Source organism: Nocardioides sp. L-11A (assembly GCA_029961745.1).
GTDB lineage: Bacteria > Actinomycetota > Actinomycetes > Propionibacteriales > Nocardioidaceae > Nocardioides.
The window spans coordinates 1030383-1258006 of the sequence record CP124680.1 but is presented as its reverse complement, the minus strand read 5'-3'; the positions used below and the strand labels follow the sequence as shown (position 1 = coordinate 1258006).

Below are 227624 nucleotides of genomic sequence, written 5' to 3'. Positions count from 1 at the left end.
AGCGCGAGCGCGCTCGCGACAGAGCTCGGCGTCCACCCCCAGACCGTCCGCTACCGGTGGAGGCGGATCAACGAACTCCTCGGCGACTCCCTGCGCGACCCCGACATCGTGCTCCAGATGACCCTGGTGCTCAAGTCCAGCGTCGCACTGTGGAAGACCGGCGAACAGTGCGACTTCGACCTCACCTATCGACTGACCTGAGCGTCTCCCGGTACCTGTCAGCCACTGCCGAACCTGCGCGCGATGGCGTGCAGCGGCCGGCCACTCTGAAATCTCCGGGCCGAGACTTGTCACCGAGATGAGCAGTTCGGGCCCGGATGTCGAGGCCTCGCGGCGATCGGGCCACCGGCCCCGCGACGACGGGCGACGCTGGGCCATGCCTCGTCGACTTCTGATCAGCGCGGCCGCCGCAGTCTCCCTGATCGCAGGTGGTCTGGTCCTGCAGTGGTCACCTTCGCCCGGCGCTCCGGGCAGCGGCTCCGGCGCTGGCACTGGGGAGTTCACAGTGGCCGGCGACGGCGCCCTCCCCGAGAGGCGTCCCGTGCTGCGCGAGCCCGGCGCTCCGTTGAGCACCGCCGAGCGCGGCTACGCCATCAGCCTGGCACTCACCTCCCTGACTTCCTCCACGCGTAATGTGCTGGACGAGCCCGGAGCCGAGGTGCTCGCAACCGACCTGCCCGCGCCCTCTGAACGCGACGGTCGCCGGCGGGCGCAGGTCTCGGCCTATGACTACCGCGACGACCGATTGCACCAGTTCCTTGTTGACCTGCCGACCGGCACGGTGATCGCCGAGGAGTCGCTCACCGGCATCCAGCCACCACCGTCCGTGGCCGAGACACAGGTGGCGCTCGACCTCGCGCTCACGGCTATGCCAGCCCCCGCGTTCGTCGACCAGTTCCGCGAACTGACCGGCCTACCGCTCCTCACCGGCGACGAGGTGCGGGTCATCGGCGGCGCCTGGACGCCCCACAGTCACGACGGCACCGCTCCGGATCCACCCAGCTCGGGTGCTGCCGGAGCGTGCGGCACCGAGCGCTGCGTGCAACTGCTGGTGGCCCTGCCGTCAGGCCAGTATCTGAGCACGGAGGACCTCGTGGTGAACCTCAGCCGGCGCACAGTCACCCTTCTGCCGACCGGTGCGCAGAGCCGTGGCTGACGGACGCCGGCTCTCATCTCGACTGGTCGCATCGGCGTGCTCGGTTGCGCTGCTCGGCGCGGCGCTGCTGACCGGCATGAGCATGACCGGACCCGCGCTCGCGGCCACGCGCGCCCCCGGCGCTCAGGAGCCGGCCTGTGGGTCGGCTCTGGTGACGCGCGAACTCTCCACCGGATCCGCCTGGCGGATGTGCGTCCGGATCCATCCGTTCAAAGGCCTCGTGCTTGAGGACGTGCAGTTCAAGGCTGGGCAAGGCCGCGACGAGGACGCCGGCTGGATCCGCGCCATCGGCTCGCTCTACCTCGCCAGTCTCCACGTGCCCTACGACAACGGCGGGCCCGCCTTCGATGACATCACCGAGGTCGGCTTCGGTGACGACCAACTACTACCGCAGACGCCGGCCACCTGTGACGGCGACACGATGGACATCGAGCAGTCCTTCCTCCGCGGCAGTCAGCTCGTCGAACGAACCATCCCCGGGATCTGCCTGCGTGAGGCCGAGACCGGACTCGGCTGGCATTCGCAGGAGGGTTGGGCCAACTCCGGCGACCGCTACACCCAGCAGGGACGGGCACTCGAGGTCTCCTCCCTGTCGAAGGCCGGCTGGTACGAGTACCAGCAGAAGATCAGCTTCACGGACCAGGGCGCCATCACCGTCGGTCTCGGGGCCGCCGGCGACCTGGCTCCGGGCGAGGGCTTCTTCCCCACCGAACCCGCCCTTGGCTGGCCGATCGGCCCGGACGGGAACCCTCAGACCGACCGCTCCGCCGGCTCCCATTGGCACAACGCCATCTACCGCGTCGACTTCGCCATCGACAATGGCGATCAGCAGGTCCAACAGTGGGACTACGAGGTCGACCCCGAGCGTCCGACCCTGGTACGCGGTGAGGGCACCGTGCGATACCAGGCGTTCACGGCCGAGGACTCCCCCGCCACCACCTGGTGGCGGGTGCTGAACCCGGCATCGGTCAACGCGGATGGCCACCCGCGCTCGTACGAGATCGTCAACGACGCCATCCAGAATCCCTATCTGCCGGTCACCCGGCCACCGGTCAGCTTCACGAACGATCATGCGTGCCAGGAGTACGCGTCGGGCAACCTCAACTCAGGCTGTCCTGGGCAGTCGGTTCTCGACTACGTCGCCGCGGAGACCGAACCGCTCACCGACCCCGTCGCCTGGGTCAGCGTCGGCTTCCACCACATCCCGCGCGATGAGGACCAGTCCCCCATGCCGGTGCACTGGCAGGGCTTCTCACTGGTGCCGCGGGACTTGCTCGCCCAGCAGGCGCTGACGCCCCCGGACCGCGCCTGCGACAACGGGTACACGGTCGGGGCTACCGGTTCGTGCGCCGCCATCAATCTCACCCCGCCCAAGATCACCGGCGACGCCCCTGCTCCGAGAGCAGGCACCCGTCTCACCGCCGACAGCGGCACCTGGCGCTGGGCGCGGGCGGATCTCGCCTACCACTGGCTGTGGCTGCGCGACGGCGAGCCGATCCTCACCACCGGCGACGACGGTCTCTCGACCGCCGCCACCGGTGAGACCTATCGCCTCACCGACGCGGACCTCGGTCGCGAGATCACGGTGCGGGTGACCGCCTCGGCCACTGGCGTCACACCGGGCATCGCGACCTCCGCGCCCTTCGTCGCGCCCCTACCGACGCCGCCGAGCGCCGGAGCCACGCGAACGGCGCCCGAACTCAAGCTGAAGGTGCTGAAGAAGCGCGACAAGAAGGGGCGTCCGCGGCTGCGGGTCGTGGTGCGGGGAGACCAGGGTGCCGGAGCCGGCGTCGTCACCGTCCAGCGGCGCGGGAAGATCGTGACCGCGGCGCTCACCGACGGCCGCGCCGTGGTCCGCCTCCCGCGGCCGGGCAAGCGCTACCGGGTCACCGTGACCTACCCCGGCGACCCGCGCTACCTGCCCGCGAGCGCCACGGTCCGGGTACGCCGGTAGCGGCGCAGCCGTGTCTCACCCCCGACCACGGCGCACCGGCCATGCGCTGTCGTCCCTGACCCGCCGCAGGGCGACGAGCGACGAGTCGAGCGACCCCAGACTCCCGGCTCAGCTTCGATCCGGCATCCGGCGCAGCAGCTCGGCGAGGGTCGCGTCGATGCCATCGAAACGCTGGTCGATACCGTCGAAACGCTGGTCAATACCGTCGAAACGCTGGTCAATACCGTCGAAACGCTGGTCGACACCATCGAAACGCTGGTCGACACCATCGAAACGTCTGGCCACCTCGCGCTCGAATCGCTCCTGTCGCTTGTCCAGCTTGTCGAGTTGCTCGTAGATGAACGTGACGTCGTCACCGAGCTGGCCCACCTTGCGGCCGATCTCACCGGGCTGGCTGGACATCACGCTCTCCTCCACTGGTCCGCGACGTTGCCGAAATCCTAGGTGGCCGAGGACCAGCTCGCCACCGGCTCCCGGCCGCCTGTGGACAGACCTCGGCCCGCCCGATCAGAGACCCTGGGTGAGATCCGGCGCGCCGGGCGGCAGCAGGTCGCCGACCTCGACCTCGAGCGCCTGGCTGAGCGCGACCATGGTCAGCAGCTCCGGGTTGAGAGGCGTGCCGGGCTTGGACTCGCCCTTCTCGAACTTCTGGTAGGTGTTCGGCGCTATGCCCGCGCGGAAGGCGATGTCGTCCTGGCTCAACCCGAGCGCGGCGCGAGCCCGCTTCAGGTTGTGGCCCACCTCGCGCGCATAGGCCGCCCACTCGGCAGGAGGAACACGTCGAGGCACGCCCCTCACCTTGGCTGCTCCCGGTCCGTACGCCGACCATACTGGTATGGGAATACGGGTATGTCTCGCGCACCTGTGGACAACTGCCTCGCCGGCGCCCTTCCTGTCGGCACTCCTTCCTACAGTCCTCTTCCCTGGCGACACCTCACCCGAGATCGGAGGCACATGGTGGACGACGGACGACCGGCCTGGCTGCAGGAGCCGTGTCCCCCCTGGTGTGCGCGGGAGCACGAGGAGGACGACCACCCCAAGGATCGCTACCACGCCAGCGAGGCCACCTACCTGCCGGTGATCGGCGCGACCGCGGACACCGTCCTCGCGGCGGCCTCGGCCGACGCCTTCGAACTGATCATCCACATCCGACGCCGGCTCGACGACCCCACCGACTGGGTCACCGTCGAGCCCGCCCAGACCCGCCTGCCCCGCCTGACACTGACCCGCGAGTCCGCGGCCCGACTCGTCCGGGCGCTCGCGGAGCAGCTCGACCGGGAGGGCTGAGCCGAGGGCACCACGACCTCACTCACAGGCGAGAAAAGGGCACCGTCACCGCCGCCGTCACACCGACAGTTGTCACCTGCATCGCAACTTCGGGCCCGATCTCAGCGCGTTGGCGTCACAGCGCGTTACAGGGACCGTCGGTGTGGCTGAATTGATCCCGGACGACGTTCCGCCATTCCGGCCCTCCCGCCGGACCAGACCCTCAGGAACACATGTGGGAGTGTGCCCTGAGGACCTGGACGTGCCGCCTGCGGAAGCAGTCGTCCACCCGCGGGTCCCGAGGCTTCCTGCGCCTCGGGGCCCGCTCACACGTCCTGCAGCAGGCCCTCCCGCTGGGCGGCGGCGACCTTGCGGCGTACGTTCTCGACGGTGCCGCAGCCCTCGTCGATGAGTTGGTTGCGGCGCGCGGCCCACTTGCCGCCGAGGTCCCAGCGGACCTTGGTCGAGACCTCGGTGCGGGCCGGCTCGAGGATGCTCAGCTCCTCCTCCGCGACGTGGTGCGCCACGAGGTTGCTCAGCTCCTCCACGGCATCGGCGAACGCCTGGGTGTCGGTGCCCGTGAGCTCGAGGAGCACCAGCAGGGCGTCATTGCCTTCGGCGTGCTCCTCCCGGCCGTGCTCGACGTCGTGCTCGCCCACGTCGAAGGCGGTCGTGCGCAGCACCGGGTAGACGATCTCCTCCTCGGCGTCGCCGTGGGCCACCAGGACGTCGGCGAACGCGCGGCGGAGACTGTCGCGGTCGGCGGTGCCGAGCCGCAGCTGGGACAACAGCAGCTCGAAGCGGCGGTGATCGTCGGTGATCAGGTCGATGACATCGCCCGACGTGGGGCGACCCAGGTCGATTCCGCTGGTCATGGCGCGGGTGGTACCCGCAGCCCCTCCAGATATCCGTGCACGAGCGAGACTGCCGAGGCGCCCTCTCCGCTGGCCGAGGCGACGCGCTTCATCGACCCCGACCGGATGTCGCCGGCGGCGAAGATGCCGGGCACGCAGGTGCCGAGGTTCTCGGGTGGGAGCCCGTCGATCCAGCACTCGCCCGGGACGTCGCGACCGGTGAGCACGAACCCGTGCTCGTCGCGGCGTACGTCGGGCGGCAGCCAGTCGCAGTGCGGAGCCGCGCCGATCAGCAGGAACAGCCCGCCGGCCGCGACCCGCTCCTCCACGCGGGTGCGGACGTCGCACAGCTGCAGCCAGCCCAGCTGCCCGCTGTCGTCGGCGCCACCGTCGATGATCTCCGTGCACGGCCGCACGTCGATCCGCGGGTTCCACGCGATCTCCTCGATGAGGTACGTCGACATGGTCGCCGCCAGGTCCTCGCGCCGGATCAGGATCGTGACCGACCGGGCGAACCGGGCGAGGTGGACCGCCGCCTGCCCGGCGGAGTTGCCGCCGCCGACGACGTACACGTCGCGGTCCTCCATCTCCCGGGCGGCCGTCATCGCGGCGCCGTAGTGGACGCCCGCGCCCACCAGGTCCTCGAGCGGCGCGACGCCGAGGCGGCGGTAGGCGACGCCGGAGGCGACCAGCACGGACCGGGCGCGGACCTCGCCGCCGTCGGTCACCAGCGTGTGCGGCTCGCCGGTGGCGCCGGGCCGCAGCTCGACGACCGGCCAGCCGGTGAAGAAGCGCGCCCCGAAGCGGATCGCCTGGGTGCGCGCCCGCTGGCCGAGCCGCTGGCCCGAGATGCCGCGCGGGAAGCCGAGGTAGTTGCGGATCATCGAGCTGGTGCCGGCCTGCCCACCGATCACCTCCGACTCGATCACGACCGTCGACAGGCCCTCGGACGCGCCGTACACCGCGGCGGCGAGGCCCGCCGGTCCGGCGCCGACGACAGCCAGATCGACCACCGTGTCGACCTCGATGTCGGAGGGTCGGCCGTAGAGCATCGCACCGAGCTCCCGCGTCGAGGTCGGCATGAGCACCGGCTGGTCGGCGAAGGCACCGGACGTCAGGTGCACCAGCGGGTACGACGGCGGCCCGTCGAGCCGCGCCAGCGTCTCCTGCCCCTGTGGGGTGTCGGGGGCGTAGGTGCGGTGCGGCATCCCCTGCCGGTCGAGGAAGTCCCGGATGGCCAGGGCAAGCGGGCGGGCGTCAGGCGTGACGATCCGGACCGAGTCGATCTCGGAGGTCGCGACAGTCGCACCCCAGTCGCTGAGCAGCTCGGTGATCGCGTAGTGGAACTCCTCGTCGCGCCGCCCCTGCGGGAGCACGAGGTAGGTGTCGAACTTGCCCTTCTGCAGGTAGGGCCGCAGCGCGGCGCTCTCCTCGCCGAAGCGGCTGATCGGGATCACCACGAGGCGCCGCGCGGTCGGCACGAGGGAGCGCCAGTCGTGCATCGCCATCAGCATCTGCTCGTCGGGCAGCCGGGACTCGGTGACGATCATCGCCACCGGCTGCCCCGACCGGCGCGCCTCCTTCAGGACCGTGTTGGCCTCGGCGGCGCTGCGGGCCGCGCGGACGTCGTACTCGCGCTCGTAGCGGTGGAACTGCTCGGCGAGGACGTCCATCTCGTCGCCGGAGACCAGGAGGATGACAGGCGGAGCCGCGATCTCGCGTGCCGGTGCGTTCACCCGGCCAGTCTGGCAGCGCGCACCGCATCGTTCGAGGGGCGCGACCGCTCAGCCGCCGAGCCGGCGCAGGCCCGCCTCGACCAGGACGTCGACGGGCTGGTCGAGGTCGAGGACCGTGCCGTCCTCGTCGGCGCCCAGCGGCTCCAGGGTGGCCAGCTGGGAGTCGAGCAGCGCGGGCGGCATGAAGTGGCCGGTCCGGCCGGCGAGCCGGCGGGCGATCGCCGTCCGGGTCCCGTGCAGGTGGAGGAAGGAGACCCGCGGCGCGGCGGCACGCAGCAGGTCGCGATGAGTACGGCGCAACGCCGAGCAGCTGATCACGCCGCCGGACTCATCGTGGTCCGCGAGCCACCGGCCGACGAGCTCCAGCCACGGGCGGCGGTCGTGCTCGCCGAGAGGGACCCCGGTCGCCATCGTGGCGATATTCGCCGCCGGGTGGAGGTCGTCGGCGTCGGCGTAGGGAACACCGAGCCGTCGGGCGACCGCGGCGCCGACCGTGGTCTTGCCGGAGCCCGACACCCCCATCACGACGAGGAGCGCAGGCGCGCCCTCGTCGGTCCCGGAACTGGCCACGCCGCCCTCCTTCCGACTGTGCCCGTCCGACCAGTCTGCCCTCGGAGTAGGCTCGGGGGCGATGGAGAACACGCCTGACCTCGCGAAGCTGATCGACCACCTGCAGGGCGAGGAGTACGACGTCACCGAGCCGGTGCCGGGCGTCCTGCACGTCAAGGGCCGGTTCTCGAACCCGGAGCGGATCGCGCTGCGCGCCGCCGCCGAGGCCGGGGACGTCGCGCTCGCCGTCTGGGCGACCAGCCACCACGACGACTGGGCGCTCGTGGCCTGGGACCGTCCGGAGCTGGTGACCATCACCCAGAAGGGCGTCACCCCGCAGCGCTGGCGGCACCGCCGTCCGCCGGCCACCCTGCGCCCCGACGCGCAGACCTTCCTCGAGGGCGCCTCCTCGCCGTTCGACATCGTCACCCGGCCCAAGCACCAGCCGACCGAGGCGGCCCGGGAGATCCTGGCCCGTTTCGGGATCACCGACCCGCCCCCGCCGGGCTGGACGCCCCCGGTCGTCGAGGCGCCTCCGGTGCCCGTGGTCCGCGAGAGCCGGGTGCCGGCCGCCGGCGCCAAGCCCGCCCGCGCCCCCCGGGCCACCAAGCCCAAGCCGCCCGCCAAGCCGGTGGTCGCCGAGCCCGTGGTCGCGATCTGCCCCACCTGCTTCATGGCGCTGCCGGCGACGGGCGTGTGCGACAACTGCGGCTGACCCGATCCGCGATACTCGACTCGTGACCGAGGCGAGTGGCGGCGACGGCGAGCGCAACGTGCTGGGCGGCGCGCTCCAGCCCTGTGGGACCGACCCGATGACCGGCTTCCTCCGCGACGGCAACTGCTCCTGCGGACCGCAGGACATCGGGATCCACGCCGTGTGCGCCGTGATGACCGAGGACTTCCTCGCCCACCAGCAGGCCGTCGGCAACGACCTCTCCACGCCGCGCCCCGAGTGGCGGTTCCCGGGCCTGCGTCCCGGCGACCGCTGGTGCGTCGTCGCCGCCCGCTGGCTGCAGGCGTACGCCGACGGCGCGGCCGCCCCGGTCGTGCTCGCGTCGACCAACGAGCGGGCGCTGCGGCTGATCCCGATCGAGGTGCTGCGCGAGCACTCGGTCGACGTACCGGACGATCTGAGCGGGCTGGGCTGACGCCCGGCGACGGTTGCCCCACCACGTCAGGAGAGTGCACCCCGGGCCGGCGGCCCGGACCCGCCGCAGAGGTCGTCGGGCGAGACCACCCGCACCTCGACGTCATTGGCCAGGTGCACCGGCCAACGACCGTCGAGCGTGGCCAGCCCGCGCGCCCAGGCGAGGTCGCCCGGCGTCCGGGTCATCGGGCCCGGCCGCGCATAGAGGAAGGCGCACGCGAGGTCGTGCTCCAGGGCGTGGCGGGTCAGCACCCGCAGGTTGTCGATGTCGTCGGGCACCGGTTCGAGCGGGACGCCGACGACCTCCGTCAGGTGCAGCGGCCGGTCGCCGTCGAGGAACAGCGTCCACAACTGCGGCTGGGCGAACCCGAGCCGGCCCATCAACGCCCGCCACAGGTGGTGCAGGGCGGCCTGGTCGCTGATGGGCGGCATCTGATCCGGCGGGAGGAGGGGCGGGATGTCGTCGTCGGTCATCCCCCGAGCCTGCGTCAGATCGGAGTCCGGCGTCGGCGCTCTCCACAGGGGCCTCGGGCTGCTCGGGGCTCGCGGGGTGCGGCTTCACCACGGTATGTAGGTGAATCTCCGCTTCTATAGCGGAGCTCCGCTACAGAAGCGACTGGGCGGCTACATACCGTGATGAATCCGCAACCGCCTCAGCCGACTCCGGCCTGGGCCTCGGCGGTCACGGTGACCCCTTCGGCGAACTCGACGACCTGCTGGTCGCTGAGGCCCAGCGTCTCCCACGCCTGGACGACGACCCGGTGCTCGCCGTCGTCGTAGGTCAGGATCTGCGCGCCGTCCTCCGACGTCCGCAGCCAGCCGTCGTGGCCGCCGACCGCGACGGGCGCCCCCTCCGGCTCACCGGTGACCGAGGACGACTCGAGCATCACGACGAGCTTGTCCTCGAACACGTCGAGCCCGCTGTGGTCCGCGGCCCGGGCGACGTTGAGGTTGTACGCCGTCGCGCCCTCCAGCACGAAGCCCGCCGGCACCTTCGCCACGACGAATCCGGGCTGCTGCGCCCCGGTGTAGGCGACGAGCTCGACGCCGGTCGTGACGCCGGTCCCCGCGCCGGTCTCCGCGCCGGGCGCGGCGATCGAGGGAGCCGAAGCCGGCGTCCGGTCGGCGTTCACGGCGACCGCGACCCCCACGCCCGCGACGGCGGCCAGGGTGAGGCCGGCGGTGGCGACCCGCAGGGCACGGCGCCGGGAGGCGCCGCGCCCTCGGGCGAGGTCGCGGCGGACGGTCTCGTCGGGCGTGCGGGGCTCGGTGCCGCCGAGGCGGTGCAGCCGGTCGATGAGGTCGGGGGCGTCGGTCATGACGGGTCTCCTGGGTAGGGGGTTGCCGGAATAGGGGCGGCCTGCGGGAGGAGCTCCCGCAGCTTGGCGAGACCGCGAGCCGTCTGGCTCTTGACCGTGCCCGGGCTGCAGCCGAGCGCATCCGCGGCGTCCTCGACGCTGAGGTCGGCGACGTGGCGCAGCACCACGGCCGCCCGCATCCGGGCAGGCAGCGCCCGCAGGGCCGCGAGGAGGTCGGCGTCCACCGCGTCCTCGCCGAGCGGGAGCGACACCGGCCCCGCCGGACGGTCCGGGAGCTCGGCGGTCACGGTCTCCCGGGCCACCGACGGACGCCGGCGGTGGTCGATGAAGGCGTTGACGAGCGCCCGGCGGGCATACGCGTCGACGCCGCCGCGTCGGGTGGCCCGACCCCAAGCGAGGTACAGCCGCACCAGCACGCCCTGGACCAGGTCCTCGGCGAGATGGTGGTCACCGGCGGTCAGCACCACGGCGGTGCCGAGCAGGTGGGAGCGGCGGCGGCGTACGAAATCCTCGAACTCGGCGTCGCGGGCCTTCGGTCTCATGCTCCCTACACGTGCGGCGGGCGTCCCGGGGTTGCATCCCCCGCGGGCGGATCAGCCGTAGTGGCAGACGTACCCGAGTGTCTCGACGACCTCGATGTCGAAGGACGAGTCGCCGGGCACGCTGAAGGACTCGCCCGCGCCGTACTCCCGCCACTCCTCGGTGCCGGCGAGCCGGATCCGGCACGCCCCGGCGTTCAGCTCCATCACCTCGGGCGCCGCGGTGGCGAAGGTGAGGCTCGCCGGGAAGATGACGCCGGCGGACTTCCGGGTGCCGTCGGCGAGGTGGAAGGTGTGGCTCACGCAGGCGCCGTCGAAGTAGACATTGGCCTGCGGATCGAGGGTGACGTTCTGGTACGTCGACGGCGTGGTGGAGTCAGTGGTCACGGGCGCGAAGCCTACTGGCGCGCGTACTCCAGCACCGCGCAGCCGTTCTCGAACGTCCGCACGTCCTCGAGCCGGAACGCCTCGGGCGCGAACGGCCGCTCGAGCATCCGGATCCCGCTCCCCGCGACGACGGGGTACTTCTTCACCACGAGCCGGTCGATCTCGGCGCTCACCGCACCGGCCAGCCGGCCACCGCCGGCCAGATAGACGTCGTAGGGCGAGTCGGTGGCCTTGAGCCGGCGGACGACCTCCAGGGGCGGCTCCGCGGTGATCTCGACCGGAGCCTCCGCGGCGGGCAGCGAGCCGCTGAGGACGACAGTGCGCAGGTGGGGGTAGGGATCGGCGATGCCGGCGTCGAGCGCGGGATCGTAGGTGCGCCGGCCCATCACGACGGTGTCGTGGCGCTTCACCGGCGCGTCGGCCACTCCGAGGGCGGCCCGCAGGTGGCCGGGCTGGAGGTCGGCGTGCTCGTCGGCGAGGAAGCTCAGGAAGTCGTCGGAGAGCCCGAAGAAGTCCACCTCGTCGCGCGGACCGGCGATGAAACCGTCGAGGGTGACGCCGATGTAGTAGGTCAACTGGGGCATGACCGAGACTCAACCACTACATTCGGAGTACGTCAAGCGTAGTTGTTTTCGACGGCCGTCTCCGGCAGGATGCGACCATGGCCCGCAACCCCGCACGTCGCGCCGAGCTCCTCGATGCCGCCACCGACCTGCTCGCCGCCGTCGGCGCGCGCGGCCTGACCTTCCGCGGGGTCGACGAGCAGGCGGGAGCGCCGACCGGGACGACGTCCAACTACTTCCGCTCCCGCGACGAGCTGCTGCGCGAGCTCTGCGACCACGTCTTCGCCCGCCTCACTCCGGACCCGGCCCATGTCGCCGACCGGCTCGACGCTCCGCGCACCCGCGAGCTCGAGGCCACGCTCATGCGCGACCTCGTCGAGCGCGCCGACGCGGACCGGGCCGGTCACCTCGCCCTGTTCGAGCTGCGGATGGAGGCCTCGCGCCAGCCGGCGCTGCGCGAGGTGTTCACCGCCCGGTTCCGTGCCAACCTCGAGGCGATCACCGCCGACCACGTCGAGGGCGGCTTCCCCGGCGGCCCCGAGGCCGCACGGGCGCTCTACCTCGCGATGACCGGCCTGCTCTTCGAGCACCTCACCCTTCCCGGCCTCCACACCGACGGCCCCGAGGGGCTCGACACGCTGGTGTCCGGGCTCGTGGAGCGGATCGTCCCCGCTCGCTGAGTGGGTCAGCCGGGCGCCGGGGCGCGCGGGCTGCGGCGGTACGCCGATACCGTCGGGTCGCCCTCCAACCAGAACCGCCACGGCACGTCCGCGGCCTTCGACACGCCCACCCGGGGGCCGCTGGCGATCCGCGCCCGGCCGCGGCGCTCCGGACCGAGGCGGACGCCGGTGAACTCCCCGTCGTCACCGCGCTCGCGCTCCGCGAGCAGGTCGGTGCCGAGATCATCGAGGGTGATGCCCAGGGCCTGGGCGAGATTGCCCGGCCCCCGCGCCAACTGCACGTCGCGCTCCGGCGGGGCCGCACCACGGCGGAACCGGGCCAGGTCGTGCCCGTCGACGACCTCGCCGGCCCGCAGCAGCACGGCGGCCCCGATCTCGGTCGGCCCGGTGACCACGTTGGCGCAGAAGTGGATGCCGTAGGAGCGGTACACATAGAGCCGGTACGACGGGCCGTACATGATCTCCGAGCGCGGTGTGCGCGTGAACGCGTGGGACGCCGGATCCTCGCATCCGCCGTACGCCTCCACCTCGGTGATCCGCACGCTCACCCCGTGGCCGACGACGGTCCGGCCCAGCAGCGCCCGCGCTCGTCGTACGACGTCGGCACGATGGGTCACCGCGCCACCCGCCCGGCCTGTGCTCCTCCGGTCCAGCCCTCGTCGGCACTGACGTCGGCCACGACCTCCAGCCAGTCGGGCACCGCCCGCGGCGCGGCGTCGCCGTCGTCGATCTCGGCCAGCAGGGTGCCGTCCTCGAGCTCGTCGACCACGACGTGCAGGTCGTCGCGGTGCACGTGGTGCCTGCGCTTGCGCAGCACCTCCCCCGGCAGCCGGTCCCACAGCAGCGCCCACTCCGCGTCGTCGAGGTAGAGCGAGGTGCACGCGACCGCCGCCGGCCCCTCACCGAGCCGGACCTTGTGCCCGAGCTTGCGCACCACGACGCCGTCCGGCCCCCGCACCTCCCGCAGGCGCAGGCGCGAGCCGTCGACGTACCGGTCCTCGATCTCCCACACCTCGCTCACGCCCGCCGGGACCGCCGCCACGAGGAACCGCCGCTCGCGCTCCACCACCGCGTACTTGAGGGACACCATGCATCCATTCTCGGGCATCGACCTGCGACCATCGGCGGATGGAGATCGAGGTCGTCGGCGCCGTCATCGTGCGGGACGGCCGCGTGCTGTGCGCGCAGCGCCGGCCCGGCGGCGAGACGGGCGGGCTGTGGGAGTTCCCCGGCGGCAAGGTCGAGACCGGCGAGACCACCCGACAGGCCCTCGAACGGGAGATCCGCGAGGAGCTGCACTGCGAGATCGCCGTCGGTGCCGAGCTCACGACCACGACGCACGCCTACGGCTTCGGGATCGTGACCCTGACGACCTTCCAGTGCGACCTGGTCGTCGGGACGCCGGTGCTGACGGAGCACGCCGCAGTGGCCTGGCTCCCGGCGTCCGACCTCCTCGACCTGCCGTGGGCGCCGGCCGACGTACCGGCGGTCGAGCTGCTGGTCGCCGCGGACCGGTCGCGGCAGGTGTGACCGGGCCGGCCACCGGGCATTTCCTCCAGGAGGTCGCGGCCGTGGCCCGTGATCGAGGAGTTGACCGGATGCGGACCCTGCTGCGACGGACGGCGAGCATGACGATGTCCTTGGAATGCCCGAGCTGGACCTCGACGCCAAACATCGACAGGGACTCCCGGATCTGCGTCGATCCGCCGCAACGAGGCGCGTGCGCACCGCATCGACACGAACGGATGTCAGCTGCCCTATCCCCTGACCCGCCCGGTCTCGTACGCCCACATCGCGACCTCGACCCGGTTGCGGGCGCCGAGCTTGTTCATCAGCGCGCCGACATGGGTCTTCACCGTGCTCAGGGTGATGTGCAGCTCGGCGGCGATCTCGGCATTGGTCCGGCCGCGGGCGACGGTGAGGAGCACCTCTTCCTCGCGTTCGGTGAGCGGCTCGATCGGCTGGGCCGGGCGGGAGGATCGCTCCAGTCCGGCCAGTGTGGTGAGCAGGCGGCGGGTGATGTCGGGCGAGATGAGCGCATCCCCGTTCGCGGCGGCGTGGATCGCCTGGGCCAGCAGCTCGGGCCCGGCGTCCTTGAGCAGGAAGCCGCGGGCGCCGGCCTTGAGGGCGCCGAGGATGTACTCGTCGAGATCGAAGGTCGTGATGATCACGATCGCGAGCGGATCCTCGACCCCGGGGCCGGCGAGCCGGCGGGTGGCCTCGACGCCGTCGATGCCGGGCATCTGGATGTCGAAGAGGCAGACGTCGGGACGCAGCTCGCGGGCCACGGCCACGGCCTCGTGACCGTCGGTCGCCTCGCCGACGACCTCGATGCCGGGCTGCGCGTTGAGGATCATGGTGAGCCCGGTACGGACCAGGAGCTGGTCGTCGGCGACCACCACCCGGATGCTCATCGCGGCACCTCCCGTGGGAGCGTCGCCTCGACGGTCCAGCCGCCGAGCGGGTCCGGCCCGGCCTGGCAGGCCCCGCCGAGCAGCTTGGCCCGCTCCGCCATGCCGAGCAGGCCGTACCCCACCGTCGTCGCGGGGCGGGCCGCCTCTCCGTCGTCGTGCACACGCAACCGTACGACGTCGACGTCGCCGGTGACGGCCACCGTGACCGCCGTGGCGTTGCGCGCATGCCGGATCGCGTTGGTGACCGACTCCTGACAGATGCGGTAGACCGCCACCTGCACCGGCTGCGGCAGGCCGGCGAGGTCCCCGGTGATGCGCACCCGCACCACCGGGCTCATCCGGGTCAGCTCGTCCAGGTCGTCGATTCCGCGCTGCGGCCCATAGCCGACCGGCTCGGCGTCGGCGGCCCCGCCGTCGCGGAGCACCCGGACCATCGTGCGCATCTCGTGCAGGGTCCGCGAGGCCTCCACCTCGATCACCGCCAGCGCCTCGACCGCCGCGGCCGGGTCGGTGCCGGCCACCGCCCGCCCCGCCTGGGCCTGGAGTGCGATGGCCGACACGTGGTGCGCGACGGTGTCGTGCAGCTCGCGGGCGAGCGCACCGCGCTCGAGCGTCCGGACCTGCTGCACCTGGCGCTGGCGCGCGACCGCGCGGTAGCGCATCGCGGCCCCCAGGGCGAACGCCGCGACCAGCACGGTGGTGCCGCCGATCACGTCCCCGAGGGGGGTCTCGGTCGACGCGAGAGCCAAACCGGCCGGGACGGCGACGATCGCCGTGCCGACCAGCGCCTCGGGGCCGGACGCCCAGCGGTACAAGGCGTAGGGCAACAGCAGGACGCAGGCCATGGCGTGGAGACCCACGTCCGCGACGTCGTCGAGGAGCAGGGGGAGGTTCAGCACCATCGCGCCGCCGAAGCCGATCGCCGTCGCCAGGAGCGGATGCGTACGTCGCCAGAGCAGGACCGGGATCACCAGGAGCGCGACCGCGGTGGCCAGCGGTCGCGCCGGTACGTCGGAGCGGAAGATCGCCTCGCCCACGGCCGTGACCAGCAGGGCGGTGACCAGGGCCCAGTCCCACCACACCCGCACGGGCGGGTCCGGGGCACGGGGCTCGGCGAGGATCGAGCGGACGAAGACGGCGAGCACCGCCTCAGCCTAGAGAGCGACGGCGCTCGTCGTAGCGGGCACAAGGAGGAGCCGCCCCTCGTCCTTTCGGCCGAGGACACTCCCACTCCTTGGCCCGATGTACGCCTCTCGCCGACGGGCCACCGTGGAGGCATGTCCCCTCTCCTCCACCGGCTCGGCCGGTCCGCCGCGACCCACCCCTGGACCGCCATCGGCGCCTGGGTCGTCCTCGCGCTCGTCGTCGTCGCCTCCTCCGTCGCCTTCGGGCGCGACCTCGAGGAGGGCTTCGACGCCCCCGGCCTCGACTCCTCCCAGGCCGCGGAACTGCTCGCGGGAGCGCAGGCCGACGAGGGCGGGGTCACCGCCCATGTCGTCCTCGAGGCCCCGGATGCCGCCGCGCGGCTGACCCCGGTGGAGACCACGCTCCAGTCACTCCCGCGGGTGCTCGGCACGACCAGCAGCATCTCGCCGGACGGCACCATCGCACTCGTGCGCGTGCAGTACCCCGCGCTCGAGCATCTCGATGCCTCCGACCTGGACCACCTCAAGGACGCCGTCGCCGACCTGCGTGAGGAGTCATCGCTGACGTTGGAGGCCGGAGGCGACCTGTTCTTCGCGTTCGAGGAACCCACCGGTCTCGGCGAGGTAGCCGGGATCGTCGTCGCGATGATCATCCTGCTGATCGCCTTCGGCTCCTTCGTCGCGATGGGGCTGCCGATCGGCATGGCGCTGTTCGGCCTGGTCATCGGCATCACCTCGATGAAGCTGGTGACCTACCTGATCGACATCCCGATGTGGGCGCCGCAGCTCGCGGCCATGGTCGGCCTCGGCGTCGGCATCGACTACGCGCTCTTCCTGGTCACCCGGCACCGCGAGAACCTGGCCCTGGGAATGCCGGTCGCCGAAGCGGCCGGCCGGGCTCTGGCGACGGCGGGACAGGCGGTGATCGTCGCCGGCGGCACCGTCGTCGTGGCGATCCTCGGACTGCTCGTCGCGGGGATCCCGTTCGTGACCGGCGGCGGGGTCGCCATCTCCGCGACGGTACTGGTGATGGTGCTCGCCTCGGTCACCCTGCTGCCGGCGCTCCTCGGACTGGCGGGCCAGCGGATCAACGGTCGCCGGCGACGGGCCGGTGACGGGGCACACCGGCCGAGCTCCGGCTGGACCCGCTGGGGCACCCACGTGACCCGCCACGCCGCGGCGTACCTCACCGCGGGAGCGGTCCTCATGATCGCCCTGGCCGCACCCGTCCTCGCGCTCGACCTGGGCTTCCCCGACGACGGGACCAAGCCCGGGTCGACGACCGAGCGCCGGGCGTACGACCTGATCGCCGACGGGTTCGGCCCCGGGGCCAACGGGCCGCTGGTGATCGCGGTCGACATCTCCCGGGACAGGTCCGTGGTGGCGCCGCTGGCCGCGGCCGTCGCAGCCGACCCGGGCATCGCCTCGGTCGCCACCCCCGCCGTCGATCCCACCGCGGGCGTGGCGACCCTGATGGCGCAGCCGACCACATCGCCCCAGGACGTCGCCACCCAGGAGACCGTCGCGAGGCTCCGCGGCGAGGTCTTCCCGACGGTGCTCGACGGCACCGGCGCGACCGCTCACGTCGGCGGTCAGACCGCCACCTTCGCCGACCTCGGCGACCGGGTGCAGGAACGGATGCCGCGCTTCGTGGTGGCGGTGCTGCTGCTGTCCTTCCTCCTGCTCACGGTGATGTTCCGGTCGGTACTGGTGCCGTTGAAGGCGGTCGTGCTGAACCTGCTGAGCGTCGGCGCGGCGTACGGCGTGCTCGTCATGATCTTCCAGTGGGGCTGGGCGGCCGGCCTGGTCGGCGTGGAGTCGACGGTGCCGATCGTGTCGTTCATCCCCCTGTTCATGTTCGCGATCCTGTTCGGCCTCTCCATGGACTACGAGGTGTTCCTGCTCTCGCGGGTGCGCGAGGAGTACCGCCGTCACGGCGACAACACCCGCGCGGTCATCGCGGGGATCGCCGGAACCGGTCGCACGATCACCGCGGCCGCGCTGATCATGGTGGCGGTCTTCTCGGGATTCGTCCTGGGCAGCGACCCGGCGGTGAAGATGATGGGCGTGGGCCTGGCCACGGCGATCCTCCTCGACGCGACCGTCGTGCGCCTGGTGCTCGTGCCGGCCGCCATGAGGCTGCTGGGCGACGTGAACTGGTGGCTGCCGGGGTGGCTGCACCGACTCCTGCCGGAGGAGGACGCTGCGCCGGCGGAGATCGCGGACGGCCCAGCACCTCTGGCTTCCTAGGCGACTGCTCTGCAACGCCGACGGCCCGGCCCCTCCGAGGAGGGGCCGGGCCGTCGTACGGGCGGGAGCGATCAGCTGCAGCCGGAGGTGCTGCCGCAGCCCTCGCAGACGTAGCAGGAGCCGGCGGGACGCATCTTCGTGCCGCAGGTCATGCACAGGGGCGAGTCGACGGCGTGACCGGTGATCTGCTCGAGGAGCTCGGCGGTGGTCTTGGCGACCTTGGCCTCGACGACCGGGGCACCGGCGAGCGGGTCCTCGTCGGCGACCTCGGCCTCGACCACCTCGGCGGTCTCGATGCGCTCGCCGGCGCTCGCCACTCGACCACCAGCCGGGCCCTCGAGCAGCTCGGAGGCGTTGCCGGTCTCCTCGATCGGCTCGTAGGAGCCGGTCTCGAGGTGGCGCTGGCGCTCGTCGGCGGAGTAGATGCCGAGAGCGGAGCGCTCCTCGAAGGAGAGGTAGTCGAGGGCCAGGCGGCGGAAGACGTAGTCCATGATCGACTGCGCCATCCGGACATCCGGGTCGTCGGTGAGGCCGGCGGGCTCGAAGCGCAGGTTGGTGAACTTCGAGACGTAGGTCTCCAGCGGGACGCCGTACTGCAGGCCGATCGAGACGGCGATCGAGAAGGCGTCCATCACGCCGGCGAGGGTCGAGCCCTGCTTGCCGAGCTTGAGGAAGATCTCGCCGAGGGTGTTGTCGTCGTGGGCACCCGAGGTCATGTACCCCTCGGCGCCGGCCACCGTGAAGGAGGTGGTGCGGGCCTGGCGGGACTTCGGGAGGCGCTTGCGGGTCGGCGCGTAGACGACCTTCTCGACGACCTTCTCCACGACCTTGGCGTCGGCCTCCGCGGCGTCGGCGGCGTCCTTCTTGGCCTTGCCGCCGCCGTCGGCCAGCGGCTGGCCGACCTTGCAGTTGTCGCGGTAGATCGCGGTGGCCTTGAGGCCGAGCTTCCAGGACTCGAGGTAGATCTGCTCGATGTCCTCGACCGAGGCCGACTCGGGCAGGTTGACCGTCTTGGAGATCGCACCCGAGAGGAACGGCTGGCAGGCGGCCATCATCAGCACGTGGCCCATGGGCTTGAGCGCGCGCTCGCCCATCGCGGTGTCGAAGACCTCGTAGTGCTCCGGCTTGAGGCCCGGGGCGTCGACGACGTGGCCGTGCTCGCCGATGTAGGCGACGATCGCCTCGATCTTCTCCTCGTCGTAGCCGAGCTTCTTCAGCGCGCGCGGGATGGTCTGGTTGACGATCTGCAGCGAGCCGCCGCCGACGAGCTTCTTGAACTTCACCAGGGAGAAGTCGGGCTCGATGCCGGTGGTGTCGCAGTCCATCATGAAGCCGATGGTGCCGGTCGGCGCGAGCACCGAGGCCTGCGCGTTGCGGAAGCCGTTGGTCTTGCCGAGCTCGACCACCTGGGCCCACTCCTCGGTCGCCAGCTTGTGGACCTCGGCGTCGGCGATGTGCAGGGTGCGCACGTCGTCGTTGGCTGCCTGGTGCTTGCGCATGACGCGCTGGTGCGCCTCGGCGTTGCGGGCGTAGCCGTTGTAGGGGCCGACGATCGCGGCCAGCTCGGCGGAGCGGCGGTACGACGTACCGGTCATCAGCGACGTGACGGTGGCCGCCATCGCGCGACCGCCCTCGGAGTCGTAGCCGAGGCCCATCGCCATCAGCAGGGCGCCGAGGTTGGCGTACCCGATGCCGAGCTGGCGGTAGTTGCGGGTGGTCTCACCGATCGGGTCGGTCGGGAAGTCGGCGAAGCAGATCGAGATGTCCATCGCGGTGATGATGAACTCGACGGCCTTGGCGAAGAGCGGAGCGTCGAAGGTGTCGTCCTCGCGCAAGAACTTCAGCAGGTTGAGCGAGGCCAGGTTACACGAGGAGTTGTCGAGCGACATGTACTCCGAGCACGGGTTGGACGCGGTGATCCGGCCGGTCTCGGGGTTGGTGTGCCAGTCGTTGATCGTGTCGTCGTACTGCAGGCCGGGGTCGGCGCAGGCCCAGGCGGCCTCGCTGATCTTGCGGAACAGGCTGCGCGCGTCGACGGTCTCGATGACCTCGCCGGTCATCCGGGCGCGCAGGCCGAAGTCGGTGCCGTTCTCGACGGCGCGCATGAACTCGTCGGTGACCCGGACCGAGTTGTTGGCGTTCTGGTACTGGACCGAGGTGATGTCCTTGCCGCCGAGGTCCATGTCGAAGCCGGCGTCGCGCAGGGCGCGGATCTTGTCCTCCTCGCGCCACTTGGTCTCGACGAACTCCTCGATGTCGGGGTGGTCGACGTCGAGGACGACCATCTTCGCCGCGCGGCGCGTGGCACCGCCCGACTTGATGGTGCCGGCCGACGCGTCGGCGCCGCGCATGAAGGAGACCGGACCCGACGCGGTGCCGCCGCTGCTGAGGAGCTCCTTGGAGGAGCGGATCCGGGAGAGGTTCAGGCCGGCTCCCGAGCCGCCCTTGAAGATGAAGCCCTCCTCCTTGTACCAGTTGAGGATCGAGTCCATCGAGTCGTCGACGGACAGGATGAAGCACGCGGAGACCTGCTGCGGGGCGGTCGTGCCGACGTTGAACCAGACCGGGGAGTTGAAGGAGAAGTACTGGTTGACCAGCAGCCAGGTCAGCTCGTGCTCGAAGACCTCCGCGTCCGCCGCGGACGCGAAGTAGCCGTGCTCCCGGCCCGCCTTGACGTAGGTCGACACGACCCGGTCGATCAGCTGCTTGAGGCCGCGCTCCCGCTCCGGCGTGCCGACCGCGCCGCGGAAGTACTTCGTGGTGACGATGGTGGAGGCGTTGAGCGACCAGAACTCGGGGAACTCGACACCGAGCTGCTCGAAGACGGTCTCGCCGGTCTTCCAGTTGGTCTGGACGACGTCGCGCCGCTCCCAGGTGATCTCGTCGTACGGATGCACGCCCTCGGTGCTGAAGACCCGCTGGATCTTCAGGCCGCCCTTCGGGTAGCTGGCCGTCTCACTGGTCGTCTGGCTGCGGGCCGTCTCGGTCATGGCTCTCCTGGTCTCCTCTGTGCGGCGGTTCGGCGGTCGTCGGCGATGCGGCGGGACGGCGCCCCTGCGAGCGGCAGGAGCGGTGCCTTCGGGGAAGGGTGGTGGCCCGGCAGGCAGCTTCCCCACTACCTGCCGGGCGTCTGTGGTCAGCCCGCGGGGGCTGTTGTCTCGAGACTCGCCGACGGGCGCGCCTCCACCACCGGGGTGGAGGTGAGCTGGCGCTCGGCCCGCATCAGGGAGATCTCGTTCTCGAAGTCGGCGGCGGAGTCGAAGCCGCGGTAGACGGAGGCGAAGCGGAGGTAGGCGACCTCGTCGAGGCGGCGCAGCGGGGAGAGGATCGCCAGGCCCACCTCGTGGGCCGCGATCTCCGGGCTGCCGGCCAGCCGGAGCTGGTGCTCGACCTCCTGGCCCAGCCGGGCCAGGTCGTCCTCGTCCACCGGGCGACCCTTGCAGGCCTTGCGGACGCCGGCGACGGCCTTCTCGCGGGTGAACGGCTCGGTGGCACCGGAGCGCTTGAGCACGGTCAACTGCATGGCCTCGACGGTCGTGAACCGCTTCTCGCAGCTCGGCGACTGGCAGACCCGGCGCCGCCGGATCGAGCAGCCGTCGTCAGCGACACGGGAGTCGAGGACCTTGGTGTCGTTGTGCTTGCAGTACGGACAGTGCATGGCTCCTCCTCCCGAGCGTACGAGCTGTGGACAAGTCCCTCCTGGTCGGTGATGCCTGTGGAAAACCAGGGAGGATCTGTGCGTTTCCCCGCTGGTCCTGTGAGTGACGACGGGTCGCTCTGTGGACTAGATGTGGAGAACTACATCGTTGTAACTACTAGATGTAGTGGTAACCGTACGCCCCGGTCACCATCGATGCAAGCGGGCCCCGGGAGGAGTTCGGGAGCGACCGGTCCAGGAGTGCGTTTGCGCAGGTCATGGCGCCCGAAGGCATCGCGAGAAGCGCTCCGCCGGGGCGTGTCGCGTCCGCCGACGCGGCCCCGATGGGCGGGTTGCCCGGGCAATCCAGCCACCCATCGGCAACAATGACCGCCGTGACGGGTGGCAAGCGCGCTGGCGATCGAGCGAAGGCGAGATTCCGCATCGACGTGCTGCTGATCGCGCTCGGCGGCACCCTGTCCATCGTGGCGTGGGGCTATCTCGTCATCGCGGCCATCGACTTCGGCGCCACCGGACGCCACGACGGCAAGGCCGGCGCCTGGGCCCTGGCCGGCGTCGCGTCCCTGGGCGCCACACTCTGCCTCTTCCTCACCTTCATGCTGGCCATCCGGCTGTCCCGGGCGCTCGGCCTCAGCTCGCACCACCACGAGCCACGGCCCAAGCGCGACCCCGGCGCCCCCAAGGGCGGCAAGCGCGCGGCACGCTGACGCGCGAAGGGCGGGATCCGGTTCGGTCGGATCCCGCCCCTCGTCTTCCCCGAGGCCACTACTGGCCTCATCTCCACTGGGGTCGAGGCAGCGGAGAGACACGGGTGCGCCGACGGACTACGACGTCGGGACGCGCAGCTCCTGGCCGACGTAGACGACGCTGCCGTCGAGCGTGTTGAGCTGCTGGATGGTGCGCATCATGTCGCGCACGTCGTCGCCGGAGCCGGCCGCGATGTCGCTGGCGATGTCCCACAGGGTGTCGCCCGGGGCGACGGTGACCAGGTCGAGCCGGGGCGCACCGGCCTGGTCGCGGGTCGCGGCCGAGCCGGCGGCCAGCCACACGGCGGCCAGCGTGACCACGACGAGCGCCAGCAGGAAGACCACCACCCGGCCGCGCCGGGTCAGCCGGACCTGGCTGCGGGGGCGGACGGCGCTCGTCGTACGACGGGCGGGGTCGACGCGCGGGGCGAGGGTGATCGTGCTCATGGTGACCTCCGGGGGAAGTGGACGTGGGCCCTGTTGTACGCAGGGGGTCCGACGGAAGGTGTTCGATCAGGCGTTCGATCGAACATGTGTACGAGATTAGATCAGGTGTTCGAAGAAATCCAGCACCGATTCGAAAGTCCGTTCGACCGGCGTGTCGCGACACGCGGTTCGAACAGATGTTTGAAAAGGGCCCTCGGGTTCGGTTAGCGTCGAGCCACGGGTCCGGTCGTCGTCGACCGCACCATCCGATGCCGATCTGGAGGGCACCCCATGGCTGAGCGCACAGGCACCGACCGCACGGGCAGCGGGCAGGCGAGCAGCGTCTCGGAGCTGCCCGACGGCCCCGCCGACGCGACCGGCCTGACCCCGCGTCAGCAGCGGGTGCTGGCCCACATCAAGGACAGCATCGAGAAGCGCGGCTACCCGCCCAGCATGCGCGAGATCGGCCAGGCCGTCGGCCTCACCAGCACCTCCAGCGTCGCCCACCAGCTACGCACCCTCGAGGAGAAGGGCTACCTCAAGCGCGACCCCAACCGGCCGCGCGCGCTCGAGGTCTTCCTCCCCGAGGTGATGGCGGCCCGGCGCGCGATGGGATCCGTCGAGGACCCCGACCGTGCGTCGTACGACGAGACCGGCATCGGCGACGCCGCGCCGGTGCCCGCCAACGTCCCCGTCGTCGGCCGAATCGCCGCCGGCGGCCCGATCCTGGCCGAGGAGCGGGTCGAGGACGTCTTCCCCCTGCCCCGCCAGCTCGTCGGCGACGGCCAGCTGTTCCTGCTCGAGGTCAGCGGCGAGTCGATGATCGAGGCCGCGATCTGCGACGGCGACTACGTCGTGATCCGCCAGCAGCCCACCGCCGAGAACGGCGAGATCGTGGCCGCGATGATCGACGGCGAGGCCACGGTCAAGACCTTCCAGCGCAAGGGCGGCCAGGTGTGGCTGCTCCCCCACAACCCGGCGTTCGAGCCGATCGACGGCACGAACGCGACCATCCTCGGCAAGGTCACGGCGGTTCTCCGGCGGGTGTGAGGTTTGCCTGACCGGTCGGTGACATAGGGTCGGGACGTCCTGTCGCCGTACCTAAGGCCGGTCCCGATGCCTCGTCGCAGCCACTTCCCCTTCCCCGGGCTGCCCCTCCGCACCCTGCTGGGCGCGCTCCTCGCCGCCCTCCTGATCGTGCCGCTGTCCGGCGGCGTCGCCCAGGCCGACCCCGCCCCGGCGGACCCGGCGGCACCCGCCACCTCCGTGGCCGACGCCGGCGACCCGGTCGCGCAGGAGCTGGCCGAGCAGGCGCTCGAGAAGGTCCAGGAGCTGATCGAGCCGGCCGCCACCGCGACCACACCCCCGACCGCGCCGGAGAGTGCCGACCTGACCATGGCGCTGCGCGACCTCGCGGTCACCCGCGAGGACCTGCCGCCGGGCCTGCAGGACGACGCGGCCCGCCTGCTCGCGCGGCCCAGTGTCTCGGCCCGGCCACCGGGCGGCGGCATCGAATGCACCCCCGGCTCGGGGCTGCCGTGCTACACCGCGCCCGAAGCCGCCCCGGTGTGCGGTGGCGGCATCTGCGTCCACTACGTCACCAGCAGCGCCGACGTGGCCACCCCGGCCTACGTCAACGCGGTGCTCTCGGTGATGAACAACGTCGCCGGCCGGTACGCCGCCGCGGGCTACCGCGCACCCGTCGGCGACGGCGCCACCGGCGGCGGCACCAACCTGTTCGACGTCTACCTCGCCGACCTCGGCTCGCGCGGCCTGTACGGCTACTGCACGACCGACCAGCGGGTCTCCGGCCACGTCACCGCGGCGGCGTACTGCGTCCTCGACAACAACTACGCCGAGTACGGCGCGGTGCCCGGTCCGCTGGCCAACCTCCAGGTCACCGCGGCGCACGAGTACTTCCACGCCGTCCAGTTCGCCTACGACGTCAACGAGGAGACCTGGCTGCTCGAGGCCACGGCGACCTGGGCCGAGGACGAGATCTACAACGACATCAACGACAACCGCCAGTACCTCAAGGGCGGTCCGCTGGGGCAGCCGGCGCAGTCGATGGACTACCAGCGCGGCCTGGCGCCGTACGGTGCGTGGATCTTCTTCAAGTACCTCAGCGAGCGTTTCCCCACGGTCAACGGCCCCGGCGGGATGCCGGTCATCGTCCACGACATCTGGGAGCTGGCCGCCGGCGCGCCCAACGCCCGGCAGGCGATCAGCGCTGCCCTGGCCGCGCGGGGCACCGACCTGCGCACGCAGTTCGGCCGGTTCGCCGCAGCCAATCGGCAGCCGGCGCTCAATTACGTCGAGGGCGCGGCCTACATGCGGGCGCGGCTGTGGCGTGGTGTGAAGCTGACGAACTCGCGGCGCTCGTTCTCCGACCGCACCTCGCTCAACCACCTCGCCTCGCGCACCATCCGCTTCAAGTCGAAGGTGTCGGGCAAGGCCCGGGTGCGCATCCACGTCGACGTCCCGAAGCGCAAGAAGGGCGGGTACGTCATGGTGACCATCAAGAAGAAGGGCAAGGCTCCCGTCGCCAAGATGGTCAAGATCAACCGCAAGGGCAACAAGACCAAGGCCTTCGCCTTCGGCAAGAAGGTGAAGTGGGTCGAGGTCACGCTGGCCAACGCCGGCAAGAAGGACGCCAAGGCGTCGGTCAGCGCCCGCGTGGTGCGCTGACCCCACCGCCCCCACCGACCCGTCGCGTTCAAACGCGACGGGTCGGTGCAATTCGGGGGCTACGGAGTGCTGGTCCGGCCACTCAGCCGGCCGAGGGCCTGCCGCACGACCGCGGGGTCGGTCGTGGTCCACATGGGCGGCAGGCTGGCCTTGAGGAAGGAGCCGTAGCGGGCGGTCACCAGCCGCGGGTCGAGCACCGCGACCACGCCGCGGTCCTCGGTGGTGCGGATCAGCCGCCCGCTCCCCTGGGCCAGCAGCAGCGCCGCATGGGTGGCGGCGACCTGCATGAAGCCGTTGCCGCCGGCCTGGTCGGCGGCCTTCTGGCGCGCGCTCATCAGCGGGTCGTCGGGCCGCGGGAACGGGATCCGGTCGATGATCACCAGCTGACAGGTGTCACCGGGGACGTCGAGCCCCTGCCACAGGCCGAGGGTGCCGAACAGGCAGGTGTAGGGGTCCTCCACGAACTGACGGGCCAGCTCGGGCAGCTGGGCCTCGCCCTGCGCCAGGGTGGTGAGGTGGGGCAGGGCCTTGCGGACGTGCTCGGCCGCGGCCTCGGCGGCCCGCCGGCTGGAGAACAGGCCCAGGGTGCGGCCGTCGGCACGGTCGACGAGCTCGGTGATCTCGTCGAGCTGGGCCGACCCGAGACCGTCGCGGCCCGGCGGCGGCAGGTGGCGTGCGACGTACAGGATGCCCTGGCGGGGGTAGTCGAAGGGGCTGCCGACGTCGAGTCCGCGCCACGGCTGGGCGTCGTCGGATACGTCGCCGCGCGGGCCGGTGCCGTCGCTGCGCTCGGACGGCTTCAGGCCGACCGAGCCCGCCACGGTCGCGAAGTCGCCGCCGAGCATGAGCGTGGCCGAGGTGAGCACGACCGTGTTGTCGGCCAGCAGCTTGTCGCGCATCTGGCCCCAGACCTGGAGCGGCGCGATGCACAGCATCGGCGGGATCCGGTCGGTGCCCTCGGTGCGCCAGAGCACGTCGGCCTCGGAGTTCGCGGCCATCCGCTCGGCGGTGGCGAACACCTCCTGGACCATGCCCTTGGCCTGGGTCATCGCCGCGTCGGGCTCGCTGCCGGCCTCGGCCTTGGGGAAGGCGCCGGCGCAGGCGCGGGCGGCGTCGCGGACCAGGACGAGCGCGTCGGCGAGCGCCTCGGGGACCTGCTCGAAGCGACCGGCCGGGGCGTCGGTGACCGCGGCCCGCAGCGCATCGGCCGCGTCGGCGAGATCCTCCGCCTCGTCGCCCTCGACGTGACGGATGCTGCGCCGTGCGGCCCGCTCGACCTCCGCGGCCCAGAGCTCGTCGGTGGCGGCCTGGGTGACCCGCGCGGCGAGCTCGTGGGCCTCGTCGATGACCACGGCGTCGTACTCCGGGATCATCGGGATGCCCTCGATGGCATCGATGGCGAGCAGCGAGTGGTTGGTGACGATGAGGTGCGACTTCTGGGCCTTCTCCTTGGCCCGCTCGGCGAAGCACTCCTCGCCGAACGGGCACTTGCTCGCGCCGACGCACTCGCGGGCCGTCACGCTGACCTGGCGCCACTCCTTGTCGGTGTGGCGGGGCGCGTCGTCGCGCTCACCGGTGCCGCGGCGGTCCTCGGCGGCCTTCTCGGCCCACTCCCGCAGCGCCAGCACCTTGCGGCCCATCGCGCCCATGGCGTCCTCGGCCTGGATCAGCTCGCCCTGGTCGTCGGGCGCGCCTTCGCGGACCCGGTGCAGGCAGGCGTAGTTGGAGCGGCCCTTGAGCACGGCGTACGACGCGTCGACGCCGGGGACCGTGCCGACGGCCTTGACCAGCCGGGGCAGGTCGCGCTCGACCAGCTGGTGCTGCAGGGCGAGGGTCGCGGTGGCGATCACGACGCGCTGGTCGTGGAGCAGGGCGGGCACGAGGTAGCCCAGGGACTTGCCGGTGCCGGTGCCGGCCTGGACGAGGAGGTGCTCCTTGTCGGCGAAGGCGTCGGCGACGGCCTCGGCCATCGCCACCTGGCCATCGCGGCGCCGGCCGCCGAGGGCCTCCACCGCCGTCGCGAGCAGGTCGCGGACCGGGGACGTCCGGTCGTCTGCGGTGGTGGTCACCGAAGAACCCTAGAGGGTCGCACCGACGTCCTTGCGCGCCCCTCCACAGCTCACCGCAGCAGTTCGCGGACCCGTGTCGCGACCCGGTCGCCGAACACCCGGTGGCCGGCCGCGTCGGGGTGCAGCCGGTCGTCGTCGTAGCTCAGCTCGAGGTCGAGCATCGACAGGTAGGTCGTACCGCCCTCGGCCGCGAGCCGGGCCAGGGTCGCGTCGACGAGCGCCACGTCGTCGTACCGCAGCCGGGGCGCGGGGGGCGGGCCGACGATGAGGACCGGTCGGCCGGCGAGGGTCCGCAGCAGCCGGGCGACGCCGGCCTCGAGGTCGGCGACCGGCTGGTCGGCGTCGTTGAGGCCGCCCTCGACCACCAGCAGGTCCGCGCCCGCCATCGCGGCGGCCGCGGCACTCGCGCGGGTCGCGTAGGAGACGTCGCCGCACGGGCTGGCCCCGACGCTGAACCCACTGCCGGCGAAGCCGTCGACCCGGACCCGGCCGGGCAGCCGGACCGGCCAGGACTCCTCCGGACGCGCGCCCGCACCGACGGAGTAGGAGTCACCGATCACCAGGACCCGGGCGCCCGTTCCGGTCACCAGCGCGGCGCGCGCCGCGGCCCGCTCCCCCTTGGTCGCGCACGGGTCGGGCCGGGCGCCGGCGCGCGCCAGCAGCGTCGTACTCACGGCGGTGGCGAGGACGACCATGAGGAGGCCGAGGAGGAGTCGGTGCCGAGTCACGCGGGGATCATCCGTCGTACCGGACGATCGGGTTGCCGAATTGGCCAAATCGCAACCGAATTGTCCGGTACGACGTGGGGACCGGGCTCAGACCGCGAAGGCGGCGAGCTCGCCGGCCAGGGCCTCGGTGGCCCGGCCGGTGACCCGGGTGCCGTCAGCGGTGTGCTCGAGGGTGCCGATCTCACCGTCCTTGTGGATCCGGTCGATCAGGTCACCGCGGGCGTAGGGGACGAGGGCGGTGAACTCGACCCGGGGACGCGGGAGCTCGGCCTCGACGGCGGCGATCGCCTCGGCGATGCCCTCGCCGGTGCGGGCGGAGACGGCGACGGCGTGGGGCTCGCGGCGCAGCACGCGGTCGACGACGAGCGGGTCGGCGGCGTCGATCTTGTTGATCACGACCAGCTCGGGGACGTCGGTCGCACCGATCTCGGTGAGCACCTCCCGGACCGCGGCGAGCTGGCCCTCGGGGTCGGGGTGTGAGCCGTCGACGACGTGGACGATCAGGTCGGCGTCGGCGACCTCCTCGAGCGTGGAGCGGAACGCCTCGACCAGCTGGTGCGGCAGGTGCCGGACGAATCCCACCGTGTCGCTCATCGTGTAGACCCGGCCGTCCGCGGTCGCCGTACGACGGGTGGTCGGGTCGAGCGTCGCGAACAGCGCGTCCTCGACCAGCACGCCGGCGCCGGTGAGCCGGTTGAGCAGCGACGACTTGCCGGCATTGGTGTAGCCGGCGATCGCGACCGACGGGATCTCGTTGCGACGGCGCTCCTGGCGCTTGGTGTCGCGGGTCCCCTTCATCACCTTCAGCTCGCGGCGGAGCTTGGCGATCTTGTCGTTGATCCGGCGCCGGTCGGTCTCGATCTTGGTCTCACCGGGGCCGCGGCCGCCGATGCCGCCGCCGTCGGCGCCGACCCGGCCACCGGCCTGGCGGGAGAGGTTGCCACCCCAGCCGCGCAGGCGCTGCTTCATGTAGTTGAGCTGCGCGAGCTCGACTTGCGCCTGGCCCTCCTTGGACTTCGCGTGCTGCGCGAAGATGTCGAGGATCAGCGCGGTCCGGTCGACGACCTTGACCTTGACCTTGTCCTCGAGGTTGCGCAGCTGGGAGGGCGCGAGCTCGCCGTCGCAGATCACGGTGTCGGCGCCGGTGGCCTGCACGATCTCGCGCAGCGCGTCGACCTTGCCGCGACCGATGTAGGTGGCGGGGTCGGGGAAGGTGCGGCGCTGGTAGATCGCGTCGAGCACCTCCGAGCCGGCGGTCTCGGCGAGCAGGGCGAGCTCGGCCATCGCGTTCTCGATCTCGCTGATGGCGCCGCCGGTCCACACGCCGACGAGGACCACGCGCTCCAGGCGGAGCTGGCGGTACTCGACCTCGGTGATGTCCTCGAGCTCGGTGCGCAGGCCGGCGACCCGGCGCAGCTCGTGGCGCTCGACCAGGTCGAGGTCGCCGGTGGTCAGGTCCTCCCCGGCACCGAGGTCCCCGGCGGGCGTGTCGGCGTAGCCGGACTCGAAGTCGTCGAATTCGGTGTCGGGGTCGTCCCAGCCCTCGGTGGCACGCAGGGCGTCGGCGAGGGAGAAGTCTTCAGCATGGTTCGTCATAGGCGTCGTCCAGGGTAACGACGAGCGCCACGAGATGCTTCCCGATTATCGTCCGGCTCTCAGTCGGGCTCGAGCTCGCGCTGCCACAGCACGGTGCCGGTGCCGTCGTAGAGCCGGACGGTGAGCAGGCCGGAGGCGGCGATGTCGAGATGGCCGAAGTACTGGTTCGTGGGGTGCGGCGCGATGTCGAGGCGGCCGGTCTCGGCCTCGCCCCGCGAGAAGACGACCTCGGGGCCGAAGGTCCGGTCCAGCTCGTCGTCCTTGACCCAGAAGGGCGAGGAGGCGACCGGCCCGGAGACGAACTCCCAGAAGGGGTCGAAGTCGGTGAACGCGGCCCGCTCGGGGTGGTAGTGGTGGGCGGCGGTGTAGTGGACATCTCCGGTGAGCCAGATGACGTTGCGCACGCCGTGGCGTTTGAGGGAGGAGAGGATCCGGGCCAGCTCCGACTCGCGGCCGATCGGCGGGCCGTCGTCCTTGTTGGCGTAGCCGTCGAGGTCGGTGACCCGGTTGGTGGGCGCCGACAGCGGCAGGTCGGCGCAGACCGCCTTCCAGGTCGCGGTCGAGGAACGCAGTGCGCGGACCAGCCAGGCCTCCTGGTCGGGGCCGAGCAGTCCGGCCGGGGTCCGGTCTCGGGCCACCGCGGGGTCCGTGTCAGGGTTGGGGCCGCGCCAGCTGCGCATGTCGAGGCAGAACAGGTCGAGGTGCTGGCCGCGCGGGACCCGGCGATAGAGGCGCGCGGCCGCGAACCCATCGCCGCCCGGCGCAGCCAGCCGCCGCACCGGCACCGGCTGGTACTCCTGCCACGCCCGGCGCCCCCGGACCGCCAGCACGTCGGCCCGGCGCTCGGCGTACCGCTCGTCGTCGATGACCTCGCCGGGCCACCAGTTGTTGCACGTCTCGTGGTCGTCCCACATCGCGACGGTCTGCACCGCGGCGTAGAAGGCGCGGACGTTGTCGTCGCGCAGCGGGTAGCGGTGTCGGCCGCGGAGCTGGTCGAGGGTCTCCGAGACGACCATGACGTCCTCGGTCAGCTCGTTGCGCCAGGTGGTGCCGTCGTCGAGGAGCACGGTCTCGTCCATCGGCTCGTCGGCGTAGATGGTGTCGCCGACGTGGACGAACAGGTCCGGGCGCAGGTCGAGCATCGTCCGGTACGTCGTCAGCCCGCCTCGGGCGCGGTCGATCCCCCACCCCTGGCCGCAGGTGTCGCCCGACCACACGACCGACTGCGCGGCGGCATGGATCGGAGCGGTCGCGAAGGTGAGCCGCTGCGGGGCGCTGCGCTCGCCGTCGGGGCTCTCGAACCAGACCTCCGCGTCGTAGGGGCGGCCGGGGGCGAGGTCGGTGAGGTGGACCCGGGCGGTGAAGTCGGTCCGTTCGTCAGTCCAGGGCCCGCGCACCAGCCGACGGTGCCGGCCGTCGCTGTGCAGGCGGACCAGGAGCCGGCTGGGCCGGAGCCCTCGCGACCAGATCACCGCGGAGGAGGTGGTGACCTCGCCGCTGCGGACGCCCGAGGTCAGGTCCCGGCGACGCTCGACGAAGGCGGGCGTGCGTGGACCGAGCAGGCCGAGCGCGGGGACCGAGGCGCCGGACAGGCCGGCCACGATCGTCGTACGGCGGCCGACGCGGAGGTCGCCCAGTCGCTCGGCCAGGCGGGCCGGATCGTCCCGGAGCAGCGTCACGTCAGGTCAGTCAAACGGGCCTCGGCGACCGGGCCCTGAGCGCGATGCTGCGGGTCGGTGAACAGCCGTCGGATCCCGCGTGCCGCGTCGGACGTACCGCGGGCGCGCCCCGTTCGTTGACCTGTCGTGAGAGTCGGTCGGCCGGGGGGCGACCACCGCGGATGGATCGTGGTGGGCGTATCCCTCCTCATCATCGTGATCAGCGTCGTCGTCGGGCGCAACGGCGCCGACGACGAGGGCACGACGGCACGCCCGCGGGCGACGCCGTCCCCGTCGGCCGACGCCGGCCCGGGCGGACTGCCGACGGAGGTGCCGTCGGCGTCACCGACGACGACGCCCACCCCGAGCGCGGGTCCGAGCGCCGGCGGGCCCGGCAGCGCGCCCAGCGGGTTCGCGGCGGGAGCCGGCAGCCTGCCGCCGCTGAGCATGCCGGGACTCACAGGCAAGGGCGGCAGCGCTTCCCTGCCGAAGATCCGGGTCCGCCTGGAGGTCTACTCCAGCGAGCCGATCGGCATCGTCGGCTACCAGGTGCCGACCAGCCTGACCGACCCCTCGGGGACGGTGAAGGGCGTCGGCACCCGCTGGTCGCTGACGACCATCGCCTACGGCAATCCCGACTACGCCCGCATCTTCTTCGGCGCCGGCCCCACCGGGACGCCGGTGACCTGCGTGATCACGATCAACGGCAAGGTCACGGAGCGGCGGTCCACGGAGGGGCCGTACGGCCAGACGATGTGCCAGGGCTGAGCCCCGGCACCTCGGGGAGGGTCGGGGACTACTTCGGGGGCATCCGGATGCCGCCGTCGACGCGGACGACCTCGCCGTTCATGTAGGAGTTGGTGAGGCACTCGATGACCATGCTGGCCAGCTCGTCCGGGACACCGAGGCGCTTCGGGAAGAGCACGCTCTCGCCGAGCTTGGCCTTGAATGCCTCGGCCTGCTCGCCCTCGCCGTAGATCGGGGTGTCGATCAGCCCGGGAGCAACGGTGTTGAGCCGGATGCCGGAGGCCGCGAGGTCGCGGGCGACCGGGAGGGTCATGCCGACCACGCCGCCCTTGGAGGCGGAGTACGACGCCTGGCCGATCTGGCCGTCGAAGGCGGCCACGCTGGCGAGGTTGACGATGGCGCCGCGGCACCCGTCGGCGTCGGGCTCGTTCTGGCTCATCACGGTGGCGGCCTGGCGGACCATGTCGAACGTGCCGATCAGGTTGATCGCGATCACCTTGGTGAACGCCTCGAGGGAGTGGGCCGACTCGAGCTGGCCGTCGCGGCCGATGGTGCGCTGGGCCCAGCCGATGCCGGCCGAGTTGACGACCGCGCGCAGCGGGGCGATGTCGGCGGCGGCCTTGACCGCGCCGGCGATCTGCTCGGTGTTCGTGACGTCGACCTGGGCGAAGACGCCCTTGATCTCGGCGGCGAGGGCCTCGCCCTTGTCGGCCTGGAGGTCGGCGACGACGACGGTCGCGCCCTTCGCGGCGAGCTGACGGGCGGCGGCGGCGCCGATGCCCGAGGCGGCGCCGGTGACGATGGCGGAGGATCCGGTGAGTTCCATGGTCGGGAGCATAGGGCGGGCGCTCCACCGTGACACCGTCGGTGTCAGAGTCAGAGACTCACAGGGCGGTCGTGCCCGCGGCGACGACCACGGCCGGGCCGGTCATCAGGATCCGGTCGTCGGCGGTCCAGGTGATCCGCAGGGTGCCGCCCGGCAGGTCGACGCGGTATGCCGTGTCGCGGGCTGCGCCGTCCGCGAGCGCCGTGGCGACCATGACCGCGCAGGCGCCGGTGCCGCAGGACCGGGTCTCGCCGGAGCCGCGCTCGTGGACCCGCATCGCGACGTGACCGGGGCCCCGGCGTACGACGAACTCCACGTTGACGCCGGCCGGGAAGACCGCCGGGTCGTGGGTGGGGGCGTCGAGCAGCGGGCCGATGTCGTCGAGATCGGCGCCGGCGCCGGTGTCGGTGTCGGTGTCGAGGAAGGCGACGGCGTGGGGGTTGCCCATGTCGATGTGCCGCGCCGGCCAGGTCCGGGCGCCGATCGCCACCGAGGTCTCCTCGAGGACCTTCGGGATGCCCATGTCGACGGTGATCTCGCCGTCGACGGCACCGCCGGCGAAGGTCAGCACCTTGACGCCGGCCCGGGTCGCGACCGGGACGGGCGTGGTCGGGTCGACCAGGCCCTGCTCGGCGAGATGGCGACCGAAGACGCGCACCCCGTTGCCGCACATCTCCGAGACCGAGCCGTCGCTGTTGCGGTAGTCCATGAACCACGCGGCGTCCTGGCCGGCTCCCGCCGCGCCGACCGCCGCCGTGGAGATGACCCGGAGCACCCCGTCGCCGCCGATGCCGGCCCGCCGGTCGCAGAGCGCGCGGACGCGCTCGGCGCTCAGCTCGCCGTGGACGGTGCCGTCGGGGTCGGGCAGCAGGACGAAGTCGTTCTCGGTGCCGTGACCCTTGAGGAAGGGGTACACGCCTCCCAGGGTAGGCCGTCGTGCCGCGGGTGGACGCATCGCGCCGCCGGATCAGACCACGGTCCGACGCGGTGGCCGGCGCCGGCTCCTAGCGTCGTCACCATGACCCGCGCCCTCACCCTGACCACCGCGGCCCTGGTGGCCGCCGTCCTGCTGGCTCCCGAGCTCCTGGCCTCGCTGCTCGTCGGCGACTACTCCGGGGTGGGCGCGCTCCGCGACGCGCTGCCGGGTGCGTTCGCCGACCACTGGCGCCTCGGCGACGGCGCCGTGACCGGCGAGCTGGCCGACGCCGTCGACTACTGGGCCGCTTTCCACGTCGTGAAGGCCGTGGCTGCAGCCGCCCTGCTGACCGCGCTCCTCGTCGCCCTCGGGCGGGTACGCCGGGGGCCGGGTCGCGTCGCCCTGCTGGCCCTCGCCGCCCTGGCCGCGGTAGTGCTGATCGCGAACGTCCAGGGCGCCGTCGCTCCCCTGTCCTCGCTGCTCTCGATGGTGCCGGCCGGCGCCGCCGACCTGGCCCTCGACGCGGACGGGACGCCCGCCTTCGCCGCACTGGTGCGGGACTTCGCGATCTACCACGTCGCGATGGTCGCCCTGGCCGCCGCGGGCGCGGTCGTCGTCGCCCGGATCGGCGCACGCGCCTGGCGGCACGGGCGCCGTACGGCGGCGGTGACGGCCGGTGTCGCCGTCGTCCTGCTCGCCCTGGTGACGCTCGCCAACGTCTCCACGGTCGCCGACCCGGAGCCCGCGCTGCGCGGGTTCCTCACGGCCGCGGGCGTCAGCGGCAGTGCTTGAGTGCCACCGCGTCGACCCACCCGGTGAACGGCTTGCTGCCGGCGGACGTCTTGATCCGGACCCGCAGCCGGACGGGGTACTTCATGCCGCTGATGAAGGTGTCGAAGGTCGTCGTCCCCCTGCTCCGCCACGGCGACGCACGGACGGTGCCGACGGTCCAGACGCCGTTGTCGACGTACTGGATGTGGCTGCGCCCCTTCACCCGCCGCTCGGCCTTACGGGCGTCGAGGCGCACCTGGACGCCGTAGAAGCCCGGCCGGTCGAACTGGCAGGCCTGCACCTTGCCCCGCGCCTTCTTGCGCAGGGTGGTCCAGCCGCGCTTGCCGCGCTCCGCGACACCGGCGGTGTCGACAGCAGGGGCGGTGTCGACGGCCGGGGCGGCCGTCGGCGAGGCACCGGCCGGCACCGGTGCGGTGACCACGGCCGGGCCGACCGCCAGGGTCAGGCCGGCCACCAGGCCGGCGATCGTCGTACGGCGCACGGGGACCTCCGAGATGTCGCGGCGGCCGGGCGGCCGCGAGGTCCACGGTAGATCAGCCGTAGAGGCGCTCCTCGTAGCGCGGGCCGTAGTGGGCGTCGAGCACCTCGATGCTGTCGTCGGGCCGTTCGAGACGCTGGGCGACGACAGCCCGGCGCGGGACCCGTGCCTCCGGCTCCCAGGTCTCGGGGCGCCACAGCCGCGAGCGCAGGAACGCCTTGGCGCAGTGGAAGAAGACCGTCTCGATCTCCACCACGACGGCCAGCAGCGGCCGGTGGCCCTCGACCACCATGGCGTCGAGGAAGGGCGCCTCGACGACCAGCCGGGCTCGGCCGTTGATCCGCAGCGTGTCGCCACGACCGGGGATGAGGAAGTCCAGCCCGACCTGCGGGTTGGCGAGGATGTTGCGGTAGCCGTCGGCCCTGCGGTTGCCCGGACGCTCGGCGAGCGCGATGGTCGTGTCGTCGAGGACGTGCACCAGGCGGCCGGGCGGATCGCCCTTCGGGGAGACGTCGCATCGCCCCTCGGCATCGGCGGTCGCGACCATGCAGAACGGCGAGGCGCCCAGCCACGCGCGGTCGAGGTCGGTCAGTGCGGACCGCTCCTTGTCGCGGGCCGCGTCCGTCGGTACGCCGAGCAGCGCGGTCAGCGCGGCGGCATCGGTGATCTCGGTCCAGGTCTCCCGCGGCACCTCGGTCGTCACGGCCTCAGCGTAGGCACGACGACGCCCGCCGCCCCGCCTCCACGGCGCGTGGGCTCCGCCACAGCGGTCAGCCGCCCGTCCCGTCCGAGCCGGATCGCCGCCACGGCGCCGATCTCCGCGGCGCTCGAGCCCGGCGGCCCGGCGAGGGCGAAGGTGTGCCCGTAGGCCGCCAGCGCGGCGCCGTACGCGTCGACGAAGGCCTGCTCGGCGCTCACGTCGGCGGTGTTGCGCTGCGAGGCCCGGGGAGCGGCGACCGCGTCGGGGAGACTGAGGCCGAGATCGATCCGGTTGACCAGCACCTGCAACACGGTCGTGATGATCGTCGAGCCGCCGGGAGAGCCCAGCGCCAGCACCGGGCGACCGTCCCGGAGCACGATGGTCGGCGCCATCGAGCTGCGCGGCCGCTTGCCGGGCGCGATCCGGTTCGGGTCGTCGGGGTCGTAGACGGTGGAGAAGTCGGTCAGCTCGTTGTTGAGCAGGAAGCCGCGCCCGGGGACGACGATGCCGGAACCGCCGGTCTGCTCGATGGTGAGCGTGTAGGCGACCACATTGCCCCAGCGGTCGGCGGTCGTGAGGTGGGTGGTCGAGATGTTCTCGGTGTCCTCGACCGCCTCGGCGGGTCCGTCCGACCCGGCACAGACGCCGTCGTACGACGTCGCGTCGCCGGCCGGGACCGGCTTGGCCGCGGCGGTCACGGGATCGAGGGCGCAGGCGCGCTCCGCGGCGAAGGTGTCGTCGAGCAGCGCGCCGACGGGGACGTCCTCGAAGGCGGGATCGCCGACGTACCTGCCCCGGTCGGCGAACGCGAGCGCCGTGGCCTCCAGGTAGTGATGCAGGGTCGGGACCGTCGCCCGGGGTCGGAACCGCTCGAGGATGTTGAGCGCCTCCCCGACGGTGGTGCCGCCGGACGACGACGGCGCCATGCCGTGGACCCGGTAACCGCGGTAGCCGACCGAGGCGGGCGCCCGGACCGGCGCCTGGTACGTCGCGAGGTCCTGGACGGTCATGCTGCCCGGCGGGACCGGGAGGTCGGTCGCGCCGCTCAGCGGCGGCTGCTGCACCGTCCGTGCGACCTCGGCGCCGAGCCGGCCGGAGTAGAGCCAGCCGACGCCCTTCGCGCCGAGCTGCCGGTAGGTGCGCGCGAGGTCCGGGTTGCGGAACCTGCTGCCGGGCCGTGGCACGCCCCGTGCCAGGAAGAGGTCGCTGGTGCTGGTGAAGGTGCGGAACCGCTCGGCGTTCTCCCGGGTCTGCAGCGCGAAGGTGTCGTCGACGACGAAGCCGCGCCGGGCGAGCTCGGCGGCAGGACGGAGCGCCTTCGCGAGCGAGAGACTCCCCCACCGATCGAGCGCGGTCTGCCAGGTGGCGGGCGTCCCGGGGACGCCGACCGCGACTCCGCTGGTCACCAGGTCCGGGGTGAAGGGGTAGGGCCGGCCGGTCGCCGGGTCGACGAAGGCGTCGGGCCGGATCCCCGACGGCGCCGTCTCGCGGCCGTCGATCGTCTCCACCGTGCCGGTGGCCGCGTCGTAGTGGACCAGGTAGCCGCCACCTCCGATCCCCGCGCTGTAGGGCTCGGTGACACCGAGGGCGGCCGCCGTCGCCACGGCGGCGTCGACCGCATTGCCGCCGCGCCGCAGCACCTCCAGGCCGACGGCGGTCGCATCGGCGTCGACCGAGCTGACCGCGCCGCCGTACCCGCTGGCGGTGGGCACCTTGGGTGGCGGCTGGGGGCCCGGCTTCGCGGCGGCCGGGCGGATCTGCGAGGTGGCGGGGGCGGCGGTGGCGACGGGCGCGGCGCCCGGGACGAGGCCGGTGGCGACGACGGCGAGCGAGACGATGGAGACGGCGAAGGTACGACGCACGATGTCCTCCCGAGAAGTTGGACCAGTCCCTTCCACCATCCCCCCGCTGTCAACCCGTACGGTCCTCCGCGAGCGGGCCGGCGACGCGGTAGCGGGCGGTGACGAAGGCGCCGTTGCGGGCGGTCTCCACGAGACTGAGGTCCAGGCGGCGCGGGAGCAACGGGCGACCGGCACCGAGGACCACCGGGGCGATCGACACGATCACGTCATCGAGCAGTCCGGCGTCGGCGAACTGGCCGGCGAGGTCACCGCCACCGACCACCCACACGTCGCGCTCCCCCGCGGCGGCCCGCAGGTCGTCGTACACGCCGGTGACGTCGCCCTTCGCGAAGCGCACGTCCGCGCCGTCGGGCGCGGCCAGCTCGCGGGAGGTCAGCACCCAGGTGGGCTGCGCGTAGTACCAGGCCTCGCCGGTCTCGGCGAGATGGGCGAGCACCCACTCGTAGGTGGTCGAGCCCATCACCAGGGCGCCGATGCGCTCGATGAAGGCCCCGTAGTTCTGGGGGCCCGACTCGTCGAGTTCCTGCCGCAACAGCCAGGCGAGCGAGTCGTCCGGGTCGGCGAGGAAGCCGTCGAGGGTGGTGGCGGTGTAGTAGACGGTGCTCATCGGTCCTCCCCGAGCTCGCGGCGCAGCCAGGTGATCGGATCGCCGTCGTCGGCCTCGACCCCGGCCGCACGCAACCAGACCCGGGTCAGCTGGCGGCGGTAGGCCGAGAAGGTCAGGACGTGCGCCGCGATGCTGCTCAGCACGAACGACTCCGGCGGCTCGCACAGCGCGTCGACGATCCGGTCGTCCCACGCGCCGCGCCGGTCGATGTCGCGGACCGCCGCCAGCCAGCGGGCGGCGACGGCGTCGTGCCGCTCCAGCAGCCCTGCCGGCGTCGGCGACCGGTCGACGTCGGGGAAGTCGGTGCCCTCGATCGCCGCCAGCCAGACCTCCTTGGCGAACACGGTCCGTTCGAGCACGGCCGCGAGCGACTCCTCGGGCCCCTCCCACGCGGCCACCTGGTGGCCCGCGCCGCGGACCTCGCGCCAGCCGGCGTCGGTGAGCCCCTTGGCGAGCTCGATCAGCGCGCGGGTGTCGTCGAGGTCGTGGCGGACCATCTGGTCGGTGACGGGACTCATCGTTCGCTCTCCTGCGTGGACCCACAGGCTCGTGGGCGGATGGAAGTGGATGCCGTTGGCCGCGGGCAGCCAGACGCTGCCGTCGTCCCCGCCCGCCTCGCTCGGCGGATGTCCGTAGGCCCGGGTGAACGCGCGGCTGAACCCCTCCACGGACTCGTAGCCCGCCTCCCACGCGGCGTCCGTGACGGTGTCGCCCTGCCGGATCCGCCAGGCCGCCCGCTCGAGCATCACCCGCCGCCGCATCGCCACCGGCGCCTCGCCGGCGTCGCGCGAGAGCACCCGGGTGAAGTGGTACGGCGACGCGAACGCTCCGCCCGCCATGTCGGCGAGCGTCCGGTTGTCCTCGTCGAGCACGGCGTCGAGGAGCTCGCGGAGGCGGTCACGGCCGGTCATGGGTCCAGTGTGCTCGGTGGTGGGGTCGGTCGCTTGACCGTTCTTGCTCCGGTCACGCTGGGGCTGTGCTCGGGCTTCGGTCGGGTGGGCGGTTGCGTTCGGAGAGGCAGCGACGAGGACCGTGGGTGGATGGCTGGGTTCGGTGGTCGGCTTGCGGTCCGGTGGGCGGGATCGGCTGGTGTCGGTCTTCTTGGCCCGGTCGTCTTCCTGGGGCTGTGCTCGGGCTTCGGTCGGGTGGGCGGTTGGGTTCGGAGAGGCAGCGACGAGGACCGTGGGTGGATGGCTGGGTTCGGTGGTCGGGTTGCGGTCCGGTGGGCGGAATCGGCTGGTGTCGTTCTTCTTTGCCCGGTCGTCTTCCTGGGGCTGTGCTCGGGCTTCGGTCGGATGGGCGGTTGCGTTCCGAAAGGCAGCGACGAGGACCGTGGGTGGATGGCTGGGTCCGGTGGTCGGGTTGCGGTTCGCGGGTCGGCTGGTCGGGCACTTCTGTCACGAACCGTGACGTTGATTCTCCACATCCCCGGGATCGGGTTTCGCCTGTCCACAGGCGGGTTTGCGACACTTTGAAGTGTCGTGGGCAGGTGGGAGAATCCAGTCATGGATCTCGCCACCGACGCCCGTTCGACAGCCTCGCTGCTGTCCGGGCTGCGCGCCGAGGTCGAAGGCCGGGAAGCCTCCCTGGTCCGTGAGTGGGCCGGCATCGTCGAATGGGCCAGCGACCACGTGACCGCCGGCCCCGAGGGGGTCGCGACCATCACCGAGGGCTACCTCGACACCGGCGTCCCGATCGCCGGTGACGGTGCACCGTTGGTGTCGGAGTTCGGGTTGATGGAGCTGGTCGCCGTGCTCGGCAGGTCCCCCGATGGTGGTCGGGCGTACGTCGGGCGAGTGATCGAGTGCGCCTGGCGACTCCCCCACGTCTACGCCGCCGTGAAGACCGGCAAGCTGGCTCCGTGGCGGGCCGAACGGATCGCCGACCTCACCCACCCCCTCTCGGCTGAGGCAGCCGCGTACGTCGACCGGCAGCTCTGGGATGCCTCCGGCGTCGGCTGGGCCCAACTCGAACGCCTCGTCGCCGAAGCGATCATCCGGTACGACCCCGACAAGGCCGAGACCGAACGGCAGGCCGCAGCTGATGGTCGGCACTTCGACATCAGCGAGACCGACGAGCACGGCCTGGTCCACCTCGACGGCCTCCTCGACGCTGCCGACGGGCACGACCTGAATCTGGCGGTGTCTCGGCGGGCCGAGGTCCTCGGGCGGCTGGGTGACGAGTCGTCGTTGGACGTGCGCCGGTCCAAGGCCGCAGCCGAGCTCGCCCGCCACGACCTCGCCCTGGACCTGTTGATCCCCGACCCCGACACCGGAGAGATCGTGGACACCGTGCCGGGACGCAAGGTGGTCCTCAATGTCCACGTCACCGACACCACTTTGACCGGCCAGAACCCGTTCGCGAACCCGGTGGGACGGTGGGAGGAGGGCCGCTGCCCGATCACCTCGACCCAGATCCGGGAATGGCTCCGCGCCCGGCACACCACGGTGGTCGTGCGTCCGGTGATCGACCTGGCCGACCATCTCCCCGTCGGGTCCTATGAGATCCCCGACCGCCACCGCACCCGGGTGGTCCTGCGGGACCACACCTGCCGGTTCCCGCACTGCACCCGACCCGCCCAAGCCTGCGACCTCGACCACACCCGCCCCCACGCCGAGGGTGGTCCCACCTGCCCCTGCAACGAGGTCGCGTTGTGCCGACGGCACCACCGCGCCAAGACCCACTCCACCTGGCACTACGACATCCCGATGCCGGCCACCTACGTGTGGACCAGCCCCCACGGCCACCGCTTCCGGGTCGACCACCGCGGCACCCACCCCATCAGAACCATCCAGACCACCTCGCCACCCGACCAGTAGCCACCCCGCCCCACACCCCGCAGAGACACGCACCTGCGGGGACATCGGCATGTCCGACGAGGCCTCAGCCGGCCGGCCGGACCAGCACCTCGGGGCCGAGCCAGCGGCAGGCGATCAGCGCGAGCTCGAGATCGAGTCGCTCCTCGCCGAGCGGCTTGCCGCGGGCCTCGACGGCGCGGTCCACGCGGTACTTCACGGTGTTCTTGTGCAGGTGCACCCGGGCGGCGGTGGCGACATAGCTCTCCCGCTCCTCGACGAACGCAAGCAGCGTCTCCCGCAGGCGGGCGGCACCGTCGGAGTCCTCGGCGAGGTCACCGAGAGCGCCGAGGACCAGGCGCCGGGTGGCGGGCAGGTCGCGGGCGAGCAGGGCGGCGGCGCGCACGGTCGGGTCGGCGTGGCTCACCGCCCGGCCGGCGGGGTGCTGGCCGAGCTGGGCGACCGCGTGGGCAGCGGCGGCGCCCTCGTGGGTGGTCCGGAAACCCGGCTCGCCGGCGCCGGTGGACCCGACCGCGACGTGTACCTGGCCCTCGCCGGCGGCGAGGGCCTCGTCGACGGCGGCCGGGTCGACCTCGCCACGTCGACCGATCGGGAGCCAGGCCCAGGCGGTCTCGCGGTCGCGGGGGACGAAGAGCGGCTGGCCGGCGGCGTCGATGCGCTCGGCGATCCGGGCGACGGTCCGCTCGACGGCGGTGAGATCCGCGAGGTCGTCGGCGCCGGGGGCGGTCCACAGCACCAGGCCGAGATGGTGCTGGCGCAGCCGGTACCCGAGCGCGACCTCGGCCGCGGCGAGGTCGAGTCGGTCGCCGCGCAGGAGCGCGTCGACGGTCTCGCGCTGGACGGCGCTGCGGTTGGCCAGCCAGCGCTCGCGCTCCTCCTGGTAGGCCTGCACGACGTCCTCGGACACGGCGTCGATGTAGAGGAAGGAGGTGTCGGTCAGCAGCTGTGCGGTCCGCAGTGCGAGGGTCGGGTCCTCGATGCCGCGGGTGATCTCGGCGTGTGCCCACTGCAGGATCAGCTGCTGGCCGATCCGGTACGCGCGGAGCAGCGCACTGGGCGGCGTACCTCGCTGCGCCAGGCGGCGGGCGTACTCCACGGCCGCGGTGGGCGCGTGGACGTCCCTGACCTGGATGTGTCCGCGCATCAGGTGGACGAAGGTCTCGAGATTGGCGCCCGAGCTGCCGACGAGTAGCTCGACCAGTGCCGGGTCGGTCGGCAGCTCCGGAATCCGGTCACGGAAGGCGCCGACCAGCTCGGCGGTCAGCTCGATCTGGCGCTCGGCGAGCAGCGCCGCGATCCCCTGGATCTCGGTCTCCGGGTCTGACACGGCCTACCTCCTTTGGATCATCGCACCAACGCGTGACGGCGGTCACGCCATGGTGTCAGAGGGAGAGGCGGGTTCGCCTTGGCCGCCGGAGCCCTCATCCGCTCCGGAGTTTGGTTCGGGAGACCAAGAGCCGTGATCAGAGCCGGTCCTAGATTCCCCCCATGACCATCGACCACCTCAGCTGGCTGCCCTGGCTGCGCCCCGCGGCGTACGACGACCGCCCGTGTGTCCGCGACGAGCGGACCGAGCTCACCTATCGGGCCTTCGGTGACCGGGTGGACGCCGCGGCCCGGCAGTTCGCCGGACTGGGCGTCGGCCGGGGGTCGGTGGTCGCGGTGATGCTGCCCAACCGGGTGGAGCTGCTGGTGGCGATCATGGCGGCCTGGCGGCTGGGCGCGGCGGGGACCCCCGTCAACCCGACCTTCACCGCCGCCGAGGCCGAGCACCAGGTCGAGGACTCCGGCGCGATCCTCGTGGTGACCGACGACCCGAGCGCCCGGCTCGGCTCGGCGACCACCCTCGCCGTCGACGACCTCGGCGCCGCCTCGCCGGACGCGCCCGCCCTGCCGCCGGCCGGCACCTCGACCGGCGACCTGGCGCTGCTCGTCTACACGAGCGGATCGACCGGCCGACCCAAGGGCGTCATGCTCGACCACGGCAATGTCGCCGCGATGATCTCCAGCATGGGCGAGGCCATCGGCATCGACGCCGACGACCACTGCCTGCTGGTGCTGCCGCTGTTCCACGTCAACGCGATCTGCGTCAGCTGGCTCACGCCCATGTCGGTGGGCGCGCAGCTGTCGGTGCTGGCGCGCTTCCACCCGGTGGAGTTCCTGGAGGCGATCGAGCGACTACGCCCGACGTACTTCTCGGCGGTGCCGACGATCTACTCCCACCTGGTCGCGCTGCCCGCGGAGGTCCGGCCCGACGTCAGCTCCGTGCGCTTCGCGATCTGCGGGGCGGCACCCGCGCCGCCGGAGCTGTTCGCGGCGGTGGAGCAGCGGTTCGGGTTCCCGTTGGTCGAGGGCTACGGCCTCTCCGAGGGCACCTGCGCGTCGACCTGCAACCCGGTCGACGGGCTGCGCAAGCCCGGCACGGTGGGTCCGGCACTGCCCGGCCAGCTCGTCGCGGTCATGGCACCTGACGGCACCCTGGTGCCGGCCGGCGAGCGCGGCGAGGTCGTGATCAAGGGCGCGAACGTCATGCGCGGCTACCTCAACCGCCCCGAGGCGACCGCCGAGACCCTGGGCGACGGCTGGCTGCACACCGGCGACGTCGGGATCCTCGACGAGGACGGCTATCTCCGGATCGTGGACCGGATCAAGGACATGATCATCCGGGGCGGGGAGAACATCTATCCCCAGGAGGTCGAGAACGTGCTGCACGCCGCCCCCGAGGTGCTCGAGGCGGCCGTGGTCGGCCGGCCCGACCCGGTGTACGGCGAGGTGGTGGTCGGGTTCGTGTCCGCGCGGCCCGGCACGACCATCGACGTCGACGCCCTGCTCGCGCGCTGTCGCGAGGAGCTCGCGAAGATCAAGGTTCCGGTGGCGCTCCAGGTGCTGGATGCTCTTCCCAAGAACCCCGTCGGCAAGATCGACAAGCCCGCGCTGCGGGCCCGACTGAGCGGAGCCTGACCATGGGATTCCTCAAGCCCGCGCCGGAGCCGATGCCACCGGCGGAGTTCCTCGCCCTGCCGCTCCAGGAGCGGATCCGGGTGCTCAGCACCAACTGGGTCACCGAGGGGTTCAACACCCCGCGGATGCTGCACGTCGTCTACATCCTCAAGATGCTCGGCCTCTACTTCGCCGTGGGCCTGGCGATCACGTCGTGGACGACCGACCACGTCGCGTTCTCGGACCCGGGCACCTGGTTCGAGAATGTCGTCGTCTACCAGAAGCTCGCCATCTGGCTGATGCTGCTCGAGGTGATCGGCCTCGGCGGCGCGTTCGGCCCGCTGTGCGGCCACTTCGCGCCGATGCTGGGCAACATCCGCTACTGGCTGCGCCCCGGCACGATCCGGATGGCCCCGTGGGGACGCCGTGTCCCCCTCACCGGCGGCGACGAGCGGACCTTCGCCGACGTCGTCCTGTACGTCGCCGTGCTGGCCAGCCTCGTCTACCCGCTGGTCGTGCACGCCGAGGCGGTGCCCTTCCTGCCCGCCGGGACCGGCCCGCAGGAGCTGGTGCCGCCACTGGCATTCCTGCCGATCCTGGTGACGATGCCGCTGATGGGCCTGCGGGACAAGGTGGTCTTCCTCGCCGCACGCTCCGAGCAGTACCTGCCGATCATGCTCTTCTCGGCCACCCTCGGCGCGATCGCGCTGAGCGACAGCGCGACCGCCGCGGACTTCGTCAACCTGGTCGTCGCGTTCAAGATCATCATCTGCGTGGTGTGGATCGGCGCCGGCGTCTCCAAGATCGGCGAGCACTTCATCAACGTGGTGCCGCCGATGGTCTCCAACAGCCCCGGCCAGCTGAACGCCGTCAAGCGCCTCCACTACCGCGCCGCGCCCGACGACGTCCGGCCCTCGCGGCTGGCGTGGTTCATGGCCCACGTCGGCGGTACCACCGTCGAGATCATCATCCCGATCGTGCTGCTGGTGACGACCAACGACACGATCGCGCTGCTCGGCGCGATCGCCATGCTCGTGTTCCACGTCTACATCACCTCGACCTTCCCCCTCGCCGTGCCCCTCGAGTGGAACGTGTACTTCGGCTACATCGCGATCGTGCTGTGGGGCGGCACCGCTCTCGGCGCCGGGTTCGACGCGTCGACGTACAACATCTGGGAGTTCTCCGAGCCGCTGCTGCTCCTGCCAATCTTCGCCCTTCTGCTGTTCGGCCCGGTCCTCGGCAACCTGCGCCCCGACCTGGTGTCCTTCCTCCCCTCCATGCGGCAGTACGCCGGCAACTGGGCCTCGGCGGTCTGGGCGATGAAGCCGGGCGTGGAGCAGCGGCTCAACGAGCTGCTGCTCGTGGAGACCCAGAACGATCAGCTGCAGCGGATGCCGGGGATGACCTACACCGCCGACGAGGCCGAGATGACCGTGCAGAAGGCGCTCGCCTGGCGCTCGATGCACAGCCAGGGCCGCGGCCTGTTCTCGGTGCTTCGCGAGCACCTCGACGATCTCGAGACCCGCGACGTGCGCGAGGGCGAGTTCATGTGCAACATCCTCGTGGGCTGGAACTTCGGCGACGGCCACCTGCACGACGAGCGGTTGATCGCCGCCGTGCAGAAGCGCCTCGGGTTCGAGCCCGGCGACCTCGTCGTGGCCTACTGCGAGTCGCAGGCGACGCCGTGGCGCACCTCCCGGCCGCAGGAGTACCGCGTCATCGACGCAGCCCTCGGCATCGTCGAACGCGGCACCTGGGACGTGCGCGACTGCGTGAGGGAGCAGCCGTGGCTGCCCGACGGGCCGGTGCCGCTGGCCGTCACCTGGACCGCGCCGGGCTACGGACGACAGTCCACGCTCACCACCGGCAAGGATCCTGTGGCGTGAGCACCGCCGTCGTCGTGGGCAGCGGCCCCAACGGCCTGGCCGCAGCGATCCAACTGGCCCGCGCCGGGCTGGCCGTCACCGTCGTGGAGGCGCACGCCCGCCCGGGCGGCGGGACCCGGACCAGCGAGCTCACCCTGCCGGGCCTGCTGCACGACGACTGCGCCGCGTTCCACCCGACCGGGGTCGCGTCCCCGTTCTTCCGGTCGCTGGGCCTGGAGCGGCACGGGTTGCGCTGGCGATGGCCCGAGGTCGAGCTGGCCCACCCGCTCGACGACGGCCGGGCCGGCATCGCGACCCGCGACCTCACCGCGTCGGCCGCCGCGCTCGGTGTCGACGCGGCCGCGTGGAGGCGGATGTTCGGCCCGGCGGTGCGCAACTTCGACGACCTGATCGCCGAGGTGTTCCAGCCGGTCGTGCACGTCCCGCGGCACCCGGTCACCCTCGGCCGGTTCGGGGTGAAGGCACTGCTGCCCGCGACCGTGCTCGGCCGCCGGTTCCGCGACGAACCGGCCCGGGCGCTGTTCACCGGCGTCGCCGCGCACAAGTTCGGACGCCTCGACCGGCCGCTCAGCGCCTCGGTCGGGCTGATGCTCGCCGCGGCCGCGCACGCCGTCGGCTGGCCGGTGGCCGAGGGCGGCACGGAGTCGATCACCCGGGCGCTGCTGGCCGAGCTGGCGTCGTACGGCGGGGCGGTGGTCACGGGCGTCCGGGTCACCTCGCTGGACCAGCTGCGCGACCTGGCCGGGACCGCTCCCGACGTGGTCATCCTCGACACCGCGCCGGCGGGCGTCCTGGAGATCGTGGGCGAGCGGCTGCCCACCCGCGTACGCCGGTCGCTGACGCGCTACTCCTACGGGCCGTCCGCCTTCAAGGTCGACCTCGCGATCGAGGGCGACATCCCCTGGACCAACCCGGACTGCGGTCGCGCCGGCACCCTCCACCTCGGCGGCGGCGCCGCCGAGATCGCCGCCGTGGAGGCGGCCACCGTGCGTGGCGAGATGCCGGAGCGGCCGTTCGTGCTGCTCGGTCAGCAGTACCTCTGCGACCCGTCCCGCTCCGCCACCGGTGTGAACCCGATCTACGCCTACGCGCACGTCCCCCACGGGTACGCCGGCGACGCCACCGACGCGATCCTCGGCCAGATCGAGCGGTTCGCGCCCGGCTTCCGCGACCGGGTGCTCGCGGTGTCGACCCGCGGCGCTGCGGAGTGGGAGGCCTACAACCCCAACTACGTCGGCGGCGACATCAGTGCCGGCGCCAACACCGCCCGGCAGATCGTGTTCCGGCCGCGCCCCGCGCTGAATCCCTATGCTCTCGGAGTCCCGGGCGTCTACCTCTGCTCGTCCGCCACCCCACCGGGTGCGGGGGTCCACGGCATGGGCGGGTTCCACGCGGCGCAGGCAGCGCTCGCCCGGCTGCGCTGAGGTGCTGATCGGCGTAGCGTCATACGTTCCGTGGGTTCTAGCCCACGGAACGTATGACGCTACGCCGACACACCCACCGTCCGGACCACCGACAGCGCCCTCGTCACCCGGTCCGGGTCGTCGTACTCCAGCCAGGTGATCCGGGGATCGTTGCGCCACCAGGCCAGCTGCCGACGGGCGAACTGCCGGGTGGCGACGACGGTCCGTTCGATCGCCTCGTCGGTGCTCAGCTCACCGGCCAGGACGGCGATCGCCTGGCGGTAGCCGATGGCGAGCGCGGCGGTGCGCCCCTCGGCCAGGCCCTCCTCGAGCAGGCGGGAGACCTCGGCGAGCAGGCCGTCGTCGAACATCTGCCGGACGCGGGCCTCGATCCGGGTCTCCAGCACCTCGCGGTCGATGGCGACGCCGAGCTGGACGGTGTGCGGCTCGACGTACTCCTGGACGGGGAGGTTCGCGCTGAACGGGGCGCCGGTGATCTCGATGACCTCCAGCGCGCGGACGATCCGGCGGCCGTTCTCGGTCTCGATCCGCTCCGCCGCCGCGGGGTCGAGCGCGCGCAGCCGCGCGTGGAGGGCGGCACTGCCCGTCTCGGCGAGCTCCTCCTCCAGCCGCACGCGGACGGCGGGGTCGGTGCCGGGGAAGTCGAACCGGTCGAGGATCGCCCGCGTGTAGAGCGCGGACCCACCCACCAGCACGGGCGTCGCACCGCGGGCACGCAGGTCCGCGATCACGGCGCGCGCCCAGCCCTGGAACTCCGCGACCGTGGCCGGGTCCCGGACCTCGAGGGTGTCGAGCAGGTGGTGCGGGATCCCGCGACGCTCGGCGAGCGGCAGCTTCGCCGTCCCGATGTCCATGCCGCGGTAGACCTGCATCGCGTCGGTGTTGACGATCTCGCCCCGGAGGGCCTCGGCGAGGTCGAGCGAGAGGGCGGTCTTGCCGCTCGCGGTCGGACCGACGATGGCCACGATCGGCGGCGTGGTCGGGCTCGACGGCATGGGGCTAGTGTGGCAAGGACCCACATCCGGCGGCCCACTCGGGCCGGGACCGCGAGGAGCTGACGATGGGATTCCTGGACAGGCTGAAGGGCGCCAAGCACACCGTCGCCGACAAGGTCGGCGAGGCGGTCGACAAGCACGGCGACAAGATCGAGTCGGGCCTGGACAAGGCGGCCGGCTTCGTCGACGACAAGACGGGCGGCAAGTACCGCGACAAGATCGAGAACGCGACCGACAAGGCCAAGGACGCGCTCGGCAAGCTGGACGGCGACGACACCCCGCCGACTCCCTGATCCTCTAGGGTGTGCCCGGTGGCCCGAACCGGGCCGTCGTACCCACTCACACACTGGGGGTTTCTCGTGGGCTTTCTCGATGACGCCAAGGACAAGCTGACCGACGCCGTCGACAAGCAGGGCGACAAGATCGGCGACGCGGTGGACAAGGCCGCCGACTTCGCCTCCGACAAGACCGGCGGCAAGTTCGACGACAAGATCGAGCTCGGTGCCGACAAGGCCAAGGACGCCCTCGACTCGCTCGACGGCAAGAACGACGACATCAACTGACCGGCCGACGCCGGCAGCAGCGAGCACCTCGGTGACCGTCCAGGATCCCGTGACCGGGAAGACCCGCTTCGCGGTGGTCCCCGCCTCCTACGTCTTCCTGCTGCGAGAGACGGGGCGCGACGGCACCGAGGTGCTCCTGCAGCTACGCCGCGACACCGGCTACATGGACGGCCACTGGGCCGCCGCCGCCGCGGGCCACGTCGAGCGCGGCGAGACCGCCGAGGCCGCCGCCCGCCGGGAGGCGCTCGAGGAGATCGCGGTGGAGGATCTCGACCTCGCCTTCGCCACCGCCATGCAGCGCACCGCCCACGACCTGCCGATCGACGAGCGGATCGACTTCTTCTTCACGGCCCGCTCCTGGTCCGGTGAGCCGCGGATCGTGGAACCGGCGAAATGCGCGGACCTGCGCTGGTTCCCGCTGGCCGGACTGCCCTCCCCGGTGGTGCCGCACGAGGCGGTCGTCCTCGCCGGGCTGCTCCGCGGCGACCTGGCCGCGCTGACCCACCACGGGTTCTGATCCGTCCCGCGTGCGGCGGTTGAAACCGCCGCGGCCGGATACCGCTCCTCCAGGTGCTCCCGACCCCTAGGGAGGAGAGTCATGAGCAACGACGACGACGGGTCGGGCCTGCCGCCCGCACCCACCCCGGTCGCCGAGCCGCCCGCGCCGCCGCCGGGAGGTCCGCACCGGATCGAGGGGGTCGGCGGCGACGGGGCCTACAGCACCGTGCCCCGGGACCCGCGTCCCGCGGACAACCCGGCCACCGACGACGAGCTGCCCGCTGAGACGGTCGCGCCCGAGGACACCGACACCGAGGCCACCAAGGGCAATCCCGAGGTGCCGCCCGAGCAGGAGTCACCCGCGTAGGAGCCGGGTCTCCAGCCGGGTCTCGACCGCCCCACCGCCGCCCGCCCGCTCGACGAGGTACGCCGCCTTGCCGGGCTCCTCCGTGAGCGCCTCGACCAGCTCGGCGCCCCGGTAGTGCAGGCCGACGCCGTCGTCGGTGGCGTACCCGGTCGGCAGCGTGCCGGCCGCGATCAGCTCCTGGAACAACGGGCGACGCTGCTCCTCGGAGTCGTAATGGACACCGTTGGACCACGGCACCAGACCGAGCCCGTTGGTGACCGGGCGCAGGTCGGGGCCGAACGAGTCGGTGGTGCCGCCGCGGTGCCAGCAGATCGACCCGGCGGAGACACCGGTCAGGACGACGCCGGCCTCCCACGCCTCACGCATCACGTCGCCGACGCCGTGCAGCTCCCACATCGCGAGCAGGCCGGCGACGCTGCCGCCCCAGACCCAGATCACGTCCTGGGCGAGCAGGTGCTCACGGATGTCGGCGACATTGGGCATCGTGAAGAGCGACAGGTGACTGCCGTGGAAGCCCGCCTCCTGCGCCAGGTCGTAGAAGTCGCGCACGACGGCGGGCGCGTCACCGCAGGCCGTGGCCAGGAAGCACACGCGCGGCGCGCGGCCAGCGACGCCGGCCAGGTCGACGGCGTACCGGGTCAACGGGCCGACGGACCACTTCGTGCGGGTGCCGGGCACGACCCCGCCCGAGGTCGCGACGATGGTGGGAGCGTCGGCCGGCACGGGTCAGCCGCAGACCGGGGCGTCGGGCAACGGCGCGGGCGCGCCGATCGAGGGCATGCCGAGGCCGACACCCTGGGGCGCCACCGGCTCGGCGGTACGGCGCTCCCACGCGTCGCCCGAACGGGTACGCCGCAGCGCGCGCACCGGCCCGTCGGCGACGAGATGGTGCGGGGCGGCGTAGGTGACCGCGACGGTGACCATGTCGCCGGGCCGCGGCTCGCCGTCGACCTGGGAGAAGTCGGCCTCGAAGTGCACGAGCCGGTTGTCGGGGGCGCGGCCGGAGAGGCGGCGCGTCTCGGCGTCCTTGCGGCCCTCGCCCTCGGCGACCATCAGCTCGAGCTCGCGGCCGACCAGCCGCTTGTTCTCGTCCCAGGTGATCTCGTTGACCAGCTCGACGAGGCGGTTGTAGCGGTCGGTGACCTCCGCCTGGTCGACCTGGTCAGGCAGGGTGGCGGCCGGTGTTCCGGGACGCTTGGAGTACTGGAAGGTGAACGCGCCGGAGAACCGGGCCTCCCGGACGACCTTGAGGGTCTCCTGGAAGTCCTCCTCGGTCTCACCGGGGAACCCGACGATGATGTCGGTGGTGATCGCGGCGTCGGGCAGCGCGGCGCGGACCCGCTCGATGATGCCGAGGAACCTGTCCTGCCGGTAGGACCGGCGCATGTCCTTGAGGACCTTCGACGAGCCGGACTGCAACGGCATGTGCAGGCTCGGCATCACGTTGGGCGTCTCGGCCATCGCCTCGATGACGTCGTCGGTGAACTCGGCCGGGTGGGGGCTGGTGAACCGGACCCGCTCCAGGCCCTCGATCTCGCCGCAGGCCCGCAGCAGCTTGGAGAACGCCTGGCGGTCGCCGAACTCCACGCCGTAGGCGTTGACGTTCTGGCCCAGCAGCGTGATCTCGGAGACGCCCTCGGCGACCAGCGCCTCGATCTCGGCGAGGATCTCGCCGGGCCGACGGTCCTTCTCCTTGCCGCGCAGGCTGGGCACGATGCAGAAGGTGCAGGTGTTGTTGCAGCCGACGCTCACCGACACCCAGGCGGCGTACGCCGACTCGCGCTTGGTCGGCAGCGTCGAAGGGAAGACGTCGAGCGACTCGAGGATCTCGACCTGCGCCTCCTGCTGGCTGCGCGCGCGATCGAGGAGCGCCGGCAGGGAGCCGATGTTGTGGGTGCCGAAGACGACATCGACCCACGGCGCCCGCTTGACGACGGTGTCGCGGTCCTTCTGCGCCATGCAGCCGCCCACCGCGATCTGCATCCCGGGCCGCTTCGCCTTGACCGGCGCAAGATGACCGAGGTTGCCGTAGAGCCGGTTGTCGGCGTTCTCCCGCACGGCGCAGGTGTTGAAGACGACGATGTCGGCACACTCGGCCTGCCCGTCCGCCGCGTCCTTGTCGGGGTCGAACGGGAGGTAGCCGGCGTCCTCGAGCAGGCCGGACAGGCGCTCGGAGTCGTGGACGTTCATCTGGCAGCCGTAGGTGCGGACCTCGTAGGTCCGCGGCTGCTCCTGCAGGGTGCTCATGACCGGTCCAGGGTACGGCGAGCGGCGGCGTCGCCCCGAATCCCTTCCTCCCACTCGACACCGCCCGGATAGGGTCGGGGGCATGCCTGAGACCGTCCCGCCCGGCTTCGTCGCCCGCAACAACGAGGTCATCGGCAGCGTGCTGAGCATCCTCGCGCTGCTCGCCTCGGTGGGCATGGGTGCGGGGCTGATGTTCGGGACCGGCACCCGCGGCGTCTCGGCGATCCTCACCGTGCTCACGGTGGCCGGGGGCGCGTTCACGCTGCTGCTGCTCACCCTGGGCGCGATGCTGCGATCCTCGACGCCCGCGGAGCAGTGGGACCGCGAGGAGACCGCCTGGCGCGCGGAGCGGGGCCTGGACCCGCTGACCGACGCCGACCACGCGGTGTCCGCGAAGGCGCGCCGCCGAGCCGCCCTCCTCGCCGTCCTCGCGCTGCTCGTCGGCCTCGCCCTCAGCGTGCTGCCCGACATATGGTGACGCCGCCCGCCGGGTGTCACAACTTGGTCTCGGCGGCAGGTGGCTCTAGCCGAGACGGCATGCACGGGACTAGCGTCCCAGCGTATGACCGTGACCGATGACGCTCCGGTTGGCAGCACGCGCCACTCGGGCGAGCCCCTTGTCGAGCTCGTCGGCGTGCAGAAGTACTACGGCGGACTGCACGTCCTGCAGGACATCGACCTGACGGTCGACCGCGGCGAGGTCGTCGTCGTGATCGGGCCGTCCGGGTCCGGCAAGTCCACGCTGTGCCGCACGATCAACCGGCTCGAGCCGATCGACTCCGGCCGGATCCTCGTCGACGGCGCACCGCTGCCCCAGGAGGGACGGGCTCTGGCCCGGCACCGGGCCGACGTCGGCATGGTCTTCCAGAGCTTCAACCTGTTCGCGCACAAGACGATCCTCCAGAACGTCACCCTGGGCCCGATCAAGGTGCGCGGGCAGACGAAGGGCGACGCCGAGGCGCGCGCCCGCGAGCTGCTCGACCGGGTCGGGGTCGGCCCGCAGGCGGACAAGTACCCCGCCCAGCTCTCGGGCGGCCAGCAGCAGCGGGTCGCCATCGCCCGGGCCCTGGCCATGGAGCCGAAGGTGATGCTCTTCGACGAGCCCACCTCGGCGCTGGACCCGGAGATGATCAAGGAGGTGCTGGACGTCATGGTCGATCTCGCCGAGCGCGGGATGACCATGATCGTGGTGACCCACGAGATGGGATTCGCGCGGACCGCCGCCAATCGCGTCGTCTTCATGGCCGACGGCCGGATCCTCGAGACGACCGATCCCGAGACCTTCTTCACGAGCCCGGAGAGCGACCGGGCCAAGGACTTCCTCGGCAAGATCCTCAAACACTGAGAAGGAGAATCGCATGCGACTGACCAGACTGAAGGTGGCCGCGGCCGCCGTACTCGTGGCGTCGACGCTCGCCGCATGTGGCGATGCCGGCGACGACGACGACAAGGGCCGCGACGTCGACGTCCAGGACAACGCGGCCGAGGAGTTCGACACCGGCACCCGGATGCGTGAGCTCGCCGACGCCGGCTCGATCAAGATCGGGGTCAAGTACGACCAGCCGGGCATCGGTTTCAAGGGCGCGACCGACGACACCCCGGTCGGCTTCGACCCGGAGATCGGCAAGATCCTCGCCGCCGACCTGGGCATCGCGCCGGAGGACATCGACTGGGTCGAGACCATCTCGGCCAACCGCGAGGCGTTCCTCCAGGAGGGCGAGGTCGACCTGGTCATCGCGTCCTACTCGATCACCGACGAGCGCAAGCAGGTCGTCGGCCAGGCCGGCCCCTACTACGTCACCGGTCAGCAGCTGCTGGTGAAGTCCGACAGCGACATCGCCTCGCTCGCCGACGTCAAGGGCACCGAGGTCTGCTCGGTGACCGGCTCCACCTCGTTGGACAACATCGAGGCCGAGGGTGCCACGCCACGCGGCTTCGACACCTACTCCGAGTGCGTCGACCAGGTCCTCAACGGCACCGTCGACGCGATGACCACCGACGGCGCGATCCTGCTCGGCTACGCCGCGGAGCACCCCGACGACCTGAAGGTCGTCGTCGACCCCTTCTCCGAGGAGCGGTACGGCGTCGGCTACTCGCTGGACAGCCCGGAGATGTGCCAGTGGATCGTCGACACCCTCGCGGAAGCTGAGGACGACGGCGACTGGGCCGAGGCGTTCGAGATCACCCTCGGCAAGTCGGGTGTCGAGACGCCGGAGCCGCCGGCGATGGATCCCTGCCCCTGACGAAGGGCTGAGCCGCGGGTCCGGTGCCGCGTCCCGGCGCCGGACCCGCGCTCACCCGCGCTGGTCCGCCCCGAGCCCGAGAGGAGCACCCGTACGTGGAGGACGTGTTCTCGAACTTCGACCTCGTGCTGAAGGCCTTCTGGATGACCGTGCAGCTGGCCGTGCTCTCCGGAGCGGTGGCGATGGTGCTCGGCACCCTCCTCGCGGCCCTGCGGGTGGGCCCGGTCTCGGTCCTGCGCGGGCTCGCGGCGACCTACGTGACCCTGGTGCGCAACACACCGCTGCTCGTGGTCTGCGTCTTCGTCTTCTTCGCCGCCCCCAACCTCGGGCTCCTCGTCGGTGCGCCCTTCCTGGTCAAGGGCACCATCGCGGTCAGCCTGTACACCACGCCCTTCATCGCCGAGGCGATCCGCTCCGGCGTCAACGCGGTGCCACTCGGCCAGGCGGAGGCCGCTCGGGCGATCGGCATGACCTTCGCCCAGAACATGCGCCACGTCGTCCTCCCCCAGGCGTTCCGCGCGTCGGTGCCGCCGCTGGCGAGCACGCTCATCGCGATGACCAAGAACACCTCGGTGGTCGCGGTGTTCGGCATCATGGAGGCGACCGCGCGGATGCGCTACTTCGTCAACCGCAACGCCGACGACACGATCCTGATCTTCGCGGTGTTCGCCGTCGGCTACATCATCCTCGTCGAGCTCATCTCGGTGGCCGCCGTCGGCCTCGAGCGGCGCTGGAAGGCGGCCCGCTGATGACCGGATCCGTTCTCTTCGACGCGCCCGGACCGCGTACGGTCGCCCGGCACCGGATCTACGGCGTCGTGACGGTGATCGCGATCCTGGCAGGGGTCGTCGGCCTGGTGGCGTTCATGGACGCCGAGGGCGAGCTGGCCTACGCGAAGTGGGAGCAGTTCGTCACGCCGAAGTACGTCGAGGCACTGCTCGTCGACGGGCTGCTGAAGACGCTGCAGATGGCGTTCACCTCGATCGTCCTCGCGGTGGTCTTCGGTGTGGTCTTCGGTGTCGGGAAGCTCTCCGACCACCGGCCGGTGCGCTGGGCGTGCACCCTCGTCGTGGAGTTCTTCCGCGCCGTGCCCGTGCTGTTGCTGATGATCTTCATCTTCTTCAGCTGGGGGGTCGGCAACGGCTTCGGTCCCTACTGGTCGGTGGTCTTCGCCCTCACCCTCTACAACGGCTCGGTGCTGGCGGAGGTGTTCCGCGCCGGCGTCCTCGCCGTACCGAAGGGCCAGGCCGAGGCGGCCTACGCGATCGGGATGCGCAAGACCCAGGTGATGAACCTCGTCCTGCTGCCGCAGGCCGTGAAGATCATGCTGCCGGCGATCATCAGCCAGTGCGTCGTCGCACTGAAGGACACCAGCCTCGGCTACTACATCATCGCGCCGGGCCTGACCTATATCGGCAAGGCGATGTGGACCGAGTTCCCCGGCACTCACCTGCAGACCGCGATCGTGCTGTCGTTCCTCTACATCTCGGTCAATCTGGTCCTGACGGCGATCGCCACCTGGGTGCAGCGGAGGTTCGTCGGCGAGCACCGGCGCCTCGACGTCGGGATGACCGCGCTGACCGGCCTGTCCACCCACGGCGAGAACACCGGGGGCGCCGCCGGCATCGGTCCCGGCAGCGCCTGAGCTACTTCTTCTTGCTGGTCACCCACAGGTCGATGGTGCCGTCGATGACGACGGTGCCGTCGGCCAGCTCGCCGCGCACCCGCACCGGTAGGTCGCCCTCGGCACCGTCCCACTGCTCCTGGTCGGTCTCGGCGATGCAGGTGACGTCGCCGGTGGCCTTGGCGGTGTAGGAGACGGTCATGCCCTTGGGGATCCAGCGCTTGCCGCGCGGGATGGTGACCTCGGCGAGGCCGCCCATCGCCATCTCGAGGCCGTTGCACAGCGCGATCGCATGGACCGTGCCGATGTGGTTCTGGACGCTGCGGCGCTTCGGGATGACGACCGAGGCGTAGTTGGGACGCAGCTCGATCACCCGCGGGTGGATCGAGGCGAAGTACGGCGCCTTCTGGCTGAACGCGATCGAGAAGACGCGCTTGCCGAGGGTGCCACCGACCACGGGCAGGTTCGTGGTCGTCTTCCAGAGGCTGTGGACCTGGGTCATGCGGCCTAGATTACTAGCCAGTAACCTTTGGCGCGAGACCCGGCTACGGCCGACCGCCCGCGCCGCCCCTCGGGCCGATCGAGATCGTGATCGGCAGGCCCGGCAGGTTGATCTCGACGCTCGCGCCCCGCTGGCCGTCGCCGGGCAGGGTCACCGTGACCGGTCCGGCGCAGATCCGGCGCCCGCCACAGTCCGTCGGGGTCGGCTTCGTCGTGGGCGGCACCTCCACCGGCGGCGGGACGGGCGGCGCGACCGGAGGCGCGGCCGGGACCTCAGCCTGGGACGGCGCCGGAGGGTCGCCGCCCGGATCCGTGCCCGGACCCGTGCCCGGATCCGTGGCCGGGTCCTTCCCGGCGGGCGGCGCGGCGGGCGGCTCCGGGTCGCGCGGCGGCGGGGAGGCGCCGGGCGCGGGGTCCCCGGGGCCAGGGTCCGCCGCGGGCGGGTCGGCCGGCGCCGGAGCGGGCGCGGGGCCACCCGGAGCAGCCTCTGCCGAGGCGCCGGGCGCCGGGGCCGGGTCGGCGGAGCTCGCCTCGGCCACCGGCCGCGAGGCCGCCGGCGACCGGTCGGCTCCGTCACGATCGACCAGGGCGAAGGCGCCGGCGGCGACGGCCGCCACGGCGACCGCGGCGGCGACCGCCACCACCGGGGCGCTCGATCCGCCGCCCGCCGCGGCACCCGAGGCACCAGCGGCACCGCCGCCCGGCGTACCGGCGGCGGCTCCGGCCGCGCCGGCCGCCGCTCCCCCGGCCAGCCAGGCCACGCCCTTCGCCCCGGCCGGCAGGGCCAGCAGCACGATGGGCAGGAGATGCGCGGCGAGCTTCTGGTTGACCCGGTCGACGACGAGGAAGGCCCGCTGGCAGTCGGCACAGCCGTCGAGATGGGCGCCGAACCGCTGCTCGGCCCGGGCACCGAGGTCGCCGCGGGCGTACTGGCTCATCCGGGTGTGCACCCAGCGGCACTGCTCGCGGTCCGGCTCGGGGCCGGCGTGCAGATCGAGGTAGGCGCGCTTGAGGCCCTCGCGGGCGCGGTGCGCGAGGGAGGAGACCGCACGCGGCTTGAGGTCCATCAGGGTCGCGACCTCGGCAGGCTTGCGCCCCTCGACCTCGACATGCCACAGCACCGTGCGCCAGCTCTCGGGGAGCGTGGCGAGGGCGTCGACCGCGACGGTCTCGTCCAGCGCCTCGACCGCCTCCTCCGGCGTGACCTCGCCGGTCTCGGCCTGCTCGAAGAGCCACGGCTGATCGGACGCGACCGACTCGCGCTGCGAGCGCAGGCCGTCGCGATAGCCGTTGCGGATGGTGACGTGCAGATAGGAGCGGAAGCTCGAGGTGGGCCCGCCGCCGGAGCTGAGCTGCCCAAGCACCCGGGAGAACGACTCCGCGACCAGCTCCTCGGCCGCGTCGGGGCCGACGAGGATCCGGGCCAGGTGGCGAGCGCCGTCGACGTGGTCGCGGTACAGCTCCTCGAACGCGCCGGTGTCGCCGGCGCGCACCCGGCCGAGGAGCTGCTCCTCCGGCGTGCGGGACGCGTCCTCGTCCATCCGGTCCTCCGGTCCTCGTGGTCTCGCCTACCTCGGTTCAACGACCGAGCACCGTCGATGATGCAACGATTCGGAAACTTTCGGAACTCGTCGCGAAAACCGCGTGATGTTCCGGTCCGCGCTCCGTCCGGTTCGGTGACTGCCCCGCCGGGGCGGACCGATCCCGAACGGAGACCGATGAGTACGACGCGTCCGGCCGTCACCGCGCTGCGCCCGTGGTCACTGGCCCGCCGGTCGGCGACGCTGCGCGAGCACGTGCGCGCGCGGCGGGTCATCGGCCTCCCGCACGAGGAGCTGTTCCTCGACGTACTCGACGGTGCGCTGGCCCGGACGCACCGGGTGCGACCCGAGGATCTCGACGTGTGGGCCCGGCTGGTCGCGCTGGTCGAGGAGCACCCGGAGCTGTCCCACACACTGCCGGCGTGCGCCGCGTCGGCCAACCTGGTCGGGCTCGCGCTGCTCGGCGACGCCGAGGACCACGCCGCGCTGTCCGGGCTGGTGGACGAGCTGGGGCACAAGCGGCTCGCCCGGCTGCAGCACCGCTACGGCACCGCGCTGGAGACCGACTCGCGGCTGCCGATGACGAGCGCCGCACTGCGCCGGATCCTCGCTCCCGGGCTCGCCCGCCGGCTGGCGGCGCACCCGCGGACCGCGTGCCGCAGCGGGACGATCGACGACACCTGCCTGCGTGCCGCGCACGCGCTGCTGCTCCAGGGGGTGAACCGTACCTGGACCGTGCCGCGGCTCGACTCCGTCGAGGAGTTCGTCGACATCGCCGCCCACGGCACCATCAACGAGTGGCGCCACCACGTCGCGATGATCATCGCGGACCCCTGGTCGCCCTACGTCGAGCGGATCATCGAGCTCGCCCGGCAGGTCGGGAAGTCGCATGCCGCACGGGTGATCACGGCCGTGGTCGCCCTGTGCCGCGACCAGGAGCTCGCGACCGGCGCGCTGGCGGTTCCCCACGCTCCCCATCCCGCGACCCGACGGTCGCGACATCTGGGCGGCAGGGCCGCCCCATGAGCTGCCGAGGCGGCTGCGGCGCCGATCCGACCCGGCTGGGGGGCGGGGCGGAGCGGCCGAGGTTCGAAGCATCTGGGGGGTGCTGCGAACCGGCGTCCTGAGTCATCAGGAGCCGACGTCGCCTCGGCGCACCACCGCGAGAGCGGGGGGCGGGTGCCGCCGGGGTTCCCTGGAGGGAGGGGAACCCCGGCGGCCACGTCGTCCCGACCGGGAGCGGCGGTGGTCGATCCCCGATACTCCTGGCATGCCCCGACGCCTCGCTCGTATCGCCGCCGTCCTGTCGCCCGTCCTGTCGGTCGTCCTGGTCGCGGGATGCGGCGGTGAGGGCGCCGCCCCGAGCGCGGCCGACGGCTCCGCGACCGGGCGCGGCGTACCGGCCGACGACCCGTGCCGCCTGCTCGACGACGGATCGGTCGAGGCTCTGCTCGGCACGGCCGTGGCCGGGGAGCCCCGGCACAGCACGGTCGCGGAAGGGGCGCGGACCTGCGCCTACGACGCTCCGGCGGGCGGGAGCCTCCAGGTGATCCGGCTGCCCGCGGACCTGTGGGCCCGCTCGCTGCCGGCCGCGGTCGCGGCGCTGCGGCAGGGTCCGCTGGCCCGCGAGCACCCCGAGCTGCTCGCCAAGGTCGACGAGGCGGCGGCGCTGATCGAGACCGGTGAGGTGATCGGCGCCGAGGAGGCGTGCGGCCACTTCAGCCGGATGCTGGAGATCCAGGGGCTGCCCGCGGGGCGTCGGCAGATCGTGAACCTCGCACCGAGCGCCGCGGCGCCGACCACCGTGAGCGGGCAGCAGTGCGTCGACGGCGTGTTCAGCAGCATCACGGTCGCGGGCGCAGACCTCCCCGCGCCCGAGATCGTGGAGGACGCGCTGAGCCGGGTGCGTTGACGCCCGGGGATCCGCCTCAGGCGCCGACCCTGGCCACCGCGAAGATCCGGCGGAACGGCAGCACCACGCCGTGCCCCTCGTCGGGGTACGCCGCGCGCAGGCGCGCCTTGAACGCGTCCTCGAAGCGCGGTCGCAGGTCGTCGGGCAGCGCCTGCAGGGTCGGACGCGCGCCGGTGCCGGACACCCAGGTGAAGACGGGGTCCGCCCCGTGCAGGACGTGCAGGTAGGTCGTCTCCCAGGCGTCGACCGTGCAGCCGAGGGCCTGGAGGGCCCGCAGGTAGGTCGCCGCCGGGTGGGCGGCGGGGCGCGCGACACCCGCGGTGTGGGCGGCGTACGGCGCCTCGGCCGCGAGCTCCGCGCGGATCTTGTGACTGGGCTCGTCATGGTTGCCGGGCACCTGGAACGCGAGCCAGCCGCCCGGGGCGACGGCGCGGACCAGGCCGGGGAGCAGGTCGAGGTGCTCGGGCAGCCACTGCAGGGTCGCGTTGGAGACGAGGACGTCGACACCGGCCGGCGGTGCGGCGGCCAGCCAGTCGCGGAGGTCTGCCCTGTGGAAGGCCACCCGCTCGGCGGCCGAACTGTCGGAGGCCACGCGGATCATGGCGTCACTGGAGTCGACACCGGTGATCGCCGCGGCCGGCCAGCGATCAGCGAGGAGGGAGGTGAGGTTGCCAGGTCCACACCCCAGGTCCACCACGACCCGGGGGTCGGCGGCAGCGACCCGGCCGACGAGGTCGAGGAAGGGGCGGCCCCGCTCGTCGGCGTAGGCCAGGTAGCGCTCAGGGTCCCAGGCGGGGCTCATCGACGGTGTGCTCCTTCCTGCAGGTGGTCGAGGATCCGCGTGGTGACGAGGTCCGGGCGCTCGAGCTGGAGGAAGTGGCCGGCACCGTCGACGACGGCCACGCGGCTGCCCTCCGGCAGGCGGTCGCCGATCCGTCCGGCCCAGCGCACGTCGAGGCATCCGTCGTCGGCGCCGTGCAGGTAGAGCAGGGGCACCCGGGGCTCGCGGGTCCAGTCGCGGGCCAGCGGCCGGTAGGACGTCGGCAGCCGGTGCGGCCGGGCCTGGGCCCGGTAGTAGCCGATCGCCGCACTCCGGTGGGCGGCGTCGGGCATCGCGGCGGCGAGATGCGCGAGGTCCTCGGTGGCGTCGTGGCCCGGCGACCAGCGGCGCCACAGATGGGCGACCAGGGCGTCGAAGCGGCGTTCCGGCAGGCGCGGCAGCTGGTTGAACATCGTGTACCAGCTCAGGCCCGCCTGGCGCGGCAGGATGCGCAGCCAGCGGGCGAGGTCGTCGCGGCGCGGGTTCATCACGGAGAAGGGAGGGACGGCCAGCGACACGATCGCGCCGAAAGGGTTGGCCGACGAGGCGGCGACCCCGTTCGCGGTGATCGCACCCCAGTCGTGCCCGACGAGCGCGGCCCGGCCGTCGCCGTCGTACGCACGGTGCAGGGCGAGGACGTCGTGCATGAGGGCCGGAACGTGGTAGCTGCCGTCGGCGGGGAGCCCGCTGGGCGCGTAGCCGCGGGTGAACGGCGCGACGACGCGATAGCCCGCATCGGCGAGCGCCGGGCCGAGGTGACGCCAGGTATGGGCGGTGTCCGGGAAGCCGTGGACCAGGACCGCGAGCGGACGATCCCGGTCGTCGAGCTCGCCCCAGGTCAGGCTGGCCAGGGCGACCGGGCCGAGGTCGATGACGTGCTCCTTCACGGGGCCGACCCTACGCTCACTTTATCTTGACATCAAGATTCTCGACCGGTCGGATAAGATGGCGACCGTGCGGGACGAGGTGGACGAGCTGATCGAGGCATGGGCGCGCGAGCGCAGCGACCTCGACCTCGGTCCGGTGTCCGTCTTCAGCCGGATCTCCCGACTGGCCCACCACGTCGACCGGGCCCGGCGCGACGCGTTCACGACCCACGACATCGAGTCCTGGGAGTTCGACGTGCTGGCGGCACTGCGCCGGGCCGGCGAGCCCTACGAGCTCTCCCCCGGCCGGCTGCTGCGCGAGACCCTGGTGACGAGCGGGACGATGACCAACCGGGTCGACCGGCTGGCGACCCGTGGCCTCGTCGAGCGCCACCCCGACCCGTCGGACCGCCGCGGGGTGCTGGTGCGGCTCACTCCGGAGGGCAAGGACGCCGTCGACGGCGCCTTCGCCGCCCTGCTCGATGCCGAGCGGGAGCTGCTGACCGGGCTGTCGGAGTCGGACCAGACCGATCTCGCCGGTCTGCTGCGCCGGCTGCTCGTGCCCTTCGCGGGCTGACCCCGACCCGCGCTGTCGGCGAGGGCGGCGCGGTCAGCGGCGGAGCTTCGCCGCACGGATCGAGATGCAGCACGCGACGCGGTCACCCGCGCCGTACACGATCGAGGCGCGACCCCGGGCGTCGGAGCCGACCATCGGGTTCGAGGCCCGCCCGGGGAGGCGGCGTGCCTCGCCCCAGGCACCGGAGGCCGCACGGTGCCTGACCAGGGCCAGCGGCCAGCGCTTCTCGGATCGGTACTGCTGCTCCCAGGTGAGGGTCGCGTCGCCGCCCGCACCCACCTCGAGCTGGGGCAGGAACAGGCTGTAGCCGTACGCCGGGAACGGGCCGGTGGCGTTCTCCCGCGCCCACGGCGCCCCCGGAGCCTCCTGGATCGCCAGGTAGGGCAGCACGGTCCCGTTGCGACTGTCGACCTCCTCGCCGTAGATCACCGCCCGCCCGGTCTCGGCGATGCCGACATCGGTCGCGTTCTGGGGCGTCTGGAGGTCCCCCACGACGACCTGCTCGGTCGGCCCCCATCCACCGTCCGCGGCGCGGTGCCGGGCGAAGATGGTCGTGCTGTCGCGCCACACGGCCACCAGGCGACCGTCCCGCGTCGTCGCGACCGACGGCTGGTCGAGCGGACCCTCGGCCATGGTCTGCTGGCTCCAGCCCGTGGCGGGCCCCCGGGACGCGAGCCGGACCCGACTGCTCGCCGGTCCGGCACCCGCCCTGATCTCGTCCCAGGCGATCGTGGCCACGCCGCGGTCGTCGATGGCCGGCTCGCTCGCCCGGGCGTCGGGCCGCCAGGCCGGGTCGACATCGAGACGCTGCGCGGTCTCCCACCCGCCGCCGGGGGCCCGGTACGCCGCGTGGAGGGTGAAGTCGGTGACCTTGACGTCGAAGTGGCCGGCCCAGTGGACGACGGCGTACCCGTTGCCGGAGACCGCGATCCGGGGGAAGCCGGTGCGATCACCCTTGGCGGACAGGGTCCTCGGCTTGGACCAGCCGCGCTTCCCCTTGCTCGAGACGGTCCGGACCACGACGCTCTTCCCCTTCGACTGGGTCCACACGACGGTGACCCTGCCCCGGTCGTCGATCGCGATGTCGTTGGTGCCGGCGTAGTTGCGCAGTCCCTTCCAGGAGAAGGTGCCGCTGAGCGTGTGCGGTCGGCCCCACGCGCCGTTGGGCGCCCGGCGCGCCACCCGGACCCGGCGCTGCTCCCCGTTGCCGTCGACCCAGGCCGCCGCACCGGCGCCCTTGGCGTTGACGTCGTAGCTCCAGAAGTTGGTCGAGAAGAGGGTGCTGCGGGCGACGTTGACGCTCTTCCACCCGCCGGCGGCCGACGCCGCGCCGGCCCGGCCCAGCGACAGCGGGCCGAGTGAGAGGACGAGAGCGACGACGAGGCCGGTCGCCACCATGAGCGCCGCGCGGCGCCCCGCGCGCGGACGGACGCCGTGCAGCATGCTGGATCGGGTCATGCTCGCAACCTTCCCAGAAGCGATCGGTCGAACCGCGGGCCGGCGCGCGTGACTAGCCCAGTACCTCGGCGGCCTCGAGCCACTCCAGCTCGGCGGCATCCTTCTCCTCCTGCAGGGCGGCGAGCTCGGTGCCGATCGCGGTCAGCCGCTCGGGGTCGGTCGCGTGGGCCGCGAGGTCGGCGGTCAGCTCCGCCTCGCGGGCGGCGAGTCGCTCGAGGACCTTGTCGAGACGGGCGACGGTCTTCCGCGCGGCCCGCTCCTCCGCGGAGCCGGCCTTGGCCTTCGGCGGAGTCACTCCTCCGCCGGCACCCGACGACACGGACGTGGCAGGCGCGGCGGGAGGGGTCGGCGCGGCGACGTCGAGATGCATCGCCGCCGCCCTCCGCTCCAGGTACTCGTCGACGCCGCGAGGCAGCATCGAGACCTGCCCGTCGCCGAGCAGGGCCCAGACCGAATCGGTGACCCGCTCCAGGAAGTACCTGTCGTGGGAGACGACGACGAGGGTGCCGGGCCAGCCGTCGAGGAAGTCCTCGAGGACGTTGAGGGTCTCGATGTCGAGGTCGTTGGTCGGCTCGTCGAGGAGCAGCACGTTGGGCTCGGTCAGCAGCAGCCGGAGCAACTGGAACCGGCGCCGCTCGCCACCGGAGAGGTCACCGATCCGGGCGGTCAGCTTGTCGCCGGTGAACCCGAAGCGCTCGAGCATCGAGGTGGCGCTGATCTCGCCGTCGGCGGTCTTCGTGACGCGCCGGATCGACTCGACGGTGGCCAGCACCCGGGCCTCCGGGTCGTCGACCTCGACGTCCTGGGTGAGGTGCTGGAGGGCGACGGTACGGCCGTGGCGCACCTTGCCGACACGGGGGGCCGCCTCGCCGGAGAGCAGGGAGAGCACCGAGGTCTTGCCGGCGCCGTTGACGCCGACCAGGCCGACCCGGTCCCCGGGCCCGAGGCGCCAGGTGGCGTGGGAGAGCAGCTGACGGGTGCCCCGCGCGAAGTCGACGTCCTCGACGTCGATGACGTCCTTGCCCAGCCGCTGGGCGGCGAACCGCTGCAACTCGAGGCGGTCGCGTGGTGGCGGCACGTCCTCGATGAGCGCGTTGGCGGCGTCGATGCGGAACTTGGGCTTCGAGGTACGCGCTGGGGCGCCGCGCCGCAGCCAGGCGAGCTCCTTGCGGACCAGGTTCTGCCGGCGCTGCTCGGAGGCGGCGGCCTGGCGCTGGCGCTCCGCCTTGGCGAGTACGAAGGCGGCGTACCCGCCCTCGTAGGTGTCGACGACGCCGTCGTGGACCTCCCAGGTCTGCTGGCACACGGCATCGAGGAACCAGCGGTCGTGGGTGACGACGACCAGCGCGGAGGGCCGCGCGGCGAGGTGGGCGGCCAGCCAGGCGACCGCCTCGACGTCGAGGTGGTTGGTCGGCTCGTCGAGCACGACCAGGTCGTGGTCGCCCAGCAGCAGGCCGGCCAGGGCGCATCGGCGGCGCTCGCCGCCGGAGAGGCCGTGCACGGCGCGGTCGAGATCCACGCCCGCCAGCAGCACGTCCACGATCTCGCGCAGCCGCGCGTCGGCCGCCCACTCGTGGTCGGCCTTGCCCTGGAGCACGACCTCGCGCACGGTGTGGCTGTCGTCGAAGTCGTCGTGCTGGGACAGCACGCCGACCAGGAGCCCCCGCTGGCGCGAGACGCGTCCCTCGTCGGGCTCCTCGGTGCCCGTCATGATGCGCAGCAGCGTCGTCTTGCCGTCGCCGTTGCGGCCCACGATGCCGATCCGCTCGCCCTCCCCGACGCCGAGCGAGACGTCGGCGAGCAGCGGGCGGACGCCGTACGACTTCGAGACCCGCTCCAGGTTGAGCAGGCTGCGCGGCTCAGGCATAGGTCACCACGTGGGCACCGGCGACGGGGCCGGGGGCGAGCGTGCAGCGCAGGCCCTGCTCGGTCAGCTCCGCGACGGTGGTCCGCGCCTCCTCGACGTCCTCGTGCAGGACGAGGAGGGTCGGCCCGGAACCGGAGAGGAGGACGCCGTCGGGCGCCATGCTGCGCAGCCGCACCTCGACATCGACCAGGTCGGGACGCAGGTCCCGGGCGGCGGGCCACAGGTCGTTGGCGAGCAGGTCGCCGATCTCGTCGGTGTAGCCGGTGCCGAGCGCGGCGATCAGGTCGTCCGGGATCGGCGGCGCGGCGGGAGCGTCGGGTGACAGCTCGTCGAAGTGACCGTAGACCGCGGGCGTGGAGAGGCCCTCGTCGGAGAGCACCACGACCCACCACACCGAGCTGGCGTCGGCGACGGGGCTGACGACCTCGCCGTGGCCGGTGCCGAGGGCGGTGCCACCGAGCAGCGCGAACGGTACGTCGCTGCCGAGCGTGCCGGCGATCCGGAGCAGGTCGTCGTCGGAGGTCTGCAGGTCCCAGAGCCGGTCCAGCGCCAGCAGGGTGGCGGCCGCGTCGGCGGATCCGCCGGCCATGCCGCCCATGACCGGGATCCCCTTGGCGATGGTGATCCGGGCGGCCCGGTCGATGCCGTGGTGGGCGGTCAGCGCCCAGCCGGCGCGGACGGCGATATTGGTGTCGTCGAGGGGGACGCCGTCGATCGGCTCGGTCATCGCGACCGACCAGTCGTCGGCCTCGGCGACGGTGACGTCGTCGTACAGCCCGACGGCCTGGTAGACCGTCGCGAGGACGTGCTTGCCGTCCGGCCGCAGCCCGCCGACTCCGAGGTGGAGGTTGATCTTCGCGGGGGCCCGCACCGTCACCTGCGTCATGCACTCTCCCCTGCGTCGGGACTCTCCTGGAGGGCGACCGTGATCGCCACGAACTCGTCGATGCCGAGCGCCTCGCCGCGGGTCAGCGGGTCGATCCCCGCCGTCCGCAGGGCGGCCTCCGCCTTCTCGGCGCCACCGGCGATCGCGCGCAGCGCGCCGCGCAGCGCCTTGCGCCGCTGGGCGAACGCGGCGTCGATCACCGCGAACACCTGCTCCCGCGCCACCCGGTCGGTCGGCGGCTCGCGCCGGGTCCAGGCGACCAGGCCCGAGTCGACGTTGGGGGCCGGCCAGAAGACGTTGCGCCCGATCGCGCCCGCCCGGCGTACGTCGGCGAACCAGGCCGCCTTCGCCGAGGGGATGCCATAGGTCTTCGATCCCGGTGCCGCCGCCAGCCGGTCGGCGACCTCGGCCTGCACCATCACCAGGCCGTGCTCCAGCGACGGCAGCAGGGCCAGCAGATGCAGCAGGACCGGCACGGAGACGTTGTAGGGCAGGTTGGCCACCAGGGCCCGCGGTGGCGGACCGGGCAGCTCGGTCACGCTCAGGGCATCGGCGAGCACGACCCGGAACCGCTCGGCCTGGCCGGGCGCGAAGGCGCCGATGGTGGCGGGCAGCTCCCCGGCCAACAGCGGGTCCACCTCGATCGCGGTCACCTCGGCGCCGGCCTCGAGCAGCGCCAGCGTCAGCGACCCCAGCCCCGGGCCGACCTCGACCACGACCTCGTCCGCGGCGACGCCGGACTCGCGCACGATGCGGCGCACCGTGTTGGCGTCGATGACGAAGTTCTGGCCGCGCTGCTTGGTCGGGCGCAGTCCGAGCCGCGCCGCCAGCTCCCGAACCTCCGCCGGGCCGAGCAGCCGCGGAGCGGAGGTTTCAGGCATGGGGCCCAGGCTATCGGCTCCGCTCCCGGTCAGCGGGGCAGACCGAGCTTGGCGGCACAGCCGGGCCATGCGCCGTACCCGCCGGACCGGTCGCGCAGCCGCGTGGCGATGGCGATCTGGGTCTCGCGGGAGGCCTGATGGGGGTAGCCGGTGCCGCCGTTGGCACGCCAGGTGCCGAGGCTGAACTGGAGGCCGCCGTAGTAGCCGTTGCCGGTGTTGATCCGCCAGTTGCCACCGGACTCGCACTGGGCGAGGCGGTCCCACACGGTGTTGCCGGACTCGATCACCGGCTTGGTGCCGACCTTGACGACCTCGGGAGTCGGCTCGCGGGTCACCGTCGCGGTCAGGACGACGCGGCGCACGACGGTGCCGTTGCGTACGGTCACCCGGTAGGTGACGTCGCGGGCACCGTCGACCCCGGGGGTCTCGACCTCGGTCTGGCCCTCGTAGAGCGCGTCGTCGGAGACCTTCTCGACGGGCGCGGCGACCCGCTCGCCGGTCACGCTGCGCTCGCGCTTCTCGATGTCGGTGAAGACGATCCGGTCGCCGGCCGCGAGCGCGGTCCCCCGCGCCGGGCGCACCTTGTCGTGCTCGTCGAGCTGGACGCCGACCTGGGCCAGCGCGTCCTCGACCGTGAGCGCGGGCAGCTGCTGGGTGACCGGCTTCGCACCGGCGAGGACGAACGTGAGCTCCTTGGGCGTGACGACCTCGATCTCCGCGCCGCCGCGGTCGATGTCGGCGGAGCGGCTGGTGGAGAGCCGGCCGTCGGCGTAGGGGGTGCCGATCTCGGCGAGAGCTCCCTCGACGTCGGTGGCGGTCACCCAGTGCGTGCTGGTCGCGCCGTCGACGGTCAGCTCGACCGGGCGGCTGAACAGCACGGCGATCCGGTCGCCCGCCTCGATCCGCTCGTCGGGTCCGGGCTCGACGATGTCGCGCTCGGACACCTCGATGCCCTCCTCACGAAGGACGTCGCCGACGGTGGCGCCCATCGTGGTGACCGCACGCTCCTCGCCGTCGACGGAGAGCCGCACGTCGGTGGTCATCGTGGAGTAGCCCCAGGTGACCGCGGCGACGGTGACGAGGACCGCGACGACCGTTCCGGCGAGGGCCTTGCGGCTGTGGGCGAGCCTGAGGAGGGAGGCCTTGAGGTTCCGGCCGTGGGTCAGCCGGGCGAGCTGGGGGTGCGCAAGTCGCACGATTCTCCGAACGTCGTACTGCCCGGGCCTCGGTCGACCAGCCCGACCGACCCCCGGCCGCGTGCCGCGGCGGGTGTCGGACCCTGCGTGAGCTGGCCGGAGAACTGCCTCCGATCCCGGCCGTCAGCCATCCACGAGAGCAGGGCACGACCGTCGATGGCAACTTGGCGAGGGCCCTCAGCGCGCCGTCGGGTGACCTGTTTCACGCCGCCGCGCCCCATCCGCCCCACCTGTCACACTCCCCAGGAGCCTCCGAAGGCGGTCTCGGTGGTGGCGTCGATGGCGGCACACAGCTCCGTCACGTCGTCCCCGCGCTCGGCGGCCATCGCGCGCACCGTCAGCGGGACGAGGTACGACGCGTTGGTGCGGCCGCGGAAGGGCGACGGGGTGAGATAGGGCGCGTCGGTCTCGACCAGCACCCGGTCGCGGGGCACGATCCGCAGCGCCTCGCGCAGCGGCGCGGCGTTCTTGAAGGTGACCGTCCCGGCGAAGGAGAGGTAGGCCCCCCGGTCGAGGCAGGCCCGGGCGAAGTCCGCGTCGCCGGAGAAGCAGTGCATCACCCACCGGTCCGGAGCGCCCTCGCCGTCGATCACCTCGAGCACCTCGTCGTGGGTCTCCCGGTCGTGGATGACGAGGGTCTTGTCGAGCCGCTTGGCGATGTCGATGTGGCGCCGGAACGACTCCGCCTGCACGGCGCGGCCCTCGGCGCCGGTGCGGAAGGCGTCGAGGCCGGTCTCCCCCACCGCCCGCACCCGGTCATGGGCTCCGGCGAGCCGCTCGATCTCCTCCCACGCCGCCTCCAGCGCCGCGCGACCGTCGCGCTCGAGGATCCGCGGCGCCTCGTTGGGATGCAGGGCGACGCCGGCGACGAGCTCAGGGTGCTCCGCGGCGGCGGCCACCGCCCACCGGGCACCGGGGAGGTCGCAGCCGATCTGCACGATCCGGGGTACGCCGACCGCGGCGGCCGCATCGATCGCCTCCCGGGTGTCCCATGCCTCGCCCCCGCGACCGATGTCGAGGTGACAGTGGTTGTCGACGACGGGGTGCGGCAGGGGCTCCGGGACGGGCGGGCGCTCGTCGGTGCTCACGACGCCGGGGTGCCCACGCGGTCGAGGACGGCCTCGACCAGCGCGTCGGGGGCCTGGGTGGGGATCCAGTGGGAGACGCCGTTGAGCTCGACGAAGCGGTAGGGCGCGTCGACCCAGCGGACGGTGTGCTCCGCACCCCAGCGGGCCAGTGCCACGTCCTGGTCGCTCCAGACCAGGGTCGTCGGCACGGTGACCCGGGCGCGCATGTCGCGCGGGTCGTTGAACGGCAGGGCGCGGTACCACCCCAGCGCGTGCGGCAGCGCCCCGGACTCGACGATCTCGGTGCGCACCCGGTCCACGTCGGCTCGGGTCATGCCGGCGTGCCTGAGCTGCCGGTCGGACGCCGAGCGGACCCGCCCGAGCAGCGTCTCGGGCAGGACCGGGAGCTGGAAGGCCAGCATGTACCAGGACTTCAGCAGCTGGCCCGAGCGCACGAGCGAGGACACGAAGGCGCCCGGGTGGGGCACCGAGACGGCGGTGAGGGTGCGGACCCGGTCGGCGTGGTGCTGGGCGAGGGCCCAGGCGACGATCGCACCCCAGTCGTGGCCGACGACGTGGACGGCACCGCCCGGCCCGGCGACGGCGTCGATCACGGCGACCGCGTCCTGCGCGAGCAGTGAGACCCGGTAGTCGCGACGCCGTGGCGGTCGGGCCCGGGGCGCGTAGCCACGCTGGTCCATCGCGATGGTCCGATAGCCCGCGGCGTGGAGCTGCGGAGCCACCAGACGCCAGGACGTCGCCCGCTCGGGGAACCCGTGCAGGAGCAGGATCGGCTCGCCGTCGATCGGGCCGGCGTCGAGGACGTCGAAGACCAGTCCGTCCCGCTCGACCGTCGTGATCCGTGCCGTCGGCTCAGCCATCGATGTGCACCACCTGGTAGACGTCGCGTTTGGGGAGTCCAGCCTGCCCGGCCACCACCGCGATCGCCTCCTTGCGTCGCATGCCGGACTCCTCGAGCTCCGCGACCGCGGCGCGCAGGCTGTCGGGGTCGGTCGCCACCGCCGCTCCGGGGACGGCGCCCGCGACGACGATCGTCACCTCGCCGCGGACCCCCTGGGCGGCCCAGTCGACGAGGGCGGCGAGCCCGTCACGGCGTACCTCCTCGTGGGTCTTGGTCAGCTCACGGCACACCACGGCGGCGCGCTCGGGGCCGAACGCGTCGCGCATCGCCGCGAGCGCGGCCGCGGTGCGGTGCGGCGCCTCGAAGAAGACCATCGTGCGCTGCTCCCCGGCCAGGTCGGCGAGCCGGCGCCCGCGCTCCCCCGCCTTGCGCGGCAGGAAGCCCTCGAAGCAGAACCGGTCGACCGGCAGCCCGGACACGGCGAGCGCGGTCAGCACCGCGGACGGGCCGGGGACGGCGGTGACCCGGATGTCGGCCTCGACGGCCGCGGCGACGAGCCGGTAGCCCGGGTCGGACACGCTGGGCATCCCCGCGTCGGTCACCAGCACCACCCGCTCGCCGGCGACGAGCGCCTCGACGAGGGACGGCGTGCGCGCGGCCTCGTTGCCCTCGAAGTAGGACACCACCCGCCCGCCCAGCTCGATGCCGAGGTCGGCCACGAGGCGGCGCAGGCGGCGGGTGTCCTCGGCCGCGACGACGTCGGCCGTGGCCAGCTCGGCCGCGAGCCGCGGCGGCGCGTCGCCGACCTGGCCGATCGGCGTACCCGCCAGCACCAGGACTCCACTCACGTCCCGATCCTCGCACGGCGCCGCCCCCTCCCGAGCCCGCACCCTCCCCTCCCCGATGTGGGTAGCAACGTGTGTAGACCGATGTGTGAGGAGGTGTGTCATGGCGACGAATCTCGCCCTCGACCCTCAGCTGATCGACGTCCTCGAAGCCAGCGGAGCGCGCACCAAGAAGGAAGCGGTCACGATCGCGCTGCGGGAGTACCTCGCCGTTCGTGAACGGGCCACGATCGTCGACCTCTTCGGCACCATCGAGTGGGACACCGGGTTCGACCACCAGGCGGCTCGGCGATCGCGTGACCGCAAGCTCGGCCTCGCCGACTGACCGGGTCGCCGATGTCGCTGCTCGTCGACACGAGTGTGTGGTCCCTGGCATTCCGTCGTGACGCCTCGCCGGATCTCTCCGAGGTCGCCGCGCGACACGACCCCCTCTCCCTGTGGCAGGCCCCTTGACCCCGATCACCGGCACGTAGGCTTCGGCACCGTGACCGTCATCGGCCTCTCCCGCACCGCGCTCGGCCGGCGGGTGCCACTGGCGGTGGAGCGGGCGATCAGCCCGATCCGGCGGCTCTCGGGGCGCGACCGGCTGCTCGGCTGGCTCGGGCCGATCGGGCTGACGCTGCTGGCGTTCGGGCTGCGCGTGGTCGGGCTCGGAAACCCGCACCGCTTCGCGTTCGACGAGACGTACTACGCCAAGGACGCCTGGTCACTGCTCAACAACGGCTACGTCCAGACCTACCTGAGCGACGCCGACGGCAACACCAAGACCGACATCAACGCCGACATCCTCGCCGGCCACACCCAGGGGGTGTGGACCGGAGACCCGTCGCTCGCCGTGCACCCCGACGTCGGCAAGTGGCTGATCGCCCTCGGCGAGAAGGCCTTCGGGATGGACCCCTTCGGCTGGCGGATCGCGTCGGCCGTCGCGGGCGCGCTGATGGTGCTCGTCATGTGCCGCCTGGCGCGACGGATGACCGGCTCGACGATGCTCGGCTGCATCGCCGGCGCCCTGCTCATGCTCGACGGCCTGCACTTCGTGCTCTCCCGGCTGGCGCTGCTCGACATCTTCTTGGCGCTCTTCCTGCTGTGCGGCGTGTCCTGCCTGGTGGCCGACCGCGACTGGCACCGGGCGCGCCTGGCGAAGCGGGCCCGACGTACGCCGGACGGCGTGGCATTGACCGGATGGGGGCCGCTGGTCCTGTTCCGTCCGTGGCTGCTGGCGGCCGGCGGGTGCTTCGGGCTGGCCGTGGGCACCAAGTGGACGGCGCTCTACCCGCTCGCCGCGCTCGGTGTCCTGTGCTGGCTCTGGAGCGCCGGCGCGCGCCGCTCGCTCGGCGTCCGGTGGGCGCTGGTGAAGGGCGCGATCATCGACGGCATCCCGGCCTTCCTGTCCCTGGTCGTGGTGGCGCTGCTCGTCTACATCGCCACCTGGGGCGGCTGGCTGGCCCACGCCGACAAGTACGAGGAGAGCCTGAGCGCGACGCAGTACCGGCAGTACACCGGCCAGGGGCACTGCGCGAAGGACGACGACGCCTACGTCGCGACCGACCTCGACACGACGAGGAAGTGGCCGACGGCGACCGAGAAGGACGCGAGCGGACTGGGTGAGGCGTGGCAGTCGCTGCGCTCGCTGTGGTACTACCACCAGGACGTCTACACCTTCCACACCCACTTCCTGAACTGCTCCACGCACTTCTACGAGTCCAAGCCGTCGAGCTGGCTGCTCATCAACCGGCCGGTCGGCGTCGCGGTCACCAACGACATCTCGCCCGACGCCCCGGGCTGCGACGCGCCCGCCGGCAGCGACTGCATCAAGCAGGTGCTGCTCCTCCCCACGCCCGTGCTGTGGTGGGGCGGCGTAGTGGCGCTGCTGTTCGCGGTGGTGATGTGGATCGGCGCCCGCGACTGGCGCTACGGGCTGACCGTCGTGGGCGCGCTGTCCGCATGGCTGCCGTGGATGATGTACGACGACCGGCCGATCTTCCTCTTCTACGCGATCGCGATCCTGCCGTTCACCGTGCTGGCCCTGACCCTCGCCATCGGGGCGCTGATCGGGCCCTCGCGCGCACCCTCAGCCCGGCGTACCGCGGGCGTCATCGTGAGTGGGGCGTTCGTCGTCCTCACCCTGGTGAACTTCGCCTGGTTCTGGCCGATCTGGACCAACCAGATGCTGACGCACAGCGAGTGGCTGGACCGGGTCTGGTTCTCGCGCTGGGTCTAGCGCCCGGTGGCCGGGGTACCGCCCACGGATGGTCGTATGGTCGCCGGACGGCTCACCCGACGAGGGTGTTCCCCTCGTCGCAGGCGGTGCAGCTCCACCACTGGACGATGACCTCGCCGTCCGCCCCGAGGGTGCGGGGGCCGGGCACATGCGCGGTGGTGGCCCCGCAGGACAGGCAGGCGAGCAGCCTCCGCTGCCCCACCGTCGGCTCGGGCGGCGGCTCGGGCGGCGGCCCGGGCGGCGGCCCGGGCGGCGGCGCAACCGCGGCTTCGGGATCGACCGTCAGCAGCGCACGGATCTCGGGGCGCATCACGCGGGCGAGAGTAGGACTGGGGTGGGTCACGACCAGCCGGGCGCGCTGGGTGGCCGCCCGGCCCCGACAGGTCAACAGGGCGGTGATGCCCGCACTGTCCATGAACCGCACCCGGGTCAGGTCGACCGCGACCCTGCGCGGGTGGCCGCGCAGGCAGACGTTGACCGCTCCTTCCAGGACGGCGGTCGTCGTCACGACCAGATCGCCCTCGACGAGGAGAGTGGCGGCGTCGGGCCCGCCTGTGGACGTGATGGAGCATTCGGACAGCCGCTCGGCCACGTGCATCGCCTGGTTTCCTGGAGAGTCGTACGACCAAAGGTGGAGACACCATGGATGGCGAGACGCGTGAAGCCCCTGGGTGCCCACGACGCTACGCCGCCGAGGGGCAGGAAGCCAGCCCCCCAGACGATCGGCCCGCGCTGACGACGGCGTAGGCCCGCACCGCAACCCGACGAGGAGGAACCATGGGAACCTGCAGCACCTGCGGGAACGACTACGACAAGACGTTCGCGGTGGAGACCGCGGACGGCACGCATCTCACCTTCGACAGCATCGAGTGCGCCGCACACCTGATCGCCCCGGTCTGCGCCCATTGCGACTGCCGGATCCTGGGGCATGGCATCGAGGCGGCCGGGACGATCTACTGCTGCGCGAACTGCGCCCAGCACGCCGGCGTGGAGGGCGCCCGGGACCGGGTGGCGACCTGAGCCTTCGGGGCGACCCGGCGGATCCGGGGTGGACCCGCGACCGCGAGCACCGCCGTGACGGCCGCTCGCTGGATGACGGAGGCCGGGGCCGGGTCGCGGGGGTCTTCCGGCCGCGGGTGCGTGGCCGGTTGGGTTCGGAGAGGCAGCGACGAGGACGGCGGGCGCGGGGCTGGATCCGTCGGTCGGGTTGCGGTCCGGTGGGCGGGATCGGCTGGTGTCGTTCTTCTTTGCCCGGTCGTCTTCCTGGGGCTGTGCTCGGGCTTCGGCCGGGTGCGCGGTTGCGTTCCGAAAGGCAGCGACGAGAACGCGGGGACGGGACTGGGTTCGGCGGTCGGGTTGCGGTTCGCGGGTCGGCTGGTCAGGCACTTCTGTCACCGATCGTGACGTTGGTTCTCCACACCCCCGGGATCGGGTTTCGCCTGTCCACAGGCGGGTTTGCGACACTGTGAAGTGTCGTGGGCAGGTGGGAGAATCCAGTCATGGATCTCGCCACCGACGCCCGTTCGACAGCCTCGCTGCTGTCCGGGCTGCGCGCCGAGGTCGAAGGCCGGGAAGCCTCCCTGGTCCGTGAGTGGTCCGGCATCGTCGAATGGGCCAGCGACCACGTGATCGCCGGCCCCGAGGGGGTCGCGACCATCACCGAGGGCTACCTCGACACCGGCATCCCGATCGCCGGGCCCGGTGCACCGTTGGTGTCGGAGTTCGGATTGATGGAACTCGTCGCGGTCCTCGGCAGGTCCCCGGACGGCGGGAAGGCGTATGTCGGGCGGGTGATCGAGTGCGCCTGGCGACTCCCCCACGTCTACAACGCCGTCACCTCGGGCCGGTTGGCGCCGTGGCGGGCCGAACGGATCGCCGACCTCACCCACCCCCTCTCGGCTGAGGCAGCCGCGTACGTCGACCGGCAGCTCTGGGACGCCTCCGGCGTCGGCTGGGCCCAACTCGAACGCCTGGTCGCCGAAGCGGTCATCCGGTTCGACCCCGAACGCGCGGAAGCAGACCGGCAGACCGCTGCCGATGGTCGGCACTTCGACATCAGCGCTGTCGACGAGCACGGCCTGGTCCACCTCGACGGCCTCCTCGACGCTGCCGACGGACACGACCTGAACCTCGCCGTCGCCCGACGCGCGGAAGTCCTGGGCCGACTCGGTGACGACAGTTCTCTGGATGTGCGGCGATCGAAGGCCGCCGCCGAGCTCGCGAGGCAGGACCTCGCCCTGGACCTGCTCATCCCCGACCCCGACACCGGAGAAGTCGTGGACACCGTGCCGGGTCGCAAGGTGGTCCTCAATGTCCACGTCGCCGACACCACTTTGATCGGCCAGAACCCGTTCGCGAACCCGGTGGGACGGTGGGAGGAGGGCCGCTGCCCGATCACCTCGACCCAGATCCGCGAATGGGTCCGCGCCCGGCACACCACGGTGATCGTGCGTCCGGTGATCGACCTGGCCGACCATGTCCCCGTCGGGTCCTATGAGATCCCCGACCGCCACCGCACCCGGGTGGTGCTGCGGGACCAGACGTGTCGGTTCCCGCACTGCACCCGACCCGCCCAAGCCTGCGACATCGACCACACCCGCCCATATGGCGAGGGCGGACCCACCTGTCCGTGCAACGAGGTCGCGTTGTGCCGCCGGCACCACCGCGCCAAGACCCACTCCACCTGGCGCTACGACACCGTCACGCCCGGCACGTATGTGTGGACCAGCCCCAACGGGCACCGGTTCCGGGTCGACCACCGCGGCACCCACCCCATCCAGACCACCTCGCCACCCGACGAGTAGCCACCCCGCCCCACACCCCGCAGCGCGCTGGCGCGGCGGGGACATCGGCATGTCAGCATCCGCTGATGGAGCAGATGGCGCGCGCATCGGGCATCGCCCCCGCCGGCCGGCCGACGAGAGCACCGGTCGCGTCGTGCCGACCGGTGGCCGCCACCCGAACGCGACCACCCACCCGAGCCGACCGCGAGCGCAGCAGCGCGGCGCGACGAAGGAGCGACGCGCTCGCGCCCTCCAGAGATCCACAAGGCCACGGCGCGAACGCCGCACGAGGAGGCGCAGCGAGCGAGGAACGAGCGACCGGAGCCGACGACGAGCGACGCTTCGCGTCGTGCCGACCGGTGGCCGCCACGCGAACGCGACCACCCACCCGAGCCGACCGCGAGCGCGGCAGCGCGGCGCGACGAAGGAGCGACGCGCTCGCGCCCTCCCACTCAGTGGTGTCGGAGCGCGTCGATCAGCTCGTCCTTCTTCATCGACGAGCGACCCTCGATGTCGAGTTCGCCGGCGCGCTTGCGCAGCTCATCGACCGTCCAGTCCTCGTAGTCGCCGGCCTTGCCACCGCGGCGGCCGACCGTGCTGGCACCCTCCGAAGCCATGGCGTTGGAGATCCGGGCGGCCTTCTCCTTGCTGGCGCCGTCCTTGCGGATCTCTTCGTAGGCGTCCGGGTTCTTGATGCCGGGTCCGTGCTTCTTGCCGGGCATGTCTCCTCCTCCGGCGGTCGCTGTAGGTGGTCATCCCGGCGTTACCCGCGCAGCGGCGCAAGAGACGCCTCGGCTGCGATCCGGACCTCGCCGGCGTCGGTGTCGAGGTCGACGCCGGGGCCGAGATCGACGACCCGGGCGTGGCGGTGCAGCCAGCCCACGACGGCCGCGACGGCGGCGGGGCCGGGCTCGCTGCTGCGGTCGTAGCCGAACAGTGCGCCCGGGCGGCCGGGGCCGACGAGCAGGGCGGTGACCCGGTGCTCTCCGGGCGCTCCCGGAGCGCCGACCAGACGCAGGTCGAGCAGCTGGGACCGGCGGGGCAGGGCGGCACAGCGCACGGGCAGCCCGAGCAGCGCACCGACCCGGCAGCGGTCCGGATCGGCCGCACGTTCGTGGGCCATCCGGTGCAGGAGTCCGGGGACGGGCTCGGAGAGCCGGACGTCGCTGCTGACGTCTTCCACGAGATCGAAGTCGACCACCAGGGGCAGCTCCTGGTCGGCCGCCGCGTCGCGGACCAGGCGGTGGGTCCGAGCGAGGCCGCCGCCGATCCGCCGGCCGAAGCGCGGGAGCAGCGCCGGCAGACCGACCAGCAACGCCGTCGGTACGAGGGCTCCCGTGTCGTCGCGATGCAGCTCGACGTCGTCGACCTTGCCCGCCAGGCGGCCATCGGCGCCGATGATCTGCCGGTCGAGCAGATGCAGCCCGACGTCGTACCCGTCGCGATCGGCCAGTGACACCATCGGTTCCTCCTCTCAGCCCTGCCCCATCGAGGTGACGACCATGAGCGGGATCGCCGCGAGTGCGGCGAGGGTGATCACGACGAGGTAGACGACGCCGAGCGCGTTCGCGACCGGACCGTTCACGTGCTCGCCCAGGTAGTCGGGGTCGTTCGCGACGACGAGGATCGGGAAGTAGGTGAGCGGCAGCGCGATCGCGGAGAACACCACCGAGATCTCGGTGACCATGATCGGGTCGACGCCGGTGAGCAGGACGCCGGCCGCGATCACGGTCGCGATCAGCAGGATGATGTGGAAGCCCGCGGCCTCACCCGGACGGACGTACTTGCCCCACGGGAACCCGAAGTACTGCGCGAGGCTGTAGCCGGTCGACAGCCCGGTCTCGCAGGCGGCGCCGAAGGTCGCCGCGAAGAAGCCGAGCACGACCACGGCCAGCCCGATCTTCCCGAGACCGATCGCGACCGGCAGGCCCACCTGTCCCAGTGTCTCGACCGTGACACCGGCGGGCAGGAAGACGGTGGCGGCGCAGGCCGCGATGGCCACGGACAGCAGGCCGCCGAGCGGGAAGCCGATGAACACGTTGGCCCGCATCACCCCGATGTCCTTCTCGGTCCAACGCTCCTCGACACCGCCGCTGGAGAAGAAGAACACCTCGTACGGCGTCATCGCGGCACCGAAGAGGGCGACCCCGAAGAAGGCGTACGTGGCCCAGCTCTCGGCGTCCGGCTTCTCCGCGGGCGAGAGACCGGCGGCGAGCTCGCCCCAGTCGGGGCCGAGCTGCCACAGCGCGACGGCGAAGGCGATCAGGGCCAGGCCCATCAGGCCGAGCACGTTCTCGATCGCGGAGAACTTCGCCCGCCACAGCACGATCCACACGGCTACTGCGACGAACGGCACGACCAGCAGGTGATGGACCGAGGTCACCAGCTGCAGGGCGAGCGCGACACCGCCGATCTCGGCGATGAAGGTCAGCAGCGTCACGAGCATCGAGCCGATCAGGTTGAGGAAGCCCATCCGCGGCCCGAGGCGCTCGCGCACGAGGTCGAAGGTCGCGCGATGGCTGACCGCCGCGATCCGGCCCGACATCTCGGCGAACACGCAGATGCCCACGACACCGACCACCACGACCCACACCAGCGACGTGCCCAATCGCGCGCCGACCTGGGCGTTGGTCACCAGGTCGCCGATGTCGACGAAGCCGCCGATGGCGGTCAGGATTCCGAGCAGGACGGCGAAGTAGCGCTTCACGGCGCAGCCTGCCGCAGTCGACCTGCGAGGCTGTCGAGATCCTCGAGGAGTCCGGCGTCGCCGTACCGCCCGGACACCGCGTGCGCCCGGGCCTCGGCGACCAGGTCGACCGCCCGGTCCAGGAGGTCGAGGACCGTCGCGGCATCGTCCGCGCGTGCCGCGGGCACCTGCACGCGGGACAGATTCTCCTCCGCCTTGCCGGCCGCCTCCTCGGCCTGGGCCACGAGCACGGTCGTGTACGCCGACCAGGTGCGTCCGTCACGGGCCGAGACCAGAGCCAGGCGGGCCGTGGCCACCTGGCTGCTCGCGTCGGTCAGGGCCTGGGCGGCCTGGTCGTCCCAGGCCGCGGCATCGGGCCGGGCGACGACGCCGCACGCGGCCAGCAGGAGCGTCGGGAGGAGGACGAGGACCGCGACGACGGCCGGTCGCTGCGAGCGCTTCACCTCTCGCGACCCCACCAGGGGACCGCTGCCCACATCAGGGTGAAGGCGAGCGCGACCGCCGCCGCGGCGATCAGGGCCGCGGCTGGTCCGAGGACGATGTCGAAGACCAGCAGCACCACGGCCGTGGAGACCGCGGCGAGACCCACCAGACCGGCGAGGGCGCACTGCTGGGCCGCGGCGACGATCCACTCCCTGCGGCCCTGCCGGAACAGGACCCGGTGGTAGCAGACCGGTGCCACGATCACGAGTGTCGTGAGCACCGCGCCGACGAGGATGCCGAGGTAGATCCGCTGCTGGGTCTCGGTGAGCTCGGTGAACCGCTCGGTGAACGGGACGGTGAGCAGGAAGCCGGTGAGGATCTGCACGCCGGTCTGCATCACCCGCAGCTCCTGGAGCAGCTCGCTCAGGTTGCGGGTGATCTGCTGGGGCGGGCGCCCCGGCAGATCACCCGCCGACGTCCCGGTCACGCCCGGCCCTCCTCCACGTCCTGGGCATGGGGGTAGGCCTCCTCGGGATCCACGACCTCGCCGTCCTCGGTCAACGGGACCTCCGGATCACGATCCGGCACGTGATAGTCCTCCACGGCCGAGCGGTCGTTCTCCGGGATCGGGCGCTGCTCGGGATCGACCGGCTCGTCCGGTTCCTGAGGTCGTTCGGGGTTCTCGGGGTCGGGGATGGTCATCGGTCCTCCTCCCGGTCCTGGTCTCCGGTCCGGGCGTTCGGCCCGGCCGCTCCCTCCTGCACGTCGTCGTCGATCGGGTGTCCGGCGACGGCGTCGGCCGGCGACTCGGCCGTGCCGGCGTCATCGAGGTTGCCGACCTCGGACACCTGGCCGTCCTGGCCGTCGGGGGTGCTGTCCTCGCGGTGACGCGGTCGCTGCTCCATGACCGGAGAGGTACCCCGCGCCCCGGTCAGAAGACGGGCTTGCCGCCGGTCACGCCGAGCACCGTGCCGGACACGTACGACGCGTCGCCCGGGGAGGCGAGGAACACGAAGGCCGGAGCGACCTCGGCCGGCTGCCCGGCCCTCCCGAGCGGAGTGTCGACGCCGAACCGCTCGACCTTCTCGGGCTCCTGGGTGGCCGGTTGCAGCGGGGTCCAGATGGGGCCCGGAGCGACCGCGTTGACCCGGATCCCGTCGCTCCCGAGCGAGGCGGCGAGGTTGACGGTGAGGTTGTTGATCGCGGCCTTGGTCGCGGCATAGTCGAGCAGCGTCTCGGACGGCTCGAACGCCTGGATGGAGCTGTTGTTGACGATGCATCCGGGTCGCCTGCGCAGGTGCGGCGCGGCCGACCGCACGAGCCACATCAGCGCGTAGAGGTTGGTCTTGAAGGTGCGGTCGATCCGGTCGTCGCTGAGGTCGTCCACGGCGTGGTCGCGCGCCATCTGGTAGCCCGCGTTGTTGACCAGGACGTCGAGGCCGCCGAGCTCCTCGGCGGTACGCCGGACGGCCTCGTCGCACGCCTCGCTGGTCCGCAGGTCCAGGGACAGCGGCAGCACCCGGCGGCCCGCGTCCTCGACCAGCGCCGCCGTGGTGTCGGCGTCCGGCTGCTCCTCGTGGAGGTGGGTGAAGGCGACGTCGGCGCCCTCGCGGGCGTAGGCGATCGCGACGGCGCGGCCGATGCCGGAGTCGCCTCCGGTGATCAGGGCGACCTGGCCCTGGAGCCGGCCGTGGCCGACGTACGACTGCTCGCCGTGGTCGGGCTCGGGGCGCATCTCTCCCGTGAGTCCCGGGGGCGTCTGCTGCTGGGCGGGGAAGGCGGTGTCGGTCATGACCCGGGCATTACCCCGGGTGGGACGTGCCGAGTCGGGTACACCCAGAGCGTTCGTGCTCCACCACGGCTCAGCCGAGGCGGTCCTCCCGGGCCGTCCGGCTGGCGGTGAGGTCGTCGAGCAACGCGTCCAGCAAGCGGCGCAGCCCCGGGTGGCTGACATGCCCCTCCCGAGCCACCTGGATCAGGCGCTCGGCGACCTCCCGCACCTTCACATTGCGGTTGCGCGACCACCACTTGAGCATCGCGAAGGCGGCGTCGGCGTCGAGGCCGTAGCCCAGCATCAAGATGCCCTTGGCCTGTTCGATCGTGTCGCGGGACGCGGCCGAGGCGGCCACCGCGGCATCGGCCGCGGCCGTGGTCTCCGCGTCGAGCTCGGGCGTGAGATCGAGGTAGTAGCCGACGAGACGGTCCACCTTGCCGCTGGTGCGGCCGGCGTCGTACTGGCCCTCCCCGCACAGCACGACATTGCGCACCTCGTCGCGGACCAGGATCCGGTAGTACACGTTGAAGGGCGCCCCGTCGGCGATCGCGTCGTCCAGGGTCCGCTCGACGAGCGCACGGTCCTGCTGGTGCTTGTGTCGCATCACCAGCTCGGTGGTCGGCCGGACCTCGCCCGGCCGGTAGCCGTGGATCGCGAAGACGTCGTCGTCCCACTCCCACCGCTCGTCCACCACGTGATAGACGAATCGCCCGGTCTGACGCGGACCGTCGGGGTCCAGCGGCGGCAGCGGAACGGTCTCGTCCCCCGGCGCAACTCCACCCATCTCGCCCTTCCTCCCCTCCGTCTCGGTCTTCCGTATGGAGGCAGACGGCACGGGTACCCCGCAACCACCGGAGGAGGTCACATGGGCGATCGGACCGTCTGCGACGAGAACTATGGCGAACCCGGGGCGGGACGCACAACGGGGGGTCGTCTCCTGGTGTACCTGACGGTACGCCGGGTCGTGCTGCGCCTGATCCTGGGCGAGCTGTGGGAAGGAAGGACGAGGACCGGATGAGGCTGCCCGCACCCTGTGGACCCTTGAGCGAGGGGGTCGTCGAGACCCTCCGCGCGCGACCTGCCGGCCCCCACGCCGTACCCGAACCGCGGGCCATGGGCGAGGTCACCTACCCTCTGACCGACCGCGACTTCCAGCTCGCGTTGTGGACCCTCTACGAGCTCCACTACCGCGGCTTCGAGGACGTCGAGGACCCGCACGCCGAATGGGACCCGCTGCTCATGGTGAGCCGGGCCGCGCTGGAGCGCACCTTCGAGCACGCCGTGCGCCGCCTGGTCGGCACGACGCCCGAGGACGCGCCCGTGATCGCGGACCTCGGGGACACCCCGGGCGCGCAGGTCACCGCGGCGCTGGTCCGGCTGACCGCCCGCTCGGGCCCCTCGGAGGTCGCGCAGTTCCTGCACCGGCGCGCCACCCGCGAGGAGTTCCGCTCCTATCTCGCCGAGCGGGCGGTCTACCACCTGCGCGAGTCGGACCCGCAGTCGTTCGTGCTGCCCCGGATCGGCGGCGCCGCGAAGGTGGCCCTGGCCGAGCTGCAGTACGACGAGTACGGCGGCGGGCGGCCCGACCGCCTGCACCAGACGCTCTTCGCCCGCGCCCTGGCCTCGCTCGACATGCCGACCGACCTGGCGCCGTACGTCGAGCAGGCGACGGGGGCCACCCTCGCATCGGTCAACCTGATGTCGCTGTTCGCGCTCAACCGCCGCCTGCGCGGGGCCGCGATGGGTCACCTGGCCGCGTTCGAGGCGACCAGCTCCCTGCCGTGCGACCGGATCCTGCGCGGGGCACGGCGCCTGCGACTGCCCGAAGCGGTCCAGGACTACTACGACGAGCACGTGGAGGCCGACGCCGTGCACGAGCAGCTCGCCATCCGGGGCATCTGCGCCGCCCTGGTCGAGGACGAGCCCGACCTGGTCCCCGACGTCGTGCTCGGCGCCACCGCCTGCCTCGCCGTCGACGGGCTCGCGGGCGAGGTGCTGCTCGACGGCTGGCGCGGCCGGCGCGACGACCGAGCGGCGGGGTGAGGCCGTCATGAGCGGACGGCGGGTCGTGGTGACCGATTGCCCCGGCGGCCCTCTCCTGGTCCGCGGCGCGGACGAGGTCGTCGGCGTCGACGGCACCACCGCCGCCGTCGAGCGCGCCGTGGTCGCGGTGTGCCGGTGCGGGCGGTCCGAGCGGATGCCCTGGTGCGACGACAGCCACCGCGACCGACGACGGAGGAAGAACACGTGAGAGCAGTCACCTGGCAGGCCAAGGGCCGGATGAGCGTCGAGGACGTGCCCGACCCGAGGATCGAGCAGCCGGACGACGTCGTGATCCGGGTGACGTCGAGCGGGCTGTGCGGTTCCGACCTGCACCTCTACGACCCCCTGGCGCCGTTCATGGCGGCCGGCGACGTGGTCGGCCACGAGCCGATCGGCGTCGTGGAGGAGGTGGGCGCCGGCGTCACGTCACTGCGCCGGGGTGACCGGGTCGTGGTGCCGTTCAACGTCAGCTGCGGTCGCTGCTGGATGTGTGCCCGCGGCCTGCACAGCCAGTGCGAGACCACCCAGAACGTGGAGCAGGGCACCGGCGCCAGCCTGTTCGGCTACAGCAGCCTGTACGGACAGGTGCCGGGCGCGCAGGCGGAGTACCTGCGGGTGCCGTTCGGCGACACCCTGCCGATCAAGGTGCCCGAGGGGCCGCCCGACGACCGTTTCGTCTTCCTGTCCGACGTGCTGCCGACCGCCTGGCAGGCCGTGGAGTACGCCGCCGTCGGCCCGGACGAGAGCCTGCTCGTGCTCGGCGCCGGCCCGATCGGCGACATGTGCGCCCGGACCGCGCTGCGTCGCGGGATCCGGGTCTTCGTCGTCGACCCCGTGGTGGAGCGGCTGCAGCGGGTCTCGGCGTACGGCGCGGAGGTACTCGTCACCGCCGACGACGCGGACCCGGTGACGACCGTCCTCGAGCTCACCCGCGGCCGGGGCGTCGACGCGGTGATCGATGCGGTGGGCATGGAGGCGCACGGCTCCCCCGTCGCCGAGTCCGTGTCGAAGCTGGTCGGGATGCTGCCGGACCGCCTCGCCCAGCCGCTGATGCGCACCGCCGGGGTCGACCGGCTGGCCGCGCTGCATCTCGCGATCGACGCGGTCCGCCGCGGTGGCACGGTCTCCGTCGTCGGCGTCTACGGCGGACCGATGGACCCGATGCCGCTGATGGAGATGTTCGACAAGCAGGTCCAGTTGCGGATGGGACAGGCCAACGTGCGGCACTGGAGCGACGACATCCTCGCGCTCCTGCTGGAGCCGACCGACCATCTCGGCGTCGAGACGTTCGCGACGCACCACCTTCCGCTGGAGGAGGCGCCGACGGCGTACCGCGACTTCCGTGACAAGAAGGACGGCATGGTCAAGGTGCTGTTCCGGCCGTGACCCCGTGACCCCGCCGCCCAGCGACAGCGGTCCGCCGACGGTGTCCCTGAGCGTGTCGAGGGACCGGTATCGGCGGACCGCCGTCGTGCCGGGGAGGGTCAGGCCGCGCGGGGCCGGCCGCCCGGGCCTCCACCGCCGACAGCACGGCGCAGGTCGGTGAAGATCCGCTGCAACAGCCGCGAGACCTGCACCTGCGTCACGCCGAGCTCGTCGGCGATCTCCTGCTGGGTGCGCTGCTCGTAGAAGCGCATCCGCAGGATGCGGCGGTCGCGCGCCTTGAGCCCGCGACAGGCCGGGCCGAGCATCGCGACGGCCTCGCTCTGCTCGAAGCCGGGGTCGACCGTGGGCAGCAGCTCGCCCAGCGGGCTGCCGGTCGCGGCGACGGGCTCGTCGAGCGAGGCGGCGTGGGCGAGGTCGCCGCAGGCCAGTGCCTCCTCGACCTCCGCCGCCGGACAGCCGAGCTCGTCGGCAAGCTCCTCGGGCGTCGGCGGCCGGCCGAGCTGCTGGGCCAGCTCCTCCTCGGCGGCGACCACGCGCGGGCGGATCTCCTGGATCCGGCGCGGTGGGCGCACCGCCCAGGCGGCCGAGCGGAAGTGCCGCTTGAGCTCGCCGAGGATGCTCGGGACGGCGAAGACCAGCAGGTCGTCGCCGCGCTCCGGGTCGAAGGACTGCACCGCGCGGGTCAGCGCGAGACAGGCGACCTGCTCGAGCTCGTCGGAGGACTGCCCGCGGTTGCGGTAGCGCGCGGCGAGGGTGCGGGCCACCGGGATGTTGAGCACGATGACCTCGTCGAGAAGGTCAGCACGCTCCCCCGGTGGACACTCCCGAGCCCTGGCCAAGAGCTCCGCGGTCCGAGCCTTCCGCTCGGCGGAGCTCACCCGGCTGCTGGAGGAGGCGGTGGAACGGTGGGGGATGGTGGGAATCGATGCGGTGGACACGGTTACTCCCGGGATCGAGAGCGATGTGGCGGTGGGCTTGGCCACGAGATGTCTGCTGCGTCGCTACCCAACCTAGCGCGATCTCATACCGGTGACCACCCCGACTGACCAGGAACCATGGTCAGGAAGAACTATCAGCGAGAGGACCCCCGACGCCATAACACCGCGGCCGGCACCGCGTTGTACCTGCGTCAGGGCACACCGGGTGCTCACGGAGGCGGGGAGTCGCGGTGCAGCAGATCGTGGTGGCTCTGAGCCCGTTCACCCGCCGCAGCCGCTCGCTCGGCGTGAGCCACCGCGACCTCGGCCTCGACCGCGGCCTCGAGCCCGGCGAGCATCTCGTGGTGCACGACCCGGTGGCCGACGAGCACTTCACCGCGGTCGTCACCGACCTCGGTTTCGAGCTCGCCGACACGACGTACCGACTCAAGATCGGGACGCGGATCACCGCCGCCGAGGCCGCCGAGTGCGTGGGACCGCCGACCGAGGACGACAGGTTCACCACCCAGGACATCGTCGCGCTGCTCGCCGCCCTGCGCCGCGGCGAGCGCGACGTCGCGGCGGCACTCGAGCACCTGAGCGGGATCTGACCTCGATCAGCCACCGTGGGCTAGTCCATCGTGACCACGGCCACGGGCCCACCGGCTCGACCTTGCCCCAAGGGTCGCCCTCGGCGGCGTGGCACGGGAGAATCTTTACCGTGCCGACCGAGAATCCGATCCGCGTCTACATCGTCGACGACCACGAGGTGGTCCGCCGGGGTGTGGCGAGCCTGCTCGCGACCGACCCCGAGCTCGAGGTGGTCGGTCAGTCCGGCAGCGCGACCGTGGCGCTGCGCGAGATCCTCCAGCTGCGGCCCGACATCGCCGTCCTCGACGCCAACCTGGCCGACGGCACCGGCGTCGACATCTGCCGCGAGATGCGCTCGGTCGACCCGGACATCAAGGCCCTGATCCTGACGACGTACGACGACCCGGACGCGATCTCCGCGGCCATCCTCGCCGGCGCCTCCGGCTACGTCCTGAAGAAGATCGAGGGCAACTCGCTGCTCAACGGCATCAAGCTGGTCGCCGGCGGCCACTCCCTCATCGACCCGGCGGTCGCCAACCGCGTCGTCGAGCAGATGGAGATGCAGCGCAAGTCGCTCGACGTCATCTGCGAGCTCACCCCGCAGCAGCGCAAGATCTTCTTCCTCATCGCCGAGGGCATGACCAACCGGCAGATCGCCGAGAAGCTCTACCTCGCCGAGAAGACGGTCAAGAACCACGTCACCGGCCTGCTCGCCCGGCTCGGCCTCCAGCACCGCACCCAGGCGGCGCTGCTCGCCGTACGGCTGCGGGGTGCGGACGCGACCGCCGCGCCCGAGCCCGCGAAGCCCCGGTTCTCCGCCGCGGGCTGAGGTACGCCGGCCCGTCCTCGGGCGCACTTGTCGGGCATTTCCTGCACTTGTCGGGCGGGCGAATTCAAGCCGTGGTCGCAACACCAGGTGGATTCGATTGCTCGGACAGTAGCTTGTCGAGGGCTTCGGCGGGGGTGCGCCAGGCGAGTCGTTTGCGGGGACGGGCGTTGAGCTCGGCTGCGACCTTGTCGAGGTAGCCAGGTCCCCACCGCGACAGGTCGGTGCCCTTGGGGAAGTACTGACGCAGCAACCCGTTGGTGTTCTCGTTCGTGCCGCGCTGCCACGGCGAGTGCGGGTCGCAGAAGTAGATGTCGAGCCCGGTCGCCTCGGCGATCTGTGCGTGGTTGGCCATCTCGCTGCCCTGGTCCCAGGTCAGCGAGCGACGAAGTTGCTCGGGCAGGTCAAGCATCTTCTCGATCATCGCGCCGGCAACCGTTTCGGCAGTGTGGTCGCCGCGCAGGTGCAGCAGCATGGTGAACCCGGTCGCGCGTTCGACCAGCGTCCCGATCGCCGAGCCCGACTCGGTTGACCCCAGGATCAGATCGCCTTCCCAGTCACCGGGCACCGCCCGGTCCTCGACCTGTTTGGGCCGATCAGCGATGTTCACCATGCCCTGGATCTGGCCACGCCTCTTATCGGGTCGTCGGTGTGGTTTGCGGACCGCCCGACCGGTGCGCAGATACTTGACCAGTTCCCGCTTCAACGCTCCGCGGCCCTGCACGTAGAGCGCCTGGTAGATCGTCTCGTGCGACACCCACATCTCCGGATCGTCGGGGAAGTCCTCGCGTAGCCGGGCAGCGATCTGCTCGGGACTGTGATTCTCCCGCAGACGCTGTTGGACCTCGCGGCGCAGCGGCAGATTCGTGGCGAGCTTCGCCGTCTTGGGCCGCTTGGCTCGCGCGTCGGCATCGCCTTGTGCAGTCGAGGCCCGATAAGCGCGTCGTTGCGCACTGGACACGGGGCTGTGGGACACGCGACGCAGCTCTCGGCTGATCGTGCCTGGGTCGCGCCCGACCGTCCGGGCGATCTCTCGTACGCCCCTGCCCTCAGCGCGCAGCAGGGCGATCTCCTCACGTTCGGCGAAGCTCAGCCGTCGACTGCCCGGGCCGGCTGTTGCGGGCGGCATCACCCCGCCACGCTCACCGACCCACGCCCGGCCCGCTGAGACCGACACGCCGACAGCCACAGATGCTTCCTCGATCGAGCAGCCCGCCCGCACGACGTCCCAGAACTCGTACTCCAACTCAACAGGCAGCCGCGGACGACCACGACGAGCACCCATCACAACACCCCATCAACAGACAAGTGTTGCGCTCACCCCTTGAGCCCAAGGCGTTGCAATGCCCGACAAGCGCAGGAATCACCGGTCGACCGGCGATTCCTGCGCCCTGCCCGGCTCAGAGCTGGAAGCGACCCACCATGTCCCGCAGCTCGGTGGCGACGCCGGTGAGCCCGGTGGCGGAGGCCAGGGTGTTCTCGGCCCCCTCCCGGGTGTCGGCGGCGGCGGTGGCGACCTGGGTCACGTCCTCGGCGATACCGTTGGCGCCGGCGGCGGCCTCGGTGACCGAGCGGGCGATCTCGTTGGTGGTGGCGGTCTGCTCCTCCACCGCGGAGGCGATCGTCGACTGGATGTCGTTGATCCGCGCGATGACGTCCGCGATCCGGCTGATCGCGGAGACCGCGCCCTGGGTGTCGCTCTGGATGGCCTCGATCTTCTGACCGATCTCCTCGGTCGCCTTGGCCGTCTCCTTCGCGAGCTCCTTGACCTCGTTGGCGACGACGGCGAAGCCCTTGCCCGCGTCACCGGCGCGCGCCGCCTCGATGGTGGCGTTGAGGGCGAGCAGGTTGGTCTGCTGGGCGATCGAGGTGATCACCTTGATGACCTGGCCGATCTCGGCGGAGGACTCGCCGAGCGAGGCGACCGTGCCCTGGGCCTCCGAGGCGACGGTGACGGCGTCGGTCGCGACGGTCGCGGCCTCGGTGGCGTTCTTGGCGATCTCCCGGATGGAGGCGGTCATCTCCTCCGCCGCGGTGGCGACGGTCTGGATCGACGCGGACACCTGGACCGACGCGCTCGATGCGGACGCCGCCCGGTCGGAGGTCGTCGTGGCGCCCTCCCCCATGCCCTCGGCCAGCGAGGTGAGCTGGGTGGCCGCGGCCCCGAGGGTCTCGGCGGCGCCACTGATGTTGCCCATGCTCGCCCGCAGTGTGGCCATCAGGGTGCGCAGGCCGTCGGCGACCTGGCCGACCGCGTCGTCGCCCTCGATGTCGAGCTCGCGGGTCAGGTCCCCGGCCGCGGCGGCCGAGACCAGGTCGAGGATCTGCGCGACCTTGCCGGCGAGGACGGCGGCCGCCTCGCGCTCCGCGGCCTCACGCTGGATCCGGGCCACGGTGTGCGAGACCAGCCGGCCGACGTTCCGCAGCGCGTCGAGGCGCTGCGCGCTCGGCTCCAGGGTCTCGGTGGCGAAGAAGTCCATGGTTCCGACGACCTCGCCGTCGAGGATGACCGGGAAGCAGACGCCCGACTTCACGCCGACCCGCTGGGCCACGGGCGCTCGCACGCAGTCGGTCATCTCGCCGATGTCGCGAGTGAAGTAGAGGTCGCGCTGCGCCCAGGCCCGGCCGGACAGGCCGATGCCCTCGGCGAAGGACGCCTGCAGGGTGACCTGGCGGAACTCCGGGCCGGCGTCGCCGGACTCGCGGTCGAACCTCAGCAGCCGGTCCGCAGGATCCACCCGCCAGTAGGAGCCGTACGCCCAGCCGAACTCCCCGCGCACCGTGTCGAGCGCGATCTGGATCGCGGTGTCGACCTCGGTCGCGGCGCCGAGCCCGGAGAGCACCTTGTTGACCGCCGACGTGTCGGCTGCGGACTCCGCACGCTCGCGCTCGATCCGCAGCCGGTCGGTGACGACCTCCCAGGTCGCCATCGCCCCGACGTACTCGCCGTCGGCGTCGGTGATCGCGCTGACGAGGAGGTCGAGGGTCTGGTGGCCGACCTGGATGTTCGCGCGCCGGGGCAGGTGCTCGGCGGTCGCCAGCAGGCCCCGCTGGTAGGCGGGGTTCTTGTGGAAGATGTCGAGGCTGGACCCGACCACCTCGTCGGCCCGCACCGGCAGCACGTCCTCGAGGCTGCGCAGGGTCCGCAGCGAGGCCGGGTTCATGTAGCGGATGACGAAGTCGCGGTCGGCGAACATCATGTTCGTCGGAGAGTTCTCCATCATCGACAGGGCGAAGGCCGAGGTGTCGGGCGCGGTCGAGGCCGCGGTCGCCGACGGCGCCGACGACTTCGCGGACGTCGCCCTCGACGCCTTGGCGGGTGCGGTGCCGTTGGTCGGCGCCTCCAGGATCTCGGTCATGGGGTACCTCCGGTGTTGTCGGGCGTGACCGTCACATCGACGGCGCGGTCGGCGTCGAGGACGAGCAGGATGGAATCGGAGAGAGGACGGACGCCGCGGACGACGTCCTGCACGCCCCGAGGCATGGTGGTCGGCGCCGGCTGCAGGTCGACGCCGGCCGTGTCGATGACGTCCCCGATGTCGTCGACGAGGAGGCTGACCACCTCGCCGCGGCTGCGGACGATCACGTTCATGGGGACCTCGTCGTCCGCGCGGTCCGGCAGCCCGAGCCGCACCCGCAGGTCGACGGCGGTCACGATCTGGCCGCGCAGGTTGATCAGGCCGGTGACGGCCCGGTCGGCCCGCGGCACGGGGGTCATCGACTGCCGTCGCAGCACCTCCTGCACCTCGTCGACGGCGACGCCGAAGAACAGTCCGGCGACCCAGAACGTGCAGTACTGCTCGGCGGTCCGGGCCGTCGTACCGGTGCTCATGCCAGCACCCCCGAGCGGGCCACGACCGCGTCGAGGTCGACGAGGTCGGTGACCCGGTCCTGGACGACGGCGCTGCCGGTGACGCCGGTACGACGGCCGACCTCGCTCGCGCTGACCGCGACCTCGACCACGTCGAGCACCCGGTCGATGACGATGCCGACGGCGCCCGCGGCCGCACCCGTCTCGTGCACCACGACGCTGATCTGGTCGCCGCGGTCGCTGGTGTCCGGGAGTCCGATCGCGGAGGCGAGCCGCACGAGCGGCAGGATCCCGTCGCGGTACTGCACGACCTCCACCGTGCCGCTGCGCTCCACCCGGTCGCGACCGAACTCCTCGAGGCGGGCCACGGCCGCCAGGGGCAGCGCCGCGCGGCGGCCGTCGGCGACCTCCAGCACCAGCAGGGCGGTCCGGTCGTCGGCGGCGCTCGCCGTCCGGTCGGCCGGCTCCTGCTGGGTCGCGCCCACGCCGACCGTCGCGGCGATGCCGGCGACGTCGAGGATGAGCGCCACCCTGCCGTCGCCCATGATCGTGGCGCCGGCGTAGGTGGTCAGCGCCTTGAGCTGGCGCCCGATCGGCTTGACCACGATCTCCTGGGTGTCGTGCACCTCGCAGACGCACAGGCCGAAGCGCACGTCGTCGGCTTGCAGCACGACGACCGTGAGCGCCTCGCCGTCGGGCGCGCTCCCGCCGAGGGTCTCGGCGAGGGACACCAGCGGCAGCAGCCGGCCGCGCAGGCGCAGTACCGGCGCTCCGGCGAGGTCCTCGACCTGGCGGCGCAGGTCGTCACCCTCGATCCGGACCAGCTCGACCAGGTTGGCCTGCGGGATCGCGTAGCGCTCGCCGCCCTCCCCGACCACGAGCGCGGGGATGATCGCGAGCGTGAGCGGGATCCGGACGCGGGTCGTCGTCCCCCGTCCGGGCTCGGAGGCGACGTCGACGCTGCCGCCGATCCGCTCGATGTTGGTGCGCACCACGTCCATGCCGACGCCGCGCCCGGAGATGTTCGAGACCGCGGCGGCCGTGGAGAAGCCGGGCCGGAAGATCAGCCCGAGCACCTCGCGGCCGTCCATCCGGGCCAGTTGGTCGCGGGTGACGACGCCCCGTTCGACGGCGATCGCGCCGATCGTCGCGGGGTCGATGCCCAACCCGTCGTCGGCTATCTCGACGACGACCTGGCCGGACTCGTGATAGGCCCGCAGACTCAGCGTGCCCTTGGCGTCCTTGCCCGCCGCGCGGCGTACGTCGGGGGGCTCAATGCCGTGGTCGAGCGAGTTGCGCACCAGGTGGGTCAGCGGGTCCTTGACCGCCTCCAGCAGGCTGCGGTCCAGCTCGGTCTCGTGCCCCTCCATGACCAGCTCGACCTCACGGCCGAGCTGGTGGGACAGGTCGCGCACGACCCGCGGCAGCTTCGACCAGACCTGGCCGATCGGCTGCATGCGCGTCTTCATGATCGACTCCTGCAGCTCGCTGGCCACCAGGTCCAGCCGCTGGCTCGCGCGGACCAGCTCGGCGTCCGCCGAGCCGAGGCTGCGCTGGAGCAGCTGGTTGCGGGTCAGCACCAGTTCGCCGACCAGGTCGACCAGGTCGTCGAGGAGATCGACGTCGACGCGGACCGAGGAGTCGACGACGGTACGGCGCTCGCCGCTCTCCTCCGGCTCGGGCTCCGGCTCGGGCTCCGGCTCCGGCTCCGGCTCGGGCTCCGACTCCGGCTCGGGCTCCGGTGCGGTCACGGACGGAGCCGCCGGGGACACGTCCGGCTCCTCCGCGACCGCGCCGGCGACCAGCAGGCCCTCGAGGACGGCGACGACCGGGTCGACGGCGACCGCGGGGTCCGTGTCGCGACCGGTCCGCTCGATCCCGTCGAGCAGCGCGCGGACGGTGTCGACCATCGCGAGCAGGCCCTCGGCGATCGGGGGTGTCATGACGAGCTCGCCGTCGCGCAGCCGCGAGAGCAGCGTCTCCCCGACGTGGGTCAGCTGCTCCAGCCGGTTGAAGGCCAGGAAGCCGCTGGTGCCCTTGATCGTGTGGATCGTGCGGAACACGCTCGACAGCCGCTCGCGCGAGCCCGGCTCCCGCTCCAGCTCGACGAGGTCGCGGTCGAGCTGGTCCAGGTTCTCGTGGGACTCCACGAGGAACTCCGCGATGATCTCGGCGTCGTCGTCCATCCGTCCTCCCTCCCAGGCGGGCGCCGTCACCGGCGCAGGTCGCTCACCCTGCCGATCGGCCCGGCGCAGACGGGGGTGAGCCGAGTTGACGGAGTTGGGATCTAGTCCCGGCCGCCGGTGGGCGGCGTACGGCGGGGGCTGTCACACGCTGTCCACCCGACTACCTGACGGCTCTCCGCAGAAAAGGCCCGCATCAGGCGGCCTCTCCGCTGAGAAGTGGCGTCCAGTCAGGTGGACGGCGTGTTACTTACCCACGCGACCGCCGCCGAGTGTCAGCCGCGGGAGCGGAGGGCCTCGCTGAGGGACGCGACGGCGGAATCCGAGGGGGAGGCAGCGTCGGCGTTGGCGTCGGCGAGCTCGGCGAGCAGCTCGGCGCGGTGGACGGCGACCGAGCGCGGGGCGTCGATGCCGATCCGGACGACGTCGCCGCGGACCTCGAGGACGGTCACGGTGACGGCCTCGGGCGAGCCTGCGCCGATGACGACGCTTTCGCCGATGCGACGCGAGAGAACCAGCACGGGGTGAGGTTAGCGGTTACGCGACGAGCGGCGCAGCGAGCGGCAGGTTCGCGTCGTCGAGGATGACCTGGCTGGCGCGGCGGGTCGCGGGGTTGACCACGAGCGGGGCGCGCAGGTTGACAGTGGTGTCGGCCAGGGTGGCGCCGGGCCGGACGACGAGCAACACGAGGACGTCGGCGGCGCCGGCCTCGTCGATGCCGAGCTCGCTCACCGTGTCGTCGTCGAGGTCGAGCGTGTAGTCGGGATAGAACGGCGCCGGCGGCACCACCACGAACTGCAGGTCCTGGCTGTCCAGCGACCGGAAGCCGTGCAGCACGCCGTCGTCGTCGAGGCGGACCAGCGCGAACCGGGCGTCGTCGGGGAAGCCGGGCATCGGGTGCGCCAGCTCGATGACGGGGAGGTCCATGCGTCCCATCATCGCAGGCTCCGCCGTCATCGCAGGAAGTCCAACAGGCTGGGCTGCAGGACACGCGAGGTGGCACCGAGGGCGGCCTGGTAGGCGACCTCCTGCAGCTTGAGGTGCACGGTGGTCTCGGCGAGGTCGGCGTTCTCGATGGTGCTGAGGTGGTTGGACAGCGAGGTCTTCGTGTCGTCGGCGGCCTGGGCGGACAGCTCGATGCGCTGGTAGCGGGTGCCGGCCGCGGCGCGGGCGCCGACGACGGTGTTCTCCCGGGCCCGGAGCACGTCGATCGAGGCGGTGATGCCGGCGCTGTCCCCAGAGCGCAGCGCGGTGGCGAGCGCGTCGAGCTCGGCGAAGACCGAGGTCGCCCCGTCACCGAAGACGGTGCGGCCGTCGACGTCGACCTGGACGACGACGTCGTCGGCCACCCGACGGTTGACGGCACCAGCGACGCCGACCCAGTTCCCGGTCGCGTCGTAGGCCTGGCCGCCGGAGGTCACGCCGCCGAAGATCGGCCGCTCGAGGTAGCGCGCATTGGCCTGGCCCAGCAACTGGTCGCGCACGCCTTCGACCTCGATCGCGAGCGCGTCGCGGGCCTGCTGGCCCATGGCGCCGGTGTTGGCGCCCTGGAGCGCGAGGTCCCGCGCGCGTCGTACCGCGCCGGTGACGGAGTCGAGAGTGCTGTCGACCTGACCCAGCCAGCCGAGCCCGTCGCGGGCGTTGCGCACGTACTGCGCCTGGTCGGCCACCGACGTCCGGATCCGCATCGCGGCGGTGGTGCCGGTGGGGTTGTCGGAGGGTCGGTTGATCACCCGGCCGGTGGAGAGCTGCTCCTGCAGCGCCGCCATCCGTCCGAGGCTGCGCTGCAGGTTGGCCAGCGAGCCCTCGGTCATCATCCGCTGGGTGACGCGTCCGATCGCCATCAGTCTCCGTCGCTTCCGGTCAGCGGCCGACAAGGCCGGTGCGGTTGATCAGGGTGTCCAGTACGCCGTCGAGCGTGGTCAGCAGGCGCGCGGCCGCCTCGTAGGCCCGCTGCGCGGCGACCATGTTGACCGTCTCCTCATCGAGGCTGACGCCGGCCAGCTGCTCGCGGGCATCGTCCAGGGAACCGGCCAGCGAGGCCTGGTTCGCGCTCCGCTGCTCGAGGGAGGAGACCTGGGTGCCCAGGCCGTTGACGAGACGCTGGTACCCGTCGGGATAGTTGCCGGCCCGGCTGGCCAGGTCGGCGTTGCCGCCGTCGAGCGCACCGCCCGGGAGGCTGGAGGCGGCGATCAGGTCCGGATCCGAGATCGCGACCTGCAGGCTCGCCGCGCCGACGAGGGGGTCGTAGCTGAACAGCGGGGTGCCGGCCACGCCGGAGGCGTCGTACCCCGCCGCCTGCTGGGCGTTGAGCGCGGTCGCCAGGTCCGCGGCCACCGCATCCAGCCCGGCCCGGTACGTCGGCAGGTGGGTGGTGAGCACCTCGGTGACCGCGCCGAGCTCGCCGCCCGGACCGGAGGCACCGGCAGGCAGGACGGTGCTGCCCGAGGAGTCGTCGATGCGGTAGGCGATCGGCGCGCCGTCGGCGTCGCCGCTCGCGGTGATGCCGGAGGCGATGACGAGGGTGCCGGCCTCCCTGCCCTGGACGAGGGTGGCGCCCCCCACCTTGACGGTGAACTGGCCGTCGGCCTCGACCGTGGTGACACCGCCGGCGAGCTCGGCGAGCTCGAGGGCGAGCTGGTCGCGGCGGTCGCGCAGGGTGCCGGCGTCGGTGCCGTTCTGCTCGGTCACGAGGATGTCGTGGTTGAGGGCGGCGAGACCCTTCGCGGCGGAGTTGATCTCGCTGACCAGGTTGACGGTGTTGGCCCGCTGGTCCGCCTCCTCCCGGGCGACGTTGCCGGCCTGGGTGCGCAGCGCCTGGGCGAGGGTCTCCGCACTGCCGATGACCTGCTGGCGGGCGGCCAGACCGCCCGGGTCCAGGGAGAGGTCCTGCCAGACGTTGCGGAAGTCGAGCATCGCGGCGTGGACGCCGTTCGGCCCGGGCTCGCCGACGCCCTCCTCGACCCGGGCCAGAATGGTCCGGCTGGTCGACAGATAGGACAGCAGGCCGTGCTCGCGACGGACCCGAGCGTCGAGGAGCGGGTCGGTCATCCGCCGCACCTCGCCGACGGTGACGCCCTCCCCGTGGCCGTCGTACCGGGACCACATCGCGGGCTGCGCGCTGCTCACCGACGCGCCCACGACGCGGCGGCGGACGTAGCCGTCGGTGGTGGCATTGGCGATGTTGTTGCCCGCCACGTCGAGCGCGACCTGGTTGTAGCGCAGCGCGGAGAGGGCCGTGCTGATCGAGCCGAACGAGCCCGCCATCACAGGCTCCGGTCGACGAGATGGTGGCGGGGCGCGTCGGCGACGACGGTCCCGGCGTGCGTGTAGCTCGCTGTCGTCGTGCCCCCGATGGCGAGCAGGGTCTCGCGGGCCGATCGGTAGCCGGCGGTCAGCAGGCCCTTGGCGTCCTCCGAGGTCTCCGCGATGTCGCGGGCGAGGTCGATCAGTGCGTCGCGGTGGTCGCGCAGGATGCCGGCCCACGGGTCGGGCGCGGCCTCGGCCAGTGCGGCGAGGGACGGATTGGGGGTCAGCCCGAGCCCGGCGGCGGCCTCGTCGGCCGCCGCGGCGCGCAGCACCTCGGTGGCCCGCAGGTCGTCGATCAGGTCCTCGATGTCCCGGGTGGCGTTGACCAGCCATCGGGTGCGGCCACTGGCGAGGACCAGCCGCTCCACCTCGAGCCGGTAGGCGAGCGCCTCGAGCATCTCCCGCTCCCGCCACAGGACCTGCGACAGGTTGTCCATGCCTGGTGTGTCTGTGTCGACCACGACGATTCCGACCTCTCCGACCTCTCTGGCCCGCCCCGGTCCGCCGGGGACATCCGTGCCCTCCCATCGCCCGTCGCGGACCGGATCTGAGACGTTTCCCGCGAAGCAAGCCGCCGAACGGTCAGCCCGTGATTGCCATGGTGACCAGAGGGACCCGGGACCTCGGTCCCCATTTGCCGGACCGAGCGGCCTGTTGAGTCACATTGCTCTGCGCGATCCTGTCAACTCGCGGAATGTCATGCTCGTGAACGCGAACCAGCCAACCGCCGCCTCGGGTACGGACGAGCTGATCACCAGCCACATGCCGCTGGTGGGCCACATCGTGCGGGAGACGATGGGGCGGGTGCCGTCCCATGTCAACCGCGACGACCTCACCTCGGCAGGCCTCACCGCCCTGGTCCTGGCGGCCCGCGCCTTCGACGAGAGCCGGGGCGTCCCCTTCGACAGGTACGCCGCCACCCGGATCCGTGGCGCCCTGCTGGACGAGCTCCGCTCGGTCGACTGGGCCTCGCGGTCGGTGCGCCGCCGGGCCCGCGACCTCGCCGAGACACGCAACCAGCTGTGCGTCGTCCTCGGCCGGACCCCGACCCTCACCGAGGTCGCCCGCGCCACCGGCCTGACCGAGGACGAGGTCGCCGCCAACGACGACGACGTCTCCCGGGCGCAGGTCCTGTCACTCCAGGGCTCGAGCACCACCCCCATCGAGGAGCTGGTGCCGACCCGGGCGCCCTCCCCCGAGGAGCTGATCGAGCACGGCGAGCGGCTGACCTACCTGCGCGAGGCGATCGCCGAGCTGCCCGACCGGCTGCGGGTCGTGGTGGAGGACTACTTCTTCGTCGAGCGGCCGATGGCCGACATCGCCGCCGACCTGGGCGTCACCGACTCCCGGATCTCCCAGATGCGGGCCGAGGCGCTCTCGCTCCTGCGCGACGCGCTCAACCACGAGCTGGAGCCCTCGCTCGTGCGCCAGGCAGGCAAGAACGGCGGGGTCGCCCAGCGCCGCCGCGAGTCCTACTTCGCCGCCGTCGCCGCCCGGCACGCGGCGGGGATGCGGCGCAGCGTCCGCCCCCTCGACGCCGTGGGCTGACCCCCAGCCAACCCGCGGCCCAAAACCGCTCAACCCGGTGCTCGGCGTACCGATCACCACCCCGACGGGCGACCACGGACGGTCCCCGACCAACGCACGTGACCTGATTCCAGGAGGGAAACACCATGGGTCTTCGCATCAACCAGAACATCGAGGCCACCAACGCCTACCGCAACCTGTCGGTGACGCAGGGGCAGCTCTCGAAGTCGATGGAGAAGCTGTCGTCCGGCTTCCGGATCAACCGGGCCGCCGACGACGCGGCCGGCCTGGCCATCTCCGAGGGTCTGCGCTCGCAGGTCGGTGGCCTCAAGGTCGCCGTCCGCAACGCGCAGGACGGCATCTCGGTCGTGCAGACGACGGAAGGCGCGCTCACCGAGGTGCACTCCATCCTGCAGCGCATGCGCGACCTCGCGGTGCAGGCGTCGAGCGACAGCAACAACGCCAAGGCGCGCGCCAACATCGCTGCCGAGGCGACCCAGCTCACCCAGGAGCTCGACCGGATCGGCCAGTCCACCAACTTCAACGGCACCAAGCTGCTCGACGGCAGCGCGGGCACGCTGAACTTCCAGGTCGGCGCGAACGGCGACGGCGCGAGCAATATCGCCGTCAACCTGACCAGCGCCAACGTGGCCGGCATCGCCAGCTCGCTGACGGTCGGCTCGGCCGGGGCCCAGATCGCGGTGGCGACCCCGACCGCCGTCACGGGCGCGCAGGCGTTCACCATCACCAACCCCGGCGGCGGCACGAGCACGGTCAACGTCACCCTGGGCGCGGCCGGGTCGTACAACACCGTCGAGGACGTCGCCAACGCCCTCAACGCGGACTCCGGCTTCGCGCAGTCCCTGACCGCCACCGTGGACAACAACAACAACCTGGTGGTCAGCGCCCTCAACGGCGGCACCGTCGTCGGTGGCGCCACGGCGGGCACCCACGCCGCCGCCGGTACCGGTCTCGGCGTCTCGGTCGCCGGGCCCGCCGGAGCGCTCGACTTCTCCAGCCACGCCGGGGCCCAGGCCGCGATCACCCTGATCAACGCCAAGATCGAGGACGTCTCCACCGCTCGCGCCAACCTCGGTGCACTGCAGAACCGGTTCGAGCACACGATCGCGAACGTCAACGTCGCGATCGAGAACCTGTCGGCGTCGGAGTCGCGGATCCGCGACACCGACATGGCGTCGGAGATGATGAGCTTCACCCGGGCCCAGATCCTCTCGCAGGCCGGCACCGCGATGCTCGCCCAGGCGAACTCCGCCCCCAACGGCGTGCTGCAGCTGCTCCGCGGCTGATCCTTCGGCACTCCCCCAGCGACGACGCTGTGACGACCAGGTGCCGGTGGGGCCTCGGCCCCACCGGCACCTGCCGTTCCTGAACCCCCACCGGAGGACTCCATGGCGACAGCGAGCATCGGCGGTCTGGCCAGCGGCCTCAACACCGCCGAGATCATCAGCCAGCTCATCACCCTGGAGTCGGCTCCCCAGCTCAAGCTCAAGAGCCAGCTCTCGACCGAGCAGACGCGGCTCTCCGCACTCCAGCAGCTCAACGCCCGGCTGGCCACCCTGGCCGCCACCTCCGGGTCGCTGGCCGGCACCTCGCAGACGACCGGCCCCTGGTCCGCCCTCAAGGCGACCTCGTCGAACTCCGCGGTCACCGTCACCGCGACCAACGGTGCGGCGCCCGGCGCCTTCACCGTCACCGTCGGCCGGACCGCCCTCGCCCACCAGCTCGCCTTCGCCGACGCCCACGCCAAGACCGACGCCGTCACCGGTGCCGGCACGGACGTCGTCCTCAAGCGGGCCGGCGAGCCCGACGTCACGATCGCCACGGCCGGCGGCACCCTCGAGCAGGTCGCGGCGGCGATCAACGCCGCGGACGAGGGCGTGCGGGCGACGCTGGTGAAGGTGACCTCGTCCGGCGGCGGCGACACCTACCGCCTGCTCGTCGAGTCGTCCACCACCGGCGCCGACTCCGCCTTCGAGCTCACCGCCGCCGACGGCTCCCCGCTCCTGGGTGGCGCGAGCGTCCGGGACGGCCGGGACGCCGCCATCACGATCGGCGGCATCGAGGCGACCTCGAGCACGAACACCTTCGCCGACATCACACCGGGCGTGACGATCACCCTCGGGACCGCGGCCACCGGCAGCGCCGACATCGCCGTCAGCCGGGACGCCACCAGCCGCTCGGCCGCCGTCAAGGCGCTGGTCAACGATGTCAACGGGATCCTCGACGCGCTCGCGACGGCGACCGCCCACAACGCCGACGCCACCAAGGCGGGCGTCCTATCGGGCGACAGCACCCTGCGCGGAGTGACCGCCGGGCTGGCCGAGGCGGTCTACCCGACCGACGGCACCAGCCTGGCGGCGTACGGGATCGAGGTGGACCGCTACGGCCGCTTCACCTTCGACGAGACGGCCTTCGCCGAGGCCTACGCCGCCGACCCCGACGCCACCACCGCCGCCATCACCGGCGCCACCGGCTTCGCCTCCCGCATCGCGAAGGCGGCCGAGGACGCCAGCGACAAGTACGACGGCACGGTCACCAACGCGGTCAACGGCAAGACCGCCACCATCGGGCGTCTCACCGACAGCATCGCGGCCTGGGACGACCGCCTGGCACTGCGCCGCACCACCCTGGAGCGGCAGTACACCGCCCTGGAGACCGCTCTCTCCCAGCTCCAGTCCCAGTCCAACTGGCTCAGCAGCCAGCTCTCCGCCCTGACCGCGTCGAAGGAGTGAGGAAGCCGATGAACGCCATGGACGCCCACGCGGCGTACCGCGCCAACTCCGTCACCACCGCCTCGCCCGCGCGACTGCTGGTGATGCTCCTCGAGCGCCTGGTCCTCGACATCGAGCGGGCCCGCGGTGCGCAGGAGCGGACCGCATGGGCCGACGCCCACCGGGACCTGCTGCACGCCCAGGACATCGTGCTCGAGCTCGAGTCGAGTCTGGTGGTCGAGCAGATGCCGGCCGGCAGCCAGCTCGCGGCGCTCTACGCCTACCTGCGCGGTCGGCTCGTCGAGGCGAACGTACGCCGCCGCGTCGAGGTCACCGACGAGGCGCTGACCCTCGCCCGCCAGTTGTGTGACACCTGGCGGGAAGCGGCGATGGCGGCCGTGTCGTGAACGGCCCCGGGCATCCACCGGCGGACGCCGGCTCCCCCTCCGTCCCCGAGCGGCCGACGACCTGGGCCGAGGCGCTGGACCGCCTGGAGGCGCACGCCGACCACGCCGAGCTGATGCTGCAGGGCACGCCGGCCGGGGCGACCGGGGCCACCATCTCCCCCTGGCTGCCCCCGGCGGAGCTGGGTCCGCTGCCCAACGACCTGGTCCCCCGCGCCCGGCAGCTGATGGCCCGGCAGCAGCGACTGATGGCCGCGATCCCCTCCGTGCTCGCCGGCACCCGTCGCCAGCAGCAGGTCACCGACCGCGTCGGACGGGCGACGACCCTGCCCCCCACGCCGGTCTACCTCGACGTCACTGCCTGAGAATGTTCTGAGCGGGCCGATGTACGGGCCGCTGTAACACGTTGTCCACCCGTCTGGTCGGCGGTTCTCAGCGATTTCGGCGCCGATCCGACCCGAATTCTGCTGACAGGTGGCAGGTAGTGCGGCGGACAGCGTGTTACTGCGCCGCGCCGCGAACGGGACCGGCGGACCAGACTCAGGCCGCGCGGGAGCGCCGGACGGTGGCGACGATCCGGTCCGCCAACTGCTCGAGCGGGAGTACGTCGTCGGCCAGCCCCGCCCCGGCGACCGCGCCGGGCATCCCCCACACGACCGAGCTGTCCGCGTCCTGGACCAGGATCCGCGCGCCGGTGGTCGCGAGCTCCCGCGCCCCGGCGAGTCCGTCCTGCCCCATGCCGGTGAGCACGGTGGCGAGCGCGCCGGCGCCGTACACCCCGACGGCGGAGCGGAAGAGCACGTCGACGGCCGGCCGGCAGAAGTTCTCCTGCGGCCCCTGGTCCAGCCCGACCCGTACGCCGAGCGCGGACGGCCGCAGCCGGAGGTGGAGGTCGCCGGGGGCGATGAGCACCTCGCCGGGCCGCACCGGCTCCCCGTCGGCGGCCTCGCGGACGGCGAGGGCGCAGAGCTTGTCGAGTCGTTGGGCCAGCAGGGACGTGAAGACGGGCGGCATGTGCTGGACGACGAGGACCGGGACGCCGAGGTCGGCGGGCAGTCGGGGCAGGAGGCGGGCGAGGGCGTCGGGGCCGCCGGTGGAGCAGCCGACGAGGAGCGCGGTGACCGGCGCGAGCGCGGGACGGGTGCGCTCGCGGCGCACGATCGGGACGCTCGTACCCGGGGTGAGCTTCCGGATGCCCGCGAGGGCGCGGATCCGGGGCACCAGCTGGTCGCGGATCGCCGCGATCCCGTCGGCGATCTGGCCGGTGTTGGACGGCTTCGTCACGTAGTCCGAGGCGCCGCGGGACAGGGCGTCGAGCGTCGCGGTGGCGCCGCGCTCGGTCAGCGTCGAGAACATGATCACCGGCAGCCGGGCGTGCTGGTCGCGGATCCGCGTGAGCGCGCCGAGGCCGTCGAGGCGCGGCATCTCGATGTCGAGGGTGACGACGTCGGGACGGAGCTCGTCGACCATCCGCACGGCCTCCAGACCGTCCCGGGCCACCCCGGCCACCTCGATGTCGGACGCGTCCCGGAGCGCGGTGGTCACCAACCGGCGCACCAATGCGGAGTCGTCGACGACGAGCACCCTGATCTGCGTCACGCCCTTCTCCATCGGCGCCCCACCGGCGCTTCTGAGACCTCCGGCCCGGCCCCCACTCCGAGCGCGCCGCTGGGGTGTCGCGCAGCGGGTGACCAGCCACGGATCCTGGCTCAGCCCGCAGGCTCAGGTCGCGCGTCGCGACGCCGATGGAGCGGGCATGACGACGCCGACCGCCTTCGCCTCCGTCTCGGCGCTCGTGCGGCGCGAGACGTCGATGGTGTACGACGAGGGCAAGGAGTACCTCGTCGAGGCCCGGCTCAACCCGCTCGCCGCCGCCCGCGGCCTGGGCCTGGAGGAGTACGTCGGCCGGCTGGCCTTCGACGCCGAGGAGCGCCGCAAGGTGGTCGACGCGCTGACCATCAACGAGACGAGCTGGTTCCGCGACCACACGCCGTACCAGGCCTTCACCGACGCGATGCTGCCCGCGCTGCTCGAGCGCCGGCAGATCACCCGGCGCCTCCGGATCTGGAGCGCCGCGTGCTCCAGCGGGCAGGAGGCCTACTCGATCGCGATGCTGCTCGACCAGCACCTCCCCGCGGGATGGAGCCACGAGATCGTCGCCACCGACATCTCGACGGCGATGCTGGCACGGGTCCGGGCCGGGCGGTACAGCCAGGTCGAGGTCAACCGCGGCCTGCCGGCGACCAGCCTGGTGCGCTACTTCACCCGCGCCGGGCGCGAGTGGGAGATCGCCGAGCGGCTGCGGGAGCGGGTCACCGTGAAGCACCTCAACCTGGCCGCGCCGTACGTCGGGCTCGGGTCGTTCGACGTGATCTGGCTGCGCAACGTCCTCATCTACTTCGACGCGGCCACCAAGACCGACATCCTGCGCCGGATGCTGCCGATGCTGGCCGACGACGGCTACCTGCTGCTCGGCTCGTCCGAGACCACCCTCGACCTGCCGGCGGATCTCGCGGCCGCGTGGCGCCGCGAGCAGATCGGGCGGGTGCCCGCCTACCGCCGCGCGGCCACCTCCCTGACCCCGTCCCTCACCAGCACAGGAGCCTGAGCGTGCGAGCGATGATCATCGACGACTCCCGGGCGATGCGCAGCATCCTGCGCCGCATCGTCACGGGCCTGGACTTCGAGACGAGCGAGGCCGAGCACGGCCAGGCCGCACTGGACCAGATGCGCGCGGGCGTCGTGCCCGACGTGTGTCTGGTGGACTGGAACATGCCGGTGATGGACGGCTACACGTTCATCACCGAGGTCCGTGCGAACCCGGAGTGGCGCGACATCACGCTGATGATGGTGACCACGGAGAGCGAGCAGCGGCAGATCGTGCGTGCGCTGGCCGCCGGCGCCCACGAGTACGTCATCAAGCCGTTCACGCCGGACGCGATCGTCGACAAGCTCTCGCTGCTCGGGCTGGTTCCGGCATGACCACCGCGGTCCACGAGGGCCCGGGGAGCGAGGACGTCCTCGCGGTCGCCGAGGACGTCTGGATGGCACTGCTCGGTGAGGACGGGATGCTGGTGCCCCGCGCCGTCCCGACGGGCACGCCGTTCGACACCGCCGCCTGGTCGGCCGCGACCACCATCAGCGGCGGCTGGCAGGGCGTCGTGACGGTCGAGCTGGCCGAGGCGCTGGCCCGCCGGCTGACCGTCCGGATGCTGGCGCTGCCCGCCGACCAGACCGCCACCGACAGCGATGTCGCCGACGCGGTCGGCGAGCTGGTCAACATGGTCGGCGGCAACGTGAAGAGTCTGATGCCCGGCCCCAGCACGCTCTCGCTGCCGGCCGTCGCCGCCGGCCGAGCCGCCTTCGCCCGCGACGCGGCCCTCGCCTGCCGGGTCGACCTGTCCTGGCTGGACGCCCCCGTCCGCGTCTCCGTGCACGTACCCCTGGGAGGACCCCGATGAAGATCCTGATCGCCGACGACAGCCGGGTGATGCGGCAGATCGTGATCCGGACCCTGCGCCAGGCCGGGCACGGCGGGCACGAGATCGTCGAGGCGGAGAACGGGCGGCAGGCCCTGGAGCTGGTGCGCACCGAGGCACCCGACCTGGTCCTCTCCGACTGGAACATGCCCGAGATGAACGGGATCGACTGCCTCTCCGCGCTGCGCGCGTCCGGTTCCACGGTCGCGTTCGGCTTCGTCACCTCGGAGGGGTCGGAGGAGATGCGGGAGCGCGCCGCGTCCGCCGGGGCGGCGTTCCTGATCGCCAAGCCGTTCACCCCGGAGGCCTTCGACGACGCGCTGCGTGGCGTGATCTGAGGCGTCGTGGCCGTCCACCTCCCCCAGCCCAAGCAGCTGCGCGACCTGCTGACCGACCTGCTCGGCCGCGACGTCACGCTGAGCCCGTCGTCCCCCTTCGCCCCGGGGCCCGACACCCCCGCCACGGTTGCCGTCTACGTCGACGACAGCCTGCAGATCCGTGCGCTGATCGCCTGCGACCTGGCCTTCTCTGCGCGGGCCGGCGCGGCGATCGGCCTGGTGCCCCTCGGTGACGCCGAGGCCGCGATCGGCGACGGCCGGCTGCCCGACCCGATGGCGGAGAACCTCGCCGAGGTGCTCAACATCGCCGCCTCGACCTTCAACGTCCCCGGCGCGGACCACCTGCGCCTGCACCTGGTCCACCCCGCCGGTCCGCCGCTCGACCCCCAGGTGCGGATCAGCACGCTCACCCTGGGCCGGCGCGAGGACGTGTACGTCGACATCGCCGGCTACGGCGCCGGCGCGCTGTCCGTCATCCTGCTCTGAGTTGGAGGGCGCGAGCTCGTCGCTCGTTCCTCGCGCCGCGCTGCCGCGCTCGCGGTCGGCCTGGCTGGGTGGTCGCGTTCGCGTGGCGGCCACCGGTCGGCACGACGCGAAGCGTCGCTCGTCGTCGGCTCCGGTCGCTCGTTCCTCGCTCCCTGCGCCTCCTCGTGCGGCGTACGCGCCGTGGCCTCGTAGATCTCTGGAGGGCGCGAGCTCGTCGCTCGTTCCTCGCGCCGCGCTGCCGCGCTCGCGGTCGGCCTGGCTGGGTGGTCGCGTTCGCGTGGCGGCCACCGGTCGGCACGACGCGAAGCGTCGCTCGTCGTCGGCTCCGGTCGCTCGTTCCTCGCTCCCTGCGCCTCCTCGTGCGGCGTACGCGCCGTGGCCTCGTAGATCTCTGGAGGGCGCGAGCTCGTCGCTCCTTCGTCGCGCCGCGCTGCCGCGCTCGCGGTCCGCCTGGCTGGGTGGTCGCGTTCGCGTGGCGGCCACCGGTCCGGACCGGGGACAAGGTCGGGACACGGCCAGGGACAAACCGGGGACGTCGGCCCTCCTCGGCGGGACGAGCCGCCTCCTAGCGTCCCCGGCATGACTTCACAGCACCGGAAACGCACCTCCCTGCTCGCCCTCGGGGCGAGCCTCCTCACCGCTCTCTCGCTCGCCATCGGCGCCCCGGCCCACGCGGCCGGGGAGTGGCAGGACGGCAGCAGCCAGTCCGACACGATCCTCGACTGCACGACCGGCCTGCCCGCCACCGGCGTCACCGCGAACACCGGCTGGTGGTCCCCGACCGGCCAGGTCCCCAAGGTGGGCGAGCCGTTCCTCCTGCACGGCTACATCGGCCTGGTCGGCTTCCCGTGCAGCAGCGGCGTGGCGGTCCTCCCCGAGCTCCTCTTCGACGAGACCGCGTTCGGCTACCCCGACGAGCCGGTCAAGTGGGGCATCAACGACATCGACGACCCCACGCCGACCTTCACCACCGACCCCGTCGAGCTGACCCGCGGCCCGAACGGCGGCATCGCGATCGCCACGGTCGGCGGCCAGGCGATCACCCTCGAGCGGGGCGAGATCTTCGAGTTCCAGGTCCCCGTGGTCGCGCTGCGCGCCCTCAAGGGCACCGCCACGCCCGCCCCCAGCTGCTCCGAGCGGACCGCAGGCACCCGGCCGTGCCCGGTCGCCACCTCCGGTGACCACCTCCAGGTCGCGTTCAAGGTCGGCGGCCACGGCGGCAACAAGTCCTTCGTGACGCCCTATGTCCCGCTCTTCGCGGCCGGTCCGGCCGGCGGCGGGGGTGGCGGTGGCACCGTGGCGAAGGCTCCCTCGAGCACGAGCGCGAAGTTCAAGGTGTCGGCCCGCAAGGCCGGCCGGGCGACGGTCACCGTCCAGGCGAGCCCGGCGCCGACCGGCCGGGTCGTGATCCGCGATCTCGCCCGCAAGGGCCGGGTCGTGGCCCACGGCACGCTCACCGCCGGCCAGCACGGCGTGCTCAAGCTGAAGGTCGCCAAGCTCGGCAAGGGCAAGCACCGGCTCGTGGCGGAGTACGCCGGCTCGGCGGCCGTGGGTGCCTCCAGCTCGGCGATCCGGAAGATCCGCCTGAAGTAGGCCCGGCGGGCCCGCTGGCCCGCGTACCGGCGCACCGCGCCCGATCCCGCCGTGGGGTCGGGCGCGGTACCGCGTCCGGGCACCGGACTCCGGTCGATCGGTCGAGATAGTCAGGACCTAGTCCCGGACCCGGCGGCTCAGGTCCCCGGCGGGCGCACCGATCAGGCACGTGAGCGACGGATTGCTCACCCCTTGCCGACGGACCGGCACCGACTGTTGCACCGTCCCGAGGGGACGGGTGCGTCTCCAGGAGATCGACCGTGTCCTTCGCATCGTCCGACGCCGTCGGCCAGGTGTTGCACTCCGCGATCAACGGACTGTCCCAGCGGCAGCAGGTGATCGCCGACAACATCGCCAACGTCGACACCCCGGGCTTCCGCGCCCGCAGCGTGGACTTCGAGACCGCGCTCTCCACCGCGATCGAGCGCGGCCGGGCCACCGCCGACGACCTGACCGCGACCGTCACCCCCACGGGCACGCCGGTCGGCGCCAACGACAACAACGTCGACCTCCGCAAGGAGTCCATCGCGGCCATCCAGACGCAGTACCAGTACCAGATCATGGGCCGGGCGATCAGTGACCGCGACTCCCGCCTGCGGGTCATGGCCGGCGGCGCCGCCTGATGAACCACCCCACTCGATTCTGCGCCTCCCCCGCTTCGCTCCTCCGTCCCACCATCGATCGGGGACCCCGGTGACCGCCTTCGAGACGCTGCGCATCGCCAACACCTCGCTCGGCGCGCACCAGGTGTGGCTCGATGCCCTGGCCGGCAATATCGCCAACGCCAACACGGCGAAGCGGACCAGCGAGGACGCCTTCCAGGCGACGTACGTCGTCTTCGACGCGCGCGAGGACGGCGGCGTCGACGTCGACGGGTTCGCCGCGGGCGATCCGGAGGGCCGGATGGTGCACTCCCCCGACCATCCCCTCGCGGACGAGGACGGCTACGTCCGTCTGCCCGACCTCGACATGGCGGCCCAGCTGAGCCAGCTGGTGATGGCGCAGCGCGGCTACCAGGCGTCCGTACAGGTCACCAAGTCCGCCCAGGACACCTACTCCGCTGCCCTCCAGATCGGGGCCCGCTGATGGACATCACCCCGCTGCAGTTCCCGACCGTCCCCGGGATCGGCCCGGTCGGAGCGCCCGGCGCCCTCGCCTCGATCGCGGCGCCGACGCCGACCGAGCGGTCCGCCCCCGTCACCGGGCCGGACACCGAGTTCGGCTCCCTGGTGCTCGACGGCCTCGACCGGCTCGAGGGCCTGACCGACCGGGCCGACGACCTGGCCGTCCAGGCCGCGACCGGCAAGCTCGAGAACATCCACGACTACACGATCGCGGCGAGCGAGGCCCAGGTCGCCAGCCAGTTGACGGTCTCGCTGCGCAACCGCGCGGTGGAGGCGTTCAACGAGATCATGCGGATGCAGGTGTAGTCGCCGATGCAACAGCGCCTCACGCGGTACCTCACCCGCGCCCGGGACACCTTCGGCGGCTTCACCGCCGGCCAGAAGGCCGTCGCCGTCATCGGTACGGCGGCCCTGCTGATCGCCGTCTTCATGGTGTTCCGCTGGGTGTCGACCCCCAGCTACGCGCCGCTGTACTCCAACCTCTCCGGCACCGACGCCAGCGCCGTGATCGAGGAGCTCGACTCCCAGGGCGTCCCCTACAAGCTCACCGGTGGCGGCGGCACGATCATGGTGCCGCGCTCGGACGTGTACGGCACCCGGATCAACCTGTCCGGCAAGGGCCTGCCCTCCAGCAGCGACGGCGGCTACAGCCTGCTCGACAAGCAGAGCCTGTCCACCTCGGAGTCGCAGGAGCAGACCAATTTCAAGCGCGCCATGGAGGGCGAGCTCAGCAAGACCGTCGAGGCCATCCACGGGGTCGACACGGCGGTCGTGCACCTCGCCATCCCGGAGAAGCGGGTCTTCACCGACGAGCAGGACCCGCCGACCGCGTCGGTGCTCATCGACACCGAGCCGGGCACCTCGCTGGACGACGAGCAGGTCCAGGCGGTCGTCCACCTGATCGCATCCAGCATCGACGGTCTCGACCCGAAGCGGGTCACCGTCACCGACGCGAAGGGCAAGCTGCTCACCACGCCCGACGGCGCCGACGGAGCCGACGGCGGGACCGGCGCCGCCTCCGCGCGCTCCAAGCAGGTGCAGGCGTTCCAGGGCTCGATGCAGTCCGAGATCCAGTCCGTGCTGGACCGGGTCCTCGGGCCGGGCAACTCGACCACGACGGTCACCGCCGACCTCGACTTCGACAAGTCGGTCACCGACAGCCGGACCTACCAGGCGCAGGAGAACACGCCGCCGCTGTCGGAGTCATCGACGAACGAGACGTACGCCGGCCCGGCCGGCTCCCGCACCGGCCAGGCCGAGGGCATCGTCGGCCCCGACGGTCAGATGGATCCCGCGACCGCGACCGGCGGCGACTCGTCGTACAAGAACACCTCGAAGACGCAGGACAACGCCGTCGGCGAGACGGTCGAGCACCGGGAGAAGGCGCCGGGCTCGATCAACAGCCTGCACGTCGGGGTCGTGCTCGACGCGACCGCGGCGGCCGCGGTGCAGCCGCAGGTCGTCAAGGACCTGATCAGCAGCGCCGTCGGCATCAAGCCGGACCGTGGGGACACGATCGACGTGTCGACGATGGCCTTCGACCGCAGTGCGGAGGAGGCAGCCGCCGCCGACCTGAAGGCGGCGAAGGACGCCGACGCGGCGGCGCGGCGCAACAGCTTGATCCGCAATCTCGGCATCGCCGGCGGCATCGCCCTGATGGTGCTGCTCGCGTGGCTGCAGGCCCGGCGCCGGGCAGCGGCCCGGGAGGAGGCGCGGGCCTACCTCGTCGAGCAGCTGCGCACGGACGCCGCGAGCCGCACCGCCCAGCTCGAGGCTCCGGCCCTGGCCGCCCTCGAGACGGCGGAGAAGGACGCCGAGGAGTCGATGCGCGACGAGCTGATCGCGCTCGTCGACCGGCAACCGGACGACGTCGCGGCCCTGCTGCGCGGTTGGCTCGTGGAGCCGCGGTCATGACACTGATGGCAACCTCCGGCCCGACCCTGGTCTCGATGGGGGTCCGCAAGGCCGCGGTGCTGCTCATCCAGATGGGCAAGGAGCGCGCGGCCCAGGTGATGGCCCATCTCAGCGACGCGGAGGTGGAGGCGATCTCCGGCGAGATCGCGCGTCTGGACGCGGTGTCCGCGAGCGAGACGGCGCAGGTGCTCACCGAGTTCCACGACCTCGCGACCGCGCACGCCCACGTGACGCAGGGCGGGTTCGGGTTCGCCCAGCAGCTGCTGGAGCAGTCGCTGGGCCCCGAGCGCGCGAAGGAGATCATGGAGCGGCTGCACGCCGCCGCCGTGCAGATGCCCTTCCAGTTCCTGCACCGCGCGGATCCGGCCCAGCTGCGGGGGTTCATCGCCGACGAGCACCCCCAGGTGATCGCGCTGGTCCTGGCGCACATGGCGGCCGACAAGGCCTCCCTGTTGCTCAGCGGCCTGCCGGCACACCAGCAGGCCGTCGTCGCGCACCGGATCGCCGTGATGGACCGGACCTCTCCCGAGATCGTGCGCACGGTCGAGGCGGTCCTGGAGCGCAAGCTCTCCTCGATGCTCCAGCCCGCCGAGGTCTCCCGGGTCGGCGGCGTGGACCCGCTGGTCAACATCATCAACCGGTCCGACCGGCCGACCGAGCGGCAGATCGTCGAGGGGCTCGAGGGCCTCGACCCGGCCCTGGCCGACGAGGTCAAGAGCCGGATGTTCATGTTCGAGGACATCGTCGGCCTCGACGACCGCTCGGTGCAGCAGGTGCTGCGCCAGGTCGACACCGCCGAGCTGTCCCTCGCGCTCAAGGGCGTCAGCGAGGCCGTCCGCGCCAAGATCACCGCGAACCTCTCCGAGCGCGCCGCCGAGAACCTCCTCGAGGAGGTCGAGCTGCTCGGTGCGGTCCGCCTGGCGCAGGTCGAGGAGGCCCAGCAGGGCGTCATCCGCACCATCCGCCAGCTCGAGGAGCAGGGCCAGATCATGGTCCGGCGAGGGAACGACGATGAGTTCGTACTCTGAGCTGGAGCTGCCCGAGCTGCGGGTCGGCACCTGGACCCGCCTGGGCGCGGACACCGTGCTCGGCGACGCGGTCACCGAGTCGCTGCTGGGCGGGATCGCCGCGGAGGCGCGCGACGCCGCCCGCGCCCAGGGCTACGCCGTGGGCTGGGCCGAGGGCCGCCGTACCGCGGACGAGCAGGCGGCCGGCGAGGAGGCCCGCCGGGCCGCGACCCACGCCGCCGCCGAGGAGCGGCGCGAGGCCGAGCACCGGGCGGCGCTCGACGCCCTCGGACACGCGGCCGAGCAGGTCCGCGGCCTGCTCGACGAGCTGGCCCACGCGGTCGAGGACCAGGCCACCGACCTGGCCTGGTCGCTGACGACGACCCTGATCGGCGCCCAGGTCGCACGGCTGGCTCCCCCGGACGTCGTGGCCCGGGCGCTGCACGCGCTGCCGCCCGGTGCGGTGGGCCGGGTCCGGCTGCAGCCCGCGGTCGCCGCGTCGCCGGCCGCCCAGGAGCTGGTGTCCCGGGGCCTGGAGGTCGTCCCCGACCCGGCTCTCGGCGCCGCCGATGCCCTGGTCGAGGCGGTCGACGGGTCGGTGGTCGACCTGCGGATCCGCGAGGCGATGGCGCGGGTGCGGGAGGTGCTGTCCTCGTGACCACCGTGCTGTTCCCCCCGGAGCTCCGCGAGGCGGCCGCCGCGGCCGCCGCCCCCCTGCACCTCGGCACCGTCAGCGAGCTGGTGGGCCTGCATCTGGAGGTGCGCGGCCTGCCCGGCGCCGCCGTCGGCGACCTGCTGGAGGTCCGGACGGCGGGCGGCCCGCTGCTCGCCGAGGTCGCCGCCCTGCACCCCGGCGCTGCCGTCTGCCTGCCCCTCGGCACCACCACCGGCGTCCGGACGGGTGACCTGGTCCGCGCGACCGGCGGCCCGCTGCGCGTCCGGGTCGGCGAGGCGCTCCTCGGGCGCGTCCTCGACGGCCTCGGGCGCCCCGTCGACGACGGTCCCGCGCTCGGCGGCCTGGAGTCCGTGTCGACCGAGCACCCGACGCCCGGCGCGCTCAGCCGCCCCCGCATCACCGAACCGCTGGGCTGCGGGGTCCGTGCGCTCGACGCGCTGGTGCCCGTCGGCCGCGGCCAGCGGATCGGGATCATGGCCGGCTCCGGCGTGGGCAAGTCGTCGCTGCTCTCGATGATCGCCCGCGGCACCGACGCCGCGGTCAACGTGATCGCCCTGGTGGGCGAGCGTGGCCGCGAGGTGCGCGAGTTCATCGACGGCGACCTCGGCCCCGCGGGCCTGGCCCGCTCCGTGGTCGTCGTGGCCACGTCCGACGCGCCGGCCGTCGAGCGGCTGCGGGCCGCGTTCACCGCCACCCGGATCGCCGAGTGGTTCCGCGACGGCGGCCGTGACGTGGTGCTGATGATGGACTCGCTCACCCGGGTCGCCGTGGCCCAGCGCGAGATCGGCCTGTCCGCGGGCGAGCCACCCGCCACCCGCGGCTACCCGCCCAGCGTCTTCGGCCTGCTGCCCCGGCTCCTGGAGCGCGCGGGCACCTCGGCGACCGGGTCGATCACCGGCATCTACACCGTCCTCGTGGAGGGAGACGACCTCCAGGATCCGATCGGCGACACCGCCCGCTCGATCCTCGACGGCCATGTCGTGCTGTCCCGCGACCTCGCCACCGCCGGCCACTTCCCCGCGATCGACGTCCTCGAGTCGATCTCCCGGGTCCACCGCGCCGTGACGACGCCCGACCAGCAGCGCGATGCCGGCCGGCTGCGCCGGATGCTCGCCGCCCACCGCTCGGTCCGTGAGCTCGTGGAGATCGGCGCGTATGTCGCCGGCGCGGACGCCGATGCCGACGCCGCGCTCGCCCGGCTGCCCCGGATCGAGGCCTTCCTGCGCCAGGCGATGGACGACATCACCCCCCGCGCCACCGCGTGGGACCGGCTCGCGGAGGTGGTCGCCCCATGAGCCGCACCCCACGTCACATCCCCGGCGAGGACAGGGGGCTGGCCGCCGTCGCGCGGGTCCGCGGCGTCCGCGAGACCGACAGCCGGATCGGCCTGCAGCGGGTGCTCGCCGAGGAGGCCGCCGTCGGGGCACGCCTCGCCTCGCTCACGTCGGCCGTCGCCACCGCGGACGTCCCCGCCGTGACGACCGCGGCCGCTCTGGTCGCCGCACGGACCCGGCTGGCCCACCTCGGCATCCTGGTCGACGAGACCCGCGCGGAGGCGGCGACCGCGCAGGTCGTCACGGCCGACGCCCGGGCCCGCTGGGGCACCGACCGGGCACGGTTGGCCGCGGTGGAGCACCTCCTCGAGCGCCGGGCCGCCCGGCGCCGTACCGAGGCCGAGCGGCGGGCCGCCCGCGACGCCGACGATCTGGCCGCCCAGCGCTGGGCCCGGGAGCGTCGATGAGCATCGAGAACGTCACCGCCCGGATCAGCGAGCTCCAGGCCCGGCTGGCCCAGTTCGCGCCGGCGCGGGTCTCCGGCTCCGGCTCCGGATTCGCCACCGAGCTGGCCGGCGCGCGGGTCGCCACGACGGGTGCCGCGTCCGGGGGCACCGTGAGCGGCGCGGACGTGGTCGCCGAGGCCCGCAAGTACCTCGGCCTGCCCTACGTCTGGGGCGGCACCGATCCCACCAAGGGCATGGACTGCTCCGGTCTCGTGCAGGTCGTCTACAAGAGCCTCGGCTACGACCTGCCCCGGGTCTCCTACCAGCAGGCCGCCTCCGGCCGGCCGGTGGCCGACCTGGCGCAGGCCCAGCCCGGCGACCTGCTGGCGTGGGACAACTCCAGCCGCAACAACGGTGTCGACCACATCGCGATCTACATCGGCGACGGCAAGATGATCGAGGCGCCGCGCACGGGGCTCGACATCCGCGTCGTCGACGTCCCCTCGACGCCCGACGTGATCCGGCGGATCATCGACCAGCCCGCGGCCGGCACCGCGGGCACGGCGCCGGTGTCGGCCCGTGCGGCGACCGGGACGCCGTACGCCGACCTGATCGACGCCGCCGCCGCCCGCACGGGAGTCCCCGGGAGCCTGATCGCCGCGGTCGCGCGGCAGGAGTCGGGCTTCGACCCGCGCGCGGTCAGCTCCGCCGGCGCCCAGGGCCTCATGCAGCTGATGCCCGGCACCGCCCGGGGGCTCGGCGTGACCGACCCGTTCGACCCGGCCCAGGCCATCGACGGAGGTGCGCGACTGCTGCGCTCGCTCCTCGACCGGTTCGGGCGCACCGAGCTCGCGCTGGCGGCGTACAACGCCGGTCCTGGCGCGGTCTCCCGCTACGGCGGCATCCCGCCGTACCGGGAGACGCAGAACTACGTCCGCACCGTGATGGCGATGGTGAGCTGAATGAACCACCCCGTGAGCATCGCTCCGTTCCTCCCGGGCCTGGCGGTCCCGGTGCCCGCCGACGGCGGGACACCCGCCGGCACTGACCCCGGCGACCCGGGGGTGGTCTTCGGCGAGGCGCTCGCCGCGGCGCTGCTCGCCACGGTGCCACCGCCGGCGGCCCCCGTCCCGGGCGTCCCCGCGACGCCGGCCGCTGCGCCGCTCCCGGCGGCGGCCGGCACGCCCGCCGTCAGCCCCGCGGTCACGCCCGCTGCCCCGGTCGTCGGCACCCTCCTCGCCCCGACGGGTGATCCGGGCGAGCCGGACCTACCCACACCGGCGGCGACGGGACCGGCCAAGCAAGCCACACCGGGCACACCAGTCACGGCGGAGCCGGCGTCCTTCCCGGATCGGCTCTCCGCGGCCACCCCCGCGCCCACCTCCCAGGATCAGGCGCCCGCGCGGTCCGAGTCCCGGCCCGCCACCACCGACCCGGCTGTCGCGATCGCCCCGGCCGACCCGGCGACCGACCCCGCCCTCGGCAGCACCGCGTCGGCGGCGCCGGCAGCCACCCCGACAGGGCCGCGGCCGACGGTGGAGCGCGCCGTCGTGCAGCAGGTCTTCCCCGAGGTCACCCGTCTGGTGACCAGCACCCCGGCCGACCGGCCCGGCACGCACCGGATCACCCTCACCCTCCAGCCCGAACACCTCGGCGAGGTGCGGGTGACCCTCGTGGTCAAGGACGGCGCGGTGCAGGTGCGCCTCGCCGGTGCCGCCGACGACGCCGCCGGCAGCGCGGCCGTGCACCGTGCGCTCAGCTCCGGGGCTCCCGAGCTGCAGCGGCTGCTGGAGCGCTCCGGCGCCACCGAGGCGCGGGTCCTGATCCGCGACCCGTTCAGCCCGGCGTCGGCCCCGCCGCCGACGCCCACCCCGGCCGTGGCGACCGGCCAGTCGGGACCGGGTTCCTTCGCCGCCGACGCCGGCGGCGAGGGGGCATCCGCCTGGGACGGCTCCTCCGGCGACCCCGACCAGCGCGGGGGCCGGCACCCCCGGGCCGCCGTACCCGAGACGGTCCCGGTCACCAGCAGCACGACCCCCACCCGCCCGACCACCCCCGGTCACCTCGACCGGTCCCTGTGAGGAGGAAGAGATGTCCGTCTCCAGCACCGAAGGCATCGGCTACGGCGTGACCGGCGCCGCGGCCCCCAGCAGCGCCGGCGCTCCCGGCGCCCCGGGCACGTCGGGTGCGGCGAAGAGCGACGACAAGGACATGTTCCTGCAGCTCATGGTCGCGCAGATGAAGTACCAGGACCCGCTCAACCCCACCGACTCCTCGCAGTTCCTCGCCCAGACGGCGCAGTTCACGGCACTCGAGAAGATGCAGAACGTCGCCGACCAGACCGCGATGCTGCTGAGCACCCAGCTCGCGTTCGGCGCCAGCTCGCTGATCGGCCAGACCGTCCGCTGGTACGACGCCGCCGGGGTCGAGCGCTCCGGGGTGGTCCAGGGCACCACGTACCTCGCGACCGGCCCGGTCCTCAGCATCGACGGCACGTCCGTCCCCGTGACCGACGTGGTCAGCGTCGGCGACGCACCGACGATCAAGGAGCCGACTCCGACCGGCGGGGGCACCACGGCACCGCCCAGCGGCACGCCGCCCACGACCGCCTGACCCCGAGCCACACCGCACCACCACCCGAGAAGGAGAACACCATGCTTCGCTCGCTCTTCGCCGGCATCTCCGGCCTCCGCGTCAACCAGACCATGCTCGACGTCACCGGCAACAACATCGCCAACGCGAACACCACCGGCTTCAAGGCCAGCACCACCGTGTTCGCCGACACCCTCAGCCAGCAGCTCACCGCGGCCTCGGGCGGCAACGCCGAGCGCGGCGGCACCAACCCGATCGAGATCGGGCTCGGCGTGCAGCTCGCCGCCACCATGGCGAACTTCGGTCAGGGCTCGGCCCAGCTCACCAACCGGCCGACCGACCTGATGCTGCAGGGCGACGGCTTCTTCGTGCTGCGCGACGGCCAGGAGGACGTGTACACCCGTGCCGGCGCCTTCACCTTCGACCAGACCGGCGTGCTCGTCGCGCCGAACGGCATGCGGGTGCAGGGCTACGCCCTCGACGGCGCGGGCCTGCCGACCGGCGGCCCGGTCGACGTCGACCTGAACCTGATCGACGGCACGCTGCCGCCCGGCGTCGACCTGACGTCGTACTCCATCGGCCCCGACGGCAAGCTCCGCGGCGTCTTCTCCGACGGCGTGCAGCGCGACATCTGCCAGCTGGCGGTCGCCGACTTCACCAACCCGATGGGCCTGGAGAAGGTCGGCGACACCGCCTTCCGCGAGTCCGCCAACTCCGGTCCGGTCCAGCTCGGCGTCGCCGGCCAGGGCCAGCGCGGCCAGATGATCGCCGGCCGGCTCGAGATGTCGAATGTCGACCTGTCGGCCGAGTTCACCAACCTGATTCTGGCCCAGCGCGGCTTCCAGGCCAGCTCCCGGGTGATCACCACCAGCGACCAGGTGCTCGAGGAGCTGGTCAACATCAAGCGGTGACCTGCGTCCGTGCCGGGATTGCGGACCGAACCGGACACGTGCTGAGGGCTGTCCCCGATCTCCATCCTGGCGTTCGATGAACTCGTGCCTGCCGGGCACGGTGAAGGAAAGGACCCCGCGCTCGGGGGCGTAGACGAGGCCCTCCTGGATGAGTTCCCGCCGGGCGTTGGACAGATCGGTGACTCGCTTGCCCATGGCCTCGGCGATGTCGGCGATCGGCACTGGTCCGCCTCTTCGGAGGTTGCCGACGACGCGCATCAGATCGCGTTGGGCCGGTGTCGCGCGTCCCCAGCGCGAGCGGTAGAGGCCGTGCTGCAGACAGCTCGACCCGAGGCGTGACCTCGACCTCGGCGACGATCCACCCGGAGCCACTGACCTGGCGCATGAGTTCGTCGAGAAGCGCCGTTCTCCCTCTATCACGGAATCTGAGATACGACGCGATCGTTCGTGATTCATGCTCTGAGAGCGCCCCTCGCCACAACACCCCTCCACGGGCACAGGCCAAAGGCTCAAGGCGCCGGGCCGTCGGCCGATGGGACCTGCGGAACGCCACGGACGGCGCTCCCGCCCCAGACACGCCAGCCACGCACACGGAGGTGCCGCGGTGATCTCGCTGACCCGACTCTCGGGGACCACGTTCCTGCTGAACGCGGACCTGATCGAGCGCGTCGACTGCACCCCGGACACCGTGGTGACCCTGGTCGACGGGACGAAGTACATCGTGGCCGAGTCCCTCGACGAGGTGCGCGACGAGGTCATCGACTACCGCGCCGCCATCGTGGCCCGCGCCGCGCTGCCCGACGCCTCGGCCATCCCACCGGTGCGGCCCACGCGCCAGAGCAGGCTCAGCGCCGTACCGCCGCGAGGAGTCACGCCGTGAAGGACATCGCCACTCCCGTCGGGATCGGCGCCGCCCTCGGCGTCATCATGCTCGCGAACATCCTGGAGGGCGGCAGCCCCGCGAGCCTGTTCCTGATGCCCCCCATGCTCCTGGTCTTCGGCGGCACGCTGTGCGTCGCCGTCGCCGGTGGGACGCTGAACGACGCCAAGAACGCGGTGGCCTCCGCCAAGACCGCCCTGTTCGGCAAGGTGGCCTCGTCGGCCGACGTGGTCCCGGTGATCGTCAGCCTCTCCGACGCCGCGCGCCGGGAGGGCATGCTCGCACTGGAGGGCCGGGTGGGCGACATCGACGACCCCTTCCTGGTCAAGGGGGTGACCCTCGCCGTCGACGGCACCGACCCCGAGGAGCTGCGGGAGATCCTCGAGGCCGAGCTGCACGCCAAGAAGGCGGTCGACAAGCACGCCGCGAAGTTCTTCACCGACGCCGGCGGCTACGCCCCGACGATCGGCATCGTCGGCACCGTGATGAGCCTGGTGCACGTCCTGGAGAACCTCGCCGACCCCGGGGCGCTGGGGCACAGCATCGCCGCCGCCTTCCTCGCGACCCTGTGGGGTGTGCTCAGCGCCAACGTGCTGTGGCTTCCGATCGCCGCGCGACTCAAGCGGCTCAGCGAGCTGGAGAGCACCCGGATGGAGATCGTGATCGAGGGTGTCGCCGCCATCCAGGCCGGATCCAACCCGCGGATCGTCGCCCAGAAGCTCCAGTCCCTGCTGCCCGCTCAGGACCAGCTGAAGGAAGCGGCCTGAGATGTCCCATCCCCGGCGCCGACGGCGCGAGAGCGAGGAGGAGCACGAGAACCACGAGCGGTGGCTGGTGTCGTACGCCGACATGATCACCGTGCTGATGGCGCTGTTCATCGTCATGTTCGCCATGAGCCAGGTCGACGAGCAGAAGTACCAGGCGCTCAAGGACGGCCTGGCGGACGGCTTCGGCCGCGAGAAGTCGATCCTCAACGGGGCCAGCCCGATCAGCAACGCCAAGGGCACCAGCGACCCCGGCGAGACGTCGTACCAGATGCTCCTCGCGCAGGTCCCCGAGGCACAGCAGGAGACGGTCGCGAAGATCCTCGAGGAGTCCGAGCGGCTGCGCAGGCAGCGGGCGTACGGCGACGCCCGGACCGAGGCCGACCGCCTGCTGAAGGTCTGGCGGCAGATCGACCGGGCACTGCGCGACCAGGGCCTGCGCGACGACGTCCGGGCCTCGATCGACGACCGCGGCCTCGTGGTCAGCCTGGTCTCCCAGCATGTGGTCTTCGAGCCCGACATCGCCGAGCTGACCGATCGCGGCCGTCGGGTCGTCGACACCATCGCGCCCGTGCTCGCCGCGCTGCCGGAGCCGATCGAGCTCGACGGCCACACCAACCAGGAGCCGGTGAAGCCGCGCTACTACCCGTCGGACTGGGAGCTCTCCGTCGCCCGCGCCGTCCACGTGCTGCACCGGCTCGAGGACGGCCACGACATCCCGGCCCGGCGTCTGCGCGCCACCGGCTTCGGCCACACCAAGCCGCTGGTCGACCCCGCCGTGCGCGGCTCGCAGCGGGTCAACAAGCGCGTCGACATCCTCGTCCTGAGCCAGCAACCGGCCGAGACCCGCGCCCTGCTCGGCGAGGCGTACGCCGAGCTGCGCCGCGAGGCCGGGCTCGGCGACCTACCGACCGCACCCGGTGATCCGGGCACGCCCGGTGGCCCGGGCGCGCCCGCCGATCCCGCCGGCGACGGCACCGACGGCGGTGCCGACGCCGTCGCCACCCCTACCCGCTCCCGAGGAGAGGACCGACCGTGACCACGAGCGTCTCCACACCCGCGACCGCACCGGCCGAGGCCGCATCGAGCGGGCGGGGGAGGAAGATCGGGATCGCCCTCCTCGTCGTCGGCCTGCTCGCCGGCGCGGCCTGGTTCCTCGTGCTGAAACCCGCCGGCGACGGCGAGCCGCAGCCGGGCGAGGTCGCCCCGCTGGAGGCGATCCAGGTGAACCTGGCCGGCGGGCACTACCTGCGGCTGGGCATGGCGCTCCAGCTCACCACGGCCGCCGAGGAGGCCGACGGCAGCAAGGCCCTCGACTCCGCGATCACGGTCTTCTCCGGCCTCCCGGTCGAGGAGGTCAACAAGCCCGACGTCCGCGAGACCCTGCGCCAGCAGCTCGTGGAGCGGCTGAAGGAGAGGTACCACGGCGAGGTGATGGAGGTGTACTTCACCGAGTACGTCACCCAATAGGTCCCTCTCCCGCGGGGACCTTTGGGACCCCACCCGGGACCCTGGGTGGCCCGAAGTGACCACGGGACCCTGACCGCCCGGCGTCCCGGCGACCCCTCAGGTCCGTGAGCGCCGCGACGATGGGCTCGTCGTGACCCTCCAGCGGCCGCGCCGCCGACCTCGCACGGCCGACCCCACGCCGTACGACTTCCGGCGTCCGATCCAGCTCTCACGCGAGCACCAGCGCACCCTCCAGCTCGGCTTCGACAGCTTCGCGCGCCAGGCGACCACCGTGTTCACCAGCTCGCTGCGCACGGTGTGCACGGTCGCGCTCACGGGCATCGAGCAGCGCACCTACGCGGAGTACGTCGACAGCCTCGGCCCGTCGACGTACATGACGCTGTTCAGCGCGGACCCGATCCCGGGCACCGGCGTGCTCGAGATCCCCCTGTTCGCCACCATGTCGTGCCTCGACCACATGCTCGGCGGCCCCGGCTCCGACGAGCAGCCCGACCGGCCGCTGACCGAGATCGAGGACGGGGTGTTCCGCGGGCTGGTCGAGCGGCTGCTCGGCGAGATGCGCTACTCCCTCGACGGGATCGTGACGCTGGAGCCGACCATCACCGGCATCGAGTACAGCCCCCAGTTCGCGCAGGTGGCCAGCGCCGCCGACGTGATGGTCGTGGTGACCCTCGAGCTCCGGATCGGCGAGCGCGCGCACCGGATGTCGGTCTGCCTGCCGTTCAGCGGCCTGCTCCCCCACCTCGCCAACGCCACCGGCAACGGTGCCGTCTCCGACCGCGAGCGGGCGCAGCGCGCGCACTCCGCGGGCCTGCTGCAGGAGCAGTTCCAGCGGGTTCCGGTCGCGGTCTCCGTCCGGTTCCGCCCGCTCCCGGTCGACCCGGCGACGCTCGCCGACCTGCGCCCCGGGTCGGTGCTGCGGCTGAGCCACCCGGCCTCCGCCCCGCTGGACGTGACCGTCGCCGGCAACACCTTCGCCCATGCCACCCCCGGAGCCCGCGGCCAGCACCTGGCCGCCCTCATCGTCACCACGCCCGAGGAGTCCTGATCCCCATGACCGACGTGCTCGACCCCACCCTGCTCGCCGAGGCCGTCGCGGTCGCGGCGGCCGCGCCCCTCCCGGCGGTCACCCCGCTGACGCCGGGCCCGGCCCAGCCCGGCTCTCCGCACGTCACCGCCGCGTTCGCCGGCGGCGCGATCGCCGAGCTCGACGGCGGGGTCCCCGGAGCGGTCGTCGTCCTCGTCGGCACCGAGCTGGTGGAGGCGCTCGCGTCCAGCCCGATCGGCGCGCTCGACGTGGCCGCCGCGGTGCAGCCCGCCCTCGACGCCGCGGCCCGCCGGCTCGGCGCGCACGCCCGCGGGGCCCGCGCCCTCGCGCTCGACGTCGAGGGCTACGACATCACCGCCGAGCTGGGCGGTCCGTTCCGGACGGTGCCCCTCATCGGCGCCGGCATCGCGGCCGCCGTCCTGGTCCCCGAGGCCACGCTCGCCGGCGCCGGTGAGCCGATCCCGGACAGCGCCGACGACGCCGGCCCCGGTACGACGGCCGCCCCGGCCGATGCCGGCGAGGACACCACGCCGTTCGTCCCCGCCTTCGGCGCGCCCGCCGCGCCGCCGCGCGGACTCGAGCTGCTCCAGGGCGTCGACATGGAGGTGACCGTCGAGCTCGGCCGGACCCGGATGACGGTGCGCGACCTGCTCGCCCTCACGCCCGGTGCCGTGCTCGAGCTCGACCGGGCCGCCGGCAGCCCGGCCGACCTGCTGGTCAACGGCCGGCTCGTGGCCCGCGGCGAGGTCGTCGTCATCGACGAGGACTTCGGCCTGCGCGTCACCGAGATCCTCGACGCGAACGCCGCGGTCTGACGCCGATGCTGGACAGCACCGGCGGCGTGGGCCTGGGCGAGCTCGCCGTCCGCCTGGTCGGCTCGCTGGCGCTGGTCGTCGGGCTGCTGCTGCTCATCGCCCGCGTGGTCAACCGCCGGCTCAAGGCCCCCGCCGGCGCGACCATCCAGGTGGTGCAGCGCCAGGCGCTCGGCCGCGGCCAGGGGGTCGCGGTCGTCTCGGTCGGCACCCGGATCCTCGTCCTCGGCACGACCGAGCAGCAGATCACCCTGCTCGCCGAGGTGGAGCCGGACGAGATCGGCCTGGACCAGACGCCGCCGGAGCCGGGCACCGAGCCCGCCGGCGTACCTGCCGCGGAGCACGGGACCGGTGCGTTGTCGGGGTCCGTGCTGTCGCCGCAGACCTGGAAGGACGCCATGGCGGCCGTCACCGGGAAGCGGGCGTCGTGACCACGACCCTGTCGAGCGGGGTCGCCCGGCTCGCGCTGGTGCTCGCCGAGCCCGTGGGGCCGAACGGGCCGAACGGCCCCGGCAAGGGCGGCACCGTCCAGATCGACCTGTCGGGGATGACCGACAAGCCCAGCCACAGCCTGCTGGTGTTCCTCGCGCTGACCCTGCTCAGTCTGCTGCCCGCGATCGTGCTCACCTGCACCAGCTTCACGAAGGTCCTCGTCGTGCTCGGCCTGACCCGCAACGCGCTCGGTCTGCAGCAGACGCCGAACAACCAGGTCCTGGCCGGACTCGCCCTCTTCCTGAGCCTGTTCATCATGGCGCCGGTGCTCTCGCAGATCAACGACGAGGGTGTGCAGCCCTATCTCGACGGCGACAAGACGACCTCGGTCGCCTTCCAGGACGGCCTGGAGCCGCTGCGGGAGTTCATGCTCGACAACACCGACGACGGCGAGCTGCAGCTGCTCACCAGCGTCGCCGACCGCAAGCTCCCCGAGAACCGCGACGACGTCTCGACCGCGACCCTGATCCCCGCCTTCGTGCTCTCCGAGCTCAAGGACGCCTTCATCATCGGGTTCATCATCTTCATCCCCTTCCTGGTCATCGACATCGTCGTGAGCGGGGCGCTGATGAGCCTGGGCATGATGATGATGCCGCCGGTGATGGTGTCGCTGCCGTTCAAGCTGCTGCTGTTCGTGATGGTCGACGGATGGGCGCTGATCATCAGATCGCTCGTCGCGTCGTACGGGAGCGGGTGAGCCGAGGTGAGCCAGGTGAGCCAGGTGATGGAGACATGACCGACACCGCGATCATCGAGATCGCCCTCAAGACCATGCTGGTGGCGCTCAAGCTGTCGGCGCCGATCCTCGCGACCTCGCTGGTCATCGGCTTCGCCATCTCGCTGTTCCAGTCGATGACCCAGATCCAGGAGTTCACGCTCTCGTTCGTGCCGAAGCTGGTGGGGGTCGGCGTGGCGCTGCTGGTCTGCGGCAACTGGATGCTGCACACCCTGATGGCCTTCACCCGCGAGCTCTTCGACCTGCTCCCCGGCCTCCTCGTCTGATGGGCTCCTAGGCACAGCCGTGGTCCTCTCCGTCGACGGCGCCGCGCTCAGCGCGCTGCTGCTCGCCTCGGTGCGGGTGGTGGCGTGGCTGGTCGTCGTCCCCCCGTTCGCGACGCGGGGCATCCCCACCATGGCGAAGGTGATCCTCGCGATCGGCCTGTCGCTGGCGATGGCGCCGACCCTGGCGGCCCAGGAGCTGCCCGGTACGACGCCGGGGCTGGTGCTCGCGACCGCCGCCCAGGTGCTGATCGGGGTCGGCATGGGCTACGTGACGATGCTGCTGTTCTCCGCGATCGGCGCGGCCGGCGCGCTGGTCGACGTGTTCGGCGGCTTCGCACTGGCCGCGGCGTGGGACCCGCTCTCGATGAACTCCAACACCGTCTTCGGGCGCTTCCACCAACTGCTCGCGACCGCCCTGCTCGTCGTCTCGGGCGGGCACCTGATCGTCATCGGCGGTCTGCTCAGCACCTTCCGCTACCTGCCGCTGACCGGCATGCCCGACATCTCCGGCTGGGACGGCGTGCTGCTGACGGCGTTCTCGATGTTCTTCACCGTCGCGGTGCAGATGGCGCTGCCGATGATCGCCGTCCTCTTCGTCGCCGACCTGGCGCTGGCCCTGCTCACGAAGGTGGCGCCGCAGCTCAACGCGCTCAGCGTCATGTTCCCCGCGAAGGTCGGACTGACCCTGCTGCTGCTCGGCCTGTCCTTCCCGATGCTGCCCGGTGCGCTCGACCGGCTCGTCGACTACGCCAACCAGGCCATGTCCTCGATGGCCGGGGCGGGCTGACGTCGTGGCCGCCAGCAGCGAGGAGAAGACCGAGAAGCCCACCCCCAAGCGGAAGAAGGAGGGCCGCAAGGAGGGCCAGGTCCCGCGCACCCCCGAGCTCGGCGGGTGGCTCGGCCTGCTCGTCGTCGGTCTCGCGATGGGGCCGCTGCTCGACCACGAGCTCGACGCGCTGCGCACCATGATGGCCACCGCGCTGCGCTCGGCCGAGGACCCGTCGGTGTCGCTCGCGCTGACCCTGCTCGCCGCCGCGGGCCGCCACATCCTGGTCAGTCTCGTCGTCCTCGGCTCGATGGTGCTGGTCATCGGCGTCGTCTCCGCGCTGGCCCAGGGCGGCTTCTACCTCGCGCCGAAGCTGGCCAAGCCGGACGCCAAGAAGCTCAACCCGATCCAGGGCGCGAAGCGGATCCTCGGCCCGCACGCCTTCTGGGAGGGCGCGAAGGTCCTGGTCAAGAGCACGGTGGTCGCCTTCCTCGCCTGGGGCGCGGTCAAGGCGATGATGCCGCTGGTGGGCGGGCTGCTCCCGATCCAGGTCGTCCTCCACCAGGTCAGCGCCGAGGTCTCCCGCCTCCTGCTCACCGTCGCCATCGCCGGACTGGTCATGGCCGCGGCCGACTACGCCATGATGCGACGGCGGATCGGCAAGCAGCTACGGATGAGCCACAGCGAGATCAAGCAGGAGCACAAGCAGGCCGAGGGCGACCCGCTGGTCAAGGGCGCCATCCGGGCCCGGCAGATGGCCGCCGCCCGCAACCGGATGATCGCCGACGTCGCGACCGCCGACGTGCTGCTGGTGAATCCGACGCACGTGGCCGTCGCGCTGCGCTACGACCCGGATCGGGGCGCCCCCCGGGTGATCGCCAGGGGCGCCGGGGCCATCGCCGCCCGGATCCGGGAGGTGGCCGCCGCGGAGCGGGTGCCACTGGTCCAGGACGTGCCGCTCGCCCGGGCGCTCTACCGCCACTGCCAGGTCGGCCAGGAGATCCCCCGGGAGCTGTGGGCCGCAGTGGCCCAGGTGCTGGCGTTCGTGCTCAGTCGCCGCAGTGCCGGCCAGCACGGCGGCGAGCACCGCACCCCTCGGCGTACCGGGGACCTGCCCGAGGTGCTCGCCCGCTCCCGCCGGCGGCGAGCGGCTGCGGGATGAGGCGCTGCAGGAATCGCCGGTCGACCGGTGATTCCCTCGCTTGTCGGGCGTTGCAACGCCCGACAAGTGCCAGTTTCACCGGTCGACCGGTTGTTCATGCAGCCCGTCAACCCCTCATCCACAGGAGCGGGCGGCCGATGAGGTCACCGACGCCAGGACGGCGCCACCCCGCAGTGCCACGGACGGCGCGCCCGGTCGAGAGGCTGTAGCCACCGCATGTCCGTGAAGTCGCTGACGCGGCTCGGTGTCCCGCTGGGCATCGTGCTGATCGTCGTCATGCTGGTCGTGCCACTGCCGGCGATGGTGCTCGACCTGATGATCGCGCTCAACATCACCGGTGCCCTGCTGGTGCTGATGGTGGCCATGTTCATCCACAAGCCGCTGGAGTTCGCCGCCTTCCCCTCGGTGATCCTGGTGATGACGCTGTTCCGGCTGGCCCTCAACGTCAGCGCGACCCGGCTGGTACTGCTCGACGGGTACGCCGGCAAGGTGATCGACACCTTCGGCCACTTCGTCGTCGGCGGCTCGCTCATCGTCGGGCTGATCGTGTTCGCGATCCTGCTCGTCATCCAGTTCGTCGTGATCACCAACGGCGCCGGACGCGTGGCCGAGGTCGGTGCGCGGTTCACGCTCGACGCCATGCCGGGCAAGCAGATGGCGATCGACGCCGACCTGAACTCGGGGCTCATCGACGAGGAGGAGGCCCGGCGGCGGCGTGCCGAGGTGCACGCGGAGGCGGACTTCCACGGCGCGATGGACGGCGCGTCCAAGTTCGTCAAGGGCGACGCGATCGCCGCGATCGTGATCACCCTGGTCAACCTGCTGGGCGGCTTCGCGATCGGCGTGGCGCAGTACGGCATGCCGTTCGGCGAGGCGATCAACACCTACTCGCTGCTCTCGGTCGGCGACGGCCTGGTCTCGCAGATCCCCGCCCTCCTCCTCAGCGTCGCGACCGGTCTGATCGTGACCCGGTCGGTGGCCGACTCCGACATGGGCTCCGACATCGTCGGCCAGGTCTTCCAGCGCAAGATGCCGCTGCGGGTCGCGGGCTTCGGCGCGCTGGCGCTGTGCGTGATCCCCGGCCTGCCGAAGCTGCCGTTCCTCGTGGCCGGTGGCCTGATGCTGCTGGGCGCCAGCCGGATCGACGAGTCCGCCGGCGCCGGGGCGGCGGGCACCGACGCCGACGCGGCCGCCGGCGAGCTGGTCGCGACCCCCGACACCCCCGAGGCGCTGGTGGCCGAGATCCGGGTCGACCCGCTCGGCCTGGAGCTCTCGGCGGACCTGATCGACCTCGTGGACAGCCGCACCGGCGGCGACCTGCTCGACCGGGTCAAGGCGCTGCGCCGCAAGGTGGCCGGCGAGCTCGGCATCGTGATCCCTCCGGTCCGCACCCGCGACAACCTCGAGCTGCCGGCGAACACCTATGCCATCACCCTGTACGGCGCCGAGGTGGCCCGGGGCGAGGCGCCGCGGGGCACGGTGCTGGCCATCGGCGAGTTCCTGGGCTCACTGCCGGGCACCCCGACCCGGGAGCCGGTGTTCGGGCTGGACGCCAAGTGGATCCCCGCCGAGCTGCGGCACCAGGCCGAGATCGGCGGAGCGACCGTCGTCGATCGCGCCTCGGTGGTCACCACCCACCTCGCCGAGATCGTGCACCGGCACGCGAGCCGGCTGCTCGGCCGCGAGGACGTCCGGCTGCTCACCGACGTGGTCAAGCGCACCCACCCGGTCGTCATCGAGGAGCTCACCCCGACCCAGCTCCCACTGGGCGAGGTCCAGCGGGTGCTGCGCGCCCTGCTGGAGGAGCGGATCCCGATCCGCGACCTGGTCCGGATCTTCGAGGCGCTCTCCGTGCGCGCCGCGGTGGCCAAGGACCTCGACGGCCTGGTCGAGGCGGCCCGTGCCGCGCTCGAGCCCGCCCTCGCGGCGCCGTACGTCACCGACGGCGTGCTGCACGCCATCAGCTTCGACCCGCTGCTGGAGCAGCAGATGCTCGAGGGCCTGCGGCCCACCGAGCAGGGCGCGGTCGTCGTCCTCGACCCCGACGCCGCGCAGCAGGTGCTGCTCGGCCTGGCCCAGGCGACACAGGCGGCCGAGAACACCGACGTACGCCCGGTCCTGGTCTGCGCGCCCGCGCTCCGGGCCGCCGTACGCCGTCTCGTCGCGCCCACCGTCGAGCGCCTCCCCGTCTTCTCGTACGCCGAGCTCGGGGCGGCCCACGAGATCCGCTCGGTGGCCGTGGTGTCGGCCACCGGCGCCCGGCCCGCACTGGAAGCTGGAGTCTGACCATGATGTTCGACCTGCGGGTGTGCGTGCTCGCCGCCCTCCTCGCCTCACCCGTCGCCGTCCTCGCCGCCCAGGGCGAGCTGACCCTCGACGAGGCGCTGACCCGGCTGCTCGTGGTGATGGTGGGCGCCACGGCGGCCGCCCTGCTGGTGCGCACCCTGTGGCCGCTGCTGGCGGGCCCGGCGCCGGAGCCGACCGCGGTGGTCGCGCCGGACCCGGTCCGGACGGAGAGCGACCCGCAGGCCACGGCGGGGGGCCCGGACGTCCCCGGGATCGCCACGGCCGCGGAGACCGAGCTGGTCGAGGCCGAGGGGTTCAGCCGACCGCCGGAATGACCCATTCCAGGGTGGTGCCCGCGCCGGGGGCCGAGGTCACCAGCAGGTGACCGCCGAGGTCCTCGGCACGGCTGCGGAGGTTGACGGTGCCGTTGCCGGCCGCCACGTCGGCCGGGTCGAAGCCGGCGCCGTCGTCGACGACCCGGAGCCGGAACCACGCCGAGGAGGCAGTCAGCTCGACGCTCGCCGAGCTCGCGCGCGCATGCCGGGCGACATTGGAGAGCGCCTCGCGCAGGGTGCCCAGGACGTGTCCGCCAGCCTCGGGGGCGAGCGCCCGGTCGACCGGCCCCTGCAGCCGCAGCAGCGGCTGGAAGCCCAGTACGCCGGCGTACTCGCCCAGCAGCGCGCGGACGTCCTCCAGCAGCGACCGGCCCGAGCCGGTGCCGAGCTCGAAGATCACCGACCGCAGCTCCTTGATCGCCCCGTCGAGCTCCGCGACGGTGCCGTCGACCCGGGCCCGCAGCTCGGCGGTGTCGAGGTCGCGCGCACCCTGCAGCTGCATGCCGGTGGCGAACAGGCGCTGGATGACGAGGTCGTGCAGGTCGCGGGCGATCCGGTCGCGGTCGCGGGCGACGAGCAGCTGCGCGCGCTCGCGCAGCGCCTGCCGCCGGTCGAGGATGAGGCCGAGCTGGGAGGCCGTCACGGTGACCAGGTCGAGCATGATGTCGCGCAGCGACGGGGTCTCCTCGGCGTGCTCCACCAGGATGGCGCCGGGCCCGTCGAGCCGGGTGTCGACCGGTACGACGAGCGTCGTGCGGCCGCTGCCCTCCGGCAGCCGCTCGGGCACCCGGGTGGCCGTGACGTCGCGGATCTGGTCGGCGTACCGGTCGACCACGGGGGCGGCCGCCTCGGAGTCGCCCGCTGTCTGCCGGATCTCGAGCAGGCCGCCGGCGACCCGCACGTAGGCGACCAGCCGCGCCCCGCACAGGTCGCGCAGGGACACGACGAGCTCGTCGAGCGCCTCCTCGGCGCTCGAGGTCCCGGTGAGGTCACGGCCGACCTCGCCCGTCGCGGCGAGCCAGCGCCGCCGCCACTCGACCTGCTCGTAGGTGCGGGCGTTCTCGATCATCACGCCGGCGGCTCGGGCGAGGGCCTCGACCAGCGCCTGGTCGGTGGCTGTGAACTCCGCGCCACCGCGCTTGTTGCCGAGGTAGAGATGCCCGAACGCGCGCTCGCCGACCAGCACCGGCGCCCCGAGGAAGCGGTCGATGACCGGGTGGCTGCCGGGGAAGGTGCCGGACGACACCGGATGCTCGGCCACGTGGTCGACCCGGATCGAGCGCCGCTCGCGCGGCACCAGCCCCAGCAGCCCGTGCCCCTTCGGCATCATCCCGACCTGGTCGAACTGCTGCCCCGCCTCGGCGTTGGGCACCAGGTCGATGAAGGCGCCCTCGTCGTCGACGATCCCCAGGACGCCGTACTCGGCGTCGGTGAGCTGGCAGGACGCCTCGACGATGCGGCTGAGGACACCGCGCAGGTCGAGGTCGGACCCGATGGCGACCACCGCGTCCAGCAGTGCCCGCGCCTCGGTCGGCAGCTCCAGGTCCATCCGGCGTCGATCCCCTCCCACAGCGACCGCTGACGCCCCAGGCTATCCCTTTACTTTGCTCGCTGCGAGGCGCGTGATGCCTATCGGCACCGGGACCGGGGTCCTGAGGAGTCGGGACCTCAGAACCGCCGCATCTGGTAGCGCCCGCGGGTCCGCGCGACGACCGTGCCCTCGGCGTCGGTGACCTCCGTGACCAGCTCGAAGTCGCTCTTCCCGCGCTCGGCGGTCTCGGCGAGCACTCGGTCGATGACCTCGTCGCTCAGTGTCGCCCGGGAGACCACGTCGGTGGTGGCCGGGCGGAGGAAGTCGATGGTGAGCGACTTGACCAGCGGCACGGCTCCCTCGAGCACGAGGGAGGTGCTCGCGTAGAGGCCGCCGAGGACCTCCGCCACGGTGAACAGCGAGCCTGCGTACGCCGTACCGAAGTGGTTGACGTTGGGTGCGGCCGGCAGCCGGGCCGCCACGGTGTTGCGACCGGCCTCGACGACCTCGACGCCCATGGCGTCGAGGACCGGGATCATCGAGCGGACGTAGGTCGTCAGGTCAGCAGGCGTGGTCACGCCGCCACGGTAGCGGTCAGGCGACGTCGTACGCCGTGCGGCCGAGCCGTGGGTGGCCCGAGCCCTTCAGCAGCACGTCGGCCACCAGATCGACGTCATCGATCATCGGGACATGGCCGCACTTCGGCAGCGTGACGTGCTCGGCGGCCGGGAGAGCCCGGCGGGCGCGGCCGGCCTGGTAGGGCAGCAGCACCAGGTCGCGGGTCCCCCAGGCGACGGTGACCGGGATGGACGGGGAGATCGGCCGGTCGAAGGGGAAGCCGCCGTCGATGATCGTCTCCAGCGCGGGCCGCGCGTGGACCAGGCCATGCAGGTCGCCGAGGGCGGCGTCCGGGCTCAGCTTGTGGCCCCTGGTCATCAGCAGGCCGAAGGCGGCGGCCCGGCCCGGGGCGGTGCTCAGGATCGCGGGCGCCACCGGCCGGGCCAGCGTGGCCGCGCCGGTCAGCACCGTGAAGACCGCGCGGATGTAGGCGAAGTCGACCTTGTTGCGCCAGAAGCCGGCGGGCGCCAGCGTCGTCGCACTGCTGACCAGGTCGTCCGCCGCCGCCTCCAGCGCGATCCGCCCGCCGAGGGAGTTGCCGGCGATGTGCGGACGGTCGAGCCCCTGCTCGACGAAGAAGTCCTCGAGGATGTCGCGCAGGATGTCGCGCACCGGCCGGCCGTCGGGCACCAGCGCCGGCGACTCACCGTGGCCGGGCAGGTCGATCAGGACGACCTCACGCTCGCGGGCCAGCCGGTCGACGACCGGGTACCACGCCTGGCGGCGGTGTCCGATCCCGTGGACCAGGACGAGCGGCTCCCCCGAGCCGATCCGTTCGTGGGCAAGCATCGCGACCTCGCTTCCACGCACCGACGCTGGTGCGGTAGATAGGTGCAACCGGGAGTTGCGGATACCGAGAGTATGGGACGTGCTAGCTGTTGGCAAGCACCCATATGCAGCGGAATCTTTACCGTCCAGCTCGGCGTCCTCCGGCTGCCGCGTCACTAGGGTCGAAGGTCGGCACTCCCGACGGGGATTGGGCGTGCCTTCCCTTCCTCGAGCAAGGAGAACCTCTGATGACTCCCGTACGCACGCGTGTGCTCACGGGCGGCCTGGCGGCCGCGCTCGCCGCCGGATCACTGCTCGCCGCCCCCACCCCGGCCCAGGCCGCTCCGGTCTTCACCCAACTCGACGTCGATCCGTACGCGTCCACAAGCAATTCGGGTGCGTGCACCAACACCGGCCCTGCCGCTCCGGCAACGCCCGCCGTGCCGCTGGGCGAGGACGGCGCGCCCGTCGCCACTAGCCTCGTCACGACCGCGCAGTACACCGCCAACGGCGACCCCTCGGACATCATGACGAACACAAGTACTCTGCAGGCAACGTCGTCCGCGACCACCGCCGGCGGCCTGCCGAAGTCGATCACGACCAGCTTCACCGGCACCATCACCGCGACCGCCAGCAAGGGCACCTCCATCTGCAGCGTCCGCTCGACGTCCGGGGTCGAGGTCGGGTTCGAGCTCACTACATCGGTCGCGCTCTGGGCGACCCTCAGCGTCCACCACAAGGGACCCGGCTACATCGAGGCCTACATCGACAGCGACACCGGCGACCCCTATCACGATCTCTACGGCCACTCGCTCGACGGCGGCGGCTCCACCACGGTTCTCCTGCCCCCGGGCTCCTACAGCGGCTATGTCGAGGGGGACGCCGGCGGGAGCAGGAACACCAATGCCTCCGCCTCCGCCTCCGGCACGGCGTCCATCACCTTTGCGGTCCCGGGCTCGACCAGCGCGGCTCCGTCCGGCAAGGCGGGCAAGTACGTCGCGCTTCCGGGCACGCGCAACTGCGCAGCCCATAGCGGCACGGCGACGCTGACCACGAAGAAGAAGCGCATCAAGCAGATCGACAAGGTCACCTTCACCGTCGACGGCAAGAAGGCCGCGACCCTCAAGGGCAAGAAGCTCAAGAAGGGCAGGGCCGTCGCCCTGCCGCTGGTCGACAGCGCCGCCGCCGACCTCGGCGCCACCGTTCTGCTGAAGAACGGCAAGAAGCGCACGGTCGAGGCGAGCTACCTCGCCTGCACCAGCTGACCGGCCCTGGCCAGGCGGTGGGCAGGGCCGCAGCGCGATCAGCCCCGCAGCACCTTGTCCATCGCCTTGCCGCGGGCGAGCTCGTCGACGAGCTTGTCGAGGTAGCGGATCTTCTGCATGAGCGGGTCCTCGACGTCCTCGACCCGGACCCCGCAGACCACGCCGGTGATCAGGCTCGCCGCGGGGGTGAGTCGCGCGTCGGCGAAGAAGTCCTCGAACGTCGTACCGCCGTCGAGATGGGCGTGCAGCTCGGTCTCCGAGAAGCCCGTCAGCCAGCAGATCGCCTCGTCGAGCTCGGCCCGGGTCCGGCCCTTCTTCTCCACCTTGGTCACGTAGTGGGAGTAGACCGATGCCACGCTGGTCGAGAAGATACGGTGCACATACTGCAGCGTAGTTGAAGAAGAGGTGCCTCCAGCGTGGTCGTCGAACCCGTCCGGCCACGCACGAGTCCCGCCCTCATCGTCGCGATGCTCTCGTGCTGCGGCATCGTGGTCTCGCTGCAGCAGACGCTGCTCCTCCCGCTGCTGCCCGACCTGCCCCGGCTCCTCGACACCTCCGCCGACAGCGCCTCGTGGCTGGTGACGGCCACGCTGCTGAGCGGCGCGGTGGCGACACCGACGATCTCGCGGCTGGCCGACATGTACGGCAAACGCCGGATGATGGTGGTCTCGCTGGGGGTGGCGGTCGCCGGCTCCCTGCTCGGCGCGGTCAGCCAGGTGCTGCCGCTGCTCATCGCCGCCCGCGCCCTGCAGGGCGTCGGGGTCGCGCTGATCCCGGTCGCGATCGCGATCATGCGCGACGAGCTGCCCCGCGACCGGGTGCCCCTCGGCGTCGCCCTGATGAGCGCCACCCTCGCGATCGGCGCCGGCGTCGGGCTGCCGCTGTCGGGCCTGATCGTCGAGCACATGGACTGGCACGCGTCCTTCTGGCTCACCGGCATCGTCGGCATCGTCCTGATCGCTGGCACGCTCGGGCTGCTGCCGGAGTCACCGGTCCGCACCAGCGGCGCCTTCGACCTGCGCGGTGCCCTGATCCTCTCGGTGGCCCTGACCGCCATCCTGCTCGCCCTCTCCAAGGGCGGCCAGTGGGGCTGGCTCGGGCCGCGCACCGTGGGCAGCGCCGCCGCCGGCGTCGCGCTCATCGCGGTGTGGATCCCCCTCGAGCTGCGCACCCCGCGCCCGCTGGTCGACGTCCGGGTCGCCGCCCGCCGCGCGGTGGTGCTGGTCAACCTCGCGTCGGTCTTCGCCGGCCTGTCCATGTTCGCCAACATGCTGGTGACGACCCTGCTGCTCCAGATGCCGGCGGCGACCGGGTACGGCCAGGGCCTCGACGTCCTCCACACCGGCCTCTGGATGGTCCCCAACGCCGCGGCCTTCGGCCTGATGGCCCCGGTGTCGGCCTGGCTGATCCGGCGCTTCGGCCCGCAGGTCACCCTCGTCGCCGGCGCACTGCTGATGGGGACCGCCTACCTCTGGCGGGTCTTCTACAGCGCGGACCTCGCCCAGATCGTGGTCGGCTCCGTGGCCGTCGGCACCGGCACCGCCATGGTGTACGGCGCCCTGCCGACCCTGATCATGCGCGCGGTGCCGGTCACCGAGACCGCCTCCGCCAACGGCCTCAACGTCCTGCTCCGCTCGCTCGGCACCTCCACGATCAGCGCCGTCACCGCCGCGATCACGACCGCGTCCGTGATGACCGTGGGCGGCCGGGAGCTGCCGACGCTGGACTCCCTGGAGCTGATCTTCTGGATCGCCTCCGGCGCAGGGCTGGCGACCGCGTTGATCGGCGTACCCATGCTCAGCATGCGGGAGTACGCCGAGGAGGCGGACCGCTCCGGTGCCGAGAACACCAGCCGTGCGCAGATCGTGAAGGGCCAGGTGCTCAGCCTCAAGGGCCAGCCGATCCGGCACGCGGTGGTCACCGTGCTGACGCCCGACGGCCGGGCGGTCGACTGGGGCCAGGCCGACGCCGAAGGCCGGTTCGCCGCCGCGGTCCCCCGGCCGGCCGACTACCTGGTCGTGACCGCCGCCGACGGCTGGCGTCCGCGCTCGCGGATGATGACCCTCGACAGCGCCGCCCCGATCCCACCGATCGTGCTGCGCGAACGGCTCACCCTGCGCGGCACCATCCGCGACGCCGACGACCGTCCGGTGGTCGACGCGCTGGTCGCCCTCACCCGCGGCACCGGCGGCCTGGTCGCGAGCGTGCGCACCGACCACGAGGGCCGCTACGAGGTGCCCCGTCCCGCCAACGGCCGCTACGTCCTCACCGTCGCCGGGCCGGACGAGGCCCTCGGCTCCCGCACCCTCACCGTGTGGGAGGAGGCGCGGGACTTCGACCTCCAGCTCGGTACGCCGCTCGCGGACCTCACCGACCGTTCGAGCCGGTCCGAGGTCGGCGGCACGACGTAACGCAGGTCACATCCGAGTCGTTGCGCCGGGGAGTACGCCCAGGAGGCCCCCGTGTCCGACCCGTCCCTTCCCGTCAGCAGGCCCCGTGGCCTGTCCCGCCGCTCGGTCATGGCCGGCGCACTCGGCGGCGGCGCCGCCCTGGCGCTCGCCTCGTGGCCCGAGGCGGTCGCCGCGTCGGCGCCTTTCGTCCACGGTGTCGCGTCCGGCGACCCGCTGCCCGGCGGCGTCGTCCTGTGGACCCGGGTCACGCCGTCCGTGGAGGCCGCCCCGGGCTCCGGCATGGGCCCCGACGTCACCGTCGCCTGGGAGGTCGCGAGCGACCCCGGGTTCGCCCACGTCGTCCAGCAGGGCACCGCGACCGCCTCGGCCGCGCGGGACCACACGCTGCACGTCGACGTCGGCGGCCTGGCCCCCGCGACGGCGTACTGGTACCGATTCACGGCGCTCGGGGCGACGTCCCGCACCGGCCGCACCCGGACCGCGCCCGCCGCCGGGTCCTCGGCGCCGGTGCGCTTCGGCGTCGTGTCGTGCGCCAACTACGACTGGGGCTACTTCCAGCCCTACGAGTTCCTCGCCACCCGCACCGACCTGCACGCGATCCTGCACCTCGGCGACTACGTCTACGAGTACGCCCCCGGTGGGGTGATCGCCGGCTACCCCAAGAACCCGCGCAACGCCGATCCGCTCCACGAGTGCACGACGCTCGCGGACTACCGGGTGCGGCACGGCTGCTACAAGCTCGAGCAGCACCTCCAGGACCTGCACGCCGCGCACCCGATGGTCGCCGTCTGGGACGACCACGAGATCGCCAACGACACCTGGCAGGGCGGCGCCGAGAACCACGACCCGGCCGCCGAGGGCGACTGGGCCACCCGCGCCACCGCGGGGCGGCGGGCGTTCCTGGAGTGGTTGCCGATCCGGCACACCGACCCCGACGACTGGCAGCGGATCAACCGCCGTCTCGTCTTCGGCGACCAGGTCGACCTGTGGATGCTCGACGAGCGCCGGTTCCGGACGCAGCCGCCGAAGAGCATGCTGCTCGGGTACGTCGCCCTCGGCGCGCCCTCCGCCGATCCCGACGCGTCGATGATCGGAGACGACCAGGAGCACTGGCTGGTCCAGGGCCTCGCCGCGAGCACTGCCCGATGGAAGGTGCTGGGCAACCAGGTCCCCTTCTTCCCGCAGGTCCTGCTCCCCCAGCTCCCCGGCCAGATCACCGACCTGCTCGGCCCGAAGCTGTCCCAGCAGCTGGAGAAGCCGCTGCTCCAGCTCTACGTCGAGGACTGGAACGGCTTCCTCGCCCAGCGTCAGCGCATCGTCGACGGCATGGCCGGCATCGACGACGTCGTGATCCTCACCGGCGACGTCCACCAGAGCTTCGCCAGCGAGATCCCCGCGCGTCCCAACCGGTACCTGCTCGACCGCAGGTCGGTCGCGGTCGAGTACGTCACCCCGGGCGTGGCCTCGCCGTCGCTGCAGACCATGGTCAACCAGGTGGCGCCGGGCGTCGGCAACCTCCTCGACGCCGTCCTGAACACCAATGCCGCGCTCGCCAACCCGTGGATCCGCTGGTCGGAGGGCTTCAAGACCGGCTGCATGATCGTCGACTTCTCCAGCGCGCGCGTGCAGGCCGACTGGTACCTCGTCGACAAGGGCACCGACCCGAACAGCGCGATCCGCCGGGTGGCCTCGCGCCAGACCAAGGCCGGGACCCGGCGGATCACCGCGGCGACGCAACCACTTGCCTGAGGGCCGTCCAACGCGGGCCCAACCTCGCATCTCCTAGCCTCGGGCCATGAGCGACAGCGACGTCTCCTCGGCCCGTCAGCACACCCTCGGCGACCTCCCGCGCCGTACCGCCCAGCGCGTCCCCGACAAGCTCGCACTCGTCGACGGCGAGCAGCGGCTGACCTTCGCGGAGCTGGAGGGGTACGTCGAGCGGACCGCGGCCGCGATCGCCGCTGCCGGTCTCGGCAAGGGCGATCGCCTCGCGCTGCTGGCGCACAACTGCTGGCAGTTCGCGGTGCTGGACTTCGCCGCCGCCCGGGCCGGCGTGGTCCTGGTGCCGATCAACTTCATGCTCGGCGCCGATGAGATCGCCTTCATCCTCGACCACAGCGGCGCGACCGGGTTCGTCGCCGAGGAGGCGCTGGTAGCGACCGCCGACGCCGCCCTCGCCGCGGCCGCCGACCCCCAGGTGCGGGTCCGCCGGGTGATCCGGCTCGCCGCCTCCGGACCGGTGCCGGACGGCTGGGAGGACCTGACCGGCTGGCTGGAGCACGACGGACCGTCGGTCGTCGTACCGATGGCCGACGACGATCCGGTCCGGATGATGTTCACCTCGGGGACCGAGTCCCGGCCGAAGGGAGCGCTGCTGAGCAGCCGGTCCCTGCTGTGGCAGTACGTCTCGTGCGCCATCGACGGTTCGATGAGCGCCGACGACGTCGAGTTGCACACGCTGCCGCTCTACCACTGCGCGCAGCTGGACTGCTTCCTCGGCACCGACGTCTACCTCGGGGCGACGAGCATCCTCCTGCCCGGCCCCGACCCGGCCACCGTGCTGCGGAGCATCGCCGAGCACCGGGTCACGAAGTTCTTCGCGCCGCCGACGGTGTGGATCGGGCTGCTGCGCCACCCGGACTTCGACGCCACCGACCTGTCGAGCCTGCGCAAGGGCTACTACGGCGCCTCCCCCATGCCGGTGGAGGTGCTGCGCGAGCTGCGTGAGCGCCTGCCCGGCGTCGCACTGTGGAACTTCTACGGCCAGACCGAGATGGCCCCGCTCGCCACCATCCTCGGCCCCGACGAGCAGCTGCCCTACGCCGGGTCGGCCGGGCGCCCGTCACTCAACGTCGAGACCCGGATCGTCGACGACGAGGACCGGCCGGTCCCCGCCGGCACCGTCGGCGAGATCGTCCACCGCAGCCCGCACGCCACGCTCGGCTACTACAAGGACCCGGAGAAGACGGCGGAGGCCTTCCGTGGCGGCTGGTTCCACTCCGGCGACCTCGGCTATCTCGACGACACCGGCCACCTCTACGTGGTGGACCGCAAGAAGGACATGATCAAGACCGGCGGCGAGAATGTGGCCAGCCGCGAGGTCGAAGAGGCGATCTACGCGCATCCGGACGTCGCCGAGGTCGCGGTCTTCGGCGTCAGCCACCCGCGCTGGGTGGAGGCCGTGGCCGCGGTCGTCGTCCCCCGAGCGGGCGCGGCGCTCACACCCGAGGACGTGCTCGCCCACGCGCGGACGAAGCTGGCGGGCTACAAGGCGCCGAAGTACGTCGTGCTCGCCGAGGCGCTGCCCAAGAACCCGAGCGGGAAGATCCTCAAGCGGCAGCTCCGTGAGGCGCACGCGGACCTGGCGGCCGCCGAGGAGGGCTGAGGGAGCCGCCCCCACCGGCCACGCCTCCGCCCGATCGGGGGCGGGAGCGGCCATCATGTCCTCATCATGATGCGCATGGAGGACCTGTGATGAGCACGACGGCCGGAGCACCGACCCGACGCAGCACCCGCAAGGACAAGCTCGCCAACAACGTGGCGCAGTCGGTCCTCCGCGACATCAAGCGGCGCGGCCTGGGCGCGGGCGACCAGCTGCCCAAGGAGGCCGACATGCTGGAGGAGTACAGCGTCGGCCGGGGCACCCTGCGCGAGGCGCTGCGGGTGCTCGAGACCTGCGGGCTGATCGCCCTCAAGCCGGGCCCGGGAGGCGGGCCGGTCGTGCAGAGCGTGCACCCCGAGGACTTCGGCCGGGTCGCCTCGCTCTTCTTCCAGTTCGCCGAGGTGACCTACCGCGAGGTCAACGAGGCGCGGCTGATCCTCGAGCCGATGGCGGCGCGACTCGCCGCGGAGCGGCAGAAGGGCTCCGACGCGGCCCGCGAGCTCGTCGACCTCGCGGCGGCGGGCCCGGACGCCCCGGACACCGAGACCTACCTCCACATCACCGCGGACTTCCACGCCTCGGTCATCGCCATGGGTGAGAACACCCTCGTCAGCCTGGTGTGCCAGTCGCTCGCCGAGATCTTCCGCGACCGAGTGCGCTCGGTGCTCTTCCCCAAGACCCGGCAGCACGACGTCCACGCGGCCCACGTCGACATCGCCGAGGCGATCCTGGCCGGCGACGGCGCGCGCGCCGAGAGCCTGATGACGACGCACATGACCGCCTACGTCAAGTACGTCGCCAAGCAGCATCCCGCCCTGCTCGACGAGGTCGTGGTCTGGCAGAACCGCGGCTGAGCCTGCACTCATCGTTGGCACAGCTCGACCGAGACGACGTCCACGAGGCTCCGCAGCGACATCGCGACCAGGTGTGCGCGTGCAGGTGTCGTAGCGATCATGGCCGTCACGACTCTCCGTCCGGCGCAGGGGCGGGTCATCGTCAACTCGTCGAGGGGGACGGCCCGGCGGTGGAGCATCGCGACGACCGACAGCACTGCGGCTTCGTCAGCGCCGGCCAGCACGACGGTGAGACAGAATGAACGCTCCTCCGTCATCGTCGGGCCTGCGATTCCGCGCAGGACAGCGGTCGAGGATGCGTCGCACTCGGCGTCGTCCACGTCCCTTCCCGAGCTCGCCGGCGGGAGGTCATCCCATGACGTTGCCCGCCGTCCGGGCAGGATCTCTCAGGCGGGAGTAGTCGCCCAGGTCGACAGGCACGCCGGTTCTCGTGAGCTTGTATTCGACGGGGTTCTGATCGTGGTCGATGCCGGCCTCGGTGGCCGTGACGATCGCGTGGAGGAACTCACCGACGACAGGAGCGTTCTTGAACTGGTTGCCGCTCGTGCCGATCGCGACGAAGTAGCCGCCGAGGCTGGTCTTGTCATAGATCGGCACCCAGTCGCTGCTGACGTCGTAGACGCCGACGACCCCTCGCGGCGCGGAGGGGACCACCAGCTCGGGCAGGCGGCGGGCGGCGCGATAGGCCTGCGCCTCGTAGACCTCGTGGCTCGGAGTGGTCTTGAACTCGTCCGGGTCCTCGAGCCAGTGCAGGGGATCGCACGCCGGCTCCGCCCCGCCCACCAACACGTTGCCGGCAGGGGTGCGCCGGAAGTAGGTACCGAGGTCCAGGTCGGCGACGAGTGGATAGTCATGGCCATCGCCTGGGAGTTCGTGGACCTCCTGACGAAGGGGACGCGTGCGGATCCGGAACTCCTCGGTGACACCGGCCATGTCGTTGATCACCGTCGAATGCGGCCCGGCGACATTGATCAGCACGTCACACGAGTACCGTCCCGAGGGAGTCCGCACAGCCACAGCACGCTGACCACGCTTCTCGATCGCCACCACCGGGTTGCCGAACTCGAACTCGGCACCGTGCCGCCGCGCGGCCACCATGAGGTTGTGGGCAGCGAACGACGGGTCGTCGACGAATCCGGAGTCGGGCGTCCAGATGCCGCCGAGCTCGCCGTCAGCGGGTGACCAGAACTCGTCACTCGAGACTGGCTTCGGAGGGAAGTACCGGGCCGGGTCGAGTCCCGGGATGCGGTCTCGGATGTCACCTGCCGTCCACCGCTCGAAGGGGACGCCGACCTGCTCGAACAGACGACACGTCGTCGCCGCGTCGATCTCGGGCGTGTCCAGAACCAATCCGCCGGTCAGGTGGAACCGAGCAAGGGCGCCGTCATCGGTGCCACCGAGGTGGTCCTCCCACATCGACCAAGCCTGTCTGGACTCCCAGGCAGCCGCCACCCCGGTGTGCGTCGAGTAGTTGAAGCGCACCACCGCCGACGACGCGCTCGTGGATCCCATTCCAGGGCCTTTGGCTCGATCGATGACGAGAACCTCGCGGCCGGCCCTGGCGAAGGAGTAGGCGATCGAACAGCCGATCACGCCCGCACCGATGACGATGACGTCCCGCCCTGTGCTCATGGTTGCAGCTTCTTTACGGTCACACCCGTCACGCTAGACAGGCGCACCGGCGTGACGGGACCGACGACTGTTCAGACTCTTCGCCCTCTGTCACGACAGCAGCCGAGTCGGCGGCGAGCAACGGTCTTCCTCGTGTCGTGTCTCAGAAGTTGTTGGTCGGTCGGCGTGCTCAGGGTGCGTGCACTGGGCGCGAAGCGTTCAAGAACTTCTGAGACGCGGCACTAGCGCAGCCCGATCAGCTGGGAGACCTTGAGACCGATGTGGAGAGCCAACCGGTCGTCTCCTTTGGACAGGTCGACGTCGGCCAGCTTCGCGATCCGCTCGAGGCGGTAATAGACGCTGGCGCGATGGATGCACAGTTGCGCGGCGGTCTGCTTCACGTTCCCCGCATTGTCGAGGAAGGCCTCCAGGGTGCTGACCAGCGAGTCGTCGGCTGAGGCGGCGTCGTGCTCGATCAGCCTCAGCACACCGGGGTGGATGCTGCGGCTCAGCCTGTCCTGGGGCAGCTCGGCGAGCAGGCCGTAGACGCCGAGGCCGGAGTACCGCACGATCGGCCCGAGGATCCTCACCACTCCGGCGACCTCGGCGGCCCGCTTCGCCTCCGAGAACGATGCACGGGCGTCCAGGAGCCCGCTGCGTTCACCGCCGATTCCCACCTGCCACTCTCCGGCCGCCCGGCCGCTCTCGACACAGACCTCCCGATGGATGGTCTCCGCGACCGCGTCCACCTCCCGCCTGGCACCGGTACGGATCATGACCAAGATGCCATGGTCGGGACGCGTCAGCTGGATGGCCGTGCGTGGAGGCAGCCGCTGGCGACCACGCAGCAATCCGACCGTCACCGCAAGCCGGTCTCGTTCACTGAGCGGCTCGCCGTCCTGGTGCCCCACGGAGACGACGAGCACCACCACGGGACCGATCACCACGAGTTCCTCGTCGATGAGACGGTCCGAGGCCTCACCACGCAGTCGGGGCTCCTGCGAGAGCAGGTCACGCACCAGCTCCCGCTCGCGCCCCCGACTCAACTCGCCGAGGAACTGCTCACGATGGAGAACCTGCGCGGCCGCACGGGCAGCCTGTTCGACCGCCTCGGCCTCCTGCGCGGTCACGGGACCATCCGATGCCAGGAGCCAGAGGAATCCGAGCAACGCGTGGTCATGCCGGATAGGCAGCCCGATGCGCTCGACCGACAAGCCATGCTCGGGCAGCGACGGAACGGTGAAGAATCCCTGGGCCTCGTGCGCTCCAGCACTGTGGACATGGCGCACCAGGGCTTGCGGAACGGCGCGCCGCATCACCGATTCCGTTCGTGCGTCATCGACATCGGCCCGGTGCGATGTGTAGGCCAGGAGTCTGATGTTTCGATCATCGATCGCCACCGAACGGCGAAGCCGACGGCCCAGACTGTCGACGATCTGTTGGAGCTCGGAGTCCACGCGAGCACCGTACTCTCACGGGGCGCTTCGGACCGGGCTGCTTGCCACCTTCTGCCGATGCCCCGGCCCAAGCCGAGCACAGCACCTGAGCCGGTTCGACAGTTGTAGAGGCGGGCGACGGGAGGCTACGTCAGGTGTGGCTGGCGGCCGCGCACGCCTCTCTCTACGGTCGGGACCATGCCGCCTGTCCTGAACTACGATGCCTGCCGCGAACTGGTCGAGGAGTGGCTTCATCGCACCGAGTCACCCGCCTACGGCCATGTCAGCAGGCTCGGCTCCGTTCGGGTCAGCCCGGACGGAGCGACCGTCGCGGGCATCGGGACGATCCTGACGGGCATTGCCGAGCCCGCCCGATCGGCCCTCTGCCTCATCGACGTGTCCCGCGGTGACATGAGGTTGGTAGACCTCGAGCCGCAATCCGTCGCATGGGCGGGTCACTTCTTGGCCGTGGGTTCCGGCACCTCGGTCGTGATCTGCGATGAGAAGGGCCGGCAAACCCATCGAGTGTCACTGCCCGGGCGGGTCGAGAACGTGGCAGGTGCGCGGTCGGGCCGGCACCTCCTCGCCGTCGTCGCGCCCGCACAGGAAGATCACTACGACCTCGCCACCGCCACCGGCTACGCCGACACCGCCCCGCTGGCCTTCCTCGGCAGCGCCCAGCGACCACGTGAACTGGTCCTCATCGACACGGCCACAGGGCGGTATCGGACGCTGGACGGCCAGGGCCGGACCATCTGGGAGGCCAGCTGGATCGACGACGACAGCGTCGTCGCGGTGATCTCCGACCGTCCCGGCGAGGGGGCGTGGTACGACGCGTACCTCGCCGTGATCGATACCGACAACGGCGACATCCAGGCGAGGTACCGGCCTGTCGACCGACGGCAGCTCTCATGCCCCGTCAGCGTCGACGGCCACCTCCTGGTCATCGAGAGCATCAGCAGTGACCGCGGCGTGGTTGCTGGCGACGTGATCCGCGTGGACCCATGGGGGGAGAGTGCGCGACTCGACACCGAGAACGTCGACGTCTCATGCCTGAGTAGCGCGGGCGATGCGGTGGGCTATGTAGGTCTGCGCGGACTGACCACGGTCGGGGGCACGATCGACGCCGCCACCGGCAGGTGCAGCCCCCTCTGGTCCGGATCGGAGACGCTCACGGGGTGGACGCCTGAGGGCAGCGTCGACGTCGACGGCCGGATCTATGGGATCGCGGAGTCCTTCCACCGGTACCCCAGGCTGGTGCGGATCCAGGCTGACCGAGTGCACACCGTCTACGACCTGAGCCATCCCGGAGCAGACGCCCACCTCGCCGCCGGACAACGGCTGCGGAACCTCTCCTGGCCGGCTCCGGACGGTCTGACGATCGAGGGGATACTCGTCCTCCCTGCCGGGGAGGGCCCCTTCCCTCTCCTGCTCAACGTTCATGGCGGGCCGGTCTCAGCCTGGCGCAACCGCTGGGGGATGGCTCACGGAACGCGTCACCCGTACACCGGCTTGCTGGCCGAGCTCGGAGTCGCCAGCCTCCATGTGAACCCTCGGGGCAGTCTCGGCCGCGGTCAGGACTTCATCGACCGCGTGCGTGGCGACATGGTGGGCCTCGACGTCGAGGACCTCATGAGCGGTGTCGATCGCCTCATCGAGGAAGGCCTCGTCGACGGCACGCGCATGGCGGTCACCGGCAACAGCTACGGCGGTCTGATGTCCGCCTGGCTGGCTGCCAGGTCCACGAGGTTCGCCGCGGCCATTCCGACCTCGCCGGTGGTCGACTGCGTCAGTCAGCACTACACATCGAACATCCCCGAGTTCGACGAGCTCTTCCTTCAGGACGCTGTCGCCGCCCCCGGCGGCGAGTACTGGAGTCGTAGTCCATTGACGCACATCAACGGCGCCACGACACCGACGCTGTTGACGGCCGGGCTGCTCGACAGGACCACGCCGCCGGATCAGGCCGTGATGTTCCACCAAGCACTTCGCCGGAGGGGCGTGCCCACCGAGCTCGTCCTGTATCCACGACAGGGCCACGGCGTCTCCGGGTTCCCGGACTCCACGGACTTCCTGACGCACCTCCTCACCTGGCTGTCCCGCTATATCGGCCTGCAGCCCGCGCGAGGTTGAAGACTCATCGGCACCGACCACGACCGTGCTCGTGGTCGACGATCGGGCGACCTGACCCCTCCCCCACGGACAGCATCCGCCAGGAACGCACTGTCGTAATCCGCGACTCCGGATTGCGACAAATGCACGGCGCGCGAGTCCCGCACGGCGTGGTCTGCTGAGTTCGCCGCGGGCCACGCGAACGAGAGGAGGCTCACTCCTGGTCCGGCCGCGGCATCAGATCCCCGGTGCCGGCGGCAGGCCGTCGCGAGCGGCCTGGGCCGGGCATGCGGGGCGCATCATCGCCCAGCCCGATCTGCTCCCGCCGAGCGCGAGGAGCGCATCTCGAGGAGGAACAAGGTGAAACCGAGAACTCGTCGTAGGCGGCGATGCCGCCATGTTGTTCGCGGAGCGGCATCGGTGAGTGCAGCCGCAGTCATCGTCGCCGGCCTGCCCGTCGCGGGAAGCCAGGCCGAGCAGCCACGTCCCGCGAGGCCGAAGACCGTCGTTCCCGATACTGCCGCGCTCGCCGGGGCACTCGCCGACCAACAGCTCGAGTGGTCCCCGTGCGCTTTCGACGCCAGCGCGGACTGTACGACGGTGGTGGTGCCGCGTGACTGGCATGACCCGGACAACGGCCTGACCTGGAGCATCGCGGTCTCCCAGCTCAGCACCGTCGACATCGATGACCCCGCATATCGGGGAACGATCTTCGGCAATCCCGGTGGGCCGACCGTCCCTGGACTCGACATGAGCACGGTCCTTGCCACGCGAAGTCCCCAGTTGCGGGGAAGCCACAACTTCGTCGGCTTCGACCCTCGCGGAGTGGGCCAGAGCAGCGCCGTGCCGTGCACCTACACCTACGATCCGGCCGACGGCCCCCACGCCGCGGCCCAGGCGAGGGGCGAGACCTGCTCTCAGGACCCCGACGTACGGACCATCACCACCGAGCAGACCGCCTACGACATGGACTTCATCCGGCATCTGCTCGGAGTACCCAAGCTCGACTACATCGGCTACTCGTACGGCACCTGGCTCGGGGACTGGTACGCGCGAGTGTTCGGACCCGCCCATGGCGGCAAGTTCCTGCTCGACTCCGCGATCGACGCCACCAGGTCGAGCCTCGAGGACAACTGGACCGTGCTTCAGCCGATCGCGTTCCAGCGTCAGTTCGAGGCGCGCATCATCCCGTGGATCGCTCGCCACGACGACACCTACGGTCTCGGCACGGACTCCGACGCGATCCTGCAGCGCTACGAACACGCGGTCGCCAAGATCGGGTTGATCGCGTCCGGAGTGCAGTGGACGTTGTCCAACGCCTCCGGGTTCCTGGCGTTCTATGTCAACGCCTACTATCCCCATGCGGCCGCAAGCGTGCGGTCGGTGATCGCGATGGCCGAATCGAACCACCTGGCGGGACTGCACGGGGTCGAGCGAGCTCGGGCCTCCTTGATGCACCTTGCCAGCACCACGACCGTGCCCGAGCAACGCCGCCGAAGCGTCTCCACAGCACGCCTACTGCCGAAGAAGGTCGACGGACGGACACCCACGGGTCCCGTCACCGAGACCAACACCCTCGTCTACGACTACATCCTGTGCAACGACGGTCAGTGGACCCAAGGTCTCCGGTACTGGCAGAACCACGAGCGAAAGATGACAGCGAAGGCCCCGTTCCTCGCCGCCATCGGCGCGCTGGGCGCGCCTGCCTGTGGGTGGTGGGAGACCGACGTGCGGAAGCCAGCCGCGCCACGGGACTATCCCGAGACCGTCGTGGTGCAGAGTGAGCTCGACTCCGCCACACCCTGGGAGGGCGGGTACCGGGCCGGCACGCGGCTTCCCAACACGTCGTTGATCGCCGTCGACAACGAGGGAAGCCATGCGCTCTTCCCCTACGGCGTGCCGAAGCTCGACGATGCCGTCCTCTCGTTCTTCACGACGAGCAGGCGCCCCCGGAGGATCACCATCGTGCAAGGACGTCCGCTCCCCCACGAAGACGTCACCTACGAGCACTGGGCACGACTCAAGCCCAATGCCAGGCACGGCAGGCCCGTCACTCCGCCACTGCCGGTGGCTTCGGACAGGAGGAGGAAGCTCCGGGTGACGCCGTGGACGAACGACCGGCACATTGCTGCCGTGGCCGAGTCCCAGGCCGACGCGTGGTTCAGCGGCCCTCTCGGTCGTCGTCTCGGCCCTGCCGCGTTGCGAGCGCTGGGCCTGGGGGACTGACCGGCAACCACTCCGCTCGTCGAGAAAGAGGCCAGGGCGGCCCCGGTTGGGGGCCGCCCTGGCCTCTGGTGTGCGCAGCGGCGTTCAGCGCGCAGACCGACGTCGCGTCACTGCCGTCGCTGCCGGCGCTGGATCACCGGCAACACGACGTGCGAGGCGAGCTGTGGCTGGTGATAGATCCGCTGGACCGCCGTGCGCGGCTCGCTCTCCTGGAACGGGTTCACCGCCCCGCCGTTCATGTTGCGGTCGTACTGGGTGAACCATGAGCTACCCACCTCGATCCGGATCCTGTGACCGGGCAGGAAGCGCACGCCGACCGCATCCATCGTGAACTCGAACGTCGTCGGCTCGCCCGGCGTGAGCAAGGTCGGCTCTTCGAACGACTCACGGAAGCGGGCACGCAGCGCCCCGTGGCACAGGAAGCGGGCGCTGCCGTCGGGATGGACGTCCACGAGGCGTACATGCCAGTCGGTGTCCGGCGCCGACGAGCTCGCCACCAGGTGACACCGCACCCAACCGACGACGTCGAGCGGCTCGGCGAGAGGCTCGGTCGTGTAACACAGCACGCCGTCGCGAGTCGTGGACGCGCGGTCGTCGACCGGGCCCTCCTCGAGCTGCCACGTCACGCGGACCGGGTCGGTAGGATCGTAGATGTACTCGTCGGCCGGCTCGGCCGACGAAGGCGGCTCCGTCGACAGCCATCCGTCTCCGTTGAGCGTGTTGGCCCGACCGCCCGAGTGGAGGTAGTACGCGATCTCCTCCGTGTCCGGCAGCGGCCAGTCCTCTTCTGCCCACCATTCGTTCGCGCCGACGACGAACACGTGCACGGGCAACTCGTCGTCGATCGAGTTCTCGACGCCTTTCAGGTAGCGATCGAAGAACCTGATGATGTAGCCGTCCAGGTCCACCACGGCGTCTTCGCCGAAGTCGACCCCCGACAGCACTCGCGTCTGATTGATGTGGTGCGGCCACGGACCGATGACGAGCTTCTGCCCCGCCCGGATCTCCGCCGTTGCGGCGTCACGTCGCATGGCCTCGAAGTTGAGCGGCGCACCCGGGAAGTTCATGTCCCACCATCCGGTGACATTCAAGGCGGCTACCTTCATCGCCCGGTAGTGGTCGTACTGTCCGCGCTTCCAGAAGTCGTCGAGCGTGGGATGCTCCAGCATCTCCCGCCACCACGAGTTGTTCACCCCGGCCCGCGACCCCAGAGAGGAGACGGGAAGCGCTTCGAAATAGTCTCGCTGCGCACTGAACAGCTCCTTCGCGAAGCTGGTGTCGTGCCACGACCGATGGCCCATGCCGACCATCCACTCCCCCATGCACATCCTCAGGGTGCCGTTGAAGATCGGCTCGTTGCGCCACAGCGAGCTCGGCGGGGAGACCAGGGGGACGATGGCCTTCAGATGAGGCGGGACTCGCGATGCGGCCTGCCACTGGACCTGCCCGTTGTAGGACCCACCCAACATGCCGACGTTTCCGTCGCACCAGTCCTGCTGTGCGATCCACTCGATGGTGTCGAACCCGTCGTCGTGCTCGTTGACGTAGGGAAAGAACTCACCGTCCGAGTTGAACCGGCCACGGCAATCGCTGAAGGCAACGATGTAGCCCGCCTGGGCCAGTCGCCGACATTGCGCCATGCTCGCGGTTCGCATCATCGTCTTGTCGTAGGGAGTGCGGGTCAGGATCACCGGCAGCGGGCCCTTGATGTCCGGGCGGACCAGATCGAGGGCAAGCTCGACTCCATCACGCATGGGCACCCGGTGGTTCTGCTCGACGATGGGCTCGCCGACAGGGCTCGGATCTCTGCGCGAAGCAGCTCGCCTGCCCACGGGGAATTCCGCTGCCGCGCCGGTCACGAACAGCTCCGAAGGACGTGGGGTGACGTCGATGTGCGCATAGCGAAGAGGTTCCTTCCAGCCATATTCCCGAGAGCGAGATGGAGCGGGGAGAGGTCAGACCGTGTCACCGGCCGCCCAGCCATGCCGGCTCTCCGGTCGGCACAGCGGCCAGCAGGCTCCGCGTGTGGTCGTGCTGCGCGTTGTCCAGCACCTCGGCCGTGGTCCCCGCCTCGACCACCTTGCCGCGATAGAGGACCACCAGGTCGTCGGTCACCTTGCGGGCGACGGCGAGGTCGTGGGTGATGAACAGGAGCGTCACGCCCCGGGCCTGCACGGCTTCGAGCACGTCCAGCACCTGGGCCCGCACGGATACGTCGAGCGCGGAGAGCGCCTCGTCGCAGATCAACAGACGCGGCTTCATCGCCAGGGAACGCGCGATCGCCACCCGCTGACGCTGGCCTCCGGACAGCGCGACCGGCCGCCGCCCTGCGAACGAGGCCGGCAGGCCGACCTGATCGAGGAGCTCGCGGACCTCCTGTTCCTCCTCCTCGCGACTCAGCGCACCTGTCTCGCGGTGTCTGATCGCCTCCGTCAGGATGAAGGAGATCGAGTGAGCCGGGTTCAGCGTCGAGTAGGGGTCCTGGAACACGCATTGCACGGCGCCGCGAGCCTGTCGCAGCTCGGCCTTGGCCAGCGAGCCATAGTGGCCGAGCTCCAGGCCATCGAGGCGGATGGAACCCGACGTGGGGGTCTCCAGTCCGAGGATGCAGCGAGCCAGGGTCGACTTCCCGGAGCCGGACTCTCCGACCAGGCCCAGACTGCGCCCTTCGGTGAGCGTGATGCTCACGTCCGCCAGCGCCGAGGCACCCTGGACGGCGGCTCTGCGCATTCGACGCGGCCGAGGGAAGTCCTTGCTCAGGTTCGTGACCTCGAGCAGCGGTGGCGCATCGACGGACCGAGCGGCCGGCTCGCGTCGTGCGTCGCCGAACGAGAGGTCCGCTGCCAGGAGCCTCGCGGTGTACGGGTCCCGCGCCGAGGACCGCAGGGTGGCCGGATCGGCCACCTCGACGATCCTTCCCGCCTTCATCACCATGATCCGCTCACAGAGCGAGAACGCGACCGCGAGATCGTGCGTGATCAGCAGCAACCCCATCTCCCGCTCGCGCTGGACGCGGCGCAGCAGCCGCAGCACCTCGCGTTGGGTCGTGGTGTCCAGGGCCGTCGTCGGCTCGTCGGCGATCAAGAGCTCGGGATCCTTGGCGAGCGCGGTCGCGAGGGCGATGCGCTGACGCATTCCGCCGGAGAGCTCGAACGGGTACTTGTCGGGCACCGCTGGGTCGACGACGCCCACCTCCTCGAGGCGGCGGGCGATGTCGGCGTCCAGGGCCGACCGATCGAGCCTCGCCCCCTCGGTCGTCGAGCGCAGGGTCTCCGCAAGGTGCGTCCCCGCCGTCGTGAGCGGGTTCAGCATGGTGAAGGGGTCCTGCATCAGCAGTCCCAGATGCTGGCCCCGCAGACTCATCATCTGTCGCTCGCCGTGTGCCGACACCTCGTTGCCATCGAAGCGAACTCGCCCACTCGCAGCGAGCCCACGCGGGAGGAGAGCCATGAGCGCGCGGGCGGTCAAGGACTTTCCACTGCCAGACTCTCCGACGAGCGCGACGCTCTCGCCCCGCTCGACATGGAATCCGATGCCGTCGACGAGGCGCCGGCCGGAACCGACCTGGGTGACGGTCAGTCCTTCGACGTCGAGGAGTCGGTCCGCTGGCTGCCTCGGGTCCACGTCGGGCATGTTCTCTGCACTCTCAATCACTGGAGGTCCGCGCCTTCTCGAATCGCTCGTAGAGCCAGTCCCCGAGCACCGTCACCGCGGTCGCTGTGACCATCAGCATCAGCGCCGGTGCCAGCACCGCCCACGGGTTCAGCTCGAGGAGACCGCGATTCTCGGCGAGCATGCGACCCCAGTCGGCTGAACCCGGCGGCACACCGAGGCCGAGGAACGACAGGGCGGACAACGCGACCAACGCGCCGACGAACTCCAACAGGAAGCTCGTGACCACCGTGGGCAGGACATTGGGTGCCACATGGACGAAGATCAGCCGACGATTGCCGACTCCCACGGTCCGCGCTGCTTCGACGTACGGCAGACCGCGTTGGGCGAGCACGGCCGCACGCAGGATCCGAGTCGTCCCGGGCGTCGCCAAGAGGACGAGCACGCCGACCGCAACCCAGTAGCCGCCGCTGAACAGACCGATCAAGACGATGATGACCAGGAGGGCCGGCATGGCATAGACGAGGTCGACGATGCGCATGATCACGACCTCGAGCCGTCCGCCGTGGAAGCCGGCCAGCAGGCCGAGCAGCAATCCGATGACCGTGACGCCGATCGCTGCGACGATCGGGCCGACCACGGCACTGCGTGTGCCCGTCAGGATCCGCGAGAAGATGTCTCGACCGAGATCGTCGGTTCCCAGCCAGTGCTCGGACGAGGGTCCCGCAGCGGGTGACAGCAGGTTCTGGTGGTCGGGGTCCTGCGGCGCCAGCCAACCACCGAGCACCGCGAGGATCACGACGACGCCTGTCACCGCCACGCACACGGGCACCAAGAAGCCCCATCGGGCGCGCCGCGCCCCAACGGCGGAGGCGTCATGCTCACGAGCCTCGGGGGGCATCATCCGAGCACGCCCTTGCGAACACGCGGGTCGAGCGCAAGATGGCCGAGATCCGCCAGGAGGTTGGCCGACAGCATGAACAGCGCGATCACCAAGGCCAGCATCTGCACGACGAGGACATCCTTGGTCGACACGGACTCGATCATCAGCGTGCCTATCCCCGGGACGGCGAAGACCTGCTCGACCAACACGGTTCCCGTGAGGAAGTAGCCCACGACCAACCCGGCCGTGGTGACGACGGGCAGCGAACTGTTGCGCAAGGCGTACCGTCCTAGCACCACGCGACGCGGCAGACCCCGAGCGCGAGCGAAGGTCGTGAAGTCCTGGTGGTAGACCTTCAAGGCGGAAGCCCTGGTCTGCCGCGCCAAGATCGCCATCGGTGCCAGCGCCAGGGCGACCGCGGGAAGCGTGAGATGCCAGGCGCGATCCACGAGACCGCCCCCCGTGCCGTAGTTGGGGAACCAGTCGAGTGCCACCCCGAAGACGTACAGCAACAGGAAGCCCACGACGAACGACGGAGCACTGACGCAGATGGTCGTCGCCACCGTGATCGCCCGGTCGGTCAGGGTTCCCGACCGGATTCCCGCAACCAAGCCGGCGGGGATACCGATGACGACAGCGATCAGAGCAGCGTAGGCCGCGAGGAACAACGTGACGGGCATCCGCTCGGACAGCATCGTCGAGATGTCCTGGCCGGAGCGGACCGACTCGCCCAGATCCAGCCGGACCGCGCTCGACAACCAGTGGACGTACTGCGATCCCACCGATTCGTCGAGGTGATAGCGCTCCCTGATCGCCGCCAGCGTCTCCGGCGAGCTCGGCCGCGTCCCCAACAGCACCTGCTCCGCGCTGCCTGGTGTCACATAGAGGATGCCGAACACCAGGACGGAGACGATCAGCAGGGTCAACGCGATCCCGGCGAGCCGGCCGCTCAGCCAGACAGCGAACCTCACTTCCTCACCTGGACACGATCGGCCCATTCGTCGAGCAGCGGCGTCCAGTAGCTGAAGTCCCCCGCATACTGCAGGTCCTTGCCCAGCGCGAGCGTGGAGTCGAGGAAGAAGAGCGGCACGTAGGGCACCTCTTCCGCTGCGATCTTGGCGATCTGATGGATCGCTTCGACCCGGGTGCCCGTGTCCGCGCTTCTCTCCTGCTCCAGCAGGTCCTCGAGCTCCGGAGAGGTGAAGTTCGCGACATTGAACGCATTGGGGACCGCGTTCTCCTTGCCGAGCAGCAGGCGTGCGACTCCGGGATCGGGATAGTCGGCCGCGACGCCGAGGATCTGCGCGCCGAGGTCCTTGTGGGCGTAGATGTAGCCGATCCACTCGCTGGCGGGGACTTCCTTCGGGGTGAGCGTGATGCCCACCTCCTTGAGACTCGCGGCCATGACCTGCAACGGCTTGCCGATACTCGCCCGTCCGGAGGGATACGTCACGGTGAACGAGATTCCGTCCGGATGCGCCGACTGGGCCAGCTCCGCCCGTGCCTTGTCCAGGTCGTACTCGTAGGCCCTCACGTCGCTGAACGTCGTGTCGAAGTCCTCCACGTCGGGTCCGAGGAAGCTCCACAGGGACGGATCGACGATCGACTGCGAGACCCTGCCGTGCCCGCCGAACACCGACGCGACGATCGACTCACGGTCGATCGCATGAGCCACGGCTCGTCTGAGGTGCACGTCGTTCCACGGCGGGGCGGTGGTGTCCATCGACAGAACCGTCGAGATGGGGGCGTCGACGTACTGAACCGAGGTGTCGCTGAGCGTGTCCCAGTTGCGGGAGGAGGTCAGAGGAACGTTGAACGTGCCATCGACCTCGCCGCCGTCGACGGCCAGATGGAGCGTATCCGCGTCCGGGATGACGTCGAATCTGATCGCCTCCCAGGTCGGGGACTCGCCCCAGTACTCCTCATTGCGCGTCACTTCAACGCCGTCAGCAGAGAACGTGGTCGCCTGGTAGGGCCCGGTCCCCATGGTGAGCGTCTTGCTGTCGCCGAGATTCTCGGCGTGCTCCTCGGCGAAGCTCTTCTTGACGGTGTGCGAGAAGAGAGCGACCAGGTACTTGAACTCCGGCACCGCCGTCTTCAGCGTGAAGGTCACTTCCAGCGCGCCCGTCGCGGTGACCGATGCGATGTCCTTCACATAGGTCCCGTACTCAGACGCCACGGCAGGGTCGAGGTGGCGCTCGATCGAGAAGACGACGTCCTCGGCGGTGAGGGGCGAGCCGTCCCAGAAGGTCACGTCGTCACGGAGCGTGTAGACGTACGTCACCGCGTCGGTCTGGCGCCAGGACGATGCGAGCTTGGGTTCGAGTTGCCCTTGGGGGTCGACGACGACCAGCGGCTCCAGCAGTTCGTTGATCACGGTCACCGAGGTGCCGTCGAACGCGTGAGCGGTGTCGAGGCTGCGGGGGGCGCTCGATATCGCCCACCTGAGAGTGGAGTCTCGGGAGGACGCGCCACCCTCCGAGCCACACGCGGTGAGGCCGAGTCCGACGCCGATAACGAGCACCATCAGGATGCGGCGGTACATCTCATCCCTCCTCGGGAGAGGTCTGGGCGGGCATATGACGCTCGAACCAGTCGACGACTCGAGTGCTGAAGTCGATGACGGCAGGAAACGCCCTGATCCCGTGGCCTTCTCCTGGGTACGAGACACAGACCGAGGTCACACCGGCGCTCAGCAGGGCGTTGTGGAACTCCGTCGCCTGTGTCGGCGGCGTGCATCGGTCTTCGAGCCCGGTGATCTGTAGAACCGGGGCCCGGACTCCGTCGGCGAACATCACGGGGCTCCGGTCGTGGTAGAGGCCACCGGCCGCGTGCGGGTCGGCGTTGAGGAAGATCTGGTCGAAGTACGGGATGTTGGATGTGTGGTGCTGGGAGTACCAGTTGGTGACCGGCGCGACCGGCACCGCTGCCGCGAACCGCGCCGGGGCCTGCGTGACGAGCCACGAGGACATGAAGCCGCCGTAGCTGCCGCCGAAGACACCGACGCGCTCGGGATCGACCAGCCCACGATCGACCAGGTGGTCGATCCCGCTGAGGAAGTCGTTGGTGTCCGCCCCGCCCATGTCCCCGAAGACCGCTTCGGCGAACTCCTGGCCACGACCACCACTGCCCCGCGGGTTCGGATGAAGCACCGCGTACCCACGGCTCACGAGGAGCGGCGTGAGCGCGCCGCCGATGGCCCAGCTGTTGCGGTAGGCCCACACGGGGCCGCCATGGATGTTCACCAGGAGCGGGTGGGGACCTGGACCGTCGGGCGTGCAGAGGATGCCCTGGATCTCCCACCCGTCGCCGGCCAGCCAGGTGACGGGCTCGGCGGACCCGGCGACCTCGACGCGGCGATCGGCTCCCCGATGGCGCAGACTCGCGACCACCTGCGTCTTCCCATCACGCAGCCAGGCCAGCTCGGGATAGATGTCGTAGCTGTGGTGGACGACCGCCGCCGACCCGTCTTCGCGGAAGGACGCCGACGGGTATCTCGAGCCGATGGTCGTGTTGCTCGACCACAGTTCGGCCGTCCGTCCGCTTGCGGTGTCATGCACTCCGACGACCGAGTCCAAGCCCCGTACGCCCGCGAAGGCGAGGCGGAGGTCGTCGAGCCACTGGAGGTGGGTGACATCCACGCCGAGCGTGTCCACCGAGGAGGGGCCGTCCTCGCCGAGGAGCACGACGTCGCCGGCGACCACCCACCGGTCGGAGCAGACGGCGCGGACGACGCCGACCCGGTCGCCCGATGGGCTCGCCGCGGGCCATCCCAGCTGACGGTCGGTGCTGTAGAGCTTCTCCAGACGGCCGGTGGACAGGTCGAGGCGCTGGAGATCAGCCGTGTACCAGGCACCTTCGTCGGGCGTGGGGCTGACGACGACGAGAAGGGCGTCCGGTCCGCACCAGACCGCCTCCCACACGTTGAGGCGCTCCGGCGATACCCGCTCGACACTGGCCTGCTCGACGTCGTAGACCCAGGCGCTGCGCCACTGGTCGTCGGCTGCCCCGGCATCGACGTGCGGCAGCCAGTCCGCATCCGCCTCCGGAGCGGCCGCGCCCTGGGCGATGCCACCCGAGCCCTCACCTCCGGACATGTCGGCGCCCAGGCCGGCGACGCCGAGCAGGATCCGATCACCCCGCGGAGACCAGTGCAGGTACTCCACCGTGCCGTCGACAGGCGGCGTCCGCCGCAGCTTCCCGCTCGCCACATCGAGGAGCTCCAGCTGCTGCACGCCCGCGACGGCGCGGTCCGAGGTGAAGGCGATCACTCGCCCGTCCGGGGAGAACCGGGGGTGTCTCTCGTCGGCGTCGTCGTCGGTGAGCAACCGCGCTCCATCGGCGTCTGCGACGCACAGCCGGGTCCGCGTGCGCCCCTCGAGCGCCGTGAGCACCTCCCCGGCGAACGCGATCGCCTCCCCGTCCGGGGATGCCGACGGCGAGTCGGCGTTGCTGATCTCACCGAATGCCGGAGCGTGCACCGACTCGAAGAAGTGCTCGACTCGGGCGAAGTCCTCGGTGCCGCGAATGTCCTGGGCGGTCGGATCTGGAAGCGACATCCAGGTTCCTTTCACTAGTTCGTGCAGGGTGACCCACGCAACAAACTCTCCAAGGCGGCACCGGGCCGGGACAACTGACAGCCGTCGAGGGCAGTGATCCGGTGCAACGACAGATGTCGGAGACGTCAACGGCTGGCAGGCGCGTTGCATCCACCGCCCGGGCGGGCATGTTGACGGGCTTGCCAGCCAGCAGCGAAAGGAACCACCGCGAGCGACGTTCGGTCCGGATGCGGCGATGTGCGGCTGCGCCGTCCGGGACCGGATGCCGGTCCCGGACGGCGGCCGGCTCAGGCGTCCGCGCAGGCGAACGACGCGGCGAGGTCCGGGTCACCGCCCCGGTAGACCTGCACCTGCGGATAGGGGCACAGCCCACGGTCCCGCGTCCCGCCGTCGGGCGCCGGACCGCTCGCCGGGAGCACGGTCGGGGCGACGCCCTCCTCCACCCAGCGCACCAGGGCGTCGAACGGGTCGACGGGCTGCGGCCCCGCACCGCCACGGCAGTGGTCGACACCGGGGGCGAGGAACAGCCGCAGGAAGTCGTCGGTCGCGTCCCCGGACAGGGTCCGCACCTCGTCGTAGTAGTGGATCGACTGGTCGGCCGGGAAGAGCCCGTCGGCCAGACCGTGCCACATCAGCAGCTTGCCACCGGACGCGGCGAAGGTGTCGAGCGCCGGGTCGGCGGTCGCGAGCAGCTCAAGGCGCCCCTGCAGGCGGGCGCGCACGGTGGTGACCAGATCGCGCGTGCTGACCTCGCGCCAGTCGTGCGTGAGGTCGGCGTACGCGAAGTTCTGCAGCGCGAAGCTGGGCGGCACCCGGACGACGCCGCCGGTCAGGTCGATGCCCGGCGTGTGGCCGTACCAGACCGCCCGCCCGTCGGCCTCGCGCGGGCCGCGGAAGATCTCCACGGCGATGGCGGCGTCGCGCTTCTTCACCTTGCCGCACGGGAGCTTCGTCCCGACCACCGACGCGAGTGCCGCGCGGTAGTCGCAGAGCTCGGGGCGGCCGACCAGGCCGTCCGCGACGCCGTCGTCGCCGTCGCACGCCGCGAGGACCGCGTCGCGCATCGCGGCGAGCTTGCAGGTGGGCAGGAAGCCGCCCAGCCTCTCGTTCTGCACGACGGCCGGCCAGGACATCGTCATGTTGAGCCGGTCGGCACCGTACAGCGCCGGAGCGGCGGCGAGGACGCCGTCGTACAGCTCGGGGAAGCGCTGGGCCATCGCCATGCCCTGACGCCCGCCGTTGGAGCAGCCGTTCCAGTAGGAGTACGCCGCCGGCGCGCCGTAGTGCGCCTCGACCGCCGCCTGGGCGAGGACGGTCATGTCGCGAACGCCCCGGTAGGTCCAGTTCTCGAAGAGCTGCCAGTCGAAGTCCTGCTCGGCGGTCAGGAAGATGTTGGGCTGGCGCGCCTCGGGCACGCCCGAGTCGCTCGCGACCACCGCGTAGCCGTCGGCGAGCGCCGGCGCCATCGCGGCCGGGCCGTTGGTCGCCCGGGTGCCGCCGCCACCGACGGCTTGGAGCCGGCCGTTCCACTCGTCGGGGAGCCAGAGCCAGACCCGCGCCTCGTCGGGCCCCAGCCCGCCCTCGACCCCGTGGGTGAGGGTCACCTGCACCTCGCACAGCGGCAGCGCGGGCATCGCCGAGCCGAGCGGCACGGTGAGCCGGGTCGTGCCGCCGTCGTGGGCGACGGCGTCGACCGCGCTCACCTCGGCCCCGACCACCTCGAGGCCGGCGAGCGCGTCCGGCGTGCAGGAGCCCGGCGCGCGCTGCGCTGAGCCGGGCTCCGCGCCGGCACCGAGAGGCACCGACACCAGTGCGGTGGCGGCGAGGAGGAAGGCGGCCACACGGCGGCCACGCCATGATGTGCTAATCATGACGATGGTTACTACCATAATTCGGGATCGAAGGTAACCTGCGTCACATCGGCCACCCCGGCGACCCGGCCTTGTGACCCCACTCACCACAATGCTAATATTCATGAGCATTGATTAGGGAGAGGACCCAGCCTTGCGTGCCACACCCCCCGCCGAGCTCGACGTCCTGGTCGTCGGCGCCGGCTTCTCCGGCCTCTACAGCCTCCACCGCCTCCGCACCCTGGGCCGCTCGGTGCACGTCATCGAGGCCGACGACGACCTCGGCGGCGTCTGGTACCGCAACCGCTACCCCGGCGCCCGGTGCGACATCGAGAGCGTCGACTACTGCTACTCCTTCGACGACAGCATCGTGCAGGAGTGGACCTGGACCGAGCGCTACCCGGCCCAGCCGGAGATCCTGCGCTACATCAACTTCGTCGCCGAGCGACTCGACCTCCGCTCGGGCATCACCTTCGACACCCGGGTGAGCGAGCTGCACTGGGACGCCTCCGCCGCGCTGTGGCGCGTCGCCACGGACCGCGGGGACCGCCTCGTCGCGCGCCACGTGATCATGGCCAGCGGCCAGCTCTCGAAGCCGCAGCTGCCGGCCATCGAGGGGATCGCCGACTTCACCGGCGTCCTCGCCCACACCGGCGACTGGCCGCGCGAGGGGGTCGAGCTGTCCGGCAAGCGGGTCGGGGTGATCGGCACCGGCTCCTCGGGCGTGCAGACCGTGCCCCAGGTCGCGAAGCAGGCCGCCCACCTCTCGGTCTTCCAGCGGACCGCGCACTACGCCATCCCGGCGCGCAACCACGACCTCGACCCGGCGTACGTCGCCGACCTGAAGGCGCGCTTCCAGGAGTACCGCGAGATCGCACGGCACCACCCCGGAGGCACCCACCGCCACATCGGCACCGAGTCGGCCCTCGACGTCGACCCCGCCGCCCTGGAGGAGACCTTCCACCGCCACTGGGAGAAGGGCGGACCCGACATCCTCGCGGCGTACCGCGACTTCCGCACCGACGAGACGGCCGCGGAGAAGGCCGGGGAGTTCGTCCGCCAGCGCATCCGCGAGATCGTCGAGGACCCCGAGACCGCCGAGCGGCTGTGTCCTCGGGGCTACCCCTTCGGCTCCAAGCGGCTGGTCCTGGAGATCGACTACTACACGACCTTCAACCGCGACAACGTCGCGCTCGTCGACGTCGCCGCCGATCCGATCGTCCGGGTCGAGGGCAACGAGATCGTGCTCGGGAGCGGAGCCCGCCACGAGCTCGACGTCCTCGTGCTCGCCACCGGCTTCGACGCGCTCACCGGCCCGCTGTTCGCGATCGACATCCGCGGCGTCGACGGCGCCACGCTGCCCGAGGCGTGGGCCGCCGGTCCCCGCACGTACCTCGGCATCGGCACCCACGGGTTCCCCAACCTCTACGTGGTCGCCGGCGCGGGCAGCCCCTCGGTGATCAGCAACGTGCTGATCTCCATCGAGCAGCACGTCGAGTGGATCACCGACTTCATCCAGTACCAGTACAAGAACGGCATCACGACCGCCGAGGTGAGCGTCGAGGCGCAGGACCGCTGGACCCAGGAGGTCTACGACGTCGCCGCCCCGACGCTGTTCATGAAGGGCAACTCCTGGTACCTCGGCGCCAACGTGCCGGGCAAGCCCCGGGTGTTCGCGCTGTACCTCGGCGGGGTCGGGCACTACCGCGACATCTGCGACCAGGTCGCCGCCGACCACTACGCCGGCTTCACCCTCGACTGAGCGAAGGACATCCCATGACTGCTGCTGCCCAGGGGCCCCTCGCGGGCGTGCGCGTGATCGAGGCCGGCTCCATGTACGCCGCCCCGACCGCGGGCCGGATGCTGCGCGACTTCGGCGCCGACGTGATCAAGGTCGAGGACCCCACCCACGGGGACTTCGCGCGCCAGTGGCAGCCGGCCCACGAGGGCGCCGCCATCGGCTTCGCCCGCCTCAACAGCGGCAAGCGGTCGGTCGGGATCGACATGCGGCGGCCGGAGGGGCGCGCGGTCCTCCAGCGCCTGGTCGCGGACGCCGACGTGCTGATCGAGAACTTCCGGCCCGGCCGGATGGAGGCGTGGGGGCTGTCGTACGCCGAGCTCAGCGCGGTGAACCCCGGCCTGGTCATGACGCGCGTCAGTGGCTTCGGCCAGACCGGGCCGTACCGGGAGCGTCCGGGCTTCGGCACGGTCGCCGAGACCGCCAGCGGCTACGCCTTCCTCAACGGCTGGCCGCACACGCCGCCGACGGCGCCGCCGTTCGGGTTCGCGGACTCCATCGCCGGCATCTCCGCGGCCTACGGCACCGCGATGGCGCTCTTCGACCGCGGCCGCACGGGCAAGGGCAGCGAGGTCGACGTCGCGCTCTACGAGCCGCTGATGTTCATCCTCGGCGACGCCGTGCTCAACTACACCGCCTCCGGCGAGATCATGCAGCGTCACGGCAACGCCTCGGGCGCCGCCTCCCCGCGCGGCATCTACCAGGCCGCCGACGGTGGCTGGCTCTCCATCGCCGGCTCCAACCAGGCGATCGCCATGCGGCTGTTCGAGGCGATGGACCGCATCGACCTGCAGACCGACGAGCGCTACGCGACCAATGTCGCCCGGATGGCCAACAACGAGTCGCTGCAGGAGATCGTCGTCGACTGGGTCAAGCAGCGACCGCGCGACGAGGTCCTCGCGATCCTCGACAAGTTCGAGGTGGTCGCGGCCGCGGTCAACGACTCCAGCGACATCGTCGCCGACCCGCACTTCGCCGAGCGCACGCTGACCGCCCTGACAGGCAGCGCCCTCGGGGCAGATGCCCTGGTCCCCGGCCCGATCCTGCACCTGGGCTCCTACGCCGGACCGTCGTACGACGGCGTCCCGGCCGTCGGCGAGCACACCGCCGAGGTGCTGAGCGGGATCGGCCTGTCGGCCGCCGAGCTGGCCGAGCTGGCCTCGGCCGGAGTGGTCAGTGACTGACCGCCCCGCCGGCTCGGAGCCGCACACCGAGGCGGACCTCCAGGTGGACCTCGAGGTCGGGCTCGCCGCGCTGCGGGGCGCCGCCGCGAGCAACGTCCCCATGGTCGAGCTCTCCCCCGCCGAGGCCCGCGAGCGCGTCGTGGCCGGGAACCGGCTGTGCGCCGACGGCCCGGGCGTGCCGGTCACCGAGCTCGGCCCGGACGACGGCCTGCCGGTGCCGGTCCGGGTGTACGAGCCCGTCTCCGCGCCGGGCGCGACCCTCGTGTACGCCCACGGCGGTGGCTGGGTCACCGGCGATCTCGACTACGCCGACGAGCTGTGCCGGTTCGTCGCGCGCGACGCCGGGGTGCGGGTGGTGAGCGTGGACTACCGGCTCGCCCCCGAGCATCCCTTCCCCGCGGGCCTGGACGACCTGGCCGCCGCATGGGCGTGGGCGGCCGCGACCTACGCCGGCCCGCTCGGACTCGGCGGGGACAGCGCGGGCGGCAACCTCGCCGCCGCGCTCGCCCTGCGCGCCCGGCCCGTCGCCCCGGCCTTCCTCCTCCTGCTCTACCCGGTCCTGGGACTGCCGGACAGCACGGCGTCGTATCGCACGCGGGCGGCCGCGTTCCCCATCGGCGCGGCCGACATGCGCTGGTTCTTCGGCCACTACCTCGCCGGGCACCCGCGCCCGGAGGCGACGGCCGACCTGGTGCCGCTGCATGCCGACGGCCTCGCCGGCCTCCCGGCCACCCATGTCGTCCTCGCCGGACACGACCCGCTCCACGACGAGGGCGCCGCCTTCGCGGCCGCCCTGGCGGGTTCCGGCGTCCGGGTGACCGTGCGCCGGCACCCCGAGCTGTGCCACGGCTTCCTGCGGTTCACCGCGGCGTCGGCGGGAGCGCGCGAGGCGCGCGCGGAGGTCGTCGCCGCCGTCCGGCGGCTCGCCGCCGGGAAGGGGCTTCCGCCACGAACCGCCCAATCCCTGCCTATGATTCAGCCCTACCCGCCGGGCACCGGCACACAGCCACCGGCGACCACAGAGGTGAACCCATGACCACGACCCCGATGCGGCCCCAGAAGACGGCCATGCTGCTCGCGCAGCGCATCGTCGGCGACATCAACCGCCGCGGCAACACCGTCGGCGACCGCCTGCCGCCCGAGCGGATCATGCTCGAGGAGTACGAGGTCGGGCGCGGCACCCTGCGCGAGTCGCTGCGCTTCCTCGAGCTCCAGGGCGTCATCTCGCTCAAGCCGGGGCCCGGCGGCGGCCCCGTGGTGCAGCAGCCGGACTCCACCAGCCTGGCCACCTCGCTGACCCTGCTGCTGCAGTTCGCCAATGCGCCCTTCCGCACCATCGCCGAGGCGCGCGGTGGTCTCGAGCCGATGATGGCCCAGCTGGCGGCGGAGCGGATGTCGGACGACCAACTCGCCGACCTGAAGGCGAGCGTCGACACGATGCACGCCCACCTCGACGACCAGTCGGTCTTCCTCGAGGAGAACAAGCGCTTCCACGACGTCATCGCGCACGGCTCGGGCAACGCCATGTTCGGCTATCTCGTCGACGCGCTGCTCGGCATCCTCGACGGCTCCGCGATCGGCATCGACTACCCGGAGGTGCGCCGGGTCGCGGTGCACAAGGCCCACCTGAGCATCTACGAGGCGATCGCCGAGCGCGATCCCGTCCGCTCGGCCGATGCCATGGCCGACCACGTCCACCAGTACCTGCGCTACGCGGAGAAGAAGTTCCCCGACATCCTCGCCGCGCCCATCGTGTGGGGCAACGGCGCCTGACGGCTTCCCCGCGGCTGCTCGCCCCGAGTGCTCAGGCCCGAGTGCTCAGGCCCGAGTGCTCAGGCCCGAGTGCTCAGGCCCGAGTGCTCAGGCCCGAGTGCTCAGGCCCGAGTGCTCAGGCCCGAGTGCTCAGGCCCGAGTGCTCAGGCCCAGGGCGAGTCGATGCCGAGCACGCGGGCGAGCGTGCCGCCGAGCACCCGCTTCGTCTCGTCGTCGCTCAGGCCGAGGGCGTCGATCGCGCGGATCTCCTCCGCGGGGCTGGTCATCGGCCAGTCGGAGCCGAAGACGATGCGCTCGGCACCGTGCTTGCGGATCAGGTCGCGCACGCGCTCGGGCCGCAGCGTGGCCAGGCTCGGCGGCCAGCTGGTCTCCAGCACGACGTCGGCGCCCGCCAGCATCTCCTCGGCGTCGTCGAGGATCTTGTAGCCGCCGAAGTGACAGGCCATCAGGCGCAGCCCGGGGAACCGGGCGGCGATGTCGCGGATCATCGCGGGACTGGACAGCCGGTTCGCCTCGGGCGAGCCGCCCTCGCCGACGTGGGTGATGACGGCGAACTCCTCCCCCATCGCCTCGAAGATCTCCCACAGCCGCGGGTCGTCGAGGGCGAAGCCCTGGAACAGCGGGTGGATCTTGACGGCGCGCACACCGTGGCGCCGGAGACTGGCGATGTTCTCCTCGGCCGAGAGCTCCACGTGGACCGTGCCGAACCCGAAACGGGTCTCGGAGGTGAGACCGGCGACGAAGCGGTTGACCGAGTCGACGTGGCGCGCCTCGTTGGCGATGCCGAGGCAGCAGCTGACGGACACGCCGCTGGCGGCCATGTCGGCCTCCAGCCCGCCGACCGTGCCGTCGCCTCGCGCGTTGAGGTCGGGCAGCCGGTTGGCCGAGAGGGCGATCTCGGCGATCCTGTCGGGCCAGACGTGGGCGTGGGCGTCGATGATCACGCGAAGGGTCCTTCCGTGGTTCTCAGAGCTTGCCGGACTCGCCGCCGTCGACGACGAAGGTCGCCCCGGTGGTGAAGGCCGACACGGGCGAGACGAGCAGGCAGGCCAGCGGCACGAGCTCGGCCGGGTCGGCCATCCGCCCGGCCGGGATCTTCGCGATCCGCTTGGCGTGCAGCTCGGGCGACTCGGTGACCGCCTTCTGCGCCTCGGTCACGAAGGCGCCGGGCGCGATGCAGTTGACCTGGACGTTCTTCGCCGCCCACTCCGCGGCGAGCGCCTCGGTGAAGCGCACGACGGCGCCCTTCGACGTGGAGTAGGGCACCAGGAACGGCTTGCCGCGCAGGCCGGTGGTGGAGGCGACGTTCACGATGCGCCCGCCGCCCTGCTCGATCATCCGGACGCCGGCGGCCTGCGCCAGCAGCATCGGCGCGACGACGTTGACGGCGAGCGCGTCCTTCCAGATCGCCGGGTCCTGCGTGGCGAACTTGCCGGCCGGCGCGATGCCGGCGTTGTTGATCAGGCCGTCGATGCGACCGTGACGGGCCACTACCTCGGGGACCAGCGCCTGCACGGATGCCTCGTCGCGCATGTCCGCCTCGACGGTCGAGATCCGACCGTCGCCACGCGCGGCGACCTCGGCCAGGCTGTCCTTCGACCGCGCCGCGGCCACGACGTACGCACCCTCGCGGGCCAGCTCGATCGCCATCGCGGCCCCCAGGCCACGGCTCGCGCCGGTGACGAGGACGACGGTGTCGGTCAGTCGCAGGTCCATCAGCGCGCACCCTTCGCGAGCCGGCGCGCCAGCGAGTCGAGCAGCACCTCGGTGGCGCCCTCGTAGACGCGCAGCGGCCGGGCGTTGCGGTAGAGGCGCTCGATCTTCGATCCGCGCACCAGACCGAAGCGGCCCATGGTCTGCAGCGAGCGGTCGACCACCCGCGCGGCGGCCTCGGTCGCGTGCACCTTGGCCATCGACGAGTAGTCGAGATGGCCGAGCGGGTCGGCCTTGGCCAGCGCCGCGGCCCGGTAGACGAAGGCCCGTGCGGCCTCGACGTCGGTCCAGGACTGGGCCAGGCCCTGCGCGACCGCGCCCAGCTCGATGAGCGGCTTGCCGAACTGCTCACGGGCCAGCGCGTGGGCGCGGGCCTCGTCGAGGGCGGCCTGGGCCAGACCCACGCCGGACGCGGCCACGGTGACGCGGAAGACGGCGAGGGTCTGGAGCATGAGGGAGAACGCCTTGCCGGGCACGCCCAGCCGGTTGCCGGCCGGCACCCGCACATCGGTGAACGTCAGCTCGCCGAGGATGTGCGGCGCGATCAGGTCGGCGCCGCGCTCGACGGTCAGGCCGGGGCTGTCGGCGGGCACCAGGACCATCGACCAGCCGTCGCCCTCGCGCACGAGCGTGCAGTAGAAGTCGGCCGCGCCACCGTTGGTGATGAAGGACTTGCGGCCGTTGACGACGAGCTCGTCGCCGTCGGCGACCAGCGTCGTCGAGACCGCGCGCAGGTCGGAGCCGACATCGGGCTCGGTGAGCGCGAGACCCGCGATGGCGTCGAGCGTGGCCACCCGGGGCAGCCACCGTGCCTTGAGCTCCTCGGACCCGCCGGCGGACAGCGAGTAGCTGCCGACCCCCTGCATGCCGAAGAGCGAGTCGAGGTGCGCGGAGGAGTACATGAGTGCCTCGCGCACGACGGCGATGGTCAGCGGGTCCAGGACGTCGGACGCGCCGCCGTACGCCGCGGTGACCACCTGGCGGGCCAGCCCGCTCTCGGCGAGCAGGCTGCGCACCTTGGGGTGCACCTCGACGAACTCGTCGGCCTCGTCGGCGAACGGCGCGACGGCGGCCGCGACCTCGCGGGCGACCGCCTGGATCTCCCGGTGCTCCGGGCTCAGGTCGAACATGGGTCCATCCTCCTTGCCGCAGCCGCGGCGGTCACGGGTCAGCGACGCTGGTCGAACTTGCGGCCGAGCACCTCGGACACGATCCGGATGCGCTGCATCGTCGGGGTGCCACCGGCGATCGCCCAGCCGTGGGCGTCGCGGTGCAGTCGCTCGAGGCCGTACTCCTCGGTGTAGCCGTTGCCGCCGTGGATCTGCATGGCGAGGTCGGTCACCCGCTTGGCCATCTCGTTGGCGGTGCACTTCGCGAGCGAGACCTTGAGCGGGTCGGGCATGCCCTTCTCGTCGACCGACGCCGCGGCCTGGTCGCGCAGCAGGCGCGCCGCCTCGACCTGCAGCACCATGTCGGCGAGCATCACCTGGATGCTCTGGAACTCGATGAGCGGCTTGCCGAACTGCTCGCGCTCCTCGACGTACTTGAGCGTCTTGTCGAGCGCCGCTTGCCCGATGGCGAGGCTCATCGTGGTGTTGCCCATGCGCTCGATCGAGAAGACTCCGAACAGCCTGCCGAAGCCGCCCGCGGGGACGACGATGTTCTCCTCGGGCACCTCGACGTTGTCGAAGTAGAGGTCCGCCGACGGGATGCCACGGAAGCCCATCAGGCGCTCGCCGGCTCCGAAGGAGAAGCCGGGCGTGCCCTTGTCGACGACGACGGCGCCGATGCCCTTGGCGCCGGGCGCGTCGGAGAGGCGGCAGTAGACGACGTACTGGTCGGCCTCGCCGCCGTTGGAGATCCAGCGCTTGTTGCCGTTGATCACGACGGTGCCGTTGGTGACCTTGGCGGTCGTGCGCATGTCGGTGGCGGCCGAGCCGGCGTCCGGCTCGGAGATGCCCACCGCCATCGTCTTCTCCCCGCTGATGATCGAGGGCAGCCAGCGCTGCTTCTGCTCCGCGGTGCCGAGGTGGGTGATCACCTGGGCGGGGCCGGTGTTCGCCTCGAAGATCTGGAAGGCGGCGGGGCGGCACACCTTGCCGAACTCCTCGACCACCACCAGCGCCTGGGCGAGGGGCGCTCCGGAGCCGCCGTACTCCTCGGGGTGGGCGATGCCGAGGAAGCCGAGCTCACCCAGCTGCATGCGCTGCTCGCGGGACACGGGCGTGCGGTTGACGTCCATCTCCTCGGCCACCGGCCCGTACACGTCGCGGGCGACCTGAGCGGCGAGCTGCCGGATCTCCGCGTACTCGTCGTTCGGCACGACATCCTCCTTCACGGTTGTAATCATTATCCTAGATTTGCCACCCGGTCGGATGTCAAGGGCTCGTGACACTTGATGAATATCATGATAAGCATTAGGGGTGACTGGACGCACCCTCTCCGATGTCGTGGTCGTCGACGCCGTGCGCACGCCGAGCGGCCGCGGGAAGCCCGAGGGCTCCCTCGCGGGCGTGCACCCCGTGGACCTGCTCTCGCAGACGATCGAGACCCTGCTGGGCCGCAGCCCCGCCCTGGACCCGGGCACCGTCGACGACGTCATGGTCGGGTGCGTCTCGCAGGTCGGCGAGCAGTCGGCGACGCCCGGGCGGATGGCCTGGCTGGGCGCCGGGCTCCCGCCGCACGTGCCGGCCACGACGATCGACCGCAAGTGCGGATCCAGCCAGCAGGCGGTGCACTTCGCCGCGCAGGCGATCGCCTCCGGACAGGCCGACGCCGTCGTCGCGGGCGGCGTGGAGTCGATGAGCCGCGTCGTCATGGGCTCGGCGCGGATGGGTGCCGACCCGTACGGCGCGCGGGTGGCGGAGCGGTTCGCGCCCGGCCTGGTCTCCCAGGGCGTCGCGGCCGAGCTGGTCGCCGCCCGCTGGAAGCTCTCCCGTGCCGAGCTCGACGAGTACGCCGCCCGCTCCCACGAGCTGGCGGCCGCCGCCCAGGACTCCGGAGCGTTCGACCGCGAGGTGATCGCGATCGCGACGCCCGAGGGCCCCGCCGATCGCGACGAGACGATCCGGCGCGGCACCACGGCCGAGCGCCTGGCCGGGCTGCGGGCGGTCTTCGAGACACCCGAGCTGGCCGCCCGGTTCCCGGAGATCGACTGGTCCGTCACGGCCGGCAACTCCTCGCAGATCACCGACGGCGCCAGCGCGCTGCTGCTCATGTCGCGCGAGCGGGCCGAGCGGCTCGGGCTCACCCCGCGCGCCCGGATCCACAGCATGGCGGTGGTCGGGGACGACCCGCTGCTCATGCTGACCGGACCGATCCCCGCCACGCACAAGGTCCTGGCCCGCTCCGGTCTGTCCGTCCGCGACATCGACCACGTCGAGCTCAACGAGGCCTTCGCCTCGGTCCCCCTCGCCTGGCTGGCCGAGTTCGACGTCGATCCCGCGCGGGTCAACCCGCGCGGCGGCGCCATCGCCCTCGGCCACGCGCTCGGCGCGTCCGGAGCGCGCCTGATGACCACCCTCCTCCACGCCCTGGAGGACAACGAGCAGCGCCTCGGCCTCCAGCTCATGTGCGAGGCCGGCGGCATGGCCAACGCCACCATCATCGAGCGGCTCTGAGCCGCGCCCACCCGACCGAAGGAGAACCACGTGGACCTCACCGGAGCCTCGGCGCTCGTCACCGGCGGTGCGTCCGGCCTCGGCGCCGCGACCGCACGGCGCCTGGCACGTGCCGGCGCGCACGTCGTCGTCCTCGACCTCAACGAGCAGCTCGGCAAGGAGCTCGCCGAGGAGCTCGGCGGCTCCTACGCGGCCGCCGACGTCACCGACCCCGCGGCCGTCGACGCCGCACTCGACATCGCGGTCGAGCACGGCCCCCTCCGGACGCTCGTGCACTGCGCCGGCAGGGGCGGCACCGTGCGCCTGGTCGACCGCGACGGGAACGCGGGCGACCTGGACCTCTACCGGCAGCTCATCGAGATCAACCTCGTCGGGACCTTCAACGTGCTGCGCCTCGCCGCGGCGCGGATGGCCGTGAACGAGCCGCTCGGGGAGGAGCGCGGGGTGTGCGTGCTGACGGCCTCCGTGGCCGCCTGGGAGGGACAGGTTGGGCAGATCCCCTACGCCTCGGCCAAGGCCGGCGTGGTCGGCATGACCCTCGTCGCGGCGCGCGACCTGGCCACCAAGGGCATCCGCGTCAACACCATCGCCCCCGGCGTCTTCGACACCCCGATCCTCGCGCGCTTCTCCCAGGAGATCCGCGACGGTCTCGGCGCCCAGGTGCCCAACCCCGCCCGGCTCGGACAGCCGGACGAGTTCGCGATGCTGGCCCAGCAGATCATCGAGAACCCCTACCTCAACGGCGAGACCATCCGCCTCGACGGCGCGATCCGGATGAGCCCGCGATGACCACGGAGGAGACCGTCGTGACCGAGACCGACCTGCTCGTCGAGGAGCGCGGCCGCGTGCTCGTGCTGACGATGAACCGGCCCGACGCCAAGAACGCCATGTCGATGGCGATGGCGCACCAGATCGCCGACGCGCTCACGCTGCTCGACGAGCGCGACGACCTCAGCGTCGCCGTGATCACCGGCGCGGGCGGCACCTTCTGCGCCGGCATGGACCTCAAGGGGTTCGCCCGCGGCGAGCGCCCCGTCGTCGAGGGCCGCGGCTTCGCGGGCATCGTCAAGCAGCCGCCGACCAAGCCGGTGATCGCCGCGGTCGAGGGCTACGCCCTGGCCGGCGGCTTCGAGATCGTCCTGGCCTGCGACCTGGTCGTGGCCTCGTCGGCCGCCCGGTTCGGCCTCCCCGAGGTCAAGCGGGGCCTGACCGCCGCGGCCGGCGGCCTGCTGCGGCTGCAGCGGCGGATCCCCTACCACCTGGCGATGGAGCTGGTGCTGACCGGTCGGATGTGGCCGGCGCCCGACGCCGCCGCCGTCCACCTCGTCAACCGGATCACCGAGCCCGGCGAGGCGCTGGCCGCAGCCCTCGAGCTGGCCGACGAGGTGGCCGCGAACGCGCCCCTCGCCCTCGCGGCCTCCAAGCAGGTGCTCGTGCGCTCCGTCGACTGGCCACTGGCGGAGATGTTCGAGCGCCAGGAGGCGTTCGTGAACCCGGTCCGCGAGTCCGCGGACGCCAAGGAGGGCGCCCTCGCGTTCGTCGAGAAGCGCGCTCCCCGCTGGACGGGCCGCTGAGCGGTGGCCATGCGCGCCTGGCAGATGACGGGCACCGGTGAGCCCCTGCGCCTGACCGAGCTGCCCGAGCCGGTCGCGGGCCCCGGCGAGGTGCTGGTGGCCGTGCGAGCCGCCGGCCTGTGCCACACCGACGTCGGCATCCTTCACGACGCGACCTGGACCGAGCGGGTCGGCCCGTTCCCGCTCACGCTCGGGCACGAGATCGCCGGGGTCGTGGCGGCCCTCGGGGAGGGGGTCACCGGCTGGTCGCTCGGCGAGCGTGTCGCGGTGAACCCGGCCGGAACCACCCGGCCGGGGCTCGGCCGGGACGGCGGCTACGGGCCACTGACGCTCGCCGACCCCGCCGACCTCGTGCGGGTCCCCGACGGGCTCTCCGACGAGCTCGCCGCCGCGGGCACCGACGCCGGCCGGGCGCCGTACCGCGCGGTCGTCGTGCGCGGCGAGGTCGGCGCCGGTGACAAGGTCGGCATCATCGGCCTGGGCGGCCTCGGCCAGGTCGGCGCGCGGATCGCCGTCCTCCGGGGCGCCGAGGTGTACGCCGCGGAGCCCAAGCGCTCGCTGTGGCCGATGGCCCGCGAGCTCGGCGTGCGCGAGGTCGCCCCCGACATCCGCGACTTCGCCGGGGTCGGCCTCGACGTGGTGGTCGACTTCGCCGGCTTCGGCACCACGACCGCCGGGGCGGTCGAGGTCGTGCGCGAGCACGGTCGCGTCGTCCAGGTCGGGATGGGCCGGCTCGAGTCGACCATCTCGACCAACGCCCTCATCCTCAAGCAGGTGACCCTGCTCGGCTCGCGCGGCGGGACGGTCGAGGACATCGCCGCCGTCTACGAGATGTTCGCCTCCGGCGACCTCTCCCCCGCGCTCGAGCTCATCGGCTTCGACGACATCCCCGGCGCGCTCGCCCGGCTGCACGCCGGCGAGGTGACCGGCCGGCTCGTCGCCCGCTACCCCTGAGGCCGCAGCAGCGCCGTGTCCCCGGCCAGGAAGCCGCCGTCGACGCCGTAGCACGAGCCGGTGACGAAGCCCGCGTCCGGCGAGGCGAGGAAGCGCACGACCGCGGCCACCTCGTCGACGTCGGCGAGCCGGCCCAGCGGATGGGCCGCCTCCAGGCGCCGGATCTCGTCCGGCGAGCGCCGTGAGCGCAGCAGTCCGGTGTCGACGAAGCCCGGCGCCACGGCGTTGACCCGGATCCCGTCGCCGGCGTACTCCAGGGCGGCCGAGCGGACCAGCCCGGTCAAGGCGTGCTTCGACGTCGCATAGGCGGCGGCGCCGGCGAAGCCGACCCCGCTGCCGACGGAGGACACCACGACGATGCTGCCCCCGGTCCCGAGCATCGCGCGCACCTGCTCGCGCAGGCACCGGAAGGTCCCGTGCAGGTTGACGTCGACGACCCGCTCCCAGGCGGCGTCGTCGTACTCGTGGAGCCGTGCGGCCGGTCCGCCGACGGCCGCCAGGTTGACGGCGACGTCGAGCCCGCCGAGCAGCTCCGCGGCCCGCGCGACACCGGCCCCGACCGCGATGGGCGAGGTGACGTCGAGCCCGACGGCGCCGGCCGCGCCGGCCGCCGCGGCCACCTCCGCCGCGGCGTCCGCGTCGACGTCGGCGACCACGACCGCCGCCCCGTCGCGCACCAGCGCGGCCACGCAGGCAGCGCCGATCGCGCCGGCGCCGCCGACCACCAGCGCGCCCCGGCGGCGCGTCACGGCGCCGTGGCGAGCAGGTCGGCGAGGGCGTAGGCCTGGCGGGTGGCGAAGGAGAGGCGGCGCGGCGCGTAGGCGTCGCCGAGCAGGTGGAGCTCGGGGACCCGGCCGACGAGCTCGGCGTGCAGGGAGGCGTCGCTGTCGGCACCGCAGGCCAGCACGACCGAGTCGTAGCCGTCGAGCGCCGCGTCGGCGAAGGTGTAGACGTGGCGCACGTCCACCCCGTCGGCGCGGATCGCCCGCACCTCCTCCAGCTGCCGGAACGCGACCCCCCGGCCGTGGAGACGGGCCAGGATGCCGCCGAGGATGTACCTGCCGAGCAGCTGCCCGGGCTGGGCGGCGCCGTAGACGAGGGTGACGTCGTGCCCCCGGCCGGCGAGCAGGTCGGCCACGGTGAGCGGCGGCAGGTGGTCGTCGCGCGCGACCACCAGGACCCGGTGCCCGACGGCCGCGGCCCCGTCGAGGACGTCGGCAGCGTCGAGCACGTGCGGCAGGTCGACACCGGGGATGGCCGGGCGGTGCGGCCGGGCGCCCGTCGCCACGGCCACGATCTCCGCTCCCGCGGCGACGACGTCGTCCGCGCTCGCCCGGCGTCCCAGCTCGATGTCGACCCCGAGCCGCGCGAGCCGCGCGCCCTGCCAGGCGAGGTAGTCGGCGTACCGCTCGAAGGTCGGCGCCTTGGCCGCCGTCGCGAGCTGCCCACCGATGTGGTCGGCCGCCTCCCACAGGCGCACCCGGTGGCCGCTCTCCGCGGCGAGGGCGGCCAGCTCGAGGCCGGCCGGGCCCGCGCCGACGACCAGGAGGTCGCGAGGCCGTGCGGCGACGCCGAGCGCACCCTCGCCCCAGCGTCCGTCCACCTCGGTCTTGACGTGCGGGTTGACGGCGCAGCCGAACGGCAGGCCCTCGGCGTACTGGCGGCTGATGCAGTCGTTGCCGCCGATGCACGGGCGGATCTCGACGGCGCGCCCCTCGCGCGCCTTGGTGAGGAGGTCGCGCTCGGCGAGGTAGGCGCGGGCCATCCCGACCACGTCGGCGTGGCCCGCGGCGAGCACCTGCTCGGCGACCTCGACCGTGGTCACCCGCCCGGCGTAGACGACCGGCAGCGCGACCGCGGCGCGGACGCGACCGGCGAGCTCGGCCCACTGCGCCGCGCCGTAGTACTGGGGCTGGATGTAGCTGGGATCCCCCCAGGGCGAGCCCACGACCGCGTGGAGGTAGTCGACGAGCCCGGTGGACTCGAGCAGCTGGGCCACCTCGACGCCGCCGCTCTCGTCGTAGCCCTCCGGCATCTCCTCGCGCAGGTTGAAGCGGACGCCCACCGTCAGCTCACTGCCGACCGCGTCCCGTACGGCGCGCAGCGCCTCGAGGGCGAACCGTGCCCGGTTCTCGAGCGGGCCACCGTAGGCGTCGGTGCGGTCGTTGGTCAGCGGCGAGAGGAACCACTCGAGCATGTCGTCGTGGTTGAGGTGCAGCTCGATGCCGTCGAGTCCGGCCTCGCGCGCCCGCGTCGCGCTGAACCGGTACTCCTCGACGTACTCGGCGATGTCGGCCACCGACATCACGTGGGGGCGAGTGTTGGTGAGCGGCGAGCTCAGCACCCGGCCGGGCGACTGCGGCACGCCGCCGATGACGGTGAGCTGGCTGGTGACGACCGCGCCCGCGCGGTGGAGCCGGTGTGCGAGCTCCTGGACCCGCTCGACGTAGTTGGGCTGGCGGTAGTTGCCGATCGTCTCGGCGCCGTAGCCGCCCGTCTCGAAGCCGGGGATGACCGGGTTGCGCACCCGGCCGCGGACCCCGTCGATCCAGGAGGCGCCGTCGAGGGCGCGCGACTCCCAGTAGGCCATGTGGATCTCGGCCTCGGCCTCGGTGCCCCACAGGTTGCCGATGCCGGAGCCGTGCGGCGGCACCATCACCCGGTTGCGCAGGCGCATCGTGCCGATCGTGATCGGCGAGAAGACGTGGGGGAAGGCGGGAGCAGCGGTGGTCGTCATCGGGCCGCCTCCGCGGGCACCTCCGCGGACACCTCCGCCGGCGTGCGGAGCATCAGTCCGGCGCGCTTGCAGGTCATCACCAGGACGTCGTCCTGGTTGTAGCCCCGGTGCTCGAACCACACGATGCCGGAGTCGTCGCGGCTCTTCGAGACCCGCTTGTCGAGGATCGTCGTCTCGCCGCGCAGGGTGTCGCCGTGGAACACCGGCGCGGGGAACCGCACCTCCTCGTAGCCCAGGTTGCCCAAGGTGGTGCCCATGGTCAGCTCCGGGACGTGGAACGCCCCGATGAGCGCGACCGTGAACAGGCTGTTGACCAGCGGGCGCCCGTGGATCGTGGTCTTCGCGTACTCCGCGTCGAGGTGGATGGGCGCGACGTTCATGGTCAGCGACGTGAACAGCACGTTGTCCATCTCGGTGACGGTGCGGCGGAACGCGTGGCGGTAGACCCGCCCGATCTCGAACTCCTCGAAGTACAACCCGCGCATCAATAGCTCCTCGGAAGGCCGAGCACGTGCTCGGCGACGTAGTTGAGCACCATCTCCTGGCTGATCGGGGCGATCCGCATCAGCCGCGCCTCGCGGAAGTACCGCTCGACGTGGAACTCCTTGCTATAGCCCATGCCGCCGTGCACCTGCAGCGCGACGTCGGCGGCGTAGTAGCCGGCCTCCGCGCACAGCCACTTGGCGTAGTTGGCCTCCGCGCCGCAGGGGCGCTGCTGGTCGACGAGCCAGGTCGCCCGCTGCAGCACCGCGTCCGCGGCCTCGATCCGGATCTTGGCCTCGGCGAGCTGGAAGGACAGGCCCTGGTTCTGCCCGATCGGGCGGCCGAAGACGACGCGGTCCTTGGCGTACTGCACGCCCCGGCGCAGGGCCGCCTCGCCGATGCCGAGCATCGCGTTGGCCGCGACCACCCGCTCGGCGTTGAGGCCGGTGAGGATCACCTGGAAGCCGCGCCCGACCTCGCCGACCACGTCCTCGTCGGCGACGAAGAGGTCGTCGATGAAGAGCTCGTTGCTGTCCACGGAGTTGCGGCCCATCTTCGGGATCGGCCGGATGGTGACCCGCTCCCGGTCGACGGGGGCGAAGAACACCGTCAGCCCGTCGGTACGACGTGCGCACTGCTCCTTCGGTGTCGTGCGCGCCAGCAGCAGCATCCGCTCGGCCTGCTGGGCGTTGGAGATCCAGACCTTCTTCCCCGAGACCAGCCAGCCCCCGTCGACCTTGCGCGCGAACGTCGACAGGTTCGTGGTGTCGGTGCCGGCGTCGGGCTCGGTGACGGCGAAGGAGATCTGCAGGTCGCCCTTCGGCACCCGGGGCAGGAAGCGCTGCTTCAGCTCCTCGCTGCCGTGACGCAGGATCGGCTCGAACCCGAAGATCCCGATGTGCACCGCGCTGCAGCCACCCATGCCCGCCCCGGACGCTGCGATCTCGCGCTCGACGATCGCCGCCTCGGTGACGCCCAGCCCGCCGCCGCCGTACTCCTCGGGGATGGTCAGGCCCAGCCAGCCGGCGTCGGTGACGGCGCGGTAGAAGTCCCAGGGGAACTCGTGCCGCTCGTCCCGCTCCGCCCAGTACTCGTCCGGGAAGCGCGCGCAGAGGTCGCGCATCCCCTGCCTGATGTCGTCGTGGTCGGGATCGGGCTCGAAGTTCACGACGGCCGCCGATCGCCCATCGCGCCGTCCCAGAGGGCGTCGAAGTAGGGCTGCAGGTCGGGGGCCCCCTGCGCGTACCAGGCCGGGAAGTCCTCGTACGACGTGCCGACCCCGTCGATCCCGAGGGCGTCGATGCGGCCGGCCCACTCCGTCTCGGCCTCCCGCGCGGCATCGACGAGCGCCTCGCCGTCGGTCACCGCATCGGTGCCGGCCACCTCCTCCTCGACGGCGGCGTGGACGTCCGCGAGCCGCTCCACGACGTCCGCGTCGAACGGTGTGAGCGCGCCGTCGGCGTCGAGCACGGCCCCGACGGCCGCCGCGGTGTTCTCCCAGGCGCCCTCGAAGTTGGCCTGCAGGAGCACGTCGAGCCGGTCGTACATCAGCTGCTGCGCCGCGAGCGGCAGCTCGTTCCAGCGCGCCAGGCTGATCGCGATGGTGCCGGCCGGGGCGTTGAAGCCCTCCTCCTCGGCGTAGGCCACGTGCGGTGCCGCGGGGATGAAGCCGCCCAGGGCCGCGCCGGTGACGGTGCTGAAGGCGCAGTCGATGACACCGCGCTGCAGGCCCTCGAACATCTCGGCGTAGCTGATCGACGTCGGCGTGAGGCCGAGCGCCTCGGCCTCACGGTTCTGGACCTTGCTCTGGCTCGCGACCCCCCGGCCGTCGAGCTCGTCGGTCGAGGCGCCCGGATCGGTGCAGTAGGGCATATAGGCTCCGGACCCGAAGGCGGGCAGGAGCAGCTTCATCCCGTGCTTCTCGTACTCGCGGTCGACGTCGTCGGTGGCGGCCGCCAGGTCGAGCATGATCCCGTGCCACTGCAGCATCCAGTCGACGGGGGTCTGGCGGCCGAGGTGGCTGAGGTCCCCGAGGGCGTTGGCCGCCGGCAGGTCGTCGGGCACCAGGGCCGGCATGACCGAGCCGATGTCGAGCCGACCGTCGGCCAGCGCGAGGTGCACCTCGTTGGGAGGCGCCATGCCGTTGGAGTAGGTGAACTCGAAGGTGATCTTCCCGCCCGACCACTCCTCGACGGCCGCGGCGTAGTCCTCGAAGCGTCGCCCGGTCGCCGACCCCTTCGGCCCGGTCGACTGGATGGCGAGCGTCACCGGATCCATGTCGGCCAGCGCGTCCACGTACGCCGACTTGTCGGCGCCGTACTCGATGCTGCTGCCGCCGGCGTTGGTCTCCTCGGTCGCCGACGAGCCGGAGCACGCCGTGAGCGCGAGCGTCGCGGCGGCGAGACCGGCGAGCGCGGCGCCGCGGGACCGCCACCCCGTCCGCAGAACTGTGAGCATGGGGGCACCTTTCCTAGCGCTGATGATGGATATAATCCTTATCAGTGATTCGGATCACGCGCAAGGGTCAACCGCGCGGCCGCGCGACGGCGCGACCCAGCACCTCGCCCGCGGCCAGGCGCGCGTAGGCGGCCTCGACGGCCTCCAGCCCGACCTCCTCGACCTCGACCCGCACCTCTCCGGCCGCGGCCAGTCCGAGCAGCCCGACCAGCTCCGGCCGGGTCCCCCAGTAGGGCAGATCCGTGCGCACCCCGAGCGGCAGCGCGTGCATGCCGACCGCCAGGCGACCGCTGCCGACGCCGACGATGGAGACGATCCCGCCGATGGCGACCACCTCGGAGGCCAGGTCCAGGCTGGACGAGGACCCGACCAGGTCCAGCACGACATCGGCCCCGCGGCCCTGGGTCAGCTCGCGCACCGCGCGCGCCAGCGACGGCCCGGGAGCGAGGACGTGGTCGGCTCCGCAGCGGGCCGCGAGCTCCCGCTTGGCGGGCAGCCGGTCGACGGCGAGCAGCCTGCTGCCCGCCCGCCGGGCGAGCTGGACGGCGACGTGCCCGAGACCGCCGACCCCGATGACGACGACGGTGGTCTCCTCGGCGGGCAGGCCGACGGCCATCACGGCGCGCTCGAGGGCGTGCCGGGCCGTCAGCCCGGCATCGGTCAGCGCGGCCGCCTGGGCCGGCGAGACGCCGGGGGCGGGCACCAGGTGATCGGCGTCGACCGCGACGAGCTCCGCAAGTGCGCCGGGCGCACCCAGTCCGGGCGGCAGCCGCGGACCGGGGGTGCGGCAGTAGTTCTCGGCGCCGCTCGCGCACCGGCCGCACCGACCGCAGCCCCGAGGGCCGTAGCCGACCACCGCGGCCCCGACCTCGATCCCGGCATGCTCGGCGACACCGGGCCCGAGTGCCTCCACCGTGCCGGCCAGCTCGTGACCCAGGACGAGGGGCAGCGCGAAGGGATGCTGGTCGACCGACCGGCTCGCCAGGGTGAGGTCGGAGTGACACAGGCCCGCGGCCGTCGTACGGACGACGACCTGCCCGGCCCCCGGCCGGGGGTCGGGGAGGTCGGCCAGCCCCCACCCGTCGCGGTCGAGGACGAAGGCCCTCATCGACCCGGTGACTCTCCCCGCACGAGCCGGGCGTGCGCGAGCCAGTCCCGGGCCTTGTCGGCATGGGCCAGGTCGACGTGCTGGCCCCGGAAGCGCACCGCGCCCTCCCCGCGGGCCACCGCGGCGTCCACGGTGGCGACGAGCTCCGCGTAGTACGCGACCTCCTCGTCGGAGGGCGTGAAGACGTCGTTGACGACCGGCACGTGGCTCGGATGGATGGCGACCATTCCTCGGAAGCCGAGCTGGAAGCCGTAGTCGGCGAACTCCCGCAGGCCCTCGAGGTCGGCGAGGTCCTCCCACAGGGCGGTCAGTGGGTGCAGGCCGTACTGCCGACACGCCAGCAGGATGCGGCTGCGCAGGTAGAGCGTCTCCGATCCCTCCCGCGACTGCCGGAAGCCCACGGCCCGGGCGATGTCGGCGTGCTCGGAGGTCGGGCCGATCATGGCGCCGACGCGGGGCGAGGCGGCCGCGATCTCGAAGCAGTTCGTGATGGCGTCGACCATCTCGACCGGGACGATCATCTCCAGGCCCTCGGCGCCGTTGCGCGCCTCGAACCAGTCGATGAGGGTCTCCCAGCGCAGGACGTCGGTGGCGTCCTTGATCTTCGGCGCGAAGACCCCGTCGAGCTCGGGGCACACGACCGCCTCGAGGTCCGCGCCGGCGAGCCGGGTCGCGAGCCCGTTGGGCCGGACGAAGAGGCCGACCTCGGGACGCTCGGCGCGCAGCTTCGGCAGGGTCTCGCGGACCGTCGCCCGCGCTCCGGGCTTGAGGTCCTGCGGGACGGAGTCCTCGAGGTCGAGGACCACGCAGTCGGCTCCCGACGCCAGCGCCTTGAAGACCCACTCCGGCTTGTGCGCCGGGACGAAGAGGACGGTGCGGTAGGGATGCACGACTCAGCCCTCGCGGTCGTGGGTGTCGTCGGTGACGCCGAGCGCGCGGAGCTTGGCCTTCTGGACCCGCTGAGAGGGCGTCTTGGGCAGCTCCTCCACGAACCGCAGGAAACGCGGCACCGCGAACGACGGGATCCGGCCGTCGCAGTGGGTCCACAGCTCCTCGGGCGTCGGCGGCGGGACGTCGCCGCCCGTGATCACGTAGGCCATCACCTCGTCCTCGCCCGCCTCGCTCGAGGCGGGCACCGCGATGACCGCGCACTCGACGACGGCCGGGTGGGCGAGGATCGACGTCTCGATCTCGTAGGAGCTGATGTTCTCACCGCGGCGGCGCAGTGCGTCCTTGAACCGGTCGACGAAGTAGAACCAGCCGTCCTCGTCGCGGCGCAGGGCGTCACCGGTGTGGAACCAGAGGTTGCGCCACGCCTCGACCGTCTTGTCCGGCATGTTGAAGTAGCCCATCGAGCAGATGAAGGGCACCTTCGGCCGCACGACCAGCTCGCCGATCTCGCCGATGCCGACCTCCTCGTCGGTCTCCGGGTCGACGAGCCGGACGTCGAACCACTCGTCGGCGGCCAGTCCGGCCGCGCCGGCCGGCCGGGCCTCGCCGTACGGCGAGATGATCGGCGCCGAGGTCTCGGTGAGGCCGAAGACCTCGACGAACGCCTCGATGCCGTACCGCTCCTTCATCGGGTCGACGAGGGTCGCTGCGGTCGGGGCGGCGAAGACCACCCGCAGCGGGTTGTCGGCGTCGTCGTCGCGGCGCTCCTGCTTCCAGATGAAGTCCATCATCACGCCGATGAAGTTGGTGACGGTGACCCGGCTCTCGCGGAGCTGGTCGACCCAGCGGCTCGCGGAGAACCGACTGCGGGTGACGAAGCGGGCGCCCGCCACGAGTGTCGGGTAGGCAGCCATGAACTGGGCGTTGCCGTGGAAGAGCGGCGTGACCGACATCCAGGCGTCGTCGGCGGTGAGCCGGACCAGCGAAACGCACTCGTCGGCGAAGAAGTACATCTGGGCGTGCGGCATCGCCACGCCCTTGCTGGGACCGGTGGTGCCGGAGGTGAACAGCACCGAGGCGAGGTCCTGCGGGCGGACGTCGGGCAGGGCGATCGTGCCCTCGACGACGCCCGGCGCGGTGGCGTCCTCGTCCAGCTCCTCGAACGGAGCGGCCTCCCAGCCGGCCGAGCGCAGCGTGGCGAGCGCCTCGTCCCGCGACCCGGTGTCGATCACCCAGAACTTGCGGATCGACTTGGCGGCGTCCGGGATCGCGACGAAGCGCGCGGCGTACACGTCGTCGACGACGGCGAGCGTCGCCTCCACGGTGCTGACCTGGTGGGCGAGGAAGTCGTGCTCGTAGGCGGTGTTGATCGGCACCTCGACGAGGCCGGCGACCGCGGTGCCCACCCACGTGCGGACGAACTGCGAGGAGTTCTGCGCGACGAGGACCACGCGGTCGCCGGGCTCGGCCCCGGCCGCGAGAAGGCTGCGGCCCACCCGCTCCGCGGCCGCGAGCGTCGCGGCGTAGGTCCAGGTGCGGCCCTCCTCGGGGCAGTCGAGCCAGACCGCGTCGGGCCGCTCGGCGGCGTGGTGGCGCAACACGGTCGGCAGCGCCCACTGGGCGCGGTCGGCGAACGTGGGCTGGAGGTCGCGGTAGTGACGCAGGCTCACTGGTCGTCCTTCTCGGTCGGCTGGTGCTGGGCGCGCCGTGCGGCGCGGAAGTCGGGCTTGCGCTTCTCGAGGAAGGCGTTGGCGCCCTCGCGCATGTCCTCGCTGCCGATGGCCTGGATGAGCATCCCGAGCCCGGCGGACATGTTGTCCTTGGAGGCGTTCCACCACTGGTTGGAGCTGATCTTGGCGATCTCGAGGTAGCGGGGGCTGAGTCGCTCGATCTCGCCGAGCCACCGCTCGACCGCCGCCTCCAGACCGCCGTCGGGGACGACCTCGTTGACCAGGCCCATGGCGAGCGCCTGCTCGGCGGAGTAGCGCCGGCACATCATCGCCATCTCCTTGGCGCGCTTCTCGCCGATCTGCACCGCCATCAGGTTGGTGGCGCCGAGCACCGGCGCGGAGCCCACGCGGGGCCCGGTCTGGCCGAAGGTCGAGCGCTCCGTGGCGATCGCGAAGTCGCAGGCGACGACGAGCTCGTTCCCCCCGCCGGCGGCCGGGCCGTCGACGGCGGCGATGACCGGCCGCGGGCACGAGCGGATGGCGTCGACCAGGCGCAGCGAGCCGGTGAAGAGCGCACGCAGCTGCTCCGGGTCCGGCTCCCCGAGCTGGTCGAGCGCACCGCCGGCGCAGAACGCGCCACCGGCCCCGGTGAGCACGACCGCGTCGGCGGACGCCGCGTCCTCGAAGGCGGCGATCAGCGTGCGCGCCATGTCGAGGTCGTAGGCGTTGAGCCGCTCGGGACGGTTGATCGTGATCCACCGGACATTGTCGTGGGGACCTCGGGTCTCGACGTCGATCGCGGCCACTCTTCCTCCTCCTCGGACGTCAATCCATGGTTTTGATGATCAACAATCTACGGTAGCGTCCGTCACAGAGGCAAGAGAGAGGACGATCGACGTGAAGGCTGCGGTACTGCACGGGTTCGACCAGCGGGTCGTGCTCGAGGACGTACGGGTGGAGGCTCCCCTCGCGGGCGAGGTGCGGATCCGTACGGCGGCCACCGGCATCTGCCACTCCGACCGGCACGGCCAGACCGGCGGGAACCCGGCGCTCGGCCTGCCCACGGTGCTCGGCCACGAGGCCGCGGGCGTCGTCGTCGAGGTCGGCCGCGACGTCGCGGGCCTCGCTCCCGGGGACCACGTCGTGGTGGCGCCCGCGGGCTCCTGCGGGACCTGCGCCTGGTGCAGCCAGGGCCACCCCCAGCACTGCACCGACCTGCGTCGTACCCGCACCGACGGCTCGCCCCGGCTCACGCTCGACGGCCGTGCGGTGACCCAGTTCGTCGGGATCGGCAGCTTCGCCGAGGAGATGCTGCTGCAGGCGTCCAGCGTCGCCAAGGTGCCCGCCGCGATGCCTCTCGACAAGGCCGCCCTGCTCGGCTGCGCCGTGATCACGGGACTCGGCGCGGTGCGCCACAGCGCCGCCGTCCGCGTCGGCCAGACCGTCGCCGTCGTCGGCTGCGGCGGTGTCGGGCTCAGCGCGGTGCAGGGCGCCGCGCTCGCCGGCGCGTCGCGCATCGTCGCGATCGACCGGATGCCCGAGAAGCTCGACCTCGCCCGCCGGATGGGCGCCACCGACGTCGTCGACGCTGCCGCGACCGACCCGGTCGCCGCCGTCCTCGACCTCACCGGCGGCGTCGACCACGCGCTCGAGATGGTCGGCCTGCCCACCACGATCGCCCAGGCGTTCGCCATGCTGGGCACGCGCGGCACCGCCACCGTCGTCGGGCTCGCCCGGCCCGGCGACACGATCAGCCTGCCCGCCGCGGACCTGCTCGCCGAGAAGCGGCTCCAGGGCTCCCGGCTCGGCGGCACGCAGCTGCGGGTCGACGTGCCCCTCTATGCCGAGATGTACCTCTCCGGCCGCCTCGACCTCGACGCCCTCCAGGGCGCCACGGTCTCCCTCGACGGGCTCGCGGCGGCGCTCGACGACATCGACAACGCCACCACCGCGCGGACCATCGTCACCTTCTGACCGAGCGGAGGGCAGCCCAGCGGCGCTCAGCCCACGAGCCGGCCGACCGGAAGGTGCTCGCTCCCCTCGGGCTGGACGAAGCCGACGACGACGGACGCGCCGACGCGCAGCACCGACCGGTCCGTGACCTCGGGCAGCAGGAGGGTGAGCCAGGGCCCCTCCTCGGTCTCGACGATGCCGATCACCGTGTCGACCGCGGGCTGGTCGTCGCGCGGGCGGCCGGGCTTGACCGTCCAGGACACGAGGGAGCCGCGGCCGGAGGCCTCGCGCCACTCGAGGTCGGCAGCCTGGGTGAGCGAGCAGACCATCGCGGCCGGCTCCGACCACTCGCCGCTCGACGGGGAGTAGCGCAGCAGCAGGCGCCCCTCGGCGGAGGCGTCGAAGAAGGGGCCGGACAGGTCGTCGCGGACGACCGGGGCCGGGGAGGGGGCCGCGGAGGGCGCCAGGGACATCGGGGTCACCTCGTCTTCGGGTGGGGGCTGAGGATCAGGGTGGAGTGGAAGTCGAGGACGCCGCCGTTGCCGCTGACCATGACCAGGTCGTGATCGGCCACCTGGCGCTCGCCGCCCTGACCGCGCGCCTGGATGACCGCCTCGGAGAGCGGGGTCATCCCCCACATGTAGAACGACGACAGCTCGCCACCGCCGGTGTTGGTCGGGTGCGAGCCGCCGGGCGCGATCGCGCCGCTGGCGACGAACTCGCCGCCCTCGCCCTTGGCGCAGAAGCCGTAGTCCTCCAGCGTGATGAGCGTGGTGTAGGTGAAGCAGTCGTAGAGCTCCCGCACGCCGATCTCCTCGACGCCGACGCCCGCCATCGAGAGCGCGTCGGCACCCGACTGCGCGGCACCGGTGACGAGGCCGAACTCGCTGTCGCGGCGGTTGACGTAGCCCGGGTGGCCCTGGCCCCAGCCCCACACGTGGACGGGCGGCTGCCGCAGCGTGGCCGCGCGCTCGGCGCTGGTGACGATGATCGCCACCGCGCCGTTGCTGACCAGACAGCAGTCGAGCAGCCGCAGCGGGTCGGCGATCATCCGCGAGGACTGGTGGTCCTCGAGGGTCATCGGCTCCCGCATCTGCGCCGCCGGGTTCATGGCCGCCCACTGGCGCGCCGCCACGGCGACGGCGCCGAGCTGCTCGCTCGTGGTGCCGTAGGTCTCCATGTGCCGTCGCGCGGCCACGGCGTACCGCTCCGGCGCGGCCTTGAGCCCGGCCGCGAACGGCAGCGAGCCGACACCCTCCATCGCCCGGGCCTGGCCGGGGTACGCCGCGCCGGCGCGCTTGCCCTCCTTCAGCGGCGCGTCGGCGTACACGCAGGCGACGACCTCGGCCATGCCGGCGTCGATCGCCATCGCGGCGTACTGCACCATCTGGCCGGCGGAGGAGCCGAAGCCCTGGATGGTCGCCAGGAGGCGGGTGTGCCGCATCTGCAGGCTCGACTGCAGCCGCAGGTCGGTGTCGTTCTTGACGCCGGGGTTGACGTAGAGGCCGTCGATGTCGGCGAGGCCGAGCCCGGCGTCCTCGGCGGCGCGGCTGATCGCCTCGACCGCGAGCTGGGTCGGGGTGCGGCCGTAGATCTTGCCCATCTCGGTCATGCCGAGTCCGGCGATGGCGGCGGTCACGGGGTCTCCTGTCCGGTCGTGTCGGCGGCGGTCGTGTCGGCGGCGGTCGTGTCGGCGGCGGTCGTGTCGGCGGTGGTCGTGTCGGCGGTGGCCCCGTCGTCGGTACGACGCGGCAGCTCCACCTCGACGACGCCCGGTCCGACACTGACGCCGGAGCGGTTCTCGCAACGGATGGCGATCTCCACGACGCCGACGTCGCCCTCCAGGCGGGTGGCCGCGACCTCGGCGACGACGCGGAGCGTGTCGCCGGCGTAGTTGAAGCTGCGCATCCGGAACCCCCGGATGCCGCGGATCCGGCCCGCGAGCCCCATCCAGTCGCGCACGCTGCGCTCCCAGGCGCTCATCAGGAAGGAGGTGTTGGCGTACATCTCCTCCGCGCCGGTCGCCCGGGCGTACTCGCTGTTGTGGTGGATCGAGTTGAAGTCGCGGTTGCTCCCCGCGGCCATCACCAGGCGGTAGACGGTCAGCGGAAGCTCGACGACGGGCAGCCGCTCGCCGACGGCGACGTCCTCGAACCGGCGGCCCTCCAGCAGTGGGGTCTCGGCGCTCACGAGGCGTCTCCCTTCCCGGCCTTCCCGGCATCCTTCGCATGCGGGACGTAGGCGTAGGTGCCGATCCGGATCCGGCCGACGACCTCGAGCTCCTCGGTGACGATCTCGCTCTCCCAGGTCATGAAGGCGCCCCGACCGACGGCGGTCTCCTTGGGCTTGCAGCTCAGGAGGGTCTTTCCGCGCCGTCCGATCCGCTCCCCCGCGATCACGTCGCGCAGGAAGTCGACCTCGATGTCGGTGCCGAAGAAGCCGGTGGTGCGCGGCCCGAGGGTCATGTCGGCGTTGTTGATCGCGCTGTGCACGGGCTGGGCGTCCCGATCGGCGCTGTCGAACAGCACCTGGCCGGGCTGCCACGCTGCGGGGATGGTCCACGCGATGACGCCGGTCGCCGGCATGGTCACGTCGGCGTGTCCGGCCGCGCGGGCGACCTCCGGGTCGGTGTGCAGGGCGCAGTCGAGCTCGAGGGGCTCGAGGTAGCGGCGGACGGCGCCGCGCTCGACGGCATCGCCGCCCCAGGTGATCGCGCCCTCGGCGAAGTCCGTGCCGATCGCGTCGATCACCGGCTGCCAGTCGGCCTGCCAGTCCTGTTCGGTGTCCGCTGCCGCGGTCATCGCAGGATCCCTCCTTCGGTGAGTACGGCGACCCGCTCGGCGTCGTAGCCGAGGATCTCCGTGAGGACCTCTTCGTTGTGCTGGCCCAGCGTCGGCGCGGCGCTGCGCGGTCGGCCGGGTGTCTCGGACAGCGCGGAGCGCGGCCCCTCGACCCAGGTGGTTCCGTGCCGCGGGTGCGGCAGCTCCACGAGGTGGTGACGGTGCGCGAGCTGGTCGTCGTCCGGGTAGTCGTCGCTGGTGACGGCCAGGTGGGCGGGCACGCCGACGGACTGCAGCGTCCGCTCGACGTCCGTGGCGTCCCGGCCGGCCGTCCAGTCGGCGACGGCCGCCTCGAGCTCGTCCTGCGCGGCCCGCCGGCCCTCGTCCGTCGCGAGGTCGGCGCGGTCGGCGAGGTCGGGGCGCCCCATCGCCCGTGCGAGGGCGCGCCACTCCTGGTGGCTGCGCACGGCGACCGCCACGAAGCGTTCCTTGCCGTCGACCGGCAGGCACGCGAAGACGCCGTGCGGCGCGAACCGGGGGTCCCGGTTGCCGTGCCGCTCGGCGATCGTGCCGTCGTACCCGAACTGGGCGACCTGGGGCGAGAGGAAGAAGACGCCCGCCTCGACCTGGGAGACGTCGATGTAGGCGCCCTCTCCGGTCCGGCGCCGGTTCTCCAGGGCGGCCAGCAGCGTGACCAGCGCCAGCCGCGGCCCGACGTAGTCGGTGTAGGGCCCGAAGGTCCCCATCGGCAGCCGGTCCTCGTAGCCGACGAGGTGCTGGAAGCCACTGAGGGAGGAGCCGACGTTGCCGAAGCCGGCGAGCGTGGACCACGGGCCGCGCTGCCCGGCGATCGAGGTGCTGAGCATGACCAGGTCGGGCTTGTCGGCGCTCAGCGTCTCGTAGTCGAGACCCCACTTCCGCAGCTGACCCGGCGAGAACGACTCGACGACGACGTCGGCCCAGGCCACCAGGTCGCGCACGACCTCCTGACCCTGCTCCGACTTGAGGTCGAGGGTGAGGCCGAGCTTGCCGGCGTTGCAGTTGCCGAAGAGCGCGGATCCCTCCTTGTCCTGCACGCCGCCGTGGAAGGGCTGCATGAGGCGGGCGGTCTCGACCCGCACGCTCGACTCGACCCGCACGACCGTGGCGCCGAAGTCGGCGAGCGTGCGGCCGATGAGCGGGCCCGCGACGACCCAGGACAGGTCGAGCACCTTCAGCCCGGACAGTGCGTCGGTCGTCATCGCAGCCATTCCTTCAGTACGACGTCGGTGTGCTCGCCGAGCAGCGGCGCCCGGCCGCGTACCCGCGGCCCCTCCGGGCCGAGCACCTGGGCCATCCGGCCGGGGATCCGGACGTCGACGGAGCCGATGTCGACCTGCCCCCAGAACGAGCGCTCCGCCAGGTGCGGGCTGCCCGCGATGTCGGCCATGTCGAAGATCGCCATGCACAGCAGGCGGCGGCGGATGGCCGCGTCGAGGACCTCGGCCTTGGTCTTGGTGAGCAGGAACGCGCGCACGGCGGCGCGGGCCACGTCGAGGTCGTCGTGGGACAGCTCGCCGGCGACGAGCCGGTCGGGCACCACGCGCCAGTCCCACGAGGCGACCGGCTCGTCGACGGCGCCCTCGTCCCTCATCCAGGCGAAGAGGTTGTTGGTGAACGCGCCGGCGGCCGGACCCATGGACAGGTGCAGCTCGACCATGCCGTCGCGGCAGTGCCACTTCTTCAGGCTGTTGGGCGTGGCGGCGCCGCTGCCGCTCTGGTCGGTGCGGCCACCGGTACGCCGCCCGGGCGTGGTCTGCCACTCCGGGTGGTCGTCGCCGACCGCGGTCGCGAGCACGCGCGCGAGGGTCGCTACGCCGACCGCCTCCTGGGCGGTGACGTCGACGACCTGGCCACGCCCGGTCGCGCCCCGCGCCAGGACCGCGATCAGGGTGCCGGCCGCGGCGTCGGCCGCGGCGTGCAGGTAGGCCTGCGGGACGCTGATCCGCAGGGGCGGAAGGTCGCCGTCGCGGTGGGGGGCGAGCGGCCCGCCGGCGGCCCACACGACGAGGTCGGTGTCGGCGTACCCCGCCTTGGGGCCGTCCCACCCGAAGGCGCTCACGACCGTGTAGACCAGCTCGGGACGGTCGCCGCGCAGGCTCTCCGGGTCGAGCCCGAGCGCCTCCAGCCGCTCGCGCGGCCACGAGGTGACGACGATGTCGGCGACGCCGGCGAGCCGGCGCAGCCGCGCGAGCGCCTCGGGGTCGTCGAGGTCGAAGGCCGCGCCGCGCTTCCCGGCGGCGAAGGTCTCCCAGTACATCGAGCTCGCGGCGGCGCCGTCGGCGACCGGCGGAGCCTGGCGGGCGGTGGAGCCGGCCGCCGGCTCGACCTGGACCACGTCGGCGCCGAGGTCGGCGAGCAGCCGCCCGCACAGCAGGCCCCGCTCGTCGGTGAGGTCCAGGACGCGGAGGTGCTCAAGCATCGGCGGGCGCTGCCTCCGTGACCCTGATCGCGCCCTCCGGGCAGGCATCGGCGGCGTCCTGGGCCTGGCCGACGAGGTCGGCCGGGAGCTCCCAGCAGCGGCCGCGCTCGGCCACGAACCCCTCATCGTCGTCCGTCAGCAGGTCGGGCGCGACGGCGTAGCAGCGTCCGTGCCCCATGCACTTGCTCTCGTCGATGGCGATGAACATGGCTCAGACGTCCCACTCGAGCGGGAGGGAGGACATGCTCAGCTGGACGCCACGCTCCATGAGCTCGGTGCCCTCCTTGATGCGGTACTCCGGGATGCGCTGGTGCCACTCCTCCAGCACGACCTTGAGCTCCAGGCGAGCCAGGTGCATGCCGAGGCAACGGTGCGGGCCTCCGCCGAAGGCGAGGTGCTGGTTGGCGTTGTGGCGCGCGACGTCGAACCGGTCGGGGTCCTCGAACTTCCGGGGGTCGCGGTTGGCCTGCGCGATGCCGAGCCAGACCACGTCGCCCTTCTCGAGCTCGAGGCCGTTGAAGTCCTGCGGTTCCTGCACCTCGCGGCCCGCCTGGAAGACCAGCGGGTAGAGACGGAGGAACTCCTCGACCGCCTTGGGGATCAGCGTCGGGTCGTCGATGATCGCCTGCCGGTCGGCGTCGTGCTGGGCGAGGTGGGCATAGATGTAGCCCAGGGCGCTGCGGGTGGTGTCGAGGCCCGCGAGCATCAGCGTGAGGCAGATGGTGAGGATCTCGTCGTGGGTGAGCGCCTCGTCGTCGATGCGCGCCTGCACGAGCCGGGAGACCATGTCCTCCTTGGGGTCGCGCGGGTTGGCGCGCCGCTCGTTCACGGCCTCGTCGAAGTACTTCATGATGCTGGTCTTCGCGGCCTCGGCCCGGCCCGGGTCGCCCGCGAGCAGCGCGCCGAAGTAGTCGTCGGACCACTCGAGGAACTGCTCCCCGTCGCTGACCGGGAGGCCTAGCAGCGCGAGGAACATGTCGGTCGGGTAGCGGATCGCGAACTCCTTGACGAAGTCGCAGCTGCCCGCGCCCTTCATCTCCTCGATCAGCTCGATGCACCGCTGCTTGGCCATCGGCTCCATGCGCCGCACGGCGGCGGGCGCGAAGAACTGGTTGAGGATCCGGCGCAGCTTGACGTGGGGCTGGCCGTTCAGGTCCTGCGGGAGCAGCGGCTCGCCGAGGCCCGGCCGGAGCGCACTGCGCACGGCGGTGGTCCAGGTCTCGTGCTGCTGGAACCCCTCCTGCACGTCGTCGTAGCGCTGCAGCATGAAGAAGCCGCGCTCGGTGGTGTCGTTGTAGAGGAAGCGGGCCTCCTCGCGGTCCGCGTCGAGCAGGCCGTAGTGACTGAGGATCGGGGCGTGACCCGTGTAGTCGGTGTGGCTCACCGGGCAGCCGCGGCGGGTCTCGGTCATGGCGGGAGGTGCCTTCCTTTCGAAGGGTTGCGGGGATTCGTCCGGGCTACTTGGCGCTGTCGGAGGCCAGGTCGGGCAGCCAGGTACTGATCTCCGGGAAGAAGATGAGCACGATGGTCACCAGGATCGCCATCGGCATGAACCACCAGCAGGCGTTGAAGACGTCGTTGAGCCGGATGTTCTGGCCCTGGTTGACCTCGGGCTCCTTCGTGATCTGGTGGATGATGAAGGCGAGGATCCCGACCGGCGGCGTGACGACCGCGAGCTCGCCCATCAGCACCGCGAACGCGCCGTACCAGAGCAGGGAGATGTCGAGCGAGATCAGGGTCGGCATCAGGATCGGGATGGTCAGCACCATCATCGGCAGGGGCTCCATGAAGGTGCCCAGCACGATGTAGACGACCATCATCAGCAGGAGGAACGACACCCGGTTCAGGTCCATCGACTCGACCACGTCGGCGAATCCGGTGCTGATGCCGGTGAGGGTGAACATCCGCGAGAGGGCCTCGACGCCGACCAGCATGAAGAAGATCGCGCCGACGCTGCTGACGGCGGCCACGGCCCCGTCGGCGATGGTGCGCAGGGGCTTCTTGCCCCACTGCCAGATGAGCGCGATGAGGAGCGACACGACCGCGGCCACGGCACCGGCCTCGGTGGCGGTGAAGGTGCCGGAGAACATGCCCCAGACGATGACCGCGATGAGGATCGGGACCGGCCAGATCTTGGCGAGGCTCCCGAACCGGGTGCTCCAGGTGACCGGCTCCCCCGCCGTGGCGGCCCCGGCGTCCGGTGCCCAACGGCGGGCGAAGATGACGATCATCAGGGTGAACAGGACCGCGACCAGGACGCCCGGTCCGATGCCCGCGAGGAGCTGCGGGCCGATCGGGACCTCGGCGATGCCGGCGTAGATCACCATCATGATGCTCGGCGGGATGAGCTGGCCGGGCAGACCGGCGACGATCACCGAGCCGATCGCGAGCCTCTTGTCGTAGCCCGCCTTGAGCATCTCGGGGATGCCGATGCGAGCCAGAGCGTAGGTCGTCCCGACCGACGACCCGCTGACCGAGGCCAGTCCGGCGCCGGCGATGTTGGTGCCGACGGCGAGGCCGCCCGGCATCCAGCCCAGCCACTGCCGCCCGGCCGCGTAGACGCTCTCGGTGAGACCCGCCTTCCACAGCAGCAGGCCCATCAGGATGAACATCGGGACGACGCTCAGGGTCCACTCGGCGACCTGGCTGTAGGGCAGCGTGGTGAGCGTGCTCTCGACCAGCAGCTCGCCCCGCAGGGCATACATGCCGAGCAGGGCCGGGATGATCATCGCGACCGCGACCGGCATGCGCAGGAAGATCAGGCACAGCATCAAGACGATCGCGGCGATGCCGATGGCCTCGGGAACCAGCGGCAGGAACATCGCGATCGTCGAGCCGACGACGAAGACCATGGTCACCGTGAAGACGACCCAGGAGCCGGCGCCGGCGCCGGGCGGGGACGTGGCGGCGGTGGGCGCCGCTCCGGAGCCCGCGGCCTGCGGCTCGTCGGCCGGCACCGCGTCGGCGGTGTGCGTGTCGATGCTCATCAAGCACCCCTTTCGTCGGCGGCGAACTGCTCGAGCACGAGCAGCTCGTCGGGGTCGCCGGCCGGACCCTCGTCGGCCCCCTTCACCAGCGCGTGGATCGCGGCGTAGGCGAACTGCACGGTCAGCGAGGCGAAGGCGATGGGCGCGAGGAAGTAGGGCTGCCAGGCGGGCAGGTCGCTGACGCCGGCGGTCTTGCGGATGTCCATCGCGTGGACGGCCTCGTCCCAGCCGTAGCGGGCGAAGCCGAGCGAGACGGCGGCGGCCAGCAGGAAGACGACCGCGAGCACGTACTTGCGGGTCACGGCCGGGAACCGCTCGTAGAGGAGGTCGGCCGCGACGTGCTGTCCCCGCAGCTGGGCGGCGATGAAGCCGAGGAACGCGACGATCGGCAGATACCAGTACTGCGTGATCTCCAGCGTGTTCGGCATCGGGTTGTCGAAGAAGGTGCGGCTGATCGCGTTGGCCGTGATGTGGACCATCATCACGAAGGTCACCACCACCGCCGGGACTTCGATCGCCAGCTCCACGGCACGGGTGGCCCGTGACTTCGGCTGCGGTTCGGTCATTGCGAGCTCCAGGAGTAGAGGGTGCGACCGGGCCGCGTGCGCGGCCCGGTCGCGGAGGATCAGCTCGGGCGGTGAGGCTCGAAGACGTCGGCCATCAGCTTGTCGATGAAGGCCGAGACATCGATCTTGCCCTCGTCGTACCAGGTGTCGAAGTCGTTGAACCCGACCTCGTCGTCGATGCCGACCTCGCCGACGGCGGCGAGCCAGCTGTCGGCGGCCGTCTGCATGTCCTCGACGAACGCGGGGGCGTCCTCGATCGCGTCCTTCTCGCCGAGACCGGACAGCAGCTCCTCGTTGGCGCCCTGCAGCGCGGAGCGCGCGTCGTCGTCGAAGGAGAAGAAGCCGCCGCCGCTCGCCTTGGCCTTGGTCACCGCGTCGACTGTGTTGGGCCAGATCTTGCCGGTCAGGTTGGTCTCGATGAAGACGTCGAGGCGGTCCCAGAACAGCTGCTGGACGACGAGCGGGAGGGTGTCCCACGTGGTCTTGCTGAAGGCCATGCCGCCCGGGGCGAGCGCGAAGCCGGCCTCCTCGTCGAGCACGACCTGCGGCGCCTCCTCGATGAACCCACCGAGGACGCCGACCGTCGGGCTGGAGATGGTGCAGTCGACGACGCCGCGCTGCAGGCTCTCGAAGAGCTCCGGGTACGGCACGGAGGTCGCCTCGCCGCCGAGCGCCTCGATCTGGTGGCTCTGCGCGGTGCCACCCGAGGCGGCGGTGATGCCCTTGATGTCCTTCAGCCCGGTGCGCTTGTCGCTGCAGAAGAGCGCGTTCGATCCCGAGTTGTAGATCGGGACGAGCGGGACCATGCCGTGGTCGTCGTACTCCGCCATGATCTCCGGGGTGTTGAACGCGACCTCGTTGGGCCAGGCGTTCGACTGCAGCACGCCGGCGACGGGGCTGTGGTTGGAGATGAACCCGGCCTCGATCAGCATGTTGTTGGCGGGGTACTCCGACGGGTTGTAGATCGGGAGCACCTGGGCGATGTCGAGACGACCGTCGACGAGCGCCTTGTCGGTCTCGCCGGGCTCCGCGACGCCGTTGGAGTAGGCGACGTCGAAGGTCACCTTGCCGTCGGACCACTCCGTGATCGCGTTCAGGTAGGCCTCGACGTTGGCGCCGGTGACGGAGCCCTTCGGGGCAGGAGACTGCGTGCGCAGCTCGATCGGATCGACGTCCTCGAACGCCTTCTGGTACTCCTCGAGGGTGGCACCGGCGTCGACGCCGTCGCCTCCCGACGAGGTGGAGCCGCCCGATTCGGCACATCCCGTGAGGGCGGTCGCCCCCACCACAGCCAGTGCGGCCAGCACACTGACCCGCTGCGACTTTCGCAATCCAGCCATCTGACCTGGTTCTCCATCCTGCGGATCTGACGGCCACCTCGGTGGCCTCGGTTCATGGTCGTGACGTCGGTCACGCGCCATGAATATCATTAGCCTAGATTGCCAGCAGGTCAAGAGACCATGCGCATCAATTTCGGGGAAATGCGCAGCGGAAGCCCACATTGGCGCTCGCGGAGTCGCTCGCGAGGGCGATCCGCGCCGCGGGACGGTAGCGCCGGCAGTAGTTGTCGGCGCACAGGAAGGACCCGCCCTTGAGCACCCGCGGCGGGTCCGCGGCCGCCAGCGGGTCGCTCCCCCGCGGGCCACAGCACCCGCTCTCGCGCTCCCGGTACGGCGTGGTCGTCCACTCCCACACCTGGCCCACGACGTCGTGGAGGCCGAAGCCGTTGGGCGGGTGACCGCCCACCGGACGCGTTCCCCACCCCGCGGGGCCGACCACGGGGAAGTCGCCGTCCCACACCACGGCGGGCACCGCTCCCCCGGGCCGGGCCACGGGCCCCCACGGGTACTCGTCGCACGAGCCGCCGCGGGCGGCGTACTCCCACTCCTCCTCCGTCGGCAGCCGGCCGCCGGCCCACGCGGCGTAGGCGGCGGCGTCGCGGAGGTCGACCTGCACGACCGGATGGTCGGCGCGGTCGGTCACGTCGCTGCCGGGGCCCTCCGGGGCGCGCCAGGACGCGCCGCGCACGAGGTGCCACCAGGTCGGCTCGGCGAGGTCGACGGGTCCGTCGGGGACGACGAACACGGCCGCACCGAGTCGTTCGGCACGGGTGACGTGACCGGTCTCCGCGACGAACCTGGCGAACGCGGCGTTGGTCACCGCAGTGGTGCCGATGGCGAACGGCCCGACCTCGACCTCGCGGACCGGCCCCTCCTCGGCGTAGAACGCATCGGAGCCCATCGCGAACCGCCCGCCGGGCAGGTCGACGGTGTCGCCCCGCGCGCTCACTGGGTGTCGAGGGCGAGACGGCGGGCCTCGGCGAGTCGCGCGGCCAGGTCGGCGGCCACGTCGGGGTCGGGGTGATACGTGGCCGAGCGGATCTCGCCGGTGTAGGGGAAGGACCGCCGCCTGCGGTAGAGCTCCCAGGAGACCGGCGACCTGCGGCAGATCCCGACGTCGATCCCCTCGAACGGCAAGAACCCGCCGAACCGGCGCAGTCCCGGGAGGTCCAGCGTGGTGCCGTCGCCGAGGCGCAGCACGGCGTCCCACCGGCCCGCGCGGGTGGTGACGGCGAGCTCCAGGCCCGTCGCCCCGTCGGCGAGCGGCAGCGGGCCGAACCGTCGTGGCGTGCCGAAGTCGTTGTGCTCGTAGTGCAGAGCGCCGTCCTCGACGAAGACGAGATAGCCGGCGGCCTGACTGCCGTGGGCCACCAGGACGCCCTCGTCGCCGGGGCGATAGGTCCAGTCCACCTCGACACGCCACGTCGCACCCTGCACCAGCGCTCCGGCCCGATGGCGCTCGAGCGTCGGCGTGCCCGCGAGGATCCGCACCGGCCGCGGCTGCGGCGCCGGCGGGCGCTGCAGGAACTTCACGCCCGACCCCTCGTCCAACGGGTAGACCTGATGGGCCCGGGCCGCCCGGTCGAAGCCGGCGACCAGCTCGGCCACCTTCTCCGGGTGGCGGTCCGCGAGGTCGTGGGCCTGTGTCGGGTCGGAGTCGTGGAAGAGCTGCCACGTCTCGTCCTCGAAGGGCGTCAGCGGGCGGCGCACGGTGGCTGCCTCCCAGCCGTCGCGATAGAAGGCGCGGTTGCCCACGCACTCGGTGTACTGCTCGCCGTGGGCGGACTCCGCGGTGGCCTGCTCGAGGGTCGCCGCGAAGCTCGTGCCGGCCGGGTCGGCGCCCGGGACGGCCGCCGGAGCCAGCGGCACCTCCAGCTCGAGGAGGTCGACCAGCGTCGGCAGGACGTCGGTGATGTGGGTGTACTGCCCGCGCACCACGTCACCCCCGTCGGGGAAGCGCGCCGGCCACGAGAAGACGAACGGCGACTGCTGCCCGCCCCGGAGCGTGCTGAACTTGTACAGCCGGAAGGGTGTGTTCGATGCCATCGCCCAGCCGCGCGGGTAGTGCGGCCAGGTGGTCGGCCCGCCGAGCCGGTCGAGGATCTCGGGCAGCCGCTCGTCGATCTCGCACACGTCGGGGTTCTGCATGTAGCCGAAGTACGACGCCGTGCCGGTGTCGGCGCGGGTGGCCCAGCTGGGGCCGGGGCGGTTCTGGTCGGTCAGGCGGGCGGCCCCGTTGTCGCTGCTGAAGACGATGACGGTGTTGTCCAGCTCCCCGAGCTCGGCGAGGACCTCGCGCAGACGGCCCACGCTGCGGTCGATCGCCTCGACCATCGCGGCGTAGACCTCCATCTGCCGGGCGTGGACCCGTCGCTCGGTCGCGGACAGGTCGTCCCAGGGACCGACGTCGAGGCCGTCCTCCCCGTTGCGCTCCGGGAGCATGGTGCCCTCCGGCATGATGCCCAGCTCGATCTGCCGCGCGAGGCGCCGCTGCCGGACCACGTCCCACCCGACGTCGTACCGGCCGCGGTGGCGCGCGACGTCCTCGGCCTTCGCGTGCATGGGCGCATGCACCGCACCGTGGGAGAAGTAGAGGAAGAACGGCTTGTCGGGATCGGCGGCGCGTACCTCGCGCACCATCCGGACGGCACGGTCGGTCAGGTCGTCGGTCAGGTAGTAGTCGTCGGGGTACTCGTCGACGTGCACGACCGAGTTGCCCTCGATCAGCCGGTGGGGATGGTGGAAGTCGGTGAGCGCCTCGAGGAAGCCGTAGTACTGGTCGAAGCCCCGCTGGAGCGGCCAGTTGTGCCGGCTGCCGGCCTCCGAGAAGTCCTCGTCCTTGCACAGGTGCCACTTGCCCACCATCAAGGTGGCGTAGCCGTTGGCCCGGAAGATCTCGGGCAGCACCGGCTGGTCGAGCGGCAGCTCGGAGCGGTAGCCGGGGAAGCCCGGGTCGATGTGGGTCGGGAAGGCGATGCCGGCGGCGTGCGCGTTCAGCCCGGTCATCAGCGCCGCCCGCGTCGGCGAGCACAGCGGCGTCACCCGGAAGTTGGCGTAGCGCACTCCGGCGGCCGCCGTCGCGTCGAGATGGGGGGTCGGGATCTCCGATCCGAAGCATCCGATGTCGGAGAAGCCCAGGTCGTCGGCGAGCACGACGACGACATTGGGCCGACCGGGGCGCCGGGGCGGGGGATCGGGCCACGACGGCGTCGAGGCCGCCATCGTGGTGCGCACCTCGCCGTCGAAGTCGCGGTAGGGCTCGAAGGGACGCTGGCCGGGCACGGGACCTCCAGGTGAGGGAGCGGTCAGAGGGCCATCGCCACGACGGCGACGGTGAGGACGCCGCATCCGGCGACGCAGCAGGCGAGGACGACGGCGGCGCCGGTCGTGGGCAGGGCGGCTCCGGCCTCGATCGCGCGGTCCACCCGGCGCCAGCGCACGACGCCGGCCACGGCGACGTACACGGCGACGCCGGCGAGCACGAGTCCGATGGCGGCGCGCAACCCGAGCGGCACGGCGTCGGCCGGCACGAGGTGCACGACCGCCACCGCGGCGGCCGAGAGCCCGAGGGCCGTGCGGATCCAGGCGAGGAAGGTGCGCTCGTTGGCGAGCGTGAACCGGTAGTCCACGACCGTCCCGGGCGCCTCCGGCCTCACGAGCGCAGGCCGCGCCATGCGGTCGTCCCGCCGTCGACCGGGAGGATCACCCCGGTGAGGAACGACGCGTCGTCGGACGCCAGGAAGCACACCACCTTGGCGACCTCCCCCACCCGCCCGAACCGAGGGATCAGGTGGGCGCCGGTCATCCGCAGCAGCTGTGCCTCGGGGTCCTCGGCCGCCGCGATCACCGACTGGGACATCGGCGTCTCGATCGAGCCGGGCGCGAACGCGTTGACCCGGATCTCCGGGGCCAGCGAGATCGCGGAGGAGCGGGTGAGCTGGATGACGGCGCCCTTGCTGGCGGTGTACGCCGGGGAGACGTAGCCGGTCATCCCCGCGACCGATGCGGCGTTGATCACCGACGGTCCGCGGCCCGAGGCCCGCAGATGCGGTGCGGCGGCCTTCGTGGCGAGGTAGACGGCCTTGACGTTCACCGCCATCACCTGGTCCCAGACGTCCTCGGGGAGGGTGTCGACCGCCGCGTCCGGGGTGAGCACGCTGTCGATGATCCCGGCGTTGTTGATCAGGGTGTCCAGTCCCCCGCCGGCGGCGACCGCCTGCTCGACCATGCCGATGACCTCCGCGGACACGGTCAGGTCGACCTCCAGCGCGAGACCCTCGCCGCCCGCCCGGCGCACCTCGGCGACCGTCTCCTCGGCGCCTGCCAGGTTGCGGTCCGCGACGGTCACGAAGGCGGCGCCCTGCCGTGCCAGCTCGATGGCGATCTCCCGGCCCATCCCCTGGGCGGCGCCGGTGATCAGCACCCTCTTGTCGCGCAGCATTCCGTGCGTCCTCCTCGGTCCGTGGTCTCGGTGGTCTGGTCTCGGTGGTCTGGTCTCGGTGGTCTGGTCTCGGTGATCTCAGGGCTGGCCGGGCGTGCCGGACCAGGTGACGAGGGCGTCGAGCGCCTCGACGAGGCCGCCGTCGACCCGCAGCGGGTTGACCTCCAGCCCGTCGAAGGCGGCGCCGTGTGCCGCGGCCATCGCCTCGGCGAGCCGACCGATCCCGGCCACGGCGCCGGCGATCGCGGCACGGTCGGCGGCGGGCCGGCCCCGGACGCCGTCGAGGAGGGCCGAGCCGCGCAGGCCGGCGAGCATGCGCAGCACGGTCGACTCGTCGACCGGCAGCGGCGCCAGCGCGACGTCGTCGAGGACCTCGACCAGGACGCCGCCCAGTCCGACGGCCAGCAGCAGGCCCCAGTCCTCGTCCCGCGTCACCCCGACGAGGAGCTCGGTGGCAGGCGCCCGCATGGGCGACATCAGCACACCGTCGAGCCGCGCGTCCGGCCGAGCGGCGGCGCAGGTCGCCACGAGGTCGTCGTACGTCGCCGCCGCGGCCGCGGGGTCGACGCCCAGGCGGACGCCGCCGATGTCGCTCTTGTGCCCGATGTCGGCGGAGACGATCTTCATCGCGAGCGGCGCACCGGACTCGGCCGCGGCCTTGGCCGCGTCGTCGGGGGAGCGCACGTGCCACGACGGGACCGTCGGCACGCCCGCGGCCTCCAGCAGGGTCCGGGCCTCGGCCTCGGACAGCGGCCGTTGCGGGCTCAGCCGGCCGATCTCGGGGAGGTCCAGCGCACCGGCGCGCGGTCGCGGGAGCTCCCTGCGGGCCGACCACAGCGCGACCCGGGCGACCCCGTCGACCGCCAGCCGGAGTCCCGGCACGACGTGGTCGATGCCGCCGGAGCGGAGCACCTCACGCGCCTCGGGACCGACCGGTTGGCTGGTCTGGGTGACGTAGAGGACCGGGACGTCGGAGGCGGCCGCGCCCGCGCCGATCGCGTCGACGAAGCGCTGGCCGTAGAACGGCTTGCCGTCCTCGCGCCACGGCAGGCTGTTGACCGCGAGCACCGCGCCGACCGACGGGTCGGTGCCGACGGCCGTGACGGAGTCGGTCCACAGGGTGGGGTCGATGATCGCCGCGCCCGTGATGTCGAGGGGGTTGTGGGCGTGGCCGAAGTCCGGCATCCGCGCGCGCAGCGCCGCCGTCGTGGCCGACGACAGCTCGGGCAGCTCGGCCCCGACCGCATCGGCGAGGTCGGCGACGATGTCGCAGGCGCCGCCCGAGATCGACACGACGCCGATGCCCGGGCGCGTCAGCGGACCGGTGTGGGCGGCGATCCCGGCGGTCACCAGCATCTCCTCGATGGTGTCGACCCGGATCACGGCGAGGTCGGCGAGCATCGCGTCCACCACCCGGTCGTCGCCGACGAGCGCGCCGGTGTGGGAGGCCGCGGCCCGCGCGGCGAGCTCGCTGCGGCCGGCCTTGAGCACGACCACCGCCTTGCCCGCGGCGGCGGCGCGGCGCGCGGCCGCCGCGAAGATCTCGGGCTGCTTGATGCTCTCCATGAAGACGGCGACCGCACGCACGCCGTCGTCGTCGACGAGGGCGTCGACGAGGTGGCCGACGGTGACCATGGCCTCGTTGCCGACGGTGAGGACGTGGGACAGGCCGACCCCGGCCATCGCCGCGAACTCCTTCATCGCCCCGCAGCTCGCGCCGCTCTGGGAGACCAGGGCGACCGGGCCGGCCTCGGTCGGCGGGTCGGACAGCGCCATCGCGGGGATGCCCGCGGCCACGTTGACGAGGCCGAGGACATTGGGCCCGAGCATCGCGATGCCGAGCTCGTCGGCGAGGGCCACGAGCTCGTCCTGCCGGACCCGGCCCTCCGGCCCGGTCTCGGACCAGCCGGAGCTGAGCACGACCGCGGCGCGGGCACCCGCGGCGGCGGCGTCGCGCAGCGCGTCGGCCGCCGCGGCGGCGGGGACCATGACGTGCACCAGGTCGATCGGCCGGCCGGCCGCCTCGGCTGCCGCGACGCAGGTCGGATGCGTGGCGCGCCCGTGCACCTCGGCTCGGCGCGGGTTCACCAGGAAGGTGCGGTCCTGGTGACCGGCGGCCACCAGGTTGGTGTGCACGAGGGTCGAGAAGGTCGACTTGTCGCTCGCGCCGACGAGCGCGAAGGTGCGGGGATTCAGCAGGGCGTCGACGGACTCACGGGTGACCACGGATCACTCCTCCTCGGGGCTGGTCCGGCCGACCCGGCGGCCGGCCTCGCGGCGGCCGGCCTGGTCGGCGTACTTCTCGTCGGCCATCGGCGACGGTCCGCCGGCGCCGGTCATGCCGGCGTCGATCGGCAACACGATGCCGGTCACGAACGCGGCCTCGTCGCTGGCGAGGTAGACGACGCCGGCCGCCACGTCGGCGGGCTGCAGGGGGCGGCCCATGTAGCGGGAGCGGTCCAGGGCCGCCTCGGCCCCGGCCAGGTCGGAGGCGTCGCCCGCGACCAGGTCGGCGGTCATCTGCGAGACCACGGCCCCCGGGATGACGACGTTGGCGCGGACGCCGAAGGTCCGCAGCTCGGCGGCGACGGAGTGCGAGAGGCCGATGATGCCGGCCTTGACGGCGCTGTAGACATGGGCGCCGACACCACCCATCACGCCGGCGGGGCTGGAGGTGGAGATGATGACACCCGATCCCTGCGGCTTCATCACCCGCGCCGCGTGCTTCATCCCGAGCAGGACCCCGCGCAGGTTCACGGCGATGGTGAGGTCGGCGTCCTCGGTGCGGGTGCGGTCGATCGGGCCGACGGCACCGATGATGCCGGCGTTGTTGAACATGACGTCGAGCCGTCCGAAGCTCTCGACCGCGGCGTCGACCGCGGCGCTGACCGAGGCCTCGTCGGTGACGTCGGTGCGCCGGAACACGACGCGCTCGCCGAGCTCGGCGGCGAGTGCCTCTCCCGCCGCCACCTGCAGGTCGGCGACGACGACGCTGGCCCCCTCGGCGTGGAAGGCCCGCACGGTGCCCGCGCCGATGCCGCTGGCGCCGCCGGTCACGACAGCGACCTTGCCGGCGAGGCGCCCGCGCGGTCCGGTCACGAGCCGATCGCGATCGACTTGGTCTCCAGGAACGCGGCGAAGCCCTCGGGGCCCATCTCCCGGCCGATGCCGGACTGCTTGAAGCCGCCGAACGGCGAACCGTAGGCCTGCGGGCGGCCGTTGATGCTCACCATGCCGGTGCGGACCCGCCGCGCGACGGCGACCGCGCGGTCGTCGTCGGCGCTCCAGACCGAGCCCGAGAGGCCGTAGACCGAGTCGTTGGCGATGCGCACGGCGTCGTCCTCGTCGTCGTAGGCGATGACGGCGACGACGGGACCGAAGATCTCCTCCTGGGCCACCCGCATCCCGTTGTCGACGCCGGCGAGCAGGGTGGGCGGCACGAACCAGCCGCCCGCCAGCTCCGGCGGCAGGGTGAGGGTCTCCCCGCCGGTGACCACGCGGGCGCCCTCCTCGCGGCCGAGGGTGATGTAGCCGGCGACGCGGTCGCGCTGGCGCTCGCTGACCATGGGACCGATCTTGGTGTCGGCGGCCATCGGGTCGCCGACCCGCTGGGCGGCCATGGCCGCGGCGAGGGCGTCGACGAACGCGGCCTCGCGGGAGCGGGGCACGAGCACCCGGGTCTGGGCGATGCAGGCCTGGCCGTTGACCATCATGGCCATGGGCAGCAGCGCGGGCACCACGACCGACGGATCGGCGTCGTCGAGCACGATGGCGGCGGACTTGCCGCCGAGCTCGAGCGTGACCCGGGCGACCCGCTGGGCGGCGGCGGCCATGATCTTCTTGCCGGCGAGGCTGCTGCCGGTGAAGGCGATCTTGTCGACGTCCGGGTGCTCGACGAGGTGCTCCCCCGCCTCCCGGTCGCCCGGGATGATGCTCAAGACGCCCTCGGGGAGTCCGGCCTCGAGCAGCGCGTCGGCGAAGGCGTACGCCGTCAGCGGGGTCTCCGGCGGCGGCTTGAGCACGACCGAGCAGCCGGCGGCGAGCGCCGGCGTGATCTTCAGGGACGGGGTGCTGAGCGGTCCGTTCCACGGCGTGATCGCGGCGACGACGCCGACCGGCTCCTGGGTGACCAGGCTGGTGTTGCGGCCGTCCGTACGGACCTCGTCGTAGGCGAAGGAGCGGGTGTGCTCGGCGTAGTAGCGCGTGTGCCGGATCGGGTTCGGCACGTGCGCCATCTCGCTGAACCACAGGGGGCAGCCGAGCTCGGAGGTGATGCTGACGGCCAGCTCGGCCGCTCGCTTCTCCAGGTGGTCGGCCGCGCGGAGCAGCACCTCGGCCCGCTCCTCGGGCGAGGTGCGGGCCCAGACGCCGGAGTCGAACGACGTGCGGGCGGCCGCGACCGCGGCATCCACGTCCGCCGGGGCGGCCAGCGCGGCCGTTGCGACGAGTTCTCGCGTCGCCGGGTTGCGGACCTCGACCACCTCCCCACCGCGGGGCGGCTGCCAGGTGCCACCGATGAACAGCTCGGGCCGGTCGCTCAACGACATGGAGTCGGGCCTCCCTCTGGCGACGGATCGCCTCACGGGTGTCTATTGCTGATAATGAAACATACCGTATCGTGCGGCGTGACGCCAGCCACAGAACGAGGAGTCCCGTCCATGGAACCAGCACGTGTCGTGATCGTCGGCGCCGGCCTCGCCGGCCTCCGGACCGCCGAGCGGCTGCGCCGCGAGGGGTACGACGGTGCCCTGACCCTCGTCGGCGCCGAGGAGCACCTGCCCTACGATCGCCCGCCCCTGTCCAAGGCGCTGCTGGTCGATCCGGGGCCCGTCGCGCCGCCCCTGCTGCGCGCCGCGGACCGGTACGCCGAGCTCGACCTCGACCTGCGCATCGGCGTGCGGGCGACCGCCCTCGACGCCGCCCGTCGGACGGTCACCCTCGCCGACGGCGCGGTCGTGGAGGGCGAGCACATCGTCGTCGCGACGGGCCTGATCGCGCGCGACGTCCCCGGGTGGGCCGGCGTCCCCGGCGTCCACACCCTGCGCACCTACGACGACTGCCTCGCCCTGCGCGACGCGGCCGAGGGCGCGGCCCACGCCACCGTCGTCGGCGCCGGCGTGCTCGGCAGCGAGATCGCCGCGGCGCTGCGCACCCGCGGCCTCGCGGTCGACCTGGTCGAGCCGCTGCCGCAGCCGCTGCACCGCGTCGTGGGCGAGGAGGTCGGCGCGTTCGTCGGCGCCCTGCACCGCGAGCACGGCGTGCGGACCCACCTGGGCACGACCGTGGCCGGCCTGGAACAGGACGACGCGGGGCGCGTGCGCGCCGCGACCCTCGACGACGGCTCGCGCTGGGAGACCGACCTCGTCGTCACGGCGGTCGGCGGCACCCCCGACGTCGCCTGGCTGCGCGACTCCGGTCTCGCGGTCACCGACGGCGTGGTCGTCGACGCCGACGGGGCCGCCTCGGCCGCCGGGGTGTGGGCGGTCGGCGACGTCGCCTCCGTGCCCGGCCCCCGCGGCGGCCGGCTCCGGCTCGAGCACTGGACCGCCGCCGGCGACCTCGCCGCCACGGTGGCCCGCAACGTGCTGGCCGACCTGCGCGGCGCACCCCGCCGGGCCCACACCGAGGTCCCCTACCTGTGGACCGACCAGTACGACACCAAGGTGCAGGTCCTGGGCCTCCCGCGGGCCGAGGACGAGGCCGTGCTGCTCGCCGGCTCCTTCGCCGACGCGGCCTTCCTCGTCGCCTACGTCGCGGACGGCCGGGTCCGCGCGGTCGCGGGCGCCGGCATGCCCGGCCCGCTCATGCGCTGCCGGACGGCGGTCGCCGGCGCCGTACCACTGGACGAGCTGCGGGCGCTCGCTCCCTGGGAGCGTAGGAAGGTGTCGGCATGACCACCGACCTCCAGGCCCTCCTCGAGCGGGTCGCCCGGCTCGAGGAGGCCGAGCTCGCCCGCAACCTGCTGCACGCCTACGCCGAGGTGCTCGACGACCCGACGCCGGAGGCGGTCGCCGCCCTCTTCGCCGAGGACGGCGTGCTGAGCGTCCCGGCCGGCGACTTCGCCGGGCGGGAGGCGGTCACCGGGTTCTACCGCGACCGCCTGGCCGGCGCCTCGGAGAAGCGGCACTTCATCATGAACGTCCGCACCCGCCCGCTGGAGCCGGGCGTCGTCGAGGTGGCGTCGTACTTCGTCTTCACCGCCCGCGAGGCCGCCGCGAGCGGGCTGGGCTGGGGCACCTACCTCGACATCGTCGACGTGACCGAGGGCGTCGCCCGGTTCCGGCACAAGACGATCACCCCTCACCTCGCGACCGACCTCGCGACGGGGTGGCCGGCGGCTCCGTGAGGGACCGCCGGCCCGGACCGCCTCAGCGGAACGCCGGAAGCACCTCGTTCTTGAACTTCTCCAGCGTCGCCAGCACCTGGTCCTGACCCAGGTCGTACCACTGCATCCGCAGCACGATGTGGGTCAGGCCCTGGGCCTCCAGGTCCTTGAGCGCGGCCACGGCCGAGGCCGGGTCGGTGAACAGGTACGACGCGTCCGCGACCTCCTCGGCCGCCTGGTCGGTCTGCAGGTGCTTGTAGGCGTCGCCCTGCTGCGGGGCGTTGTACGCGGCGTACTTCTGGGTGAGCGCGCCCCGCGCCGCGACGCCGATCGCGCGGGCACGGTCACGGTCGTCGTCGAGCACCAGCTCACGACGGACGACGAGCTCGGAGGTGGACTTGCCGAGACGCTCCCGCTCCGCGCGATAGTGACCGAGCACCACGGCGAGCCGCTCGGGCGTCACGTGGGGCGGGACGATCCAGGCGTCACCGAGCCGCGCCGCCCGCTCCGCCCCCTTCTTGTGGGGGCCCGCGCCGATCCAGATCTGCGGGCCGCCGGGCTGCACCGGCGGGAGGCTGATCCGCTGGTCCGACAGGCGGAAGTGCTGGCCGTCGAAGGTCGTCTGCTCACCGGTCCAGAGCTGGCGGATCAGGCGCACCCCCTCGTCGTACCGGCCGACCCGGTCGTCCATGGGGATCCCGAACGACTCGAACTCGTTCTCCCGGTAGCCCATCCCGAAGCCGGCGACGGCGCGGCCTCCGGTGAGATGGTCGAGGGTGGCGAACTCCTCGGCGACCTCGACCGGGTGACGCAACGGGAGGATGAACATGTTGGTGCCGAGCGTCATCTCGCCGGCGTCCTGGGCGAGCGCGGCGAGCAGCGGGACCGGCTGCAGCGTCGGCATGCTCCCGAGATAGTGCTGGAGGACCCAGACCGAGGAGATCCCGGCCTGGGAGGCCGCGCGGACCTGCTCGCGCAGCATCGAGACCCGCGACGCCGGGACGACGTCCGGCGGGAAGTCGTTCATGATGGCGAGGCCGAACTTCAGCGACATGGTGTCCTCCAGTGAGATCGTCGAATGACGGAAGGTGCTCGGGTCATGGGATTCCGGCATCGACGGTGATGCCGATCTTGCCGCGGATCCCACCGCGGGCGAGTGCGCGATGCGCCTCGACGACGTCCTCGAGGGCGAACCGCGACGCGAGGTGGACGCGGAGCGCACCGTCCGCGCACCAGCGGGCGAGGGTCTCCAGGCCGTCGCGGTCGGGGCGGACGGCGGCGCGGCGCGCGCGCACTCCCGCCCGGGCCGCGAGCTCGTCCAGGCCGGCATCGGCTCCGCCCGGTACGCAGACGACCACGCCGCCCGGGACGGTCACCGACACGGACGCCGCCAAGGCGGCGCCGCCGACCAGATCGACGACCGCGTCGACCGGCGCCACGGACGCTCCGTCGGCGTCGTCTCGGAACTCGTCCGCCCCGAGCCCTCGGACGAACTCCCCCTTCTCGGCACGGTCGACGGCAACGACCTCCGCACCGAGGATCTTCGCGATCTGCACCGCGAGGTGGCCCACGCCGCCCGCCGCGCCACGAACGAGCAGCCGTCGGCCCGGGCGCGCCTCGGCCAGGTCGCGCACGGCGGAGAGGGCAGTCAGGCCGGCGAGCGGCAGGGCGCCGGCGGTCGCGGCGTCGACCGCTTCCGGCAGCGCGGCCAGATGCTCCGCGGGAGCCACGACATGGCCCGCGTAGGAGGCGGCCTGCTGCGGGAAGCGGGGCATGCCGAAGACCCGCTGTCCCGCGACGAGCGAGGCGACCCCCTCGCCGACGGCCTCGACGATGCCGGCGACGTCCCAGCCCACGGAGATCGGGAACGCGCCCAACGATGCGGCGGCGCCTCTCCCCTCGCGCGTCTTGACGTCGATGGGGTTGACCGAGGTGGCCGCCATCCGCACCAGCACCTCGCCGGCGCCGGGACGAGGGACGTCCACGACCGCGTGCTCGAGAACCTCCGGGCCGCCGTACGCATGCTGCACCACGCGCAGGGAGGCCGGGGCGGTGGGCTCCGTTCGCATGGTCACTCGCGCGGGAGGCCGAGGCCGCGGGCGATGATGCCGCGCTGGATGTCGTTGGTGCCGCCGCCGATGACGTACATCGGCGCGACACGGATCGCGGCGTCGTACCGGCCGGCCAGGGCGGCCTGGGGGCCGAGGACGTCGAGACAGGTCCGGCCGAGCTCCTCGGCCAGGTCACCGCTCAAGACCGCGGCCATCGGGCCGGCGAGCCGGGCGTCGCCGCCGCCGTCCATCGAGCGCGTCGCCCGCAGGACCAGGGCGCGGGCGGCCTGGAGCCGGGCCCCCGCCCAGGCGACCCGGTCGCGGTCCAGCGCGTCGACCGCGCCGCCGGAGGCGATGCGGTCACGCAGCTCGTCGAGCAGCTCGTCGAAGTGGCGGCGCAGGGTCGCGGCGACCCCGCCCATCACCACGCGCTCGGCGGTGAGGGCGTCGGTGATCACCTTCCAGCCGCCGTCGACCTCGCCGACCCGGGCGGCGTCGGGCACCCGCACGCCGTCGTAGAAGACCGTGCAGGAGACCTCGCCGGAGAGCGCGACATGCTGCTGCACCGTGATGCCCGGCGTGTCCATCGGCACCAGGAAGATGGTGATCCCGGCATGGCGAGGGGTGGCGTCCGGGTCGGTGCGGACGGCGAGCCACACGTGGGAGGCGGTGTGGCCGCGGGTGGTCCACAGCTTCTGGCCGTCGATGACCCATTCGCCGGTCGCGGCGTCGCGCACGGCGCGGGTGCGCAGGGAGGCCAGGTCGGAGCCGGCCTCGGGCTCGGAGTAGCCCAGGCAGAACGCCATCCGGCCGGCATGCAGGAGCGGGAGGAACTGCGCCTTCTGCTCGGGGCTGCCGTGGCGCAGGAGCGAGTGGCCGATCAGCATCGTGGCGCTCATCGCGCGGTCGACCGGCCCCCCGGCGTACTTCATTTCCTCGTGGAGCACGACCTGCTCCTCGACCGAGACCGCGCGGCCGCCGTGCTCCTCGGGCCAGTTGAGGGCGAACAGTGCCTGCTCGTCCATCTCGGCGCGGAGGGCCTCGACGTCGAAGTCGTCGCCCCGGCGGTGCCGGGCGAGCAGGTCGCGGACCTCGCCGCGGAACGCCTCGGCCCGCTCGCCGAGGTGGAAGTGGGGAAGCCGCGCGCCGTCGAGCAGCCGGGCCGCGACGCCGTCGGCTCGTCGGTCGTCGAGCAGGTCCGCGCCGAGGTGCGACAGGTCGGCGTGCACCCGCCGGAAGAGCCAGGCGGCCTCGTGCTCCTCGAAGAAGCCCACGGCGCCGAGCGTGTGCTGGGCACCGGCGAGCACCCGCTGGGCTGCGGTGCGGGCGTGGCGGGCCGCCAGCGCGGCGGCGAGCGGGCCGTCGCCACGGCCCGCGACGAGGGCGCCCACCGCCTCGTCGATCAGCGCGTCGCTGGCGGCGAGGTCGATCTGGCACGCCGCGACCCGCTGCTGGACGGCGCCGAACGCGCCGATCGCGCGCCCGAACTGACGGCGCGTCCGTGCGTGCTCGACCGCGAGCTCGTGCGCTCGCGCGGCCGCGGCGACCGCGCGGGCGGCGACGGCCAGGCGCAGGACGGCGACGGCGTCCGCGAGCGTGTCGGCGTCGAGGGTGCGCTCGGCCACCGACTCACCGGCGACGACCCGTCGCCACGCGGGTCGGGCCAGGCCGTCGACCGGCTCCGCGGCGGCGATCGCGCGGAGGGAGAGGGCGCCCAGGGAGGTGTCGACGACGAGCACGTGGGAGGCCGTGCCGGCGTCGTCGACGATCAGGGGCTGGCCCGGGCCCGCGGCGACGACCACCGGTCGCATCTCCCCGGCGCCGACGGCGTCCGCGAGGTCGGGGAGCAGTCGCGCGGCGACGTACGCATCGGCGAGGGGCAGCGGGCAGGCGCGACGTCCGAGGGTCCGCACGGCCGCGACGAGGTAGTCGGCCGCGCCCTCCGGGCCGAGCTGGTACCAGCCCTGCTGGGCGGCGATCTCGGCGACCTTGGCACTGTCGGCCGATGCGGCGTCGACGGCTGCCGGCCAGGCGCCGTCCAGTGCGCCGGCGACCGCGTCCCGGAAGTCGTCCACCTCGGTCATCCGCTGCTCCGTCCTTGCGTCCTGGGTCCTATCTATGAATACCATATTCATGATCAATGGCACAGTGCCATGTCCGCCCAGGAGGCTCGCCGTGTCCTTCCCGCACCTGTTCTCCCCGATCGAGCTCGGTCCGCTGACGGTCAAGAACCGCGTCGTGCTGCCTCCGCACGCCCACGTCGTGTCGAGCCTGTGGGGGACCGACGCCGAGGCGGAACGGCATCTCGGCTACTGGGCGGCGCGCACCTCCGCCGGCTGGGTCGACGGCGTCTCCGCCCACGTGCGCAACCACCTCGCCCCCGGGTTCGAGCCGACCGGCGTCGGCGCGCAGTACGACGGCCACTTCCGCCAGCCCTACTTCCTCGACCGCGTCGGCCGACTGGCGCAGCTCCTCCACGCCGACGACACGATCCTCACCGTGCAGATGATCCTCCAGGGCGGGATGCCGCACGCGGCGTCCCCCGTGCCCAGCGGACCGATCGTCAACCAGGTCCCGCACGCGCTGACCGATGAGGAGATCGACTGGTTCGTCGAGGAGTACACCCACGGCGCGCAGCAGGTCGCCGCCGCCGGCGCGGACGGCGTCGAGCTGCACCTCAACCACGACGACATGCTGGAGTACTTCCTCTCCCCGCTGACCAACCGCCGCGAGGACGAGTACGGCGGCGACCTCGCCGGCCGGCTGCGCTTCCCGCTGCGCATCCTGGCCGGCCTGCGCGCCGCGATGGGCCCCGACCGGGTCGTCGGCGTCCGGCTCAACCTGCGCGAGGAGGAGCCCGGCGGCTACGGCGTCGACGGCCCCGACGGCGCCGTCGCGATCGCCCGCGCCCTCGAGGCGAGCGGCTACGTCGACTACCTGTCCTGCGCGATCGGCAGCCCCTGGGGCAACCCGTCCTACATCCAGTCCCACCACCACCGCCCCGCCGCCTGGTCCGGCCTGGCCGGCACGGTGAAGCGGGCGGTCGGCCTCCCCGTCGTCTACACGGGCCGGGTCACGGGGCCCGCGGTCGCCGAGGACGTCCTCGCCGCCGGCCACGCCGACCTGGTCGGCATGGCCCGGGCGATCATCGCCGACGGGCAGCTGCTGGTGAAGGCGCGCGAGGGACGCACCGCCGACATCCGACCCTGCGTCGGCGGCAACGAGTGCATCAGCCGCCGCATCGTCGAGGGCACCCCCTTCTCGTGCGCCGTCAACCCCGGGGCCGGCAAGGAGGCCGACCGGGCCGTCCACGCCGCCGACGCACGACGCCGCGTGCTCGTCGTCGGCGGCGGACCTGCCGGCCTGGAGGCCGCGGGCATCGCGGCCGAGCGCGGCCACGACGTCACGCTGTGGGAGCGCGGCGACGCGCTGGGCGGCCAGTTGCGGGTCGCCGCGCGGGCGCCGGGACACGAGGACTACCGCGCCTACCTGGCCTGGCAGGAGCGGCGCCTGGCCGCCGCCGGGGTGCGGGTGGAGACGGGGCGCACGGCGTGCGCGGCCGACGTGGCGGCGTACGGCGCGGACCGGGTGGTGATCGCGACGGGCGCGTCGCCGCGGCGTCCTGCCGTCCCGGGGGCGGAGCTGCCCCATGTGCACACCTCCGTCGACGTCCTGGACGGCGACGCGGCGCTCGGCGAGCACGTCGTCGTGCTCGCCCAGGACGATCACCTGCCGCCGCTGTCGGTCGCCGACCACCTCGCCGGGCGCGGTCATCGCGTCACCGTCGTCCACGGCACCGCCGGCCCGGCGCCGCTGGTGAGCCGCTACTCGTTGGGCTCGATCCTCGGCCGCCTCGACGCCCGCGGCGTGGTGCTGCGCGCCTCGGAGCAGCCGGTGCTCATCGAGGAGGGCCGCGTCGTCGTGCGCCACGTCTACTCCGGCGAGCGGCGCGACATCGCCGGCGCCGACAGCGTGGTGCTGGCCTGTGGAGCGGTCCCGGAGACGGCTCTCGCCGACGCCCTGCGGGCCCGGGGGATCGCGGCCGACGTCATCGGCGACGCCTACGCCCCGCGGCGCCTGGTGTTCGCGACGAAGCAGGCCCGGGAGCTCGCGCTCACCCTGTGAGCGCCCGACGGGTCAGCCGTAGTACGAGCGCCCCTTCTGGGCCAGCACGTCGTCTCCACCGTCGACGACCAGACAGGCGCCGTTGATCCGCGGGGCGTGCGCCAGGAAGAGAGCAGCGTCGGCGATGTCGGCCGACGTGGTCGGCACGCCACTGGAGGAGGCGGCGGCCAGGCGACGGTACGGCGTCGCGAGGTCGTCGGCGTCCCCCATCAGCCCCGCGGACAGCGAGCTGACGGTGCCGCCGGGCGCGACCGCGTTGATGCGCAGGCCCGACGGCGCGAGCTCGACGGCCACCGACTCGACGAGCCCCTTCACCGCGTGCTTGGCGGCGGTGTAGACGTGCGGACCGAGGCCGCCCCGCACGCTGGCCACGCTGGCGGTGCACACGATCGCTCCGCGCCCCTGGGGCCGCATCACGCGCACCGCGTGCTTGACCGTGAGGAAGACGCTGGTGAGCAGCAGGTCCGTCGTGCGCCGGAAGTCGGCGAGCCCGGTGTCCTCGATCCGGCCCGTGACGCCGACGACCCCGGCGTTGGCGAAGACCGCGTCGAGCGGGCCCAGCTCTGCCGCGGCCTCGACAGCGGCCGCGACCTGGTCCTCCTCGGTCACGTCACAGGGGACGAAGCGCGCGCCGCCGCGCAGCCGCTCGACCAGGGCGCCCCCGGCCCGCTCGTCGACGTCGGCGACCACGACGCGGCCTCCGGCCGCGACCACGCCCTCCGCGATGGCTGCGCCGATGCCGCGCGCGCCGCCGGTGACCAGGGCGACCGCCGAGCTGCTGTCCATGGGCCCTCCTCCTCGATTGACACTCCGGAGAGCGCCACATTACATTGGAATCATTATCAGAGATAGGAGCACCGTGTCCTCGACCGTGACCGAGCTCGATCGCGTGGTCATCCGCTTCGCCGGCGACTCCGGCGACGGGATGCAGCTGACCGGAGACCGCTTCACCCAGGGGGCCGCGGTCTTCGGCAACGACCTCTCGACGCTCCCCAACTTCCCCGCCGAGATCCGGGCGCCCCAGGGCACCATCCCGGGCGTCAGCAGCTTCCAGCTGCACTTCGCGAACTACGACATCCTCACGCCGGGCGACCGGCCCGACGTGCTCGTCGCGATGAACCCCGCGGCACTGAAGGCCAACCTGGGCGACCTGCCCAAGGGCGCGACGATCATCGTCGACACCCACGACTTCACCAAGCGCGCCCTCGACAAGGTCGGGTACGCCGCCGACCCGCTCGCGGACGGCTCGCTGGCCGACTTCGCGGTGCATCCCCTCGACCTCACCGGCATGACGGTCGAGGCGGTCAAGGACTTCGGGCTGTCCCGCAAGGACGCCGCCCGCTCCAAGAACATGTTCGCGCTGGGCCTGGTCTCCTGGCTCTACGGCCGCGACGTCGCGGGCACCGAGCAGTACCTCGGCGCGAAGTTCGCCGGGAAGCCGACGATCCGCGACGCCAACATCGCGGCGTTGCGCGCGGGCTGGAACTTCGGTGAGACGACCGAGACCTTCGCGGTCTCCTACGTCGTGAAGCCGGCTCCGGTGCCGGCGGGGCGCTACCGCAATATCACCGGCAACACCGCGCTGGCCTACGGGCTGGTGGCGGCCGGGCAGCTCAGCGGCCTGCCGGTGCTGATGGGCGCCTACCCGATCACCCCGGCGAGCGACATCCTGCACGAGCTCAGCAAGCACAAGGCCTTCGACGTCTCGACCCTGCAGCTGGAGGACGAGATCGCCGCGATCGGCGCCGCCGTGGGCGCCTCCTTCGGCGGCGCGCTCGGCGTGACGGCGACCTCGGGTCCGGGCATCGCACTGAAGTCCGAGGCGATGGGTCTCGCGGTGATGACCGAGCTGCCGCTGGTGATCGTGGACGTCCAGCGCGGCGGCCCGTCGACGGGCCTGCCGACCAAGACCGAGCAGTCGGACCTGCTGCAGGCGATGTACGGCCGCAACGGCGAGGCGCCGATGCCGGTCGTGGCCGCCCAGTCGCCGACCGACTGCTTCGCGGCAGCCGTGGAGGCGGCTCGGATCGCCGTCACCTACCGCACCCCGGTGATGCTGCTCTCCGACGGCTACCTGGCCAACGGCTCGGAGCCGTGGGCCATCCCCGACGTCGCGGACCTGCCGGCCATCGACCCGGCGTTCGCGACCGCGCCCAACCACGCGTCCGGCAGGGCCGGGGCCGACGGCGAGCTCGACGAGTTCTGGCCCTACCTGCGCGACGAGGACACCCTGGCCCGCCCTTGGGCCGTGCCCGGGACCGCCGGCCTCGAGCACCGCATCGGCGGGCTCGAGAAGGCCGGCACCCTCGAGGAGGGGCACGGGAACATCTCCTACGACCCCGCGAACCACGACGCGATGGTGCGCATCCGCGACGAGAAGGTGAGGCGGATCGCCGACTCCCTCCCGCCGCTCGAGGTCGACGACCCGTCGGGCGAGGCGAAGGTCCTCGTCATCGGCTGGGGCTCGACGTACGGCCCGATCGGCGCCGCCTGCCGGCGCGTGCGGGCCGCGGGCCTCCCGATCGCGCAGGTCCACCTGCGCCACATCAACCCGTTCCCCCACGACCTCGGCGAGCTCCTGCGCCGCTACGACCGCGTCGTCTGCCCGGAGATGAACCTCGGGCAGCTCTCGCGCCTGCTGCGCGCCGAGTACCTCGTCGACGTCCGCTCGATCACCACCGTGCGCGGCCTGCCCTTCGGCGCCGAGGCGCTGTCGCAGGACCTGCTCACCCACGTCACCGCGACCCTGGAGCCCTCCGCATGACCGCCGTCGACCTGCCCCTGCCCCAGCTCGGCACCGCCCTCGTCCCGGCCCTCGCGGACGGCGAGACCCAGACCGGCAAGGACTTCTCCAGCGACCAGGAGGTCCGCTGGTGCCCCGGCTGCGGCGACTACGCCGTCCTCAAAGCCGTCCAGTCCTTCCTCCCCGACCTCGGACTACGCCGCGAGAACATCGTCTTCATCTCCGGCATCGGCTGCTCCTCACGCTTCCCCTACTACCTCGACACCTACGGCATGCACTCCATCCACGGCCGCGCACCCTCCATCGCCACCGGCATCGCCACCGCCCGCGAAGACCTCTCCGTCTGGGTCGTCACCGGCGACGGCGACGCCCTCTCCATCGGCGGCAACCACCTCATCCACGCCCTGCGCCGCAACGTCAACATGACCATCCTGCTGTTCAACAACCGCATCTACGGACTCACCAAGGGCCAGTACTCCCCCACCAGCGAGACCGGCAAGATCACCAAGTCCACCCCCGTCGGCTCCATCGACCACCCCTTCAACCCCGTCTCGCTGGCCCTCGGCGCCGAAGCCACCTTCGTCGCCCGCACCATCGACTCCGACCGCAAGCACCTCACCACCGTCCTCGCCGCCGCCGCCGCCCACCGCGGCACCTCGCTGGTCGAGATCTACCAGAACTGCCCCATCTTCAACGACGGCGCCTTCGACGCGATCAAGGACAACGACACCAAAGCCCACGCGATCATCCCGCTGGTCCACGGCGAGCCGATCACCTTCGGCACCCGCGACGAGACCACCGGACTGGGCGACAAGGCCCTGGTCCGCGCCGCCGGCGGCGTCGAGGTCGCCGACACCGCCTCCGTCCCACGCGAGACGATCCTCATCCACGACGCCCACCACCCCGACCCCTCGACCGCCTTCGCCATCTCCCGACTCACCGACGCCGGCTACCTCAACCGCAGCCCCATCGGCATCTTCCGCCAGGTCGACCGCCCCACCTACGACGACCAGACGCGTGCGCAGGTCACCGAGGCCGTGGCGACGCGCGGACGGGGGGACCTGCAGCGGCTCATCGACGGCGGCGACACCTGGACCGTGGCCTGACATCGGAGACCGGCGCCGGGCACGGGACACTGGGGGCCGTGACGGAGTCGGCGGAGGAGCGTGACGGCTGGCTGTTCGCGACCCTCGCGGCCGTCACCACCGTCACCGCGATCATCAGCAGCCTCGGCGCCCCGCTGGTGCCGAGCATCGCCGAGCGGTACGCCGTACCGATCAGCACGGCGCAGTGGATCCTCACCGCCACCCTGGTCACCGCCGCGGCCGCGACGCCGGTCATCGGCCGGTGGGGCAGCGGCCGACTGCGTCGTCCGGTGATCCTCGGGACGCTGCTCCTGGTGCTCGCCGGCACCGTCCTGTCCGCACTGCCCGTCAGCATCGGTGCCCTGATCGCCGGACGCTCCCTGCAGGGCCTGGGCCTGGCCGTGGCGCCGCTGGCGCTGGCCGTGGCGCGCGACGCCTGGTCGGGTGCGCGCCTCGCCTCGCGGCTCTCGTTGCTGTCGGTCGCGACCGTCGCCGGCGCGGGCCTGGGCTACCCGGTCACCGGGTTCATCGCCGAGCACGGGGGCGTCAGCGGCGCCTACGGGTTCGGCGCGGCCCTGATCGCCGGCACCCTCGTGCTCGCCGTCCGCCACCTGCCCCGCCACGCGGACGGGGCGCCGCAGCGCGTCGACCTGCCGAGCGCCGGGCTGGTCGCGGTGGGGGCGGTCGGCCTGCTCCTCGCCGTCAGCCAGGGCGAGCAGTGGGGCTGGTCGTCCGGCGCGGTCCTCGGCCTGGCCGCGACCGGCGCGGGCCTGCTGGCGGCGTGGGTCGTCCGCTCGCTGCGGGTGGCGCGCCGTGGGGGACAGCCGCTGGTCGACCTGCGGCTGGTGCTGCGCCCGGGCCTGCGCGGCCCGAACGCGGTGGCCTTCGCCCTGGCGACCGGCATGTACGGCCTCCTGACCATCGTGGTGCTGCTCGTGAGCAGCGACGGCAGTCGCGGGTGGGGTCTCGACGCGGGCCCCGGCGCGGCGGGCCTGGTCCTCGTCCCGTACGCCCTGCTCAGTGTGACCGGCAGCCGCGTCGCGCTGCGCGTCGCGCGCCGGTTCGGTCCGCAGTGGCTGCTACCGTTCGGCTCGACGGTGTTCGCCTCGGCGATGGCCCTGCTCGCGGTGCTCCACGACGACCTGGGCCAGGCCCTGCTCGTCATGGCGGTCGGCGGCCTCGGCAGCGGCTTCACCTTCTCCTCACTGCCGATGCTGATCGTGCCGCACGTCCCGCCCGCGGAGACGGGCAGCGCCATGGCCTTCAACCAGCTGTTGCGCTATCTCGGGTTCTCGGTCGGCTCGGCGGCGGGCGTGACACTCCTGGAGGTGTTCGGCGGCGGCGACGCCGCGCTGCGCGCGACCGCACTGACCCTCGCGGCCGTCTGCCTGGCGGCCGGCGTCGGCGCCCTGGCCGGGCGCCGCCGACCCTTGCCACATTCCTAATCATCAATACAATGGAATGACCGTCGCGGCGCCGGAGCCGGGACCCGTGGGTGGAGGTGGCAGATGACCGGGACGATCGTCGTCGGAGTCGACGGCAACGAGCGCGCCGAGCGCGCCGCCGAGACGGCCGCGCGCCTGGCCGCCGCGACCGGCGCGGCCCTGCACGTGGTGTGCGCCTACAGCCGCGAGCAGTCGGCCGAGGTGGAGGCCGGCGGCGAGCGCCTCACCGTCTCGGTCTCCGAGGAGAGCGCCGACATCGCCGCCCGCACCGCCGCGAGGCTCGCCGGCCTCGTCGGCGCCGGCGGCGCGGTGACCTCCGCCGCCGTCCAGGCCCGTCCCGCCGACGCGCTCCTCGCCGAGGCCGAGCGGCTCGACGCCACCCTCGTCGTCGTCGGCAACAGGCGCATGCAGGGCATCGCCCGGGTCCTCGGCAGCGTCCCCGCCGCCGTCGCCCACCACGCGCAGTGCGACGTCTACATCGTCAACACCGCCTGAGCACATCACCGCCCGCGGTCGACGGGTGAGCCCGCGCGCGCTTGGATGGGCGGGTGCTCCTCGACCTGCAGCTGGACGCCAGCCCCGATCGGTCCGTCCTCCGCGCCCGGGAGCTGGCGGCGGCCGGGGCGGCGGGCCTGTTCACCTTCGAGGGACCGCACGACGTCTTCCTCCCCCTCGCCGCGGTGGCCGGCCGGGTCGACGCCGACCTGATGACGAACGTCGCGATCGCGATGCCGCGCTCGCCGATGCACCTGGCCCACACGGCGTGGGACCTCCAGCTGATGTCGGGCGGCCGGTTCCGGCTCGGCCTGGGCTCGCAGATCCGGCCCCACATCGAGAAGAGGTACGGCGCCCGGTGGTCGCCGCCCGCCGCGCGGATGCGCGAGATCGTCGGCGCGGTGCAGGCGATCCTGCACTCCTGGCAGTCCGGCGAGCGACTGGAGTTCCGCGGCGAGCACACCACCCACACCCTGATGCCGCCGACCTTCGTCCCGGGGCCGAACCCGTACGGACCGCCGCCGGTGCTCCTCGGCGCCCTGGGGCCGGTGATGACCCGCACCGCCGCCGAGGTGGCCGACGGGCTCCTGGTCATGCCCTTCCACAGCCGCCGCCACCTCCTCGAGCGCACCCTGCCCGCGGTCGCCGAGGGCCTCTCCCGCTCCGGTCGCGCGGCGGCCGACTTCGCGATCCATCCACAGGCGATCGTCGCGATGGGCCGCACCGACGCCGAGGTGCGCAGCGCCCGCGGCGGCGTCCGCGCGCTGCTCGCGTTCTACGGCTCCACGCCCGCGTACAGGCCGGTGCTGGAGGTCGAGGGCCGCGCCGACCTGCAGCCCGAGCTCAACCGGCTCTCCAAGCTCGGCGACGTCGCCGCCATGGTCGCCCTCGTCGACGACACCCTGCTCGACACCATCGCGGTGGCCGGCACTCCCGAGGAGTGCGCGGCCGAGATCGGGCGCCGCTTCGGCGACGTCACCGGGGTCGACCGGGTGTGCTGCTACTTCCCCGGCTACGACCCGCCGTTGGAGCAGATCGCCGCACTGGCGGCCGGTCTGCGGGAGCTGTAACACGCCGTCCGCCGGACTACCGGTCGGTCGTCCGCAGGAATCGCGGGACTTCCGGCCGGATTCTGCTGACAGGTGGCGACCAGACGGGCGGACGGCGTGTTACAGCGCGGCGCCGCCCACGAGCATCACCGGCTGAACGCGGGCCTCTCCTTGGCGAGGAACGCCCGCACGCCCTCGGTGAAGTCCGGACCGGTGTAGACCTCGCGCAGCAGTGCCTCCTCGCCCTCGATGGATGCCTCGGCCGGGCGGGCCCGGGTGAGCAGCTGGTGCTTGGTGGTCTCGATGGTGGCCCGGGACGCCTGGCCGATGCCGGCCGCGAGCTCGGCGACCTCGGCATCCAGCGCCGCGGCGTCCGGTACGACGGCCGCGAGCGCGCCGACGGCGTACGCGCGGTCCGCGGTGACCAGGCGCGAGGCCAGCAGCATCTCGCGGGTCAGGGACTCCCCGAAGATCGCCTGGCAGCGGTAGAGGACCGTGCCGGAGAGCGCGTTGCCGAGGGTGCGAGCGATCGGATAGCCGAAGCGCGAGGACTCCGTCGCCACCCGGAGGTCGCAGTGGGTCGCGACGGCGAGGCCGCCGCCGACGCAGACGCCGTCGACGGCGGCGATGGTGACCTGCGGGAGCGCCCAGAGGCGCTCGAACATCTCCCGGATCCAGTTCTCGTAGTCGACGGCGTCGGCCTCGACGAAGTCGCTGATCTCGTTGCCCGCGGCGAACGCCTTGCCCCCGGCACCGCGCAGCACGACGACCCGCACCGAGCGGTCCTCCGCCGTCTGCTCCCACAGCGCCCGCAGGCCGGCGTACATGTCCTTGGTGAAGGCGTTGCGACGCTCCGGCCGGTTGAAGGTCACCTCGAGGACGCCGCGGCCGAGGCGGTCGCGGTCGATCAGCAGCTCGTCAGCACTCACGTCCGAGAGGGTAGGAGATTCCGCGATCAGGTGATGCCGTCGCGAGCGTCGTGAGACACGGGTGATGGCAAGGCGGCGGAGCGAAGACGTGCCGGGCCGCCCCTCGAGCGACGCCAACGCCACCAGTGCCCGTGTATCGCGGCGCGCAGCAGGCGTCACCTGGCCGCGGGATCTCCCAGGGCGCGCAGCAGCAGGTCCCGCGCCCGCGTCCGACTGGTGAGGAGGCCCAGCGCGACGCCGACGGTGTTGGCGAGCGCGTCGCGCGGGTCCATCATCCGGTCGTCGGTGAGCGCCCCCTGCGCGAGCTCCAGGCCGGCACCCAGCGCCACGACGAGCACCGCGGCGAGCACCAGCGGACGGCCGGGACGGAAGATCTGGAGGGCGACCGCGGCCAGGCTCGCGTACACCAGCAGATGCTGCCACTTGTCGCCCTGCGGCACGTCGGGCGACGGGGGCGGCGGCGCCAGGGAGAGCACGACGACCACCAGGAGCAGCCCGCTCCACACCGCTGCCCACAACAACGGCCAGCGCAGTGGCTTCACACCGTCACCGCTCGGCGCCGCTCGCTCACGGCGACGGCCGCGACCACACCGGCGATCGCCCCGAACAGGTGTCCCTGCCAGGACACCCCGGTCTGGCCCGGCAGCACGCCCCAGAGCACCCCGCCGTAGATCACCAGCACGCCGAGGCCGATCGCGATCTCGCCCGGCTTGCGGTCCACGAAGCCCTGCACCACGAGGTAGGTCAGCCAGCCGAAGATCAGCCCGGACGCCCCGAGGTGCACCGAGTCGCCGCCGGCGACCAGCCAGACGGCCAGTCCGCCCACGAGCCAGATGATCGCGGTCGCGGCCAGGCCGCGGGCGAGGCCGGTCGCGAGCGTCAGGAAGCCGAGCACCAGCGCCGGCACGGTGTTGGCGACCAGGTGACCCCAGCCGCCGTGCAGCAGCGGCGCGGCCAGGACGCCCAGCAGGCCCTCGCCCGACCGCGGCCGGATCCCCCAGCCGTCGAGCCGGTGGGAGGCGGCGACGTCGATGAGCTCGATCGCCCACAGCAGCGCGACGAAGCAGGCGGCGCCGATCGCGGCGACCTGCCAGCCGGGGCGGTTGCGTACGTCCATGGCGACAGTGTGGCGGGTCAGCGCCAGCGCGCGACCCAGTACTGCACGCCGAACGGCGCGTCGTCGTAGGTCACCTCGGCCTCGTCGAGCGGGGGCAGCACCCCCAGGCAGTCGGTGTCGGCCCACAGCTCGGCGGCGAGGGCGGCGTCGATGCCGGCGAAGGTACGCCGCAGCCCGGCGTCGAACTCCTCGGCGCGCGGGTCGAAGTGGCCGGGGGCCTTCTCGGTGCGCTTGGCCGAGCCGTTGCCCACGACGAGCACGCCGGTCTCGCCGTCCTCGACGACGGCGGCGCCGGCGGCCTCGACCAGCGCGGCGGCGACGCGGCCGCCGCTCGGCCCGGACGCCAGGATCCGCACCCGCGGGCCCAGCCCGCCCACAGCGGCGAGGCAGGCCGCCCGCAGCTCGGCGACCGGGTCCTCCAGCGAGGAGTACGCCGGCAGCAGGGCCGGGACGCCCGGCACCAGGGCGACAGGGAGCGCGCTCACTGGATGCCCCGGATCGCGCGCAGCGGCGGCCGGCGCCCGGCGATCGACCACACCATGTCGACACTCTGTCGGGTCTCGACCACCTGGTGGACCCGGTAGATCCGGGCGCCGGCGAGGGCGCACACGGACGTGGCGGCGAGGGTGCCGAGCAGCCGCTCGCCGACGTCGAGGCCGAGGGTCTCGCCCACGAAGTCCTTGTTGGACAGCGACACCAGCACCGGCCAGCCGGTCGCGACCATCTCCCCCAGGCGCCGTGTGATCTCGAGCGAGTGGAAGGTGTTCTTGCCGAAGTCGTGGGCCGGATCGATCACGATCGACTCCCGCGCGACGCCCGCCTCCAACGCGCGCTCGGCGTAGGCGACGGTGTCGGCGATCGCGGCGGCGACCACCCCGCCCGGCCCGTCGTACTCGATCCGGTAGGGGCGCGTGCGCGGCGTGACGCCGCCGGTGTGGGTGCAGATGATCGCGGCGTCGTACTCCGCGGCGACGTCGACCAGCTCGGGGTCCGCGCCGCCCCACGCGTCGTTGAGGACGTCGGCGCCCGCGGCGCACACGGCCGCACCGACCTCGGCCCGCCAGGTGTCGACCGAGATGACGAGGTCCGGGTAGGTCTCACGGACACGGGCGACGAAGTCGACGACCCGGTCCTTCTCCTCGGCCGCCGAGATCTCGACGCCCGGCGCGGCCTTGATGCCGCCGATGTCGACGATCTCCGCGCCCTGCGCGACCACCGCGGCGACCCGCTCGAACGCCGCGTCCTCGGCCCAGGTCGCGCCCTTGTCGAAGAACGAGTCCGGGGTCCGGTTGACGATCGCCATCATCAGCGCCTCGTCGTCGCCGAACGCCTGTCGTCCGAGCCTCACAGGTATGCCTCCGCTGCCGGTCGCTCGAGGGTCGGCACGACGCGCTCCACCGGCTCGAGCCCGCGCAGGTACTGTCGCAGCACCGCCTGGGTCGCCACGCAACGACCGGAATCGTCGCCATCGACCGCTGCGGACGACGAATCCGGTAGTGGAACCGCGACACCGGCCCGGGCCAGCGCCGCGGCGAGGATCTGGGTCGCCATGCCGCCGAGGTCGCGCAGCGCCTGGTGTCGATGGGCTCGCACGCCGAGGTCGACCTGGGCGATCCCCTCGGCACCCGCGGCCCGCACGGTGTCGACGAGCGCGGCCAGCTCGACGGCGTACCCGGTGGGGACCGGGAGCCCCGCGAACCAGGTACGGCGCACCGCCCACTCCCCCGCGAGCGGCTGGACCAGCCCGCCCAGCTCGGGGAAGAGCAGCGCGATCAGCGGCCGCGCGACCAGCTCGGTGACCCGGCCGCCCTCGAGCGGGCCGTCGGCGCCGGGTCGGTCGTAGAAGCCCTTGACCAGCTGGACCTCGGGGTGGTGCAGCAGCGGGCCGAGCAGGCCGGGCACGAAGTGGGTGTCCCAGTCGTGCAGGTCGGCGTCCATGAACACCACCAGGTCGCCGGTGGTGACGAACAGCGACTTCCACATCGCCTCGCCCTTGCCGGGGTGGGTGCCGAGGTCGGGGCGGATCTCGGCACAACGGTGCACCCGCGCCCCGGCGGACTCCGCGACGGCGTAGGTGTCGTCGACGGAATCGCTGTCGATCACCACGACCTCGTCGACGAGCGACACCGTGTCCATCAGCGCCTCACGGACGCGCGCCACGACCGCACCGACGGTGGCCGCCTCGTTGCGCGCGGGCACGACGAGGCTGACCCGCTGACCGGTGCTCTCCTTGCGCCCCAGCAGCCCCTCGAGGGCCCAGTCGTCCCAGTGGCCCGCCCGGATCCCCATGCCGGTCAACCTACCCCTCGCATTCACCTCGCCGTTCGGCTCCCCAACCCACGCACCCGGTGTTACCGTCAAGGGGTCTCGGGAATTGTGGGTGCTCCCTCCCCCCTGGAGTTGGTCATGTCGTTCCGCCGCTTCCGACGCAAGGTGCGATGCGTGCTCAAACACGGGCCGCGTGGATGTCCGCACATCGAACGCCACACGCGCCGCCCCAAGAGACCGGCGGCGGAGCCCATCCCGGGACCGGCGCGGATGCCGGCAGCGCCGATGTCGATGCCGCCGCTCGGCAAGCACTCGCGCGACTGACGCGTGGGCCGGCTCAGCCGGCGAGGAACGCGCGGATCGCGCTCGCCAGGGCGCGCGCGTACCGCTGGCGGCCCGAGGCGCGCTCCATCACCGCGGCGTCGCCGGGGTCGCGCATGTTGCCGAGCTCGGCCATCACGACGGGGACGTCGGAGTGGTTGAGCGTGCCGAGGTCGGTGCGGACGTCGATCCCGTCCTCGCCGAGGTACGTCGACGGCGCGAACCCGGCCTCGACCAGCGCGTCACGCAGGGCGACGGCGAGCCGCTCGGAGGGGACGAGCACGTCGTCGGTCCAGCCGTCGCGCCGGCCGGGCCGGATCACGTGGAAGCCGTGCGCCGACGACGACCGGTTGCCGTCGGCGTGGATGCTCACCCGGGCGTCGGCGGTCGGGCCGGGCCCGCCGGGATTCCCGATCCGGCCCCGTTCGTCGATGCACGGCCCCCAGGCGTCCGCGGTGTTGTCGTCGCGGGTCAGCACCACGCGGGCCCCGAGCCGCCGCAGCCGCTTGCGGAGCTCGACGGCCACCTCCCAGGTGAAGGTGGCCTCCGGGTAGCCGTCGTCGCTCGCCGTGCCGGTCGTGTTGCACGCTTTGGCGAACCCGCCCGCGTCGACCCGGCGGTTGATCTCGCTCGGGAACCGGGCGTTCCCGAGCTGGTGGCCGGGGTCCAGGACGACGACCCGGCCGGCCAGCGGCTTCGGCGGCTTCGGCGGCTTCGGCGGCTTCGGCGGCTTCGGCGGCTTCGGCGGCAACGTGGCGACCGAGGACTCAGGAGCGGGCGAGCCGGCGCCCGGCGTACTCGCGCCCGGGCCGGCGGGGCCCGCACAGCCCGCCGCCAGGACGGCGCCGGCCAGCAGGCCGGCGAGCGGGGCCCGACGCGCGGCGACGCTGGTCACGCGTACCCCAGCACGTCCTTCCGCTTCTCACCCCAGGCGAGCGCGGAGGCGATCGCCTCGTCGAGCGAGAGCTCGGTGCGCCAGCCCAGGAGCTCCGCGGCCTTGTCGGCGTTGGCGTAGGCACCGGCCGCGTCGCCCGGCCGGGCCGGCGCCTCGACGACCGGGATCGGCCGGCCGACCACGCGCTCGACGGCGGCCAGCAGCTCGCGGACGGTGACCCCGTCGCCGGCGCCGAGGTTGAGGTAGGTGGACGGTGTGCCGACCTGCTCCAGGACCCGGTCGAACTCCTCGACCGCGCGTACGTGTGCGCGGGCCAGGTCCCACACGTGGATGTAGTCGCGGATGCCCGTGCCGTCGCGGGTCGGGTGGTCGGTGCCGGTGAGGGTGAAGCTCTCCCGGAAGCCGAGCGCGGTCTGCGCCATCAGGGGTACGACGTGGGTCGCGTCGCGCAGGTGGTAGCCGGTGGTGAGGTCGGGGTCGGCGCCGATGGGGTTGAAGTAGCGCAGGATGATCGCCCGCAGGTCGGTGGCCCGGGCCAGGTCCTCGAGGACTTGCTCCATCATCCGCTTCGTCCGGGCGTACGGCGAGGTCGGGTCGACCGGATCCTCCTCGGTGACCTCGAACGCCGGGGTGAGGGCGTAGAGCGACGCCGTGGAGGAGAAGAGGATCCGCGGCTTGCCCAGCTCGGTCAGCGCGTCGAACATCTCCAGCGACTTGGCCACGTTGTCGCGGTAGTAGCCGTAGGGCTGCTCCACCGACTCCGGTACGACGATCCGCGCCGCCATGTGCACGGTGACCTCGAGGTCGGGGTGCTCGGCGACGATCCGGGCCAGCAGCGCCCGGTCGGCGATGTCGCCCTCGTAGAAGATCCGGTCACCGACGTAGGCCCGGGGGCCGCTCAGCAGCGAGTCGAGGATGACCGGCGTGTGCCCGGCCTGCTCCAGCGCCTTGGCCGTGATCGACCCGAGATAACCGGCGCCGCCCGTCACGAGAACCTTCATGCGTCGACCCTACGTCCCGCCGACCCGGCGCATCTGAACGCCCCACGACCGCCGACCCGGCGCGTTTGAACGCGCCGGGTCGATCAACGGCGGCGCAGGCCGGCGAGCGCCGGGCGCACGTCGGCGAGGTAGACCAGCGCGGCGACGAGCAGGGCCAGGTTGATGATCGAGAGGTTGATCGGCACCACCTGGAGCAGCACGCCCACGCCGAGGATCGCGGTCCAGGTCGGCTTGGTGAGCTTGTCGGCGGCGACGTACGACTCCCCGGAGTAGAGCAGCGAGCTGACGAACGCGAAGATCTTGATGACGAGCAGCGCAAAGGCGATGCCGACATTGATCCAGCCCTCGACGTCGCCCAACGCCCACACGAACCCACCGCTCATGGGGCGATCGTAGTTGGCCCGCGGTCGCGCACGGGACGCAGTTCGGCCCCGAGGCGGACGCCTCGGGGCCGAAGGGGTGGGAGCGCCGGGCTCAGCTGTCGGCCGGGGCCTTCGCGGCCGGGGCCTTCTTCGCCGCCGGGGCCTTCTTCGCGGCGGCCTTCTTGGCCGGCGCCTTCTTCGCGGCGGCCTTCTTGGCGGGCGCCTTCTTGGCGGCCGGGGCCTTCGCGACCGGGGCGGCGGGAGCGGCGGCCGGGGTGGGAGCGGCGGCGACCGGGGCCTTCGGGGCCTCGCCGGTGCGCAGCTTGACCACGACACCCTCGCCGCGCCTGGCGAGGTCGGCGTACAGCGCCGTGGCGGTGGCGACGTTCTCGTCGTACGCGCCCTTGACCGAGCTCTGCACCTTGGCCGGGAACGCCTTGGCGTCGGCCTGGATGCCGGCGATGCGGGCCTCGGCCTGGGTGCGGCGCTCGGAGAGGCTGGCGACGGCCTTGGTCTGCAGGCGCTTGCGCTCGGGCAGCTCGAAGCCCTTCACGGTGCCGGTGACCGTGCTCTGCACGTCGGCGACACGAGCGGCGACGTCCTTCTGCACGTCGGTGACATAGGAGTTCACCCGAGCCTGCACGTCGGCGACGTAGCTGCGGACCTTCTCGACGGCGAGGTCGGTCGCGCCGACGCCGGCGTAGAGCGGCTTCGCGGCGGCCGCGGGGAGCTCGGGGAGGTCCACGCGGGGAAGGTCGACCTTGGGCAGGTCGAGGGTCGGGATCTCGATCTTCGGGAGCTCGAGCTTCGGCATGGTCAGTTCACCCTTCGTTGGCGACGGGGTCGGATTCCGTCTCGGTGTTGGTTGGCGCGTCCTCCTGCGCGGCGGCGGCCGGTGCGGGGCCCTCCGGGTCGGCCGCGTTCAGCGCGAGGAACGATGCGTAGACATCGAGGAGCGACTGCTTCTGTCGCTCGGTGAGGCCGGTGTCGCTCACGATGGCGAGCTCGACCGATCCCCCCACGCCGTCATCGGGGCTGAGGATCCCGGCCCTGATGTAGAGCTGCTCCGCGGAGATCCGCAGCGCCTTGGCGATCTGCTGCAGGACCTCGGCCGACGGCTTGCGGAGCCCGCGCTCGATCTGGCTGAGGTACGGGTTGGAGACGCCCGCCTGATCGGCGAGCTGCCGCAGGGAGAGACGGGCGGACACCCGCTGCTCCTTGAGGTAGTCGCCCAGCGACCCGACGGTCTTTCCCACCTTGCCCTTGGCCATGGACACCATGGTGCTAGCAACAGTTAGCAAAGAGCAAGCACCCGGAACGTGAACTCGTTCACAAGCGGTTCCGGGTGCCAGGTGTCCGCCTGCACTGTTCAAAGGGGATCAACTCACTCGACTCTGTACGATCACCCGTGTGCCACCCCCGCCCCTGCCCCAGCACTGCCCGACGCAGCGCGAGCTCGACGACCTCGAGCTGCTGACGTCGGGAGCGGCCGCCCCGATCCGCGGGTTCAACGAGCCGGGCAGTCCCCTCACGCTCTCCCTGCCCGACGACCTCTCCCTGCACCTCGACGAGGGCAACGAGATCGAGTTGGTCGACCCCGAGGGCCTCCCCCTCGCGCGGGTCTCCAGCGTGCTGCGCGGCCTGGCCGTGACCCCGCTGACCCACGCGCAGTTCGGGCCCTTCCGCCGCCTGTACCTCTCGCCCGCCTCCGTGCGCGAGCAGTACGCCGGACGCACCTTCGTCCCCGTCACCGACCTGATGACCGACGTCCAGGTCGAGCAGCTGCGCGGACTCGGCCCCGTCGTCCTGGTCGCCCTGGTCGGCGCCGGTACCCCTGCGGTCAGCCCGGTCGGCCTGCTCCGCGCGACCCAGCGGGTCGCGGCGACCATCAACGCCGACGTCGTGGCCGTCCCGCTCGCCGACCACGCCTCGCTGGCCGACCCCGCGCTGCGCATCTCGGTGCTGACGTCGTACGCCGACACCGATCCCGTCGTCGAGCTGGCCTACGGCGGCCACCTGCTGCCGGCACTGGCCGACATCGCCGCCGCCGAGCGCCCGCGCCGCGACGAGCAGGGCCTGGTCCTGTTCTTCACCGGCCTGTCCGGTAGCGGCAAGTCCACACTCGCGCGGGCCCTGATGGACCGGCTGCTCGAGCACGGCGGCCGCAGTCTCACCAGCCTCGACGGCGACGTGGTCCGCCGCAACCTGTCGGCCGGGCTCACCTTCTCCAAGGAGGACCGGGAGACCAACATCCGCCGGATCGGCTGGGTCGCCGCCGAGATCGCCCGGCACGGCGGCCTCGCCGTCTGCAGCCCGATCGCCCCGTTCGACGAGACCCGCCAGCAGGTGCGGGCGATGGTCGACCAGGCCGGCGGCGCCTTCTTCCTCGTCCACGTCGCGACGCCGCTGGAGGAGTGCGAGCGGCGCGACCGCAAGGGCCTGTACGCCAAGGCGCGGCGGGGCGAGATCCCCGAGTTCACCGGCATCTCCTCCCCCTACGAGGAGCCGGCCGACGCCGACGTCCGGGTCGACACGACCGGCCGCTCGATCGAGGACACCCTCGAGGACGTCGTGCTCGCCCTGCGCTCCGCCGGGTACGCCGACCTGACCGTGCCCGCGACCCCACGGCCGGCCCCACCGGATTCCCCGCCGGAGTCCCCGGCGGCCGGGCCCTCGCCCGGGGCGCTGCCGCCGGTCGACCCGGAGGAGGTCGCCCAGCGCTCGGTCCGGGGCCCCGACGCCGAACCGGCGCCCGGCCCCACCGGCGCCCGCACCGCGACGTCCGGGGCGCGGCCGCTGCGCGTGCTCTTCGTCTGCACCGCGAACATCTGCCGCTCGGCGTACATGGAGCTCCGCTCGCGGTCCCTGTCGGGGCCGGGCGGCGGGATCGAGTTCGCCAGCGCCGGCACCCACGGCTTCAACGCCCATCCCGTCGACCGCACGATGGCCGAGGTGCTCGCCGAGCGCGGTGTCGGCAACGACCTCCTCGGCGGCTTCGCCAGCCGCCCGCTCACCGACGACCTGATCGCCGCGGCCGACCTGGTCCTGACGGCCGAGGCGGCGCACCGACAGTTCGTGCTCGAGGAGGTGCCGGGCGCGTTCCGCAAGGCGTTCACGCTGGGCCAGTTCGCCGAGTCGGTCGACCGCGTCGACCCACACCTGCACGGCGCCGAGCTGGTGACCGCCGTCGGGCACCGCCGCGCGGGCACGGCCGACCACCACGAGATCCGCGATCCCTACCGCCGCGGCAAGGCCGCGGCCGAGGTGTCGGCCGACCAGATCGATGCGCTCCTCCAGGCGGTGCTGCGCCGCCTGGCCCGGCCCGAGCCGACGGACGCGCCGTAGTGGACGTCCTGACGCTGACCGCGCTCTCCATCGCGGCCGCCGGTTTCCTCGTCGGCGTCGTGGTCGGCCTGACCGGCATGGGCGGCGGCGCGCTGATGACGCCGGCCCTGATCTTCCTCGGCGTGGGCCACACCGCGTCGATCGTGACCGCCGACCTGACCGCCGCGGCGGTCTACAAGACCGGTGGCGCGATCACGCACGCCCGGGAGGGCTCGCCCAACCTGCGACTCGCCGGCTGGCTGATCCTCGGGTCGGTCCCGATGGCGTTCGTCGGGCCCTATCTCGTCAAGGCGCTGACCGACGACCCGGCCCACCTCGAGGACACCCTCAAGCTGTGCATCGGGATCGCGCTGCTGTTCGCGGCCTCGACCTACGCCCTGCGGCTCTACATCAACCTCAAGCGGGTACGACGCGGCGGCGCGCTGCCCGACGACAACCCACGGATCCGGCCGGTCCCGACCCTGCTGGTCGGCATGCTCGGCGGGCTCCTCGTCGGCGTGACCAGCGTCGGCTCCGGCTCGGTCATCATGATCGCGCTGCTCATGCTCTATCCCGGTCTGTCCGCGGTCCGGCTGGTCGGCACCGACCTGGTGCAGGCGGTGCCGCTGGTGCTCAGCGCGGCGCTGGCCAATATCGCCATCCACGGCCTCGACTGGGAGCTGGTGATCCCGCTGGTCGTCGGCTCGGTGCCCGGCACCCTGATCGGCTCCCGGCTCGCGCCCCGCGTGCCCCAGTCGTTCATCCGCCGGGGCATCGTGATCGTGCTGACGATGTCGGGGGTGGCGCTGCTGTTCAAGGCCGGGCTGCACCCCTTCGGCGAGGGGCACGAGACGCTGGAGGCGATGCTGGTCGCCGCGATCGGCGTGGCGATGCTGGTGCTGGTCCCCTTCGTGTGGGGGCTGCTGCGCAAGCGCCTCGGGCTGCCGATGTTCGGTGCCCCCACCGTCGCCGAGATCGAGTCCTTCGGCAGCCGGGAGCGCAAGCGCGCCCGGACCTGAGCGCCGGACCTGAGCGCTGGACCGGGTCAGCCGACGGGGCGGAACTCCGGGGACTCCTCGCCCCGGAACGGCGCGTCGTCGGCGGCCGCGCGGCCGACCCCGAAGGTGAACGCGGCTGCGGCCGCGACCCACATCGCTCCCGCGACTCCGATCAGCATCTCCATGGTGGTCCCCCTCCTGCTGAAACCACGGTACCCGCCCGGACCCACCGGATCCGTCCCCTGAACGGGGTAAGACCGGGTAGTCCCTTCGGGCCACCGGACCGACCGGCCGGTCAGCCCGCTCTGGCCTCGGCGGGTGAGGGTCAGGGGCGGCCGAGCGCCCGGTAGGTCCACCCCGCCGCGCGCCACCGCGCGGGCTCCAGGCAGTTCCGGCCGTCGATCATGCGGGGCACGGCAACCAGCCGCTTGAGGTCGGCCGGATCGAGCTCAACGTACTCCGGCCACTCCGTGAGCAGGAGCACCGCCTCACTCTCGGCGACGGCCTCCTCCACCGTGGAGGCGAACTCGAGGTCTGGCCACTTCTTGCGCGCGTTGTCGATCGCACGGGGGTCGGTGACCAGCACCCGAGCCCCCTGGAGCTGCATCTGCGCCGCCACGCTCAGGGCGGGACTGTCACGGATGTCGTCGCTGTCCGGCTTGAAGGCGGACCCGAGTACCGCCAGGCGGCGACCGACGATCGATCCGCCGCACACCTCGCGGGCGAGATCCACCATCCGCACCCGGCGGCGCATGTTGATCGAGTCGACCTCGCGGAGGAAGGTCAGAGCCTGGTCGACGCCGAGCTCACCGGCGCGGGCCATGAAGGCCCGGATGTCCTTCGGCAGACAGCCACCGCCGAAGCCCAGGCCCGCGTTGAGGAACTTGCGACCGATCCTGTCGTCGTAGCCGATCGCGTCCGCCAGTTGCGTCACGTCGGCCCCGGTGGCCTCGCAGAGCTCGGCCATGGCGTTCACGAACGAGATCTTGGTCGCGAGGAACGAGTTGGCGGCCACCTTGACCAGTTGCGCGGTCGCGAGGTCCGTCTCCAGTTTCGGCACGCCGTCGGACAGTGCCACCGCGTAGACCTCGTCCAGCTTCGCCGCCGCATCCCGCCCCTGAGGGCCGTCGACATAGCCGTAGACGAACCGGTCCGGGCTCAAGGTGTCCTGGACGGCGTGGCCCTCGCGGAGGAACTCCGGATTCCACAACAACTCGGCTTCCGGCTCGACGGCCGTGATCCGCGCCAGCAACCGCTCCGCCGTCCCGACCGGCACCGTCGACTTGCCCACGATCACGTCACCTGGCTTGACCACGGCGAGGATGCTCTCGATCACCGCGTTCAGATGACTCAGGTCCGCCCCGTACTCGCCCTTCTTCTGTGGCGTGTTGACACACACGAAGTGGACCGTCGCGGGCGAGGCGTCGCCCGGGTCGACGCTGAACCTCAGCCGCCCTCCGGCGACGCCTTCCGCGAGCAGGCCGGGGAGGTCCGGCTCGAAGAAAGGAGCCTCACCACGGCTCAGGGCCCGGACCTGCTCGGGCACGATGTCGATTCCGACCACCTCGTGGCCGAGCGAGGCCATGCATGCCGCGTGCACGGCTCCCAGGTAGCCGCATCCGAAGACGGAGATCTTCATGGCACGAGTTCT

General features: G+C 72.2%; 228 protein-coding genes (1 of these 228 only partly in view). 101 read left to right on the top strand and 127 right to left on the bottom strand.

Annotated elements, in window-relative coordinates:
- From QJ852_05855 to QJ852_05845, 3 genes are all read left to right on the top strand, one after another.
- On the top strand, positions 1–201 hold the 3' end of the coding sequence (locus tag QJ852_05855) for a helix-turn-helix domain-containing protein (protein WGX97962.1). The gene continues 1005 nt to the left of window position 1, outside the view; 201 of the gene's 1206 nt are visible here — the last part of the coding sequence; its start codon lies beyond the left edge, outside the window; the stop codon is at positions 199–201.
- A gap of 340 nt (positions 202–541) precedes the next feature.
- Entirely contained in the window at positions 542–1156 is a 615-nt protein-coding gene (locus tag QJ852_05850; protein WGX97961.1) for a hypothetical protein, read from the top strand.
- Entirely contained in the window at positions 1149–3110 is a 1962-nt protein-coding gene (locus QJ852_05845; GenBank protein WGX97960.1) for a hypothetical protein, read from the top strand. The genes QJ852_05850 and QJ852_05845 overlap by 8 nt, the downstream gene beginning before the upstream one ends.
- 108 nt (positions 3111–3218) lie before the next feature.
- On the opposite strand, the gene QJ852_05840 is transcribed toward QJ852_05845, so the two are convergent.
- Positions 3219–3512 (bottom strand): hypothetical protein, encoded by a 294-nt coding sequence (locus tag QJ852_05840; GenBank protein ID WGX97959.1) that lies wholly within the window; start codon positions 3510–3512, stop codon positions 3219–3221.
- A 105-nt stretch (positions 3513–3617) separates the two neighbouring features.
- Positions 3618–3899, bottom strand: a complete 282-nt coding sequence (locus QJ852_05835; protein ID WGX97958.1) for a helix-turn-helix transcriptional regulator — start codon at positions 3897–3899, stop codon at positions 3618–3620.
- 168 nt (positions 3900–4067) lie between these two features.
- Here QJ852_05835 and QJ852_05830 point away from each other — a divergent pair, with 168 nt between their 5' ends.
- Entirely contained in the window at positions 4068–4397 is a 330-nt protein-coding gene (locus QJ852_05830; protein WGX97957.1) for a hypothetical protein, read from the top strand.
- 305 nt (positions 4398–4702) lie between these two features.
- On the opposite strand, the gene QJ852_05825 is transcribed toward QJ852_05830, so the two are convergent.
- The 3 genes from QJ852_05825 to QJ852_05815 are packed head-to-tail and all read right to left on the bottom strand — an operon-like array spanning position 4703 to position 7488.
- A complete protein-coding gene (locus QJ852_05825) occupies positions 4703–5251 on the bottom strand; it encodes a hemerythrin domain-containing protein (GenBank protein ID WGX97956.1) in 549 nt (182 codons plus the stop codon).
- Positions 5248–6966, bottom strand: coding sequence for an FAD-dependent oxidoreductase (locus QJ852_05820; GenBank protein WGX97955.1), 1719 nt, complete (start codon positions 6964–6966; stop codon positions 5248–5250). Before QJ852_05820 ends, QJ852_05825 begins: the two co-directional genes overlap by 4 nt.
- 48 nt (positions 6967–7014) lie before the next feature.
- Positions 7015–7488 carry a gluconokinase gene (locus tag QJ852_05815; GenBank protein ID WGX99535.1) on the bottom strand — a complete coding sequence of 158 codons (474 nt, stop codon included), beginning with the start codon at positions 7486–7488 and terminating at the stop codon, positions 7015–7017.
- Between the two features lie 109 nt (positions 7489–7597).
- On the opposite strand from QJ852_05815, the gene QJ852_05810 reads away from it, so the two are divergent.
- Both QJ852_05810 and QJ852_05805 read left to right on the top strand, forming a co-directional pair.
- Positions 7598–8230: a hypothetical protein gene (locus tag QJ852_05810; protein WGX97954.1), complete on the top strand. Its 633-nt coding sequence runs from the start codon at positions 7598–7600 to the stop codon at positions 8228–8230.
- A gap of 22 nt (positions 8231–8252) precedes the next feature.
- A complete protein-coding gene (locus QJ852_05805) occupies positions 8253–8663 on the top strand; it encodes a DUF2237 domain-containing protein (protein ID WGX97953.1) in 411 nt (136 codons plus the stop codon).
- 26 nt (positions 8664–8689) lie between these two features.
- Here QJ852_05805 and QJ852_05800 read toward each other — a convergent pair whose 3' ends face one another.
- The 5 genes from QJ852_05800 to QJ852_05780 all read right to left on the bottom strand — a co-directional run bounded on the left by QJ852_05800 (position 8690) and on the right by QJ852_05780 (position 11491).
- Positions 8690–9136, bottom strand: coding sequence for a hypothetical protein (locus tag QJ852_05800; GenBank protein ID WGX97952.1), 447 nt, complete (start codon positions 9134–9136; stop codon positions 8690–8692).
- Between the two features lie 179 nt (positions 9137–9315).
- A complete protein-coding gene (locus QJ852_05795) occupies positions 9316–9981 on the bottom strand; it encodes a hypothetical protein (GenBank protein WGX97951.1) in 666 nt (221 codons plus the stop codon).
- Positions 9978–10523 carry a SigE family RNA polymerase sigma factor gene (locus QJ852_05790; GenBank protein WGX97950.1) on the bottom strand — a complete coding sequence of 182 codons (546 nt, stop codon included), beginning with the start codon at positions 10521–10523 and terminating at the stop codon, positions 9978–9980. The genes QJ852_05795 and QJ852_05790 overlap by 4 nt, the downstream gene beginning before the upstream one ends.
- A gap of 51 nt (positions 10524–10574) precedes the next feature.
- On the bottom strand, positions 10575–10907 hold the full coding sequence (locus QJ852_05785; GenBank protein ID WGX97949.1) for a pyrimidine/purine nucleoside phosphorylase: 333 nt from the start codon (positions 10905–10907) through the stop codon (positions 10575–10577).
- A gap of 11 nt (positions 10908–10918) precedes the next feature.
- Positions 10919–11491 (bottom strand): dihydrofolate reductase, encoded by a 573-nt coding sequence (locus tag QJ852_05780; GenBank protein ID WGX97948.1) that lies wholly within the window; start codon positions 11489–11491, stop codon positions 10919–10921.
- A 77-nt stretch (positions 11492–11568) separates the two neighbouring features.
- On the opposite strand from QJ852_05780, the gene QJ852_05775 reads away from it, so the two are divergent.
- Positions 11569–12150, top strand: a complete 582-nt coding sequence (locus QJ852_05775) for a TetR family transcriptional regulator (GenBank protein WGX97947.1) — start codon at positions 11569–11571, stop codon at positions 12148–12150.
- Positions 12151–12155: 5 nt separating this feature from the next.
- Here QJ852_05775 and QJ852_05770 read toward each other — a convergent pair whose 3' ends face one another.
- A complete protein-coding gene (locus tag QJ852_05770) occupies positions 12156–12767 on the bottom strand; it encodes a DNA-3-methyladenine glycosylase (protein WGX97946.1) in 612 nt (203 codons plus the stop codon).
- The gene (locus QJ852_05765; protein WGX97945.1) at positions 12764–13240 is read right to left on the bottom strand and encodes a hypothetical protein; all 477 of its coding nucleotides are present in this window, start codon (positions 13238–13240) and stop codon (positions 12764–12766) included. Before QJ852_05765 ends, QJ852_05770 begins: the two co-directional genes overlap by 4 nt.
- A 38-nt stretch (positions 13241–13278) precedes the next feature.
- On the opposite strand from QJ852_05765, the gene QJ852_05760 reads away from it, so the two are divergent.
- A complete protein-coding gene (locus tag QJ852_05760) occupies positions 13279–13680 on the top strand; it encodes a (deoxy)nucleoside triphosphate pyrophosphohydrolase (protein WGX97944.1) in 402 nt (133 codons plus the stop codon).
- 227 nt (positions 13681–13907) lie between these two features.
- Here the strand turns inward: QJ852_05760 and QJ852_05755 are convergent, their stop codons facing one another.
- Both QJ852_05755 and QJ852_05750 read right to left on the bottom strand, forming a co-directional pair.
- Complete coding sequence (locus tag QJ852_05755) at positions 13908–14564, bottom strand: response regulator transcription factor (GenBank protein ID WGX97943.1); 657 nt, start codon at positions 14562–14564, stop codon at positions 13908–13910.
- Positions 14561–15709, bottom strand: coding sequence for a histidine kinase (locus tag QJ852_05750; protein ID WGX97942.1), 1149 nt, complete (start codon positions 15707–15709; stop codon positions 14561–14563). The genes QJ852_05755 and QJ852_05750 overlap by 4 nt, the downstream gene beginning before the upstream one ends.
- 132 nt (positions 15710–15841) lie before the next feature.
- Here QJ852_05750 and QJ852_05745 point away from each other — a divergent pair, with 132 nt between their 5' ends.
- The gene (locus QJ852_05745) at positions 15842–17959 is read left to right on the top strand and encodes an MMPL family transporter (GenBank protein ID WGX97941.1); all 2118 of its coding nucleotides are present in this window, start codon (positions 15842–15844) and stop codon (positions 17957–17959) included.
- A 71-nt stretch (positions 17960–18030) separates the two neighbouring features.
- Here QJ852_05745 and QJ852_05740 read toward each other — a convergent pair whose 3' ends face one another.
- Together QJ852_05740 and nrdR are read right to left on the bottom strand one after the other, a co-directional pair.
- Positions 18031–20949 (bottom strand): vitamin B12-dependent ribonucleotide reductase, encoded by a 2919-nt coding sequence (locus tag QJ852_05740; protein ID WGX97940.1) that lies wholly within the window; start codon positions 20947–20949, stop codon positions 18031–18033.
- Positions 20950–21095: 146 nt separating this feature from the next.
- Positions 21096–21617, bottom strand: a complete 522-nt coding sequence (gene nrdR, locus QJ852_05735; protein WGX97939.1) for a transcriptional regulator NrdR — start codon at positions 21615–21617, stop codon at positions 21096–21098.
- 374 nt (positions 21618–21991) lie between these two features.
- Here nrdR and QJ852_05730 point away from each other — a divergent pair, with 374 nt between their 5' ends.
- Complete coding sequence (locus QJ852_05730) at positions 21992–22324, top strand: hypothetical protein (GenBank protein ID WGX97938.1); 333 nt, start codon at positions 21992–21994, stop codon at positions 22322–22324.
- A gap of 117 nt (positions 22325–22441) precedes the next feature.
- Here the strand turns inward: QJ852_05730 and QJ852_05725 are convergent, their stop codons facing one another.
- Positions 22442–22810: a LysM peptidoglycan-binding domain-containing protein gene (locus tag QJ852_05725; protein ID WGX97937.1), complete on the bottom strand. Its 369-nt coding sequence runs from the start codon at positions 22808–22810 to the stop codon at positions 22442–22444.
- Between the two features lie 270 nt (positions 22811–23080).
- Here QJ852_05725 and lexA point away from each other — a divergent pair, with 270 nt between their 5' ends.
- Both lexA and QJ852_05715 read left to right on the top strand, forming a co-directional pair.
- Positions 23081–23839 carry a transcriptional repressor LexA gene (lexA, locus tag QJ852_05720; GenBank protein ID WGX97936.1) on the top strand — a complete coding sequence of 253 codons (759 nt, stop codon included), beginning with the start codon at positions 23081–23083 and terminating at the stop codon, positions 23837–23839.
- A gap of 66 nt (positions 23840–23905) precedes the next feature.
- Positions 23906–25477, top strand: a complete 1572-nt coding sequence (locus QJ852_05715; protein WGX97935.1) for a hypothetical protein — start codon at positions 23906–23908, stop codon at positions 25475–25477.
- A 59-nt stretch (positions 25478–25536) separates the two neighbouring features.
- On the opposite strand, the gene QJ852_05710 is transcribed toward QJ852_05715, so the two are convergent.
- The 4 genes from QJ852_05710 to QJ852_05695 all read right to left on the bottom strand — a co-directional run bounded on the left by QJ852_05710 (position 25537) and on the right by QJ852_05695 (position 31549).
- Complete coding sequence (locus QJ852_05710; GenBank protein WGX97934.1) at positions 25537–27546, bottom strand: ATP-dependent DNA helicase; 2010 nt, start codon at positions 27544–27546, stop codon at positions 25537–25539.
- A gap of 50 nt (positions 27547–27596) precedes the next feature.
- The gene (locus QJ852_05705; protein WGX97933.1) at positions 27597–28274 is read right to left on the bottom strand and encodes an SGNH/GDSL hydrolase family protein; all 678 of its coding nucleotides are present in this window, start codon (positions 28272–28274) and stop codon (positions 27597–27599) included.
- 87 nt (positions 28275–28361) lie between these two features.
- Positions 28362–29870 (bottom strand): GTPase HflX, encoded by a 1509-nt coding sequence (gene hflX, locus QJ852_05700; protein ID WGX97932.1) that lies wholly within the window; start codon positions 29868–29870, stop codon positions 28362–28364.
- A gap of 59 nt (positions 29871–29929) precedes the next feature.
- Positions 29930–31549, bottom strand: a complete 1620-nt coding sequence (locus QJ852_05695) for an alkaline phosphatase D family protein (protein ID WGX97931.1) — start codon at positions 31547–31549, stop codon at positions 29930–29932.
- 168 nt (positions 31550–31717) lie between these two features.
- Between QJ852_05695 and QJ852_05690 the strand changes: the two genes are divergently transcribed.
- On the top strand, positions 31718–32296 hold the full coding sequence (locus QJ852_05690) for a hypothetical protein (GenBank protein WGX97930.1): 579 nt from the start codon (positions 31718–31720) through the stop codon (positions 32294–32296).
- A gap of 28 nt (positions 32297–32324) precedes the next feature.
- On the opposite strand, the gene QJ852_05685 is transcribed toward QJ852_05690, so the two are convergent.
- Entirely contained in the window at positions 32325–33101 is a 777-nt protein-coding gene (locus QJ852_05685) for an SDR family oxidoreductase (GenBank protein WGX97929.1), read from the bottom strand.
- Between the two features lie 58 nt (positions 33102–33159).
- The gene (gene dapF, locus QJ852_05680; GenBank protein ID WGX97928.1) at positions 33160–34056 is read right to left on the bottom strand and encodes a diaminopimelate epimerase; all 897 of its coding nucleotides are present in this window, start codon (positions 34054–34056) and stop codon (positions 33160–33162) included.
- 63 nt (positions 34057–34119) lie between these two features.
- On the opposite strand from dapF, the gene QJ852_05675 reads away from it, so the two are divergent.
- A complete protein-coding gene (locus tag QJ852_05675) occupies positions 34120–34809 on the top strand; it encodes a hypothetical protein (protein ID WGX97927.1) in 690 nt (229 codons plus the stop codon).
- Here the strand turns inward: QJ852_05675 and QJ852_05670 are convergent.
- The 5 genes from QJ852_05670 to QJ852_05650 are packed head-to-tail and all read right to left on the bottom strand — an operon-like array spanning position 34793 to position 39367.
- Positions 34793–35290 (bottom strand): hypothetical protein, encoded by a 498-nt coding sequence (locus QJ852_05670; protein ID WGX97926.1) that lies wholly within the window; start codon positions 35288–35290, stop codon positions 34793–34795. The genes QJ852_05675 and QJ852_05670 overlap by 17 nt on opposite strands.
- Positions 35291–35342: 52 nt before the next feature.
- Positions 35343–35990 (bottom strand): pyridoxamine 5'-phosphate oxidase family protein, encoded by a 648-nt coding sequence (locus QJ852_05665; protein WGX97925.1) that lies wholly within the window; start codon positions 35988–35990, stop codon positions 35343–35345.
- Positions 35987–37849, bottom strand: a complete 1863-nt coding sequence (gene ggt, locus QJ852_05660) for a gamma-glutamyltransferase (GenBank protein ID WGX97924.1) — start codon at positions 37847–37849, stop codon at positions 35987–35989. The genes QJ852_05665 and ggt overlap by 4 nt, the downstream gene beginning before the upstream one ends.
- 49 nt (positions 37850–37898) lie before the next feature.
- The gene (locus QJ852_05655; GenBank protein ID WGX97923.1) at positions 37899–38456 is read right to left on the bottom strand and encodes a dihydrofolate reductase family protein; all 558 of its coding nucleotides are present in this window, start codon (positions 38454–38456) and stop codon (positions 37899–37901) included.
- Positions 38453–39367, bottom strand: a complete 915-nt coding sequence (locus QJ852_05650) for a helix-turn-helix transcriptional regulator (GenBank protein ID WGX97922.1) — start codon at positions 39365–39367, stop codon at positions 38453–38455. Before QJ852_05650 ends, QJ852_05655 begins: the two co-directional genes overlap by 4 nt.
- A gap of 594 nt (positions 39368–39961) precedes the next feature.
- Here QJ852_05650 and QJ852_05645 point away from each other — a divergent pair.
- The gene (locus tag QJ852_05645; protein WGX97921.1) at positions 39962–41275 is read left to right on the top strand and encodes an HNH endonuclease; all 1314 of its coding nucleotides are present in this window, start codon (positions 39962–39964) and stop codon (positions 41273–41275) included.
- 64 nt (positions 41276–41339) lie between these two features.
- Here QJ852_05645 and QJ852_05640 read toward each other — a convergent pair whose 3' ends face one another.
- Complete coding sequence (locus tag QJ852_05640; GenBank protein ID WGX97920.1) at positions 41340–42599, bottom strand: helix-turn-helix domain-containing protein; 1260 nt, start codon at positions 42597–42599, stop codon at positions 41340–41342.
- Positions 42600–42760: 161 nt separating this feature from the next.
- On the opposite strand from QJ852_05640, the gene QJ852_05635 reads away from it, so the two are divergent.
- Genes QJ852_05635 through QJ852_05625 form a run of 3 tightly spaced genes read left to right on the top strand, consistent with a single transcriptional unit; the run spans position 42761 to position 47522 of the window.
- On the top strand, positions 42761–44233 hold the full coding sequence (locus tag QJ852_05635) for an AMP-binding protein (protein ID WGX97919.1): 1473 nt from the start codon (positions 42761–42763) through the stop codon (positions 44231–44233).
- A 2-nt stretch (positions 44234–44235) separates the two neighbouring features.
- Complete coding sequence (locus QJ852_05630) at positions 44236–46098, top strand: DUF3556 domain-containing protein (protein WGX97918.1); 1863 nt, start codon at positions 44236–44238, stop codon at positions 46096–46098.
- Positions 46095–47522 carry an NAD(P)/FAD-dependent oxidoreductase gene (locus QJ852_05625; GenBank protein WGX97917.1) on the top strand — a complete coding sequence of 476 codons (1428 nt, stop codon included), beginning with the start codon at positions 46095–46097 and terminating at the stop codon, positions 47520–47522. Before QJ852_05630 ends, QJ852_05625 begins: the two co-directional genes overlap by 4 nt.
- 59 nt (positions 47523–47581) lie before the next feature.
- On the opposite strand, the gene miaA is transcribed toward QJ852_05625, so the two are convergent.
- Positions 47582–48517 (bottom strand): tRNA (adenosine(37)-N6)-dimethylallyltransferase MiaA, encoded by a 936-nt coding sequence (gene miaA / locus QJ852_05620; protein ID WGX97916.1) that lies wholly within the window; start codon positions 48515–48517, stop codon positions 47582–47584.
- 65 nt (positions 48518–48582) lie between these two features.
- Between miaA and QJ852_05615 the strand changes: the two genes are divergently transcribed.
- The 4 genes from QJ852_05615 to QJ852_05600 all read left to right on the top strand — a co-directional run bounded on the left by QJ852_05615 (position 48583) and on the right by QJ852_05600 (position 49945).
- On the top strand, positions 48583–48810 hold the full coding sequence (locus tag QJ852_05615) for an antitoxin (GenBank protein WGX97915.1): 228 nt from the start codon (positions 48583–48585) through the stop codon (positions 48808–48810).
- A gap of 66 nt (positions 48811–48876) precedes the next feature.
- Positions 48877–49080 (top strand): antitoxin, encoded by a 204-nt coding sequence (locus tag QJ852_05610; protein WGX97914.1) that lies wholly within the window; start codon positions 48877–48879, stop codon positions 49078–49080.
- 49 nt (positions 49081–49129) lie between these two features.
- The gene (locus QJ852_05605) at positions 49130–49597 is read left to right on the top strand and encodes an NUDIX domain-containing protein (GenBank protein WGX97913.1); all 468 of its coding nucleotides are present in this window, start codon (positions 49130–49132) and stop codon (positions 49595–49597) included.
- Between the two features lie 81 nt (positions 49598–49678).
- The gene (locus QJ852_05600; protein ID WGX97912.1) at positions 49679–49945 is read left to right on the top strand and encodes a hypothetical protein; all 267 of its coding nucleotides are present in this window, start codon (positions 49679–49681) and stop codon (positions 49943–49945) included.
- Here QJ852_05600 and QJ852_05595 read toward each other — a convergent pair.
- Together QJ852_05595 and miaB are read right to left on the bottom strand one after the other, a co-directional pair.
- Positions 49934–50668: a peptidase E gene (locus QJ852_05595; protein WGX97911.1), complete on the bottom strand. Its 735-nt coding sequence runs from the start codon at positions 50666–50668 to the stop codon at positions 49934–49936. The two genes, QJ852_05600 and QJ852_05595, sit on opposite strands and share 12 nt — an antisense overlap.
- Positions 50669–50671: 3 nt before the next feature.
- A complete protein-coding gene (gene miaB / locus QJ852_05590) occupies positions 50672–52192 on the bottom strand; it encodes a tRNA (N6-isopentenyl adenosine(37)-C2)-methylthiotransferase MiaB (protein ID WGX97910.1) in 1521 nt (506 codons plus the stop codon).
- Between the two features lie 82 nt (positions 52193–52274).
- Between miaB and QJ852_05585 the strand changes: the two genes are divergently transcribed.
- From QJ852_05585 to QJ852_05565, 5 genes are all read left to right on the top strand, one after another.
- Positions 52275–52670, top strand: a complete 396-nt coding sequence (locus tag QJ852_05585) for a hypothetical protein (GenBank protein WGX97909.1) — start codon at positions 52275–52277, stop codon at positions 52668–52670.
- An 84-nt stretch (positions 52671–52754) separates the two neighbouring features.
- Positions 52755–53537, top strand: coding sequence for an amino acid ABC transporter ATP-binding protein (locus QJ852_05580; GenBank protein WGX97908.1), 783 nt, complete (start codon positions 52755–52757; stop codon positions 53535–53537).
- A 13-nt stretch (positions 53538–53550) separates the two neighbouring features.
- Positions 53551–54435, top strand: a complete 885-nt coding sequence (locus QJ852_05575) for a glutamate ABC transporter substrate-binding protein (protein WGX97907.1) — start codon at positions 53551–53553, stop codon at positions 54433–54435.
- A gap of 95 nt (positions 54436–54530) precedes the next feature.
- A complete protein-coding gene (locus QJ852_05570) occupies positions 54531–55184 on the top strand; it encodes an amino acid ABC transporter permease (protein WGX97906.1) in 654 nt (217 codons plus the stop codon).
- A complete protein-coding gene (locus QJ852_05565; GenBank protein WGX97905.1) occupies positions 55184–56080 on the top strand; it encodes an amino acid ABC transporter permease in 897 nt (298 codons plus the stop codon). The genes QJ852_05570 and QJ852_05565 overlap by 1 nt, the downstream gene beginning before the upstream one ends.
- Position 56081: 1 nt before the next feature.
- On the opposite strand, the gene QJ852_05560 is transcribed toward QJ852_05565, so the two are convergent.
- Both QJ852_05560 and QJ852_05555 read right to left on the bottom strand, forming a co-directional pair.
- Complete coding sequence (locus QJ852_05560; GenBank protein ID WGX97904.1) at positions 56082–56561, bottom strand: hotdog fold domain-containing protein; 480 nt, start codon at positions 56559–56561, stop codon at positions 56082–56084.
- Positions 56562–56604: 43 nt separating this feature from the next.
- Positions 56605–58101: a sigma-70 family RNA polymerase sigma factor gene (locus QJ852_05555; GenBank protein ID WGX97903.1), complete on the bottom strand. Its 1497-nt coding sequence runs from the start codon at positions 58099–58101 to the stop codon at positions 56605–56607.
- 177 nt (positions 58102–58278) lie between these two features.
- Between QJ852_05555 and QJ852_05550 the strand changes: the two genes are divergently transcribed.
- Both QJ852_05550 and QJ852_05545 read left to right on the top strand, forming a co-directional pair.
- Positions 58279–59127, top strand: a complete 849-nt coding sequence (locus tag QJ852_05550; GenBank protein ID WGX97902.1) for a hypothetical protein — start codon at positions 58279–58281, stop codon at positions 59125–59127.
- A 244-nt stretch (positions 59128–59371) separates the two neighbouring features.
- Positions 59372–60013 carry a hypothetical protein gene (locus QJ852_05545; protein WGX97901.1) on the top strand — a complete coding sequence of 214 codons (642 nt, stop codon included), beginning with the start codon at positions 59372–59374 and terminating at the stop codon, positions 60011–60013.
- Between the two features lie 16 nt (positions 60014–60029).
- On the opposite strand, the gene QJ852_05540 is transcribed toward QJ852_05545, so the two are convergent.
- Both QJ852_05540 and QJ852_05535 read right to left on the bottom strand, forming a co-directional pair.
- On the bottom strand, positions 60030–60815 hold the full coding sequence (locus tag QJ852_05540; GenBank protein WGX97900.1) for a methyltransferase domain-containing protein: 786 nt from the start codon (positions 60813–60815) through the stop codon (positions 60030–60032).
- The gene (locus QJ852_05535; GenBank protein ID WGX97899.1) at positions 60812–61720 is read right to left on the bottom strand and encodes an alpha/beta fold hydrolase; all 909 of its coding nucleotides are present in this window, start codon (positions 61718–61720) and stop codon (positions 60812–60814) included. Before QJ852_05535 ends, QJ852_05540 begins: the two co-directional genes overlap by 4 nt.
- Positions 61721–61787: 67 nt before the next feature.
- On the opposite strand from QJ852_05535, the gene QJ852_05530 reads away from it, so the two are divergent.
- On the top strand, positions 61788–62276 hold the full coding sequence (locus QJ852_05530; GenBank protein WGX97898.1) for a MarR family transcriptional regulator: 489 nt from the start codon (positions 61788–61790) through the stop codon (positions 62274–62276).
- Positions 62277–62309: 33 nt separating this feature from the next.
- On the opposite strand, the gene QJ852_05525 is transcribed toward QJ852_05530, so the two are convergent.
- The 8 genes from QJ852_05525 to rsmI all read right to left on the bottom strand — a co-directional run bounded on the left by QJ852_05525 (position 62310) and on the right by rsmI (position 71341).
- Positions 62310–63734 carry a hypothetical protein gene (locus tag QJ852_05525; GenBank protein WGX97897.1) on the bottom strand — a complete coding sequence of 475 codons (1425 nt, stop codon included), beginning with the start codon at positions 63732–63734 and terminating at the stop codon, positions 62310–62312.
- A gap of 52 nt (positions 63735–63786) precedes the next feature.
- The gene (locus tag QJ852_05520) at positions 63787–65601 is read right to left on the bottom strand and encodes an ABC-F family ATP-binding cassette domain-containing protein (GenBank protein ID WGX97896.1); all 1815 of its coding nucleotides are present in this window, start codon (positions 65599–65601) and stop codon (positions 63787–63789) included.
- Positions 65594–66487, bottom strand: a complete 894-nt coding sequence (locus tag QJ852_05515) for a 4-(cytidine 5'-diphospho)-2-C-methyl-D-erythritol kinase (GenBank protein ID WGX97895.1) — start codon at positions 66485–66487, stop codon at positions 65594–65596. The genes QJ852_05520 and QJ852_05515 overlap by 8 nt, the downstream gene beginning before the upstream one ends.
- A complete protein-coding gene (rsmA, locus tag QJ852_05510) occupies positions 66484–67368 on the bottom strand; it encodes a 16S rRNA (adenine(1518)-N(6)/adenine(1519)-N(6))-dimethyltransferase RsmA (protein ID WGX97894.1) in 885 nt (294 codons plus the stop codon). The genes QJ852_05515 and rsmA overlap by 4 nt, the downstream gene beginning before the upstream one ends.
- Before the next feature lie 29 nt (positions 67369–67397).
- Positions 67398–68564 carry a transglycosylase family protein gene (locus tag QJ852_05505; GenBank protein WGX97893.1) on the bottom strand — a complete coding sequence of 389 codons (1167 nt, stop codon included), beginning with the start codon at positions 68562–68564 and terminating at the stop codon, positions 67398–67400.
- 233 nt (positions 68565–68797) lie between these two features.
- Positions 68798–69652, bottom strand: coding sequence for a TatD family hydrolase (locus QJ852_05500; GenBank protein WGX97892.1), 855 nt, complete (start codon positions 69650–69652; stop codon positions 68798–68800).
- Positions 69649–70512, bottom strand: a complete 864-nt coding sequence (locus QJ852_05495; protein WGX97891.1) for an alpha/beta fold hydrolase — start codon at positions 70510–70512, stop codon at positions 69649–69651. Before QJ852_05495 ends, QJ852_05500 begins: the two co-directional genes overlap by 4 nt.
- Positions 70505–71341, bottom strand: coding sequence for a 16S rRNA (cytidine(1402)-2'-O)-methyltransferase (gene rsmI / locus QJ852_05490; protein WGX97890.1), 837 nt, complete (start codon positions 71339–71341; stop codon positions 70505–70507). Before rsmI ends, QJ852_05495 begins: the two co-directional genes overlap by 8 nt.
- A 100-nt stretch (positions 71342–71441) precedes the next feature.
- On the opposite strand from rsmI, the gene QJ852_05485 reads away from it, so the two are divergent.
- A complete protein-coding gene (locus tag QJ852_05485; protein WGX97889.1) occupies positions 71442–71663 on the top strand; it encodes a type II toxin-antitoxin system VapB family antitoxin in 222 nt (73 codons plus the stop codon).
- A 159-nt stretch (positions 71664–71822) separates the two neighbouring features.
- On the top strand, positions 71823–73559 hold the full coding sequence (locus QJ852_05480) for a phospholipid carrier-dependent glycosyltransferase (protein ID WGX97888.1): 1737 nt from the start codon (positions 71823–71825) through the stop codon (positions 73557–73559).
- A 52-nt stretch (positions 73560–73611) separates the two neighbouring features.
- Here the strand turns inward: QJ852_05480 and QJ852_05475 are convergent, their stop codons facing one another.
- Positions 73612–74157 (bottom strand): STAS domain-containing protein, encoded by a 546-nt coding sequence (locus QJ852_05475; protein WGX97887.1) that lies wholly within the window; start codon positions 74155–74157, stop codon positions 73612–73614.
- Positions 74158–74336: 179 nt separating this feature from the next.
- Between QJ852_05475 and QJ852_05470 the strand changes: the two genes are divergently transcribed.
- Together QJ852_05470 and QJ852_05465 are read left to right on the top strand one after the other, a co-directional pair.
- A complete protein-coding gene (locus tag QJ852_05470) occupies positions 74337–74579 on the top strand; it encodes a hypothetical protein (GenBank protein ID WGX97886.1) in 243 nt (80 codons plus the stop codon).
- 479 nt (positions 74580–75058) lie between these two features.
- On the top strand, positions 75059–76363 hold the full coding sequence (locus tag QJ852_05465; GenBank protein ID WGX97885.1) for an HNH endonuclease: 1305 nt from the start codon (positions 75059–75061) through the stop codon (positions 76361–76363).
- A gap of 431 nt (positions 76364–76794) precedes the next feature.
- Here QJ852_05465 and QJ852_05460 read toward each other — a convergent pair whose 3' ends face one another.
- The 9 genes from QJ852_05460 to QJ852_05420 all read right to left on the bottom strand — a co-directional run bounded on the left by QJ852_05460 (position 76795) and on the right by QJ852_05420 (position 82030).
- Positions 76795–77064, bottom strand: coding sequence for a Rho termination factor N-terminal domain-containing protein (locus QJ852_05460; protein WGX97884.1), 270 nt, complete (start codon positions 77062–77064; stop codon positions 76795–76797).
- Positions 77065–77105: 41 nt separating this feature from the next.
- Positions 77106–77804 carry a hypothetical protein gene (locus QJ852_05455; GenBank protein WGX97883.1) on the bottom strand — a complete coding sequence of 233 codons (699 nt, stop codon included), beginning with the start codon at positions 77802–77804 and terminating at the stop codon, positions 77106–77108.
- A gap of 12 nt (positions 77805–77816) precedes the next feature.
- Positions 77817–79049 carry a divalent metal cation transporter gene (locus tag QJ852_05450; protein WGX97882.1) on the bottom strand — a complete coding sequence of 411 codons (1233 nt, stop codon included), beginning with the start codon at positions 79047–79049 and terminating at the stop codon, positions 77817–77819.
- A complete protein-coding gene (locus tag QJ852_05445) occupies positions 79046–79492 on the bottom strand; it encodes a hypothetical protein (protein WGX97881.1) in 447 nt (148 codons plus the stop codon). Before QJ852_05445 ends, QJ852_05450 begins: the two co-directional genes overlap by 4 nt.
- Entirely contained in the window at positions 79489–79959 is a 471-nt protein-coding gene (locus QJ852_05440) for a DUF6328 family protein (protein WGX97880.1), read from the bottom strand. The genes QJ852_05445 and QJ852_05440 overlap by 4 nt, the downstream gene beginning before the upstream one ends.
- On the bottom strand, positions 79956–80174 hold the full coding sequence (locus tag QJ852_05435) for a hypothetical protein (GenBank protein ID WGX97879.1): 219 nt from the start codon (positions 80172–80174) through the stop codon (positions 79956–79958). Before QJ852_05435 ends, QJ852_05440 begins: the two co-directional genes overlap by 4 nt.
- Entirely contained in the window at positions 80171–80377 is a 207-nt protein-coding gene (locus QJ852_05430) for a hypothetical protein (protein WGX97878.1), read from the bottom strand. Before QJ852_05430 ends, QJ852_05435 begins: the two co-directional genes overlap by 4 nt.
- A gap of 26 nt (positions 80378–80403) precedes the next feature.
- Positions 80404–81264, bottom strand: coding sequence for an SDR family oxidoreductase (locus QJ852_05425; GenBank protein ID WGX97877.1), 861 nt, complete (start codon positions 81262–81264; stop codon positions 80404–80406).
- Between the two features lie 70 nt (positions 81265–81334).
- Positions 81335–82030, bottom strand: a complete 696-nt coding sequence (locus QJ852_05420; protein ID WGX97876.1) for a PAS and ANTAR domain-containing protein — start codon at positions 82028–82030, stop codon at positions 81335–81337.
- Between the two features lie 257 nt (positions 82031–82287).
- Between QJ852_05420 and QJ852_05415 the strand changes: the two genes are divergently transcribed.
- The 3 genes from QJ852_05415 to QJ852_05405 are packed head-to-tail and all read left to right on the top strand — an operon-like array spanning position 82288 to position 84675.
- On the top strand, positions 82288–83289 hold the full coding sequence (locus QJ852_05415) for an iron-containing redox enzyme family protein (protein WGX97875.1): 1002 nt from the start codon (positions 82288–82290) through the stop codon (positions 83287–83289).
- 7 nt (positions 83290–83296) lie between these two features.
- A complete protein-coding gene (locus QJ852_05410) occupies positions 83297–83497 on the top strand; it encodes a CDGSH iron-sulfur domain-containing protein (GenBank protein WGX97874.1) in 201 nt (66 codons plus the stop codon).
- Complete coding sequence (locus QJ852_05405) at positions 83494–84675, top strand: alcohol dehydrogenase catalytic domain-containing protein (GenBank protein ID WGX97873.1); 1182 nt, start codon at positions 83494–83496, stop codon at positions 84673–84675. The genes QJ852_05410 and QJ852_05405 overlap by 4 nt, the downstream gene beginning before the upstream one ends.
- 98 nt (positions 84676–84773) lie before the next feature.
- On the opposite strand, the gene QJ852_05400 is transcribed toward QJ852_05405, so the two are convergent.
- Positions 84774–85553, bottom strand: a complete 780-nt coding sequence (locus QJ852_05400) for a sigma-70 family RNA polymerase sigma factor (protein ID WGX99534.1) — start codon at positions 85551–85553, stop codon at positions 84774–84776.
- Positions 85554–85843: 290 nt separating this feature from the next.
- On the opposite strand from QJ852_05400, the gene QJ852_05395 reads away from it, so the two are divergent.
- Entirely contained in the window at positions 85844–86203 is a 360-nt protein-coding gene (locus QJ852_05395; GenBank protein ID WGX97872.1) for a hypothetical protein, read from the top strand.
- 110 nt (positions 86204–86313) lie between these two features.
- Positions 86314–87012 carry a response regulator transcription factor gene (locus QJ852_05390; protein WGX97871.1) on the top strand — a complete coding sequence of 233 codons (699 nt, stop codon included), beginning with the start codon at positions 86314–86316 and terminating at the stop codon, positions 87010–87012.
- A gap of 64 nt (positions 87013–87076) precedes the next feature.
- On the opposite strand, the gene QJ852_05385 is transcribed toward QJ852_05390, so the two are convergent.
- From QJ852_05385 to flgN, 9 genes are all read right to left on the bottom strand, one after another.
- Entirely contained in the window at positions 87077–88138 is a 1062-nt protein-coding gene (locus QJ852_05385) for an IS30 family transposase (protein WGX99533.1), read from the bottom strand.
- Between the two features lie 271 nt (positions 88139–88409).
- Positions 88410–90368 carry a methyl-accepting chemotaxis protein gene (locus QJ852_05380; protein WGX97870.1) on the bottom strand — a complete coding sequence of 653 codons (1959 nt, stop codon included), beginning with the start codon at positions 90366–90368 and terminating at the stop codon, positions 88410–88412.
- On the bottom strand, positions 90365–90841 hold the full coding sequence (locus tag QJ852_05375; GenBank protein ID WGX97869.1) for a chemotaxis protein CheW: 477 nt from the start codon (positions 90839–90841) through the stop codon (positions 90365–90367). Before QJ852_05375 ends, QJ852_05380 begins: the two co-directional genes overlap by 4 nt.
- Positions 90838–93006: a chemotaxis protein CheA gene (locus QJ852_05370; protein WGX97868.1), complete on the bottom strand. Its 2169-nt coding sequence runs from the start codon at positions 93004–93006 to the stop codon at positions 90838–90840. Before QJ852_05370 ends, QJ852_05375 begins: the two co-directional genes overlap by 4 nt.
- A 272-nt stretch (positions 93007–93278) precedes the next feature.
- The gene (gene csrA / locus QJ852_05365; GenBank protein WGX97867.1) at positions 93279–93524 is read right to left on the bottom strand and encodes a carbon storage regulator CsrA; all 246 of its coding nucleotides are present in this window, start codon (positions 93522–93524) and stop codon (positions 93279–93281) included.
- 16 nt (positions 93525–93540) lie between these two features.
- Positions 93541–93930, bottom strand: a complete 390-nt coding sequence (locus tag QJ852_05360) for a flagellar assembly protein FliW (GenBank protein WGX97866.1) — start codon at positions 93928–93930, stop codon at positions 93541–93543.
- Between the two features lie 26 nt (positions 93931–93956).
- Positions 93957–94847 (bottom strand): flagellin, encoded by an 891-nt coding sequence (locus tag QJ852_05355; protein WGX97865.1) that lies wholly within the window; start codon positions 94845–94847, stop codon positions 93957–93959.
- Positions 94848–94866: 19 nt separating this feature from the next.
- Complete coding sequence (flgK, locus tag QJ852_05350) at positions 94867–96270, bottom strand: flagellar hook-associated protein FlgK (protein ID WGX97864.1); 1404 nt, start codon at positions 96268–96270, stop codon at positions 94867–94869.
- Complete coding sequence (flgN, locus tag QJ852_05345) at positions 96270–96749, bottom strand: flagellar export chaperone FlgN (protein WGX97863.1); 480 nt, start codon at positions 96747–96749, stop codon at positions 96270–96272. Before flgN ends, flgK begins: the two co-directional genes overlap by 1 nt.
- 268 nt (positions 96750–97017) lie before the next feature.
- Between flgN and QJ852_05340 the strand changes: the two genes are divergently transcribed.
- From QJ852_05340 to QJ852_05320, 5 genes are all read left to right on the top strand, one after another.
- Entirely contained in the window at positions 97018–97860 is an 843-nt protein-coding gene (locus QJ852_05340) for a sigma-70 family RNA polymerase sigma factor (protein WGX97862.1), read from the top strand.
- Between the two features lie 125 nt (positions 97861–97985).
- A complete protein-coding gene (locus tag QJ852_05335) occupies positions 97986–99146 on the top strand; it encodes a flagellin (protein ID WGX97861.1) in 1161 nt (386 codons plus the stop codon).
- Positions 99147–99248: 102 nt separating this feature from the next.
- A complete protein-coding gene (fliD, locus tag QJ852_05330) occupies positions 99249–100592 on the top strand; it encodes a flagellar filament capping protein FliD (GenBank protein ID WGX97860.1) in 1344 nt (447 codons plus the stop codon).
- Positions 100593–100600: 8 nt separating this feature from the next.
- Positions 100601–100978: a flagellar export chaperone FliS gene (gene fliS / locus QJ852_05325; GenBank protein WGX97859.1), complete on the top strand. Its 378-nt coding sequence runs from the start codon at positions 100601–100603 to the stop codon at positions 100976–100978.
- The gene (locus QJ852_05320) at positions 100975–101340 is read left to right on the top strand and encodes a hypothetical protein (GenBank protein ID WGX97858.1); all 366 of its coding nucleotides are present in this window, start codon (positions 100975–100977) and stop codon (positions 101338–101340) included. Before fliS ends, QJ852_05320 begins: the two co-directional genes overlap by 4 nt.
- A 175-nt stretch (positions 101341–101515) precedes the next feature.
- On the opposite strand, the gene QJ852_05315 is transcribed toward QJ852_05320, so the two are convergent.
- Positions 101516–102574 (bottom strand): chemotaxis response regulator protein-glutamate methylesterase, encoded by a 1059-nt coding sequence (locus QJ852_05315; protein ID WGX97857.1) that lies wholly within the window; start codon positions 102572–102574, stop codon positions 101516–101518.
- Between the two features lie 157 nt (positions 102575–102731).
- Between QJ852_05315 and QJ852_05310 the strand changes: the two genes are divergently transcribed.
- From QJ852_05310 to QJ852_05160, 31 genes are all read left to right on the top strand, one after another.
- Positions 102732–103583: a protein-glutamate O-methyltransferase CheR gene (locus tag QJ852_05310; GenBank protein WGX97856.1), complete on the top strand. Its 852-nt coding sequence runs from the start codon at positions 102732–102734 to the stop codon at positions 103581–103583.
- A gap of 11 nt (positions 103584–103594) precedes the next feature.
- Positions 103595–103957 (top strand): response regulator, encoded by a 363-nt coding sequence (locus QJ852_05305; protein WGX99532.1) that lies wholly within the window; start codon positions 103595–103597, stop codon positions 103955–103957.
- Entirely contained in the window at positions 103954–104436 is a 483-nt protein-coding gene (locus tag QJ852_05300; GenBank protein ID WGX97855.1) for a chemotaxis protein CheX, read from the top strand. Before QJ852_05305 ends, QJ852_05300 begins: the two co-directional genes overlap by 4 nt.
- The gene (locus QJ852_05295; GenBank protein ID WGX97854.1) at positions 104433–104792 is read left to right on the top strand and encodes a response regulator; all 360 of its coding nucleotides are present in this window, start codon (positions 104433–104435) and stop codon (positions 104790–104792) included. The genes QJ852_05300 and QJ852_05295 overlap by 4 nt, the downstream gene beginning before the upstream one ends.
- A gap of 6 nt (positions 104793–104798) precedes the next feature.
- A complete protein-coding gene (locus QJ852_05290) occupies positions 104799–105278 on the top strand; it encodes a hypothetical protein (protein ID WGX97853.1) in 480 nt (159 codons plus the stop codon).
- A gap of 579 nt (positions 105279–105857) precedes the next feature.
- The gene (locus QJ852_05285) at positions 105858–106871 is read left to right on the top strand and encodes an Ig-like domain repeat protein (protein WGX97852.1); all 1014 of its coding nucleotides are present in this window, start codon (positions 105858–105860) and stop codon (positions 106869–106871) included.
- A 260-nt stretch (positions 106872–107131) separates the two neighbouring features.
- Entirely contained in the window at positions 107132–107494 is a 363-nt protein-coding gene (flgB, locus tag QJ852_05280; protein WGX97851.1) for a flagellar basal body rod protein FlgB, read from the top strand.
- 70 nt (positions 107495–107564) lie between these two features.
- Entirely contained in the window at positions 107565–107957 is a 393-nt protein-coding gene (locus tag QJ852_05275) for a flagellar basal body rod C-terminal domain-containing protein (protein WGX97850.1), read from the top strand.
- Positions 107957–108301, top strand: coding sequence for a flagellar hook-basal body complex protein FliE (locus QJ852_05270; protein ID WGX97849.1), 345 nt, complete (start codon positions 107957–107959; stop codon positions 108299–108301). Before QJ852_05275 ends, QJ852_05270 begins: the two co-directional genes overlap by 1 nt.
- Before the next feature lie 6 nt (positions 108302–108307).
- Positions 108308–109909 (top strand): flagellar basal-body MS-ring/collar protein FliF, encoded by a 1602-nt coding sequence (gene fliF / locus QJ852_05265; GenBank protein WGX97848.1) that lies wholly within the window; start codon positions 108308–108310, stop codon positions 109907–109909.
- Complete coding sequence (fliG, locus tag QJ852_05260; protein ID WGX97847.1) at positions 109906–110937, top strand: flagellar motor switch protein FliG; 1032 nt, start codon at positions 109906–109908, stop codon at positions 110935–110937. Before fliF ends, fliG begins: the two co-directional genes overlap by 4 nt.
- Complete coding sequence (locus QJ852_05255) at positions 110921–111574, top strand: hypothetical protein (protein ID WGX97846.1); 654 nt, start codon at positions 110921–110923, stop codon at positions 111572–111574. The genes fliG and QJ852_05255 overlap by 17 nt, the downstream gene beginning before the upstream one ends.
- A complete protein-coding gene (locus QJ852_05250) occupies positions 111571–112887 on the top strand; it encodes a FliI/YscN family ATPase (protein ID WGX97845.1) in 1317 nt (438 codons plus the stop codon). The genes QJ852_05255 and QJ852_05250 overlap by 4 nt, the downstream gene beginning before the upstream one ends.
- A complete protein-coding gene (locus tag QJ852_05245) occupies positions 112884–113333 on the top strand; it encodes a flagellar FliJ family protein (protein WGX97844.1) in 450 nt (149 codons plus the stop codon). Before QJ852_05250 ends, QJ852_05245 begins: the two co-directional genes overlap by 4 nt.
- Positions 113330–114274, top strand: coding sequence for a transglycosylase SLT domain-containing protein (locus QJ852_05240; protein WGX97843.1), 945 nt, complete (start codon positions 113330–113332; stop codon positions 114272–114274). The genes QJ852_05245 and QJ852_05240 overlap by 4 nt, the downstream gene beginning before the upstream one ends.
- A gap of 12 nt (positions 114275–114286) precedes the next feature.
- The gene (locus QJ852_05235) at positions 114287–115393 is read left to right on the top strand and encodes a flagellar hook-length control protein FliK (protein ID WGX97842.1); all 1107 of its coding nucleotides are present in this window, start codon (positions 114287–114289) and stop codon (positions 115391–115393) included.
- Positions 115394–115403: 10 nt separating this feature from the next.
- The gene (locus QJ852_05230; GenBank protein WGX97841.1) at positions 115404–115925 is read left to right on the top strand and encodes a flagellar hook capping FlgD N-terminal domain-containing protein; all 522 of its coding nucleotides are present in this window, start codon (positions 115404–115406) and stop codon (positions 115923–115925) included.
- 41 nt (positions 115926–115966) lie between these two features.
- The gene (locus tag QJ852_05225) at positions 115967–116815 is read left to right on the top strand and encodes a flagellar hook-basal body complex protein (protein WGX97840.1); all 849 of its coding nucleotides are present in this window, start codon (positions 115967–115969) and stop codon (positions 116813–116815) included.
- Positions 116816–117419: 604 nt separating this feature from the next.
- The gene (locus QJ852_05220) at positions 117420–117695 is read left to right on the top strand and encodes a flagellar FlbD family protein (GenBank protein ID WGX97839.1); all 276 of its coding nucleotides are present in this window, start codon (positions 117420–117422) and stop codon (positions 117693–117695) included.
- Positions 117692–118462, top strand: coding sequence for a MotA/TolQ/ExbB proton channel family protein (locus tag QJ852_05215; protein WGX97838.1), 771 nt, complete (start codon positions 117692–117694; stop codon positions 118460–118462). Before QJ852_05220 ends, QJ852_05215 begins: the two co-directional genes overlap by 4 nt.
- Position 118463: 1 nt before the next feature.
- Positions 118464–119498, top strand: a complete 1035-nt coding sequence (locus QJ852_05210) for a flagellar motor protein MotB (GenBank protein ID WGX97837.1) — start codon at positions 118464–118466, stop codon at positions 119496–119498.
- Positions 119495–119929, top strand: a complete 435-nt coding sequence (locus QJ852_05205) for a flagellar basal body-associated FliL family protein (protein ID WGX97836.1) — start codon at positions 119495–119497, stop codon at positions 119927–119929. Before QJ852_05210 ends, QJ852_05205 begins: the two co-directional genes overlap by 4 nt.
- Before the next feature lie 130 nt (positions 119930–120059).
- Positions 120060–120977 carry a flagellar motor switch protein FliM gene (locus tag QJ852_05200; protein ID WGX97835.1) on the top strand — a complete coding sequence of 306 codons (918 nt, stop codon included), beginning with the start codon at positions 120060–120062 and terminating at the stop codon, positions 120975–120977.
- 5 nt (positions 120978–120982) lie between these two features.
- Positions 120983–121792 carry a flagellar motor switch protein FliN gene (fliN, locus tag QJ852_05195; GenBank protein WGX97834.1) on the top strand — a complete coding sequence of 270 codons (810 nt, stop codon included), beginning with the start codon at positions 120983–120985 and terminating at the stop codon, positions 121790–121792.
- 5 nt (positions 121793–121797) lie between these two features.
- Entirely contained in the window at positions 121798–122220 is a 423-nt protein-coding gene (locus QJ852_05190; protein WGX97833.1) for a flagellar biosynthetic protein FliO, read from the top strand.
- Positions 122217–122978 (top strand): flagellar type III secretion system pore protein FliP, encoded by a 762-nt coding sequence (gene fliP / locus QJ852_05185; GenBank protein ID WGX97832.1) that lies wholly within the window; start codon positions 122217–122219, stop codon positions 122976–122978. The genes QJ852_05190 and fliP overlap by 4 nt, the downstream gene beginning before the upstream one ends.
- A gap of 35 nt (positions 122979–123013) precedes the next feature.
- Positions 123014–123283 (top strand): flagellar biosynthesis protein FliQ, encoded by a 270-nt coding sequence (gene fliQ / locus QJ852_05180; protein WGX97831.1) that lies wholly within the window; start codon positions 123014–123016, stop codon positions 123281–123283.
- Positions 123284–123302: 19 nt separating this feature from the next.
- Entirely contained in the window at positions 123303–124070 is a 768-nt protein-coding gene (locus tag QJ852_05175; protein ID WGX97830.1) for a flagellar biosynthetic protein FliR, read from the top strand.
- A 4-nt stretch (positions 124071–124074) separates the two neighbouring features.
- Complete coding sequence (locus tag QJ852_05170; protein WGX97829.1) at positions 124075–125211, top strand: EscU/YscU/HrcU family type III secretion system export apparatus switch protein; 1137 nt, start codon at positions 124075–124077, stop codon at positions 125209–125211.
- A gap of 216 nt (positions 125212–125427) precedes the next feature.
- Positions 125428–127497: a flagellar biosynthesis protein FlhA gene (gene flhA, locus QJ852_05165; GenBank protein WGX97828.1), complete on the top strand. Its 2070-nt coding sequence runs from the start codon at positions 125428–125430 to the stop codon at positions 127495–127497.
- 2 nt (positions 127498–127499) lie between these two features.
- Complete coding sequence (locus QJ852_05160; protein WGX97827.1) at positions 127500–127832, top strand: hypothetical protein; 333 nt, start codon at positions 127500–127502, stop codon at positions 127830–127832.
- Here the strand turns inward: QJ852_05160 and QJ852_05155 are convergent.
- The 3 genes from QJ852_05155 to QJ852_05145 all read right to left on the bottom strand — a co-directional run bounded on the left by QJ852_05155 (position 127813) and on the right by QJ852_05145 (position 130770).
- Positions 127813–129381, bottom strand: a complete 1569-nt coding sequence (locus tag QJ852_05155; protein ID WGX97826.1) for a GAF domain-containing sensor histidine kinase — start codon at positions 129379–129381, stop codon at positions 127813–127815. The two genes, QJ852_05160 and QJ852_05155, sit on opposite strands and share 20 nt — an antisense overlap.
- Positions 129382–129500: 119 nt before the next feature.
- Complete coding sequence (locus QJ852_05150) at positions 129501–129941, bottom strand: YiiD C-terminal domain-containing protein (protein ID WGX97825.1); 441 nt, start codon at positions 129939–129941, stop codon at positions 129501–129503.
- Positions 129942–129957: 16 nt separating this feature from the next.
- Positions 129958–130770 (bottom strand): alpha/beta fold hydrolase, encoded by an 813-nt coding sequence (locus QJ852_05145; GenBank protein ID WGX97824.1) that lies wholly within the window; start codon positions 130768–130770, stop codon positions 129958–129960.
- Between the two features lie 227 nt (positions 130771–130997).
- Between QJ852_05145 and QJ852_05140 the strand changes: the two genes are divergently transcribed.
- Entirely contained in the window at positions 130998–132014 is a 1017-nt protein-coding gene (locus tag QJ852_05140) for a hypothetical protein (protein ID WGX97823.1), read from the top strand.
- Positions 132015–132052: 38 nt separating this feature from the next.
- On the opposite strand, the gene QJ852_05135 is transcribed toward QJ852_05140, so the two are convergent.
- Complete coding sequence (locus QJ852_05135; GenBank protein ID WGX97822.1) at positions 132053–132394, bottom strand: DUF2200 domain-containing protein; 342 nt, start codon at positions 132392–132394, stop codon at positions 132053–132055.
- A gap of 36 nt (positions 132395–132430) precedes the next feature.
- Between QJ852_05135 and QJ852_05130 the strand changes: the two genes are divergently transcribed.
- The 4 genes from QJ852_05130 (at position 132431) to QJ852_05115 (ending at position 138661) form a co-directional block, all read left to right on the top strand.
- Positions 132431–134425: an MFS transporter gene (locus QJ852_05130; protein WGX97821.1), complete on the top strand. Its 1995-nt coding sequence runs from the start codon at positions 132431–132433 to the stop codon at positions 134423–134425.
- 51 nt (positions 134426–134476) lie between these two features.
- Positions 134477–136174: an alkaline phosphatase D family protein gene (locus QJ852_05125; GenBank protein WGX97820.1), complete on the top strand. Its 1698-nt coding sequence runs from the start codon at positions 134477–134479 to the stop codon at positions 136172–136174.
- A gap of 46 nt (positions 136175–136220) precedes the next feature.
- A complete protein-coding gene (locus QJ852_05120; protein ID WGX97819.1) occupies positions 136221–137810 on the top strand; it encodes a fatty acyl-CoA synthetase in 1590 nt (529 codons plus the stop codon).
- Positions 137811–137899: 89 nt separating this feature from the next.
- Complete coding sequence (locus QJ852_05115) at positions 137900–138661, top strand: FCD domain-containing protein (GenBank protein ID WGX97818.1); 762 nt, start codon at positions 137900–137902, stop codon at positions 138659–138661.
- 8 nt (positions 138662–138669) lie between these two features.
- Here QJ852_05115 and QJ852_05110 read toward each other — a convergent pair whose 3' ends face one another.
- The 3 genes from QJ852_05110 to QJ852_05100 form a co-directional block, all read right to left on the bottom strand.
- The gene (locus QJ852_05110; GenBank protein WGX97817.1) at positions 138670–138981 is read right to left on the bottom strand and encodes a hypothetical protein; all 312 of its coding nucleotides are present in this window, start codon (positions 138979–138981) and stop codon (positions 138670–138672) included.
- Between the two features lie 28 nt (positions 138982–139009).
- Positions 139010–140293: an FAD-dependent oxidoreductase gene (locus tag QJ852_05105; protein WGX97816.1), complete on the bottom strand. Its 1284-nt coding sequence runs from the start codon at positions 140291–140293 to the stop codon at positions 139010–139012.
- 221 nt (positions 140294–140514) lie between these two features.
- On the bottom strand, positions 140515–141729 hold the full coding sequence (locus QJ852_05100; GenBank protein ID WGX97815.1) for a helix-turn-helix domain-containing protein: 1215 nt from the start codon (positions 141727–141729) through the stop codon (positions 140515–140517).
- A gap of 177 nt (positions 141730–141906) precedes the next feature.
- Between QJ852_05100 and QJ852_05095 the strand changes: the two genes are divergently transcribed.
- A complete protein-coding gene (locus QJ852_05095) occupies positions 141907–143841 on the top strand; it encodes a prolyl oligopeptidase family serine peptidase (protein ID WGX97814.1) in 1935 nt (644 codons plus the stop codon).
- Positions 143842–144240: 399 nt separating this feature from the next.
- Positions 144241–146046 (top strand): alpha/beta fold hydrolase, encoded by a 1806-nt coding sequence (locus tag QJ852_05090; protein WGX97813.1) that lies wholly within the window; start codon positions 144241–144243, stop codon positions 146044–146046.
- 107 nt (positions 146047–146153) lie between these two features.
- On the opposite strand, the gene QJ852_05085 is transcribed toward QJ852_05090, so the two are convergent.
- The 7 genes from QJ852_05085 to QJ852_05055 all read right to left on the bottom strand — a co-directional run bounded on the left by QJ852_05085 (position 146154) and on the right by QJ852_05055 (position 156941).
- A complete protein-coding gene (locus QJ852_05085) occupies positions 146154–147905 on the bottom strand; it encodes a CocE/NonD family hydrolase (protein WGX97812.1) in 1752 nt (583 codons plus the stop codon).
- Between the two features lie 106 nt (positions 147906–148011).
- Entirely contained in the window at positions 148012–149679 is a 1668-nt protein-coding gene (locus QJ852_05080) for an ABC transporter ATP-binding protein (protein ID WGX97811.1), read from the bottom strand.
- 13 nt (positions 149680–149692) lie between these two features.
- The gene (locus QJ852_05075; GenBank protein WGX97810.1) at positions 149693–150457 is read right to left on the bottom strand and encodes an ABC transporter permease; all 765 of its coding nucleotides are present in this window, start codon (positions 150455–150457) and stop codon (positions 149693–149695) included.
- A gap of 101 nt (positions 150458–150558) precedes the next feature.
- Positions 150559–151512, bottom strand: a complete 954-nt coding sequence (locus QJ852_05070) for an ABC transporter permease (protein ID WGX97809.1) — start codon at positions 151510–151512, stop codon at positions 150559–150561.
- Complete coding sequence (locus QJ852_05065) at positions 151509–153086, bottom strand: ABC transporter substrate-binding protein (GenBank protein ID WGX97808.1); 1578 nt, start codon at positions 153084–153086, stop codon at positions 151509–151511. The genes QJ852_05070 and QJ852_05065 overlap by 4 nt, the downstream gene beginning before the upstream one ends.
- 1 nt (position 153087) lies before the next feature.
- Complete coding sequence (locus QJ852_05060) at positions 153088–155100, bottom strand: S9 family peptidase (GenBank protein WGX97807.1); 2013 nt, start codon at positions 155098–155100, stop codon at positions 153088–153090.
- Positions 155101–155387: 287 nt separating this feature from the next.
- Entirely contained in the window at positions 155388–156941 is a 1554-nt protein-coding gene (locus QJ852_05055; protein WGX97806.1) for a tannase/feruloyl esterase family alpha/beta hydrolase, read from the bottom strand.
- Between the two features lie 163 nt (positions 156942–157104).
- On the opposite strand from QJ852_05055, the gene QJ852_05050 reads away from it, so the two are divergent.
- Genes QJ852_05050 through QJ852_05035 form a run of 4 tightly spaced genes read left to right on the top strand, consistent with a single transcriptional unit; the run spans position 157105 to position 161705 of the window.
- Positions 157105–158712, top strand: coding sequence for an NAD(P)/FAD-dependent oxidoreductase (locus tag QJ852_05050; protein WGX97805.1), 1608 nt, complete (start codon positions 157105–157107; stop codon positions 158710–158712).
- A gap of 14 nt (positions 158713–158726) precedes the next feature.
- A complete protein-coding gene (locus QJ852_05045; protein WGX97804.1) occupies positions 158727–159932 on the top strand; it encodes a CoA transferase in 1206 nt (401 codons plus the stop codon).
- Positions 159925–160968 carry an alpha/beta hydrolase gene (locus QJ852_05040; protein ID WGX97803.1) on the top strand — a complete coding sequence of 348 codons (1044 nt, stop codon included), beginning with the start codon at positions 159925–159927 and terminating at the stop codon, positions 160966–160968. Before QJ852_05045 ends, QJ852_05040 begins: the two co-directional genes overlap by 8 nt.
- Positions 160965–161705 (top strand): FCD domain-containing protein, encoded by a 741-nt coding sequence (locus tag QJ852_05035; protein ID WGX97802.1) that lies wholly within the window; start codon positions 160965–160967, stop codon positions 161703–161705. The genes QJ852_05040 and QJ852_05035 overlap by 4 nt, the downstream gene beginning before the upstream one ends.
- Before the next feature lie 143 nt (positions 161706–161848).
- On the opposite strand, the gene QJ852_05030 is transcribed toward QJ852_05035, so the two are convergent.
- From QJ852_05030 to QJ852_05015, 4 genes are read right to left on the bottom strand one after another with little or no spacing between them, the layout of a single operon-like run.
- Positions 161849–162649, bottom strand: a complete 801-nt coding sequence (locus QJ852_05030) for an amidohydrolase family protein (protein WGX97801.1) — start codon at positions 162647–162649, stop codon at positions 161849–161851.
- A gap of 22 nt (positions 162650–162671) precedes the next feature.
- Complete coding sequence (locus QJ852_05025; GenBank protein ID WGX97800.1) at positions 162672–163421, bottom strand: SDR family oxidoreductase; 750 nt, start codon at positions 163419–163421, stop codon at positions 162672–162674.
- Positions 163421–164548: an acyl-CoA dehydrogenase family protein gene (locus tag QJ852_05020; protein WGX97799.1), complete on the bottom strand. Its 1128-nt coding sequence runs from the start codon at positions 164546–164548 to the stop codon at positions 163421–163423. The genes QJ852_05025 and QJ852_05020 overlap by 1 nt, the downstream gene beginning before the upstream one ends.
- A gap of 38 nt (positions 164549–164586) precedes the next feature.
- Entirely contained in the window at positions 164587–165756 is a 1170-nt protein-coding gene (locus QJ852_05015) for an acyl-CoA dehydrogenase family protein (GenBank protein WGX97798.1), read from the bottom strand.
- A gap of 85 nt (positions 165757–165841) precedes the next feature.
- Here QJ852_05015 and QJ852_05010 point away from each other — a divergent pair, with 85 nt between their 5' ends.
- Genes QJ852_05010 through QJ852_04995 form a run of 4 tightly spaced genes read left to right on the top strand, consistent with a single transcriptional unit; the run spans position 165842 to position 169566 of the window.
- On the top strand, positions 165842–167038 hold the full coding sequence (locus QJ852_05010; protein ID WGX97797.1) for a thiolase family protein: 1197 nt from the start codon (positions 165842–165844) through the stop codon (positions 167036–167038).
- A gap of 30 nt (positions 167039–167068) precedes the next feature.
- A complete protein-coding gene (locus tag QJ852_05005; protein ID WGX97796.1) occupies positions 167069–167827 on the top strand; it encodes an SDR family NAD(P)-dependent oxidoreductase in 759 nt (252 codons plus the stop codon).
- On the top strand, positions 167824–168612 hold the full coding sequence (locus QJ852_05000) for a crotonase/enoyl-CoA hydratase family protein (GenBank protein WGX97795.1): 789 nt from the start codon (positions 167824–167826) through the stop codon (positions 168610–168612). Before QJ852_05005 ends, QJ852_05000 begins: the two co-directional genes overlap by 4 nt.
- Before the next feature lie 9 nt (positions 168613–168621).
- Positions 168622–169566 (top strand): zinc-binding dehydrogenase, encoded by a 945-nt coding sequence (locus tag QJ852_04995; protein WGX97794.1) that lies wholly within the window; start codon positions 168622–168624, stop codon positions 169564–169566.
- Here QJ852_04995 and QJ852_04990 read toward each other — a convergent pair.
- The 9 genes from QJ852_04990 to QJ852_04950 form a co-directional block, all read right to left on the bottom strand.
- A complete protein-coding gene (locus tag QJ852_04990) occupies positions 169557–170315 on the bottom strand; it encodes an SDR family oxidoreductase (protein WGX97793.1) in 759 nt (252 codons plus the stop codon). The genes QJ852_04995 and QJ852_04990 overlap by 10 nt on opposite strands.
- Complete coding sequence (locus tag QJ852_04985; protein WGX97792.1) at positions 170312–172303, bottom strand: FAD-dependent oxidoreductase; 1992 nt, start codon at positions 172301–172303, stop codon at positions 170312–170314. Before QJ852_04985 ends, QJ852_04990 begins: the two co-directional genes overlap by 4 nt.
- Positions 172300–172788 carry a MaoC family dehydratase gene (locus tag QJ852_04980; protein ID WGX97791.1) on the bottom strand — a complete coding sequence of 163 codons (489 nt, stop codon included), beginning with the start codon at positions 172786–172788 and terminating at the stop codon, positions 172300–172302. The genes QJ852_04985 and QJ852_04980 overlap by 4 nt, the downstream gene beginning before the upstream one ends.
- On the bottom strand, positions 172788–173954 hold the full coding sequence (locus QJ852_04975; GenBank protein WGX97790.1) for an acyl-CoA dehydrogenase family protein: 1167 nt from the start codon (positions 173952–173954) through the stop codon (positions 172788–172790). Before QJ852_04975 ends, QJ852_04980 begins: the two co-directional genes overlap by 1 nt.
- Positions 173951–175243, bottom strand: coding sequence for a hypothetical protein (locus QJ852_04970; protein ID WGX97789.1), 1293 nt, complete (start codon positions 175241–175243; stop codon positions 173951–173953). Before QJ852_04970 ends, QJ852_04975 begins: the two co-directional genes overlap by 4 nt.
- Positions 175244–175310: 67 nt before the next feature.
- Positions 175311–176351, bottom strand: a complete 1041-nt coding sequence (locus QJ852_04965; GenBank protein ID WGX97788.1) for an alcohol dehydrogenase catalytic domain-containing protein — start codon at positions 176349–176351, stop codon at positions 175311–175313.
- Positions 176348–177241: a CoA ester lyase gene (locus tag QJ852_04960; protein ID WGX97787.1), complete on the bottom strand. Its 894-nt coding sequence runs from the start codon at positions 177239–177241 to the stop codon at positions 176348–176350. Before QJ852_04960 ends, QJ852_04965 begins: the two co-directional genes overlap by 4 nt.
- A 3-nt stretch (positions 177242–177244) precedes the next feature.
- Positions 177245–178912: an AMP-binding protein gene (locus QJ852_04955; GenBank protein ID WGX97786.1), complete on the bottom strand. Its 1668-nt coding sequence runs from the start codon at positions 178910–178912 to the stop codon at positions 177245–177247.
- Positions 178909–179718 (bottom strand): enoyl-CoA hydratase-related protein, encoded by an 810-nt coding sequence (locus tag QJ852_04950; protein WGX97785.1) that lies wholly within the window; start codon positions 179716–179718, stop codon positions 178909–178911. Before QJ852_04950 ends, QJ852_04955 begins: the two co-directional genes overlap by 4 nt.
- 91 nt (positions 179719–179809) lie before the next feature.
- Between QJ852_04950 and QJ852_04945 the strand changes: the two genes are divergently transcribed.
- Positions 179810–180886 carry an alcohol dehydrogenase catalytic domain-containing protein gene (locus QJ852_04945; GenBank protein WGX97784.1) on the top strand — a complete coding sequence of 359 codons (1077 nt, stop codon included), beginning with the start codon at positions 179810–179812 and terminating at the stop codon, positions 180884–180886.
- 26 nt (positions 180887–180912) lie between these two features.
- On the opposite strand, the gene QJ852_04940 is transcribed toward QJ852_04945, so the two are convergent.
- The 18 genes from QJ852_04940 to QJ852_04855 all read right to left on the bottom strand — a co-directional run bounded on the left by QJ852_04940 (position 180913) and on the right by QJ852_04855 (position 199987).
- Positions 180913–181338, bottom strand: a complete 426-nt coding sequence (locus QJ852_04940; GenBank protein WGX97783.1) for an OB-fold domain-containing protein — start codon at positions 181336–181338, stop codon at positions 180913–180915.
- A 5-nt stretch (positions 181339–181343) separates the two neighbouring features.
- Complete coding sequence (locus tag QJ852_04935) at positions 181344–182504, bottom strand: thiolase family protein (protein WGX97782.1); 1161 nt, start codon at positions 182502–182504, stop codon at positions 181344–181346.
- On the bottom strand, positions 182501–183055 hold the full coding sequence (locus QJ852_04930; protein WGX97781.1) for a hypothetical protein: 555 nt from the start codon (positions 183053–183055) through the stop codon (positions 182501–182503). Before QJ852_04930 ends, QJ852_04935 begins: the two co-directional genes overlap by 4 nt.
- The gene (locus QJ852_04925) at positions 183052–183666 is read right to left on the bottom strand and encodes a MaoC family dehydratase N-terminal domain-containing protein (GenBank protein WGX97780.1); all 615 of its coding nucleotides are present in this window, start codon (positions 183664–183666) and stop codon (positions 183052–183054) included. Before QJ852_04925 ends, QJ852_04930 begins: the two co-directional genes overlap by 4 nt.
- Positions 183663–184886, bottom strand: coding sequence for a CoA transferase (locus tag QJ852_04920; GenBank protein ID WGX97779.1), 1224 nt, complete (start codon positions 184884–184886; stop codon positions 183663–183665). The genes QJ852_04925 and QJ852_04920 overlap by 4 nt, the downstream gene beginning before the upstream one ends.
- Positions 184883–186106 carry a CoA transferase gene (locus QJ852_04915; protein WGX97778.1) on the bottom strand — a complete coding sequence of 408 codons (1224 nt, stop codon included), beginning with the start codon at positions 186104–186106 and terminating at the stop codon, positions 184883–184885. Before QJ852_04915 ends, QJ852_04920 begins: the two co-directional genes overlap by 4 nt.
- Positions 186099–186314, bottom strand: coding sequence for a ferredoxin (locus tag QJ852_04910; protein ID WGX97777.1), 216 nt, complete (start codon positions 186312–186314; stop codon positions 186099–186101). The genes QJ852_04915 and QJ852_04910 overlap by 8 nt, the downstream gene beginning before the upstream one ends.
- Positions 186315–186317: 3 nt before the next feature.
- Positions 186318–187517 carry a cytochrome P450 gene (locus tag QJ852_04905; protein ID WGX97776.1) on the bottom strand — a complete coding sequence of 400 codons (1200 nt, stop codon included), beginning with the start codon at positions 187515–187517 and terminating at the stop codon, positions 186318–186320.
- A gap of 46 nt (positions 187518–187563) precedes the next feature.
- Positions 187564–189093 (bottom strand): TRAP transporter large permease, encoded by a 1530-nt coding sequence (locus QJ852_04900; protein ID WGX97775.1) that lies wholly within the window; start codon positions 189091–189093, stop codon positions 187564–187566.
- A complete protein-coding gene (locus QJ852_04895) occupies positions 189093–189659 on the bottom strand; it encodes a TRAP transporter small permease (protein ID WGX97774.1) in 567 nt (188 codons plus the stop codon). The genes QJ852_04900 and QJ852_04895 overlap by 1 nt, the downstream gene beginning before the upstream one ends.
- A gap of 59 nt (positions 189660–189718) precedes the next feature.
- Positions 189719–190999 (bottom strand): TRAP transporter substrate-binding protein DctP, encoded by a 1281-nt coding sequence (dctP, locus tag QJ852_04890; protein WGX97773.1) that lies wholly within the window; start codon positions 190997–190999, stop codon positions 189719–189721.
- Between the two features lie 127 nt (positions 191000–191126).
- Positions 191127–191948: a formylglycine-generating enzyme family protein gene (locus QJ852_04885; GenBank protein WGX97772.1), complete on the bottom strand. Its 822-nt coding sequence runs from the start codon at positions 191946–191948 to the stop codon at positions 191127–191129.
- A complete protein-coding gene (locus QJ852_04880) occupies positions 191945–194281 on the bottom strand; it encodes an arylsulfatase (GenBank protein WGX97771.1) in 2337 nt (778 codons plus the stop codon). The genes QJ852_04885 and QJ852_04880 overlap by 4 nt, the downstream gene beginning before the upstream one ends.
- Positions 194282–194304: 23 nt before the next feature.
- Complete coding sequence (locus QJ852_04875; GenBank protein ID WGX97770.1) at positions 194305–194655, bottom strand: DUF202 domain-containing protein; 351 nt, start codon at positions 194653–194655, stop codon at positions 194305–194307.
- Positions 194652–195440 (bottom strand): SDR family oxidoreductase, encoded by a 789-nt coding sequence (locus tag QJ852_04870; GenBank protein WGX97769.1) that lies wholly within the window; start codon positions 195438–195440, stop codon positions 194652–194654. The genes QJ852_04875 and QJ852_04870 overlap by 4 nt, the downstream gene beginning before the upstream one ends.
- Positions 195441–195518: 78 nt before the next feature.
- Entirely contained in the window at positions 195519–197666 is a 2148-nt protein-coding gene (locus tag QJ852_04865) for an acetate--CoA ligase family protein (protein WGX97768.1), read from the bottom strand.
- Positions 197667–197669: 3 nt separating this feature from the next.
- Positions 197670–198539: an SDR family oxidoreductase gene (locus tag QJ852_04860; GenBank protein ID WGX97767.1), complete on the bottom strand. Its 870-nt coding sequence runs from the start codon at positions 198537–198539 to the stop codon at positions 197670–197672.
- Positions 198536–199987 carry an aldehyde dehydrogenase gene (locus QJ852_04855; protein WGX97766.1) on the bottom strand — a complete coding sequence of 484 codons (1452 nt, stop codon included), beginning with the start codon at positions 199985–199987 and terminating at the stop codon, positions 198536–198538. The genes QJ852_04860 and QJ852_04855 overlap by 4 nt, the downstream gene beginning before the upstream one ends.
- Positions 199988–200098: 111 nt before the next feature.
- Here QJ852_04855 and QJ852_04850 point away from each other — a divergent pair, with 111 nt between their 5' ends.
- Both QJ852_04850 and QJ852_04845 read left to right on the top strand, forming a co-directional pair.
- A complete protein-coding gene (locus QJ852_04850; protein WGX97765.1) occupies positions 200099–201334 on the top strand; it encodes an FAD/NAD(P)-binding oxidoreductase in 1236 nt (411 codons plus the stop codon).
- The gene (locus QJ852_04845) at positions 201331–201786 is read left to right on the top strand and encodes a nuclear transport factor 2 family protein (GenBank protein WGX97764.1); all 456 of its coding nucleotides are present in this window, start codon (positions 201331–201333) and stop codon (positions 201784–201786) included. The genes QJ852_04850 and QJ852_04845 overlap by 4 nt, the downstream gene beginning before the upstream one ends.
- 22 nt (positions 201787–201808) lie before the next feature.
- Here the strand turns inward: QJ852_04845 and QJ852_04840 are convergent, their stop codons facing one another.
- From QJ852_04840 to QJ852_04830, 3 genes are read right to left on the bottom strand one after another with little or no spacing between them, the layout of a single operon-like run.
- On the bottom strand, positions 201809–202819 hold the full coding sequence (locus QJ852_04840; protein ID WGX97763.1) for an LLM class flavin-dependent oxidoreductase: 1011 nt from the start codon (positions 202817–202819) through the stop codon (positions 201809–201811).
- Positions 202820–202862: 43 nt separating this feature from the next.
- Positions 202863–203834 carry an NADP-dependent oxidoreductase gene (locus QJ852_04835; GenBank protein WGX97762.1) on the bottom strand — a complete coding sequence of 324 codons (972 nt, stop codon included), beginning with the start codon at positions 203832–203834 and terminating at the stop codon, positions 202863–202865.
- Positions 203835–203836: 2 nt separating this feature from the next.
- Positions 203837–205900 carry an acyl-CoA dehydrogenase family protein gene (locus QJ852_04830; GenBank protein ID WGX97761.1) on the bottom strand — a complete coding sequence of 688 codons (2064 nt, stop codon included), beginning with the start codon at positions 205898–205900 and terminating at the stop codon, positions 203837–203839.
- A gap of 91 nt (positions 205901–205991) precedes the next feature.
- Between QJ852_04830 and QJ852_04825 the strand changes: the two genes are divergently transcribed.
- Positions 205992–207941 (top strand): FAD-dependent oxidoreductase, encoded by a 1950-nt coding sequence (locus tag QJ852_04825; protein ID WGX97760.1) that lies wholly within the window; start codon positions 205992–205994, stop codon positions 207939–207941.
- 12 nt (positions 207942–207953) lie between these two features.
- Here the strand turns inward: QJ852_04825 and QJ852_04820 are convergent, their stop codons facing one another.
- Entirely contained in the window at positions 207954–208727 is a 774-nt protein-coding gene (locus QJ852_04820; protein WGX97759.1) for an SDR family oxidoreductase, read from the bottom strand.
- A gap of 73 nt (positions 208728–208800) precedes the next feature.
- Here QJ852_04820 and QJ852_04815 point away from each other — a divergent pair, with 73 nt between their 5' ends.
- The 5 genes from QJ852_04815 (at position 208801) to QJ852_04795 (ending at position 214779) form a co-directional block, all read left to right on the top strand.
- Positions 208801–210705 carry a 2-oxoacid:acceptor oxidoreductase subunit alpha gene (locus QJ852_04815; GenBank protein ID WGX97758.1) on the top strand — a complete coding sequence of 635 codons (1905 nt, stop codon included), beginning with the start codon at positions 208801–208803 and terminating at the stop codon, positions 210703–210705.
- Positions 210702–211790, top strand: a complete 1089-nt coding sequence (locus tag QJ852_04810) for a 2-oxoacid:ferredoxin oxidoreductase subunit beta (protein WGX97757.1) — start codon at positions 210702–210704, stop codon at positions 211788–211790. Before QJ852_04815 ends, QJ852_04810 begins: the two co-directional genes overlap by 4 nt.
- 38 nt (positions 211791–211828) lie before the next feature.
- Positions 211829–213214 carry an MFS transporter gene (locus QJ852_04805; GenBank protein ID WGX97756.1) on the top strand — a complete coding sequence of 462 codons (1386 nt, stop codon included), beginning with the start codon at positions 211829–211831 and terminating at the stop codon, positions 213212–213214.
- Positions 213215–213277: 63 nt separating this feature from the next.
- Positions 213278–213709: a universal stress protein gene (locus QJ852_04800; GenBank protein ID WGX97755.1), complete on the top strand. Its 432-nt coding sequence runs from the start codon at positions 213278–213280 to the stop codon at positions 213707–213709.
- 53 nt (positions 213710–213762) lie between these two features.
- On the top strand, positions 213763–214779 hold the full coding sequence (locus QJ852_04795) for a TIGR03617 family F420-dependent LLM class oxidoreductase (protein WGX97754.1): 1017 nt from the start codon (positions 213763–213765) through the stop codon (positions 214777–214779).
- Between the two features lie 125 nt (positions 214780–214904).
- Here QJ852_04795 and QJ852_04790 read toward each other — a convergent pair whose 3' ends face one another.
- From QJ852_04790 to QJ852_04740, 11 genes are all read right to left on the bottom strand, one after another.
- Positions 214905–215687, bottom strand: a complete 783-nt coding sequence (locus tag QJ852_04790; GenBank protein WGX97753.1) for an enoyl-CoA hydratase-related protein — start codon at positions 215685–215687, stop codon at positions 214905–214907.
- 155 nt (positions 215688–215842) lie between these two features.
- The gene (locus QJ852_04785; GenBank protein ID WGX97752.1) at positions 215843–216229 is read right to left on the bottom strand and encodes a hypothetical protein; all 387 of its coding nucleotides are present in this window, start codon (positions 216227–216229) and stop codon (positions 215843–215845) included.
- Entirely contained in the window at positions 216226–216804 is a 579-nt protein-coding gene (locus QJ852_04780) for a rhomboid family intramembrane serine protease (GenBank protein ID WGX97751.1), read from the bottom strand. Before QJ852_04780 ends, QJ852_04785 begins: the two co-directional genes overlap by 4 nt.
- A gap of 17 nt (positions 216805–216821) precedes the next feature.
- Positions 216822–217289, bottom strand: a complete 468-nt coding sequence (locus QJ852_04775; protein WGX97750.1) for a hypothetical protein — start codon at positions 217287–217289, stop codon at positions 216822–216824.
- Entirely contained in the window at positions 217286–218158 is an 873-nt protein-coding gene (gene folP, locus QJ852_04770; protein WGX99531.1) for a dihydropteroate synthase, read from the bottom strand. Before folP ends, QJ852_04775 begins: the two co-directional genes overlap by 4 nt.
- Complete coding sequence (locus tag QJ852_04765) at positions 218149–219093, bottom strand: glucosyl-3-phosphoglycerate synthase (GenBank protein ID WGX97749.1); 945 nt, start codon at positions 219091–219093, stop codon at positions 218149–218151. Before QJ852_04765 ends, folP begins: the two co-directional genes overlap by 10 nt.
- A 316-nt stretch (positions 219094–219409) precedes the next feature.
- Positions 219410–220288, bottom strand: coding sequence for an N-acetylmuramoyl-L-alanine amidase (locus QJ852_04760; GenBank protein WGX97748.1), 879 nt, complete (start codon positions 220286–220288; stop codon positions 219410–219412).
- On the bottom strand, positions 220285–221289 hold the full coding sequence (galE, locus tag QJ852_04755; GenBank protein ID WGX97747.1) for a UDP-glucose 4-epimerase GalE: 1005 nt from the start codon (positions 221287–221289) through the stop codon (positions 220285–220287). The genes QJ852_04760 and galE overlap by 4 nt, the downstream gene beginning before the upstream one ends.
- 83 nt (positions 221290–221372) lie before the next feature.
- Positions 221373–221672, bottom strand: a complete 300-nt coding sequence (locus QJ852_04750) for a DUF2516 family protein (protein WGX97746.1) — start codon at positions 221670–221672, stop codon at positions 221373–221375.
- Positions 221673–221763: 91 nt separating this feature from the next.
- On the bottom strand, positions 221764–222465 hold the full coding sequence (locus QJ852_04745) for a hypothetical protein (protein WGX97745.1): 702 nt from the start codon (positions 222463–222465) through the stop codon (positions 221764–221766).
- A gap of 7 nt (positions 222466–222472) precedes the next feature.
- Positions 222473–222922, bottom strand: a complete 450-nt coding sequence (locus tag QJ852_04740) for a helix-turn-helix transcriptional regulator (protein WGX97744.1) — start codon at positions 222920–222922, stop codon at positions 222473–222475.
- Positions 222923–223061: 139 nt separating this feature from the next.
- Here QJ852_04740 and cysC point away from each other — a divergent pair, with 139 nt between their 5' ends.
- Together cysC and QJ852_04730 are read left to right on the top strand one after the other, a co-directional pair.
- Positions 223062–224996: an adenylyl-sulfate kinase gene (gene cysC / locus QJ852_04735; protein ID WGX97743.1), complete on the top strand. Its 1935-nt coding sequence runs from the start codon at positions 223062–223064 to the stop codon at positions 224994–224996.
- Positions 224996–225994 carry a sulfite exporter TauE/SafE family protein gene (locus QJ852_04730; GenBank protein ID WGX97742.1) on the top strand — a complete coding sequence of 333 codons (999 nt, stop codon included), beginning with the start codon at positions 224996–224998 and terminating at the stop codon, positions 225992–225994. Before cysC ends, QJ852_04730 begins: the two co-directional genes overlap by 1 nt.
- Positions 225995–226020: 26 nt before the next feature.
- Here QJ852_04730 and QJ852_04725 read toward each other — a convergent pair whose 3' ends face one another.
- Positions 226021–226158 (bottom strand): hypothetical protein, encoded by a 138-nt coding sequence (locus QJ852_04725; GenBank protein ID WGX97741.1) that lies wholly within the window; start codon positions 226156–226158, stop codon positions 226021–226023.
- Positions 226159–226298: 140 nt separating this feature from the next.
- Entirely contained in the window at positions 226299–227612 is a 1314-nt protein-coding gene (locus QJ852_04720) for a UDP-glucose/GDP-mannose dehydrogenase family protein (GenBank protein ID WGX99530.1), read from the bottom strand.
- Positions 227613–227624 lie beyond the last annotated feature (12 nt).

Excerpts from the sequence above, each read along its gene's own strand:
- QJ852_04910 (WGX97777.1), bottom strand. The coding sequence starts at position 186,314 with ATGTTCATCGCCATCGACGAGAGCAAGTGCATGGGGCACGGACGCTGC.
- dctP (WGX97773.1), bottom strand. The coding sequence starts at position 190,999 with ATGGCTGGATTGCGAAAGTCGCAGCGGGTCAGTGTGCTGGCCGCACTG.
- QJ852_05025 (WGX97800.1), bottom strand. The coding sequence starts at position 163,421 with ATGGACCTGCGACTGACCGACACCGTCGTCCTCGTCACCGGCGCGAGC.
- QJ852_05745 (WGX97941.1), top strand. The coding sequence starts at position 15,842 with ATGTCCCCTCTCCTCCACCGGCTCGGCCGGTCCGCCGCGACCCACCCC.
- QJ852_04745 (WGX97745.1), bottom strand. The coding sequence starts at position 222,465 with ATGCCGAAGCTCGAGCTCCCGAAGATCGAGATCCCGACCCTCGACCTG.
- QJ852_05800 (WGX97952.1), bottom strand. The coding sequence starts at position 9,136 with ATGACCGACGACGACATCCCGCCCCTCCTCCCGCCGGATCAGATGCCG.
- QJ852_05225 (WGX97840.1), top strand. The coding sequence starts at position 115,967 with ATGCTTCGCTCGCTCTTCGCCGGCATCTCCGGCCTCCGCGTCAACCAG.
- fliQ (WGX97831.1), top strand. The coding sequence starts at position 123,014 with ATGACCGACACCGCGATCATCGAGATCGCCCTCAAGACCATGCTGGTG.
- flgK (WGX97864.1), bottom strand. The coding sequence starts at position 96,270 with ATGGCGGGCTCGTTCGGCTCGATCAGCACGGCCCTCTCCGCGCTGCGC.
- QJ852_05765 (WGX97945.1), bottom strand. The coding sequence starts at position 13,240 with ATGGTGTCCCTCAAGTACGCGGTGGTGGAGCGCGAGCGGCGGTTCCTC.
- QJ852_05580 (WGX97908.1), top strand. The coding sequence starts at position 52,755 with ATGACCGTGACCGATGACGCTCCGGTTGGCAGCACGCGCCACTCGGGC.
- QJ852_05545 (WGX97901.1), top strand. The coding sequence starts at position 59,372 with ATGCCCCGACGCCTCGCTCGTATCGCCGCCGTCCTGTCGCCCGTCCTG.
- QJ852_05755 (WGX97943.1), bottom strand. The coding sequence starts at position 14,564 with ATGAGCATCCGGGTGGTGGTCGCCGACGACCAGCTCCTGGTCCGTACC.
- QJ852_05190 (WGX97833.1), top strand. The coding sequence starts at position 121,798 with ATGCTGGACAGCACCGGCGGCGTGGGCCTGGGCGAGCTCGCCGTCCGC.
- QJ852_05430 (WGX97878.1), bottom strand. The coding sequence starts at position 80,377 with ATGGAGCAGCGACCGCGTCACCGCGAGGACAGCACCCCCGACGGCCAG.
- QJ852_05455 (WGX97883.1), bottom strand. The coding sequence starts at position 77,804 with ATGGTGTCACTGGCCGATCGCGACGGGTACGACGTCGGGCTGCATCTG.
- QJ852_04750 (WGX97746.1), bottom strand. The coding sequence starts at position 221,672 with ATGAGCGGTGGGTTCGTGTGGGCGTTGGGCGACGTCGAGGGCTGGATC.
- QJ852_04915 (WGX97778.1), bottom strand. The coding sequence starts at position 186,106 with ATGCTTGAGCACCTCCGCGTCCTGGACCTCACCGACGAGCGGGGCCTG.
- QJ852_05035 (WGX97802.1), top strand. The coding sequence starts at position 160,965 with ATGACCACGACCCCGATGCGGCCCCAGAAGACGGCCATGCTGCTCGCG.
- QJ852_05410 (WGX97874.1), top strand. The coding sequence starts at position 83,297 with ATGAGCGGACGGCGGGTCGTGGTGACCGATTGCCCCGGCGGCCCTCTC.
- QJ852_04985 (WGX97792.1), bottom strand. The coding sequence starts at position 172,303 with ATGACGACCACCGCTGCTCCCGCCTTCCCCCACGTCTTCTCGCCGATC.
- QJ852_04995 (WGX97794.1), top strand. The coding sequence starts at position 168,622 with ATGCGCGCCTGGCAGATGACGGGCACCGGTGAGCCCCTGCGCCTGACC.
- QJ852_04920 (WGX97779.1), bottom strand. The coding sequence starts at position 184,886 with ATGACGACCGACGCACTGTCCGGGCTGAAGGTGCTCGACCTGTCCTGG.
- QJ852_05540 (WGX97900.1), bottom strand. The coding sequence starts at position 60,815 with ATGAGCCCCGCCTGGGACCCTGAGCGCTACCTGGCCTACGCCGACGAG.
- galE (WGX97747.1), bottom strand. The coding sequence starts at position 221,289 with ATGAAGGTTCTCGTGACGGGCGGCGCCGGTTATCTCGGGTCGATCACG.
- QJ852_05210 (WGX97837.1), top strand. The coding sequence starts at position 118,464 with ATGTCCCATCCCCGGCGCCGACGGCGCGAGAGCGAGGAGGAGCACGAG.
- QJ852_05355 (WGX97865.1), bottom strand. The coding sequence starts at position 94,847 with ATGGCGATCGGACGCGTCACCCAGCGGATGATGACCGAGGGCTCGCTG.
- QJ852_05740 (WGX97940.1), bottom strand. The coding sequence starts at position 20,949 with ATGACCGAGACGGCCCGCAGCCAGACGACCAGTGAGACGGCCAGCTAC.
- QJ852_05245 (WGX97844.1), top strand. The coding sequence starts at position 112,884 with ATGAGCCGCACCCCACGTCACATCCCCGGCGAGGACAGGGGGCTGGCC.
- QJ852_05155 (WGX97826.1), bottom strand. The coding sequence starts at position 129,381 with ATGGACCTGGAGCTGCCGACCGAGGCGCGGGCACTGCTGGACGCGGTG.
- QJ852_04970 (WGX97789.1), bottom strand. The coding sequence starts at position 175,243 with ATGCTCACAGTTCTGCGGACGGGGTGGCGGTCCCGCGGCGCCGCGCTC.
- QJ852_05285 (WGX97852.1), top strand. The coding sequence starts at position 105,858 with ATGACTTCACAGCACCGGAAACGCACCTCCCTGCTCGCCCTCGGGGCG.
- QJ852_05470 (WGX97886.1), top strand. The coding sequence starts at position 74,337 with ATGGGAACCTGCAGCACCTGCGGGAACGACTACGACAAGACGTTCGCG.
- QJ852_05520 (WGX97896.1), bottom strand. The coding sequence starts at position 65,601 with ATGCCTGAGCCGCGCAGCCTGCTCAACCTGGAGCGGGTCTCGAAGTCG.
- QJ852_05585 (WGX97909.1), top strand. The coding sequence starts at position 52,275 with ATGCCTGAGACCGTCCCGCCCGGCTTCGTCGCCCGCAACAACGAGGTC.
- QJ852_05615 (WGX97915.1), top strand. The coding sequence starts at position 48,583 with ATGGGATTCCTGGACAGGCTGAAGGGCGCCAAGCACACCGTCGCCGAC.
- rsmA (WGX97894.1), bottom strand. The coding sequence starts at position 67,368 with ATGCCTGAAACCTCCGCTCCGCGGCTGCTCGGCCCGGCGGAGGTTCGG.
- QJ852_05675 (WGX97927.1), top strand. The coding sequence starts at position 34,120 with ATGACCCGCGCCCTCACCCTGACCACCGCGGCCCTGGTGGCCGCCGTC.
- QJ852_04855 (WGX97766.1), bottom strand. The coding sequence starts at position 199,987 with ATGTCGTTGAGCGACCGGCCCGAGCTGTTCATCGGTGGCACCTGGCAG.
- QJ852_05630 (WGX97918.1), top strand. The coding sequence starts at position 44,236 with ATGGGATTCCTCAAGCCCGCGCCGGAGCCGATGCCACCGGCGGAGTTC.
- QJ852_05525 (WGX97897.1), bottom strand. The coding sequence starts at position 63,734 with ATGACCCGATCCAGCATGCTGCACGGCGTCCGTCCGCGCGCGGGGCGC.
- dapF (WGX97928.1), bottom strand. The coding sequence starts at position 34,056 with ATGCGTCCACCCGCGGCACGACGGCCTACCCTGGGAGGCGTGTACCCC.
- QJ852_05795 (WGX97951.1), bottom strand. The coding sequence starts at position 9,981 with ATGACCGACGCCCCCGACCTCATCGACCGGCTGCACCGCCTCGGCGGC.
- QJ852_04895 (WGX97774.1), bottom strand. The coding sequence starts at position 189,659 with ATGACCGAACCGCAGCCGAAGTCACGGGCCACCCGTGCCGTGGAGCTG.
- QJ852_04765 (WGX97749.1), bottom strand. The coding sequence starts at position 219,093 with ATGGGGATCCGGGCGGGCCACTGGGACGACTGGGCCCTCGAGGGGCTG.
- QJ852_05065 (WGX97808.1), bottom strand. The coding sequence starts at position 153,086 with ATGTACCGCCGCATCCTGATGGTGCTCGTTATCGGCGTCGGACTCGGC.
- fliN (WGX97834.1), top strand. The coding sequence starts at position 120,983 with ATGACCGACGTGCTCGACCCCACCCTGCTCGCCGAGGCCGTCGCGGTC.
- QJ852_05380 (WGX97870.1), bottom strand. The coding sequence starts at position 90,368 with ATGACCGAGATCCTGGAGGCGCCGACCAACGGCACCGCACCCGCCAAG.
- lexA (WGX97936.1), top strand. The coding sequence starts at position 23,081 with ATGGCTGAGCGCACAGGCACCGACCGCACGGGCAGCGGGCAGGCGAGC.
- QJ852_05045 (WGX97804.1), top strand. The coding sequence starts at position 158,727 with ATGACTGCTGCTGCCCAGGGGCCCCTCGCGGGCGTGCGCGTGATCGAG.
- fliG (WGX97847.1), top strand. The coding sequence starts at position 109,906 with ATGACACTGATGGCAACCTCCGGCCCGACCCTGGTCTCGATGGGGGTC.
- fliF (WGX97848.1), top strand. The coding sequence starts at position 108,308 with ATGCAACAGCGCCTCACGCGGTACCTCACCCGCGCCCGGGACACCTTC.
- QJ852_05360 (WGX97866.1), bottom strand. The coding sequence starts at position 93,930 with ATGGACCTCCCCGTCATCGAGCTGGCGCACCCGATGCCCGGCTTCCCC.
- QJ852_05515 (WGX97895.1), bottom strand. The coding sequence starts at position 66,487 with ATGACGCAGGTGACGGTGCGGGCCCCCGCGAAGATCAACCTCCACCTC.
- QJ852_04850 (WGX97765.1), top strand. The coding sequence starts at position 200,099 with ATGGAACCAGCACGTGTCGTGATCGTCGGCGCCGGCCTCGCCGGCCTC.
- QJ852_05825 (WGX97956.1), bottom strand. The coding sequence starts at position 5,251 with ATGACCAGCGGAATCGACCTGGGTCGCCCCACGTCGGGCGATGTCATC.
- QJ852_05685 (WGX97929.1), bottom strand. The coding sequence starts at position 33,101 with ATGGAACTCACCGGATCCTCCGCCATCGTCACCGGCGCCGCCTCGGGC.
- QJ852_04835 (WGX97762.1), bottom strand. The coding sequence starts at position 203,834 with ATGCGAACGGAGCCCACCGCCCCGGCCTCCCTGCGCGTGGTGCAGCAT.
- QJ852_05485 (WGX97889.1), top strand. The coding sequence starts at position 71,442 with ATGGCGACGAATCTCGCCCTCGACCCTCAGCTGATCGACGTCCTCGAA.
- fliS (WGX97859.1), top strand. The coding sequence starts at position 100,601 with ATGAACGCCATGGACGCCCACGCGGCGTACCGCGCCAACTCCGTCACC.
- QJ852_05760 (WGX97944.1), top strand. The coding sequence starts at position 13,279 with ATGGAGATCGAGGTCGTCGGCGCCGTCATCGTGCGGGACGGCCGCGTG.
- QJ852_05465 (WGX97885.1), top strand. The coding sequence starts at position 75,059 with ATGGATCTCGCCACCGACGCCCGTTCGACAGCCTCGCTGCTGTCCGGG.
- QJ852_05300 (WGX97855.1), top strand. The coding sequence starts at position 103,954 with ATGACCACCGCGGTCCACGAGGGCCCGGGGAGCGAGGACGTCCTCGCG.
- QJ852_05230 (WGX97841.1), top strand. The coding sequence starts at position 115,404 with ATGTCCGTCTCCAGCACCGAAGGCATCGGCTACGGCGTGACCGGCGCC.
- QJ852_05790 (WGX97950.1), bottom strand. The coding sequence starts at position 10,523 with ATGAGACCGAAGGCCCGCGACGCCGAGTTCGAGGATTTCGTACGCCGC.
- flhA (WGX97828.1), top strand. The coding sequence starts at position 125,428 with ATGTCCGTGAAGTCGCTGACGCGGCTCGGTGTCCCGCTGGGCATCGTG.
- QJ852_05775 (WGX97947.1), top strand. The coding sequence starts at position 11,569 with ATGGCCCGCAACCCCGCACGTCGCGCCGAGCTCCTCGATGCCGCCACC.
- nrdR (WGX97939.1), bottom strand. The coding sequence starts at position 21,617 with ATGCACTGTCCGTACTGCAAGCACAACGACACCAAGGTCCTCGACTCC.
- QJ852_04740 (WGX97744.1), bottom strand. The coding sequence starts at position 222,922 with ATGGCCAAGGGCAAGGTGGGAAAGACCGTCGGGTCGCTGGGCGACTAC.
- QJ852_04780 (WGX97751.1), bottom strand. The coding sequence starts at position 216,804 with ATGGACGTACGCAACCGCCCCGGCTGGCAGGTCGCCGCGATCGGCGCC.
- QJ852_04830 (WGX97761.1), bottom strand. The coding sequence starts at position 205,900 with ATGACCGAGGTGGACGACTTCCGGGACGCGGTCGCCGGCGCACTGGAC.
- QJ852_05375 (WGX97869.1), bottom strand. The coding sequence starts at position 90,841 with ATGAGCACCGGTACGACGGCCCGGACCGCCGAGCAGTACTGCACGTTC.
- QJ852_05120 (WGX97819.1), top strand. The coding sequence starts at position 136,221 with ATGAGCGACAGCGACGTCTCCTCGGCCCGTCAGCACACCCTCGGCGAC.
- QJ852_04845 (WGX97764.1), top strand. The coding sequence starts at position 201,331 with ATGACCACCGACCTCCAGGCCCTCCTCGAGCGGGTCGCCCGGCTCGAG.
- QJ852_05385 (WGX99533.1), bottom strand. The coding sequence starts at position 88,138 with ATGCCGCCCGCAACAGCCGGCCCGGGCAGTCGACGGCTGAGCTTCGCC.
- QJ852_04980 (WGX97791.1), bottom strand. The coding sequence starts at position 172,788 with ATGCGCGGGTTGTACTTCGAGGAGTTCGAGATCGGGCGGGTCTACCGC.
- QJ852_05305 (WGX99532.1), top strand. The coding sequence starts at position 103,595 with ATGATCATCGACGACTCCCGGGCGATGCGCAGCATCCTGCGCCGCATC.
- QJ852_05600 (WGX97912.1), top strand. The coding sequence starts at position 49,679 with ATGAGCAACGACGACGACGGGTCGGGCCTGCCGCCCGCACCCACCCCG.
- QJ852_04965 (WGX97788.1), bottom strand. The coding sequence starts at position 176,351 with ATGAGGGCCTTCGTCCTCGACCGCGACGGGTGGGGGCTGGCCGACCTC.
- QJ852_05425 (WGX97877.1), bottom strand. The coding sequence starts at position 81,264 with ATGACCGACACCGCCTTCCCCGCCCAGCAGCAGACGCCCCCGGGACTC.
- QJ852_05555 (WGX97903.1), bottom strand. The coding sequence starts at position 58,101 with ATGGACGAGGACGCGTCCCGCACGCCGGAGGAGCAGCTCCTCGGCCGG.
- QJ852_05725 (WGX97937.1), bottom strand. The coding sequence starts at position 22,810 with ATGAGCACGATCACCCTCGCCCCGCGCGTCGACCCCGCCCGTCGTACG.
- QJ852_05255 (WGX97846.1), top strand. The coding sequence starts at position 110,921 with ATGAGTTCGTACTCTGAGCTGGAGCTGCCCGAGCTGCGGGTCGGCACC.
- QJ852_04800 (WGX97755.1), top strand. The coding sequence starts at position 213,278 with ATGACCGGGACGATCGTCGTCGGAGTCGACGGCAACGAGCGCGCCGAG.
- QJ852_05840 (WGX97959.1), bottom strand. The coding sequence starts at position 3,512 with ATGTCCAGCCAGCCCGGTGAGATCGGCCGCAAGGTGGGCCAGCTCGGT.
- QJ852_05635 (WGX97919.1), top strand. The coding sequence starts at position 42,761 with ATGACCATCGACCACCTCAGCTGGCTGCCCTGGCTGCGCCCCGCGGCG.
- QJ852_04905 (WGX97776.1), bottom strand. The coding sequence starts at position 187,517 with ATGACCGAGACCCGCCGCGGCTGCCCGGTGAGCCACACCGACTACACG.
- QJ852_05810 (WGX97954.1), top strand. The coding sequence starts at position 7,598 with ATGGAGAACACGCCTGACCTCGCGAAGCTGATCGACCACCTGCAGGGC.
- QJ852_05335 (WGX97861.1), top strand. The coding sequence starts at position 97,986 with ATGGGTCTTCGCATCAACCAGAACATCGAGGCCACCAACGCCTACCGC.
- QJ852_04940 (WGX97783.1), bottom strand. The coding sequence starts at position 181,338 with ATGTCCCTGGCGCCCTCCGCGGCCCCCTCCCCGGCCCCGGTCGTCCGC.
- QJ852_05655 (WGX97923.1), bottom strand. The coding sequence starts at position 38,456 with ATGAGCACCGTCTACTACACCGCCACCACCCTCGACGGCTTCCTCGCC.
- QJ852_04900 (WGX97775.1), bottom strand. The coding sequence starts at position 189,093 with ATGAGCATCGACACGCACACCGCCGACGCGGTGCCGGCCGACGAGCCG.
- QJ852_04725 (WGX97741.1), bottom strand. The coding sequence starts at position 226,158 with ATGGAGATGCTGATCGGAGTCGCGGGAGCGATGTGGGTCGCGGCCGCA.
- QJ852_04870 (WGX97769.1), bottom strand. The coding sequence starts at position 195,440 with ATGCTGCGCGACAAGAGGGTGCTGATCACCGGCGCCGCCCAGGGGATG.
- QJ852_05575 (WGX97907.1), top strand. The coding sequence starts at position 53,551 with ATGCGACTGACCAGACTGAAGGTGGCCGCGGCCGCCGTACTCGTGGCG.
- QJ852_04840 (WGX97763.1), bottom strand. The coding sequence starts at position 202,819 with ATGTCGCTGAAGTTCGGCCTCGCCATCATGAACGACTTCCCGCCGGAC.
- QJ852_05060 (WGX97807.1), bottom strand. The coding sequence starts at position 155,100 with ATGTCGCTTCCAGATCCGACCGCCCAGGACATTCGCGGCACCGAGGAC.
- QJ852_05310 (WGX97856.1), top strand. The coding sequence starts at position 102,732 with ATGACGACGCCGACCGCCTTCGCCTCCGTCTCGGCGCTCGTGCGGCGC.
- QJ852_05495 (WGX97891.1), bottom strand. The coding sequence starts at position 70,512 with ATGGCTGAGCCGACGGCACGGATCACGACGGTCGAGCGGGACGGACTG.
- QJ852_05460 (WGX97884.1), bottom strand. The coding sequence starts at position 77,064 with ATGCCCGGCAAGAAGCACGGACCCGGCATCAAGAACCCGGACGCCTAC.
- miaB (WGX97910.1), bottom strand. The coding sequence starts at position 52,192 with ATGAGCACCCTGCAGGAGCAGCCGCGGACCTACGAGGTCCGCACCTAC.
- QJ852_05370 (WGX97868.1), bottom strand. The coding sequence starts at position 93,006 with ATGGACGACGACGCCGAGATCATCGCGGAGTTCCTCGTGGAGTCCCAC.
- QJ852_05240 (WGX97843.1), top strand. The coding sequence starts at position 113,330 with ATGAGCATCGAGAACGTCACCGCCCGGATCAGCGAGCTCCAGGCCCGG.
- QJ852_05550 (WGX97902.1), top strand. The coding sequence starts at position 58,279 with ATGAGTACGACGCGTCCGGCCGTCACCGCGCTGCGCCCGTGGTCACTG.
- QJ852_05435 (WGX97879.1), bottom strand. The coding sequence starts at position 80,174 with ATGACCATCCCCGACCCCGAGAACCCCGAACGACCTCAGGAACCGGAC.
- QJ852_05020 (WGX97799.1), bottom strand. The coding sequence starts at position 164,548 with ATGTTCGACCTGAGCCCGGAGCACCGGGAGATCCAGGCGGTCGCCCGC.
- QJ852_05650 (WGX97922.1), bottom strand. The coding sequence starts at position 39,367 with ATGACCGGCCGTGACCGCCTCCGCGAGCTCCTCGACGCCGTGCTCGAC.
- QJ852_05140 (WGX97823.1), top strand. The coding sequence starts at position 130,998 with ATGACTCCCGTACGCACGCGTGTGCTCACGGGCGGCCTGGCGGCCGCG.
- miaA (WGX97916.1), bottom strand. The coding sequence starts at position 48,517 with ATGCCGTCGAGCCCGACCACGCCGCCGATCGTGGCCATCGTCGGTCCG.
- QJ852_05145 (WGX97824.1), bottom strand. The coding sequence starts at position 130,770 with ATGCTTGCCCACGAACGGATCGGCTCGGGGGAGCCGCTCGTCCTGGTC.
- QJ852_05160 (WGX97827.1), top strand. The coding sequence starts at position 127,500 with ATGATGTTCGACCTGCGGGTGTGCGTGCTCGCCGCCCTCCTCGCCTCA.
- QJ852_04925 (WGX97780.1), bottom strand. The coding sequence starts at position 183,666 with ATGACCGCGGCAGCGGACACCGAACAGGACTGGCAGGCCGACTGGCAG.
- QJ852_04810 (WGX97757.1), top strand. The coding sequence starts at position 210,702 with ATGACCGCCGTCGACCTGCCCCTGCCCCAGCTCGGCACCGCCCTCGTC.
- QJ852_05000 (WGX97795.1), top strand. The coding sequence starts at position 167,824 with ATGACCACGGAGGAGACCGTCGTGACCGAGACCGACCTGCTCGTCGAG.
- QJ852_05475 (WGX97887.1), bottom strand. The coding sequence starts at position 74,157 with ATGCACGTGGCCGAGCGGCTGTCCGAATGCTCCATCACGTCCACAGGC.
- hflX (WGX97932.1), bottom strand. The coding sequence starts at position 29,870 with ATGACGAACCATGCTGAAGACTTCTCCCTCGCCGACGCCCTGCGTGCC.
- QJ852_05420 (WGX97876.1), bottom strand. The coding sequence starts at position 82,030 with ATGGGTGGAGTTGCGCCGGGGGACGAGACCGTTCCGCTGCCGCCGCTG.
- QJ852_04820 (WGX97759.1), bottom strand. The coding sequence starts at position 208,727 with ATGGACAGCAGCTCGGCGGTCGCCCTGGTCACCGGCGGCGCGCGCGGC.
- QJ852_05645 (WGX97921.1), top strand. The coding sequence starts at position 39,962 with ATGGATCTCGCCACCGACGCCCGTTCGACAGCCTCGCTGCTGTCCGGG.
- QJ852_05270 (WGX97849.1), top strand. The coding sequence starts at position 107,957 with ATGGACATCACCCCGCTGCAGTTCCCGACCGTCCCCGGGATCGGCCCG.
- QJ852_05105 (WGX97816.1), bottom strand. The coding sequence starts at position 140,293 with ATGAGCACAGGGCGGGACGTCATCGTCATCGGTGCGGGCGTGATCGGC.
- fliD (WGX97860.1), top strand. The coding sequence starts at position 99,249 with ATGGCGACAGCGAGCATCGGCGGTCTGGCCAGCGGCCTCAACACCGCC.
- QJ852_05560 (WGX97904.1), bottom strand. The coding sequence starts at position 56,561 with ATGACCCAGGTCCACAGCCTCTGGAAGACGACCACGAACCTGCCCGTG.
- QJ852_05080 (WGX97811.1), bottom strand. The coding sequence starts at position 149,679 with ATGCCCGACGTGGACCCGAGGCAGCCAGCGGACCGACTCCTCGACGTC.
- QJ852_05715 (WGX97935.1), top strand. The coding sequence starts at position 23,906 with ATGCCTCGTCGCAGCCACTTCCCCTTCCCCGGGCTGCCCCTCCGCACC.
- QJ852_05115 (WGX97818.1), top strand. The coding sequence starts at position 137,900 with ATGAGCACGACGGCCGGAGCACCGACCCGACGCAGCACCCGCAAGGAC.
- QJ852_04720 (WGX99530.1), bottom strand. The coding sequence starts at position 227,612 with ATGAAGATCTCCGTCTTCGGATGCGGCTACCTGGGAGCCGTGCACGCG.
- QJ852_05815 (WGX99535.1), bottom strand. The coding sequence starts at position 7,488 with ATGGGGGTGTCGGGCTCCGGCAAGACCACGGTCGGCGCCGCGGTCGCC.
- QJ852_05565 (WGX97905.1), top strand. The coding sequence starts at position 55,184 with ATGACCGGATCCGTTCTCTTCGACGCGCCCGGACCGCGTACGGTCGCC.
- QJ852_05295 (WGX97854.1), top strand. The coding sequence starts at position 104,433 with ATGAAGATCCTGATCGCCGACGACAGCCGGGTGATGCGGCAGATCGTG.
- QJ852_05095 (WGX97814.1), top strand. The coding sequence starts at position 141,907 with ATGCCGCCTGTCCTGAACTACGATGCCTGCCGCGAACTGGTCGAGGAG.
- QJ852_05780 (WGX97948.1), bottom strand. The coding sequence starts at position 11,491 with ATGCCCCAGTTGACCTACTACATCGGCGTCACCCTCGACGGTTTCATC.
- flgN (WGX97863.1), bottom strand. The coding sequence starts at position 96,749 with ATGGACAACCTGTCGCAGGTCCTGTGGCGGGAGCGGGAGATGCTCGAG.